Raw genomic sequence first — 197,907 nt, forward strand, 5'->3', positions numbered from 1 at the left:
CGCGCAGGCGCCGCAGCTCACGGGCGAGCGGCTCCTGGTCGAGCAGAGGGATGGCCGTGAGCACGACCCCGTGCCGTGCGGCAGCCGTGCGGGCGCCGGCCAGCCGCAGCTCCGACAGGCCTGCGAGCTCGGGCTCGGGCGGCGCGACGTAGGCCACGGAGCGGTGCCCGCGGCCGGCGAGGTGCGCGACCTGCACCTCCGCGATGTCGCGGATCCCTGCGCTTGACGGTGTCGCGAAGACCCGCGCGACGCCGGCCTCGCGGATGCGTCGGATGATGTCGTCGGAGAGCTCCCCGAGCGCGAGCACGGTGGTCGGGTGCAGGCGCTGCGCGAGCGTCACGAGAACCTCGCCGCCGGCGTCGGCGCCCGTGTACTGGTTCACCACCGGCACGTATCCGCGCTCGACGAGCGCCCTCGAGAGCGTGCGGGTCGCCGTCGCGACGAGCTCGCCCGGCGGGATGGTGCTCGTGTCGATCACGACGATCCCTGTGCTCCCGGATGCCAGCGCGCGAGCGTGCACGCTCGGCACGTACCCGAGGTCGGCGGCGGCCTGCAGCACGCGGCGGCGCGTCGGCTCGGGGATCGTCTGGCCCGGGGTGTCGTTGAGGACGTAGCTCACGGTGGCGCGCGAGACGCCGCTCGCGCGCGCCACATCGGCGGCGGTGACGCGGCCGGCTCGTCGGGAGGTGGTCATGGGCGTCCTTGCTTTCCGAGGAGGATCCCGATACATTCAACCCTACACTGAAGCGCGTAAGTGATCTCGGAGCCGAGGTCGCCGCGGACGAGAAAGGCCTCCCTGATGCACGCAGCCGTCTCCCGACTCTCCCTCGACGAGAAGATCTCCCTGCTCACGGGAGACTCGTTCTGGACCACGCGCGGTGTCGAGCACGCGGGCGTGGAGGGGGCGGTCCTGACCGACGGCCCGCACGGCGTCCGCCTGCAGACGGGGAGCGCCGACCACCTCGGCATCAACGACAGCCACCCCGCGACCTCGTTCCCCACGGCCGCGGCGACCGGCTCGACGTGGGACCCCGAGCTGCTCGAGGAGATGGGCGAGGCGCTCGGACGGGAGAGCCGGGCGCTCGGCGTCGACGTGCTGCTCGGCCCCGGTGTCAACATCAAGCGCTCACCGCTGTGCGGGCGCAACTTCGAGTACTTCTCCGAGGATCCGCTGCTCGCCGGTGCGCTCGGCGCAGGATGGGTCCGCGGGCTCCAGGCGCAGGGTGTCGGGGCCTCGCTCAAGCACTTCGCGGCGAACAACCAGGAGACCGAGCGCATGCGCGTGAGCGCCGAGGTCGACGAGCGCACACTGCGCGAGATCTACCTTCCGGCTTTCGAGCGGGTCGTGAAGGAGGCCCAGCCAGCCACCGTCATGTGCGCGTACAACCGCATCAACGGCACCTACGCGTCGGAGCACCGGTGGCTGCTGACCGACGTCCTCCGCGACGAGTGGGGCTACGACGGGTACGTCGTGTCGGACTGGGGCGCCGTGAGCAACCCGCCCGCGGCCCTCGCGGCGGGTCTCGACCTCACGATGCCGGCGGCCGGCCCCCGCCACGCCGCGGACATCCGTGCGGCGCTCGACCGCGGCGACCTCGACGAGGCGGCCATCGACCTCGCGGTGTCGCGCATCCTGACCGTGCACGACCGCCTCCGTGCGGCGCGGGGCGAGACTCCCGCGGTCGATCACGACGCGCACCACGCTCTCGCCCGCCGAATCGCGGCTGAGAGCACCGTCCTCCTCGCGAACGAGGACGGCATCCTGCCGCTGTCGGCCGATGAGGGATCGATCGCCGTGATCGGCGAGTTCGCCCGGTCGCCGCGCTACCAGGGCGCTGGGAGCTCGCACATCCAGCCCACGCGCCTCGACGCCGCGCTCGATGCCATCCGCGAGGTCGCGGGCGACGTGTCCTTCGCCGCGGGCTTCCGGCTGGACGGCGAGGCGGATGCCGCGCTCCTCGACGAGGCGGTCGCGGCGGCCCGCGCCGCCCGCACGGTCGTGCTGTTCCTGGGTCTCCCCGCTGAGGACGAGTCCGAGGGGTTCGACCGCACGCACATCGACCTGCCGCGCGTGCAGCGCGACCTCCTCGACGCCGTCCTCGCCGTCAACGAGCGCGTCGTCGTGGTGCTCTCGAACGGCTCCGTCGTCTCGCTCGACGGCATCGTCGGCCGGGCGCCGGCCATCCTCGAGATGTGGCTCGGCGGCCAGGCCTCCGGCTCAGCCGCCGCCGACGTGCTCTTCGGAGTCGCCGAGCCCGCGGGGCGCCTCGCCGAGACCATCCCGCTGCGCCTGGCCGACAACCCCGCGCACGTGAACTTCCCCGGCAGCCCGAAGAAGGTCGTGTACGGCGAGCGGGTCTACGTCGGGTACCGCTGGTACGACCGCACCGAGCGCGAGGTGGCCTTCCCGTTCGGATTCGGGCTCGGCTACACGACGTTCGAGCTCACGGATGTCGCGGTGTCGGTTCCCGAGGCGTGCCGCGCGCACGCCGTGGTCGAGGTGACGGTCTCGAACACGGGTGCGCGCGACGGCGCCGAGGTCGTGCAGGTCTATGTCGGCGACCCCGAGGCGTCGGTCGACCGGCCGGTGCGCGAGCTGCGCGCCTTCCGGAAGGTGCGCCTCGCGGCGGGGGAGTCGACGCGCGTGCGGCTCGAGCTCGACGAGCGTGCATTCGCCTTCTGGGGTGAGACGGGCTGGACCGTCGAGCCCGGCGCGTTCACGGTCGAGGTCGGCACGTCGTCGCGCGACATCGTCGCGACGACCGAGATCGAGCTCGACGTGCCGCCGGTCGTGCCCGAGCTCGACCTCGAGTCGACGATCGGCGACTGGCAGCGTCATCCGGTCGGTCGCGGCGTGCTCGAGGGCGCGCTCGCGGCGCAGGGCGGCGCGTCGGCGGCGATCTTCGCCGACCCCGAGATCAGCCGGATGATGGAGTCGATGCCGCTGCGCACGATGCTCGGCTTCGGCGGCGAGGTCGACGGGACGGCCGCGACCGAGGCGCTGCTCGCCCAGGTCTGAGTCGCTGCTCGCCCAGCTCTGAGCGGCACCACCTCCGGTCCAGGTCGCAGTTCGCGTCCCGATCGGGCGGTTTGCGGACGCGAAGTGCGACCCCGGCGGATGGGCCTTCGTCCGGGTCGCAGTTTGCGTCCTCAAACGGCCGGTTTTCGGACGGCAACTGCGACCTGGACGGATGGCGGAGGTCCGGGGGGACGGATGGCGGATGGGTCTTCGTCGGGGTCGCAGTTGGCGTCCTTAAACGGCCGGTTTTCGGGCGGCAACTGCGACTTGGACGGATGGCGGAGGTCCGGGGGGACGGATGGCGGATGGGTCTTCGTCGGGGTCGCAGTTGGCGTCCTTAAACGGCCGGTTTTCGGGCGGCAACTGCGACTTGGACAGATGGCGGCGGTCCGGAGGGACGGATGGCGGAGGGTAGGCGGATGGCGGCGGTCCGGGAGGCGGTCAGGCCGGGGCGAAGGCCGTCGAGAGGCCGGCGGGCGAGAGCGCGTGCTCGACGGCGAGGATGCTCGCGCCGATCACGGCCGCCTTCGACGCGGCGGTCGACTGCACGATCGTGAGGTGCTCTGTCGCGAGCGGGGTGGAGCGCGTGTAGACGATCTCGCGCACGCCGGCGATGAGGTGCTCGCTCACGCGCGCCATCGATCCGCCGATCGAGATGACCGAGGGGTTGAGGAGACTGACCGACGCGGTGAGCACCTCGCCGATGTCGCGCCCGGCCTGGCGCACCGCCTGGATGGCCTCGAGGCTGCCGTGTTTGACGAGCGCGACGACATCGTCGCCCGTGTGCGCCTCGACGCCCTGGTCGCGCAGCGTGCGGGCAATCGCGGGCCCGGACGCGAGAGCCTCGAGACACCCGTGGTTGCCGCAATGGCACGGGACGTCGACCCCGCGCGCCACGCGCACGTGCCCGATGTCGCCCGCGATGCCCTGTGCTCCGCGCTGCAGCCGGCCATCCGACACGATGCCCGCGCCGATGCCGGTCGCGACCTTCACGAAGAGGAAGTGGTCGACGCCCGGCCACGCGACCGCGCGCTCGCCGAGCGCCGAGATGTTGACGTCGTTGTCGACGAGCACCGCGACGGGGAAGTGCCGCTGCACCCACGCCGGGACGTCGAAGCGATCCCACCCCGGCATGATCGGCGGATTGACGGGCTGCCCGGTCGAGTGCTCGACCGGGCCGGGCAGGCCGATCCCGATGGCGGCGACGTCGGCAGACGATCGCTCGGTCTCGTCGAGAAGCCGCTGCGCGGACTCGACGAGCCACGTGAGCACCGCCTCGGGGCCCTGCGCGATCTCGACGCGCTCGCTCGCCTCGGCGAGGATGGCGCCGGTCAGGTCGGTGATCGCGACGTTCGCATGCGACGCGCCCAGGTCGGCGGCGACCACCACCTTCGCGGACGGGTTGAGCGCGAACTGCGATGGCGGCCGTCCTCCCGTCGAGACGGCGTCGGCGACCGCCGTGATGAGCCCCATGCGCATGAGCTCGTCGACCCGCGCGGCGACGGTCGAACGAGCGAGCCCCGTCGACTTGGCGAGCTCGGCGCGCGTGCGCGGCACCCCGTCGCGGAGCAGCTGGAAGAGGTCGCCGACGTCGGCGCGCCCCGTCGGGCTATCGGACATGCGCACTCACCTTCTCGCGCCGGCAGAAGTCGGCCGACTTCTGCCGTGATCCGTCATCCTACGTGCCGGTGTCGGCGGAAGCCGCGTCAGCTGCTGCGCGACGGCCGCCCGGCGAAGCGCTGCTGGAGCAGCACCGCGATGACGATGATCACGCCCTTGGCGACCGCCTGCGTCGAGGAGGACAGGTTGTTCTGAACGAAGACGTTGCTGAGCGTCGCGAAGATGAGGACGCCGAAGACCGTTCCGGTGATCGTGCCGCGGCCGCCCGTGAGAAGCGTGCCGCCGACGACGACCGCGGCGATCGCATCGAGTTCCCACAGCGAGCCGTGCGTCGAGGTGCCCGCGGTCGTGCGGCCGAGCAGCATGATCGCGGCGACGCCGGCGGCCAGGCCGCTGAGCGCGTAGAGCCACATCGTGTGCCGCTTCACCGCGATGCCCGCGAGGCGCGCGGCCTCGCGATTGCCGCCGATCGCGACCGTGCGGCGGCCGAAGGTCGTGCGGTTCAGGAGGAACCAGCCGCCCGCGGCGACGACGGCGAAGATCCAGATGAGCATGTCGATGCCGAGGATGTCGATGTTGAGCGCGCGGATGAAGTCGCGATCCGACACGATGAGCGTGCGGTTGTTCGCGAGGAGCTCGGCCAGGCCGCGCGCTCCGACGAGCATCGCGAGCGTCGCCATGAACGCCACGACCTTGCCGTACGCGATCACGACCCCGTTGATGAGGCCGGCTGCGGCGCCGACGACGAGCGCGATGAGCATCATGAGCGTCCAGTGCACCGAGTCGGCGAGGTCCTGCACGGCCGCGAGCGTCGCCACGACCGAGGCCAGGGCCACCACCGCGCCCACGGAGAGGTCGATCCCGCCCGCGATGATGACGAAGGTCATCGCGATGCTGACCACGCCGATGATCGACGCCTGGCGCAGGATGACGAGCGCGTTGTCGAAGGTCGGGAACGTCCCGGGCGCCGTGATCGCCCCCACGACGACGAGCGCGAGGAGCGCGAGCACGAGGCCGAGGTTGCGTCCGACGGATCCCGAGAAGATCCGCCGCAGGGGCGAGGCCTGCGGCTCGGCGGCGGGGCTCTGCACGCTCATGCGGCGGCTCCTTTCATGACGAGATCGAGCACGCCGTGCTCGTCGATGTCGGATGCGGGAAGACGATCGAGCACGCGCCCGTCGCCGATGACGAGCACGGTGTCGGCGAGGCCGAGCACCTCGGGGATCTCGCTCGAGACGATGACGATCGCGGTCCCCGACGCGGCCAGCCGCCGGATGAGCCCGTAGATCTCGGCACGGGCGCCGACGTCGACGCCGCGGGTCGGCTCGTCGAGCAGCAGCACCCGGCTGCCCTCCACGAGCCATCGGGCGAGGAGGATCTTCTGCTGGTTGCCGCCGGAGAGCGTGGCCGCCGGACGGTCGGGGTCGGCGGGCCGCAGCTCGAGGGCGTCCATCTGCTCCCTCGCGACGCGGCGCTCGGCCCGCTCGTCGAGCACGCCCCGTCGCGCGATGCGAGGGAACGTCGACAGCGTGATGTTGCGGAAGATCGGCTCGCCGAGCACGAGCCCCTGCGACTTGCGCTCCTCGGGGCTGAGGCCCATCCCGGCCTTCACCGCGGCCGTGACCGATCCGCGCGGCAGCGGGCGGCCATCCCGCTTCACGGTGCCCGCGGTCGCTCGCCGCGCCCCGTAGATCGTCTCGAGGATCTCCGAGCGACCCGATCCGACCAGCCCTGCGAGGCCCACGATCTCCCCCGCGCGCACGGAGAACGACACGTCGTCGAAGACGCCGGCCAAGCCGAGTCCCTCGACCTCGAGCAGCACCGGCGCGTCCGGTGCGATGGGCGTGGCGGGCGGGAAGACGTTCTCGACCGTCCGACCCGTCATATGGCGGATGAGGTCGGCCGTGGGGGTGTCGGCGACGGAGAGGTTGCTGGCCGTGCTGCGGCCGTCCTTGAGGACGGTGATGCGATCGCCGATCGCGCGGATCTCCTCGAGCCGGTGGGTGATGTAGATGACGGCGATGCCCTGGGCGGTCAGCTCGCGCACGACGTGGAAGAGGTTGCGGACCTCCTCGGCGTCGAGCACGGCCGACGGCTCGTCCATCACGATGAGGCGGATGTCGTGCGACAGCGCGCGCGCCATGCTCACGATCTGCTTGCCCGCTGCGCTCAGCGAGCCGACCTCCGCGTGCGGCGAGATGCCGCCGTGACCGAGGCGCTCCAGCAGTCGGCGCGTCTCGCGAGCGGCATCGCGCCGCCGGGTGACGCCGCCGCGCGCGAGCTCGTGCCCGAGGAAGATGTTCTCGGCGACGGTGAGATCGTCGACGACGTCGAGCTCCTGGTACATCGTCGCGATGCCGTGATCGATCGCCGCCTGGGGGCTCGTGATCGCGATCGGCTCGCCGTTCCAGCGGATCTCGCCGGCGTCGGGCTCGTGCGCGCCGGCGAGGGTCTTGATGAGCGTGGACTTCCCCGCGCCGTTCTGGCCCAGGAGGCAGTGCACCTCGCCCGGGAGCACGTCCAGGTCGACCCCGCGCAGGGCCTGCACTCCCGCGAAGCTCTTCTCGATTCCGCGGACCGAGAGTAATGACGCGGCGTGGTCGTCTTTGATCACGGCTGAAACCTAACACCGCGGGGCTTCTGCTGTCGATGAGTCAGAACCTGTACAGGCGTCCGCAAGGCTGTTAGCTTGACCGCATCTGCATCACGTTTCAAGGAGGAGACATGGGCACAGTGCGCACGCGCGCAGGACGCGCTGCGGTCGCGGGGATGGCGGCACTCGCGACGATCGGCCTGCTCGCCGGGTGCACCAGCGACGGCGACGAGGGCGAGGGCGACGTCGTCGACCAGGGCACGACGAGCGACGAGAACGCCGAGGAGGGCGACACGGTCGTCATCGGATGGTCGGGGCCGGAGGCCGATCACGGCTGGCTGGGCGCGATCAACTCCGGCGCGCTCGCCGCGGCTGAGAGCTTCGGCGACGTCGAGCTGCGGCAGGCGGAGGGCACGAACGACGCGAGTCAGCAGATCGCGGCGGTCGAGCAGTTCATCAACGAGGGAGTCGACGCCATCGTCCTGCTCCCGACGGATGGCGCCGCGCTCACCGAGGTCGCGATCCAGGCGATGGAGGCGGGCATCCCGGTCATCAACGTCGACCGGGAGTTCTCGAGCACGTTCGCCTCGCGCGTCACCATCCTCGGCGACAACTACGGCATGGGCGTGAGCGCCGGCACCTACATCTGCGAGGAGCTCGAGGGGCAGAGCGACGCGGTCGTCGCCGAGATCGCGGGCATCGACTCCCTCCCGCTCACGCAGGACCGGTCGCAGGGCTTCGCCGACGCCCTCGAGGACTGCGGTCTCGAGGTGTCGGCCCGCGTGGCCGCCGACTTCACCGTGGCCGGCGGCGAGGCGGCGGCCTCGCAGCTGCTCTCGGCGAACCCCGAGATCGACGCGATCTGGAACCACGACGACGACCAGGGCGTCGGCGTGATGGCGGCGATCGAGGCCGCGGGCCGCGACGAGTTCTTCCTCGTGGGCGGCGCAGGCAGCGTCAACATGATGGAGCGGATCGAGGCGGACGACAGCGTCATCAAGGCGACGGTCATCTACCCCTCGACGCAGGCGGCCGACGGCATCGCGCTCGCGCGTCTCGTCGCGCAGGAGAAGACGATGAGCGATCTCGTCACGCCGAGCGTGCCGTATCGGATCGTGCTCGACGCGCCCGTCGTGACGAAGGACAACGTCGAGGAGTTCATCGACCTCGCCTTCGAGTCCTGACGGGTCGAGCCCGGAAGAGCCAAGGAGGAGGCGCCCGCGGGGGAGGCGGGCGCCTCCTCCTCTGTCTGTGAACACGCAACTTTTGCTTGTTGATCGACGGAAGTCCTGATACCGTCGGGGACGCGCCTGCGAGAGCGCGCCATCCCCCGAGACCTCACCGTCGAGAGAAGAGTCACATGACCTCTGCCCCCGCCATCGCGCTCCAGCTCTACACGATCCGAGAGGCGGTGGCCGAGGATGCGGGTGCCGCACTCGCCCGCGCCGCCGAGATCGGCTTCGAGCGGATCGAGCTCTTCAACATCGTCGAGTGGCGCGCGCAGCTCGAGGCGGGCCTCGCCGCGCACGGCCTCACCGCTCCCACCGCGCACGCGGTGCTCTCGAGCGGCGAGCCCGAGCAGTTCTTCGAGGCCGCGCAGGCCCTCGGCGTGAAGACGCTCATCGACCCGTTCATCGCGCCCGAGCGCTGGACGAGCCGCGACGAGGTCCTCCGCATCGCCGACGAGCTCGCCGCGCACGCCGAGAAGGCGAAGGCGTACGGCCTCGCGTTCGGCTACCACAACCACTTCTGGGAGGTGGAGAACGTCTTCGACGGCGAGACGGCCCTCGAGGTCCTCGCCGGCGCCCTCCCGGCCGACGTCGGTCTCGAGGTCGATGCGTACTGGGCCGCCGTCGGCGGCGCGGACGTGCCCGCTCTGCTCACGTCGCTCGGCGACCGGGTCCGGCAGCTCCACATCAAGGACGCGCCCCTCGTCGACGGCGCGCTGAGCAAGGACCGCGAGGACCAGCTGCCCGCGGGACAGGGCGCGATCGCGTGGCAGCCCGTGCTCGCCGCCGCACCCGCGGCCGAGCTGCTCGTCGTCGAGTTCGACGAGTACCGCGGCGACATCTTCGACGGCATCGCCCAGGGCCTCGCGGGAACGCGCGCGCTGCTCGGCGCGTGACAGCCGCCATCCCGAACCAGAGAGAAAGAGAGCGTCCCGTGAGCGGACACCACCCCGTCGGCGTCGGATTCATCGGCGCGGGGATGATCAGCGACACCTACCTCGAGCACCTCGCGCAGTTCCCCGACGTCGAAGTCGTCGCGGTCGGCGACATCGACACCGTGCGCGCGAAGGCGCAGGCCGAGAAGCACGGCGTGCCGGTGTCGGGCTCGCCCGACGAGATCCTCGCGCACCCCGATGTCGAGCTCGTCGTGAACCTCACGATCCCGGCGGTGCACGCCGAGGTGTCGCTCGCGGCGATCGACGCCGGCAAGCACGTGTGGAGCGAGAAGCCGATCGCGGTCGACTTCGCCTCGGGTCAGGGCCTCGTGAAGCGCGCCGCCGAGAAGGGCCTGCGCGTGGGCATCGCCCCCGACACGGTGCTCGGCCGCGGCGTGCAGAGCGCGCTGCGGGCGATCGCGCGCGGCGAGATCGGCCAGCCGATCGGCGCGTCGACGGCGATGATGAGCCTCGGCCCCGACAAGTGGCACCCGAACCCCGACTTCTTCTTCCTGCCCGGCGCCGGACCGGTCTTCGACATGGGCCCGTACTACCTGACGACGCTCGTCAACGTGTTCGGCTCGGTCGCGAAGGCCTCGGCCTTCGGTCTCACGAGCACGCCCACCCGCACGGTCGTCGCGGGCGACCGCGCGGGCGCGGAGTTCCCCGTGCTCGTCCCGACGCACGTCAACGCGAACCTCGAGTTCGAGGGTGGAGGAACGAGCTCGAGCATCTTCAGCTGGGAGTCGCCCCTCATGCGCATGGGCGTGGTCGAGATCACCGGCACCGAGGGCACCCTCTCGATCCCGGACCCGAACATGTTCGAGGGGCCGCTGCGGATCATCCGCGCGGGCGGCGACCCGCGCGAGCAGCAGTGGGAGGAGCTCGAGAGCGACGGCGTCGTGGGCGGCCGCGGTCTGGGCGTGATCGACATGGTGCGCGCCATCCGGGAGGACCGCCCGCACCGCGCGTCGGGCGAGATCGGCCTGCACGTGCTCGAGACGATGATCGCGATCGAGCGGTCCATCGAGACCGGCGAGACGGTCGCGGTCGAGAGCCGGATCGAGCGCCCCGCGCCGATCCCCGCGGACTGGACGCCCTATGAGCTCTGAGATCGGAGCCGGCTTCGTCGGCGGCGGGTTCATGGCGCGCGTGCACAGCCGGGCCGCGCGGGCTGCCGGCGCCCGACTGCGCGGCATCAGCTCGTCGTCGGCCGAGCGGGCCTCCTCTGCCGCGGCCGACCTCGACATCGAGAACGCCTTCTCGGGCTACGACGCGCTCCTCGACGACCACGACGTCGACGTCGTGCACGTGTGCACGCCGAACGCGCAGCACGCCGAGCAGACGCTCGCGGCGCTCGCGGCAGGCAAGCACGTCGTGTGCGAGAAGCCGATCGCCACGACCTCGGCCGACGCGCGCCGCCTCGTGGAGGCGCAGGCCGGCTCGGGTCTCGTCGGCGCCGTCCCGTTCGTCTACCGCTACCACCCGATGGTCCGCGAGGCGCGCGCCCGCATCGCCGAGAGCGGCGAGGCCGTGCTCTCGATCGACGCGGCGTACCTCCAGGACTGGCTGCTGGGCGCCGAGGACGGCAACTGGCGAGCCGGCGCGGAGGGCGGCGCATCCCGCGCGTTCGCCGACATCGGATCGCACTTGTTCGACCTCCTCGAGTTCGTGACGGGCGAGCGGGTCGTGAAGCTCAGCGCGCTCACCCGCACCGTCTTCGAGGAGCGCGCGGGGCATCCGGTCGCGAACGAGGACATCGCGGCCGTCCTGTTCCAGCTCTCGGGAGGGGCACCCGGCACGGCGCTCGTCAGCCAGATGGCGGCCGGCCGGAAGAACGGTCTCGTGCTCGAGGTCCACACGGGCGATGCGGCCTACCGCTTCGAGCAGGAGCGCCCCGAGGACCTGTGGATCGGCCGGCGCGACGGCTCGCTCCTGCTCCCGCGTGAGGAGGGCCTGCTCGCCCCCGACGCCGCGCGCCTGTGCCGCGTCCCCTCGGGTCACCCGATGGGGTACCAGGACGCGTTCAACGCCTTCGTGTCGGACGCGTACGCCGCGACCGCAGGGGCGGAGCCCGAGGGGCTGCCGTCATTCCGCGACGGCCTGCGCGCCGCGCAGCTGACCGAGGCCGTCGTCGAGTCCGCGCGCACGGGCGCGTGGGTCGAGACGCCGGTCGACGCATGACGACCGGAGGAGGATCCATGAGCGAGGCGCGGCATCCCGTCACGCTGTTCACCGGCCAGTGGGCCGACATGCCGTTCGAGGAGCTCGCGCGCCGGGCGGCCGAGTGGGGCTACGACGGCCTCGAGATCGCCGCGTCGGGCGACCACCTCGATCTGCAGCGGGCCGACGAGGACGACGCGTACGTGCAGTCGCGTCTCGACATCCTGGACCGCTACGGGCTCAAGGTGTGGGCGATCTCGAACCACCTCGCCGGGCAGGCCGTGTGCGACGACCCGATCGACTTCCGCCATCAGGCGATCCTGCGCGACTACGTGTGGGGGGATGGCGATGGCGAGGGCGTGCGCCGGCGCGCGGCCGAGGACATGAAGCGGGCCGCCCGCGTCGCGCGCAAGTTCGGCGTCGACACGGTCGTCGGCTTCACGGGATCGAAGATCTGGCCCTACGTCGCGATGTTCCCGCCCGTTCCCGCCGACGTCATCGACGCGGGCTACGAGGACTTCGCGAACCGGTGGAACCCGATCCTCGACGTGTTCGACGCCGAGGGCGTGCGGTTCGCGCACGAGGTGCACCCCTCCGAGATCGCCTACGACTACTGGACGAGCGTCCGGACCCTCGAGGCCATCGAGCGGCGCGAGGCCTTCGGGTTCAACTGGGACCCGTCGCACATGGCGTGGCAGGGCGTCGACACGGTCGCGTTCATCACGGACTTCGCCGACCGGATCTACCACGTCGACTGCAAGGACACGCGGATCCGCAGGGCATCCGGTCGGCAGGGCATCCTCGGGTCGCACCTCGCGTGGGGCGACCCGCGGCGAGGGTGGGATTTCGTCTCGACCGGGCACGGCGACATCCCGTGGGAGGACGCGTTCCGCGCGCTCGCCGCGATCGGCTACGACGGCCCGATCTCGATCGAGTGGGAGGACGCCGGGATGGACCGGCTGCACGGGGCAGCCGAGGCGGTCGGCTACATCCGCTCGCTGCTGTGGAAGCTCCCCGAGGCGTCGTTCGACGCCGCGTTCAGCAACCAGTAGACGCACCCGGCACGGCGCCGCCCCGGGGTTCCGGGGCGGCGCCGTCGTGTGCTCCGTCGGGCTTATGTTGAAAAGAGGCCAAAGTAGGTCTACTCTCGGCGTATACGAATCCGCCGACGAAGGAGTCGCCATGCCCAACGGTCTGCTCGATGCCGCGAGCCTCCGCGTCCACCCCCACGGAGCGGCGCTCCAGCTCACCATCCCGTGGTACCGGAGCCTCTGGCTGTCCTCCGTCACGAGCCTCGCCCTCACGGTCGACGGCGAGCAGGTTCCCGAGAGCGATCTCGCCTTCGAGCTGAACGGCACGCGCTACGCGATCGCCGACCTCCCGCAGCAGAGCGACGTCCTCTGGTATCTGCAGGACCATCCGCTTCTCATCATCCGCCGCGAGGCGCCGATCGCTCTCGGCGAGACGCACGAGATCGTGCTGCATGGCGAGCTGCGCCTGCCCTACATGCAGATCGCGCCGGGGCAGGACGGCGGCCCCGGGCTGTACGTGCCGAACGTCGTGCACCATGAGCTGACGCTCACGGCCACCGACCGCGACGCCGCGCCCGTCGGCCTCGAGCTCGAGGTGCCGCCGGCGCCCGAGCGATCCGATGACGACCCGTTCCGTCTCGGCCTGACGCTGTACTCCGCGAGCGCGGAGTTCCGGGCCGGGTGGTACGACTTCGACGGCCTGCTCGATCGCGTCGCCGAGCTCGGCATCGGCCCGGGCATCGAGATCGTCGCATCGCAGATGGTGCCGACCTACCCGCGGGTGTCGGAGGAGTTCGAGCGCGCGTGGCGCGCGGCGTTCGACCGGCACGGCTTCGAGGCGAGCTCGTTCGGCGCGAACCTCGACATGGGGCGTCGACGCGACCGCGACATGACGCCCGATGAGGAGTTCGAGGTCACCGAGCTGCTCTTCCGCGGCGCGAAGCGCCTCGGCTTCCCGCTCGTGCGCATCCAGTCGGCCAAGCCCGACCTGCTGCGTCGGCTGCTGCCCGTGGCCGAGGAGCTCGACCTCCGTCTCGCGTACGAGATCCACGCGCCCTCCGGGCCGAACGCCCCCGAGGTGCTGCGCATCCGCGACCTCTACGCCGAGCTCGACTCGCCCCTGCTGGGCTTCGTCGCCGACTTCTCGGCGACGATGCGCGCCATGTCGCCGACGCTGCTGCGCGCCGTGCGGCGCGCGGGCCTCGACGACGAGGCCGTCACGCGGCTGCAGGAGATCTGGGCGACGGATGAGCCCATGCGCGCACGGCAGGAGGAGTTCATCGCGTACCTGCGCGGTCGCGACTTCGACCCGGGCCGGCTCGGCTCGTTCGCCCACCTGGCCTTCAACATGCACGGCCACGTCGACCCGCGGGAGTGGGCCGACATCATGCCGCAGATCCTGCACGTGCACGCCAAGTTCTACGACATCGACGAAGCCGGCCAGGAGCCCGCGATCGACTACCCCGAGCTCGTGCGCGTGTTCGTGGAGGGCGGCTATCGCGGCTTCTGGTCGAGCGAGTGGGAGGGTCACGCGTTCGCCGAGCTCGGCGAGGTCGACCCGCTCGCCCTCGTGCGGCGCCAGCACGACCTCATCCGCGCGAGCATGCGCACCGGGCAGCCCGCCTGAGCACGGGCAGCCCGACCGAGCACGGGCGGCTTCCACGCGGGTGATAACCCGCATCGGAAACACTTATGTGACTTTCTGACGTAACGCGGTCATGCTGTGGACAGGAGCACCCGAGCTCCTGTCCCTGCACTTCCGACGACGATGTCAGAAAGGCCAGATCATGACACAGCGCACCACGCGGCGGCTCGCCGCGATCGCCATCCCCGCCGCGGGCCTCATCCTCCTCGCAGGATGCGCGGGCGGCTCGGATGGCTCGGGCGACGGAGGCGACGACGGGGGAGAGTCCGTCGAGTTCAGCTTCATGTACGCCACCTCGAACAACCTCGAGAGCCCCTACGAGACCCTCGCGAACGAGTACATGGAGGCGCACGACGGCGTCACCATCACGACGAACCCGCTCCCGAACGACAGCTACGGCGAGACGCTCCGCACGCAGCTGCAGGCCGGCAACGCCCCCGACGTCATCCAGACCACCCCCGGATCGGGCGACCCCCGCAGCGTCGTCCCGCTCGCCGAGGCCGGCTTCCTCGAGCCGCTCGGCGACACCGCGGCCGGTCTCGTGCCCGAGGGCGCCGATGCGCTCTTCACGGTCGACGGGGAGGTCTACGGGCAGCCCATGGACTTCACCCTCTCGACGCTCGTCGTGAACATGTCCGCCGCCGCGGAGGCGGGGCTCGACGACTTCCCCGCGACGACGGACGAGCTGCTCGCCTCCTGTGGCGAGGTCGCCGAGAACGGCGCGTCGCTCGTCGTGCTCGCGGGCGCCGCCGCGCCCAACGCGGGCCTCACGGCCCAGGCGATCGCCGCGACGCGCGTGTACGCCGAGACGCCCGACTGGAACGACCAGCGCGCCGCAGGCGAGGTGACCTTCGCCGAGAGCGACGGATGGCACGACGTGCTGCAGACGATCCTCGACATGAAGGGCGCCGGGTGCTTCCAGCCCGGCGCCGAGGGCGCCGGCTTCGACGCCATCACGAACGGCCTCGCGCAGGGCACCTCGCTCGGGAGCTTCATCCCGTCGGGGTCGGCCGTCGAGATCGGCCGTGCCGCGCCCGACGTGGAGTGGGCCATCCAGCCCTTCCCGCCCGCTGACGGCGGCGACCCGTACCTCATCGCGAGCTCGAACTACACGATCTCGATCAACGCGGCGTCGGAGAACAAGGAGGCGGCGGCCGAGTTCCTCGAGTGGCTCGCGCAGCCCGAGCAGGCGGAGCGCTTCTCCGAGCTCTCCGGCGAGCTCCCCGTCTCCGGCATCGAGGGCCTCGACCTCACGGGCACGATCTACGAGCCCGTGGCGGATCTCCTGCAGTCCGGCCACTACGCGGGGCTCCCGAACGCGTTCTGGAAGGGCGAGGTCTACGAGAAGCTCTCGAGCGGCGTGCAGGGCCTGCTCACGGGCCAGAAGACGGTCGACGCCGTCCTCGCCGACATGGACGCGGCCTGGGGCGACTGACTTGCGACAGGGGGATCGGCGGGCGGAAGCGCCCGCCGATCCCTGTCCGCACCGGCTTATGTCGGATATCGAAATTAGTTATGTGTGTTTTCGACCTAGGTGGTCGATACTGAAGGGGGCCCCGCACCTGGGCGGGAGCCGCAGCACTCGACGACGACGTCAGAAGGGCAACGACATGACACAGCAGCGTCGCATCATCCGGGCAGGCGCCCTCGCAGGAACCGCCGCGATCGGAGCGCTTGTGCTCGCGAGCTGCTCGACCTCCGCCGGCGGCGGCGCGGGAGACGGCCAGAGCTTCTCGCTCGCGTTCCCCGTCTCGAACGAGGCGAAGACCCCGTACGAGATCCTCGCTGAGCAGTACATGGAGGAGAACCCCGACGTCGAGATCACGATCGACAAGCTGCCCGGCGAGAGCTACAACACGACGATCCGGACCCAGCTGCAGGGCGGCAACGCCTCCGACATCTTCCTCTCCGCTCCCGGCAACGGCCAGTCCTTCAGCATCGTCCCGCTCGCCGAGGCCGGGCTCCTCGAGCCGCTCGGCGAGACGGCGACGAGCCTCATCCCCGACGGCTCGGAGCACCAGTTCGTCGTCGACGGCGCCGTGTACGGGCAGCCGCTGAACATCGCGCCCGCGGGCGTCGTCGTGAACCAGACGGCCGCCGAGGCCGCCGGCATCACGGAGTACCCGGCCGACTGGCAGGGCGTGCTCGACGCGTGCGAGACGGCGGCCCAGGCGGGCGGCTCGTACTTCGTCGTGGCCGGCTCGATCCCGCCCAACGCGGGCATGATGGCGCAGGCGGTCGCCGCGACGCGCGTGTACGCCGAGGACCCCGACTGGAACACGCAGCGCGCCGACGGCGAGGTCACCTTCGCCGACAGCGAGGGATGGCAGCAGACGCTCCAGGCGATCGTCGACATGAAGGACGCGGGGTGCTTCCAGCCCGGTGTCGAGGGCGCGGGCTTCGACGCCATCACGAACGGACTCGTCCAGGGCACGTCGAGCGCGATGTTCGGCCCGAGCGGCGTCACGCGCGACCTCGGCGAGGCCGCGGGCGGCGAGGCGGCCTTCGTCGCGCAGACGTTCCCGCCCGCAGACGCGGCCGACGGCGCGTTCGGCTACGCCAGCTCGACCTACTCGTACTCGATCCCGGCGTCGTCGAAGAACAAGGACGCGGCGAAGGCGTTCCTCGAGTGGATGGCCGAGCCCGCGCAGGCGGAGACGGTCGCCGAGGAGTCGGGCACGCTCCCGATCACGGGCTACGCCGAGATGGACTTCACGGGCACGGCGTTCGAGCCGCTGGCCGACATGCTCGCGGCGGGCGACTTCGTGCCGCTGCCGAACTCCGACTGGTCGAACCCCGCCGTGTACGACGCCCTCGGCGCCGGCGTGCAGGGTCTCCTCACCGGTCAGAAGACGGTCGAGCAGGTGCTCACCGAGATGGACACGGCCTGGGGCGAGTGACCCGGCCGGACGCGAGGGACAGGACGATGACCGCGATGCTGCAGCACGACACAGCCGACGAATCGGCGACGGAGGCCGTCGTCGTCCCCCGAAGCGGCAAGCGGCGGGGGCTGCGCCCGAAGGCGCGGCCCCGCCGCCCCGGCCTGCTGACGTTCGGGCACTGGTGGTGGGCCCTTCCGGGCATCCTCATGGTGCTCGGCATCCACTACGCCGCGACGATCGCGGGCGGCTTCTTCGCCTTCACGGACTGGACGGGCCTCGGCTCGTTCGAGTTCGTCGGCTTCGCGAACTTCGAGCGCATCTTCGGCGACCCCTCGAAGATGCTCGCGCTGGGGAACACCCTCTTCCTGGCGTTCGGCTCGGTGATCCTCACCAACGTCCTGGGTCTCGCGCTCGCCGTCGCCCTCAACCGGCTGCTCAAGACGCGGTACATCCTCCGCACGCTCTTCTTCATGCCCGTGGTGCTGAGCCCGCTCGCCGTCGCCTACATCTGGAAGTTCATCTTCGACTTCAACGGACCGCTCAACGCGTTCCTCACGGCGATCGGGATGGGCGACCTCGCCCGCGCGTGGCTCGGCGACCCGACGTTCGCGATCTGGACCATCCTCATTGTGATCGTCTGGCAGCAGACCGGCTTCTCGATGGTCATCTACGCCGCGGGCCTCGCGGGGGTCCCGGTCGAGATCGAGGAAGCCGCGACGATCGACGGGACCACGTTGTGGCAGCGGTTCTGGCACGTGACGCTCCCGGCCATCCGCCCTGCCGTCGCGATCGCGACCACGCTCGGCCTCGTGAACGGCCTCCGCATCTTCGACCAGATCATGGCGCTCACCGGCGGAGGCCCCGCCGGCGCCACCGAGACCCTCGCGACCGAGGTCTACAAGCAGGCGTTCTCGCTCGGCCAGTTCGGGTACGGCGCCGCGCTCGCCCTCGTGCTCACCGCGGTCATCCTCGTCTTCGCGATCATCCAGCAGCGCGTGACGCAGGAGAAGGAGGACTGACATGTTCCGCTACACGAAGCTCACCGCGGTCCGCGAGGTGCTCATCTGGGTGCTCGCGCTCGTGTTCCTGCTGCCGTTCTTCTTCCTCGTCTCCACCGCGCTGAAGACCGACGAGGAGGTCTTCCGCTCCTCGCCGCTCGCGCTCCCCGAGGCGCCGCAGCTCGCCAACTTCGTCGACCTGTTCGCCGCGCAGGGGCAGGGCAACATCCTCGCCGGGCTCGTGAACTCGGTCGTCCTCACCCTCGGGGCGATCCTCGGCCTCGTGCTGCTCGGCTCGCTGACGGGGTACGTCATCATGCGCTCGACGCAGCGGTGGACGAAGGGCGCCTACTACCTCTTCCTCATCGCGATCATCCTGCCCGCGCAGCTCGGCACCGTGCCCCTGTACATCGGGGCGCGCGCGATCGGGCTCACCGGCTCGCTGTGGGGGATGATCATCCTCTACACGGGGATGATGCTGCCGCTCGCGATCTTCCTCTACGCGGGGTTCTTCCGCGGCCTCGGCACGGAGTACGAGGAGGCCGCCGCGATCGACGGCGCCACCCGGACGCAGATCTTCTTCCGGATCGTGCTCCCGCTCATGGCCCCCGCGACCGGCACGGTCGCCATCCTCACGGGTCTCATCGTGTGGAACGACTTCATGACCGCGCTCATCTTCCTCGGCGGATCCGACGCGCAGACCCTGCCGGTCGCGATGTACTACTTCATCGGATCGCTCGTGTCGCAGTGGAACAAGATCTTCGCGATCGTGCTCGTCTCGATGATCCCGATCCTCGCGTTCTACCTCGTCGCGCAGAAGAAGTTCATCCAGGGCTTCGCAGGCGGTCTCAAGGGATGAGCGCCTCCCTGCAGCGGACGCCCGCCGACCTCGGCGATGGGACGTTCCGCAACCCGATCCTGCCCGGCGACCGTCCGGATCCCTCTGTCCTGCGCGTGGGTGACGCGTACTACCTGACCTGCTCGTCCTTCGACGCCTCACCGGGGCTCGCGCTCTGGCGCTCGCAGGATCTCGTCTCCTGGTCGTTCGCGGGCACGGCGCTCGAGCATCCGCTGAGCACCGTGTTCGCGCCCGACCTCGTCGAGCACGGCGGCCGGTACTTCATCTACTTCCCGTTCATCCCGAGCGCATGGGGCGACGCGCGGATCGACGACGCGCAGGTCTGGGTCGTGCACGCCGATCACCCGGAGGGCCCGTGGAGCGCGCCCGTCTTCACCGGCATCTCGGGTGCCATCGATCCGGGTCACGTCGTCGGCGAAGACGGAGAGCGGTACCTCTTCGTCAACGGCATCCGCCGCTGCCGCCTCTCCGCCGACGGCCTCACGGCGGTGACGCCGCTCGAGCAGGCGTATGACGGGTGGCAGTACCCGGATGAGTGGATCACGGAGTCCTACGCGCTGGAGGGGCCGAAGTTCTTCCGCCGCGGCGAATGGATCTACCTCGTCAGCGCCGTGGGCGGCACGGGCGGGCCGGCGACCGGACACATGGTGATCGTGGCGCGCTCGCGGTCGGTGCTCGGCCCGTGGGAGAACGCCCCCGGCAATCCGATCGCTCGCACACGGTCGGACGACGAGGCGTGGTGGTCGCGCGGGCACGCGACGATCCTCGAGGGCCGAGACGGCCGCTGGTGGATGGTCTCGCACGGGTACGCGCGTCGCTTCCGCACACTCGGACGCCAGGCCCTCCTCGAGCCGATCGAGTGGACCGAGGACGGATGGCCGGTGGCGCCCGCGGAGGACCTCGGCGCCCCGCTTCCGAAGCCCGCGCCCGGAAGGCCCCACGCGGTTCCCGCGCCGTCGGACGACTTCGCGGAGCCCGCGTGGGGCGAGCGGTGGGTGTTCGACGACCCGGGTCGCGACGAGCTCGACCGGGTGCGCTTCGATGGAGGGCTCGTGCTGCGGGGCAAGGGCGCGTCGCCCGCCGATGCGTCGCCGCTCACGACGTGGGCGATGGACAGGGCGTTCGAGATCGAGGTCGAGATCGAGGTGCCGGACGGCACGGAGGCGGGGCTCCTCCTCTGGTTCAACCCGCGGATGTTCTACGGAATGAGCTGGGACGGGCGGACGCTCGCGAGCTATGCCGGGGGCATCCGGACGCACCGCCGCGAGCAGGTTGAGCCGGGTTCGATCATCCAGCTGCGCCTCGTCGACGATCAGCACATCGTGACCGGATGGTTCCGCCGTCCGGGTGAGGAGTGGAGCCGTCACGGCGTGCGCTACGACGTCGAGGGAGCCCACTCGGCGACCCTCCAGGACCTGAAGAGCCTCCGACCCGCCCTCTTCGCGGCCGGAGACGGCGCCGCGACCTTCCGCGGGTTCCGCTACCGCGTGCGGGAGGCGTCATGAGCGCCCGCGTCGAGGCACTGCTCGCTCGCCTCAGCTGGGAGCAGAAGCTCGCCCAGATGCAGATCGTGTGGCGTCGGGATCTCGGCGAGGCGACCGCGCTCGCACGGCGCGGCATCGGCGCGCTCTTCTGGCCCGCATCGGCACGCGAGACCAATCAGCTTCAGCGCGCGGCCGTCGAGTCCGTCGGCGTCCCGCTGCTCATCGCGCTCGACGTCGTGCACGGTCAGCGCACGATCTTCCCCACTCCGCTCGCGCAGGCCGCGTCGTTCGACCGCGCCGTCGCCGCCGCGGACGCCCGCGTCTCGGCCCGCGAGGCGCGCTCGGGTGGCGTGAACTGGACCTACTCCCCGATGGTCGATGTGACCCGAGACTCCCGGTGGGGGCGCGTGGTCGAGGGCTTCGGCGAGGACGCGCTCCTCACCTCGACGCTCGGCGCCGTCAAGGCGCGCGCCTACCGCGCGGAGGGCGTCGCGGCCTGCCTCAAGCACTTCGCGGCCTACGGGGCCGCGGAGGCCGGACGCGACTACAACACCGCCGACGTCTCCCGGCGACGCCTGCGCGACGTGTACCTCGAGCCCTTCCGCGCGGGAGCGCACGCCGGCGCGGATACGGTCATGGCGGCGTTCACCTCCCTCAACGGGCGCCCGATGCACGCCAATGCGCCGCTGCTCACCGGGGTGCTCAAGGGCGAGTGGGGATTCGAGGGCCTCGTCGTGGGCGACGCCGAGGGGGTTGCGCAGCTCGTCGCCCACGGCGTCGCCGAGACCGAGAAGGATGCGATCCGCCAGGCGATCGAGGCCGGCGTCGACATCGTCATGGGGGGAGCGGAGCTCGTCGACGCGCAGGGCGCCGCCCTGCTCGCGCCCGGCGAGGTCGACGCGGACCGCGTCGACGACGCCGTGCGCCGCATCCTGTCGCTCAAGGAGCGGCTCGGGCTCCTCGACGATCCGTTCGTCCGAGAGGAGGCGGAGATCCTCGCGCCGACCGAGGAGTCGCTCGCCGCCGCGCGGTCGGCCGCCGAGCGCTGCATCGTGCTCCTGCGGAACGAGGGCGCGCTGCCCCTCGCGCCGCGGGGACGCGTCCTCGTCACGGGGCCGTACGCCCGGAGCCTCGATCACCTGGGCGCATGGGTGCAGCACTTCGCCGCGCCGGCGACATCGACCCTCGCGGACGCGCTCGCCGCGGAGCTCCCGGAGGTCGACTGGGTGGAGGCGGCCGGCTCTGGCTTCCTCTCCGGCTCCGACGAGGACATCGCCGAGGCGGTCTCGCGCGCAGCCGATGCCGACCTCGTCATCGTGGCGGCGGGTGAGCCGAGCCGGCTCTCGGGCGAAGCCGCGTCGCGGGCGGACGTCGCGCTCCCGGCCGCGCAGACGCGGCTCATCCACGCCCTCGCCGACGCGGGTGCCCGTGTCGTCGTGGTGCTGCACACGGGGCGGCCCCTGGTCGTCGAGGACTGGATCGAGCGCGTCGACGCGGTGCTGTGCACCTGGCACCTCGGCACGCAGGCGGCACCGGCCATCGCGGGCGCCCTCTCCGGACGCGTGAACCCGGGCGGCCGGCTGCCGATGACGTTCCCGCGGGCCGTCGGGCAGATCCCGATCCATCACGACCACGAGCGCACGGGACGACCCGCGCGGACCGGCGGCGAACTCCTCGACCCCGCGGCGGTCGATGACGAGACCATCCTCGGCCCCAACAACACCGACGACCACTACACGTCGAAGTTCCTCGATCTGCCGCTCGGCCCGCGGTTCGCGTTCGGCCACGGGCTCTCCTATACGACCTTCGCCCTCGACGATCTGGAGGTCGTCCGCGACGACGGCGGATGGCTCGTGTCGGTGCGCGTCCGGAACACCGGCGTGCACGACGGCGATGACGTCGTCCTGCTCTTCGCGAGCGACGAGTGCGCGAGCGTCGCTCAGCCGGTCCGCCGTCTGCGCGGCTTCGAGCGCGTCGCCGTCCCCTCCGGAGGCGCGGCGCGCGTCGCCTTCCGGCTCGAGGCGTCCGACCTGGGCTTCTGGACCGACGACGAGCGGTTCGTCATCGAGCCAGGGGGCTTCGAGCTCGCCGTGGAGGACGGCATGTCCGCCGTGCGGACGCGGATCGTGCTCGAGGAGGCCTCATGACGCTCCCGCAGCTCCGCGACGTCGTCGACGGCGTCGTCCCGAACGCGATCATGCCGCTGTTCTGGCAGAAGGGCGGCCCGGTCGAGACGATCGTCGAGGAGGCGCACCGCATCGCCGACGCGGGGATCGGCGCGGTCATCCTCGAGGCGCGGCCGCATCCGGAGTTCCTGGGCGACGGATGGTGGCGCGACGTCGACGCCGTGCTCGAGGTGGCGCGCGAGCGTGGGCTCAGGGTCTGGTTCTTCGACGACGACACGTTCCCGACCGGCCATGCGGCGGGCGCCCTCGAAGGCGCGCCCGCCGAGCGGCGCCGCCGGTTCCTCGCCGAGCGGCACACCGACGCGGTCGGGCCCGCCCGCGGAGCGTCGTTCATCGTCGACCGGCGGAAGTTCTTCGGCCCCGAGGCGGGGTGGGATCCAGGCCAGCTCGTCCGCGTCGTCGCCTACCGGCGCGAGGAGGGCGGCGAGGCGCTCATCGGAGAGCCGATCGACCTCACCGAGCGCATCGCCGACGGCCGCGTCTTCTGGGACGTGCCGGAAGGGCACTGGCGCGTGTTCTTCGTGTCGGTCGTGTCCGACGGGGCGAGCGAGCGGCATCGCGACCACCTCTCCTACATCGACGCCGATGCGACGCGCCTGCTCCTCGACACCGTGCACGAGGCCATCCACGCGCGGTACGCCGACGACTTCGGGGGCGTCATCGCGGGCTTCTTCACCGACGAGCCCGGGTTCTACAACGACCGCGAGACGTTCGACTTCACCTCGACGGTCGGCAAGCCGGGCGTCGTCCTGCCGTGGCACCCCGACCTGGGCCTCGATCCGCTCGCCGCGCCCCTGCTGTGGTGGGACGGCGATGGGGCGACACGGACGCGCCTGGCGTACATGGACGCCCTCACGCGCCTCTACGAGCGCAGCTTCGCGCGGCCCGTCGGGGAGTGGTGCCGTGCGCACGGCGTCGAGCACATCGGCCACGTCGTCGAGGACAACGGCGCGCACATGCGACTCGGCCCCGGCGCCGGCCACTACTTCCGCGCGATGGCCGGGCAGGACATGGCGGGCGTGGACGTCATCGGCGCGCAGGTCGTGCCGGGGTTCGGCCGAGGGCCGCTTGCGAACATGGCCGGCGCGGGCGACGGCGAGTTCTTCCAGTTCGGTCTCGCGAAGCTCGCGTCGTCGGCCGCGCACATCGACCCGCTCAAGCGCGGTCGCTCGATGTGCGAGGCATTCGGCGCGTACGGCTGGTCGTTCGGCCTGCGGCATCAGGCGTGGGTGACGTCGCACCTCCTCGTCCGCGGCGTGACGCACATCGTGCCGCACGCGTACTCCCCGGCCGAGTACCCCGACCTCGACTGCCCGCCGCACTTCTTCGCGCGCGGACGGAATCCCCAGTACCGCCACCAGGCGGTGCTGAGCGCGTACACGAACCGGGTGAGCCACCTTCTGTCGGGTGGGCGGCACATCGCGCCCGCCGCGGTGCTGTATCCCGCCGAGGCCGACTGGCTCGGGCGGGCGATGCCGGCGGAGCGCCCCGTCCGCCTGCTCGCGGAGGCGCAGATCGACGCCGACATCGTGCCCGCCGACGCGCTCCACGATGCGGTCGTCGCGGATGGCGCGCTGCGGGTCCATGAGGAGGCCTACGACGTGCTCGTCGTCCCGGGCAGCGCGCTGCTGCCCGATTCGACGGCGCGGACACTGCAGCGACTCGCGCAGGACGGCCTCCCGGTGCTCTTCGTCGACGAGGTGCCGGCGGTCGCGGACGGTGACACGCGCCTTCTGCAGAGCGCCTTCGCGCCCGTCGCGCGGGCGGGGCTCGCGGCCGCCGTCGCCGAGCGCACCGCGCGCGCCGTGCGCGTCGCCGCGCCTGCCCCCGAGCTCCGCGTGCACCGTGTCGACCAGGGCGCCGCCGATGTCGTCATGCTCATGAACGAGGGCGTCCGCGCCACGCTCCCGGTGCGCGTCGCGGTTCCGCGCGGCGGCGAGGCGGTCTCCGTCGACCCGTGGACGGGGACGCTCCGCGCGGTCGCTCACGAGGGTGGAGCGGACGAGGTCGCGATCGACGTGACGCTCGCCCCGGGGGAGACCGCGCTCCTCATCGTGGGCGATCCCGCCGCGTGGGCCGGGATGCCCGTCGCGCCGCTGCGCGAGCGCGCCACGCCATCGCCCGTCCCGGGGCCCTGGCGCATCGAGACGGCCTCGGCTCTCGCCTACCCCGCCTTCGAGGCGTGGCGGAGCATCGACGACCTCGTCCCGCTCGACCGGCCGGGGCTCCTGCCCCGCTTCAGCGGGACCATCCGCTACACGACCCGCGTCCTCGGGCATACGCCATCCGCGCCCGCCGTGATCGACCTCGGCGAAGTCCACGAGGTCGCGCAGGTGTTCGTGAACGGGGCCGATCTCGGAGTGCGGGTCGCGCCGCCCTACCGCTACGACGTGCCGGCGGGCGTCCTCACGGGCGACGACGAGCTCGTCGTCGAGGTCGTGAACACGCTCGCGAAGGAGCAGCCCGACTTCTTCTCGGCATGGGCCGCGCAGGAGCCGACCGGCCTGCTCGGACCCGTCGTGATCGAGGGGGCCCGATGAGCACCCGCCGATTCGAGGACGGCCGGATCGTCGAGCACGGGGGCGGCGCCTCCGTGCATGCCGTCCACGACCATCCGATGTTCTGATCCAGGAGGACCGATGTACCAGCTCGCACCGAATATCGAACTGCTCTTCACCGAGGCCGGCGACTACCCGGAGCGCGTGCGCGCGGCGGCGGCGGCCGGGTTCGACGCCGTCGAGATGTGGGGGCCGACCGGGGTCGACGCGCCCGCAAAGCCCAAGGACATCCCGGCGCTCCGCGCCGCGCTCGAGGAGACGGGAACGCAGCTGACCGCGCAGCTCGCCGAGCCGCGCACGCAGTTCATGATCCCGCCGTGGGACCACTCGGAGTTCTTCCGCAAGCTCGACGAGGGCGTCGAGATCGCGCGCGCGCTCGGATGCCCGCGCATCGTCGTGGGCAGCGGGACGGGCTTCGGCGGCTGGAAGCGGCAGGTCCAGCTCGACAAGCTCATCGAGATCTACCGGACGGCGATCGCGCAGATCGACGGGTCGGGCGTCACGCTCGTGCTCGAGCCGGTGAACGTGCGCGTCGACCACCCCGGCTCGCTGCTCGACCGCACCTCCGAGGCCGCCTACGTCGCGCGCGGCGTCGACTCGCCCGCGTTCGGCGTCCTCTACGACATCTACCACTCGGCCGTCGAGGGCGAGGACATGGCGGCGGAGCTCGCGGGCGCGGGCGACCTCGTGAAGTACGTCCAGCTCGCCGACGCCCCGGGGCGCGGCGAGCCGGGAACGGGCGAGCTCGACTGGGACGAGCGCCTCGGCATCCTGCGCACGTCGGGGTACGACGGCCCGATCGGGCTCGAGTACTACCCGACGGTCGAGTCGTCCGCATCGGTGCGGCGCATCGTTGAAGCGGCGGCCCGCGCATGAGCCGCTACCCGAACGAGGTCGACGTCGTCATCGTCGGCTCGGGGCCCACGGGCGCCGCCTACGCGCGGATCCTCTCCGAGCGCGCGCCGGGGGCGCGGATCGCCATGCTCGAGGTGGGGCCGACCGTGTCGGACCCGCCCGGCGCGCACGTCAAGAACATCGTCGACGACGCCGAGCGCGCCCGCGCGCAGGTGCGCTCGCAGGGCCCCGCGGCGGAGACCGCCACCGTGACGAACCCGGGCGCGGTCAAGGCGGGGCAGCGGCGCGCCCGCGCCGGCACCTACCTGCTCGATGACGGCTACGCCCAGGACGGCGAGGACGGCCTCCCGGTGGCCGCGTTCTCGAGCAACGTCGGGGGCATGGGGGCCCACTGGACCGCCGCGTGCCCGCGCCCCGGCGACAGCGAGCGCATCGACTTCCTGGACGAGGACGGCGCCCTCGACGAGCTGCTGTCGGAGGGCGAGCGCCTCCTGGGCGTCACCTCCGACGCCTTCGACGCCGCACCGTTCTCCGGGCTCGTCCGCGAGCGCCTGGCCGCCGAGGTCGACGCGGAGCGGCCAGCGGACCGCCGCGTGCAGCGGATGCCGCTGGCCGTGCACCGTCGCGACGACGGGCGCCTCGTGTGGTCGGGATCCGACGTCGTCTTCGGCGACGTCACGCGCGCGAACCGCGGGTTCTCGCTCCACGACGAGTCGCTCGTCACGCGCGTGCTCGTCGCCGACGGCCGCGCGTCGGGTGTCGAGGTCCGCGATCTCCGCGACGGGCAGACGCATCGGATCGCCGCCCGGTTCGTCGTCGTCGCGGCCGACGCGCTGCGGACGCCCCAGGTGCTCTGGGCGTCCGGCATCCGCCCCGAGGCCCTCGGCCGCTACCTCAACGACCAGGCGCAGATCGTCTTCGCGTCGCGTCTGCGCGACGTCGAGGCGCCCGCGACCCGGGAGGACGGCGACGGCGCTCTCAGCGAGACGAGCGGCGTGAGCTGGGTGCCGTTCACCGACGACCTGCCCTTCCACGGTCAGATCATGCAGCTCGACGCGTCGCCCATCCCGCTCGCCGATGACGACCCTGTGGTGCCGGGCTCGATCGTCGGGCTCGGGCTCTTCTGCGCGAAGGACCTGCAGGCCTTCGACCGGGTCGCCTTCGACGACTCCCGGGTCGACGCGTACGGGATGCCGGCCATGCGCATCCACTACACCCTCACCGATCGCGACCGCGCGGTCATCGAGCGCGCGAGGCGCGAGATCGTCCGACTCGGGAATGCGGTCGGGGAGCCGCTCGACGACCGCCCCTTCGTCATGCCCCTCGGGTCGTCTCTGCACTACCAGGGCACGGTGCGGATGAGCGCGGCGGACGACGGCGCCTCCGTGTGCGACCCGCACAGCGAGGTCTGGGGCGTGCCGGGGCTCTTCGTCGCCGGCAACGGCGTCATCCCGACGGCCACGGCGTGCAATCCGACGCTGACCGCGGTCGCGCTCGCGGTGCGCGGCGCTCGCCGCATCGCGGAGCGGCTCAGCCCGCAGACGGCATCCGAGCAGGTCTCGGGAGCCGTGGCCGCAGGCTGAGACCGCCTCGAGGGGCTCCGGGCCCCACCAGGCCTTGACTTAGGTAGAAAAGAAGCATTAGTCTGACGGAAGTCAGACAAAGACGTCTTGGAGGACATCCGTGATCCCCGATCGCATCATCGAGCCCGGCACGTTCAGGACCGACGGCGCGCGCGTCGCGGTCGACGTGCGCATCCCCTGGTACCGCGCATTGCCCGCGTCGTGCATCGCCGGCGCCACGCTCACGGTCGACGGCGTCGAGGCGCCGGCCGACTCGCTGCGCTGGCGTCTCAACGGCGAGGAGCGCACCTTCGCCGACATGGTCGACGACACCGAGAGCTGGTGGTTCCCCGTCGACTCCGCCGTGCTCTCCGGCGACCTCCCGGTGCCCGCGGACGACGCGGAGCACCGCGTCGAGGTGGGCCTCACCCTCTACATCCCGTACATCATCATCGGCGACGACGAGACCCTCCACATCGAGGAGCGCGACGCCAAGACCATGAAGGCGGCAGCCGCATGACGAACCTCGGCGCGCCCATCCAGGGCGTCACCCTCTACAGCTTCACGCGCGCGTTCCACGGCCGCGAGTACGACCTCGAAGGGCTCATCCGCAAGGTCGCAGCCGAAGGCTACGGCCCCGGTCTCGAGATCATCGGCTTCTCGAGCTTCCGCGGCTTCCCGGAGGTCGACGACGCGTTCGCGGGCCGCTTCCGGGATCTCGTCGCCGAGACCGGCCTCGTCACGACCTCGCTCGCGATCAACGCCGACATCGGCATCCACCGCGACCGCCTGCTCGACCAGGACGAGCTCATCGCGTACATGCGGAGGCAGATCCTCGCCGCCGCCAAGCTCGGCTTCCCGATCGCGCGCGTGCAGATCTCGATCACGCCCGACTCGATGGAGGCGCTCGCTCCCATCGCCGAGGAGCACGGCGTGACGCTCGCGCTCGAGGTGCACGCGGACCAGTACGCCTCCCATCCGCGCATCCTCGCCCTGCGCGACCGCTACGAGAAGGTCGGCTCGCCGTTCCTCGGGTTCACGATGGACTGGGGCGCCACCGTGACCGGCTTCGCGCCGTCGCTCATCGAGGCGTACCGCCGTCGCGGCGCATCGGAGGAGCTGCTCGGCGAGGTCGTGGACCTGTGGAGCGCGTTCTACGAGCAGGGGCCGCCGGCCGACCAGGCCGAGCACGGACAGCGCTTCGGGCGCTTCATCGGCCTCGCGGCCCAGCACGGGCAGCCCGAGTTCGGCATCGACTTCGGCATCAACGGCACGGGCCTGTTCGGCCCTGCCCGCGTCGACGACTGGCTCGAGATCATGCCGTGGATCAAGCACGTGCACGGCAAGTTCTTCGGCATCGACGAGAACGGCGAGGAGCCGTCGGTTCCCGTCCGCGATCTCGTGACGCTCCTCGTCGAGAACGGCTACAACGGCGCGATCTCGAGCGAGTACGAGGGCTGGCACTGGAACCACTGGCAGTCGCCCTTCGAGATCATCGCGGGCGAGCAGGCCGTGCAGCGCTCCGCGGCGGAGGCCGCGGGCAGCCGCATGGTGACGGAGGCCGCGCAGGCGCGGACCCAGCTGGCAGCGTGGCTGCCTCGAACGGAGGGAGTGAGCGCATGACGAGCGAGGGCATCGCCGGCACCGGCATCCGCCTCGGAACCACCCTGTACTCGATGACGAGCGAGTTCGCGGCGGGGCTGTACACGCCCGAGACGCTGATCGCCGCCGTCGCCGAGAACGGCATCGGGCCGGGTGTGGAGTTCAACATCGCGCAGCTCCTGCGCACCTACCCGGATGTCGACGCCGAGTTCACGAGGCTCTGGTTCGACACGCTCGAGAAGCACGAGCTCGAGCCGAGCGCGGTCGGGACGAACCTCGACATGGGCCGCCGCAAGGATCGCGACATGACCCCCGACGAGGAGTTCGACTTCTTCTCGCGGCAGCTCGCCACGGCGAACACGCTCGGATTCCGGAGGATCGTCATCCGCTCGGCCGGCAAGGAGCTGCTGCGTCGCCTCCTGCCGCTCGCGGAGAAGTACGACCAGCGCCTGGGCTACGAGATCCACGCACCGCAGGGCCCCAACGATCCGAAGATCCTCGAGATCCGCGCGATGTACGAGGAGCTCGGATCCGAGCGCCTCGGGTTCACGGCCGACTTCTCATCGACCATGCACAGCCTGTCGCCGACGCTCCTGCGCACGCTGCGGACGATGGGCATGCCCGAGAAGTACTTCCCGGTCATGGACGAGATCTGGCGGAAGCCGCTGCCCATGCACGTGCGCAATCAGGAGTTCGAGGACTTTCTCACCGCGGAGGGCTTCGACTTCCTCCGGTTCGGGCCCTTCACGCGCCTCGCCTTCAACATGCACGGACTCGTGCCGCCCGAGGAGTGGCTCGACATCATGCCGCAGATCTTCCACGTGCATGCGAAGTTCTACGACATCGGGGCGGACGGCGAGGAGCCGGCCATGGACATCCCCCGCATCGTGCGCCAGTTCGTCGAGGGCGGCTACGAGGGCTTCCTGTCCAGCGAGTGGGAGGGCCACGCGTTCTCCGACCTCGGCGAGGCCGACCCGATCGACCTCGTCCGGAAGCAGCACGCGCTCATGCGCCGCGCGATCGAGGAATCCGTCGCGGCGGCGACGGTCTAGGAGGAGACGACATGGCCACTCACAACTCCCTGTTCTCGGAGAAGGACGTCACGCGCCGCGACGACGGCATCGCCGTCTCGATCCAGCTGCCGTGGTACCGCAGCCTCTGGCTGTCTGCCGTCGACGACGTCGACGTCACCGTCAACGGCGTCGTGATCCCCAAGGAGACGCTGCGCTTCGAGCTGCAGGGGCGCTCGTACACCGTGGCGGAGCTGCCCGACCAGTGGGACACCCTCTGGTTCGTCGCCGACCGACCTGACATCGTCATCCCGTTCGAGGGTGTCCTCGACGGCGGCGTGCCTGCCGTGGGGGAGCGCATCACGGTCGAGGTCGTGCTGACCATGCGCCTGCTCTACATGCAGATCGCGCCGGGGGTCGACGGCGGGCCCGGCCGGTATGTGACCAACCGCGTGCCGGTCGAGCGCGAGCTCGTGCTGGCCTGACCGTCGGTCCGCGAGTAAGTTGTAATCAACGACAATCGGGAGGAGTTCGCGATGGCGCGACCGATCACGCTGTTCACGGGCCAGTGGGCCGACCTGCCGTTCGAGGAGGTGTGCCGCCTCGCGGGGGAGTGGGGCTACGACGGCCTCGAGATCGCGTGCTGGGGCGACCACCTGGATCCGTGGCGCTGGGATGACGACGCCTACGTCCAGGGCAAGCTCGACACGCTCGAGCGCCACGGGCTGAAGGTGTGGACGATCTCGAATCACCTCAAGGGGCAGGCGGTCTGCGACGACCCGATCGACCAGCGCCACCGCGACATCCTCCCGGACGTCGTCTGGGGCGACGGAGATCCTGAGGGCGTGCGCCAGCGGGCGGCCGAGGAGATGAAGAACACCGCGCGCCTCGCGGCGAAGCTCGGCGTGAAGACCGTCACGGGCTTCACGGGGTCGTCGATCTGGAAGTACGTCGCGATGTTCCCGCCGGCGAGCGACGAGATGATCGCGGCCGGCTACCAGGACTTCGCCGACCGGTGGAACCCCATCATCGACGTGTTCGAGGAGGTCGGCGTCCGCTTCGCGCTCGAGGTGCATCCGTCGGAGATCGCCTACGACTACTGGACGGCCAAGGCGACGCTCGAGGCGATCGGGCACCGTCCGGGCTTCGGGATCAACTTCGACCCGTCGCACTTCATGTGGCAGCAGCTCGACCCGGTGGCGTTCGTGCTCGACTTCGCCGACCACATCTTCCACGTCCACGTGAAGGAGTCGGTGACGAACCTCGACGGACGCAACGGCGTGCTCGGGTCGCACCTGCCGTGGGCGAACCCGCGACGCGGCTGGACGTTCGTGTCGACGGGCCACGGCGCCGTGCCCTGGGAGCCGCTGTTCCGCGCGCTCAACGCGATCGGCTACGACGGCCCGACGAGCGTCGAGTGGGAGGACGCGGGCATGGACCGTCTGCAGGGCGCTCCCGAGGCGCTCGCGTTCGTGCGCAAGCTCAACGCCATCACGCCGCCCGCTGCGTCGTTCGACGCGGCGTTCTCGACGAAGTAGCGCCCGCAGAGAGCCGCCCCGGAGCCCATCATGGGCTCCGGGGCGGCTCTCTGCGCGGAGGGAGGATCAGGCGAAGGTGTCCTCGAAGGTCGCGTGCGGGACGGGCGGCACCGGCTGAGCTTCTGGCGCGTCGACGGGCTGTACGGGTGGTTCCTCTCGGGGACGGGCTCGTCGGCGGGAGGCATGAAGACGGGCTTGCCGTCATCGCCGAAGTACATGAGGTCGAGCTCGAAGGCGTGCTGGTTCTTCTCGCCGAAGCTCACCCAGTTCTCCTCGAACGGAGCCCGGGCCAGCTCGTAGCACCGGAACTTCCAGATGCGCCATTCGCCGTCCTGGCGGAGGAAGTCGATCGCGTACTTGCACCACACCCAGTGAGCCCAGACCCGCTTGCCCGCCACGAGGCCGGGCGAGTACATGTACTCCGGGCTCTCCTTCGCCACCTCGACGTCGGTCAGACCGGACTCCGTTCCGGCCATGAGCCACACGCCCTTCGCCGTCTTCCCGTCCGCGGCCACTTCGATGACGGGCGTCGTCGTGGCATGGAGGATGAGCTTGCCGACCGGCGCGGGGCGGCCCTGGTGGTAGCGGGTGACGCTGTCGTAGTCGGTGTACTGCCCGGCGTTCGTGTAGCGCGCGCGAATGCCCTCGGTGCCGCGCTTCACCCACAGCGGGATGATCTGCTCGTCCTGGAACGCGTTGTGCAGGTACATGTACCTGTTGAAGAGGTTCTCGATCGCGCCGCGGTCGTGCGCGGCCTGCGCGGTTCGCTGCGCCTCGGCGAGCTGCGCGCGCAGGTCGGCGACCTGCTCCGCGAGGTCGTGGATGGTCGGTTCGGCCATGGTGAGCTCCTTCACTCGGGGGATGGTGCGCCCAGCGCCTCGCGCGCGAGCGCGAGGTGGGCGCGGGTCGTCTCGGTCGGGTCGTCGTCGAGCCACTCGTGCCCGCCCCATTCGCTGCAGAGCGTGCCGCGGAAGTCCGAGCCGCGCAGCAGCGCCCCGAGGTCGCGGATGGGCGCGCTGACCCGGCCGTCGTCGTCCTCGAGGTCCCAGAACTTGAGGTGGAAGGCGCCGACGAGCGGCAGGATGGGGCGGAGCACGGCGGCCTCGGATCGGCCGAACCGCACGATGAGGTTCATGAAGAGCGTCCGCAGCTCGGGCGGCACGTCGCCCGCGCGCAGGGCCGCCGTCACCGCCGCCGAGGTGCCCGGGTCGCGCCACTCCTCGCGGAGCCGCGCGTGCAGGGCGGGCGGCAGCGCCGACATCCGCTCGAGGTAGGTCCTCGGGAGCGCGGGCATGAGCATGCTGATGTCGACGAGGAGGCGCACGTGCGGGTCGTCGATCGCGGCGACCACGTCGACCGCGGCGGCCTCGCGCTCGGGCGTCTGGTGCCCCTGCATCTCCTCGTAGAGCGTGAGGTCGAGCGCCTGCAGGGTCGGCAGGAGCCGGCGCAGCAGGGCCTCACTGGCCTGCCCGATCGGCAGCCGCACGCCCTCGGCGCCGAGGGCGTGCGCCGCGTGCAGCTGCGGCAGCAGGAAGGCGAGCCGCTCGTCGTCCGATCGGCGCCTGCCGTCGCCGGTCCAGTCGTCGATGCTCGCTCCGGCGATGCTGACGCGTCCGCCCACGTCGGCGATGCGCGTGCCGAGCCCTGCCGCCTCGTCAGCGGATGGCGCGGGGAACGATCGGAGGGACTGCCCGAGCTCGACCTCGAGGACATCGGCCGTGCCCTCGGCGGCGATCGCGACGGCGATGTCGGGCGCCGAGCGCTCGGCGCGGATGACCTCGGGCGTCCAGTTGAAGGCACTCGCGGCGAGCGTCCATCGGCCCGCTGCCGCGGCCGTCCGCTCCGGCGCGCGCGGCGCCGCGGCGGGGGAGGGAGCGGGCGGCGCCGCATCGAGTTCGAGCACCCGCCGCGCGCGGAACGGCAGCACGAGCGGATGGCCGGGGGTGCCCGGGAGATAGGGGATGAGGAGCGAGAACGCGACCTCGACGTCGTGACGGCCGTCGGCAAGCGGCCCCGGAGCCACCACCTCGACGCGGTCCTGCAGGAACCACCACTCCGGGTGGCCCTCGCGCACCCGCGCGCCGACCGGCTCTCCGTCGACCGAGACCGCGAGGTCCTGAAGCGATGACAGAGGGAGCGAGCGGATCCACGGCAGCGACAGGCGCAGGGCGAACCCCTCCCGATCCGAGACGAGCGCGTCGTCGCGGAGCACGGGGAGCGTCATGCGCCGCCCTTCTGCGTCGCGGGCTCGCCCGCCGCGACCCACTCGTCGAACATGCGGCGCACCATCGGCTCGAGCGTCGTCGGCCACCAGTCGCCGCCCTCGACGGGCTCGCCCAGATCCTCGGGCGTGGGGATGGTCACCTCCCCCGTCGCCGCCCACTCGGCGGCTCGCGGGAAGAGCGCGCGGAACGCGGGGTGCCCGATCGCCGCGACGTCGTGGCCGATGCCGATCGAGGCCGAGCGGCCTGCGCCGTACTCGACCGTCCAGGCGACGGGGTGCTCCTCGCCCATGCCCGGCAGCGCGCGCCACTGGGCGGGCACCTGGGTGTAGCGCAGCGGGTTGTCCCAGCCGGTGAGCAGGATCGTCTTCCGCACACCCTCGGGCCAGCGCAGGCCGACGTAGAGGTCGTCGCCGTAGTGCGGGAACTCGGCGGGCCATCCATCCGTGATGGGGTGCGCCTCGGCCGTGCGGAGGAGGAAGTCGTTGTTCGGCGCCCGCCGCGAGGTGTCCTCGCGCATCACGCCGCCGAGGAGGCGCTCGTACTCGGGATCCCAGCCGACGCCTCCCGCGAGGGTCGGGTGGTAGGCGATGAGGCCCTTGCCCGAGGCGACGAAGTCGAACAGCGCGCGCTCGGTCTCCTCGCCGAAGCGCTCCTCGGGCACGTCGCGCCAGGGGTCGCGCCGCCCGTAGTAGTTGAGGACGACGAGATCGTATGGGCGCAGCGTCTCGGCGGTCGCGCCCCGGAACTCCTCGGAGACCCGGACATCGAAGCGCCCGGTCGACTCCAGCAGCGCGACGAGGGCCCGAGTGGTCTTCCGCCAGTCGTGGTGGACGTCGGTCATCCCGGTGACGATGAGCGTGCGGATGGGCTTCGGGGTCATGACACTCCTTCGTGTGACTTAGACCCAGAAGATACACACTTCCGTCGTTTTTCGTAAGAAGCGGTCTCAGGCCGCGGCGAGCACCCCCTGGATGGTGGGCCGGCCGTCCGCGAACCAGCGCGGGAAGGTCGCGTCGAACAGCTGCTCGATCGCGAGCTGCGCGCCGCCGCGGATGGGCTCGGTCGGGTCGTTCGCGGAGTTCACGATCTGCAGGTCGCGGGTCGCGAGGGGCAGCGAGAGCTCGTACACGCGCTGGCGCACCTCCGCGAGGAAGACCTCGCCCGCAGACGCGATCGCACCGCCGATGACGATCACCGCCGGGTTGAACATGTTGACGAGCGTCGCGATCGACTCCCCGGCGACGCGTGCGGACTTCTGGATGAGCGAGATCGCGAGCGCATCGCCGTGGGTGGCTGCGATCGCGATGTGCTCCGGGGTGAGCTCCTCGTCGTTCTTGACGAAGTAGGCGAGGGCTCCGTCGTCGCCCTCCGCCACCGCGCGTTGCGCGTCGCGGATGAGCGCCCATCCGCTCGCGACGGCCTCGAGGCAGCCGATCTTGCCGCACCGGCACAGCTCCTCCGAGCCGAGCACGCGCACGTGCCCGATGTCGCCGGCCGCGCCGTTCGCGCCGCGGTGGAGGTGCCCCTGCGAGAGGAGCCCGGCGCCGATGCCGGATCCGATCTTGCAGAAGATGAGGTCGACGTTCTGCGCACGGCGGCGGTCGCGCTCGCTGAGCGCGAGGAGGTTCACGTCGTTGTCGACCCACACGGGCGCGGAGAACCGCTCCTCGAAGCGCGCTCGGACGTCGAATCCGCTCCAGCCGGGCATGATCGGCGGAGCGACCGGGCGCCCCGAGCTGAAGTCGACGGGCCCGGGGACGCCGACGACGACGGCCCAGATCGGGGCGTCCCCCGTCTGCGCGAGCACGGTCTCGGCCATCTCGATCGCGGCGTCGAGCGTCGCGTCCGGCCCGCGTGTGATGTCCCACGGCGCGTGATCGTCGGCGATCACGCGCCCGTCGAGATCGGTCACGCCGACGCGGATGTGCAGGGCGCCGAGGGCGCACACGAGGATGCGCGCCTGCTCGGATCGGAAGCGCAGCACGCGGGGCGCGCGCCCTCCGGAGGACGGGCCCAGCTCGGCGTCCTCGAGGAAGCCCGCTTCGATCGCGCGGTCGACGCGCTGCGACACGACGCCGCGCCCGAGTCCGGTCAGCCGGCCGATCTCGGGCCGCGTGGTGGCCTCGCCGGTCCGGACGAGATTGACGATCCGCAGCAGGCTCGTGACCTCGTCGGTCTGGGCCCCGAATCGGAGGGTGGACTGGTTCGCCATCCTCGGATTCTGGCACAGTGCCCGCGAGATCGCGCGATCTATTGTCGATCGCGCCGAAACTTACGTGTACTTTTAACGTAAGTGCGCACGACGAGGAGGTCGCATGCCCACAGGAGTCGGGATCATCGGCGCGGGCCCGGGCGCGGCAGCGCTCCACGTTCCCACCCTCGCCCGCCTGGGCGATCGCTTCGCGGTCGTGCACGTCGCGGACGCGGGCAGTGGGCGCGCGGCCGCCATCGCGGCACCGCTGGGAGCCCGCGCCTCCTCGAGCGCCGAGGAGCTGCTCGCCGACCCGGCCGTCGAGGTCGTCGTGATCGCGTCGCCGCCAGAGCGTCATGCGGGCCAGGTTCTCGCGGCGGTCGCGGCCGGCAAGCGCGGCGTCCTGTGCGAGAAGCCGCTCGCTCTCGCGCACGGCGAGGTGGACGCGGTGCTGCGCGCCTGCCGCGAGGCCGGGGTCGCGCTCATCGTGGGGACGAATCACCTCCACGACCCCGCGTGGGGGCGCGCCAAGCACTTCCTCATCGCACGGCGCGAACGGGTTCAGAGCATCTCCGTCACGGTGTCGCTGCCGGCCAACGAGCGCTATCACGCGGCGGTGACCGAGTTCGCGGACCGCGGCGTGGCCGCGCCCGCGCGCTCGGCGCCCGACTGGTCGGATACCGGCTTCGCTGCGGCGGTCATCCGCCAGCTCGTCCTCGGCCTCGCGATCCACGACGCCCCGCTGCTGCGCGATCTCGCGCCCCGCCTCGACAAGGTCGTGTTCGCACGCCCCGTGCCGCCGATCGGATACGCGATCGGATTCCGCGCGGGCGACGTGCTCGTGCAGCTCGCGACGGCGATGGTGCCCGACGGTGCCGAGGCGCTGTGGCGCGTCTCCATCCGGACGGAGGGGGATGGCGTCGAGATCGACTTCCCGCCGTCGTTCGTGCACGACGGCTCCGCCGAGGTGCGGATCCGGCATGACGACGGCCGGCTGATCCGCCATCCGCGCGCTGCGGACGACGGCTATGTCGCACTCTGGCGCGCGTTCGCGGCGGCACTGGATGGCGACGCGCCCATCGAGTACGACGAGATCGCGGCCGACGCGCACTACGCGATCGATCTCGCGGATGCGGTCGCGGACGCCGTGCGGAGCGCCGCATGATCGGCGGGGACCTCGCGTCCGCGCGGGAGTCCGCCGACCGCTTCCGGGTCGCCGCGATCGAGCTGCCGCTGACGGTCGGTCCCGGCCGCGGGCGCACCGCGGAGCCCGGGGGCGAGCGGGTGGTCATGGTCGACGGCGCCGACGGGTGGGTCTCGCGGCTGCGCGACGCTCTCGCAGGGAGCAGCCGCTCGACGTCGCCGCTCGTCGCCGAGCCGGTGTCCGTTCCGGCCGAGGCGCTCGACGTGCTCGGCGCAGCGGAGTGCGCGGTCGAGCGCGAGCGGCTGCGCCCGCTGCCGGACCAGGCGTCCCGCGCGGCTGCCGCGGCTCGCGCGGTCGTCGTCGAGGCGGCTCTGCCGACCGACGCGGCGGCGGAGTGGCTCCGCGACGCGATCGGCTGGGGCCGGGTGCTCGCCGGGCCTCTCGCGCCGTCCGCGTGCACGCACAGCTCGGCCGGCGTCCTCGCCCTCCTGGCGACGCCCCACGGGGTCCCCGTGACGCTCCTCGCGGGCGCGACCTCGGGCCATCCGGCGATCGTCGCGCGGACGCTCGGCGAGCAGCGGGTCGAGGTGCGCGTCGATCCCCGTGGCGTCGACGTGCGGGTCGCCACGGCGGACGGCGAGCTCGTGCTCCCCCGGGTGCGCGAGTCCGCCGCGCGAGCTGCCCTGCGGCGTGCGGTGCACGGCGGGGCGACCGACCTGTCCGACCTCGTGCACGACGAGCGCGTGCGCGCCGTCCTCTCCGAAGGGAACTGACATGAGCGACGCCGACGCAGCCGGCCTGCCCGACTTCCGACGCCTCCCCGTGCGCGAGGCCATCCGATGGCTCGCCGAGCACGGGGAGCCGGAGGATCCGCGCCCCGACATCGACACGGCGTCGCTCGAGCGGCGGTTCCCTCATCTGCGCGGGATCGAGACGGTCGAGCACACGGTTGACGGCGCGCAGGGCGGCGTGCCCGTGCGGCTCTACCGGCGCCCCGGGGCGGAAGCGCGCGTCGCGCTCGTCTGGGTGCACGGCGGCGGGTTCATCGGCGGGCACCTCGACATGCCGGAGTCGAACTGGGTGGCCAGGGAGCTCGCGGCACGCGGGATCCCCGTTCTCGCGGTCGACTACACGAAATGCCTCGGCCAGGCGCACTTCCCCGCGCCGTCCGACGATGTGCTCGTGGCCTGGCGCTCCGCCCCTGCCCTGCTGGGGCTCCCGGCTGATCGCCTGGTGCTCGGCGGGGCGAGTGCGGGCGGCAACCTCGCGGTCGGCGTGGCCGCGCGTGTGCGCGACGGCGCAGAGGGGCCCCTGCCGGGCGGGCTCCTGGCCGTCTACCCTGCGCTTCACGCGAACAGCGCGAACCCGGGGGTGCCGCTCGATCCCGCATCACCCCATGCGCAGCTCGCCCTGAACTTCGCGGGCTCCGTCGACGCCCTGAGCGATCCGCACGCGTTCCCGGGCGAGGGGAGCGGCGCGGGATACCCGCCCGCGCTCGTCGTCGTCTGCGAGCGAGACGCGCTCCGGGCATCCGGCGAGTCGTTCGCCGGGTCGGTGCGTGCGGCCGGAGGGACGGTCGAGCTGCACGTGGAGCCGGGCGCCGCGCATGGTCACATCGACCAGCCGGGCAACGCGGGTGCGCTCCGCACGCTCGACGTCGTGAACGACTGGCTGCACGCACGTCAAGGATGACTTTCGACCTACTTATGTAGTTTTTCTACTGAAGCTGATATGCTGGCGGGGACATCGGGGCCCGCGAGGGCTCGTTCCCGTCGGCGCCGAGGCCGACGGGGCACACCAGGTCGAGTCGACAGCCCGGTCGTACGGGCCATCCGCTGATGAACCTCTCTCCGCTCCGCATCCGACTCCTCGTCGGCGCGCTCTTCGTCGTGTCGTTCCTGGGCGCGCTCGACCACACGATCGTCTCGACCTCGCTCGCGACGATCGCCGGCGAGCTCGACGCGCTCGCGCAGATGAGCTGGATCATCGTGGCCTACACGCTCGCGAGCACGGTGCTCATGCCGGTCATCGGCCGCCTCGGCGACATGATCGGCCCGCGCCTGGTCTTCCTCGTCTCGCTCGCGGTGTTCCTCGCGGCGTCGCTCGCGTGCGGCTTCGCCACCGACATGACGGCGCTCATCGTCGCGCGCGTCGTCCAGGGCATCGGATCGGCGGGTCTCCACCTCATGTCGCAGACGATCGTCGCGCACGTGACGACGCCCCGGCAGCGTGCGCGGTACATGAGCGTCATCGGCGCGGCCTTCCCGGTCGCGATCCTCGCCGGCCCCGTGCTCGGCGGTGTGATCGTCGACACGTGGGGATGGCCGTGGGTCTTCTGGATCAATCTGCCGCTCGGCGGAGCGGCGCTCGCGTTCGCGGCGTTCGCGCTGCCGCACGTCGACAGCGGGGCGGAGCGGGGGCGCATCGACATCGCCGGGGCCCTCGCGTTCGCGGTCGCCATGGTCTCACTCGTGCTCGCGGTCACCTGGCTCGGCGACCCCGCCGCGCTCGGCGCCGGCCTCGCGTGCGCGGCGCTGTCGGCGGCGGGCTTCGCGGTCTTCGTGCTCGTGGAGTTCCGCGCATCGCACCCGCTCGTTCCCCTTCGCCTGTTCGCCGACCGCCGGATGGCCGCGTCGACCGCTCTCTCCGCGGTCATCGGCGTCGGGCTCTTCTCGGTCACGGCGTACCTTCCGACGTTCTTCCAGATGGCGTACCGCACGAGCGCGACGGTCTCGGGTCTCGTGCCGATCGCCACGGTGTTCGGGATGCTCGTGTCGAGCCTGTTCAGCGGATGGCTCGTCGGGCGCACGGGGCGCTACCGGCGCTTCGCGATCGCCGGTCCGCTGCTGGCGTCGTTCGGCCTCGGAGCGATGGCCGTCCTCCCGCTCGGGCTGCCGCTGTGGGTGCCGATGGCGCTCATGGCGCTCGTCGGCATCGGCACGGGCCTCTTCATGAGCCTCGTGGTCGCGGTCGCGCAGAGCTCGGCGCCGCGCTCGGCGACCGGGGCCGCGACCGCTGCGGTCAACCTCGTCCGCCAGATCGGCTCCACGGTCGCGACCGCGATCGTCGGAGGCGTGATCGGCGCCGGCGTGGCCGCCGCCCTCGTCTCCGAGGTCGCCGCGCTCACGCCGCAGGAGGTGCACGCGGCGCCCGCGGCCGTGCAGGACGCCGTCGCCCGCGCGTACGGCGACGTCATGGGGCCCGTCTTCGGCGCTCTCGCGCTCGTCTACCTCCTCGGCTTCGTCATCGCGCTCCTCCTGCCTGCCGGGCGCCTCTCGGACGAGCACGCCCCTGCCCATCCGCCCGCCGCAGAGCCGACCCGCCTCGTCGGGCGCGGCCATCCGATCCCCCAGGCCGCCGCAGGCGGCCCCGCCTCACCCCGCGAGGAGACCCCATGAACGCCCAGCCCGTCATCGCCGTCGTCGGCAGCGGACCCATCGGCTCGACCTTCGCGCGCGAACTGCTCGAGCGTCATCCGCGCGCCCGTGTGGTCATGTTCGAGGCCGGTCCGCAGCTCACCGCCGTGCCGGGGGAGAGCGTGCGCAACATCCCGTCGCCCGACGAGAAGGCGCGGGCGCGCGAGCTGTCGCAGGGCCCGCAAGCGGGCGCCCTGCGCGAGTCGCTCGGCATCCCTGCCGGAACGGTCGTGGAGGGGATGTTCACGGCGCGCCAGGGCACGCATCTGCTCGACTTCGGCGGGGAGGGCGCCGCGCACGCGCCCACATTCCCGGCGGCCGCGGCCTCGACGAACGTCGGCGGGATGGGCGCCCACTGGACGTGCGCGACGCCCCGCCCCTCCGGCTCGGAGCGCGTCGACTTCATCGACGACGCGGAGTGGGATGCGCTCATCCAGCGCGCGGAGGAGCTCCTGCACGTGCAGAGCGCCGCGTTCGCCGACTCGGCCGTCGGCGCGGCCATCCGCTCGCTGCTCGAGGAGGCAGCGGGCTCCGACCCCGCGCCGAGCACGCTGCCGGTCGCGGGAGACCCGCAGCCCGACGGCACGGTCCGCTGGGCCGGCGCCGACGTCGTGCTCGGCCCGCTCGCCGACCCGGGCTCCCCGCTCGCGGCGCGCTTCGAGCTGCGCGACCTGTCGCTCGTGCGCCAGATCGTCGTCGACGGCGCGCGCGCGACCGGCGTCGTCGTCGAGGACCTCCGCACGCGCGAGACCGCGACGGTCGAGGCCGACCTCGTCGTGGTCGCTGCCGACGCATTCCGCACCCCGCAGCTGCTCTGGGCGTCGGGCATCCGGCCGCGCGCACTCGGCCGCTACCTCACCGAGCACCCGGTCGTCATCTCGACCGTCGCGCTGTCCGGCGATCAGATGTCGCGGTTCGCCTCGGAGGCCGATCTCGAGGCGGAGCTCGCGCGCCGCGCGGCGAACCCGGTCGACCCCGTCGCCGCCGTCAATCGCATCCCGTTCGCCGAGCCGGGCCATCCGTACTCCCTGCAGGTGATGTACGCCGAGCAGCCCCCCTTCCCGCTCGATGAGAGCCATCCGCACGCCGGCAACCGGTGGGGCTACGTCAACATGGGCTACGGGATGCGCAAGCGCCCGCGCTTCGAGGACGGCGTCACGCTCTCGGACGACGAGCTCGACTACCGCGGACTGCCGAACATGACCATCGAGTACGCGCTCGGCCCCGAGGAGGAGGCCGAGATCGCCGACGCGACCGAGCGCCTGCGCCGCATCGGCGAGGGGCTCGGCGTCTTCATCGCCGAGCCGCGGCTCATGCCCAACGGGTCGAGCCTGCACTACCAGGGCACCACCCGGCTCGGCGTCGCCGACGACGGCACCTCGGTCGCCGACCCGCACTCGCGGGTGTGGGGCTTCGAGAACCTCTACGTCGGCGGCAACGGCACCATCCCGACCGCGACGACGATGAACCCGACGCTCATGTCGGTCGCGCTCGCCGTGCGGGCCGCGCAGGACGCCGCGGCGCGCCTGTAAGACCGCGCCGGCCGATGCGGGGGCGTCGGCCGGCGTGCGGGTTCGCCTGTCGTTCGCCCCGGAACGCGGCAGACGGCCATCCGTTGGACGCGAAACGCGGCAGGAGTCCCAGGCTCCTGCCGCGTCCTGCGTCGATCCGCGCCCGGTTCGCCGCGAAACGCGGCGGCGGCCGAGGCGCCCGAGCGGGCCCTCAGACCGTCGGCGTGCGCCCCTTCGCGCGGGCGGCGCGCTCGGCGTCGGCGAGGATGCCCGAGTCGAAGTACTCGCGCTGCAGGATGATCCTGCCGTCCTCGACGCGCAGGAGGTGCACGAACGACTGCGGGTACGGCTCGCCCAGGAACGTCGCCTCCGGCACCATCCGGCTCGTCACGAAGAAGAGCGAAGGATCCTCGCACGCGAAGATCTCGAGGTCCTGGTGCACGCAGTTCGCGAACATCCCGGCGTTGCTGACCGTGTTCGCCACGATCTCGTCGCGCCCCTCCCATCGGGTCTTGGGCAGCTCGCGCGGTGCGAAGGGCAGCTCCTTGACGCCGTCGGGGTGCCAGAGCGCGATGCGCTCCTCGGGGTTGTCGAGGTTCGACGAGAAGAAGGCCTCGACCACCGCGCGATTGCGCGCGCGGAGCTCGTCGGCATCGGATGGCGTCATTGCGGATCCTCTCAATGTTGGCTTCACGCAAGCTTATGACTATTCTCGACATAAGTGAGCCCCACGACGGGGCGCGAGAGGAGCGAGGATGCTCGAGAAATCCCTCATCCAGTCGAAGGGGTTCCGCAACGTCGGCGGAGACCGCGCGACCGGATTCCAGCTGCGGGTGCGCAGCCCCTACTACCGCGGCGTCTGGGCGAACCTGCTCGAGGAGCCCACGCTCGTCGTCGACGGCGAGGAATTCGGCGCCTCCGACATCACGTGGGGCCTCCCGAGCGGCGAGTACTCGTTCGCGCAGCTGCGGGAGTCGACGGATGTCCGCTGGCCGCTCGAGCACGCGGCGGTGCTGACGGTGACGAAGGACGGCGGCCTCGCGCCAGGCGTCCACGACGTCTCGTTCACTCTGCGCATGCGCATGTCGTACATCCCCGAAGAGCTCCAGCCGCAGGCCTGGACCGCGACCCGGAAGGCGGTGATCGTCCGATGAGCGCTCTCCCGTTCCAGCTGGGCGTCTCGGTCTACAGCTACACCGGCGACTTCGGCGTCGTCATGGACCTCGACGGCTGCGCGCGCGACATCGCCGATCTCGGCGCGACCGGAATCGAGATCCTCGGCGAGGGCCATGTCGAGAGCTACCCCCAGCCATCCACGGCCTTCATCGATGCGTGGCACGCCCGCAATACCGAACTCGGGCTCACGCCGACCCTGTACGGATCATGGCTCGACACGCGCCGGTTCCCCGGGCGCGGCATGACCGTCGAGGAGGGCGCCGAGCAGCTCGCGCTCGACCTGCGTCTCGCCGCGACGCTCGGGTTCTCGTTCGTGCGCCCCAAGATCGGCGTCGTGACGAGCGACCTCCAGGTCGATCCGATCTGGGACCAGGCCGTCGAGCGCAACCTCGACCTCGCGCACGACTTCGGCATCACGATCTGCCCCGAGATCCACTGGCCGTCGGTCATCAGGTCGCCCGTGGTCGACGAGTACATCGCGTTCATCGAGCGCACCGGCACCGAGAACTTCGGGCTGCTCATCGACACGGGCGTGTTCCAGAAGAGCATGTTCCGCCGCGAGGAGCCCGGCATCACGTCGCAGCTCGGCACGGGCGGCGCGCCCGCGTTCCCCGTCGTGCCGGTGGTGCCGGTCTCCGATCTGCGCGACGTCATGCCGTACACGGTGTACTTCCAGGCGAAGTTCCACGAGATCGACGACGAGCTCGTCGACCACCACATCCCGTGGGCCGAGATCATCGACGTCGTCCTCGAATCGGGCTACACGGGCTGGCTCTCGAGCGAGTACGAGGGGCACAAGCACCCGTACCGCGCCTCGGATCAGCTGCGCCGCCAGCACGCGCTCATCCGCACGCTCGCGACGGAGCGCCAGGCCGCGGCGCGTTGAGCGTCGTCTGAGGTTCGGATGGTCTCCTCGAGTCATGCGCACCCGCATCGCACTCGAGGAGACCCGTCCGACTGAAGCCCGCGCCGAGCGCGCGACGGCACCCGCTCGCCCGAAGCGGATCGCGCCGCCGCGGCGCGCCGCCCTGTGGCTCGGCATCTGGCTCGCGGCGGGTCTCGGCGCGGGCGCGGGCGCCCTCATCTACGCGAGCCTCACCGGCCAGGCGTGGATCATGCCGACGGCGATCAGCGTCGCGGCGATCTCGGTCGCCGGGCCCATCCTCGTCGCCGGCTGGCTCATCGGCCGCGCGCTCCGCCGGGGCGCGGGCGCGCTCGGGCTCCTCTTCGCCCTCGGCATGCTCGCCGCGGGCGTCGGCATGGCGGCGTCGCTCGCCGCCGTCTCAGCGATCGGCTGGTCGGCGATGGCCGCCTCCGCCCTGGCGCTCGCGCTCATCGTGCGGTTCTCCGCGCGGCGGGGCGCCCGCGCGAGGCGCTCCGCGAATGCGACGCGCTCCGCGAAGTAGCGGTCGGCACCCGTTCAGCGGTGCAGGAGCGTCAGAGCCGGACAGGCTCGCCTGAGCGCAGGATGGTCGGGGCCAGGCGCTCGAGGTGTGCACGCGAGAGGGCGACGAGGTCGATTCGCCCGCCTGTCACGACCCACTGCAGCTGCAGACCGTCGCTCACCGCGATGCACTCGCGCGCGACCGCCCGGTAGTCGATGTCCGAGCGCAGCGCGCCTGCTTCGGCTTCCGCGGTGAACAGTGCCGCGATCTCGCCCACGACCCGCTCATACCGCGCCTGAAACAGCGCGTGCGCGGGGCTCGAGGCGTCGGCGGCCTCCGCGGAGACGAGGACGAAGAGCTCCATGAGGCCGGCCTGGTCCACGAACATCTGGCTGAGGCTCAGAAGGAGCCTCAGTGTGCGCGTGCCGTCCAGCTCGCCCTCCGCGGCTTCCGCGATGCTCTGCGCGACGTCGAAGCGGCGCTCGACGATGGCGAGCAGGAGATGCTGCTTCGTGGGGAAGTGATGGGTCAGGCCCGGTGTCGTGATGCCGACGTCGCGCGCGATCTCGGCAAGCGAGGTGCGGGAGTACCCGTTCTCGGCGAAGCGAGCGGAAGCGGCGTCCAGGATCCGTTCGCGGCGCTCTCTGCCCACCGCGTAGCTGCCGCGCTTGCGGGCTCCTGATGGCATGGCTCCACGCTAGCCGGAACGAAAACCTTGCATATAAGGTTTTGGGCGCATATGCTCGCAGGGCACGGCATCCCGACCGTGCAGCGAAGGAGCACCCATGGCCCCGCGGACCTGCCGCGATCTGCGCGTCGAGCATCTGCACCGGCCCATCGCTGTCGATGTCCTCCGCCCTCGCTTCTCCTGGATCGCCGACCATGCGCAGACGGCGTATCGGCTCACGGTCACGGATGGTTCGGGCGCGGTCGTGTGGGACTCGGGGCGCGTCGACAGCTCCGAGACCTCCCTCATCGCGTACGACGGCGTGCCGCTTGCAGCCGACGCGGACTACGGCTGGCGGGTGGCGAGCTGGTCAGCCGGGGGCGTGATGAGTGCGGAGAGCGCCTTCGGCACGGCTCCGGACCTCGCTGCGTGGGCCGCGCCGTGGGTGGAGCCTGACCAGCGCCCGACCGAGACCGAGCGTTGGTCGCTCGCCGACTGGATTCGCGGGGGCGGCCCGATGACGCCGGTGGGGGAGCGCCTCCGCCCGGCGCAGCTCCTTCGGCAGGTCTTCGAGCTTCCTGAGGCGCCGCTTCGCGCTCGCCTCCACCTCACGGCGCGCGGCGTCTACTCCGCGTGGCTCGGCGGGGACCGCGTCGGCGACGAGGTGCTCGCCCCGGGGTTCGACAGCTACGCCCACCGCATCAGCGTGCAGACGTACGACGTCACCAGCCAGTTGACGGCGGGGCAGAACGTGCTGGCCCTCGCGCTCGCCGACGGCTGGTGGGCCGGTCGGATCGGCCTGACCGGATCGAGTGCGCAGTTCGGAGACTGCCTCGCCGCCACGTGGGAGCTCCACACGACCTTCGCGGACGGTGCGACCCATGTCATCCGCTCCGGCGGGGACGTGCGAAGCACCGAGGGGCCGTGGCGGTACGCGGATCTCTTCGTCGGCGAGCGGTTCGACGCACGCGCCCTGTCGAGCGGATGGCGCGAGCCCGGCTTCGACGACGGCTCCTGGACTCCCGTGATCGACCGGGGCATCGACAGCGGCGCTCTCGTCGCGTTCCGCGGCGAGCCCGTCCGGCGAGTGCGCGAGCTGCCCGCCCTCGACGTGCGCGAGACGGCGGAGGGATGGATCGTCGACTTCGGGCAGGTCATCGCCGGCCGTGTGCGCCTCGCTCTGCGCGGGCTCGCGCCCGGGAGCGAGGTCGTCGTCGAACACACCGAGGCCCTCGACCGCGACGGTTCGTGGTTCGTCAACATCGAGGGCATCAACAAGGAGCAGACCGACGTCTACGTTTCCGATGGACGCGACGCGGAATGGGAGCCCGAGTTCACCTTCCACGGCTTCCGCTACGCGCGTGTCCGCGGCGTCGACGGCCTGCGTGCGGAGGACGCGACAGCCGTGGTGATCTCGAGCGACCTCGACTACGCCGGCCGCTTCTGGACGACCGACGCGCGGCTGAACCGCCTTCACGAGAACGTGGTGTGGAGCCAGCGCGCGAACTTCCTGTCCATCCCGACCGACTGCCCCCAGCGCGAGCGCGCGGGGTGGACCGGCGACCTGCAGGTGTTCGCGCCGGCGGCGACCAACAACGCCCGGATCGCGGCCTTCGCTGCCCGCTGGCTCGACAACCTGCGCGCCGACCAGCTCGCCGACGGTCGCGTGCCGATCATGTCGCCGTACTCCGCCTGCGATCTCGCGGCGGCAGAGAGCGGGCACGGGGTCGGGTCGATCGTCGCGGCTGCGGGTTGGAGCGACGCGATCGCGATCGTGCCGTGGACCCTGTACGAGCGCTACGGCGACGAGCGCGTGATCGCCGAGAACTTCGAGGCGGTCCTCGCGTGGGTCGCCTTCCAGACGCGCACCGCCGAGACCGAGCTGATCGGGGGCGCCCTGAGTGACGAGCGACGTGCCCGACAGCGTCTGCTGTACAACACCGGTGAGCACTTCGGCGACTGGCTCACGCCCTCGACCTTGGAAGGGCGCCCGCTGCATGAGGCGATCGGCATCGCCCCTGCGCTCACGTCGGAGCTCGTCGCCCCGATGTTCCAGGCGCACACGCTGACCCTGGCGGGTCGGATGGCCGAGGTGCTGGGGCGGTCGGAGGGCGCCGATCTCGCGCGGCGGGCAGCGGAGGTCCGCTCCGCATTCGCAGCGGAGTACGTCGACTCGGACGGCTCGCTGCCCGTCCCGCTGCAGGGGATGTACGCGCTCGCGCTGGGACTCGACATGATCCCGACCGACCTCCGTGCGGCCGCGGGGAAGCGGCTCGCCGAGCTCGTTCGCCAGCGCGGGACGCGGCTCGACACGGGCTTCCTCTCTGTGCCGCACCTCCTCGACGCGCTCTGGGACACGGGGCACAAGGAGCTCGCGCGCGAACTGCTCTGGCAGGACGAGCCGCCCTCGTGGCTCTACGAGGTGGACCGTGGCGCGACCACCGTCTGGGAGTCGTGGGATGCGATCGGCGCTGACGGCGTCATCCGTCCGGTGTCGCTCAACCACTACGCGTTCGGCTGCGTCGACGACTGGCTCTTCCGCCGGGTCGCCGGCCTCTCCCCCGCCGCCCCCGGGTGGCGGAGGGCGCGTGTCGAACCCGACTTCGACGCGGGCGTCACGCGCGTGAGCGCTGCTGTGCCTACCCCGTACGGCGAACTCGCGGTGTCGTGGCGCCGCGAGGGAGACGCCGTGGAGATCGGTGTGACCGTGCCGTTCGGAGTCGCCGCCGACCTCGTCGTCGCGGGCGAGAGCATCCCGCTCGCTCCCGGCGCGAGCAGCCACCGCGCCGACTTGCGCGCGCCCGTCCATCCCTGACTCGACCCACCCGTTCAAAGGAGAACACCCGTGTCCCGCATCGTCACTGCCGTCCACCGGACGTCCGTCGGAGCATCGGGGAAGCCGAAGCTCGGCTTCCTCGTGCTCCTCGCCGCCGCCGTCGCGTCCGCCAACGGCGCCCTGCTCGCCATGGCCATCCTCACCCTGTCGCTCAAGTCGTCCGCGATCGACGCCGAGGGGGCGACGACCGTGCTGTCGATCGTCGTGGGCATCGGCAGCCTGTTCTCGCTCATCGGCTATCCCGTGGTCGGGCGGCTGAGCGACCGCACGCTTGCGCGCATCGGACGACGGCGCCCGTACCTCTTCACAGGGGCGGCGCTGTTCGCAGCCGGCGCCGCGATCACGGTCATCGCCTCGACGGTCGCGGTGCTCACCGCGGGCTACGTCGTCACGACGCTCGGTTTCGTCTGCGCGCTCGTCGGAGCGACCGCGCTTGTCCCGGATCAGGTCGCGGCGGAGCACCGCGGACCCGCGTCGGCGATGCTCGGCCTCGGCGCACCGATCGGCGCGCTTCTCGGGATCTTCCTCGCGCAGCTCATGCAGCCGAACCTCGTCGCGATGATCCTGCTGCCTTCCGGAGTGGCCGTGGTCGCCGTTCTCGCGCTCGCCCTGTCCGTGTCCGACGCGCCCATCGCGCGCGAGGAGAGGCCCACCTTCTCGGCCTCGCAGTTCCTGGGCACGTTCTGGGTGAACCCTCTGCGGCATCCGTCGTACGCCTGGGCGTGGTGGAGCCGGCTCATGATCTTCTTCGGCGTCGCCGCCGTCAATGCGTACCAGGCGTTCTACCTGATCATGGTTCACCACATCGATCCTGCGACCGTGGGAACAGCCATCCTCGTCGCCGGCCTCCTCTCGACCGGACTGTCGCTCGTGTTCGCGCCGATGCTCGCCAAGCTCTCGGACCGGGTCGGACGCCGCAAGCCATTCGTCATCGCCTCGGCCGTCGTCTTCGCCGTCGGCCTCGGCCTCACCGCGGCCGCGACGACGTACCCGATGTTCCTCGTCGCGGTCGCCGTCATGGGCATCGGGCAGGGCGTGTACTTCGCCGTGGACTACGCGCTGATCATGGACGTGCTTCCCGACGCGCACAACCCTGCGAAGGACCTCGGCATCATGAACCTGGCCAGCTCGCTGCCCTCGTCGATCGTGCCTGCGGTGGCCCCCGCCCTGCTCGCGATCGGCGCGAGCGCCACGAGCCCGCAGAACTTCACGGCGCTGTTCCTGGCGGGAACGGCCGCCGCCGTGCTGGGGGCGATGCTCATCCTGCCGATCCGCGGCGTGCGGTGAGGGCGCGGCGGGGCGCCCGCGCGAGGCGCTCCGCCCGCCGGACGCCGGGCGGCCGCTAGCCCGTGAACGACGCGGCCACCGCGGCCGCCTCACCGGCGGTGAACGCGCACGCGAACAGGTGCGTCCCCGAGCCGACGATCGTCGGCTCCGACCCGTCGGGCAACACGATCTCGGCTTCCGTTGACGGCGGGACGACGACCTCGAGGGCGAAGGCGTCGTCCTCGAGAGTCCAGGACGCCTCCGCGCGACCGTAGGGCGTCTCGTGGGCGGTGCGCGCCCACGTGAGCTCGGGAGTCGGGAGCGGCGCGACCCGGATCCGGCGGTAGCCCGGCGCTGCCGGAGCGAGTCCGCCGACCCGTCGGTGGAGGAAGTCGGCCACAGCTCCGAACGCGTAGTGGTTGAACGACGTCATCTCGCCCGGGTTGATCGAGCCGTCGGGGAGCATCGAGTTCCAGCGCTCCCAGACCGTGGTCGCCCCCATCGTCACGGCGTAGAGCCACGACGGGCACTCCGTCTGCAGGAGAAGCCGCCACGCTGTCGCGGCGTGACCGGTGTCGGCGAGCGCGTCGAGCACGTGCGGCGTGCCGAGGAAGCCCGAGCCGATCGCGAACCCGTCGGCGGCGACCTGGGCGGCCATGAGCTCTCCCGCGTGCTCCTCCTGCTCGGGGAGCAGGAGGCCGAAGCGGATGGCCAGGGCGTACGCGGTCTGCGACGGGAACGCCGCGCGCCCCGTGGGGGTGACGTACTCGTCGCGGTAGCGCGCCGCCGTGCGGGCGAAGAGGTCCGCGTAGCGCGCCTCGTCCTCGCGGCGATCGAGGACGGCCGCGGCGTCGCGGAGGATGCGCGCCGACAGCGCGAGGTACGCGGTCGCGACCGCCTGCCACGGCAGGCGCGCGGCCCACGGCTGGTCGTCGGGCGCCGCCGCGTCGAGCCAGTCCCCGAACGAGAAACCTCCACTGGAGAAGTCGAGGGCGTCGCCCGCTCGCGCGGCGAGCGCCTCGACCCATCCGGTCATCGAACCCCACTGGCGGCGGAGGATCTCGACGTCGCCGTAGCGCTCGTAGAGCGTCCACGGCACGACCGTCGCGGCGTCGCCCCAGCCGGCCTCGGCCCCGAGCGGCGGCATATTCGGGTCGACGTCGGCCCAGGGGATGTAGACCGGCACGTTGCCGTCGTCGTGCTGGTCGGCGGCGAGGTCGGCGAGCCATCCCGTGAGCATCCCCGACGTGTCGTAGAGGTACGCGGCGGTCGGCGCGAAGGCCATCAGGTCGCCCGTCCAGCCGAGGCGCTCGTCGCGCTGCGGGCAGTCGGTCGGCACGTCGAGGAAGTTGCCGCGCATGCCCCACACGACATTCTCGTGCAGACGGTCGAGCAGCGGATCCGAGCACGAGAAGGTGCCGACGCGGCGCATGTCGGTGTGCAGCACGACGGCCTCGAACGCCGACGGATCGACGTCGCCGGGCCATCCGCTCACCTCCGCGTACCGGAAGCCGTGGAACGTGAAAGCGGGCTCCCACGCGAACGCGGCGCCATCGCCGAGGACCACATCGGTCGCACGGGCGCGCCGCAGCGGTCGGGTGCCGAGCTCGCCGTGCTCGAGCACCTCGGCGTGCCGCAGCACGATCTCGCCTGCGTCGGCCGGGACGCGCACGCGGAGCCGGCCGACGAGGTTCTGCCCGAAGTCGAGGATCGTCCGGCCGGTCGGCGAGGTGCGCACCTCGACAGGGCGGATGGTCTCGGTGCGGCGGACGGCCGGACCGTCGGGCGCGACGAGGGTCGCGGGGTCGAACGCGACCGTCGACACGGCATCCCACGCGGCGTCGTCGAAGCCGGGCTCGTCCCATCCGGCGATGGCGCGACGCGCATCGTAGGTCTCGCCCATGTACAGGTCGGCGCGCGTCACGGGCCCGAGGGTCGAGCGCCAGGTCGCATCGCTCCCGACCACCGTGAGGGAACCGTCGGCGTGCTCGACCTCGAGCTGCACGAGCGCGGCCGTCCGGTCTCCGTAGAGGTCGCGGAGGCCGCCGAACCCGAGGTACCCGCGGTACCAGCCGTCTGCGAGGTGCACCGCGAGGGCGTTGCGTCCCTCGTGCACGAGCTCGGTGACATCCCACGTGCGATAGCGCAGCCGCCGCGCGTAGCTCGTCCATCCGGGGTGGAGCACGTCGTCGCCGACGGGGCGCCCGTTGATCCGCAGCGTCATGACGCCCCGGGCCGTGGCGCGGACGCGGGCGCGCACGATCCCGCCGCGGAGCTCGGCCTCGCCGCGCAGCAGCGCGGCCGGCTCGCCGCCGTCGCCCGTCTCGGGCAGCGCGGGAGCGACCATCCGCGCCTCCCACAGTGCGGAGTCGAGCAGCCCCGTCTCGAGGACGGTCGGCGCGCTCCAGTCCGACGCGTCGCCCTCGGCGCCCCACACGCGCACCCGCACCGAGCGGCGCGCCCGGCTGCCGAGCGCCTCGGCAGGCCAGGGCACGAGCACCTGATCGACCGACTCGACGCGTCCGGTCGTGAACGCGCCCGCGTCGGAGACGATCTCGATCTCGTAGGCGCGCTGCGCCCATCCGGGCTGGTCGGCGTCGACGATCCACGACAGGCGCGGACGCGTCTCGCCGATGCCGATCGGCTCGCGGTGGTGCTCGACGGTCACAGGGCGGGCGGCGATGCTCATGGGGCTCCTGACTGATGGCGGACGACGGCGTCCGCGGATGGTCGTGGTCGGGTCAGAGGGGATCGACGAGATAGCCGTCGATGACGTCGCGGATGTCGTCGGCCATGTCGACGTCGAAGCCGTTCAGCCAGAGGAGCTCGAGGCCCTCCGTCATCGCGATCGTGCGCAGCGCGGCGGTGCGCGGGTCGACGCCGTCGCGGAGCCCTCCGTCGTCGCGCACCTCGGCGAACGCGCGGGTGACGGCGTCGGCGATGCGCTCGAGGCGGGCGTGGAAGTACTCGTGCGCGGGATGGTCCGGGTCGACCGCCTCGGCCGACAGGTTGCGGTAGAGCTGCACGACACCGCGCTGGGCGGCCTGCGCTCGGGAGATCTCGACGAGGCCGAGGAGGAAGTCGCGGCCGCGCCGCGCCTCGAGGACGCCCTCGGCGCGCGCGTCGCGCTGCTCGAGAACGGCGCGCAGGAGGGCGATCTTGCCGCCCGCGAAGTGGTGGAGGACGCCCGTCTGGGTGATGCCCACGGCTCGCGCGATCTCGTTGACCGAGCTCGCGGTGTACCCGTTCTTCGCGAACACCGCGAACGCGGCGTCGAGGATCTGCGCGCGCCGTTCCGCGCTCTTCCGGTACTCGCCTCGGGGCCCTGCCATGTCAGCACCGTACCAGGATCCGCGCAAAAACATTGAACCCTTTAACTTTTCGTGTTAGCGTCTCCCGCATCCCGGCGACGGGACCCCATCGACGAAGAGACGGCCGACCCGACGGCCCCCATCGGCAAGGAAGCCACCATGACCATCCCCGAAGACGCCCCCGCGGCCACGCCGTTCGGCGCAGCCCCCGCGATCACGACCGACACCCTGCGCGAGCTCACCCCGACCGAGGCGTTCCGCCAGCGCGTGAAGCGCCCCCGCGGCTTCACGTTCTTCCTCGTTCTCGCGATGGTGGGCGCGGCCGCCGCCCAGATGTCGGCGGCGCTCCTCACCCTCACGCTCAAGGCGACGGAGATCGACGCCGCGACCGCGACGACGACGATCTCGATCTCGAGCGCCGTCGCGGGCATCCTCACGCTGTTCGCGCTGCCCATCGTCGGCACGCTGAGCGACCGCACGCGGTCGCGCTTCGGCCGGCGCCGCCCGTACCTCGTCGTGGGGGCGATCGCGTTCGTGCTCGGGGCCATCCTGCTCGTGACGGCGCCGAACGTGCCCGTGTTCGTCGCGGCGCACCTCCTCATCACGACCGGGTTCGTCGCGGCCAACGTCACGGTCATGGCGCTCCTCACCGACCAACTGCCCGCCGACCAGCGCGACGTCGCCACGGCGCTCGTGAGCATGAGCACGCCGATCGGCGCGCTCTTCGGGATGGCCGTGGCGGTGCCGTTCGGGCAGCAGCTCCTCCCGCTCGTGGGCATCCCGACCGCTCTCGCCGTCATCGGGATGCTCGTGCTCGCCGTGGTCGTCCGCGACCCGAAGTGGGAGTTCCCGCAGCCGCCCTTCGACCTGCGAGCCGCGCTGCGCGTGTTCTGGGTGAATCCGCTCAAGCACTCCGCGTTCACGTGGGTCTTCACGAGCCGCATGCTCGTGTTCTCGGGCGTCGCCGCGCTGAACGGGTACCAGGCGATCTACCTCATGCAGAAGCTTCACATCGATCCCGCGGCTCTCGGTTCGATGATCCTGCTCACCGTCGTCGTGAACCTCGGCATCACGATGCTCGTCGCCCCGCTCGTCGGCAAGCTCAGCGACCGCCTCGGCGTCCGCAAGCCGTTCATCCTCGTCGCCGCGGTCATCCTCGCCGTCGGCCTCGTGCTCGCCTCGCTCGCGCCCGACTTCGGCTTCTACCTCGTGGCGTGCACGGTCGTCGGCCTCGGCCAGGGCGTGTACTTCGCGGTCGAGCTCGTGCTCGCGACGCAGGTCCTCCCCGACCCCGACAACCCCGCGAAGGACCTCGGCATCCTCAAGATCGCCGACAACCTGCCCGTGACGATCGTCGCCGCGGCGGCGCCCGCCCTCCTCGCGATCGGCGCGGGGCCCGCCGGCCCGAACTTCGCCGCGCTCTTCATCGCCGGCGCGATCGCCGCGGTGATCGGCGGCCTCGTGATCCTCTTCGTGCGCGGAGCGCGCTGACCTCGGATGGCCGCCCCGCGCGGGGCGGCCATCCCTCCTCGATCGAATCCCGAAGAAAGCAGTGACGACATGACCTCCTTCCCCGACGGCTTCCTCTGGGGCGTCGCGACGGCCGGACACCAGAACGAGGGCGGCAACGTCCACAGCGACATCTGGTTCCTCGAGAACATGACGCCGACGCTGTTCCGGGAGCGCTCGGGTGAGGCCTGCCGCGCATACGACCTCTTCGAGAGCGATCTCGACATCGTCGCGGGCCTCGGGCTCAGCGCCTTCCGCTTCTCGGTCGAATGGGCGCGCATCGAGCCCGAGCGCGGCGTCGTGTCGCAGAAGGAGCTCGACCACTACGAGCGGGTCGTGGACGCCGCGCTCGAGCGCGGCCTCGCCCCCCTCGTGACCCTCAACCACTTCGCGTCGCCGCACTGGTTCTCGGCCGCGGGGTCCTGGCTCGCCTCCGACGCCGCGGCTCTGTTCGCCGAGCAGGCCGACCGCGTCATGGCGCGCTTCGGCGACCGACTCGCGGCGGTCCTGACGCTCAACGAGCCGAACCTCGAGCAGCTGCTGCAGGCGGGCGGCAAGCTGCCTCCCGTCGCCGAGCAGCTCAAGCGCGACATGCTCGCCGCGGCCGCGCGGGCGGCCGGCGCCGAGCGCTACTTCGCGTCGAACGTGCTGCCGGCCGAGGCGCAGGCCGACTTCCAGGAGGCGTTCACCGTGGCCCACCGCGCCGCGAAAGCCGCCGTCCAGGCGCGGCGCGCGGACCTCCCCGTCGGCGTCTCGATCGCGATCTCCGACGAGGTCGCACTGCCCGGCGGTGAGGCGCGTCGCGACGCGCGCCGTGCGGCGGTCTACGACCACTGGCTCGAGGTCGCCCGCGACGACGACTTCATCGGCGTGCAGAACTACGAGCGGACCTATCACGACGCCTCGGGCGAGGTCGTCCCCGACGGGCCGCGCAACGGCATGGGCACGGTCATCGAGCCGGCGTCGCTCGCGGGCGCCGTCCGCTACGCGCACGAGGTGTCGGGCGTGCCCGTGCTCGTGACCGAGCACGGCATCCAGACCGACGACGACACGCAGCGCGCGGCGTTCATCCCGGCGGCGCTCGAGGCCCTCGGCGAGGAGATCGCGGCGGGCACGCCCGTGCTCGGCTACTGCCACTGGACGCTCATGGACAACTTCGAGTGGATCTTCGGCTACGGCCCCAAGCTCGGCCTCGTGTCGGTCGACCGCGACACGTTCGCGCGGACGCCCAAGCCGAGTGCCGCGGTGTACGCGGATGCCGTGCACGCGGCGCGGGCGGTGCCGGCGGCCGGCTGAGCTGCTTCCGCTCTGGGGGGATGGATTGTCCCGCTCCGGGAGCAGGACAATCTGCCGAGAGCAGGACGATCTTCGCCCGATCGTCCTGCTCTCGGTCTTTTCTCCTGATCCCGGTCTTTCGGTCTTTCTCCGGCGGCGGGCGCGGGCGGGTTGGTAGAGGCCTGAGTGGTCGTGTCTCGGTTTTGGCGGGTTAGCGGGCTGGATTCCCGCAGCGGGTGAGACACGCACGCACGCGCCGCCACCGCCGCACGCACGCCCGCGCCGCCGCACGCCCGCGCCACCGCCGCACGCACCGGCGGTCGCGCGTCCCTCCCGGGGTGCCTAACGGCCGAGCACGGCCTCGATGCCGGGCATCGGCCATCCGGTGTACGCCTCGGCGAGGTAGGTGCGTCCGGCCTCCGACTCGACGACGGTGCGGAGCTCCCCGAGCTGGCGCCGGCGGTCGAAGTCACTCGCCTCCGGCTGCAGGTGCAGCATGCTCGTCATCCACCAGGAGAAGTGCTGCGCCTTCCAGATCCGCTGGAGCGCGGTCTCGGGATAGGCGTCGACGAGCGCGTCGTCGCCGTCGGCCAGCGCGCTGCGCAGGGCCTCGCTGAGGAGCACGACGTCGGCGACGGCGAGGTTCATCCCCTTGGCGCCCGTCGGCGGGACGGTGTGCGCCGCGTCGCCGACGAGCACGACGCGGCCCCGCCGCAGCTCGTGGGCCACGAAGCTGCGGAACCGCAGGATGTCGCGCTGGAAGATGCGCCCCTCCTTGAGCGTCGTGCCGGGCACGCGCGCCTGCAGCGTCTCCCACAGCTCGGCCTCGCTGAGCGCATCCGGGTCGGCCTCTGGGTCGCACTGGAAGTACATCCGCTGCACCTCGGGGCTGCGCTGGCTGATGAGCGCGAAGCCCTCGGCCGAGTTGGAGTAGATGAGCTCCTCGGCGCTCGGCGGCGCCTCGCAGAGGATGCCGAACCACGCGAACGGGTACTCGCGGAAGTACCCCGCCCGCTGCCCGCTGACCGACGACCGCGCGACCGAGCGCGAGCCATCCGAGCCGACGATCCAGTCGGCCTCGATCTCGACCGGCGCGCCGGACGCGTCGCGCGCGATGAGGCGGGGCCGATCCGACTCGGCGTCCTCGACGCGCTCTGCCGTGACCTCGAAGCGGAGGTCCTGGCCGGCGGCGAGTCGCGCCGCGATGAGGTCCTTGAGCGCCTCGTGCTGGGGGTAGAGCCACACGGCCCTGCCCGCCGTCGCGGCGAAGTCGATGCGATGGTGCTCGCCGGCGAACGCGAGTTCGATGCCCTCGTGGCGCCGCCCGACGGTGTGCACGCGGTCGGATGCCCCGGTCTCGCTGAGGATCTCGACCGTGCCCTGCTCGAGGATGCCGGCGCGGATGGTCGTCTCGATCTGCTCGCGCGAGCGCTGGTCGATGACGATCGACTCGATCCCCTGACGGCCCAGCAGGTGCGAGAGGAGGAGGCCCGCCGGGCCGGCTCCGATGATGGCGACGCGCGTGCGCTCGGTCATGTCCGTCTCCTTCGACGTGGTCGGGATGGCACGAGTCTCCCCGGCGGGACGGGTTGGCTGCGCGCTTGTTCCCGTTCAACGGGAATCGTGTCCCGCGCCGTCAGCGCCGGGACGCGCCGAGCGAAGCGGAGATCCCGGCCGCCGCTGCACGGAGCTCCTCGACCGCGCCGGCGGTCGGCGCCTCGCGCGGCAGAACGACCGACAGGGCCGCGATCACCGGGCCCCGGCCATCCCGCACCGGAACGGCGACGCCGGTCGACACCGACTCGATCGAGCCCTCGGCGACGACGAATCCGTCGCGTCGGATGGCGCCGAGGCGGCGCCGCAGCTCGATCGGGTCGACGACGGTCTCCGGTGAGACCGCGGCGAGCGGCTCGGCGAGCACCCGCTCGCGCTCCTCCTCCGGAGCGAACGCGAGGAGGATGAGACCCGACGACGATGCGTGCAGGGGCAGCCGCCCGGCGACGCGCGTGATGTTGGCGCCCGACGTCGGCGACGAGAGGCGCTCGAGGAAGAGCGCCTCGCCCCGCTCGAGCACTGCGAGCTGGGTGTGCTCGCGGATCCGGCTCTGCACGCGCTCCATGAACGGCAGGGCGACCTGTCGCAGCCGCAGGGCGAGGGAACCGCGCTCGGCGAGCTCCCACAGGCGCAGGCCGAGGCGGATGCGGCGCTCGCCATCCCGCTCCAGCAGCCCCGACGCGACGAGGTCGGCGACCATCCGATGCGCCGTCGACGAGGGCAGGCCGGCGCGTCGGCCGATCTCGGCGGTCGTCTGCACCGTGCGGTCGGTCGTGAACGTCTCGAGCACGCGCACGATCCGCTCGGTGACCGAGTCGCCCGACGGGGAGTTCGCCATGGGGCCATTGTCGCCCGCCGCCCGGGCATGTCTCGCCTCGTGCGTGACCGGAATCGGATGGCTGGGGCGCGTGTGCGCGTGTCGTGCGCAGGGGGCGACTCTTGTCGCACGGATCCGATTCGGGGGACGCGGGAGGCCATCCGGCCAGGTCTCCATGTCTCGAGTCGTGCGGGTTCGGATGGCCCAGAGGCGCGACAATCGAGACATGGGAGTGGAGGGAGAGGGCGAAGGGGTCCTCACGCGGGCGATGCGGATCCTCGCGTGCTTCACGGCCGACGAGCCCGATCTCAGCGCGACGCGGCTGTCGGAGCAGACGGGGCTGTCGTCGTCGACCCTCCACCGCATCCTCGCCCAGCTCGTCGATCACGGCCTGCTCGCCCGCGCTCCGGGGCGGCGCTACATCGTCGGACCGCGGCTGTGGGAGCTGGGCGAGCTCTCGCCGCTGTCCCTCCGGCTGCGCGAGACCGCGCTGCCGCACATGCAGCGGCTCTACGAGGCGACCGGCGAGAACGTCCACCTCGCGGTGCTCGACGCGCCGACGCCCGAACGCGCATCCGCGCTCTACGTCGGACGCGTCACGGGCCACGGATCCATCCCGACCCTGTCGCGCATGGGCGGGCGCCACCCGCTCCACACCGTCGGCGTCGGCAAGGCCATGCTCGCGCAGCAGGGGGAGGAGTGGCTGCGGCAGTTCTTCCGGGCGCCGCTCGAGCGCGAGACCGTGCACTCCCTCACGTCCGAGGAGGCCGTGCGCGCCGACCTCGCCGCCACCAAGGCCCGCGGCTACGCGGTCGCGCGCGAGGAGATGACCCTCGGCAACATCTCGATCGCCGCGATGCTCGGGCATGTGCGCGGGCTCCCGCCCACGGCGATCGGCGTCGTCGCGCACATCGACACGGCGGATGAGCGGCGCCTCGCGGCTCTCGTGCGGCAGACGGCCGCCGCCCTGACGCGCGAGCTCCGCGACGCGAGCTGACGAGCTCGCTCCCGCCATCCGCCCGGGACGCGACGCAGGAGTTCCCGCGCCCGCGCGGCTGCCCGCCCCCGGAATCACGCGGCTCGCCGTCCGCGTCGCGCCCGGAACTCCTGCGCTGTGTCCCGCGAGCGCCGCCCGAACGCCCCTCCGCCGCCCCTCCCGGCCGCTCCTCCCACTCACCGGGAGAATCCCGCCCGTCGGCGCGGCGGTCGCGCCACACTGGACCGGCACCTCGTCGAAGGAGACACCATGACGCCAGAGCAGACCGCGGCGGCCCCCGAGTCGCTGCTCGCCTCGCCCGATCAGGTTAGCCAGGCCGAGATCACCGAGGAGATCCGGCAGATCCACGCCGACGCCGCCGCGCGCGTGGCCGCGGGCGAGAACGTGCCCAGCACGCTCTACGACTTCCCCCCGTACCGGTCGAGCATCCTGCGTCACCCGACGAAGAACCCCAAGCTCGTCGACCCCGAGACGATCGAGCTGTGGTCGCCCGCCTACGGCGAGCGGGATGTCGCGGCGATCGAGTCCGACCTGACGCTGCAGCACGCGGGCGAGCCGCAGGGCGAGCGGATGACCGTGAGCGGCCGTCTGCTCGACGGCTGGGGGCGCCCGATCGCGAACCAGCTCATCGAGCTGTGGCAGGCCAACGCCGCGGGCCGCTACATCCACCAGCGCGACCAGCACCCCGCTCCGCTCGACCCGAACTTCACGGGCGCCGGCCGCACGATCACCAACGCCAACGGCGAGTACTCCTTCACGACGATCAAGCCGGGCCCGTACCCGTGGAAGAACCACGTCAACGCGTGGCGTCCTGCGCACATCCACTTCTCCGTCTTCGGCCGCGGCTTCACGCAGCGCCTCGTGACGCAGATGTACTTCCCGAGCGACCCGCTGTTCGCGCTCGACCCGATCTACAACACGATCCGCGACCAGAAGGACCGCGAGCGGCTCATCGCGACCTACGACCACGACCTCACGGTGCCCGAGTTCTCGATGGGCTACCGCTGGGACATCGTCGTCGACGGCCCCGACGCGACGTGGTTCGAGCCCGAGGGAGACGAGCACTGATGACCCGCAGCGACCTCGGCGAGAAGACGCTCGCCCCCACCGCCGGCCAGACCGTCGGACCGTTCTTCAAGTTCGGTCTCGAGTTCGACGGGATGGCGCAGGTCGCCTTCCCGCACAGCCCCGGCGCGATCGTGCTCGGCGGCACCGTGCGCGACGGCAACGGGCACCCCATCCCCGACGCCGTCGTCGAGATCTTCGGCGCCGACACGGATGGCACGGTGCCGCGTGCGCGCGGAACGCTCCGCCGCGACGGGCATTCGTTCACGGGCTACGGCCGCTCGTTCACGGATGACGAGGGCCACTACGAGTTCTGGACGCGCAACCCCGGCCCCATCGAGGGCAAGGCGCCGTTCTTCGCGGTGGTGCTGTGGGCGCGCGGGCTTCCCAACAAGCTGCACACGCGCATCTACCTGCCGGAGGAGCCCGAGCGCCTCGCGCAGGACCCGCTCCTCGCCTCCCTCGACGAGGGCGAGCGCGCTACGCTCATCGCGACACGCACGTCCGATGGCTACCTGCACCACGACATCCGGCTGCAGGGGGATGAGGAGACCGTCTTCCTTGCATACTGACCCCGACCGCTTCGACGCCGGACTCCTCTCGCCGGTGACCGCCGGGCGCGAGGATCGGGTGTCGGACGCCGCGGTGCTGTCGGCTCTCGTGCTCGCCGAGCGCGCGCTCATCGAGGCCTACATCGCGGTCGGGGCGGTGAAGGACGTCGACGCCGTGCGCACTGAGGCCGACGCGTTGGGCGTGGCCGACGTGCACGCGCTCGCGCTGGCCGCGGTCGCCGGCGGGAACCCCGTGATCCCGCTCGCGAACGAGCTGCGGATCTTCGCGGGGCCGCACGTCAAGCCGTGGATCCACCGGGGCGCGACGAGCCAGGACATCCTCGACACGGCGCTCATGCTCGTCGCGAAGGACGCCGCGGCGCACGTGCTCGCCTCGCTCGACGCGGTCGTCGGGTCGCTCGAGCACTTCGCGCAGGAGTACCGCGACGTGCCGGCCGCCGCGCGCACGCTCACCCAGCACGCGGTGCCCACGACCGTCGGCCTCCGCGCCGCGAACTGGCTGCGGGCCGTCCGCCGGGCGCGAGCGCGGCTGGCCGCGCTGGAGTTCCCCGCGCAGCTGGGCGGAGCAGGCGGAACGCTCGCCTCGTTCGTCGAGGTCGCGGGGCGCGCCCGCGCGAGCGAGCTGCCGGCCGCCTTCGCGACGGCGCTCGGCCTCGCGGCTCCCGACGGCGTCTGGCACGTCACCCGCTGGCCCGTGACCGAGGCCGGAGACGCGTTCGCGCAGGCGCTCGACGCGCTCGGCCTCATCGCCGCCGACGTGGCGACGCTGTCGCGCACCGAGATCGGCGAGCTCGCGGAGGGCACGGGCGGCGGCTCGTCCGCCATGCCGCAGAAGCAGAATCCCGCGCGGTCGGTGCTCATCCGCTCCGCCGCCATCCGCGCCCCGCACCTCGCCGCGACGCTGCACTCGGCAGCCGGCCTCGCCGTCGACGAGCGCCCCGACGGCGCATGGCATGCCGAGTGGCCGACGCTGCGCGAGCTCCTGCGGCTCGCGCTCGGCGCCTCGGCGCACGCGGTCGACCTCGTCTCGGGGCTGCGGGTCAACCGCGACGCCGTGGAGCGGAACCTCGCCGCGACCGGAGGGCTCATCGTCGCCGAGCGCCTGTCCGTCGCGCTGGGCCCCGTGCTCGGGCGCGATCGCGTGAAGGACATCGTCTCAACCGCGGGAGCGGGCGGCGACCTGCGTGCGCTCGTCGCGGCGGCCCTCGCCGAGGCCGGCGTCGACGGCGTCGACGTCGACGACCTCCTCGACCCCGCGCGGTACACGGGGCTCGCGGGGGCCTCCGTCGACCGCGCGACCGAGGATGCCGCCGACCACTCGCCCCTGACCGAGGAGGAGAGCGCATGATCGCCCTCACCGCCCCCGTCGGCCCCGCCGACGCCCCGCTCGTCGTGCTCGGGCCCTCGCTCGGCACCTCGACCATCCTCTGGGAGAGCGTCGCCCCGCTCCTTGCCGCGCGCTTCCGCGTCGCCCTGTGGGACCTCCCGGGGCACGGCGCCGCGAAGCCGGTCGCGGAGCCCTTCACGGTCGGCGACCTCGCCGACGCGGTGGCCGAGGCGGTCGGCGAGCCCTTCCTCTATGCGGGCGTCTCGCTGGGCGGCGCGACGGGGCTCGAGCTCCTGCTGCGGCACCCGGGCCTCGTCTCCCGCGCCGCGATCGTGTGCGCGTCGCCGCGCTTCGGCGAGCCGCAGGCGTGGCATGACCGTGCAGCGCAGGTGCGCGCGCAGGGCACGCCCGTGCTCGTGAGCGGCTCGGCCGAGCGGTGGTTCGCGCCGGGCTCGATCGCCCGCGTGCCGGTGCTCAGCGGGCGGCTGCTCCACGCGCTGAGCGACGCCGACGACGAGAGCTACGCGCTGTGCTGCGAGGCCCTCGCGCAGTACGACGTCGCCGATCGCCTCGGCGAGATCGCGGTGCCCGTGCTCGCGGTCGCGGGCGCGCACGATCCGGTGTCGCCGCCCGCCCACGCCGAGGCGATCGCGCAGGGGGTGCAGGACGGCCGCTCCGCCGTGATCCCCGACGCGAGCCACCTCGCGCCCGCCGAGCAGCCGGCGGCGGTCGCCGAGCAGCTCATCCGCCACTTCGAGGGGATCGCACGATGACCCGACCCGACGGCCAGGGGCTCACCGACGAGGAGCGCTACGACCAGGGGATGGCCGTGCGCCGCGCGGTGCTCTCCGACGCGCACGTCGATCGCGCGACGGCGAATCAGACGCCGTTGAGCGCGGACTTCCAGGACCTCATCACCCGCTACGCGTGGGGGGACATCTGGTCGCGCCCCGGCCTCGATCGCCGGTCGCGCTCGGTCGCCGTGCTCAGCTCGCTCATCGCGCACGGGCATCACGAGGAGCTCGCGATGCACCTGCGCGCTGCCCTCCGCAACGGCCTCACGGTCGACGAGATCCGCGAGGTCATCCTGCAGTCCGCGATCTACTCGGGCGTGCCCGCCGCGAACACGGCGTTCCGGATCGCGAACGAGGTCCTCTCCGACGACGAGTAGGCTCGCGGCGTGACCGGATCGCCGTACGCGCGGGCGCTCGGGGCGCGGATCGACGAGCTCCATCCGACCCTGCGGCGGTACTTCTCGACGATCCCCGAGGGGAGCGTCGGCGTCGGGGAGGGCGTGTTCGACACGGTGGGCACGCCGCGCCGCTGGCTGCATCCCCTGCTGCGCGTGCTCGAGGCGCGCGGCGTCGTGTGGGCCGGCTGGGCGCGCGACGTGCCGTTCCGGATCGTCAACCGGACGGCGGATGGCCGCGCGCTCGCCCGCAGGGAGCTGCGGCTCCCGGGCGGCGACTGGACGATGGTCGACGCCGTCGCGCTCGCCGAGACAGGACGCGTCGTCGATCGGCTCGGCGAGCCCCCGACGCTCGCTGCGGTGTTCGACGTGCGGGTGGACGACGGGGCGCTCGTGCTCGTGAGCCGGTCGGTCGGGCTGCGCTGGGGGCGCCTGCGGGTGCGCCTCCCGCGTCGCGTGGCGCCCGTCGTCCGCCTCCGCGAGAGCTGGGACGACGCGGTCGGCCGCCAGCGCGTGGAGCTGACGGTCGACGCGCCCGTCGTGGGCCGCGTGTACGCGTACCGGGGGACGTTCCAGTACCGGATCGAACCCGACGCCGGCGGGTAGTCTGGCGACACGATGAGGATCACGCGCCGCACCCTGCTCGTCGGCGCCGGCACGGGCGCCGTCGCGATGCTTCTCGCGTCGTGCACGGGCGATCCGCAGCCGGGGCCGTCGACGCCTGCGCCGTCGACGCCGGCGCCGATCCCGACGCCGTCGAACGGCGTGCCGGTGCCCTCCGCCTGGCTGCGCAGCACGTGGTCGGCCGACCCGTACGCCCGCGGAGCGCGCAGCTTCATCGCGGTCGGCGCGACGCCGCAGCACCGGGAGGCGCTCGCGCAGCCGGTCGGCGACCGGGTGTTCTTCGCGGGCGAGGCGACCGACGCCGAGCAGCCGGCGACGGTCATGGGCGCGCACCGCTCGGGCTCCCGGGCGGCCGACGAGGTGCTCGCGGTCGCCGGCCCGGGGGAGCGCCTCGCGGTCGTGGGAGCGGGCATCGCCGGCGCGGTCGCGGCGCGCGCGCTCGCCGACGCCGGTCACGACGTCACGGTGTTCGAGGCGCGCGACCGCGTGGGCGGGCGCCTCCACTCGGTGCCCGACGACCCGTGGCCGATCCCGGCCCAGCTCGGCGCGTGGACCTTCGGAGACGACGACGAGGCGTTCCTCGGGCGCCTGCGGCTGCTCGGGATCCCCGACATCGACCTCGACACGGCCACCGGATGGTCGGAGCAGGGCGAGACGGCGACGCTCGCGTTCGACGCGGTGCGCGAGGCGGTCGAACGCGGCAGCGCGGGCGCCGCGGACGTGCCGCTTGAGGCCGCACTGCTCGCGACGGGCGCCGACCTCGACGATCCGGCGCTCGCCGCGTCGCTCGCCTGGCTCGCGGCGACGACGGGCGCGAGTGCGGCCGATGCGTCGTGCTGGTTCCCGCCGCTGCTGCCCGCCGACACGCTGCGCGCGGCGGCGGGCGATCTCGCCGGCCTCGTCGAGGGGCCGCTCGATGACATCCAGGTGACGCTCTCGTCGCCCGTCGTCCGCATCGCGCACGACGACCGCGGCGTGAGCCTGCGCCTCGCGACGGGCGAGGCCCTGTCGTACGACCGGGTCGTCGTCACGGTGCCGCTCGGCGTGCTCAAGCACCAGGGGATCGAGTTCTCGCCCGAGCTGCCGGCCGCTCAGCGGGGAGCCGTGGCGGCGCTCGGGATGGGCGCGATCGAGACCGTGTGGCTCCGCTTCGAGGAGCGATTCTGGGCGACGGACGCCGCGATCTGGCACCTCGTCGGCGGGACGGGCGCCATCCGCACCTGGTTCAATCTCGCGCCCGCGACCGGCGAGCCCGTGCTCGTCGGCCTCGTGGGCGGCGACGAGGCCGAGGCGTTCGCGGCGCTCGACGACGGCGACGCGCAGTCCGCTGCTCTCGAGTCGCTCGGGTTCTTCGCGCCGGCGTCGCCCACGCCCGAGCCGACCACGCCCGAGCCGACGCCGCCCGAGCCGTCTCCGTCCGCGGGGTAGCGCGGTCTCAGAGCTCGGTGTGGCCGAGGTCGGGCTGCGCGACGAACCGCGCGACCGCCTCGCCCGCGTGCAGCTCGAGCACGGCGATCCGGTTGCGCGTCTCGCGCACGACCGGGCCGGGCACGTACATCGTGCGCTGCGGGCCCCTCGACCAGAACCGGCCGAGGCAGAACCCGTTCACCCACACGACGCCCTTGCCCCATCCGGATGTGTCGAGCAGCAGGTCGCGGCCCGCGGGCGCGTCGAACATCCCGAACGCGACGCCGGGGCCCGCGTGCGCGGCGGATCCGTGTGCGCTCGCGCGGTCGGCCAGCTCGTCGAGGCGCTCCCACGTGAGCGGTGCCGCCTCCCACGCGTCGATCGGCGCGCCGTCGAGCGTCGCGGGACCGATGAGCCCCGTGGGCTCGCCGAGGCGCGGGCCGTAGTTCACCCGCCCCTGGTCCTCGACGAGCAGCTCGAGCACGCCGCCGTGGGGCAGCGCGATGCGCCGCTCGCCGTGATCGCGGCTGAGGACCCCGACCGGCTTCCGGTCGAGGAAGACCTGGGCGCGATCACGGACCTGGTCGAAAGCGAGCACGCCCGGCGCCTCGATCGGGCGCGTGGCGCGGTACAGCGTGAACCCGCCGAAGTGGTCGAGCTCGTCGATCGTCGGCAGGTGATCGACCGAGGTCTCCGCGCCGAGCAGCTCGAGACCATCCCACAGCGAGAGCGCGCGGTCGAGCGCGACGTCGAAGACGGGCGCGTCGGGCCGGACGGCCGCTGGCTCCTCGTCGGGGACCGGCGCGTACTTCGCGATGACGTCGCGGAACGCGCGGTACTTCGCGGTCGGGTGGCCCGTCTCGTCGAGCGGCGCGTCGTAGTCGTAGCTCGTGACGATGGGGATGTACCGCCCCTTGTCGTTCGCTCCGTTCGTGAATCCGAAGTTCGTGCCGCCGTGGAACATGTAGATGTTCACCGAGGCGCCCGCCGCGAGCAGGTCGTCGAGCTCGCGGGCCGAGTCCTCCGCCGAGGTCGTGTGGTGGTGCTCGCCCCAGCTGTCGAACCATCCGCACCAGAACTCCGAGCACATGAGCGGCCCCGTGGGCTGGTGACGGCGCAGCGTGGCGAGCCGCTCGGTCGCCCGCGAGCCGAACGAGCCGGTGCGGTGCAGGTCGGGCAGGCCGCCCGCGGCGAGCATCTCGTCGGTGGGCTGGTCGACGGTCGTGAGCGGCACGGTGATCCCGATCGCGCGCGTGAGGTCGGCGACCTCGCGCAGATAGGCCGCATCGTCGCCGAACGCGCCGTACTCGTTCTCGACCTGCATGAGGATGATCGGACCGCCCGCGTCGATCTGCCGCGGCACGAGCACGGGCGCGATCTGCGCGTAGTACTCGCGCACGGCGTCGAGGTACCGGGGCTCGGAGCGGCGCACCCCGGCGCCGTCGCGGAAGAGCCACGCCGGCAGGCCGCCGTTGTCCCACTCGGCGCAGATGTACGGCCCCGGTCGCACGATCGCGTGCATGCCCTCGGCCGCGACGTCGTCGAGGAAGCGGCCGAGGTCGAGGCCCCCGTCGAGGCGGAACTCACCGCGACGCGGCGCGTGCGCGTTCCACGCGATGTACGTCTCGATCGTGTTCAGCCCCATGGCCCGCGCCTTGCGGATGCGGTCGCGCCACTGATCGGGGTGCACGCGGAAGTAGTGCAGCGCGCCCGCGAGCACGCGGAACGGCTCTCCGTCGAGCAGGAAGTCGTGCTCCCCGATCGCGAACCGGCTCATCGGGGGTCCTCCTCGTCGATCGCGCCGCCGACATCCGTCATCGGGGGCGAACTCCGAGCGTATCGAGCGGATGGCCCTGCGCGCGTCAGGGGCGCCCGTCCGCGTCGCGGATGGTCGGCCGGATGCGGCTCATCAGCACGAGCCCCGATGCCACGCCCGCGAAGATCGCGAGTGCGATCGCGCACGTGACCGCGAACTCCGCGAAGCCCGACACCTGCCGCAGGTCGAGGAAGTAGTACGGGAACCATCCGACGATCGCGCCGCGCCACATCGTGAAGCCGCCCCACACGAGCGGGTACACGAGCACGAACGGCACGACGCGCCAGGACGCCGCGCGGCGGCCGGGCCCGAAGAGCCACGCGAGGATGGTCCAGATCGGGAGCACGAAGTGCAGCACGACGTCCGACCAGGGCACGTCGATCCGGATGCCGCGCAGCCCCGCCTGCCAGACGATGAGCGCGAAGGCCAGACCGGCCGTGATCGTCCAGCTGAGGATGAGGGCGCGCGCCGTGGTCAGCCAGGGTGGGTCCTCGTCGTGTCGGAGGGCGATCACCCCGGCGATCGTCGCGAGCACCGTGAAGGCGATGTTCGACTGGATCGTGAGGTAGGCGAGGAAGTTCTCGCCGGCGATCGTCTGCGAGCTGAGGCCCCAGGCGAGCCGGTGGACGAGCGCGACCAGGCACAGGGCCGCCGCCGCCAGGCGAGACCAGCCGAAAGCCGTCCGTGCCGTCACCCTCGCGTCGTCCTCCCGCTGCGGCGCGGCGTGCGCGCGCCACGGCCCGAGTCTACGGAAGCCGCTTCGGGTCGGCGCGCGCGCCGAGCTCGGCGGCGGCGTCGACGAAGAGCTCGCGCATCCACTGGTGCTCGGGGTCGCGGTCGTGCACGGGATGCCACCACATGGCGTTCAGCACGGGCGTCGCGTCGAACGGGAGCGCGAACGTGCGCACCGCCGCCGAGCGCTCCACGATCGGCGCGAGCGCCGACTGCACGATGCCGAGCCGGTCGGTGCCCTCGACGAAGTGGCCGAGGGCGAGGAAGCTCTCGACGACCGCCTCGACGCGGGGTTCGATGCCGAGCTGCTGCAGCTGGCGGCTCGCCGATGTGAACGCCTCGCGCGACTGGTAGGTGAACACCCACGGGCGCTCGGCGAGGTCCTTCATCGTGGCCTGCGAGCCGATGCGCGCGTCGTCGGCGCTCGCGATGCCGACCCAGTCGTCCTGCCACAGATCGGCGTACGGCAGGTCGGTGAGGAAGCCGTGCGGGATGAGCATGGCGTCGGCGGCGCGCAGGCGCGTGGCGGCGTCCTCGACGATGGTCTGGTTGTGGAGCATGAACCGGAAGCGCACGCCCGGCGCCCGCTCGCGGGCGATGCGGCTCACCGTCCGCCCGACCGTCGCGAAGCCGTAGTCCGAACCGAAGATCGCGAACTCGCGCGTGGACTGCTCGGGGTTCCACGCGGCCTGGCTCTCGAAGACCCGACGCGCGGCCTCGAGCGCCGTCGTCGTGTGCTCGGTCAGGCGCATCGCGAGCGGCGTGAGCTCGTACGCGTTGCCGCGCCGCGCCAGGATCGGGTCGTCGAAGTGCGCGCGGAGCCGCGAGAGCGACGCGCTCAGCGCGGGCTGGCTCAGGTGGAGGCGCTCGGCGGCGCGCGTCACGCTGCGCTCGGTGAGCAGCGCGTCGAGCGAGACGAGCAGGTTCAGGTCGAGTCGTGAGAGCAGCGGCTGATCGGGCACGGCGGCGTGGTCCTCGGGTCGGGTCCGCTCGGCGATGAGCGTACCCGGATCGTATCACCGCCGTCGATCACCGGCGCCATCACCATAGCGCCGGTCGATAACGCCTCGATCACGCCGTGAGGACGAGGGCGTCGCCCTGGCCTCCTCCACCGCACAGGGCGACCACGGCGGTCCCTCCGCCGCGGCGCGCGAGCTCGTGGGCGGCGTGCACGACGAGGCGGTTGCCGGAGGCGCCGATCGGGTGCCCGATCGCGATCCCGCCGCCGTGGATGTTCACGATGTCGGACGACAGGCCGAGCTCGCGTGCCGAGTGCGCGACGACGGCGCCGAACGCCTCGTTGATCTCCACGAGATCGAGGTCGGCGACGTCGATACCCTGCTTCTCGAGGGCACGGCGGATGGCCGCGGCCGGCTGCGCCTGGAGGGAGTTGTCGGGGCCCGCGGTCTGGCCCGATGCTCCGATCGTCGCGAGCGCGCGCCATCCCTCGCGCTCGGCCCGCTCGCGCGTCGTCACGACCACGGCCGACGCGCCGTCGGAGATCTGCGACGAGTTGCCGGCCGTGATGCTCCCGCCCTCGGCAAACGCGGGGCGCAGCCGCGCGAGGGTCTCGACCGTCGTGTCGGGGCGGATCCCCTCGTCCCGCGTCACGACGACGGGCTCGCCCCGACGCTGCGGGATCTCGACGGGCACGATCTCGTCGTCGAAGACCCCTGCCTCTGCCGCCGCGGCGGCACGCTGATGCGACAGCGCGGCGACCTCGTCCTGCGCCGCGCGCTCGACCCCGTAGCGCGGGTTGTGGTTCTCGGTCGAGAGCCCCATGCTCACGCCGTCGTACGCGTCGGTGAGTCCGTCGTGCGCCATGTGGTCGAGCACCTCGACCGAGCCGTAGGTCCAGCCCGTGCGCGACCCCATGAGCAGATGCGGGGCGCGCGACATCGACTCCATGCCGGCCGCGACGACGACCTCGGCGTCGCCGACGGCGATCATCCGCGCGGCGTCGATCACGGCCGTCAGCCCCGAGAGGCAGACCTTGTTCACGGAGTGCGACGGGACGTCCCAGCCGATGCCCGCGCCGACCGCGGCTTGGCGGGCGGCGTTCTGGCCCGATCCGGCCGCGAGCACCTGGCCCACGATGACGGCGTCGACCGCGCCGGGCGCGATGCCCCCGCGCTCGAGTGCGCCGCGGATGGCCGCGCTGCCGAGCTGCGGAGCGGTCAGCGACGAGAGCTGCCCGCTCAGCCGCCCCTGCGGGGTCCGGGCTGCGGCGACGATGAGGATGTCCTGCGGGTTCATGCTGCCTCCTCCTCGAGGGCGACGATCAGGGCCGGCTGGGTGGCCGCGACGACCTCGTCGAGAGTCACGTCCGGCGCGAGCTCGCGGAGGACGAGCCCGTCCGCGGTCACGTCGATGACGGCGAGGTCGGTGATGATCCGGTCGACGACGCCCCGCCCCGTGAGCGGGAGCGAGCACGCGTCGACGATCTTGGGTGACCCGTCCTTGGCGACGTGCTCCATGAGGACGATGACGCGGCCGGCGCCGTGCACGAGATCCATCGCGCCGCCGGGGCCCTTGACCATCTTGCCGGGGATCATCCAGTTCGCGAGGTCGCCCGACGCCGACACCTGCATGGCGCCGAGGATGGCCGCGTCGATCTTGCCGCCGCGGATCATCCCGAAGCTCAGGCTCGAGTCGAAGAAGGCCGCGCCCGGGAGCGTCGTGACGGTCTCCTTGCCCGCGTTGATGAGATCGGGATCGACGGCGTCCTCGGCCGGGTAGGGCCCGACCCCCAGGATGCCGTTCTCGGACTGGAGCACGAGCGTCACGCCGTCGGGCACGAAGTTCGGGACGAGCGTGGGAAGACCGATGCCGAGGTTCACGTACTCGCCGTCGTGGAGCTCGCGCGCGGCGCGCGCGGCCATCTGGAAGCGGGTGAGTGCCATGTCAGTTCCCCTCGGTCGCGACGGTGCGCTTCTCGATGCGCTTCTCGATGTCGGTGCCCACCTCGACGACCCGGTGCACGAACACGCCGGGCAGGTGCACGGCGTCGGGGTCGAGGGCGCCGGGCTCGACGAGCTCCTCGACCTGCGCGATGCACACGCGGCCCGCCATCGCGGCGAGCGGGTTGAAGTTGCGGGCCGCCTTGCGGAAGACGAGGTTGCCGTGTCGGTCGCCCTTCCAGGCGTGGACGAGCGCGAAGTCGGTCGTGATGGCCTCCTCGAGCACGTACTCGCGCTCGCCGAAGGTGCGGACGTCCTTCGCGGGCGAGGCGACCGCGACCGAGCCGTCGGCGGCGTACCGGCGCGGCAGGCCGCCGTCGGCCACCTGCGTGCCCACGCCCGTCTGCGTGTAGAACGCCGCGATCCCCGCGCCGCCCGCCCGCAGCTTCTCCGCGAGCGTGCCCTGCGGGGTGAGCTCGAGCTCGAGCTCGCCGGAGAGGAACTGCCGCTCGAACTCCCTGTTCTCGCCGACGTACGACGAGGTCATCTTGCGGATGCGGCGAGCGCCGAGGAGCACGCCGAGCCCCCAGTCGTCGACGCCGCAGTTGTTCGACACGATCGAGAGGTCGGTGGTCCCCTGCGCGAGCAGGGCCTCGATGAGGGCGATGGGGTTGCCCGAGAGCCCGAAGCCGCCGACCGCGATGCTCGCGCCATCCGGGATGTCGGCGACCGCCTCGGCCGCCGTCGGGATCTGCTTGTCGATCACGTCGTGTCACTCCCTCGTCCACCGTCGCGCGCGGCGCCTTCGCCGCTGTCGTCCCTTCGAATCTAGCGCGCGGCGGGGGAGCGGGAGGGGGCGACATCAGCGATCCGAATGCCGGTCATCGGCCGCGCTGAAGAGCGCGCACGCGGTCCACCGAGTCATAAATCAGAGTGATGCCGAGGATCGAAGAATTCGGGTTCCCTGATAGTCCCGACGGCCGGAGAGTGGATGCAGACCTACCCGAGAAGGGATCGAAGATGATCAAACTGCTTTCGCATCTGTCCTACGTCGCCATCACGACGCCCGACGTCGAGGCGTCGGTGAAGTTCTACGAGGAGCAGGTCGGCCTGCAGGTCGTCGACCGCATCGACGGCGCCGTCTACCTGCGCTGCTGGGGCGACTACTACCGCTACAGCGTCGTCGTCGTCCCGGGCGACGAGCCCGCGCTCGAGACCGCCGCATGGCGCACGACGAGCCCCGAGGCGCTCGAGGAGGCCGTCCGCCGGCTCGAGGCCGAGGGCGTCGATGGCGAGTGGTTCGAGGGGCACGCGATCGGCCGCGCCTACCGGTTCGTCGGCCCGCAGGGGCACCGCATGACGCTGCACTGGGACGTCGAGCACTACGTCTCGGGCGCAGACCAGGCGTCGATCTACCCCGACCGCCCGGCGCGCCGCTCGTCTCACGCGGGCGCCCCGCGCCAGCTCGACCACGTCACGATCGCGGCGCGCGACGTCGACGCGTTCGTCGAGTGGTACGTGCGCGTCCTCGGCTTCCGCTTCATGGCGCGCACCGTGCTCGACGAGGCGCCCATCTCGGTGTTCAGCGTGCTGACGACCAACGAGAAGTCGCACGACCTCGGCGTCGTGCTCGACGGCTCCGACCGCGGCGGCCGCATCAACCACTACGCCTTCTGGGTCGACACCCGCGAGGAGCTGCTCATCGCCGCCGACGTGCTCATGGAGAACGGCACGCCGATCGAGTACGGCCCCAACATCCACGGCATCGGCGAGCAGACGTTCCTCTACTACCGCGAGCCCTCGAGCCTGCGCATCGAGCTCAACACGGGCGGTTACCGCAACTACGTGCCGGACTGGGAGGCGAACACGTGGCGCCCCTCGCAGGGCTCGAACAACTTCTACCGCAACGGCGCGATGCCGATGTCGATGACCGAGTCGTTCCCGCCCGCGAACGGCCCGTCCGCCACCGAGGAGGGCGTGCCCGACGAGATCAAGGAAGCCCTGCTCAACCCCTACGCCGTCCAGGGCCGGGGCTGACGCCGACGGAACGCGGGTCGCGCACGCGACCCGCGTTCCCGCGTCCCCAGGGCCGGACTCCGGCCATCCGCTTCATGATGAGGAGATGACGATGACGTCGCACCCGCGGCTCGACAACCGCTTCGCGCTCGCGCGCTACCGTGACGGCGCGGAGGTGCGCCTCGGCCTCGTGGCCGGGGATCGCATCCGGCCCGTGGGGCCCGATGAGCTCGGCGCCCCCGACCTCAACGCGTTCCTCGCGGACGCCTTCGCCGGCTGGGAGCGGATGGCCGCGCTCGCCGAGACCGACGGCCCATGGCGGCCGCTGGACGACGTCGTGCTCACGGCGCCGGTCGAGCCGCGCCAGGTGCTGCAGACGGGGGCGAACTACCGTCAGCACGTCATCGAGCTCGTCGCGGCGGGGCTCACGAACAACACCGACCGCACGCCCGAGGAGGCGCGCGCGTTCGCGGCCGACATGATGGACGAGCGCGCGGCGAGCGGCGAGCCGTACTTCTTCATCGGCCTGCCCGCGTGCGTCGTGGGCGACGACGTGCCGCTCGCGCTGCCGCCCTACAGCGAGGTGCACGACTGGGAGCTCGAGCTCGCCGTCGTCATCGGCCGCGAGGCGTTCCGCGTCTCGCGGGAAGACGCGATGGAGCACGTCGCGGGCTATACGATCGTCAACGACATCACGACGCGCGACCTCGTGTTCCGCAAGGACATGAAGGAGATCGGCACCGACTGGTACCGGTCGAAGAACGCGCCCGGCTTCCTGCCGACCGGGCCGTTCCTCGTGCCGGCCGGCCTCGTCGACGAGAAGGACGCGCGCGTGCGCCTCGAGCTCAACGGGCAGACGATGCAGGACTCCTCGACGAGCGATCTCCTCTTCGACATCCCCGCGCTCATCTCGGCGGCGAGCCAGACGATGCCGCTGCTCCCGGGCGACCTGCTCCTCACGGGCAGCCCCGCAGGCAACGGCCAGCACTGGAAGAGGTTCCTGCGCGACGGCGACGTCATGACCGGGGCGATCTCGGGCCTGGGTGCCCAGGTCGTGCGCTGCGTCGCCGAGGGGACCGCGCGATGACGCCCACCGAGGATCCGCAGGAGCTCGACCGCGCCGACCCCGCCGGCCACATCGCGGCGGCGGCCGAGGCGTACCGGAACTGGGGGCGCTGGGGCGAGGACGACGTCGTCGGCACGCTGAACTTCATCGACGACGCCAAGCGGCGGACGGCCGCCGGCCTCGTGCAGGACGGCCTCGTCGTCTCGCTCGCGCAGTCGTTCGACATGGACGGACCGCAGAAGGGATGGCGGCGCCGCACGAACCCCGTGCACACGATGCTCGACACCGGCACCGACGCCGAGCGCGGTGCCCAGGGCTTCCCGCACGGGATCGGGGGCGCCGACGACGTGATCGCGATGCCGCTGCAGTGCTCGACGCAGTGGGACGGCCTCGGTCACATCTTCGACCGCGGCTTCGCGTGGAACGGGCGCCGCGCGGGCGATGTCGTCACGAGCGACGGCGACCTCGTCACGGGCATCGAGCACACGGCCGACCGGCTCGTGAGCCGCGGGGTGCTGCTCGACCTGGGGGCGTTCCTGCGACCCGAGACGGGCGAGCTCGAGGACGGCTACGCGATCACGGCCGCCGAGCTCGACGCGTGCATCGCCGCGCAGGGCCCGACGAGCGGCGTGGGCCGCGGCGACATCGTGCTCGTGCGCACCGGCCGGCTCGCACGCGCGCGGCGCGAGGGCTGGGGAGACTACGCGGGCGGCCCCTCGGCGGGGCTGTCGTTCACGACGGCCGGATGGCTGCACCGCTCGGAGATCGCGGCGATCGCGACCGACACGTGGGGCTTCGAGGTGCGCCCGAACGAGTTCGACGCGGCCTTCCAGCCCCTGCACCAGGTCGTCATCCCCAACATGGGGCTCACGGTCGGCGAGATGTGGGATCTCGACCGGCTGGCCGACGCGTGCCGGGAACGGGGACGATGGGAGTTCCTGCTCACCGCGGCGACGATCCCGATCACGGGCGCGGTCGGGTCGCCGGTCAACCCGCTCGCGATCCTCTGACCATCCGACATCCGCGGGCCATCCGCATCAGACACATCCGAGAACGAGGAGGTTCTTCCATGACCGCAGTGACGAAGGTCGCGATCGCCGGGTGCGGCGCCGCCAGCCTGGCCGCCGCGATCCCGCTCGCCGAGGCCGGCGTCTCCGTCGACGTGTACGAGCTCAAGCCCGAGCTGTCGACGCTCGGCTCCGGGATCACGCTGCAGGGCAATGCGCTGCGCGCTCTCGGCCGCCTGGGGGTGTGGGAGCAGGCCGCAGCCCAGGGCTACCCGTTCGAGGGGCTCACCCTGCGCGCGCCCGGCCCGGACGCGCCCGTCATCGCCGAGCTTCCCGAGGTGAAGACCGGCGGCCCCGACTTCCCCGCCTGCATGGGCATGTACCGGCCCGACCTCGCGCGCATCCTCGTCGAGCGCGCCGAGTCGCTCGGCGTGCGCGTGCACTACGGCGCGAAGGTCACCGGCGTGCGCGAGACCGAGGGCGGGGTGCTCGTCGACGTCGGCGGCGCGCCCGTCGGCGAGTACGACCTGCTCATCGGGGCCGACGGCATCCACTCGACCGTGCGCGAGCTGATCGGCATCGAGACCCAGCCCGAGCACACGGGCATGGGCATCTGGCGCGCCTTCGTCCCGCGGCCGGCCGAGGTCACGCAGAGCCAGCTGTACTACGGCGGCCCCGCGTACATCGCCGGCTACACGCCCACCGGCGAGGACACGATGTACGCGTTCCTCGTCGAGGACGCGCAGGATCGCTTCGGCGTCGCCCCGGCGGAGGCCGTGGAGATCATGAAGGGGCTCTCGGCGGCCTACGGCGGCCCGTGGAACGCCATCCGCGAGAGCCTGTCCGAGTCGAGCCGCATCAACTACACGTGGTTCACGGCGCACATCCTCGACGGCGCGTGGAACCGCGGCCGCACGGTCGTCATCGGCGACGCGGCGCACAGCTGCCCGCCCACGGTCGCCCAGGGCGCCGCGCAGGCGATGGAGGACGGCATCGTGCTCGCGGAGCTCCTCATCGCCGCCGACGCCGTGGACCAGGGCCTCTGGGACGCGTTCCACGCCCGCCGCGTGCCGCGTGCGACCGCGGTCGTCGAGGCGTCGGTGCAGCTCGGACGCTGGCAGCTCGAGCACAACCGCGACGCCGACGCCGCCGGCCTCATCTTCGGCGTCGCGCAGCAGATGGCGCAGCCCGCATGAGCGGCGCGATCGACGTCCACGCGCACCTCCTTCTGCCCGCACTGCAGGAGGAGGTCGCGCGCCGCGACCCCGACGGCTTCGCGGCCGCGAACGCGCTCGACGCGCGCCGCAACGGGCCGGAGAGCCTGGCCGCATCCGGCCGCATGGTCGGCGCGCGCATCCCTCTGCTCACCGACCCGGCCGCGCGCATCGCCGCCATGGACGAGCAGGGGGTCGCGCAGCAGTGGGTGAGCCCGTCGCCGAACCACTTCCATCCGTGGGCCGACGAGGAGCTCGGCGTGTGGATCGCGAAGGAGGCGAACCGGCAGATCGCGGCGCACGTCGCGACCGCCCCCGACCGCCTCCGCGGGCTCGGCACCGTGCCGCTGCAGCACCCGTCGCGTCTCGTCGAGTGCCTCGACGACGCGGTTCTCGCACACGGGCTGCTCGGGGTCGAGATCTCCTCGTTCGCGGGAGACGTCGAGCTGTCGGACGAGCGGCTCGAGCCGTTCTGGGCCCGCGCCGCCGAGCTCGGCGCGATCGTGTTCCTGCACCCGTTCGGATGCTCGCTCGACGAGCGCCTCGACCGGTTCTACCTCTCGAACACCGTGGGGCAGCCGACCGAGAACGCCGTCGCGCTCTCGCACCTCATCTTCGCGGGCGTGCTCGACCGCCATCCGGAGCTGCGGATCGTGGCCGCGCACGGCGGGGGGTACCTGCCGACGGTGATCGGCCGCTCGGATCGCGCGTGGGCGGTACGTCCCGAGGCGCGGGGCTGCGCCGAGCCGCCGTCGACGTACCTGCGCCGGCTCTGGTTCGACACGGTCGTGCACGACGAGCGCACTCTGCGCGCGCTCGTCGAGGTCGCGGGGGCCGACCGCGTCGTGCTCGGCAGCGACTTCCCGTTCGACATGGGGCTCGACGACCCCGTCGGGTTCGTGCAGGGGGCGGGGCTCGCGGATGCCGATGCCGTGCTCTTCCGCACGTCGGCCGCGCTCGCCGCGGGCGTGCACGGGGCGGATGCCGCGAGCGCTCCGGTCGCGGAGGCGCGGGCATGAGGATCGGGCGGTGGACACGCGCCGGCCGCGAGGAGGACGGCTTCATCGAGGACGCGGGGGTCATCCCGTTCCCCGACGCGCTCACGGTGGGCGACGTGCTCGCCGCGGGCCTCGGGGCGCTCCCCGCGCTTCGCGAGCGCGCGGGTCATCCGGTCGCGCCCCTTGCCGACGTGACGCTGCGCGCGCCGCTGTTACCGGCATCCGTGCGGGACTTCGTCGCGTTCGAGGAGCACGTCGAGGGGGTCAGCGCGTCGGTCGACGGCAAGAGCGAGGTCGTGCCCGAGTGGTACCAGGCGCCGACGTTCTACTTCACGAACCCGCACACGATCGCCGGTCCCGGCGAGACGATCGCCCCGCCCGAGACGCAGCGGCTCGACTTCGAGCTCGAGGTCGCCGCGGTGCTCGGCGGCGCAGGTGCGAACCTCTCGCCGGCCGAGGCGGACGCCGTGATCTTCGGCTACACGATCATGAACGACTGGTCGGCCCGCGACCTGCAGTCGCGGGAGATGAAGGTGCGCCTCGGGCCGTGCAAGGGCAAGGACTTCGCCACGAGCCTCGGGCCGTGGATCGTCACGGCCGACGAGCTCGAGCGCTTCCGCGACGAGGACGGCTTCCTCGCCCTGCGCGCCGAGGTATCCGTCAACGGCGAGCGATACGGCGAGGATCTCGTGTCGAACATGGGATGGCCGTTCGCCGAGCTCGTCGCGTACGCCTCGCGCAATGCGCGCGTCGTCCCGGGGGATGTGCTCGGCTCGGGCACCGTCGGCAACGGCGGCTGCCTCGGCGAGCTCTGGGGGCGCGGCCGCACCCTGCCGCCGCTGCGCGAGGGCGACGAGGTGCGGATGACGGTCGAGGGCATCGGCGAGCTCGTCGGGCACGTCGGCGCCCCCGTCCCGGCCCCGCCGATCCCGCCCGCGCGTCCTCGGTCGCGAGCCCGGGCGCGCTGAGGGGCGCGGCCGGTCGCGTGTTCGCCGCGTTTCGCGGCGAACAGGCGCGTGATCGCCGCGAAACGGGGTGAGCCTCCTCGACCCTTGCCGCGTCTCGCGGCGATCCGGGCGCTCATCGCCGCGTTCTGCGGCGACCGAGGGGGATCGGCGTCCCGGGTTCCGCCCCCGACCGTCGCCCTGACGGCCGCGGGGCCGTCAGACCCGCTTCGCGGCGCGGCGCGCGCCCTCGCCGAGCGCCTCGAGCTTGGCCCACGCGATCTGCTCGTGGACGCGGCCGCCCAGGCCGCAGTCGGTCGCGGCGATCACGCGGTCGGGGCCGACGATGCGCGCGAAGCGCTCGATGCGCTGCGCGACGAGGTCCGGATGCTCGACGAGGTTCGTCGAGTGACCCACGACGCCCGGCACGAGGACGAGGTCGTCGGGGATGAGATCCCTGTTCTCCTCCCACACCGCCCATTCGTGCTCGTGGCGCACGTTGGCCGCCTCGAACGAGATCTGGCCGACCTTCGCGCCGAGCACGGTGCGGAGGATGTGCTTGAGCTCGATGTCGGTCGTGTGAGGCCCATGCCATGAGCCCCAGCACAGGTGCAGGCGCACCTGCTCCCTGGGCAGCCCGGCGATGGCCTCGTTGATCGCGTCGATGCGGATCTGCGTGAACGCGAGGTAGTCCTCGACGCTCGGCTCGGGGTTGATCTGGTCCCAGTTCTCCGCGAGCGACGGATCGTCGAGCTGCAGGATGAGACCGGCGTCCGTGATCGCCCGGTACTCCTCCTTCAGCGCGTCTGTCCACGCGCGGATGTGCTCGAGCTCGGTCGCGTAGAAGTCGTTGCGCACGCGTGCGGCGGAACCCGGCGCGATCGCGGTGAGGAATCCGGTCTCGCCCTCGCCGAGCGCGTCGGCGAGGTGGCGGACATCCGCCGCGGTCGCGGCCTGCCCGCGGTACGAGATCGGGCCGGTCGTCGTGGGGAACGCCGTGGCCGTCCGTCCGGTCTCGACGCCGTTCTCCGGGTCGTGGTACACCTCGGCGAACGCCTGGCGGTCGCGGCGGTCGAGGAACGACGTGAGCACGATGTTGCCCGGCTCGGAGCGGCGGGGCGGCTCGTTGAACGCGTTCACCTCGGTGAGCGAGAGGCCGTCGACGCGCTGGAACGAGTAGCCCCACCACGCGCCGTAGTCGACGGGGCTCGACATCGCCTTGCCGAACTCGCCGTCTCCCGGCTGCGTGATCCCGACCGCGCGCTGGCGCTCGACGACATCGCGCACGGCCTCCGCGACGAGCGCCTCGTACTCGGGCGTCGACGTGAGCGTGAAGCCGTCCTCCTCGAACGTGCGCGCGGCGTTGGCCTCGATGAGGGCCTTCGTGCGCGGCAGGCTGCCGGCGGTCGTCGTCTCGATGGTCGTCATGCTGCTCCTCGCTCCTTCTGCGGGCGTGCCCGCCGTCGCGACGGTATCGCGAGCACGGTGCGACTTCCGCATCGCATGTCGAAGAGTGACGGATGCTCGGCGCCGGGCCCGCCCCCGGCCCCGTACGCGCAATCGGATGGCTGGGGCTCGTGTGCGCGTGTCGTCCCCGGCAGGCGACATCCGCACCACGGGTCCGACGCGGCGTGCGCCCGGGGCTCGCGCGGCGGGCATCCGCTCGCTACACTGGCCGTATAGCGAACACACGTTCGCAGGACGAACCGATCGAGGAGGAACCGGTGATCGACAAGACCGTCGCGAGCGTCGATGACGCCGTCGCGGGGATCGCGGACGGCGCGACCGTCATGATCGGCGGCTTCGGGCGCGCCGGACAGCCCGTCGAGCTCATCGACGCGCTCATCGCGCACGGAGCCCGCGACCTGACGATCGTGAACAACAACGCCGGCAACGGGGACACCGGCCTTGCAGCGCTCCTGGCCGCGGGACGCGTGCGCCGGATCGTCTGCTCCTTCCCTCGTCAGAGCGACTCCTGGGTCTTCGATGGCCTGTACCGCGCGGGCGAGATCGAGCTCGAGCTCGTGCCCCAGGGCAATCTCGCCGAGCGGATCCGCGCCGCCGGCGCGGGGATCGGCGCCTTCTTCTCGCCCACGGGCGTGGGCACGCAGCTGGCGGAGGGCAAGGAGCACCGCGACATCGACGGGCGCACGTACGTCCTGGAGTATCCGATCAGGGCCGACGTCGCGCTCATCAGCGCGCACCGCGCCGACCGCTGGGGCAACCTCGTCTACCGCGAGACCGCGCGCAACTTCGGGCCGATCATGGCGACGGCCGCCACGACGACGATCGTCCAGGTCGACGAGGTCGTCGAGCTCGGAGCGCTCGACCCCGAGACGGTCGTGACCCCGGGTCTCTTCGTGGACCGCGTCGTGGCGGTCGGCGAGCGCGCGTGGCTGCGCGACGGCGTCTTCGTCGGAGGCGTCGACATCGAGGGACGCCCGCTCGCCGAGGAGGCCGCACGATGACCGCCCGCATCAGCCGCGACGAGCTCGCGGCACGGATCGCCGCCGACATCCCCGAGGGCTCCTACGTGAACCTCGGAATCGGCGCGCCCACCCTCGTGGCGAACTTCCTGCCATCCGATCAGGAGATCATCCTGCACACGGAGAACGGCCTGCTCGGCATGGGCGAGGCTCCTGCCGCCGACCGCGTCGACCCCGACCTCATCAACGCCGGCAAGCAGCCCGTGACCGCACTGCCCGGGGCGGCCTACTTCCACCACGCCGACTCGTTCGCGATGATGCGCGGCGGGCACCTCGACATCTGCGTGCTCGGCGCGTTCCAGGTGTCGGAGCGCGGCGACCTCGCGAACTGGTCGACCGGCGCGCCCGGGGCCATCCCCGCCGTGGGCGGCGCGATGGACCTCGCGATCGGCGCGAAGCAGGTGTTCGTCATGACCGACCTGCTCACGAAGCAGGGCGAGTCGAAGCTCGTGGCCACCTGCACGTATCCCCTCACCGGCGTCGGCTGCGTCACGCGGGTCTACACCGATCACGCGGTGTTCGATGTGACCGACGAGGGCTTCCGCGTGCGGGAGCTCTTCGGCGACAACACGATCGAGGGCCTCGAGTCCCTCACCGGGCTCTCTCTGCAGGAGGTGGCGGCATGACCGCGAGCTTCGTCTACGACGCCGTCCGCACCCCGTTCGGGCGCGCGGGCGGAGCGCTGTCGGGGGTGCGGCCCGACGACCTCGCCGCCGTCGTCATGAGGGCGACCGTGGACCGCACGGGTCTCGACCCCGCACGGATCGACGACGTCGTGTTCGGCGACGCGAATCAGGCCGGCGAGGACAACCGCAACGTCGCGCGCTTCGGCGCGCTGCTCGCGGGGTTCCCCGTGACGGTGCCCGGCGCGACGGTGAACCGCCTCTGCGGCTCGTCGGTCGAGGCGGTCATCCAGGGCTCGCGCGCGATCGAGGCCGGCGACGACCGGATCGTGCTCGCGGGCGGGGTCGAGTCGATGAGCCGCGCGCCGTTCGTCGTGGAGAAGTCGGCCAAGCCGTTCCCGGCGGTCGGAAACCAGACGATGTGGAACACGTCGATCGGATGGCGGATGGTCAACCCCGCTCTGCCGCGGGAATGGACGATCTCGAACGGCGAGAGCGCTGAGCTGCTGGCCGAGACCTACGGCATCTCGCGTGACGACCAGGATGCCTTCTCCGTGCGCAGCCACGAGCTCGCGGCCCGCGCGTGGGCCGAGGGCCGCTACGACGCGGAGATCGTGCAGGTCGACGGGCATGAGCTCGGCCGCGACGAGGGCATCCGCGACGGCTCGACCGTCGAGAAGCTCGGCGGCCTCAAGGCGCTGTTCAAGCAGGGCGGCACGGTCACCGCGGGCAACTCCTCGTCGATCAACGACGGGGCGTCGGCCGTGCTCCTCGGCGCCGAGGGGGCCATCGACGCCGAGCCGCTCGCGCGCATCGCCGGCCGAGGCGTCTTCGGAAACGAGCCGCATCTCTTCGGCGTCGCGCCGGTCGAGGCGGCGAACATCGCCCTCCGCCGAGCGGGGAAGACGTGGGCCGACGTCGACCTCGTCGAGCTCAACGAGGCGTTCGCCTCGCAGAGCCTCGCGTGCATCCGTCAGTGGGAGATCGACCCCGAGCGCGTGAACATCCACGGCGGCGCGATCGCGATCGGGCACCCGCTCGGCGCCTCGGGCGGACGCATCATCGGGCACGCCGCGCATGAGCTCAAGCGCCGGGGCGGAGGAGTGGCGGTCGCCGCTCTCTGCATCGGCGTCGGGCAGGGGCTGGCCGTCGTCCTCGAGCGCTGAGCCGCAGCCGACCGGCGCGGGACCGGGGTGCGTGCATGTCTCGGTAGGCGTGGGAATGGAGCCCGGATGGCCGCACCGCGTGAGACACGGGGGTCCCCGGCACCGCACGCAAGCCCCGCCACCACCCCCATGTCTCGTTCCACGCGGGTTTCGGGCCCGGATGGCCGCACCGCGTGAGACACGGGGTGGTCCGGAGGGCGATAGGGTCGCGGGGATGAGCACGAACGACGTCGAAGAGGGCCGCGGCGACTTCGTCCAGTCCTTCGCGCGCGGCCTCGCGGTCATCCGCTCGTTCGACGCGGAGCACCCGAGCCTCACCCTGAGCGAGGTCGCCGCCCGGACGGAGATGACCCGCGCAGCCGCCCGGAGGTTCCTGCTCACCCTCGAGACCCTCGGGTACGTCCGCAGCACGGGGCGGGAGTTCGCGCTCACCCCGCGCGTCCTCGAGCTCGGCTTCAGCTACCTCTCGGCCCTGTCCCTGCCCGAGATCGTCCAGCCCCACCTCGAGCGGCTCTCGCGCGAGGTCGACGAGAGCGTCTCGGCGGCCGTCCTCGACGGCGGCGACATCGTCTACGTCGCGCGCGTTCCGACGCGTCGGATCATGAGCGTCGCGATCACGATCGGCACCCGCTTCCCGGCCTACGCCACGAGCATGGGCCGTGTGCTGCTCGCGCACCTGCCGCAGGATGAGCGCGATGCCCTGCTCGCGGCATCCGCTCTCGAGTCCCTCACCGAGCGCACGATCACCGACCGATCGGCCCTCGCGCGCCGGCTCGACGAGGTCGCGGCCGCGGGATTCGCGATCACGGATGGCGAGCTCGAGTCGGGCGTGCGATCGGTCGCGGCTCCCGTGCGCGGCCGGGATGGCCGGGTCGTCGCCGCGGTGAACGTGTCCGCGAGCGCCGCGCGCGTTCCGATCGAGCGCCTCCGGGACGAGCACCTCCCGCGGCTGATCGCGGCGACGCAGGTGATCGAGGCCGATCTGCGTCTCGTGTGAGCCGTCGCCTCATGCGCATGTGGGAGAGGCGAATGGCGCCGATCGCGCGGGAACGCGATGCTGGAGACGCCGCACCCGCGGCATGACTGCGAAGGAGCACCATGAAGCACGAGCGCATCGCCCTCCACGACGGACGCGACGACGTGACCCTCACGACGTACGTCCTCGACGACTCCCCGGAGCTGCTCGACGGGCGCGCCCGTCCCGCCGTGCTGATCCTGCCCGGGGGAGCGTACATGGGCTGCTCCGATCGCGAGGCCGAGCCGGTCGCCCTCGCGTTCGCTGCGCTCGGGTATCACGCGTTCGTGCTGCGCTACTCGGTGTACGGAGCGGGCGGGCCGCTCGACTGGAACGTCGATGCTCGCGCGATGGAGCCCCGCGCGCACAGCGTCTTCCCGAACCCGCTCATCGACGTCGCCCTCGCGATGAAGCACATCCGGTCGCGGGCGGCGGAGTGGCTCGTCGACGCCGACCGCATCGCGGTCGCGGGGTTCTCCGCCGGGGGCCACAACGCCGGTATGTACGGCACGCGGTGGCATGACGCCCTCGTCACCGAGGCGGTCGGCGCGACCCCGGACGAGCTGCGGCCCGCCGCCCTGATCATGGGCTACGCGCTCAGCGACTACCGCTTCCAGCACGCCCGTCTGGATGCCATGCCGCCCGCGGAGCGCGCCGTCCGCGAGATGGCCGCCGTCGCGTACTTCGGCGAGATCGACCCGGCGCCTGAGCTGCTCGACGCGGCGAGCCCCGCGCTGCACGTGAGCGCACAGACCCCGCCGACCTTCCTGTGGCACACGGTCGCCGACGCGCTCGTGCCCGTCGAGCACTCCCTCCGGTTCGCGTCGGCATGCGCCGCGCACGGCGTGCCCTTCGAGCTCCACGCCTTCGAGGCGGGCCAGCACGGCCTCTCGCTCGCGACGCGCGCCACCGCGTCTGCCGAGCCGATGATCGACGACGATGCCGCGCACTGGGTGCCGCTCGCGGCCGCGTGGCTGGCCAAGCGCTTCTCCGTCGAGCTCCCCGCGGCGATGCCCTGGGAGTGAGCCGGACGGCCGTCAGCTCGGCAGCGACGGATGGGCTGAGGTCGGGTGGCGCGGGATGAAGAGCGACAGCGCCACCGCGACCGCGGCCGCGATGATCGCGAGCCAGTAGCAGACGTCGAACGCCTCGCGCGTGGGGATGGTCGCGCCCCCGACCTCGACGCTCATGGCGGCGAGCACGCCGCCCATGACGGCGGATGCGCTCGACGTCCCCACCGAGCGGAAGAGCGCGTTGAGGCCGTTCGACGCCCCGGTCTCGTCGGCGGGCACGGCGCGCATGATGATCATCGGCATGGCGGCGAACGTGAACCCGATCCCGACGCCGATGAGGAGGTTCGCCACGAAGATGTGCCAGATCTCGCTCGACCACAGCAGCACGAACACGTAGGCCAGGACGATGAACGCCGCACCGCCCGTGAACAGCGGCCGCGGCCCGATCGTGCGCTCGAGCCATCCGGACAGCGGCGAGATCACCATCATCACGAGGCCCGCAGGCATGACGATGAGCGCGGCGCCCACCATGTCCATCCCGAAACCGGACCCGGTCTCCGTCGGCAGCTCGAGCATCTGCGGGAACGTCACGTTCGACGAGAACAGCGCGAAGCCCATCCCGATCGCGGCGATGTTCGTGAACAGCACGGCCGGACGGGCGGCGACGCGCAGGTCGAGGAGCGGGTCGCGCGTGCGCAGCTGGTACGCGCCCCACACGCCGAGCACCACGAGCCCGCCGATGACACTGGTGAGCGCGGCGGGCGACGTCCATCCCCATTCCGCGCCACGGGAGACGAACAGCAGCAGACCGGTGAGCCCGAGGGCGAGGCCGATCGCGCCCACCACGTCGAGGCGGCCCGGCGCCCGCAGGATGTCCTCCGGCACGTAGAGCAGGACGAGCGCGAGCCCGACGACGCCGAGAGCGGCTGCGAGCCAGAACAGGGAGTGCCAGTCGGCGTTGAGCGCGAGATACGCCGCGACCGGCATGCCGACGGCACCGCCGACCCCCATCGTCGCGCTCATGAGCGCAACGGATGTGCCGAGGCGGTCGGGAGGCAGAACATCGCGCATGATCGCGATGCCGAGCGGCACGACGCCGGTCACCGCTCCCTGCAGGGCGCGGCCGATGATCACCCCGACGATCGAGCTCGAGAGGGCAGCGACGAGGGAGCCCACGATGAGCAGCGCGAGCAGGACGACGATCACCCGCCGCTTTCCGTACATGTCGCCGAGACGCCCCGAGATGGGCGTCGCGACGGCGGCAACGAGCAGGGTGATCGTGATGACCCACGACGTGTCCTCGCGCGACGCGTCGAGGAGCGTCGGCAGCTCGGCCTGGAGCGGCACGACGAGCGTGAACATGAACGCGGAGCACAGGCCCGCGAACGCGAGCACGGCGACCGTGAGCCAGCGCGGCGGGTGGGCGAGCCTGCTTCGGGGTCTGTCGTCGTCGCGCACCTTCTCCACCCTAGGCTCCGCTCCGGACACGGGCTCCGCCTAGGGTGAGGACATGATCACGCCCGACTGGATCCCGCACCGCCGCGCCTCGGACGGCGAGCTCGTGGGCTGGGTGCGTCCGGATGGCGACGGCTGGGTCGCCGTGTCGCTCTTCGGCGCCGATGTCACGAGCTCGGTCGACTGGCTCGAGGCGGAGGAGGCGCTCGAGCACCAGGGCCTGTCGTGGATGGCGGATGTGTGGATGCTGCGCCGGCCGGATGGCCGCGACGTGCGCGTCCGCCTGGTCGAGTTCTCTCCCGATCGGCTCGAGGGCGGTGTCGCCGCTCCCGGACGCATCGTCGTGAAGACCGACGACTTCGGCGCGATCGACGTGCCCTATGAGCTCATCGAGCTGCCGTGGCCGCCGCCGCGCGACCTCCGCCCGCTCACGACGGGCGAGGGCGGAAGTCCCTGGGGCTGACCTGCGCGGCTCAGCCCGGGAGCGCGTCGAGCAGGGGCCTCGGGTCGGGCGCCTCATCCGTTCCCTGGAACGCGACGGCGTCGGCCCCGGCGTCGACGAGCTCGGCGATGCGGTCGGCGATGCGGTTCTCGAGCGCATCGGCGCGAGGGTCGATCTCCGTGTAGACGCGCACGCGGGCGCGGCCTCCGCGCCCCGAGGCCTCGCGTCCCTCGTCGATGATCGCCCGTGCGCGACGCAGGCCCTCGACGTCGATCGAGGCGTCGAGCAGGACCGAGTCGCCGATCTCTCCGGCGAGGCGCAGGGTCTTCGGCCCGCTCCCTCCGATCGTGATCTCGGGCGCGGTGGCGGGCGGCCATCCGAGCGAGACGCCGTCGAGCTTCACGTACCGCCCGGCCACGTCGACGGTCTCCCCGTCGAGGAGCGAGCGCACGGCGCCGACGTACTCGCGCAGCAGCGTCAGGGGCGACGCGACCCTCGCGCCGACCTGGCCCATCCACGGGAGCACGCCGTGGCCGAAGCCGGCGATGAACCGGCCCGGCGCGAGTCGCTCGATCGTGGCGACCTCCATCGCCGCGAGCGCGGGGTTCCGCAGCGGCACGGGAAGCAGGCCGATGCCGACCTTCAGCCGCTCGGTCGCGACGAGCGCCGCCGTCGCGGTCGCGAGGCCGCCTTCGAGGAAGCAGTCCTCCCAGAGCCACAGCTCCGCGACCCCCGCGGCGTCGGCGGCACGCGCGACGGCGACGAGCTCCTCGGGCGGGGACTGGGGACGGAACACGATGCCGATCGGGGGAGAGGACGCCGCAGCCGCTGCCATGCCCCCATCGTGCCATCCGTCCCGGACATCGGCGCCCGCCATCCGCCCTCCATCGGCACCCGCCATCCGCACCGTCGCGTCGGTGTCGGCGCCGCGTGCCATCCTGTTCGCGTGAGCACTTCCCCCGAGCCCGGCACTCCGGGAGGGACCCCCGAGCGGCCCGCCGTGTTCTTCCGCGACGCCGCGGAGTTCCGCGCGTGGCTCGAGCGGAACCACGACACCGCGACCGAGCTGTGGATGGGCCTGCGGCTTGCGCATGTGCCCGACCGCGGGCTCACGTGGGGCGATGCCGTGATCGAGGCGCTGTGCTTCGGATGGATCGACTCGGTCTCGCAGAGGATCGACGACGACTCGAGGCGGCAGCGCTGGACCCCGCGCAAGCGCGGGAGCACCTGGTCGCGCGTCAACATCGCGCACGTCGAGCGGCTGCTCGCGGAGGGGCGGATGCACCCCGCCGGGATCGCGGCGTTCGAGCGCCGCACCGAGGCGCGCACCGGGACGTACTCGCACGAGAATCCCGAGGCCGAGCTCACGGCCCCGCTCCAGGCGATCGTCGACGCCTCGCCGGGCGCGGTCGCCTTCCTCGCCGAGGCGACGCCGGGCTACCGCAAGGCCGTCCGCCACTGGATCATGTCGGCGAAGCAGGAGACCACGCGCGAGCGCCGGGCGCGTCAGCTCGTCGAGGACTGCGAGGCGGGGCGGCTCGTGCCGCCGCAGCGGCCCGGCGCGACGCCCGCGTGGCTCGCGCGTGCCGCGGCAGCGGCGCAGGCGGCCCGGTGACGCCTCCCGCCGTCAGCGGATGAGCGCTGCCCGCGGCACGCGACGGCGGGCCGGGGCGCCGAAGCGCGCGAGCACGAACGCGACCCACGCCGTCGCGGCGATGACGATCGCGGCGACGGCCGACCAGAGCACCACGGGGTCCGACACGGCGAGCGTGGGGATGAAGCGGCCGGGGACGAATGCCGCGAACGCCCCGGCGGTGAGTGCACCCAGCCAGGAGCCCACCATGTTGCCGATGTGCGAGCGCACATTGCCGCGGCGGATGGCGATCACGCCGAGGGTCGTGGTGGCGAACGTGAAGATCGCGAGCGCGTGGAAGACGGTGAAGCCGCCGATCGTGTAGATGAACATCCCCGAGACGCAGACGAGGTACATGGCGATGACCCACGTGCGGCCGAGGGCCTTGTGGGCGCGGTCCTTGCGACGACGGAGGATGTTGACCGGCGCGAGGAGGATGACGAGCGATGCCGCGATCGCATGGATCGGGATGAGGAGCGCGTGCGGGTCCATGCTCACAAGATAGAGTCACTATCCAACGCGGCGCATCCTGGATAGCGCCGCGCCGCCGCGCTATCCGAGGAGGGGCATGAAGCTCAGCGAACTGGCCGCGCGCACCCGCACATCGACCGCGACGCTCAAGTTCTGGATCCGGGAAGGGATCCTGCCGCCCGGCGAGCTCCGCAACCAGACCACCGCCGTCTACGGCGAGGGGCACATCGAGCGGATCGCGCTCGTGCGCACCCTGCGGGAGGAGTTCGACCTGCCGATCGCGCGGATCCGGGCGCTCGTCGTGCGCATCGACGACCCCGGCGTCCCGCTCCTGGACATCATGGAGGAGTGCCAGCTCATCGCGACGGGGCTGCGCGCGGGCGACGCCGGGCAGGACGCGCGCGTGCCGAGGCTGCTCGCCGATGTCGGATGGCCCGACGCGACGAGCGTCGCGCGCGACGCGCTCTCCGCGGCCCTGCGCGATGCGGAGGCGGTCGGCGTCACGTTCGGGCGGGAGACCCTCGCCCGGTACGCGCGGATGCTCGCCGAGTTCGCCCGTGAGGACATCGCGTCCATCCGCACGGACGGCACCCGGGATGCCGTCGCGCGAGCGCTGCTGCAGGGCGCGGCGGCCCAGACGCGCGTCCTCGTCGCCCTGAACCAGCTCGCGCACACGTCTGCTGCGATCTCAGACGCGCTCGCCCGCGCGGATGCCGGCGGCGCGGCGCCCGGCGCGGGCCCGGCGGAGGCCGACCCCGCCGGACCCGCGGACTAGGATTGAGGGGGTGCCCGGATCCCGTCGCGGAACCGCTCACGGCGCCCTCGCCCCCTTTCCGACCATTGGAGCCACCGTGGCCGAGCAGTCCCGCCTCGACAAAGTCATCGCCCTCGCCCGTCATCGCGGGTTCGTGTTCCAAGCGGGCGAGATCTACGGCGGTTCGAGGTCCGCGTGGGACTACGGCCCCCTCGGCACCGAGCTCAAGGAGAACATCCGCCGTCAGTGGTGGCAGACGTTCGTGCGCGGCCGCGGCGACATGGTGGGCCTCGACTCGTCGATCATCCTGCCGACGAAGGTCTGGCAGGCGTCCGGTCACGTCGCGACCTTCACCGACCCGCTCGTCGAGTGCCTGCAGTGCCACAAGCGCCACCGCGAGGACCACCTCATCGAGGCGTACGAGGCCAAGAAGGGCCGTGCCCCCGAGAACGGGATGGCCGACATCGTGTGCCCCGACTGCGGCACGCGCGGCCAGTGGACCGAGCCGCGCTCGTTCTCGGGCCTCATGAAGACCTACGTGGGCGTCGTCGACGACGAGTCGGGCCTGCACTACCTGCGCCCCGAGACGGCCCAGGGCATCTTCGTGAACTTCGCGAACGTCGTGACGGCCGCGCGCAAGAAGCCCCCGTTCGGCGTCGGCCAGGTCGGCAAGGCGTTCCGCAACGAGATCACGCCCGGCAACTTCATCTTCCGCACCCGCGAGTTCGAGCAGATGGAGATCGAGTTCTTCGTGCCCCCGGCCGAGGCCGGCGAGTGGTTCGAGCACTGGGTCGACGCATGCTGGAACTGGTTCGTCGACCTCGGCATCGACCCGGCGCACATGCGCAAGTTCGACGTCCCGGACGGCGAGCGCGCGCACTACTCCGACCGCACGATCGACGTCGAGTACGAGTTCGGCTTCGCGGGCAAGGGCTGGGGCGAGCTCATGGGCATCGCCAACCGAACCGACTTCGACCTGTCGAACCACATCGAGCACTCCGGCTCGAACCTCTCGTTCTTCGACCAGGCCTCGGGTGAGAAGTACGTGCCGTACGTCATCGAGCCGTCGTTCGGCCTCACCCGCTCGATGATGGCGTTCCTCGTCGACGCGTACCGCGAGGAGGAGGTGCCGAACGCGAAGGGCGGCACAGACACCCGCACCGTGCTGCGCCTCGACCCGCGCCTCGCCCCGGTCAAGGTCGCCGTCCTCCCGCTCTCGCGCAATGAGCGCCTCTCGCCGCTCGCCCGCGAGGTCGCCGATCAGCTGCGGGTCTCGTGGAACGTCGACTTCGACGACGCCGGTGCGATCGGCCGCCGCTACCGCCGTCAGGACGAGATCGGCACGCCGTTCTGCGTCACCGTCGACTTCGACTCGCTTGAGGACCGCGCGGTCACGGTCCGCGACCGCGACACGATGGGCCAGGAGCGCATCCCGCTCGAGGGCCTGCACGCCTACCTCGCCGAGCGCCTCCGCGGCGCCTGATCGACGCAGAAGCGCCCCGTCCGGCCGAGCGGGTCACGCGGAGCCGGACGGGGCGCTTCTGCGTGTCCGCCTTCAGGCGCGGGCGCCGGGCCGGGGGATCTGCAGCACGGCGAGCACGGCCAGCACCGCGGCGCCCGCGTAGAGGTAGAACGCCCCGGGGTAGGCGGTTCCGGCCGCGACCATGAGCCCGGTCGCCCAGGGGCCCACGATCGCGCCGAAACGGCCGATGCCCGAGGTGAGCCCGATGCCGGTCGCGACGAGGGCGCGCGGATAGACGTGCCCCGCGAATGCGTACATGAGGGTCTGGGCGCTGAAGACGAAGACCCCCGTGACGAAGATCGCCGTCGTGAGCACGAGCTGCGAGTCGAACGGGATCGACAGCACGACGAGGAGCACCGCTGCGGCGCCGAACCAGATCATGCCGACGCCCTTGATGCCGCGGGCGTCGGCCGCGAAGGCGCTGATGACGAGCCCGGCGATGGCCCCGAGGTTCAGCACGAACAGCATGATGAGCGAGTCGGCGACCGGGTAGCCGGCCGCCCCCATGATCTTCGGCAGCCAGGCGTTCAGGCCGTACACGAGCACGAGGCCCATGAACGTCGCGACCCAGAGTCCGATCGAGGAGCGCACGTAGCGCGGCTTCAGGACGTCGGCGATCGAGGTGCGCTCGGCCTGCGCGCGCAGCTCGGCGGGGGCCGTCTCGGGCAGCCGCAGCCAGAGCACGGCGAAGAGGACGACGCCGAGCCCGCCGCCGAGGTAGTAGAGGAGCGACCACTCCGCACCGGCGAACCGCCCCGCGAGTGAGGCGAGCACCGCCCCGAGGTGGTAGCCGATCATGGGGATGTTGTTCGCGAGCGCGCGTCGCCCCGTCGGAGCGACCTCCTGCATCATCGCGAGGGCCACGGGCATGCAGCCGCCGAGCCCGAGACCCGCGATGAGCCGGCTCGCGCCCATCCACAGCGCGTCGGGCATGAGCGGGAACGCGATCGTGAAGACGGAGAAGACGGCGACCGCGATGAGAAGCGGCGTGCGGCGGCCGAAGCGGTCTGCGATGCGCCCCATCATCGCCGCGCCGAGCCCGACTCCGACGAGCGAGACCGTGTTCACGAGGTTCATCTCGCCGACCGAGAAGCCCCCGATGGCGGGATCGGTCAGCACCGGGATCGTGGCGCCCAGGGCGACGATGTCGTACCCCTCGAACACCACGATGAGGAAGCAGAGGATGCCGATCCAGGTGCGGCTGCGGGTGCGCGCGGATGGCGCGGCGGTCTCGGTCATGACGTCGTCGTCTCCTCGGGTCGTCTCGCCGCGCCCCCGTGCGCGACGATGCACCGGGACATGCTGTCAGAGCCCCGCCGCGGAGCCGGGCCGTTCTCCCGGTGAGTGGGATTCAGCGCGGGCCGGTGAGCGCTCGCCCGCCGTCGACGGGCCCTTCGGCAGCGCGTCACATGCCGCAATGCGCAGACACGCGACTTCATGAGGCGTCTCCCGACTTCACGGCATTGGACGGCGGCTGACGCGGCTTCCAGGATCTCTCCCAACGCACTCGACGACAGGCACGGGAAGGACAGCAATGAACGGGACACTCCGCACATCGACGATCAGCCGACGGGCGGTCGTGATGATGACCGCGGCGGCGCTCGTGGCCCTGACGGGCTGCGCGACGGCCAGCCAGGGGGCGACGGCCGGCGCCGAGCGCGACACGACCGCCCTGCCGTCCGGCGCGCCCGAAGCGGACACGACGCTCCGCGTCGCCGGCCGCACGACGCAGCTCCAGCTCGAGGCGGCGGGCGCCGACCTCGAGGGCCCCGCGTTCACGGTCGGCGAGTGGGTCAACGTCTCTGCCGGGCCTGACGTCATCCAGGCGTTCCGGGCGGGCGCCGCAGACATCGCGCAGAACGCCATCATCCCGCCGATCCAGGCGCACGCGATCGGGTTCGACGCGACGATCGTCGCGGTGCTCGAGCGTCCCGAGCCGTCGTACGTCTACGCAACGGCCGCCGGCTCCTCCATCGACGGCTTCGACGACTTCCGCGGCAAGAAGATCGCGTTCTCGCAGCGGCAGTCGCAGGGCGACACGGTGCTCCGCACTCTCCGGACAGCGGGGATCGCGAACGACGAGGTCGAGCTCGTCCCCCTCCCGAGCACGCAGTTCCTCACCGCGCTGCAGTCGGGGCAGGTCGACGTCGCGCCGCTCAGCGAGCCGGCCGTCACGAAGTACATCGATCAGTACGGGGCGGATGGCGCCATCGCCATCCCGTCGGAGGAACCGGACCTGCTCAGCGTCCTCTGGGTGCCGACCGAGCTGCTCGCCGACGAGGAGAACGTGCGCGCGGTGCGCGACTACATCCGCGTCTGGGCGCAGGGTCAGGTCTGGGCCTGGGAGAACGCCGACGCGTGGAAGCAGTTCTACTACGTCGACACCGAGGGCGTGACGGCCGCGGACGCCGACCGCATCTGGGAGACGGCCAACCGCCCGCTGTTCCCCGAGGACTGGGATGTCGCCGTCGACTGGGCGCAGTCGTCGATCGATCTCCTCGCGGAGGGCGGTTTCGTCGAGACCTTCGACGCCGAGGTGCTGTTCGACCGCCGGTTCGAGGGCGACGCGGCCGCGGCCGTGGCCGCCGAGTACCGAGGAGGCGCACGATGACCACCATCGCCCGCCCCGTGGGGCGCATCGCGATCGCCCCCGCGCCCATCGGCGCGGCGCCCGGGCTCGTCCGCCAGGGCCGTCGCCGTCGACTCGGTCGCCGCCCCGGCCTCCCCGGCGCGCGCCTGCTGGGGCCCCTGCTCGTGCTGATCGTCTGGCAGGCCGCCGCGTGGGCGGGCCTCCTCGATCCGCGTCTGCTGACCGGGCCGGATGCCGTGCTCCGCACGGCCGGCGAGCTCATCGCCGACGGCCGTCTGGGGGAGAGCATCGCCACCTCGCTGGGGCGCGCGCTGCTCGGCCTCGCGGTGGGGACGGTCACGGGCGTGGTGCTCGCCGTGCTCGCGGGTCTGAGCAGGCTCGGCGACTCCCTCATCGACGGGACGCTGCAGGTGAAGCGGGCGGTCCCGAACCTCGCGCTGATCCCGCTCCTCATCCTGTGGCTCGGCATCGGCGAGGAGTTCAAGGTCGTCGTCGTCGCGCTCGGGGTCCTCGTGCCGGTCTACATCAACACCTACAGCGGGCTGACCGGCATCGACCGGCGCTACATCGAGCTCGCGGAATCCCTCGGCCTGAGCCGACGCCAGTACGTGCGCTCGGTCCTCCTGCCGGGGGCCCTCCCCGGGTTCTTCGTCGGATTCCGGCTCGCGGTCGTCGGCTCGTGGACGGCGCTCATCGTCGTCGAGACCATCAACGCCACGTCGGGAATCGGCTACATGATGTCTCAGGCGCAGCTGTACGCGCAGTCCGACATCATCCTCGTCGGCCTTGTCGTGTACGGCGCATTCGGCTTCGCCTCGGATGCGCTCGTCCGCCTGCTCGAGAGGAGGGCGCTCTCGTGGCGACGCACCCTGGGCAGCTGACCGCGGCGGTCGAGATCTCGAGCCTGACGCGGAGGTTCGACGGCCGGACCGTCCTCGACGGCATCGACCTGCGCATCGGGCGGGGCGAGTTCGTCGCCCTCATCGGGCGCAGCGGGTCGGGGAAGAGCACCCTCCTGCGCGCCGTGGCGGGCCTCGACGACGGGGTGGATGGAGGTGGGGACGTCCTCGTCCCCGAGCGCGTCTCGCTCGTGTTCCAGGACTCCCGGCTGCTGCCGTGGCTCCGCGTGCTCGAGAACGTGACCCTCGGGCAGAGCGGGGCGGGCGCCGCCGAACGCGGACGCGGCGTCCTCGCCGAGGTCGGGCTCGCGGGGCGCGAGCGCGCCTGGCCGCACGAGCTGTCCGGCGGCGAGCAGCAGCGCGCGGCGCTCGCGCGGTCGCTCGTGAGCGAGCCGCAGCTGCTCCTCGCAGACGAGCCGTTCGGCGCGCTCGACGCGCTCACGCGCATCCGGATGCACGCCCTCCTGCGGAACCTCCTCGATGTCCACCATCCCGCGGTGCTCCTCGTCACGCACGACGTCGACGAGGCCGTCCTGCTCGCCGACCGCGTCCTCGTCATCGAGAAGGGCCGCTTCGCCCTCGACATCCCGATCGAGCTCCCGCGCGACCGGAGTCCGCACGATCCCGCGTTCGCGCGCTACCGCGAGCAGCTGCTCGCGTCTCTGGGGGTCTCCCCGCAACCCGGTGCCGCCACCGCGGCCGACAAGGAGGAAAGATGACCACGCGACAGCTGCACCTGAACCTGTTCCTGCACGACACGGGGCACCACGAGGCGTCCTGGCGGCTGCCCGATGCGGATCCGCACGCGCTGCTCGACCTCGCCTATCACCAGCGGCTCGCCAGGATCGCGGAGGACGCGCGCTTCGACTCGCTGTTCCTCGCGGACTCGCCCGTGCTCTTCGGGGATGTCGGGCGCCGGCCGCAGGGACGCATCGAGCCGACCGTCCTGCTCGCGGCCCTCGCCGTGACGACCTCGCGCATCGGGCTCATCGCGACGGCGTCGACGTCGTACAACGAGCCGTTCAATCTCGCCCGGCGCCTCTCGTCGGTCGACTGGATCTCGGATGGCCGGGCGGGATGGAACATCGTCACCACCGCGGGGGAGGCGGCCGCTCGGAACTTCGGCCTGGAGGACCAGCCGCTGCATCGCGACCGGTACGCGCGCGCCTCGGAGTTCCTCGAGGTCGCGACGAAGCTCTGGGACTCGTGGGAGGACGACGCGGTCGTGGCCGACAAGGCGGCGGGCGTCCACACGCTCGCCGACCGGGTCCGTGCGATCGACCATCGCGGTCCGCACTTCCGCGTGGACGGCCCGCTCAACGCGCCGCGGAGCCCCCAGGCGTACCCCGTGCTCGTCCAGGCCGGCTCGAGCGAGGACGGCAAGGCGTTCGCGGGGCGCTGGGCCGAGGCGGTCTTCACCGCCCAGCCCACGATCGAGGAGGCGCGGGCCTTCGCCGACGACGTCAAGCGGCGGGCCGTCGAGAACGGCCGCGACCCCGACCACGTGAAGATCCTCCCGGGCATCGTCCCGATCCTCGGCGACACGGAGGAGGAGGCCCGTGAGCTGGAGGCCGAGCTCGATCGGCTCATCCGGCCGGAGTATGCGCGCGAGCAGCTCGCGAGGACTCTCCGCGTCGACCCCGAGTCGCTCGCGTTCGACCGCCCGCTGCCCGACGACCTCCCTGACGAGGACGAGATCGAGGGGGCGAAGAGCCGCTATACGCTCATCGTCCAGCTCGCCCGGCGCGAGAGCCTGACCGTCCGCGAGCTGATCGGGCGACTGGGCGGGGGTCGCGGGCACCGGACCTTCACCGGCACCGCCGTTCAGGTCGCCGACACGATCCAGGAGTGGTTCGAGACCGGCGCGGCGGACGGGTTCAACATCATGCCCGCCGTGCTGCCGTCCGGGCTCGAGGCGTTCGCGGAGAAGGTCGTGCCGATCCTGCAGGAGCGGGGGCTGTTCCGCACGGAGTACACGGGGCGCACCCTGCGCGAGCACTACGGCCTGCCGCGCCCGGCGAACCGCCTCTCCGCCGAGGTCGCGTCGCGTGACGCGGTCCTCAGCTCGTGACCTCCAGGGCCATCCCCTCGCTCCCGCCCGCCTCGGCCCAGGCGAGTGAGCGCTCGAGAATGCCCCGGAGGATATCGAGATCGACGTCGGCCAGGCTCTTCAGATAGAGGCAGCCCGCGCCGGTCGTGTGCGGTCCGAGCTGGGCGAGCGCCTCCGTGTGGGCCGCGACGCCGTCGAGCAGGTAGACGGTCGTCGCGGCCCGCCGCGGCGCGAACGCGAGCAGCGCGGTCTCACCCTCCGTCCCCGAGGGGTAGCGGTAGCGGCATGATCCGAATCCGATGATCGTGCCCCAGCGCACGGGCTCGCGGCCGGACACGTCGCGCATGAGGTCGACGAGCGTGTGGGCATCGTCGCGGCGGCGCGCGGGGATGACCGCCGCGAGGAGCTCCTCGACGTCGCCGCCGGTCGGCTGCATCAGGCCTTCGCCTTCGCGGCAGCCTTCATCGCCCGCTTGTGCTCGCGCACCTTGGCGAGCGACTCGGGGCTCGTGATGTCGGCGACGGAGCGGAACGAGCCCTCCTCTCCGTACGCGCCCGCGGCCTCGCGCCATCCGGAGCCGTCGAAGCCGCACTGCTTGCCGAGGAGCGCGAGGAAGATGCGCGCCTTCTGGTCGCCGAATCCGGGCAGGGCCTTCAGCCGCTTCAGGACCTCGCCGCCCGAGGGGTCACCGCGGGTCCAGAGCTGCGCGGCGTCGCCGTCCCAGTCCTCGACGATCGCGCGGCACAGCTGTTGCACGCGCTCGGCCATCGAGCCGGGGTAGCGGTGCACGGCCGGCGTCTGGCGGAACGCCTCGACGAGGGCCTCGGGGTCATGCGACGCGATGGTCGCGGCGTCGACCGCGCCGATCCGCTCGCGGATCTTCTCGGGCCCCGCGAACGCCGTCTCCATCGCGACTTGCTGGTCGAGGAGCATGCCGATGAGGAGCGCGAGGGGGTTCTCGCTGAGGAGCGTGTCTGCGGCGTCGTCGCCCGTGATCGTGAGAGCCATGCTCCCTATGGTCTCAGGCCGGGGCGCTCAGCACGGAGACCGAAGCGCGGGGCGGGACAGAGCGCAGGAGAATCGGGCGGATGGCTGCAGCGCGTGCGCGGGATCGCGCGGATGGCCGACAGCGCGGCCCGCGGATCTCCTGCGGTGTGTCCCGGGGGAGGCGTCAGGAAGTCCCGGAGTCGAGTCAGGAGGCCTGCGCGTCGCCCGTGAACGGGCAGACCGGCGCCTCGGCCGCGGCCGCAGCGGGGCGCGCGTCGATGCCGAACAGGGTCTCGAGCGCGTCGAAGACCTCGTCGGAGCGTCCCTCGGCCGCGAGCTGACCTGCACGCGCGGTCGGCGTGTGCAGCAGGACGCCCACGAGGTGGCGCAGCGCCTGCTCGACCTGCTCGCCGTCGCCGCGACGTCGGGCACGGTCGACCTCGGCCTGGGTGAGCTCGAACACGTGCTGGCGCAGCGCGACGATCGCGGGCTGCGCGCTCTGCTGGCGGCTCGCGAGGTGGAAGCGCGCCGCGGCGTCCTGCACGATCGCGCGCGCGGCCTCGGTCGCCTGGAGCTCCTCGAGCGGCGCGTGGAGGCGGATGGTCTCGAGGTCGAGCAGCGTGACGCCCGGCACGGTCGCGACGTCGGGGGCGACGTTGCGCGGCATGCCGAGGTCGATGATCATCGCGGCGCCGTCGAACCCGGCGCCCTGCAGGAGGGCCGCGTCGATGACCGGCTCCTCGCGCGACGTGCAGGTGATGACGAGGTCGGACGACGCGGCCACCGCGGCGAACTCGTCGCTCGCGACGCTGAGCAGGCCGTGCTTCGCGGCGAAGCGCGCGCCCCGGCCGGAGGGCGAGTGGACCGTGATGTCGGTCACGCCGTGGTCGCGCAGGGCGGCGAGCGTCGCGGCGGCGTAGGAGCCGGTTCCGACGAGCAGCGTGCGCTGGGTGGTCCAGTCGGCGATGCGGCTGCCCGCGAGGTCGAGCGCCAGCCGCACGAGCGAGCGACCTGCTCGGCCGAGCGCCGTGCCGTTCTTGACGCCCTTCTGTGTCTCGGTCGCACGCTGGAAGAGGCGCTCGAGCTCGCTCGAGGTGGTGCCGTGCTCGCGCGCTTCGTCGAGGGCGCGGCGCACCTGGCCGCCGATCTCGCCCTCGCCGACGATGACCGATTCGAGTCCTGAGGCGACGGAGAAGAGGTGCTCGGCGACCTTCGTGCCCGCGGTCACCTCGCAGGCGCCCTCGAGGTCTTCGGGCGTGACGCCCGTGGCCGTGCGGATGGCCTCATGCGCGGCGGCGAGGCCGGCCTCGCGCGCGGCGCCGGACGACACGTCGAGGTCGATGTACGCCTCGAAGCGGTTGCAGGTCGAGAGCACGACGGTGCCCTTGACATCCTCGCTGTGGCCCGCGATGAGCGGGGCGACGGCGGTCGTGTGCGTGCTCAGGCGCTCGAGGAGATCGAACGGCGCGGTCTTGTGACTCGCAGACAGGCAGAACAGCACGACAGCCATTCTACCCCGCGTAAAAGTCTCTTCTGAATGATTCATGAAAAGGAAGGGTTGCCTAACCGGCGCTTTCCGCGACTCCGAAGGCGCGGATGGGAGGATGGGGGCATGCCTTCCCCCGATGCGCCGCTGCTGCGCGCCCTGCGCGGCGAGCGCCCCGATACCGCTCCGATCTGGTTCATGCGACAGGCGGGCCGCTCGCTTCCCGAGTACCGCGAGCTCCGCGTCGGCACGCGCATGCTCGACGCCTGCCTCACGCCCGACCTCGCGGCGGAGATCACGCTGCAGCCCGTGCGGCGGCACGGGGTCGACGCGGGCATCTTCTTCAGCGACATCGTCGTGCCGCTCCGGCTCGCCGGCATCGAGGTCGAGATCGTCCCCGGGCGCGGGCCCGTTTTCGCCAACCCCGTGCGCACGCGCGCCGACGTCGACCGCGTGACGGCCATCGACCCCGCGGAGGTCGCGGCGGCCGCCGAGCCCGTGCGCGCCGCGGTGCGCTCCGTCGTCTCGGAGCTCGACGGCGCCGGCACGCCGCTCATCGGCTTCGCGGGGGCGCCCTTCACGCTCGCGGCCTATCTCGTCGAGGGCGGTCCGTCGAAGGAGCACCTGCGCGCCCGCGCCCTGATGCACGCCGACCCCGGCGCCTGGCACGCGCTCGCCGGATGGCTCGCGCAGGTCTCGCGCGCGTTCCTCCAAGCGCAGATCGAGTCGGGGGCTGCGGCCGTGCAGCTGTTCGACTCGTGGGCGGGCTCGCTCGCGCCATCCGATCTGCGCGCGTTCGTGCTCCCGCACTCGACGGCCGCCGTTCAGGGCCTCGACGTGCCGGTCATCCACTTCGGCGTCGGCACGGGCCCCGTGCTCGCCGACATGCGCCTCGGGGGCATCGCGTCCGCGGTCGGCGTCGACTGGCGCGTGCCGCTCGACGAGGCCGCGCGCACCGTCGGCGGCGAGACGACCCTGCAGGGCAACATCGACCCCGCCCTGCTCGCCGCGCCCTGGGAGGTGCTCGAGGCGCACGTCCGCGACGTGCTTGAACGCGGGCGCGCTGCCCGTGCGCACATCGTCAACCTCGGCCACGGCGTCCCGCCGGAGACCGACCCGACGGTGCTGACGCGCATCGTCGAGCTCGTCCACTCGGTCTGATCGTCGGAGGAGGCACACCGTGACGGAGCAGCTCGACGAGCTCTACGCCCACGCTCATGAGAAGCACGTCGTCGTCGTGGGCGGCGGCGTCGCGGGTCTGATCGCGGCGTGGGAGTGCGCCAAGGTGGGCATGCGCGTGACCGTGCTCGAGGCCGGCGAGCGCCCGGGCGGCGTGCTGCGCTCGGCCGAGGTGGGCGGCGTCGTCCTCGATCTCGGAGCGGAGAGCTTCGCGACCCGCGGCGGCCACGTCCGCGCGCTGATCGACGAGCTCGGGCTGTCGGACGACGTCGTGGCGCCGGGCACGGGCGCAGGGGGCGCGTGGGTCGCCGGCGTGCCCGGCGTGGGGGCGGCACCGCTGCCGAAGGGCGGCGTGCTCGGCATCCCCGCCAACCCCTTCGCGGACGACGTCCGACGGATCCTCGGCTGGGGCGGCGCCTGGCGCGCCTACCTCGACCGGCTGAAGCCCGTGCTCACGATCGGCCACGAGCACAGCCTGGGGCGCCTCGTGCGGTCGCGGCTCGGCGAGAAGGCCCTCGATCGGCTCGTCGCGCCCGTCACGACCGGGGTGTACTCGGCGCATCCCGACGACATCGACCCCGACGTCGCGGCGCCGGGGCTCAACGCGGCGCTCACCCGCACCGGATCGCTCACCGGCGCCGTCGCCGACCTCGCGGGCGCGCGCACGTCCGCTCCGGGAGGCGCCGTGCTCGGTCTGCGCGGCGGGATGGCGCGGCTCGCGGACGCGCTCGTCGAGCGTCTCGAGGTGCTCGGCGCCGAGGTCAGGACCCGCGCCGCCGTCGACGGGCTCGAGCGCGCGGGCGCGACCTGGACCATCCGCCTCGCGGCGCGCGAGGAGCGCGACGAGGACGTGAGCGACGCCGCTGTCGACGACGGGCCGATCGAGGCGGACGTGGTCGTCGTCGCGATCGGCGAGGCGGGCGCACGTCGCCTCCTCGCGCCGCACGTGACCGGCCTGGCCGCCGAGCCGGCACGGCCCGGCCCGGTCGTCGAGATCGTCACACTCGTCCTCGACGCCCCCGAGCTCGACGCGAAGCCGCGGGGGACGGGCGTGCTCACCGTCCCGGGATCGCACCGTGCGAAGGCCCTCACCCACGCGACCGCGAAATGGCAGTGGGTCGCGGAGGCCGCCGGCGCGCACCGTCACGTCGTCCGGGTCTCGTTCGGCACCCAGAACGAGGAGCCGGCGACCGCGGGCCTCGACGACGACGAGGCGGCGGCCCTCGCGCTGGAGGAGGCGAGCGCCCTGCTCGGCGTCGCCCTCGCACCGCATCAGCTGGCGGGTGCCCGGCGCGAGCGCTTCCTCCAGGCGCAGCCGGCCGCGACCGTCGGACTCAAGGCCGCGACCGCGCAGGCGCGCGCGGCCATCCAGACCGCTCCTGGCGTCGGCGCCGTCGGCGCCTGGCTCGCCGGGACGGGACTCGCTCAGGTCGTGCCCGACGCGATCGCGGAGGCGGAGCGCGTGCGACGCCGCGCGCTCTTCTCGTGACCTGACCCGGGTACACCCGCGGGCGCTCTCGCGCAAGGCGGATGCCGAAAGCGGCATACACGGTTACTGTGGGACACCAGGGCAGCACCCGAAACGACGTGAGGAGAACCCGATGCGGGGGAAGCTGGGACTCGTGATCGGCCTCGGAGTGGGCTACGTGCTCGGCACGCGAGCCGGCCGCGAGCGCTACGAGCAGATCAAGGAGAAGGCGCAGGAGGTGTGGGAGCTCCCCATCGTCCAGGCGCAGGCCGAGAAGGCGACGAAGCTCGCCAAGTCGAGCGCGCTCGCGATCCCCCGCGCCGCCTGGAACGGCGCGATCAAGGTCGTCAAGGCGGCCACGACGCCCGGCACCCCGGGGCAGCGTCTCGATGCGGCGCTCGGCGAGGCGGAGGACGCCGCCGACGACGTCAAGCAGGAGGCGCAGCGGAAGGCTGCCGGCTGATGGCGCAGCTTCCGCCGTCGCCGGTGCGGGACCGCGCCGACGACAGTCTCTTCTCGCTGATCGGCGACCTGCCGGAGCTGGTCCGCAACCTCGTCGTCGCCGAGGTCAACGCGGCGAAGAAGTGGGCGATCGCCGCCGCGAAGGACGCGGGCTTCGGCACCGGCTGGATGATCGTCGCGCTGTTCTTCGTGTTCTGGGCGATCCCGGCCTTCCTCGCGTTCGTCATCGCGCTCCTGTCGCTGTGGCTGCCGGTGTGGGCGTCGGCGCTCATCGTGTTCGGCGTCGGCCTCGTGCTCGCCGCGGTGTTCGCGCTGCTCGGCCTGCTCCGGTTCAAGCACCTCGCGAAGAGCGAGAACCCCGCCCGCGCCGTGCAGACGGACGTCGCCATCGTCAAGGAGGTCGCAGATGAGTTCTGACCGTGCACGCGCCGAGGAGCGGCTCGCGAAGACGGTCGTGCCCAGCGGGATCTCCGACCCGGTCGAGCTCGCGCGGGCGGAGCTGAAGGCCGCGCTCGCCGCGATCGAGGTCAAGGGCAACCTGCCGCGTCGCGCGGCCGAGGCGAGCCAGCGCGGCGCTGTGAAGGCACGCGCGTTCGCGCAGCGCAGCCCCGTGGCGGCAGCGGCCGCCGCGGCGGGCGTCGCCGCGGCCGTCGGGCTCGCGATCTGGGGCGTCGCGCGGATCATCGCGCGCTGATCGGTGGCGAGGCCCTCCGCTCCCGTCAAGGGGGAGGGCCTCGTTTTCGCCTTCTCGCGACGCGGGAGCATGATGGAGTCATGTCTGCAGCACCCGAGACGACCGGCGACAACTACAGCCTCTGGGCGGTGTGGCGGCGGAACCCCGACCGCCCCGTGACGGAGCCCGACGCGACCGAGCTCGAGGACATCGTCGCCCTGCTCGAGGGCGAGGGCGTGACGATCCGCGGCTTCTACGACGTCAGCGGCCTGCGCGCCGATGCCGACCTCATGGTCTGGCTGCACGGCGCCGTCGCCGAGGACCTGCAGCGGGCCGTGCGCCGGCTGCGTCGCACCGAGCTGCTCAAGGACCTCCTGCCGACGTGGAACGCGATGGCCGTCCACCGCGACGCGGAGTTCAACAAGCGGCACATCCCGGGCTACCTCCGCGGCATCCCCGCAAAGGGCTGGCTCACGGTGTACCCGTTCGTGCGCAGCCACGAGTGGTACCTGCTGCCCGAGGACGAGCGCCGCACGATGCTCGCCGACCACGGCCGCAAGGGCGCCGCGTTCTCGGGAGTCGTCGCGAACACGATGGCGTCGTTCGCCCTGGGCGACTACGAGTGGATGCTCCCGATGGAGTCGGACGAGCTCAACGAGCTCGTCGACATGATGCGCGAGCTGCGCTACACCGAGGCCCGTCGCCACGTGCGCGAGGAGGTGCCGTTCTTCACGGGTCGACGCATCCCCGCGTCGGCCGTGCCCGAGGTGCTCCAGTGACCACGCCCATCCGTCTCGGCACGCGCCGGAGCGCTCTCGCGACGGCGCAGTCGTCGCAGATCGCCCGCGCTCTCGAGCAGCAGGCGGGGAGGCCCGTCGAGCTCGTGCCGATCGTCTCGGAGGGCGACACGTCGCGCGCGTCGCTGTCGCAGCTCGGCGGGACAGGCGTCTTCGCGACGCGCCTGCGCGAGGCGCTGCTGCGCGACGAGTGCGATCTCCTCGTGCACTCCCTGAAGGACCTCCCGACCGCCGACGCCCCCGGCCTCGTCATCGCGGCGACCCCCGCGCGTGCGGACGCGCGCGACGTCGTGCTCACGCGCGACGGCGTGCGGCTGGGCGACCTCGCCCAAGGTGCGCGGATCGGCACGGGCTCGCCTCGCCGCATCGCCCAGGTCCGGCGTGCGAACGCGGGTGTCGAGCTCCACGACATCCGCGGCAACGTCGACTCCCGCATGCAGCGCGTGCGCGACGGCGAGCTCGACGCGATCGTGCTGGCCGCGGCGGGCCTGTCGCGCCTCGGAGCCGACATCGACCTCGCTCTCGAGCCGCAGGACCTGGGCGGATGGCCGACGGCCGCGGGGCAGGGAGCTCTCGCCGTCGAGACCCGCAGCGACATCGACGAGGAGCTCTTCGCGGCCATCCGCGCCCTCGACGACCCCGCGACCCGCTTCGCCGTGACGGTCGAGCGCGCGATCCTCGCGGGGGTCGAAGCCGGGTGCCATGCGCCCCTCGGGATCCACGCCGTCCTCCGGGGCGAGCAGCTCTCGGTCACCGCGGTCGCGTACGGCCGCGAGCCGGGCGAGGAGATCGCCGTCGAGCACGCCGAGGCCGTGGCGCAGGAGTATATTCGTCCTGAGGGCGGAAGCGACGGTGCGGACTCCGCCCGGCGCGTCGTCCCCCGACGAGCGAGCGAGATCGGCACCGCTGTCGCCGGTCGGCTTCTCGACCGAGGGGCGTCCGACCTCGTCTCCCCCTCGACCACACCATGACGAAGCCAGTGGAACACATGACCGGAAAGCCTCTCGCCGGATGGCGGGTGCTCGTGCCTCGCGGCGGCCCGTGGGGCGATGGCGTCGCGGCGCGTCTGCGTGCCGACGGCGCGACGCCGGTCATCGCGCCGCTCATCAACTTCGCCCCGACGGAGGACAAGGCCGCTCTCGAGCAGGCGCTGCGCGACCTCGCCGACGGCATGTTCGACTGGCTCACCGTGACGAGCGCGACGACCGTCGACGTCCTCTACTCCTACGGCGCGACCATCCCCGAGAGCACGAAGGTCGCGGCGGTCGGCGAGACGACCGCGACCGCGCTGCAGGCCGTCGGGTACGGCGTGGACCTCGTGCCCGACACCGACAACTCCGCAGCCGGACTCGCAAGGCAGCTCCTCGCCCGGGAGTCGGAGCCCCGCCGCATCCTGACCCTGCGCAGCGAGATCGCCAAGCCCGTTCTCACCGACGCCCTCATCGCCGCTGGGCACGACGTGCACAGCGTCGTCGCGTACCGCACGGTGGGCGTGCCCGCCCCGGAGCGCGCGCACCGCGACGTGCTCAACGGCCGCATCAACGCCATCCTCGTGACGAGCGGCTCGGTCGCCGAGCAGGTGCGCGAGCAGTTCCCCGACATCCCCGACCAGACGATCATCGCCGCGATCGGCCCCCGCACCGCGCGCGACGCCGACGCCGTCGGGCTGCCGATCCACCTCGTCGCACCGCGGCAGACCATCGAGTCGCTCATCGACTCCCTCGCGAAGATCCCGGTGCCCGAGCCGACTGAGGAGGCCAGGGCCATCCCGCCCACGACGCCGACCGACGTCGTCCGGATTCCCGGGATGAAGGCGCGCCGATGACCTTCCCCGTGCACCGGCCGCGGCGCCTCCGCCAGTCGCCGGCCGTCCGCCGGCTCATGCGCGAGACGCACCTCGCGCCATCCCAGCTCGTGCTGCCCGCCTTCGTGCGGGAGGGCATCGCCGAGCCCGTCGAGATCTCGTCGATGCCCGGCGTGCGCCAGCACACGCTCGACTCCCTCCGCCGTGCCGCCGTCGAGGCGGCAGAGGTCGGCGTCGGCGGCATCATGCTCTTCGGCGTGCCGGCCGTGCGCGACGCGGTGGGCTCGGGAGCCGACGATCCCGAGGGCATCCTCAACGTCGCCGTGTCGGCGCTCGCATCGGAGGTCGGCGACGCCCTCGTCGTGCAGGCCGACCTGTGCCTCGACGAGTTCACCGACCACGGACACTGCGGCGTGCTGACGCCCGACGGCGGTGTCGACAACGACACGACGCTCGAGCGATACGCCGCGATGGCCCTCGCTCAGGCGCGCGCGGGTGCGACGCTGCTCGGGCTCTCGGGCATGATGGATGGCCAGGTCGCGGCCGTCCGCGAGGCGCTCGAGTCCGACGGCTTCGTCGACACGATCGTGATGGCGTACTCGGCGAAGTACGCGGGCGCGTTCTACGGGCCGTTCCGCGAGGCGGTCGACTCGCAGCTGAAGGGCGACCGGCGCACCTACCAGATGGACCCCGGCAACGCGCGCGAGGGAGTTCGCGAGGCGGTGACCGACGTCGAGGAGGGCGCCGACATCGTCATGGTGAAGCCCGCGCTGCCGTACCTCGACGTGCTCGCCGACGTGCGTGCGGCCGTCGACGTGCCCGTCTGGGCGTACCAGGTGTCGGGCGAGTACGCGATGATCGAGGCCGCGAGCGCGAACGGCTGGATCGACCGCCGCGGCGCGATCGAGGAGTCGCTCCTCGGCATCCGCCGCGCCGGCGCCGACGCCATCCTCACGTACTGGGCCGTCGAAGCCGCGCGCTGGCTCCGCTGATCTGGTAGGCGCGGCGTCGTCCGGGCGCGGCGGGTTCGCCGCGTTTCGGGGCGGACGGGCGTGGGTTCGCCGTGTTTCGGGGAAGCACGTCGTGAGCGCTGCCGCGAATCGCGTCCATTCGGCCCGGAGTCGCCGCGTTTCGCGGCGGACGTCCTCGCACGCTTCGCCCATCCGCGGCGCGGGAGAATGGACGCATGACCGATCGCAACGACGTCCTGTTCGAGCACGCCCGCGAAGTGATCCCGGGCGGCGTGAACTCGCCCGTGCGGGCGTACGGCTCGGTCGGCGGGACGCCCCGGTTCCTCGCGTCGGCGCGCGGCGCTTACGTGACGGATGCCGCTGGCCGCGAGTACGTCGACCTGGTCGCCTCGTGGGGCCCGGCTCTGCTCGGTCATGCGCATCCCGAGGTCGTCGCCGCGGTGCAGGAGGCGGCGGCGCGCGGTCTGTCGTTCGGCGCTCCGACCGAGGGCGAGGTCGAGCTGGCCGATCTCATCGTCGACCGGGTGCAGGCCGGCCGCCTCCGGCCGGTCGAGCAGGTGCGCCTCGTCTCGACGGGCACCGAGGCGACCATGACCGCCATCCGCCTCGCGCGCGGCGTCACCGGCCGCGACCTCGTGCTCAAGTTCGACGGCAACTACCACGGGCACTCCGACGGGCTCCTCGCGGCGGCGGGCTCCGGCGTCGCGACGCTCGCTCTCCCCGGCACGGCGGGGGTGCCCGCGCCGATCGCGGCGCAGACGCTCGTCGCCCCGTACGGCGACCTCGACGCGGTGCGCGAGATCTTCGCGGTCCGCGGTGACGAGATCGCCGCGATCATCGTGGAGGCCGCGCCCGCCAACATGGGGGTCGTGCGGCCGGCGCCCGGATACAACGCGGCGCTCGCGCAGATCGCGCACGACGCGGGAGCGCTGCTCATCCTCGACGAGGTGCTCACGGGCTTCCGCGTGCACCCGGCGGGGCATTGGGGCCTCCAGGTCGAGGCGGGCGAGGCCTTCGAACCCGACATCATCACGTTCGGCAAGGTCGTGGGCGGCGGCATGCCTCTCGCGGCGCTCGGCGGCAAGCGCGCCGTCATGGACCAGCTCGCTCCCGTCGGCCCCGTCTACCAGGCCGGCACGCTCTCGGGGAACCCGCTGTCCGTCGCCGCCGGCATCGCGACGCTGCGTCTGGCCACTCCCGAGGTCTACGCGGCCGTCGACGCCGCCGCGGCCACGGTCGCCGACGCGCTGGCCGCCGCGCTCTCGGCGGAGGGCGTCGTCCACGCGATCCCGCGCGCCGGCAACCTCTTCGGGCTCGCGTTCCTGCCCGAGGCACCGGCCGACTACGCGACCGCCAAGACGCAGGAGGCGTTCCGCTACACGCCGTTCTTCCACGCGATGCTGGAGGCGGGCGTCGCGCTGCCCCCGAGCGTGTTCGAGGCGTGGTTCCTCACGGCGGCGCACGACGACGAGGCGCTCGCTCGCATCGTCGACGCGCTGCCCGCAGCCGCGCGGGCTGCCGCGGCCGCGACCGCCTGAGCCGCGACGCCCTCTGCACAGGCGGCTCCCGCCGGCGCGCCCTCCCCAGGCGAACCGCGTGCGAGCCGCCGACGGGGGTGGTCCCTCCGAGGATGTGACGCATCCGACCGAGGAGGAGACCATGACCGACGCCAAGCTCGACCTCATCGCGAAGCTGCTCGCGAAGGCCGAGAGCACGACACCCGAGGAAGCCGAGGCGCTCACCGAGCACGCCGAGCGCCTCATGGTGAAGTACGGGATCGGGCAGGCGCTGCTCGATGAGAGACGTGCTCGACTCGGCGAGACGCAGGACCCTGTCGTCGAGGAGCAGATGCTCTTCACGGGCGCCTACGCGCGCGACCTCCGAGAGCTCGGCGGCGGGGTCGCGCGCGCCCTCGGCACGATCCGGCCGCTCATCGCCGACTCCGCTCGCGGATCGGTGCTGTATCTCGTCGGGTTCGCGTCCGATGTGCAGCAGGCGCGCGTTCTCATCGCGAGCCTGCGCGTCCAGGCGCTCGTCGCGATGCGCGCATGGTGGCTCATCGAGCGAGCGTCGTATCACTGGTGCACGGAGAGCGACCGCCGTCGCGCGCGCAGCGGGTTCGTGCGCGGATTCGGCGCGGGCGCCGCGGCGCGCATCGCCGAGAACCGCCGCGCGATCATCGAGGAAGCGGGGAGCGGAACCGCCCTCGTCCTCGCGTCACGTCGAAGCCGGGTCGATGCCTACGTCGACGCGCTCTCCCCGAGGAGAGGGCGCCGGCGCCAGGGGGCCGACGCGGGCGCGTTCGCGTCGGGGCACCGCTCCGGTCGCCAGGCGAACACGGGCGAGGCCGCGATCGGCGCGAGAAGGGGCCTCCCGCGATGAGGCACCGCGGCGGTGCGACGCTGTTCAGCCCAGCAGCGTCGCGGTCCGCGAGCCGAGGCCGAGTGCGGCGGCGGCGCGCAGCTGCTCGACGGTGTCGACGTCACGGCGCAGCGTCGATTCCTGCGCCACCCCGAGGTCGACGTGCCCCGCCGCCCGGTGCGCCGCGGCCGAGTCCGCTCCGAAGGCCGGCACGAGTGCGGTGCCCGCGCGCGCCGTGATGAGGGTGGATCCCGTGCCCTCGGCGTCCGCGACGAGCCCGAGCCGCGCCGCGCCGGCGAGCGCGAGCGCGGCATCGAGGTCCGCCGGTCGGAGCGCGGGCAGGTCGCCCAGGAGCACCGTCCGCGGGAGGACGCGATCGATCGTCGCGAGCCCGCGGCGGATGGCGGCGTTCAGCCCCGCGGGCTCGGACTCGCGGACGACGCGGATGGGGGCGGATGGCCGTGCGCGCGCGGGCGTGCTGTCTGCGAGGCCCTCCGGCCATCCGGAGGCCGCCGTGACGACGACGACCTCGGCGACCCGCGAGGCGCGCGCGACCGCGTCGACCGTGTCACGCGCGATCGCGTCGGCGAGCGCCGCGCGATCGACGCCGGGCGCCTCCAGCCGCGACTTCCCCCGTGCGGGCGGCTTCACGGGGATGACGACGTGCCAGGCGAAGCCCGCGTCGCCGTTCACGCTCCGTACTCGGCGCGGAGCCGAGGCAGCACCTCTTCGCCGTAGAGGCGCAGGAAGGTCTCCTGGTCGTGACCGGGGTCGTGGAAGACGAGGTGCCGGAAGCCCAGGTCGATCCAGGCGCGGATCGCCGCGAGGTGCTCGTCGACGTCGTCCGACACGATGAAGCGCGAGGCGGCGCGCTCGGTGGGCAGCTGCTCGGCGAGGCGCTGCATCTCGAGCGGGTCGTCCACGCCCATCTTCTCCTCGGGGCTCAGGGCGAGCGGGGCCCAGAAGCGCGTGTTCTCGAGCGCCTGGGCGCGGTCGTGGCGGAAGGAGACCTTGACCTCGAGAAGCGTGTCGACGTCGGACCGGTCGCGGCCCGCCTTGGCGAGCCCCTCGTCGAATGCCGGCAGGAGCTTCTCACGGTACAGCTCGGGAGCCTTGCCGCTCGTCGTGATGTAGCCGTCGGCGATCCGACCGGCGAGCCGCGTCGCCGCGGGGCCCGAGGCGCCGATGTAGATGGGCACGAGCTCGTCCGGGCGGTCGTAGATCGTGGCGTTGCGCACCGAGTAGTACGTGCCGTCGAAGGTCACGCGATCGTCGGTCCACAGCCGGCGGATGAGCGTGATCGCCTCCTTCATGCGCTGGAACCGCTCGGGCGACTCGGGCCAGTCGAGTCCGAGGGTGACCTCGTTGAGCGCCTCGCCCGTGCCGACGCCGAGGATCATCCGCCCGGGGTGCATGGCGCCGAGGGTGCCGAACGCCTGGGCCACGACGCCCGGGTGGTAGCGGAAGGTCGGCGTGAGCACCGACGTGCCGAGCAGCACGCGCGAGGTGCGCTCGGCCGCGGCGCCGAGCCACGGCAGCGCGGCGGGCGCGTGCCCTCCCTCGTGCATCCACGGCTGAAGGTGGTCGCTGAGGAAGACCGAGTCGAACCCGACCTCCTCGGCGAGGATCGCGTAGTCGAGCAGCTCGCGCGGCCCGAACTGCTCGGATGAGGCCTTGTAGCCGAACCGGAAGGGGATGGTCATGGCAGGGCTCCTTCGGAGGTGAGGACGGCGGATGGCTCGAGCAGGTCGCGGGAGACGCGCGCGAGACGCTCGCGGAAGGCGGCGACGGTCCCCGGCCACAGGAGCGTGAGCCGACCGCTGCGGGAGTCGACGTACCAGCTCTCGCAGCCGCCCGAAACCCACGGGGTCCCGGTCGAGCGCTCGACGATCTCCCGCGTGTAGGCGGCCTCGTCCTGCGCGCTCACGCGCACGTCGAGACCTCGGGCGATGAGAGCCGCGGCGAAGGCGGCCTGCTCCTCGAGGATGAGCACGGCCGAGTTGTGGCCGAGCGCCGCGTTCGGCCCGCCGAGGATGAAGAGGTTCGGGAAGCCGTGCACGACGGTCGAGCCGACCGAGCGCATGCCGTCGGACCAGTGCGCGTCGAGCGATCGACCGTGCTCTCCGGTCACGAGGGGCGCGTAGGGCTGGCGGGTGGAGGCGAAGCCCGTGGCGAGGACGACCGCGTCGGCCGCGTGCCGCGTGCCGTCGGCCGCGACGAGCGCGCCGTTCTCCACGGCGGCCAGGGCAGATGGCACGAGACGCACGGCATCCGAGGCGACGGCCGGGTAGAACGCGTCGCTCAGGAGCACGCGCTTGCAGCCGAACGCGTAGTCCGGGGTGAGAGCGGCGCGCAGGGCCGGGTCCGCCACCTGCGAGGCGAGGTGGGCGCGCGCGACGGCCTCGGCTTCGGCGGCGGCCGCGCGGTCGCCGGAGCGCGACGCGAAGCGCGCCTCGCCCTCGCGGAGCAGCTCGTCGCGCAGGTGCGCGGCGGCCGACGGCTCGCGCAGCGCGGCGCGCTCCTCGGGGGCGTACACCCGGTCGCCCTTGGGGACGATCCACGCGGGCGTGCGCTGGAAGAGCACGACCTCGGCGCCCGCATCGACGAGGGCGGGCACGAGCTGCACCGCGCTCGCCCCCGTGCCGACGACCGCGATCCGGCGCCCCGCGACGTCCTGGGTGTGATCCCACCGTGCGGAGTGGAAGAGCGGGCCGGGGAAGGTCTCGAGCCCCACGACGTCGGGGATCCGCGGCTCGGTGAGCCGCCCGCACGCGAGGACGAGATGTCGCGCCCGGATCTCCTCGGGACACGACGCAGGATCCTCTTCGCCCGCCGCGCCGGGAATCCGGTTCCCGCGCGCGGAGCCGCTCGGAGGTCCTGCGATGTGTCCCGGGCCGGTGCGCACGGCCCACTCGTCGCCGTCCCACCGTGCGTCGATCAGCGCGGTGCCGAAGCGGATCCGCGCGTCGATCCCCTCATCGCGCGCGATCCGCTCGAGGTACTCCCGGATCTCCGCGCCGGGAGCGAACATACGCGTCCAGTCGGGTGACGGATGGCTCGCGAGCCCGTACAGGTGAGAGGGCACGTCGCACGCGACGCCGGGGTAGGTGTTGTCGCGCCACGTGCCGCCGACCCCGTCGGCGCGCTCGATGATCGCGAAGTCGTCGACGCCCTGCGCCCGGAGTGCGAGCGCGGCCGCGAGGCCTGCGAAGCCGGCGCCGACGATGAGCGTGCCGACGCGGATCATCCGCCGCTCCGCTGGACGTCTCCGTAGGTCGTCGTCCGCTGGCGGAACGGCCGGAACAGCCGCTTCGCGATGCCGCGCGCCGTGTCGAGCGGCAGCTCGAGGCCGGCCTCGACCCCCGCGCGAGGCGCGACGCGTCCGTCGAGCAGCGTTCCGCCGAGGTCGTCGCCGCCCGCGCGCAGGAGGTCGGCCGACAGCTCGAGGCCGTGACGCGTCCACGGGATCTGCACGTGCGCGATGGCGCCCGAAAGCATGAGGCGAGAAACGGCGACCATGGCACGGTGCTCATCACGCGGGCTGCGGCCGTCGACGAGCGGCCGGCCCCAGCCCGGCATCGGGATCGGCACGAACTCGGAGAACCCTCCGGTCTCGCGCTGGATGGCCAGGAGCCTGCGGAGGTGGGCGATGCGCTCCGCGGCCGTCTCGACGTGCCCGTAGAACAGGACGGATGTCGAGCGGAAGCCCGCGCGGTGGGCGGACGTGATGGTCTCGATCCAGCGGTCGATCTCGAGGTCGCCGGGCGCGACCTTGGCGCGCACGCGCTCGCTCAGGATCTTGACGCCCGTTCCCGGCACCGTGTCGACTCCCGCCTCGCGCAGCGCTGCGAGAGCGCCGTCGACCCCGAGCCCCGCGCGGTCGGCGAGGTCGGCGACATCCTGCGGGCGGAAGGCGTGGAGATGGATGGCCGGGGCCGCGCGCTTCACGGCGCGAGCGATCTCGAGATATGCCTCGGGCTCCTCGGTCGGCGCGAGGAGGCCCTGCACGCAGATCTCCGTGAGACCGAGGTCGACCGCGTCGCGCGCGGCGTCCTCGAGGAGCGGGAGGTCGAACTCGTCGTCCGCCCGGCCGCCTCGTGCGCGGAAGCCGGTCGAGGCGATGTTGCGGTTCGCGACGATGCTCACGGTCTCGCCGACGGTGTACCGGCGGACGTCGTCGGCCGTCTGCACGAGGGCCTCGAGCTCGTCGCCGGTCGCGGTGAGGAGGCGCTCCCACTCCGCGTCGTCGAGCGCTCCGGGGTCCTGCGCGGCACGCTCGATGACGGCGGCGATGAGGCCGCCGGGCGACCACAGTGCAGGAGTCTCGACCGCGCCCACGTCGGGGGAGCGGTCTCCCGGCTCCTGCGGGCCCGGAACTCCTGCATCGTGTCCCGCCCGGGGCGAGCGCGCCTCGGGGCGCACGATGCCGCCATCCGCCGCGCGCCGCGCGAGCCCGGTCTCGTCGGCGAGGGCGCGCGTCGCACCGCGGATGGCCGTGTCGACCCACGCGTCCGCGTGCACGTACTCGGGGTGGGCCGTGAGGCGCTCGCGCAGCGTGAAGCCGAGCTCGGCTGTGCGCGCCGCGAGGTCGTCGAGGTGCGGCCACGGGCGCTCGGGGTTCACGTGGTCGGCGGTGAGCGGCGAGACGCCGCCCCAGTCGTCGGCGCCCGCGCGGAGGAGAAGCGCGAACTCCTGCGGGTCGGACAGGTTCGGCGGCACCTGCACGCGCATGCGCGGCCCCAGGACGAGCCGCGTCACAGCGACGGCCATCGCATGCTCGTGGAGGGCGGCGTCGGGCGCGTCCTGCATCGCGGTCCGCGGCTTCGCGCGGAAGTTCTGGACGATGACCTCCTGCACGTGCCCGTGGCGCTCGTGCACGTCGCGGAGGGCGATCATCGACTCCGCGCGGTCGCGGAGCGTCTCGCCGATCCCGACGAGGATGCCCGAGGTGAAGGGGATGCGGGCGCGGCCGGCGTTCTCGAGCAGCTCGAGCCGGACGAGGGGGTCCTTGTCGGGCGAACCGTGGTGCACGCGCCCCGGCTCTGTAAAGAGCGTCCGCGAGGTCGTCTCGAGCATGACGCCCATCGAGGGGGCGAACGGGCGCAGCGCCGCGAGCTCGTCGGGGCTCATCACGCCCGGGTTCAGGTGGGGGAGGAGACCCGTCTCGTCGACGATCAGCTCGGCCATCGCGCCGACGTACTCGAGAGTCGACGCGTAGCCGTGCTCGTCGAGCCAGGCGCGCGCCTCGGGCCACCGGTCCTCCGGGCGATCGCCGAGCGTGAGCAGCGCCTCCTTGCAGCCGAGCGCCTGCCCCTGTCGGGCGACGGCGAGCACCTGCTCGGGCGACATGTAGGCGGGCTTCGCCTTCTTGAGCAGCTGGCCGGGGGTGTCGACGAACACGCAGTAGTGGCAGCGGTCGCGGCACAGCGTCGTGAGGGGGATGAACACCTTGCGCGAGTACGTCACGACACCGGGTCGGCCCGCGAGGGCGAGCCCCTCGTCGCGCGTGCGCGCGGCGAGATCGAGCACGCGCTCGGCATCGGGGCCCGTCGCCTCGAGGAGCGCGAGCGCGTCGTCGGCGTCGAGGCGCTCCCCGCGCTCGGCCTTTCGCAGAGCGGCGGCGAGAGCCGGAGCGTTCGCGCTGAGCAGGGTCACCGATCCAGTCTCGCACCGTGCGCGGCGACGGGCGCCGCCGCGGACAGCGCGGCCGCGGCGAAGCTGTGCGAACTCACCAGCCTCTCGGGAGGAGTCCGCTGGCAGGATGGATGCCATGGTCACCCTGCTCCTCGATCACGCGCAGCTCGAGATCTCGCTGTCGGCCACCGAGCGCGCCCTCGCGTTCCGCCGCACGAGCATCCGCGTCGAGCGCTCGTCGATCGTCAAGGTGCAGCTCACGGACGACCCGTGGACCTGGCTGCGCGGCGTGCGCGCCCGCGGCACGTTCCTGCCCGGCTTCACGGCGCTCGGCACGTGGCGGACGGAGACCGGAGACGACTTCGTCGCGGTGCGCGGCCGCCGTCTGCCCGGCGTCGTGATCGATCTGGATGGCGAGGGCGAGTTCGAGCGTCTCGTCATCTCGACACGTCACGGCCTCGCGCTCACGCGCGCGCTGCGCCTCAACCTCGACGAGGCGGCCGAGGCCGTCGAGCTCGGCGCCGAGCCCGCGAAGGAGCCGCAGCGCACACCGCGCCCCGCTCCGCGCCCCGCTCCCGCGATCTGAGCCGGCGGCGCCGGAGTCAGTCGGCGTCGTCCTCGGTGGGCTGCTCGGTGCCCTCGTAGGTCACCGGGTCGACGCCCGCTCCGCGCAGGATGTCGTCGAACGAGAACCCTTCCTCGTTCTCACCCTCGACGACGGCCGCGTCCTCCTCCTCGGTGGACTCCTCGGCGCCGATCATCGGCACGGCCACGGTCTCCGTCGAGAGGTGGTCGATGGTCGGGATGGCGATGGTCGGCTCGCCCGGCTCGTGCTCATCGGCGTCGTGGCCCAGGAACGCGGCCGCGCCGCCGACCGGCTCGTCGCCGCCGGCCAGGAGGTTCGCCAGACGCGCCGACCCCGGCAGGCCGCCCGCGAACGGAGCCGCCTCGGCGTCCTCGGCGTCCTCGCCACCGTCGAACTCGACGACCGCATCGGGCTCCTCGAGCACGTCAGGGCTGTCGGCGTCGTCGCGAGGAGCATCCTCGTCGCCCTCGTGCCGATCGTGGGGAGCCTCCGACGGGTCGGAATCGGCCGCGAAGGCGTCGGCCGGGGCGTCGGCGTCGTCGGCCTCTGGCGTCCAGTCCTCGTGGCTCTCGGCGACGTGCTCGGGAGCCGCGGGAGCCTCGTCGTCCCACGCGTGCGCGGCGCCGGGGTCGCCGTCCATGGCCGGAGCCTGGAGGAAGGCGTCGGCCTCGGCGACCTCGCGCTCGAAGTCGGCGTCGGTGGTCGGCGCAGGAGCGGCGGGGATGTGCCACGTGGGCACCGGCGCCGGCGCGTCGGCGACGAACGGCGCGTCCTCGAGCGGCGCGTCCTCGGGGGCGGTGTGCTCGGGCGCTTCCGCTGCCGCGTCGTCGCCCTCGGCGTCGTCCTCCTCGCCTGCGGCCTCGTACTCCGCCGGCGCGTAGTCGTCGGTCTCGTCGGAGGCCGTCTCGTCGGAGGCCGTCTCGTCGGAGGCCGTCTCGTCGGAGGCCGTCTCGTCGGAGATCGTCTCGTCGGCGTCCGTCTCGCCCTCTGCGTCCGCAGCGCCCTGGGGTGCGGCGTCTTCCGCGTCCGCCTCGGCGTCTTCCGCGTTCTCACCGGCGTCGGCGTCGGCGGGCTGCTCGTCGGTCGTGTCCGTCACGATGGCGGCCACGCCGACTCCGGCAGCGGCGCCCGCGGCAGCCGTCACGCCGACCTCGGCGGGGGAGAGACCCGCATCCTCGGAGTTCGGCTCCGCGTCCTCGCGGCGGTCGGCCTCGGCGTCCACCGTCGTCGCGTCCGCCTCACCAGAGACATCCGCAGCCGCGCCATCCGAGACATCCGCAGGCGCCGCGTCCGCGTCGCTCGAGACATCCGTACCCGCGACATCCGCGCCATCCGAGACATCCGCAGCTGCGACATCCGCGTCACCCGAGACATCCGTACTCGCGGCATCCGCGTCATCCGAGACGTCCGCGACCGCGCCGTCCGCCGAACCCGCCGTCGGCGGCAGCGCCGCGGTCATCGGCGGCACGTACTCGCCGCTCACGAGCTGGATGAAGACGTCCTCGAGGCTGGGGCTGCGCTGCTGCAGCGTGGTGAGCGCGACACCGGCCTGCGCGGCGAGCGCGCCGATCTCCGCGGCCGAGGCGCCCTGCACGTTGATGCCCGAGCGCAGCAGCTCGACCTCGTAGCCCGCGTCGCGCAGGGCGCGCGAGAGCGCGGCGCGGTCGAGCGAGTCGACCGCGACCGTCTGCGACGACGCGTCCTCGAGGTCCTCGATGGCGCCCGCGAAGACGAGCGAGCCGTTCGAGATGACGAGGAGCCGATCCGCGACCTGCTGGATCTCGCTGAGCAGGTGCGACGACACGAGCACCGTGCGGCCCTCGTCGGCGAGGCGGCGCATGAGGAGGCGCATCCACCGGATGCCCTCGGGATCGAGTCCGTTCGCGGGCTCGTCGAGGACGAGCACGCCGGGGTCGCCGATCATCGCCTCCGCGACCGCGAGTCGCTGCGTCATGCCGAGGGAGTAGCCCGAGATGCGCATGTCGGCGACCTCGGAGAGGCCCACGAGCGCGAGCACCTCGGCCACGCGCGACGAGGGCACCCCGGCCTGACGTGCGACCGTGCTCAGGTGCTTGACCGCCGTGCGGCGCGCCCGGAACGTCGGCGACTCCGACACCCAGCCCACGACGCGGCGCGGGCTGGAGAGCTGCGCGAACGTCTTACCGCCGATCGTCGCGGTGCCCGCGTTGGCGCGCAGCTGCCCGAGGAGGATCCGCAGCGTCGTCGTCTTGCCCGCCCCGTTGGGGCCGAGGAACGCGGTCACGAAGCCGGGGTCCACGCGGGCGGTGAAGTCCGAGACAGCGGCGATCCCGTCGAAGGTCTTCGTGACGCCCGTGAACTCGAGCACCTTGCCGTCGGTCATGGTGACCCCTTCATCTGCATGCATGTTCCCCCTATCTTGTCGGAATCCCGCTGAGAACCGTGGCACATCGGCGCAAACCCCTGCGTGGGCACCCCGCGGCCGGGGCCGGGACGCGCGCCGGGTAACGTGGCACGCGTGATGGACACGACGCCTTCGGCCAGAGTCGCCGCGAAGATGCAGAGCGGGGTGGGGCGCATCACGCTCGACCGCCCCGAGGCCATCAACGCCCTCTCGCTCGAGATGCTCCAGGCCGTGGGCGAGATCCTGGACGGATGGCGGGATGAGCCGGATGTCGCGATCGTGCTGCTCGAGGGCGCCGGCGACCGCGGGTTCTCGGCGGGCGGCGACATCCGCGCCCTGTACGCGAGCATGCTCGACGGCGGCGAGCCGGCCGCCGAGCCGTTCTTCCGCGTCGAGTACCGCGTCGACGCCGAGGTCGCCGCGTATCCCAAGCCCATCGTCGCGATCGCCGACGGCGTCACCATGGGCGGCGGGATCGGGCTCGCCGGCAACGCGCACGTCCGCATCGTGACCGAGCGCTCGCGCCTCGCGATGCCCGAGACGCGCATCGGATTCTCGCCCGACGCCGGCGGATCGTGGCTCCTCGCGCACGCGCCAGGCCGTCTCGGCGAGTACCTCGCGCTCACGAGCGACACGATGGACCCCGCCGACGCCATCCACTGCGGCTTCGCCGACCACTACGTCCCGAGCGACCGCATCCCGTCGGTCGTCGACGCCCTCGAGATGCGCGCGGACCCGGCCACGCCGACCGAGCTCGTCATGCTCTTCGACGAGACGCCGGAGCCGAGCCGGATCCAGCGCGCGCAGCCGTGGATCGACCGCGCCTTCTCGGCCGACACGCTCCCCGAGATCCGCGAGCGGCTCGAGCAGCTGGTCGCGGAGGGCGTCGCCGCCGACGAGGACCCGTCGCCGGCCACGGCCCTCGCGGCCCTCGACGAGCGCTCGCCGACCGCGCTCGTCGTCACGCTCGGGGCCATCCGCTCGGCTCGCGCGCTGCCGTCGCAGCGCCACGCGCTCGAGCAGGAGTACCACCTCATGTGCTGGTACCTCGCGACGCAGCCCGACCTCGTCGAGGGCATCAGGGCGCAGGTGATCGACAAGGACCGGCAGCCGCGCTGGAACCCGGCTACGGTGGCGGATGTGCACCCCGACACGGTGGGCACGGCCTTCGCGCACCGCGCGGAGCGGATGCTGTTCCCCGACCTGGAGAGGTGAGCATGACCGACAAGGCGGAGTTCGGCTCCTACGGCGTGTGGCGCCCCGCGGCGCGCCTCGACGGCGCCTTCGCCCAGGGCGTCGAGCAGCTCGGATACGGAACGCTGTGGGTGGGCGGGTCGCCCGCGCAGGACCTCGTGATCGTCGAGGAGCTCCTCGACGCGACGACGTCGATCATCGTCGCGACCGGCATCGTCAACATCTGGCAGGCCGACGCCGAGAGCGTGGCTCGAGCGTTCCATCGGATCGAGGACGCGCATCCCGGTCGGCTCGTCCTCGGCATCGGCTCGGGGCACCGCGAGGCCACGCCGCACCGGGAGAAGCCGCTCGCCGCGCTCAACGCGTACCTCGACGTGCTCGACGCGGAGGGCGTCCGCCCCGATCAGCGCGTGCTCGCGGCGCTCGGCGACCGCACGCTCGCGCTCGCCGCGGAGCGCACGCTCGGCGCCCATCCGTACCTCACCGTCCCCGCGCACACCGCGCATGCGCGCGAGGTGCTCGGCGACGCGCTCCTCGCGCCGGAGATGAAGGTCGCGCTCGCCGACTCGGCCGAGGCCGCACGCGCGACGGCCAGGGCCTACCTCGAGCGTTACTTCCGGCTGTCGAACTACGTCGACGCGCTCAAGCGCTTCGGCGCGAGAGACGAGGACTTCGCCGACGGCGGGTCGGACGAGCTCATCGACGCCGTCGCGGCGAACCCCGACCCCGGGGCCGCGGCCGCCGCACTGCGCACGCACCTCGGCGCGGGCGCCGACCACGTGGCGCTGCAGCCGCTCGGAGACGACCCGCTCGGGTCGCTCGAGCGGCTCGCGCCGGCGCTCGGCCTCGAGCCCCTGCGGCACTGACCCGGCCGCGCCGCCGACGCGGAGCCGGCCGCGCTACGCCGGTGCCCCGGTCGACGCGCGCACGTTGAGCGCGGGGCTCAGCGTCACCCGGTGCACGGGACGCGACGGGTCGGCGATGCGCGCGAAGAGGAGCTCGAGCGCCGCGCGCCCGATCGCCGCACGCGGGGGAGCGACGCCCGTGAGGGCGGGCGTGAAGAGCTCGGCGAACTCGTCGTCGTACGCGACGACGGAGAGGTCGCCCGGCACCGACAGACCGCGCGAGAGCACGAGGTCGACGATCGCCATGGCCTCGCGGTCGGAGTGGACGAGCAGAGCCGTCACACCGGCCCTCAGCACGCTGTCGAGCATCTCGTCGACGCCCTTCGAGAAGCCGGGGGCGCCCCGGTCGGGCAGGATCCGCTCCACGTGCTCCGCGGGGGTGAGCTCGAGCTCGCGGCACGCGGCCGTCCATCCGGCGATGATCTTGCGCGAGGTCGGCGAGTTGCGCGAGATGAGGAGGCCGACCTTGCGGTGGCCCAGCTGCGCGAGGTGACGCGCCGCGAGCACCGCGCCGAGCGCGTGGTCGGTCGTGACGGACTCGACCGGGGCCCCGTCGGGGCGCGACACCGCCTCGCGCTCGGCGAGCACGAACGGGATCCCCGACGAGGTGAGCCACGCGATGACGTCCTGCGCGTACTCGGTGTCGGTGTTGGGCGCGACGACCAGCCCGGCGAGATCGCCCGCCTCGACCATCCGCTCGAGGACCGGGCGCTCGTCCTGCATGTCGTACGAGGTGCCGCGCAGGAGGATCGACGCGCCGCGCTCGCGGGCGGCGCCCTCGAGCGAGCGCACGACCTGCGGCCAGTAGAAGTCGAGCGACGGCACGAGCACGCCGATGCTCGCGGCCGACGCGCGGTCGGGCGAGCGCCGCCGGGCGACGACGCCTCCCGGCGGCGGCACGGCGCCGCCGTGCACGCGCATGAGCAGGCCCTCCTCCTCGAGCTGCTGGAGGTCGCGGCGCAGCGTCACGGCAGCCACGCCCAGGTCCTCGGTGAGCTGCGACACGCGGACGGCGCCCGCGCGCGCCAGCGCGTCGAGGATGAGGTCGCGGCGCGAGGCCGCGAGCGGCGCGCTCTGATCGGTCATCGTCCCTCCTCGGTCGATCCATCCTGGCGCACGGTGACCGTGAGCTCGGCGAGGCCCGACACGTCGATGTCGATGCGGACGAGGCGCTCGCCCCACACATGGGTGAGCATGGGGTCGGCGAGCGGCTGCTCGACGAGCCGTGCCGGGGCCGCGGGGTCCCACGACAGCTCGACGGGCCGCGCCCCGTCGAGCGGGACGATCCGCGCGGCGCCCTCCGCGAGGCTGACGTCGCCGGCCGCGAGCAGGCGGATCTCGGTCGCGCCGTCCCCGGGCGCGAGACGCCACGCGTCGACGATCGCGATCGTGCGTCGCGCGCGGTCGAGGCGGATGGCGCGGCGCCAGCTCTCGAGCTCGGGCACGTCGTAGGCGTCCGCGAGCTCGAGGACGAGCTCGGCGTCGCCGACGTCGACGAGGCGCGCCGCGCGCTCGCGCCCCTCCGACTGCCCCCGCCCGCGGATGAACGGGACGCTGTGCCACGCGCTCTGCATGGGCCAGAGCTCGTACCGCGCGTCGCTGAACGTCCGCGCCTCGTACGTCGGCCGGCCCGCATCCACGAGGACGGGCACTCCGTCGGATGCGACGATGACGCTCCCGACGTCGTCGTGGTTGTGGCTCTCGGCGTTGTGCCCTCCCTTGCCGACCACGGTCAGGCCGCGCGGCACGCCCTCGCGCTCGCGGACGACGAGCATCTCGGTCGAGGGGAGCCACACGCGCGCGGGCAGCGGATCGGAGCCCGGGCCGGCCGCGAGCCACGCGGGATCGGTCAGCCCGCGGAGCACCCGGCCGAGGCCCTCCGGCTCGGCGACGGCGGGGCGCGACGGATCGCGGTGGAGCGCGGCGAAGGCGGCCGCCGCGTCGTCGCCGACGCGACGCGCCGCGCGGTGGAGCGCGTGCCACGGCTGCGGCCCGGTCTGACGCGCCTGCCCGTCGGCGGCGTTCACGAACCACGGCCCGCCGAGGTGCATGCGATGCGGGAAGGCGATCGTCTCGCGCAGCGACGGGATGTCGCCGGTCACGTCGAGGCCGGTCGCGTGCGCGAGCACGTCGAGCGCCTCGAGCAGGCGGCACGCGCCGTTCCACCAGTAGGCGTAGCCCTCGTCGATCGCGCCGTCGAGGGGCAGCGCGGCGACGTAGCGGTCGAGGCCCTCGACGACGAGGGCGACGACGCGCGCCCGCTCGTCGCGCTGCTCGGGGGCGTCGAGCAGCCGCAGCGCGGCGACGAGCACGTTGCCGTGGATCCAGGGGTTCCAGTTGTGGACGTGTCCGTCGAGGCCGATCCACCGCCAGTCGCGGCGGCGGAGGAACGGCTCGAAGATCCGCACGTGCGCCTCGTGCCGCATGCGCGCCCGGATGCCGGGGAAGCGGGCCTCGAGCCGCTCGCCGACCGCGTGGTCGAGCCAGGCGAGCTGCGACACGACCTCGCCCGCGCCGAGATCGACATACGGATCGGTCACGGTCGCCAGGACGGCGCCGTGCCGATCGCGCGTGTCATCGTGCGCGGGCCAGCACCACGAGCTCTGCTCGCAGAGCATCACGACGCCGTCGAGCGTCTCGTCGAGCCACGTCTCCTCGCCCCCGGCGCCCGCGAGGACCGCGACGCGCGTGAGGCGCTCCTGGCGGGCGAAGGCGGGCGCCTCCCAGGCGACGCGGTCGCCGTCGCCGTGGAATCGGGCCGCGTCGTGCGCGCGCGGCTGCGGCCAGGGCTCCGGCAGCTCGCGCTCGGCCCGCGCGCGGAAGGCGGCGATGGCAGCGGGGTCTGCGTGCCACAGATCGGCGGGCGGAAGAGCGGCGTCGGGCTCGGCGAGTCGCTCGGCGAGGGCCCGGTCGAGGGCGTCCAGCTCGACGCCGGCTGCGCGCGCGAGCGCGTCCGCGAGCGGTCCACGGAAAGGGGTCATCGTCGATCTCCTCCTGCCCTCGGCGACATCCGCCGAAGTGATCAGAAACGATCATGCCCGTTCAAGAGTGTGTTTGCAAGAGCGGATCTGATTGATACGCTCCTCAACGTCAGCCCGCCCGCACGCCGTTCGAAGGGGAACCCGTGGCATTCGCACCCGCCCGCGCAGCGCACTCGTCCGAGTGGACGCGCGCCGACTGGACGGCCTACGCCGACCGCCTCCTGGAGGGCGCGATGGCGCACGGCTCCGCCGGCCGCGGGCGCATCCTCATCCCCGGCGCCGAGGGCGGCTACGGACGCGACGTCGACGGCCTCGAGGGCTTCGCGCGCACCTTCCTCATCGCGGGCTTCCGCATCGCGGGAGAGCGCGGCCGCGGCGTCGACCACCTCATCGACTTCTTCTCGCAGGGCATCCGCGCGGGCGTCGATCCCGACGCACCCGACCGCTGGGTGCGCATGGAGGAGCATGCGCAGGCGAAGGTCGAGGCCGCGTCGATCGCGCTCATCCTCGACCTGACCCGCCCCTGGATCTGGGACCGCCTCGACGCGCTCACGCAGCAGCGCGTGATCGACTACCTGGCTCCCGCGGTCGGCGACGACACCTATCCGCCGATCAACTGGCTGTGGTTCCGCGTCGTCGTGCAGACCTTCCTGCGCTCGGTGGGCGGCCCCTGGTCCGCCGACGACATCGCCGCGGATCTCGCGCTGCACGACACGTTCGCGCGCGGCGAGGGGTGGATGGCCGACGGCGCGGCGCGCTCGTACGACCACTACGTCGGCTGGGCTCTGCACCTCTACCCCGTGCTCTGGGCGCGCATGACGGGCGCCGCCGATCTCGCCGGCGACCGCATCGCGGCAGACCGGGCGTCGCTCGACCGCTTCCTGCAGGACGCCCTGCACCTCGTCGGCGCCGACGGCTCGCCCCTCATCCAGGGCCGCAGCCTCATCTACCGCTTCGCGGCGGCCGCGCCGTTCTGGGCGGGTGTCGTCGCCGACGTGCCGTCGGTCTCCGCGGGCGCGCTGCGTCATGCGGCCGCACGGATCGTGTCGCACTTCGCCGACCGGGGCATCCCCGACGACGGCGGCGTGCTGACGATGGGCTGGCACGGCGAATGGCGCCAGCTCGCGCAGTCGTACTCGGGGCCGGGCTCTCCCTACTGGGCCGCCAAGGGCCTGATCGGGATCATGCTCCCGGCCGACCATCCGGTCTGGGACGCTCCCGCGGAGCCGCTCCCCGTCGAGCGCGGCGACTTCGTGCGCGCGATCGCGGCGCCGGGGTGGATCGTCTCGGGCACGGCCCGGGACGGCATCGTGCGCGTCGCGAACCACGGCACGGACCACGAGGTCGAGGGGGCGCTCGTCGCCGACTCGCCGCTGTACGCGCGGCTCGGATACTCGACCGCCACGAGTCCGCTGCTCGACGCGCGCGGATGGCGCGAGCCGCTCGAGCAGTCCGTCTCGCTCGTCGACCCGACCGGCGCCGCGACCCACCGCGCCGGCATGTCCTTCCACGGGGTGCGCGCGGGCGACGGCGTCGGCGTCGGCGCATCGACCGCGGTCGCGCACACCTTCTCGGCCGATGCCGACCAGGTCGCGCACGGCTCGGGCCTGCGCGGCACGGCAGAGGCGGTCGCGCGGCTGTCGGTCGTGTCGATCGTCCGCGGCGCGCACGAGGTGCGCCTCGCGCGAGTCGACGACCCCGAGAGCAGCCTCGCCGGATGGCGGCTGCGCTGGGGCGGATGGCCCGCCGCGGGCGCCCGGGTCGACGCGCGCGTCGAGACCGCACCCGACGCGATCGCGATCGCGTCCGTCGAGGGCGCGACCAGTGCCATCCGCGCGCTCGGGCACGTCGCGAGCGCCCGGGTCGAGCAGCGACGCGACGCGAGCCCGCTCGGCGAGACCGCCGCCGTCCCCGTTCTCGAGAGCGCGGTCGTCGTCGGCGAGTGGCGTGCGGTCGAACTCGCCCTCTCCGGCCCCGAGGAGCTGCCGCACGTGCAGCTCCGTCTCGACGGCGACAGCGCGCACATCACCTGGCCCGACGGCGTCGAGACGACGACGGCCCTCTCAGACCTCCGCCTCGCGCAGCCCGCGCAGCGGTGATCCCCGAACACCCGAAAATCCTGCAGCAAAGGAGCAGCACTCCCATGAAGAAGCGCATCATCGCCGCATCGGCCGGCCTCGCGGCCTCGGCCATCGCCCTCGCCGGATGCGGCGGCGGCACGCCGGCGGCCGATCCCGACGGGCCGGTCACGCTCACCGTCTCCGGCTGGAGCGTCGAGACGACGCCCGAGTTCCAGCTCCTCGCCGACCTGTTCGAGGACGCCAACCCCGACGTGACGGTCGAGATCGTCGACTACGACCCGGTCGAGTACAACACCCTCGTGACGGCCGACCTCGCCGCGGGCAAGGGCCCCGACATCATCACCCAGAAGGAGGTCAAGCACGTCACGACCTTCCAGGAGGGCGGGCAGCTGCTCGACGTGTCCGACGTCGAGCTGCCCGAGGGGATCGGCGGGGCCGCGTCGTACGAGGTCGACGGCACGGCGTACGCGGTGCCGTACCGCCAGGACTCGTGGGTCCTCTTCTACAACAAGGCGCTCTTCGACGAGGCGGGCGTCGCCCAGCCCGACGGATCGTGGACCTGGGACGACTACGAGGCGGCCGCCGAGGAGCTCACGACCAAGCTCGGCGAGACGGGATCGACCGCGAAGGGCGCATACCAGCACGGCTGGCAGTCGATCGTGCAGGGCTTCGCGACCGCGCAGAGCGAGGGCGCCGACCTGCTGAGCGGGGACTACGACTACTTCGCCCCGTACTACGAGCGCGTCCTCGTGCTGCAGGAGACCGGCGCCCAGGAGGCGTACAACACCGTCACGGCGAACCAGCTCACCTACCAGGGCGAGTTCGGCAAGCAGAAGGCCGCCATGCTGCCCATGGGCACGTGGTTCGTCGCGACCCTCATCGCGCAGCAGGCCTCGGGTGAGGCCGACGACTTCGAGTGGGGCATCGCGCCGATCCCGCAGCAGGACGCCTCCACGACCGGGCTCGACGCGACGCCGGTCACGTTCGGTGACCCGACGGGTCTCGCGATCAACGCCAACATCGACCAGAGCAAGGTCGAGATCGCGAAGGACTTCCTTGCCTTCGCCGCGAGCGAGGAGGCCGCGACGGCCCTCGCCGGCATCGGCATCTCGCCCGCCCTGTTCACCGACCCGGTCGTCGAGGCGTACTTCGGCGTCGAGGGCGCTCCGCAGGACGAGCTGTCGGCGTTCGCCGTGCAGACCCACGAGACGAAGGCCGAGAGCCCGACGTCGAGCAAGACCGCCGCGGTGCAGAACATCCTCGCCGACATGCACTCGGCCATCCTGTCCGGCTCGGCTGACGTCGACGCCGCGATCGCAGAGGCCGAGGAGCGCGTCGCCAACGAGGTCGGCACCGAGTAGCACTCAGCGAGCCGCATTCCGGTCGTTGAGCGAGCGCAGCGAGTCGTAGCACTCAGCGAGCGCAGCGACCCGCTTCCCGGTCGTTGAGCGAGCGCAGCGAGTCGTAGCACTCAGCGAGCGCAGCGAGCCGCTTCCCGGTCGTTGAGCGAGCGCAGCGAGTCGAAACGTCGCAAGCCGACCTCGAGACGAGGCACCGCGTTTCGACTCGCTCGTTCCTCGCTCGCTCAACGACCGGAGTGAACGACATCGCGCGTGAGACATCAGGACCAGGACCTAGGAGCATCATGACCACCACCGCGACGGCGCCGCCTGCACGGCGTCGCCCATCCCGCCTGCGGATGCGCAACACCCTCATCGGGTGGAGCTTCATCCTGCCGAACTTCCTCGGGTTCGCCGTCCTCACGCTCGTGCCCGTGGTCGTCCTGTTCTACATGTCCCTCACGAACTGGAACATCTTCGGATCGTCGCAGTTCGTCGGGCTGCAGAACTTCCAGCGCCTGCTCGGCGACGGGAGCTTCCGGACCGCGTTCGTCAACACGCTGTACTACTCGGTCCTGCACATCCCGCTCACGATCGTCGTGTCGCTGGGGCTCGCGCTCCTGCTCAACAACAAGCTGCGCGGCGTCGCGTTCTTCCGCACCGCCGCGTTCTTCCCCTACATCACGTCGATCGTCGCGATCGCGCTCGTGTGGAACCTCCTGTTCAGCCCGCAGTACGGCCCGATCAACGAGATCCTCCGCTTCATCGGGATCGCCGAGCCGCCCGGATGGCTCACCTCGGCCGAGTGGGCGATGCCCGCGGTCGTGATCATCAGCACGTGGCGCGACATGGGCTACTACATGGTGCTCTTCCTCGCGGCGCTGCAGACGGTGCCGCGCGAGCTGCACGAGGCGGCCCGGATGGATGGCGCGAACGTCTTCGAGCGGTTCTGGAACGTCACGATCCCGATGCTGCGGCCGACGATGTTCTTCGTCACGGTCATGCTCACGATCAACTCGTTCAAGATCTTCGACCTCATCCTCGTGCTCACCAACGGCGGTCCCGGCCAGTCGACGACCGTGATCTCGCAGTTCATCTACCGCAAGGGCTTCGAGGAGAACCAGTTCGGCTACGCGTCCGCCGCGGCCGTCGTGCTCTTCCTCCTGTGCATCGTCGTGACGATCGCGCAGTTCCTGTGGAACAAGCGGAAGGACTCGTGATGAGCGAGACGATGACCCTCGTCGCCCCCGAGCCGACCCGTCGCCGGCTCTCGATCGACCCGAAGCCCCGCCCGCGCGGCGCGGGAGGGAAGGCGCACCCGATCGCCCGCGCGCTCCTCTACGTCGCGCTCATCGCGGCGGCGGCCGCCATGCTCACTCCGTTCTTCTGGATGATCATGAGCTCGCTCAAGGAGGCCAACGCGGTCTTCTCGGTGCCGATCCGCTGGATCCCCGAGGTGTTCGTGTGGGACAACTACGTGGAGATCTGGACGCGCTCCGACATCGTCACGTGGATCCGCAACACGCTCGTCCTCTCGGTCACGGTCACGGCCCTGCAGGTGCTGACCGGCTCGTTCGCGGCGTACGGGTTCTCCCGGATCCGCTTCCCCGGCCGCGACGCGCTGTTCCTCCTCTACGTCGCGACGATCGCCGTCCCGTGGCAGTCGTACATGATCCCGCAGTTCATCCTGCTGTCGGACGCGGGGCTCGCGAACACGCTGTGGTCGATCATCCTGCTCCAGGCGTTCGGCGCGTTCGGCGTGTTCCTCATGAAGCAGTTCTACGAGACCGTCCCCGAGGACCTGTCCGAGGCGGCGCGCCTCGACGGGCTCAGCGAGTACGGCATCTGGCGCCGGATCATGCTCCCGCTGTCGGTGCCGGCGATCGCGAGCCTGTCGCTCCTCACCTTCGTGAACACGTGGAACGACTACCTCGGACCGCTCATCTACCTGCGCGACCCGAGCCTGTGGACGATGCAGCTGGGTCTCAAGAACTTCGTCTCGAGCCTCTACGACGTGGACTACGGCGTGCTCTTCGCGGGCCTCGTGATCTCGATCCTGCCGATCGCGATCGTCTTCCTCCTCGGCCAGCGGTTCTTCGTCGAGGGCATCGCGACGAGCGGCATGAAGGGCTGATCATGAAGCGCATCCCGCACAGCGTGTACGCGACGCTCTTCGGCGTCGTGCACCTCGCGCTCGGCGTGAACCTCGCGCTCGCCGCGGTCGCCCTGCCGTTCATCGCGCTGCTCCTGACAACCGACCCCTCCCTCTCGTGGCCCGCGCTCGCGCTCGCCGCGGTGCTCGCGGGGCCCGGCGTCGCCGCCGCGTTCGGCACGTTCCGGGCGCACGCCGACGGCGAGACCGGCGTCCTGCGCGCCTTCGCCCGTTCGCTGCGCGCGACCTGGCGACGCGCCCTCGCGCTCTCCGCGCTCGTCGGCGCCGTCGTGACCGTCGCCCTCGTCGACGTGTTCGTGCTCGTGCCGACCGGCGCCGGCGCGGTCGTCGCCCCGCTGCTCATCGTCGTCGCCCTGCTCGCGATCGCGATGGGGATGGTCGGGATGGTCGCGGTCGCGGAGGATCCGGACGCGCGGCTGCGCGACGTGCTGCGCGCGGGCCTCGTGCTCGCCGTGCGGCGCTGGCCGCTCACCGTCGCCTCGTTCGCCGTCGTCGCCGTGCAGGCAGCGGTCGTCGTCGCCGCGCCCGCGCTCGGGATCGGGCTCACGGCAGCCGCGTGCCTCTACGTGGTGTGGGCAGGCGGGCGCTACACCCTGCAGCCCGTGCTCGCGCCCGCGGAGTCCTGACCCTCCCCTCTCTCCCGAAGGACCACCATGAACCCGCCCGCCATCGCCATCCGCCCGCGCATCGTGAGCGCCGTCGGCTCCGGCGCGTTCGCCCCCGAGTCCGAGACGCACCTCGCTCGGGAGCTGGCCGCCCACGGCGAGCTGCTCGCGACCGTCGACGCGTTCGACACCCCCGAGGCGCTCGCCGCGCTCGCCGAGGCCGACGTGCTCATCACCGGCTGGCGCACGCCGCGCGTCGACGCGGCCGTGCTCGATCGCGCGCCTCGGCTGCGCTGGATCCTGCACGTCGCCGGATCCGTGAAGGACCAGCTCGACCCCGTCGTGTGGGAGCGCGGCATCCAGGTGAGCTCGGCTGTCGATGCGAACGCCGTGCCCGTCGCCGAGTTCACCCTCGCCGCCATTCTCATGTCGAACAAGCGCATCGTGCAGATCGCGCGCGAGTACCGCGAGCGCCGCGAGCTCATCGACCAGGCCGGGCTCGGCGTCGTCGGCAACTACCGGCGCGTCGTCGGCATCGTCGGCGCGTCGCGCATCGGCCGCCGCGTCGTCGAGCTCCTGCGCCCGTTCGACCTCGACGTGCTCCTGTTCGACCCCACGCTGTCCGACGACGCGGTGACCGCACTCGGCGCGCGGCCGGTCACGCTCGCCGAGCTGTGCGCCGAGAGCGATGTCGTGTCGGTGCACGCGCCCTCGCTGCCGTCGACGCGCGGTCTCATCTCCGCGCCGCTCATCGCGTCGATGCGCCCCGGCGCGACGTTCATCAACACGGCCCGCGGCGAGATCGTCGACCAGGAGGCGCTCACCGAGCGGATCCTCGTCGGAGACCTGCACGCGGTGCTCGACGTGACCGTCCCGTGGGCGCTCCCGCCCGACCATCCGCTCTACGACCACCCGAACGTGCTGCTCACGCCGCACATCGCCGGGTCCGTCGGCACCGAGGTCGATCGCATGATCGACACCGAGATCGCCGAGCTCCGCCGCGTCGCCGCGGGGGAGCCGCTCGCCCACCCCGTCCTGCTCGAATCGCTCGTCATCGCCGCCTGAGGCACTCCGCCTGAGGCACTCCGCCTGAGGCGCTCCGCCTGAGGCGCTCCGCCCGAGAGGCACCTGCCTCGCGAGGCACATCCGCAAGACGAAGGAGTCTTCGCATGCCCTCACCCGCCCGCACCGCGGGAGCCGCCGCCGTCGCGCTCGCCGCGCTCACGGCATCCGCCCTCGTCGCACCCGCCGCCCAGGCGGCCGACGAGACCGTTCAGATCGCCGTCGACGGCGGCGACATCCGACCCGACAACACGGCGGGCCTGCCCTTCAAGGGGCTCGGCGTGCTCAGCGCGAACTCCACGAGCAACCTGCTCATGGACTACAAGGCCGAGCACCCCGATGCGTACTGGCAGCTCATCGATGTGCTGTTCGGCGGCGAGTACCCGCTGATCAGCCACGTGAAGATCGAGATGGGCTCCGACACGAACAACTCGACGGGGGCGGACGCGGCCACGATGCGCACTCCCGACGAGCTCGCGGACGCGTCGCGCTCGCCCGGATGGCAGCTGGCCGCCGACGCGAAGACGGTGAACCCCGACGTGAAGGTGTCGATCCTGCGCTGGACGATGCCGCAGTGGGTGCAGACCGCCTGGAGCGCCGGCACCGGCCAGGACGAGATGTACACCTGGTACAAGGAGACCATCCTCGACGCGTACGAGAAATACGGCTTCATCGTCGACTACGTGAACCCCGACACCAACGAGACGACGAACCCCGACATCGCGTTCGTGAAGTGGTACGCGGACCGCGTCGCGAACGACACCGACTTCGCCGACCCCCGCTACGGGATCCCCGCCGACGAGCAGGAGGCCGTCGGCGAGGCGTACCGGTCCATTCGGATCGTCGCGTCCGACGAGAACCAGACGAAGAAGATCGGCCCCGCGCTGCTCGACGACCCCGAGCTGTTCGACATCGTCGACGCCGTCGGCTACCACTACAACACGGACGACCGGCTCGACGGCGACCCGACGAGCAGCACCTACCAGCCGTACACGAAGCTCGCGACGGGACAGACGCCCACCGGAGAGGATCGCGAGGTCTGGTACTCGGAGGGCGTGGGCTCGTTCGGCTACACCGACTACCGCGTGAACAACACGGACGGCCCGGGCGGCGCGTCGACGGGGATCGGCGGCGTGCAGAGCGCGCTCGACCTCGCGAACCGCGTCGTCAAGGGGTACGCGAATTCCAAGCGCACGCACTACATCTTCCAGCCCGCGATCGGCTCGTTCTACGAGGGGGCGCAGTACAGCCACAAGGAGCTGCTGAGCGCCCGCGACCCGTGGTCGGGATCCATCCACTACGACGCGGCGACGTATGTGATGCGCCACTTCACGTCGTTCGCGAAGACCGGGTGGGAGAACGCCGACAACACCGCCGGCATCTGGCGGACCATCCCCGAGGCGAGCGCGAGCGGCGTCCTGGGCACGGAGAACCTCGACGGGTCGAACGGGGCGCCGAGCTACATGACGCTCGCGGCGCCCGACGCCTCGGACTTCTCGACCGTGGTCGTGAACGACAGCGACCAGACGAAGACCTACCGCATCGCGCCATCCGCCCTCGCGCTCGGCGACGACCTCACGGCGGAGCTCTGGGAGACCCGCGCAGCCGACGCCGGCGAGGCCTACGACGCGAACATGCTGCACCTCGCCCAGGAGCTGCAGCCCGCATCCGACGGCTCGTACACCTTCGCGGTCGCGCCGAGGTCGATCATCACCTTCACGACGCTCGATCGCTCGGGTGACGCCGACCTCGCCGAGCGCCTTCCGGAGCATGCCGAGCGCGCCGTGCTCGACACCGACGAGACCGGCGGCGCTCTCGACGCATCGGACGAGGTGCTCTACGCCGACGACTTCGAGTACGACGAGGAGGGACCGGTGCGCGTCGGCGTCGACAACGGCGCGCGGACGGAGGAGCAGGACTACCTGACCTCGCGCGGCCACCAGCCCCGCTACATGGTCGACCAGACCGGGGCGTGGGAGGTCGGCGACGACGGCACCGGAGACCGCGTGCTCTTCCAGCGGATGGATCAGTCCATGAAGGACACGCGCGCCTGGAACGTGCGCCAGCCGAACACGCTCGTCGGCGACTTCCGCTGGCAGAACTACCGGGCGTCCGTCGACGTGTCGTTCGTCGACGCGGCGGGCGGGCTCGCGCGCCTGGGCGTGCGGCAGCAGAAGGGGATGGGCGCGGGCGACGCCGCGTACAGCATCCGCATCACGAAGGCGGGCGCGTGGACGCTCGCGCGCCACGACACGACGGTCGCGAGCGGCTCGGTCGCCGCAGCGGATGGCTACGGTCTCGCGATCGAGGCCAAGGGCGCGCAGATCACGGCATGGGTCGACGGCGAGCAGGTGGCGACGTGGACCGACCCCAACCCGGAGTACGCCGGTCGCGTGAACCTCGGCACGGAGTTCCACGAGGTCGCGTTCGACGACCTGCGCGTGGAGAAGGTCGACGGCTACACCGCCTACGCCTCGGAGCTCGTCGACAACATGGACTCCCGCGTGGCGTACACCGGGGCGTGGGCGCACAAGGCCACGGCCGGCAGCGCCGACGACTGGTACCGCTCGACGTCGACCACGTCGGCCGCGGGCGCGACGGCGACGATCGCGTTCTCGGGCACGGGCGTCGACCTCATCGGCGGGAACGCCGCGGGTGCGCGCATCCGCGTCTCGGTCGACGGGCAGCCCGTCGAGGGCGCGACGCTGCGCGCGACCTCGAAGCGCGAGGCGGCGTACTCCCTGCGCGGCCTGCCCGACGGCGAGCACACGGTCGTGATCGAGGTGGTCTCGGGAACGGTCGTCATCGACGGCTACTCCGTCATCTCGGGCGTCGTCGACGGAACCGTCGACACCGACGAGATCCGCGACGCACTCGACGACACCGCCGGCTACGAGCAGGGGGACTACTCGGAGACCTCGTGGGCCGCTTTCGCCGCCGCGCGCGCGGCAGCCGAGGCGGCGGTCGACGGCCAGGCAGGTCTCGACGCGATCGGCGCCGCCCAGCTCGCCGCGCGGCTGGAGTCCGCGGCCAACGGGCTGCGGCCGGCGGATGTGACGGACGACGTGCGCGATCTCGGCCTGGCCGGCGCTGTCTCGGTCGGCGGCGACCTCCCGGCATCCGTCGTCATCGACGGCGTCGAGCGTGCGGTGCAGTGGGCGCCAGGGAGCGACGAGGCCGAGCGTCAGCCCTACGCGGCGGTGACCGTGCTCGGCTGGACGACCGAGCCGATCGCCGACGGCCGGAAGCAGCAGATCTCCGCCCGCTTCCAGGTCGTGCCCGACGGCATCCGGTACTTCATCGACTCGGGCGTGCCGAGCGGCCAGGCGTCACCCGCGTTCGATGCCGTGTCGCGCACGTTCGATCTCGCGAACGACGCCGTCGACCGGGCCTCGGCCGACGCGGCCTCGTGGGGCTTCGTCAACGACGGGCTCAACGTGAAGGGCGGGACGGATGTGAACGACATCTTCTCCACCGGGCTGTGGGCGGGCGCGGGCAAGACGGTGCGCTACCGGCTGCCTCTCGATGCCGGCGAGTACACCCTGACGGCCGGGTTCACGGAGTGGTGGGGGCAGAACCGCCCCATGGCGACCGAGGTGTCGTTCACGGACTCGACGGGGACGCACACCGTCGCCGGGGCGCCGGTCTCCCTCTCGAGCAGCACGACGCGGGCGACGAGCGACGTGACGTTCACGCTGACCGAGCCGACGACCGTCACCTACACCGTGCGGAAGACCGGTTCGCAGGACCCCGTGATCAGCTGGCTCGCGGTCGCACAGGCGGACGAGCCCTCGTTCGAGGCGTCGGCGACCGCGTCGCTGCGGTGCGTCGGAGGCAAGGCGGTCGCGGTCGTCGAGGGCGCCGTCGCGGACGGGTCGTTCGAGATCACCACGCCGTTCGGGGCGAAGACCCTGCAGGTCGACGCGGAGAAGAAGCGGTCGGCGAGCTTCTCGACCCGCGAGGCGTCGGTGCCGGAAGGCGAGGCGTCGGTCGAGATCACCGGCGAGATCGACGGCGAGGCGGTGACGGAGACGCTCACCGCCGCGTACGGCCCGCTCTCCTGCGGCTGAGGGGAGGCGGACCCGCGTGACCGCGGGACACAGCGCAGGAGATCCGAGCGGATCGAGGGGCGGGAACCGGGTTCCCGCCCCTTTCCGCGTCGGAACTCCTGCATCGTGTCCCGGCGCGCCATCCGCCGTGCGTGCGCTGTCCGCGCCATCCCGGCCATCCGCTCTTCCCCGTACCGAAAGTTTTCGAAAAGGCTTGCGGTCGCTCCTGCGCCGTCCCTAGGGTGACGAGCGTGCGCCGAAGCTCGGCGAGAAAGGGAGCAGACACAGTGGTCTGGTCAATGAAGGAGAGATCCCGTCGGCCCGCGAGGGCATGGATCGCCGTCGGGGTCGCATGCACGCTGGCTGTGGGAGTGTCGGCTTCGCCGGCGTTCGCAGCCAACAGCGATCTCGGCTACCCGGTCTTCTCGGGAAGCGAGAACCCCGTGCCTGACACGGGGACCGGCTACACGGTCGGCAATCAGCTGCAGGCCATCTTCGATGCGGATCTCGCGGCAGGAGCGGGCGCCAGCACCGAAAAGGATTTCTGGATCGACCGGATGCTCGCGCGAACGGGAACCGCGGGAAGCTTCGGCGACGAGAACCAGTGGCTGTTCAGCCGAGGGCGCGCCGCCTTCATGAAGGTGCACGACCCGGCGAAGCTCGGATTCGGCGGCCAGCTGGCCTACTGGGAAGCGGTCGACGGCCGCGACGCCTACACGGTCACCGCGAGCGTGGGCGGCGAGCAGATCACGCTCACCGAGGACACGGCCGCGCGCAAGCAGACGCCGAGCTACTGGCGCAGTGTGCACCGCAACGCCGACGCGGGTGTCGAGATCGTCCAGACGAAGTTCATCACGGACGCCAACGTCCTCGTGACCGAGCTCGAGGTGCGCTCGACCGGAGCGGCCGTGGAGGTCGGGCTCCGCGCCGTGTCACCGTATGCCACGGTGGCTGAGGAGAACGAGCTCACGGGAACGTTCGACGCCCTCAACGACATCACCAGGGTCCATCCGCGCTTCTCCGGCGACGGGTTCGCGCCGGTCGACGGCGGACTCGAGACGACACTCTCGATCGGCGCGGGGGAGAGCGCCGTCACCAAGCTGCAGCTGGGCCTCGTCACCGAGGAGATCGCGGAGTCGCGCCCCGCGTACGACGCGATCGCCGCTGCTTCGCCCTCCGACGCGTACACGGAGCACGTCACGGCGTACAACCGCTGGTGGGCCGACAACGTGCCGTACCTCGACACCCCCGAGGATGACATCGACAAGACGCTCTTCTACCGCTGGTGGCTCCTGCGGTTCAACTACCTCGATGCGAATGCGCCCGGCAACGCGTACCAGTTCCCGACCGCCGTCGAGGGCGCGCTCGGCTACAACAACGCGATCGACCTCACGGTCGGCATGTTCATCGACGACCTCAAGTACTTCCGCAACCCGATCTACTCGTACGGCGGATGGGTGTCGACCGGCGAGACGTCGAAGGGCGGGCGCTTCGTCGACAACCCGGGTGACCCGGCGAACTGGAACGCGAGTCACACGCAGTACATCGCCGAGGCCGCCTGGAAGTCGTACCAGGTGCACGGCGGCCCGCTCGGGATCGTCGAGAACCTCGCGCGCTACGCGGAGGGCGATGCGAAGGGACAGCTCAGCTCGTACGACTCCAACGGCAATGGCCTGCTCGAGACGAACTGGAATGCGTGGACCGGCAACGACGCCGACGCCGTGTCGTTCGACTACTTCCGGCGCGCGAATGAGCGGGCCGAGTCCGCCTACGTGTACAGCGGCGCCCGTGCGGCGTCGGCCGCCTACGGGCTGCTCGGCCGCGACGACAAGTCGGCGGAGATGGACGCGATCGCCGAGAAGGTGAAGACCGGCGTCCTCGAGAACCTCTGGGACGCCGAGGAGAACCTCATCAAGCACCGCGATCTCCAGACGGGCGAGCTGATCCCCTGGAAGGAGATCAACAACTACTACCCGTTCTCGGTCGGCCTCATGCCGAAGCCGGGCGACGAGGACTACGCCGACGACTACGTGGACGCCCTCCGCCTGTTCGCCGATGACGCGGAGTACCCGATCTTCCCCTTCACGACAGCGAACCAGGCCGACAAGGCCGAAGCGGCGGCCGCGGGACACCCCGGCACGAACAACTTCTCGATCATCAACTCCACCGTCACGTTCCGGATGGTCGCAGCGGCGCTCCGGGAGTACCCGAGCGATGCCATCGACGCCGAGTGGTACAAGAAGCTCCTCTACTGGAACGCGTGGGCGCACTATCAGAACGGTGGCGACAACCGCCTTCCTGACGCGAACGAGTTCTGGGCCGACGGGGACGCCGATCCGCAGAGCATCGGGTACCGCTCGTGGATCCACCACACGATCCTCGGGACGACGAACTTCACGATGATCGAGGACGCGATGGGTCTGCAGCCCCGCACGGACGACAGGATCGAGCTCTACCCGATCGACATCGACTGGCCGCACTTCACCGTGAACAACGTCTCGTATCACGGCAGCGATCTCACGATCACGTGGGATGAGCCGGGAGACGGCGAGCGCCCGTACGGCGACACGGTGCCCGAGGGCTACTCCGTGTTCGTCGACGGCGAGCGCGCGTTCACGGTCGACGCTCTCACCCATGTCGTCTACGACCCCGCGACCGGCCAGGTCTCCTTCGAGGAGGACGTCGTGAACGGCGTGTCCGAGCCGAAGGTCATCGACGCGGCCCCGGTTGCGCTCCGGTCGCCGCAGGACGTGGTGTACGCGGACGACTCCCGCGTCGTCGACCTGTTCGCGAAGGCCGGACAGGACATCTCCTCCCACGCGGCGGAGAATCTGGCTGAGGGGCGCCCGGTGACGGCGTCGTTCTCGGCGGACGGCCGCCCCGCGAATGCCGCAGTCAACGGCACGACGATCAACGAGCCCTTCTGGGGCACGGCCGGATCGCCGAACGCCACCGACTGGCTCGAGGTCGACCTGGGATCGCCGCAGGCCGTGGACACGGTGCGCGCGTACTTCTACGACACGTCTTCGAGCGCGACGGCGTCGGGTTACGCCGAGCCCTCGCGGTACGGCATCGAGTACTGGGACGGCGCGGGATGGACAGCCGTGCCCGGTGCCGTCGAGGCGCCGACCGTGCCGCAGCCGAACCTCAACGAGGCGCGGTTCCCCGAGATCACGACGCAGCGCATCCGCATCTCCGTGGCGCACGCGGAGGGGTACAGGACCGGGCTCAAGGAACTCGAGGTGCTCCGGACGGGGGAGCCGGTCGGAGCGGCGGAGAACGCCGCCCCGAGCGTCCTCGCCTACACGCAGGCGGGAGCGGTGAGCGCCGGACGAGCCGAGCTCACGGGCATCGTGAAGGACGACGGCGCTCCCTCCGATCCGCTCACGGTCTCGTGGAGCGTCGTGTCCGCACCCGAGGGCGGCGATGCGTTCATCGAGCACGCCGACCGCGCGAACACGATCGTGCGCTTCACGGTCGCGGGCGAGTACCGCCTTCGGCTCACCGCGACGGATGGCGAGCACTCGGTCTCGGACGACGTCGTCATCCGCGGCGAGGCAGCAGACGGCGGAACGGACATCGGGCCGTCGGCTACCCCGACCGCCTCGTACACGGCGGGATGGAACCGCGTCACGGCCGTGAACGACGGCAGCGGTGTCAATGAGGGCGGCGATCAGGCCCAGATCTGGGGCACCTGGTCCGGGGATCGTCCGGCGTCGCAGTGGCTGCAGTACACGTGGGAGGAGCCGGTGCGCGTCGCCGGGTCGGAGATCATGTTCTGGACGGACTCCGCGGCTGGAACGGGCGAGGGCGTCGCGGTGCCGGCGTCGTGGAAGATCCAGTACCTCGACGCCGAGGGAGCGTGGGTCGACGTCCCGAACGCATCCGGGTACGGGACCGAGCGCACCGGCACCAACGCGACGACGTTCGACATGGTGACGACGACGGCGCTGCGTGCGACCTTCGAAGCCGCTCCGAACGCGACCGGGACGTCGTACTCGGCCGTCGGCGTCAGCGAATGGGACGTCTTCTCTGCGGCCCCCGCGGCGATCGACGAGACCCACGTCCGCACGGATGTGGGTGCGCTCCCGACCCTGCCGCAGCAGGTCGGCGTCACGTACGCCGACGACAGCCGAGCGCTCGCCGCGGTCACGTGGGCACCGGTGACGGAGGACCAGGTCGCGGCCGAAGGGAGCTTCGAGGTGCGCGGCATCGTCGAGGGTGCCTCGGCGACCGCGAAGGCGACGGTCTGGGTGCGCTCGACGCACGAGCTGACGATCAACCAGGTCGACACGGTCTCCGTCCACACCGCCGTCGGCGTCGCACCTGCGCTGCCGGAGAGCACGTCGGTGCTGTACAACGACGGCTCGAAGGAGACGCTTCCGGTGGTCTGGGACGAGATCGATCCTGCCCAGTACGCCTCGGAGGGCGAGTTCGAGGTGGCGGGAACGGTCCAGAGCGACCATGCGGGCGACAAGACGGCGACCGCCTCGGTCATCGTCGGGGCAGGCGGCGGTGAGAGCCCCGTCTCGGTCGCCGTGTCGGTGGACGGCCGCTGCGTGGGCGCGAAGGGCGTGATCGCGGTGAAGGCGACCAACGACGGAACCGAGGTCGCGGACATCGAGATCCGCTCTCCCTACGGGAAGAAGACGTTCGCGGGCGTCGAGCCCGGAGACAGCGTCTCGGTCGCGTTCAAGACCCGTGAGAAGGAGGTTCCGGCGGGCGCGGTCGACGCCACCGCGACCGCCGGCGAGGAGACGGGGACCTCCTCGGCGGAGTACGCCGCCTTCACCTGCCGGTGACGGGAGGGCGGCGGCCACGAGCCGCCGCCCTCCTCACCGTCCGGGGTGAGCGCCGACGCCGCCGGTGCTCAGTGGGACACAGCGCAGGAGATCCGAGCGGATCGAGGGGCGGGAACCGGGTTCCCGCCCCTTTCCGCGCCGGAACTCCTGCGTGGTGTCCCGCCGCGCCCGCGCCATCCGCCCGCGCGCCATCCGCCCGCGGGCCATCCCGGCCATCCGCCTGCATGATCGATTGCGATCGCTTCCACGAAGGCATGGTTGCCGCGCGATGCGGACTCCCGCTTGACTGATGTTCACGCAAACATCCGCGAGGCGGCGTCGCCTCGCTCACGAGGGAGTGATGTTGAAGAGAACCATGACGGCCGCGGCGGGGCTGACTCTCGCCGCCGCCCTGACGATGTCCCTGGCGGGGCCGGCGACCGCCGAGGTCCCGGTCGGCGAGCCGACGACGTACACGTCGTATCCGGCCATCCAGGATCCGGGCAGCAGCGCGCCCGACTACTTCCAGCCGCTGTGGCTCGACGACAACGGCGCGCACATCCAGGCGCACGGCGGCCAGATCGTGACCGCCGAGGAGGACGGCCGCACCGTCTACTACTGGTACGGCGAAGACCGCAGCAACGGCTACTACGGCAGCCCCGGCGTGCACGCCTACAAGTCGTACGACACCGTGAACTGGGTCGACCAGGGCGTCGTGCTGCGCTCGGTGTCCGACGCCTCCGAACTCGAGACGGAGTACTTCGACGCCCTCTACGACACGGTCGACGACGCGGGTCAGCCGCGCACGGAGCGCATCGCCGAGCTGAACTACCACCTGAACACGAACGACGCGGCCGACTACACGACGATCTTCGAGCGGCCCAAGGTGCTCTTCAACGAGGCGACGGGCAAGTGGGTGCTGTGGTGGCATTCGGATGGCCAGACGAGCCCGGGCGGGAGCATGTACGCCCGCTCGATGGCGGGCGTGGCCGTCTCGGACAGCCCGACCGGGCCCTTCAAGATGACCGGCGTCTACCGGATGCCGAACCGCACCGACTACAAGGCGTGCATCTCGGCGGCCGTTCCCGGCCAGGCCCGCGATATGACCGTGTTCCAGGACGACGACGGCACGGCGTACATCGTCTACTCCTCGGAGGAGAACCGCTCGCTCTACATCGCGGAGCTCGACGCGTCGTACACGAACGTCACCCACACGACCGACACCGACATGGCCGACGCGGGGCAGTACTCGGAGGACGGCCGCTTCCCCTATCTCTTCGCGGACGGGACTCCGGAGGCGCCCGTGCGCGGGGAGGACTTCCAGATCGTCAAGGAGTGCGGCATGCTCGAGGCGCCCGCGCTCTTCGAGCACGGCGGCCGGTACTACGTCGTCGCATCGGGCGCGACGGGCTGGGCGCCGAACCCGCAGACGTACCACACGGCCGACACGATCCTCGGGCCGTGGATCCGCGGCGTCCAGGCCGACGACGCCTACGAGAACGTCGCGTACAACGCGATCCCCGAGGGCGGCGACGGCCTCCTCTCGGTCGGCGACGTGCGCCGCACGACGTTCGGCTCGCAGTCCACGAACGTGCTCGACCTGGGCGGTGGCCGCTTCGTCTACATGGGCGATCGCTGGAACTCCGGCGCCGCCGACTCGACCTACGTGTGGCTGCCGATCACCATCGGCGAGAACGGCCGGGCCGAGATGCGCAATCCTGCGACGGAGGACCCGGAGCGCTGGGGCGCCGGCTGGGATGCGTCGTACTTCGACGAGCACGGTCTGGGCGAGGGTATCTGGTCGGTCGTCGACGACCGCCTGCCGGAGACCGTCGAGCCGGGGGAGGACTTCTCCGCGAAGCTGCCCGAGACCGTCCCGGTCGCCGTCGACGGTGCGACGGCCGAGGTCGCGGTGACGTGGAGCGCGACGTCGTTCGACGAGCGGGGCACGCAGCTCATCACCGGCACCCTGGCGGGCGATGCGACGTTCACGGCGGGGCGCACGTTCACGCGCACGATCGAGGTCGCGACGCCCGGCATCGTGAACCTCGCGCTCGACGCCGCGGTGGCGGCATCGAGCCGCCAGGATCTCGCCGGCACGACGGCCGACGGCAACGTCAAGGGCAAGGGCTGGGACGACTGGGTCGGGGGCGGCGTGTACCCCAAGAGCAGCTGGCTGTCGTACACCTGGGCCTTCCCCCAGGACGTCGACGAGGTCGTCGTGCACACCTACAAGGACGGCGCCGGCGCGACGTGGCCGTCGACCATCGCCGCAGAGTACCTCGACGCATCGGGGGCCTGGGTGTCGGCGAACGCGAGCGTCGACCTCGCGCAGGACGCCTCGGCCACCGCACCCGTCGCGAAGCTCGACGTGTCGGGCATCCCGGCGACCAGCGGGGTCCGCCTGCAGCTGAAGACCGCGACGAACGTGTGGCAGTCGATCTCCGAGGTGCAGCTGTGGGGTGCCGAGGGAGTGCGGGATGTCTGCGGTGCCGACGGCACGACGGTCACGGCGAGCTTCCACCAGACGCAGTACGAGACGATGCCGCCCGCGAACGCGTGCGACGGCAGCGCCGCGACCTCGTGGTCGACGTGGGACAGCACGAAGCGTGATCAGGCGACGCTCACGATCGAGCCCGCGGAAGCCCACATCGTGGATCGGGTCGGCTTCACCAACCGCGAGGGCACCATCACGGGCGTGAGCGTCGAGTACCGCGACGCGCACGGCACCTGGCACCCGACGACCGCGCAGGACGTCGTCCCGAGCGCGAACGGCTCGCCTACGTCGTTCACCTTCGAGCCGGTCCTCGCCTCGGCTGTGCGTCTCGTCTTCGCGACGCCGGGCTCGTACCTCAAGATCCCCGCGCTCGCGGTCGGCGCGGTCGACGCCGCGGTCGAGCCCGCCGTGACGAGCCGCTGCGTGGGAGGCAAGGTCCAGCTCGTCGCGACCGCGCGCAACACGGCGGACGGCCCGGCGGATGTCGCGGTGCAGAGCGCGTACGGAGGGCGCGTCCTCGACGAGCTCGCGCCAGGACACGCGGCCTCGGCCGCGATCGCCGTCCGAGCCGCCTCGGCGACGGCCGGCGAGACGACCTTCACGGGAGCGGATGGCGTGCCCGTGACGGTGGGCTACCCCGCCGCCAGCTGCGGCTGAGCGCGCGCGGGTGCCCCGGCCGCGGCCGGGGCACCCGCGACCGATTCCGACCGCTTCCCGAAGGCGGCTCTTGCCAAGCCGGCAGGGGATCGCTACTGTCTTCCTAGTTTCATCGACGGTTAGATTTATCGTCGAAGAGACACCCGTCGGCGATGGAGCCGACGCTCCGACTGCAGAGAGGCAGAGGATGTCCGTGACGGACAGGGTGCAGCCCAGACGACGGCTGCTGAAGGATCTCAGGCACAGCAGGGTGCTCATCCTCATGTGCATCCCGGCGATCGTGTTCTTCGCGATCTTCAGCTATGCGCCGCTCCCCGGGATCTGGATCGCGTTCACCAACTTCAACTACCGCGACGGCATCTTCGGCAGCCCGTTCGTGGGGTTCCAGAACTTCGAGTTCCTCATCAAGTCGGGCCAGCTCTGGCTGCTCACGCGGAACACGATCCTCTACAACCTCGCGTTCATCGTGCTGGGGAACATCCTGCAGATCGCGCTTGCGATCATGCTCAGCGAGATCGCCTCGAAGTACTTCAAGAAGGTCACGCAGACGGTGATGTTCCTGCCGTACTTCATCTCGGTCGTGCTCATCGGCGTGATCGCGTTCAACCTGCTCAACTACGACACCGGCGCGCTCAACGCCCTCATCGAGTCGACCGGCGGCGACCCGATCAAGATCTACAGCACGGCGGGCGCGTGGCCGCTCATCATCATCCTCGTCCACCTCTGGCAGAGCACCGGGTACGGGTCGATCGTGTACTTCGCGGCGATCATGGGCATCGACCGGACGCTGTTCGAGGCCGCGGCGATCGACGGGGCCTCGGCGTGGCAGCGGATCCGCTACGTCATCCTGCCGAGCCTCAAGCCGACGTTCATCATCCTGCTGCTGTTCTCGCTGGGCGGGATCATGAACGGCAACTTCGGCCTGTTCTGGAACCTCATCGGCAACAACGCCGCCCTGTTCTCGACCACCGACATCATCGAGACCTCGGTGTACCGGATGGTCATGTCGCAGAACAACTTCACGACGTCGACCGCGGTCGGCCTCTACCAGTCCCTCTTCGGTTTCGCCCTCGTGATGACGGCGAACTGGGTCGTGCGAAGGATGAACAAGGACTATGCAATCTTCTGAGACGCTCGTCCCCCCGCCCACGGTCACCGAGGCGGTCACGACCGCGAACGCGAGGAAGCGCCGCGGCGGCCCGACCGGGCGGCCGACGACCATCAAGCTCGCGAAGAGCGACTACACGCTCAAGGCGATCTCGTATGTGACGATCTCGCTCTTCTCGCTGTTCTGCGCGCTGCCGTTCATCCTCATCATCTCGGCGTCGTTCTCGAGCGAGTCCGAGATCATGAAGAGCGGGTTCGGACTGTGGCCGAAGGGCTTCACGCTCACGGCGTACGAGTACATCTTCAACTCGCCTCGGCAGATCCTCGGCTCCTACGCCGTGACGATCATCATGACGGTCGCGGGCACGGCGATCGGGCTCTTCATCATCTCGATGACGGGGTACGCCCTGTTCCGCCGGGACTTCCGGTACCGCAATGTCATCTCGTTCTTCATCTACTTCACGACGCTGTTCTCCGCGGGCCTCGCGCCGACCTTCCTCTGGGTGGGGCGTGACCTGGGGCTGCGCGGCAGCTACCTCGCGGTCTTCCTGCAGCTGCTCATGACGCCGTGGCTCATCATCCTCATGAAGAACTTCATGCGGACGGTCCCGTACGAGATCGTCGAGTCGGGCAAGGTCGACGGCGCGGGCGACTTCCGGATCTTCGCGCAGCTCACGCTCCCGATGATGAAGCCGGCGCTCGCGACGATCGGCCTCTTCCTCGCTCTCGGCTACTGGAACGAGTGGTACCTGTCATCGCTCTACCTCGGCAGCTCCGTGGAGTTCAAGCCGCTGCAGTACTACCTCTACAACGTCATCAACACCGCGAACGCGCTGCGCAACTCGGTCGCCGGCGACAACGTGGTGATCTCCGAGCTGCCGAGCAACACCCTCAAGATGGCGAGCGCCGTGATCGCGACCGGCCCGATCCTCCTCGTCTACCCGTTCGTCCAGAAGTACTTCGTCACCGGCATCACCGTCGGCGCCGTCAAGGGCTGAACCCGATCCCACCCCTCCACCAGGAATGAGCCGAAGGAGTCTCACATGAGAAGGAACATCGTCCGAGCGGGAGCAGCGCTGCTCGCCGTGGGCGTCAGCGCGGGCATGCTGTCGGCGTGCACCGCCGGCAGCGGCGAGCAGTCGAGCGGCACCGCCGAGATCACGATGCTCGTGCTCGGCGACAAGCCGACCAACGGGCGCGTCGAGGCCATGCTCGAGAAGCTCAACGAGCGCCTCGCCGAGGAGGTGGGTGCGACGCTCGACCTCTACTACGTCGAGTGGGCCGACTGGCAGACGCAGTACAACGTGCAGCTGCTCTCCGGGGACTCGAACATCGACCTCATCACCACGGCCACGGACTGGCTGTTCGCGTGGGAGAACGCGGAGAAGGGAGCCTTCCTGCCGCTGTCGGAGGAGATGCTCCAGGAGCACGCGCCGAAGACGTGGGAGCAGGTCGAAGCCGACGGGCACTGGGATCTCACGAAGCTCGACGACGGGCAGATCTACTTCATCCCCGAGGACAACTTCACCCAGTGGACGAACCACGGGTTCTTCTACCGCGGGGACTGGGCGGCCGAGGCCGGCTTCGAGAACGGCGAGATCACCGCCTTCGAGGACTTCACGACCTACTTCCAGTGGGTCAAGGAGAACAAGCCGGAGGCCTACCCGTGGGATGTCGCCGGCACGAACGAGGCCGCCCTCACGGGCTATCTGCAGGGGCACACCGACCTGCAGACGATCCAGCAGATCAGCGCGGGCATCTACTACCCGTTCCAGACGTCCGAGTCCGACCCGTACACGGTCACGTCCTGGTACATGGAGGGCGACGAGCTGCTCGAGGCCGCCGAGCTCGCCAAGGAGTGGAACGACATCGGGGTGTGGCGCGAGGACGCGCTCAACTACGACGGCGACACCCGCGAGCTCTTCTACTCGGGCCTGTCGGGCGCCGACCAGCACCACACCCAGACGTTCGTGGGCGGCATCGTGCACAACATGAACGAGCGCCAGCCCGGATCGGACCCCAAGTTCTTCTACTGGGGCCAGGAGAACGGCAACTACTTCCGCGACATCCTCACGCACGGCGCGATGGCGGTGAGCGCGACCTCGGCGAACCCGGAGAAGGCGCTCGAGGTGTACGACATGCTCCGCAACGACGAGGAGTCGTACCGCCTCATCAACTACGGCATCGAGGGCACCGACTACGTCATCACGGACGACGGCAAGCTCGACAACCCCGAGGGCTACGACCCGTCGACCGACGCGCTCGGGGCCAACTTCTGGGCCGGCCGCATGGACGAGTACGAGTTGCCGCGGGTCACCGACGCGGAGAACAAGCAGGAGCTCTACGACCAGCTCGACGCCGAGGCGAAGGACTACCCGTACTCGACCCTCCTGTTCAACAAGGACGCGATCGATCCGACCCTCGCCGCCATGGGCGCGGTGTTCTCGGAGTACATCCCGCAGCTGCAGTACGGCAAGTTCGACGACCCCGAGGCCGCGATCGAGGAGATGCGCCAGAAGCTCCGCGACGCGGGCTACGAGGACGCCCTCGCCTCGGTCCAGGCCGACATGGACGCCTGGGCGGAGAGCCAGTGACCGCAGGCGACTGAGCGCCTGCATCGGCAAGGGCGGGCCCGCGCACCGCGGGCCCGCCCGATCTCGAAAGGGGAGAGGATGAACGGCATCTTCGCGGCGGACTCCGCGCTCATGCGGTTTCTCACGCGCGTCGCCGACGCGATGATCCTCAACGGCCTGTTCATCGTGGCGTCGCTGCCCGTCGTGACCATCGGCGCATCGCTCACCGCGCTGAGCTTCACGGGGCGGAGGCTCGCGACGGGCGCGTGCGAATCGGTCACGGGCGACTTCCTCCGGTCCTTCCGGCGGAACCTCCGCCAGGCGACGGCCGTGTGGCTGCTCATGCTGCTCGTCGGCGCGGCGCTCGCCGCATGGTTCGTCGTCGTGAACGGCGTCGGGGTCCCGCCGATGCTCGAGTTCGCCCTCCTCGCGATCTGGTACGTCGTCGTGTTCTTCTGCGTCGCGTGGGCCGTCTACGTCTTCCCCTATCTCGCGACCTTCGAGGGGACCATCCCCGAGGTCCTCCGGAACGCGCGGCTCCTCTCCCTGCGGCACCCGCTCTCGACGTTCCTCATCCTGACCGTCCTCGTGCTGTCGGCGGTCGTCACGATCTTCTCCCCGCAGGCCACCGGCTACGGCCTGCTGTGGCTCCTCATCGGATTCGGCGGGCTCGCCATCGTCATCGGCAGCGTGCTCGACCGGGTCTTCAGCCGGTACATCGACTCTTCGAGCGAGAGGTAGGCGCGTGCGCGCGAACCCCATCATCCCCTGGCGCTTCCACCTCGGCGACGAGCCCGACGCGTGGAAGAAGGGCTTCGACGACACCGCATGGCGTGCCGTGAGGGTGCCGCACGACTGGAGCGTCGAGCAGGAGTTCTCGCGCGACTGCTCGAGCGGCACGGGATATCTGCCGGGCGGCGTCGGCTGGTACCGCGCCCACGTGCCGATGGGCGAGCTCGCCGACGCCCCGCATGTGCGCCTCGTGTTCCACGGGGTCTACAAGAACGCGCAGGTCTGGGCGAACGGATACCACCTCGGCGGACGGCCGTCGGGGTACGCCGCGTTCTCGTTCGACCTGACCGAGATCCTCTCCTACGCGCCCGACGACGACCTCGTGCTGAGCGTGCGGGTCGACCACTCCGACCTCTCCGACTCGCGCTGGTACAACGGCGCGGGGATCACCCGCGGCGTCGAGATCGAGGTGCACGAGGCCGTGCGCCTCCGTGAGCACGGCACGGCCTTCACGACGGTGTCGGCCGACGCCGACGAGGCCGTCGTGCGCGTCGTCCAGACCCTCGTCAACGACGGCCCCGAGCCGGTGTCGGTGCAGCTCCGGCACGAGCTGCGCTCCCTGACATCGGGGCGCGTGCACGCCTTCGACGCGGCCGTCGAGGTGCCAGCGGGCGGCGCGGCCGACGTCGAGAGCGAGACGCGCGTGCCCGATCCCGAGCTCTGGTCCGATACCGATCCGCATCTGCACCGTCTGTCGACGACCCTCGTGCCCGATCGGGGGCCATCCGCCCGCTACACGCAGACCGTCGGGATCCGCACGGTCGCCTTCGACGCCGCCGCGGGCTTCTCGGTCAACGGCGAGCCGCGCACGCTCACGGGCGTGTGCCTGCATGAGGACGCGGGGCCGTTCGGCACCGCCGTGCCCCCGGCGGTGTGGCTGCGGCGCCTGCTGCGGCTGAAGGAGATGGGCGCGAACGCCGTGCGCATGGCCCACAATCCGCACGCCCCCGAGCTGTACGCCCTCTGCGACGCGCTCGGCCTCTTCGTGATCGACGAGGCCTTCGACGAGTGGGAGAACCCGAAGAACAAGTGGTGGCAGGGGCACAACGTGTACCCGCCGCGGCATGAGGGCTACGCCAAGGACTTCCCGGAGTGGCACGAGCGCGACCTCGTCGCCATGATCGACGCGCATCGCGGCCATCCGTCGATCATCGCGTGGAGCATCGGCAACGAGATCGACTACCCGAACGACCCGTATGCGAGCCCCCTCTTCGACGAGATGACCGGCAACAACGACGCGAGCAAGCCCGCGGCCGAGCGCGTCTACGATCCGTCGCGCCCGGACATCCGGCGCCTGACGACGATCGCTCGGCGGCTCGCGGCGATCGTCCGCGCGAAGGACCCGACGCGGCCTGTGACGATCGCGGCGGCCTTCCCCGAGCTGTCGAGCCTCACGGGCTTCCTCGACGACATCGACGTCGTCGGCTACAACTACAAGGAGCACCTGTACGAGGCCGACCACGCGCGGTTCCCCGACAAGCCTCTGCTGGGCAGCGAGAACGGCCACGGCTACGCCGAGTGGCAGCACGTCGTGCGGGCCGACTACGTGGCGGGACAGTTCCTGTGGACCGGCATCGACTATCTCGGAGAGGCCCACGGATGGCCCGTGCACGGCTCGGGGGCGGGGCTGCTCACGCTCGCGGGCTTCGCGAAGCACACGTGGCATCTGCGGCGCAGCTGGTGGACCGACGAGCCGGTCGCGCATCTCGTGACCCGACCGGCAGGGGAGGGCCCGCGCAGCTTCTGGAGCCATCCCGTCTCGCGTGCATGGGAGGGCGGGGAGCGGGTCGGGGTGCTCTGCTTCGCGGGCGGCGGCGAGCCGCGGCTCACGTGCGGAGGCGACGCGATCCCGCTCGCATGGGACGACGAGGGCGGCTTCTGGACGGCCGAGGCCGACGTGCGCTCCGCGCCGCTCGTGCTCGAGATTGTCCGCGACGGCGACGTCGTCGCACGGGACGAGCTCCGCGCGCGCGGGGCGGCCGCCCGCCTCGACGCGGTCGTCTGGGAGGTCCCGGAGCATGCGGCGCGCCGCTGCGCCGACGCCGGCCTCGCTCTCGACGGCGCCCCGTTCGACGGTCTCGTGCAGATCGAGTGCGCGCTGCGCGACGCCGACGGAGGATCGGCGCGGGACGAGCGGATGGTCTCGGTCGAGGTCTCCGGCGGCGAGCTGCTCGGGATCGAGAACGGCGACCTCGCGGACGTCACGCCCTACGCGAGCTCGCAGCGGCGGACCCTCGAGGGGCGGCTCGCCGTGTTCGTGCGCGCGGACGCCGGCGCCGTCGTGCGCCTCCGGGCCGAGGGGCTCCCCGAGACGATCGTGGAGTTCGGGCCGTGACATACTGGCGACGACCGGCGGGGGACCGGTCGCCGGGATCGCCCGCCGCGGCGGCGGACCCGATGCGGATGGCCGCGGTGCGGGAGTGAACATGGCTGTCTCGAGGCGCACGTCGCGCGACATCCGGAGCGAGTCGCGGCTCGACGTGCTGCATGTCCTGCTGTCGCAGGGCGAGACCACGCGCAACGAGATCGCCCGCACGACGGGACTCAGCCCGGCGACCGTCGCCACGGTGGTGGGCGAGCTCCTCGTCGAGGGCATCGTCGTCGAGACCAAGGTCACGGTCGGCCGGATCGGGCGGCCGACGGCGACGCTCGCGATGAACCCGGATCGCGGCCGGGTGGTCGGCATCGACGTCGCCGAGACCTACGTGCGCGCCGAGCTGTTCGACACGGCGCTCACCCAGATCGCGCTCGTCGACGTCGCGCGCGACGAGCACCTCCTCGACCCCGACTCCGTCGTCGAGGCGATCGGCAGCGCGCTCGACCGCGTGCTCGAGCAGGGCGGCGTCGACCGGGGCGATGTGCTCGGCGTCGGGGTCTCGCTGCCGGGGCTCGTGCAGGCGCCCGCCGGCGTCTCGGTGCTCGTGCCGAACTGGACCTGGCACACCGTCGAGCTCGACCGCCTGCGCGAGCGGGTGGGGCTGCCGCTCGTCATCGACAACCCGCTCAAGGTCATCGCGACGGCGGAGCTCTGGCTCGGGCGCGGCCGGTCGCATTCGAGTCTCGTCACCGTGAACCTCGGCACGGGCGTCGGCGCCGCGATCGTGCTCGAGGGGCGCATCCTGCGCGGAGCGACGAATCTCGCGGGGGAGTGGGGGCACTCGCTGCTCGCGCTGGACGGTCGCGGGTGCCGCTGCGGCCGCCGCGGCTGCGTCGAGGCGTATGTCGGAGCACCCGGGATCCGGCAGACCCTCCGCGAGATCGCCCCGGACCATCCGCTTCTCGCGCTCGACTCGCAGCGCGACTTCATCGAGGCGATGGCCGGGGCGGCGGATGGGCCCGAGCACGATGCGGCGGTCGACGAGACGATCGCGCGCACCGCCTGGTACCTGGGGTCGGCGCTCGCCGATCTCGTCGCGGTCGTCAACCCCGAGGTGGTGACGCTCACCGGCTGGACGGCCTGGGCGCTCGGCGACCGCCTGCTGCCGGCGACCCGCGAGCACCTGCGCGACCAGGCGCCCGGGACGGCCGGGGCCGACGTCGAGCTCGGCGTGTCGACGATCGGCGGGAGCACCGTGTCCACCGGAATCGCCGTCATCGCGCTCGAGCGCTTCCTCGCCGACGCGGGCCTTCTGACGAGCCGGACGCCGATCGCGCTCTGACGGCTCTGCGCTGGGGCGCTGACTGTCAGGGCTCTGCAGCCCGGCGCTCTGCCCTTCGGGGCTCTGCATGCTCTGCATGTCTCACTCTTCTCGGTTCTGGCAGGCGCGAAGCCGCCGAGAGTGAGACATGCAGGGCTTGCCGCGGGCGGTGCGGTGTGCGGGACACAGCGCAGGAGTTCTCCGCGGCCTGCGCTGCGGGAACCGGATTCCGGGGCGTGTCGGGCGCGGATCTCCTGCGTCGTGTCCCGCGCTCAGTCGACCGGGATGGTCGTTCCGCGCACGACGAGCTGGACGGGCGTGTGCAGGACGCCGCTCTCGATCCCGTTGTCGTCGAACGCGTGGAAGAGGTGCTGCGCGGCGGTGCGACCCAGCGCCTCGAAGTCCACGCCGACCGTCGTCAGGCGCGGGCGCGAGTTCTCCGCGAGCACCGTCCAGTTGTCGAAGCCGATCACCGCGAGGTCGCGTGGCACGTCGCGCCCGAGGTCGCGCGCCGCGTCGAGCACGCCGCGCGCGATCTGGTCCGAGCCGCAGAAGACGGCGTCGATCTCCGGATCGCGCTCGAGCAGAAGGGCCGCAGCCGCCCGCCCCCAGTGCTCCGACCACTCGCCGAGCATCGGCTCCGCCGCGAAGGCCGTGCCGGCCGCGGCGAGCGCCTCCTGTGCTCCGCTCAGGCGATCCTGCGCGGCGGCATAGGAGGGATCGCCTCCGATGTGCACGATGCGGCTGCGGCCGCACGCGAGCAGATGGCGGATGGCCAGACGGCCGCCCTCGACGTTGTCGGGCGTGAGCGACAGGTCGCGCGGATCGCTGGACGGTGCATAGACGTACACCACGGGGACCGGCAGCGCGCGGCCGAGGCTCCTGCGGGGATCGGTGCGGTCGCCCACGACGATGATCCCGTCCACCCTGCGGCTGAGCAGCGCGCGCAGGTGATGCTGCTCGCGGACGGCGTCGCCGCGCGCGTCGCACAGGAACACGTCGATGCGCCCCGCGCCGAAGGCGTCCTCGGCACCCATGAGGATGGGCAGGACGAAGCGGCCGTCGAGGTCGCTCGTGAGAAGTCCCACCGTGCTCGTGCGCCCGGCGGTGAGGCCGCGCGCGACCGCGTTGGGGGTGAACCCGACCTCCTCGGCTGCCGCCAGCACGCGAGCCCTCGTCGCCGCTGCGACGTCGGTGCGGCCGTTGAGTGCCTTGGAGGCGGTCGCCGCCGAGACGCGCGCGCGCTGCGCGACGTCGTTCAGGGTGGCGGCCCGCCCGTTGCGCTCCGTGCTCATCGCTCTAGCGTGCCACAGTCTCGAAACCGTTACATGGATTTCTGCGCGGTCGTGCTTGACGGCCCGAAGTGTCGCCGCTAGATTCAACGAAAGCCGTTTCGAAAGCTTTCGCGCGGCGTGTCGAGCATCGGCGGCAACGGCGGCGTGCTCGCTCAACGAAGAGCCAGAGGAGCAGACACATGATCACGACCATCCGGCGCGGCACAGCGATGCGCGCCGCAGGACTCGCCGTCGCGGGCGCGCTCGCGGTGGGCCTCACGGCGTGCTCGGGCGGCAGCGGAGGTCAGGCCGCGGTCGACGAGATCCCCGCCGAGGGCGTAGACGACGGCTCCACCCTCTCGCTGTGGACGCGTGCGCCGATCGAGGCGCAGGCCAAGCTGCTCGTGGAGGAGTACAACGCCACGCACGAGAACCAGGTGGAGCTCACGGTCGTCCCGAACGACGACTACGTCGCGAAGGTCGGCGCGGCCGCGGGGTCCGGCGGGCTGCCGGACCTGTTCGCCGCCGACGTCGTCTACGTGCCGAACTGGGCGGGACAGGGGCTCTTCCAGGACATCTCGCCGCTCGTCGAGCAGCTCGACTACGCCGACGAGATCAACGCGGGCCACATGTCGGCCGGCACGATCGACGATGCCGAGTACACGCTGCCCTTCGTGCTCGACCTGTCGGTCATGATGTGGAACAAGGAGCTCGTCGAGCAGGCGGGCCACGACCCCGAGAAGGCACCCGAGACGATCGCGGAGTTCGCCGAGATCGCCCGTGACGTCGACGCGCTCGGCCTGGACGGCGTCTCCGGCACCTCGACCGGCCTCAACTGCGGCGGCTGCCTCCTCTTCACGTGGTTCCCGTCGATCTGGGCGTCGGGCGAGGAGGTCCTCAGCGAGGACGGCACCGAGTCGCTCCTCGACGGCGAGGCCGCGCAGGAGATCTACGGCACGTGGAAGGGCCTCGTCGACGACGGCGTCGTCGCGCCCGGTTCCGAGGACGAGACCGGCGCCACGTGGGTCGCCGGCTTCCAGGAGGGCAAGGTCGGCATCATGCCGTACCCGGCGACGCTGCTTCCGGCTCTCGAGTTCGACGCGGGCGTCGCGGGCCTCCCCGGCGTCGACGGAGGAGCCTCGACGTTCGTCGGAGGCGACAGCATCGGCATCTCGAAGGACTCCGAGCTCTCTGCGCAGGCGTGGAACTTCCTCGCGTGGATGATGTCGGAGGAGACGCAGGTCGACGTCCTCGCGGCGAACGGCAACGTGGTCTCCCGCGGAGACCTCGCCGACAACGAGCACGCATCGGCCGACCCGCGCCTCGTGACGATCAACGAGGTCGCCGCCCAGGGCGACACCCCCGTGGCCGTCAGCTTCCAGCAGGCCTTCAACGCCGCGGGAAGCCCCTGGCTCACCCTCGTGCGCAACGAGGTGCTCGGCGAGGGCGGAGCCCTCGAAGAGGACAACGCCGCGATCACCGAGATCCTCTCGCAGTGACAGTCGCCGTCGGGGTGCTCCCCGCAGCGGAGCGCCCCGACGGCATCGGACAGAAGGATCCACGATGACCACCGCCGCCACGACCGCGCGACGTCCCGGGCGGACCCGCGCGCAGCGCGCGCACGCCATCCAGGGATGGCTGTACGCCTCGCCCACCGCCCTCTTCGTCGGCGTTCTCTTCGTCGTCCCGCTCGTCCTCGTCGTGGCCATGTCGCTCGGCGACTGGCCGCTGCTCGCGGGCTTCCAGGGCTGGAACTTCCCCGACAACTACGTCGCCGCCGTCGACCACCGCCTGTTCTGGGAGGCCATCCGCTTCACGGTGATCTACACGATCGCCGCGACGGTCCTCCTCATCGGCCTCGGCCTCGGGCTGGCCTTGCTCGTCCAGGAGTCGTCGCGATGGCGGTCGTTCCTGCGCACCGCCTTCCTCGTGCCGAGCGCCCTCGGCCTCGCCTCGGCGTCGCTCCTCTTCTATGTCCTGTACTCGCCGATCGCGGGTCCGTTCGCGGAGTGGATGGAGTCATCCGGCTTCACGATCCTCGGGACGCCTGGCGGCGCGCTCTGGGCGACGGTCTTCCTCATCGTGTGGCGCTTCACGGGGTTCTACATGTTGCTCATGCTCGTCGGCCTCCAGGCGATCCCGGGCGAGGTGTACGAGGCGGCGCGCATCGACGGGGCCTCGAAGCTGCAGACCTTCCTGCACGTCACGATGCCCCTCATGCGGCCCACCTTCGCGCTCACGATCGTCATGTGCGTCACGGGCTCGCTGCTCGCGTTCGAGCAGTTCTACATCCTCACCAAGGGCGGTCCTGACAACTCCACGATGACCGTCGTGCAGCTCATGTACTCCATGGCCTTCCAGGGGCAGAACGACCTCGGGATCGCGGGGGCGCTGTCGGTCATCGTGCTCATCGCCCTCGTCGTCATCAACGTCTTCCAGCTGCGGGTGCTCCGCGGCGGAGAGGAGAGCTGACATGACCGCGCTCGCTCCGACCGAGACCGAGGTCATCGTCACGGAGGGCCGCGGCGCGTCGCGCGCGCCGCGGCAGGGCGGATGGCGCCGGCTGCTCGCGAGGGCGCCGTTCGGCATCTTCTCGGCCGCGCTCGCGGCCGTCTTCCTCTACCCGCTCGTCTGGGCCGTCGTGTCGTCGTTCGCGCCGCGCGCCGGCACGAGTCAGACGGAAGGCTGGGGTCTCGGGAACTACGCGACGCTCGCCGAGTTCCAGGCGGGCATCTGGGTCTACCTCGGCAACTCGCTCGTCGTGTCGGGCCTCACCGTGATCCTCACGCTCGTGATCTCGTTCCTCGGCGGATACGCATTCGCCCGGTTCTCGTTCCCGGGGAAGACCGCCCTGTTCCTCACGACCCTGGCCATCCTCATGGTCCCGTACGCGACCCTCCTCATCCCGCTGTACGTGATCCTCAACGGCCTCGGCCTCGGCAACACGACCGTGGGCGTCGCCCTCGTGCTCACGATGTTCCAGCTGCCGTTCTCCACGTTCATGATGCGGATCGCGTTCGAGTCGATCCCGCGCGAGCTCGACGAGGCCGCCCTCGTCGACGGCTGCAACAGCTTCTCGGCGCTGTGGCGCGTGCTGCTGCCTGCGACCAAGCCGGGGCTCATCACGGTGGGGCTCTTCGCCTTCCTCACCGCGTGGAATGACTTCATCGCGCCCCTCATCCTCATCAGCGACACGAATCGGATGACGCTGCCGCTCGCGGTCGCGAACCTGCGCGGTCAGACGATGGGCGTGATCGACTACGGCGCCACGCTCGCCGGGGTCGCGGTCCTCGCGCTGCCCTGCGTGCTCCTGTTCCTCGTTCTCCAGCGTCACTACGTGCAGGGCTTCATGTCCGGCGCCTTCAAGGGATGATCATGACACTCACCACATCGCACCGCGCGACCGCGGCGGCTGCCGCTCCTGTCCTGCCGAGCTCGGGCGCGCTGCGTCCCCTGGGGATCGGCGAGGTCGCGATCACGGGAGGGTTCTGGGGCTCGCGCCAGAACGTGAACCGGCGCGCGACCCTCGCGCACATCGGCACGTGGCTCGAGCGCGAGGGCTGGATCCGCAACTTCGAGCTCGCCGTCGCCGGTGGGCTGCCCGAGGGCCGCCGTGGTCGCGAGTTCTCCGATTCCGAGGTCTACAAGTACCTCGAGGCGCTCGCGTGGGAGATCGGCCGTGCCCCCGATGACGAGCTCGAGCGCGCGTTCCGCGACGTCGTCTCGGTCGTGGGTGCGGCGCAGGAGCCCGATGGGTACCTGAACACGCGGTTCGGCCGCCCCGGTCAGGGCCCGAGGTGGTCCGACCTCGAATGGGGGCACGAGCTCTACTGCCTCGGGCACCTCTTCCAGGCCGCGGTCGCTCGGGCACGCACGAAGCCCGGCGCCGACGACGGGCTCCTCGAGATCGCGACACGCGCCGCCGACCTCGTCTGCGAGGTGTTCGGCGAGGACGGCATCCCGTCGATGTGCGGGCACGCGGAGATCGAGACGGGACTGGTCGAGCTCGGTCGCGTCACAGGCGAGCCCCGCTACATCGCGCAGGCGAAGCTCTTCGTCGACCGGCACGGCACGGGCGTGCTCGCGGACATCGAGTTCGGCCGCTCGTACTTCCAGGACGACATCCCGATCCGCGAGGCCGACGTCCTCCGCGGCCACGCGGTGCGCGCGAACTACCTCTCGTCGGGGGCGCTCGACGTCGCGGTCGAGACGGCCGACGGCGAGCTGTCCTCGGCGCTCGTGCGGCAGTGGGACAACACGGTCGCCCGCCGCACGTACATCACCGGCGGGCAGGGCGCCCACCACCAGGACGAGGCGTTCGGCGCCGACTTCGAGCTGCCGCCCGACCGCGCCTATTCCGAGACCTGCGCGGGCATCGCATCGGTCCAGTTCAGCTGGCGCCTGCTGCTCGAGCGCGGGGAGGCGAAGTACGCCGACCTCATCGAGCGCACGCTGTACAACGTCGTCGCGACCTCGCCCTCGTCCGCTGGCACGGCGTTCTACTACGCGAACACGCTGCACCAGCGCACGCCGGGAGAGGTCGCCGACCCGGACGCGCCGTCCGCGCGTGCGGAGTCGTCGCTGCGCGCGCCGTGGTTCGAGGTGTCGTGCTGCCCGCCCAACGTCGCCCGCACCCTCGCCAGCCTCGCCGCGTATGTCGCGACCGTCGACGAGGAGGGGCTCCAGATCCACCAGTACGCTCCGGCGGCGATCTCCACGACGGTCGCCGGGCACGACGTCGCACTGCACGTGGAGACCGGCTACCCGGCGGACGGCGACATCCGCGTCACCGTGGACGCCGCAGCGGACGCGGAGTGGACGCTCTCGCTCCGCGTGCCCAGCTGGGCGGTCGGAGCAGCGCTCGAGGTCCGTTCGGCGGACGGCGGGGTCCAGACGCTCGCGGCGGAACCCGGGTACGCGACCGTGCGTCGCGCGTTCTCCGCGGGCGACGTCGTGACGCTGCGCCTCCCGGTTGCCCCGCGGCTCACGCGGCCGGACGCGCGCATCGACGCGATCCGGGGCACGGTGGCGGTGGAGCGCGGCCCCGAGGTGCTCGCGCTCGAGTCGGTCGACCTCCCCGAGGGGATCGGCGTCGATGTCGTGGCGATCGATCCCGACGCGCCCCTGCGCGAAGAGGACGGACGCGTCGTCGCGCGCCTGGCCATCCGACGCCCCGTCGACGCGCCATGGCCGTTCGGGGATCCGGAGGTCGCCGACGACGAGCAGATCGTCGACGTGCCGCTCATCCCGTATCACGAGTGGGCCGAGCGGGGCCCCTCCACGATGCGCATCTGGATCCCCGAGCGCCGCGCGGGAGCCTGACCCCGCCGCCCTTCCGCCCACTTCGATCCTGCATGTCTCGCTCTCCGCGGTTCTGGCGGGCGCGAACCCGCCGAAAGTGAGACATGCAGAGTCGGGGACGCCGAGTCTCGGGGAGAGCGGATGGCCGGGGCCGCCTTCCGCCCGACCTCCACGCGACGCGAGCGCGATCGGGGGAGGGGGCGAATCGACATCGGGGCGTCGTGTGGATAGCGTTGTCTGGATCGATCGAGGGGGGCTCATGCCGAACGCCGACAGGCCGCCGACACTCGCCGACGTCGCACGACTCGCGGGGGTGTCGGTGCCGACCGCGTCGCGCGTGCTGAACGGCGGCGTCCGCGGCAAGCAGAGCGGCTCCCCTGAGATGCGTCAGCGCGTGCAGGACGCCGCGCGGGCGCTCGGATACTCCGTGAGCCCCGCGGCGCAGGCGATCAAGGGCGGGCGGGCCCGCACGATCGCGCTCGTTGTGAGCGACATCGACGACTTCGGGTCGGCCACGATGATCTCGGGTGTCATGCACGCCGCCGAGAAGCGCGGCGTCTCGGTCGCCGTGCGCACGACGCGCGACGATCCCCTGCGCGAGATCGCCCTCCTCGAGGAGCTCCGCGGCGAGCGGCACCGCGCGATCGTGATCGGCACGAGCCGGACGACCGACGCGCGCCGCGAGGCCGCTCTCGCGGCGCAGCTCGGCACGCTGGATGCGCACGGCACGCGCGTGGTCGTGATCGGCCACAGCGCCCTGCGCTTCCCTTCCGTCACCGTCGACAACAGAGAGGCGGCCGCGGCGCTGGCCGAGGGCCTCGCGCTGGCCGGTCATCGTCGCTTCGCCGTCGTCTCGGGCCCCGACTTCGAGATCACCTCGCAGGACCGTGTCGCGGGGTTCCTCGAAGGTCTCGATCGGCACGGAATCAGCGTCCTCTCGGGCGACGTCGTGCATCGCTCGTTCTCGCGGGACGGCGGATACGCCGCCGTCGACGACCTGGCGACGCCCGTCGCGGAACTCGACGCGATCGCTGCGATGAGCGACGCGATGGCGGTCGGCGTGATCGCCCGGCTGCGCGAGCAGGGAGTCGAGGCCCCGGGTGACGTCGAGGTGAGCGGATTCGACCACGTGCCGATGCTCGGCGACGTGCTCCCGAACTTCAGCACCGTCGAGGTGCCGCTTGAGGCGTTCGGAGAGGCGGCACTCTCGCTCGCCCTCGACGACGGGAATCCGCAGCCCGACCAGCGCATCGCGCTGCGCGCGACCCCCATCGTGCACGGCGCCGCCGTCGCCCGGCGCTGACGTCGTCAGTCCGCGTCGTGCGGCCTCCGGAAAAACAAGTGGCAAACGTTGTCCACTTTGCGATACGCTCCTGGAGTCGGACGCGGTCCGATCCGAATCAAGGGAGATCACATGCAGAACGCACAGACGCGTGACGCCCGGCGCCGCGCATCCCGACGCGCCGCCGCATCGCTCGCGGCCACCGCAGCCGCGGTCGTCGTGCTCGCCGGGTGCGCGGGCGGCGCAGACGCCGGCGATGCGGGCGGGAAGACGACCATCCGCTTCCTGTACGCGACGGGCGACGAGACCTGGAACTCGGTCGTGGACGGGGTTGTGAAGGCCTTCAACGAGCAGAGCGACTCCACGGTCGTCGAACTCGATCCGCTCCCTGCGGGCAGCGACTACGCGACGGCCCTCAAGACCATGGACGCGACAGGCAACTGGCCCGCTGTCGTCGACATGCGCGACACGCTCACATACATCCAGGCGGGCAAGCTCGCGCCGATCCCCGAGTCGGTGACCGACCTGCTCGCCCCCGACGTGTACGGTGCCGCCGAGGATGGGAACGTCTACACGGTGCCCTCCTCGGCGCTCAACGGCGAGATCGGCATCAACATCGTCTACGACAAGTCGTACTTCGCGGACAACGGACTCGAGGTCCCGGAGACGTACGACGACTTCATCGCGCTGCTTGAGGAGATCCAGGCGAACGGCGATGTCCCGCTTGCGACGGCTGCTGCCGAGGTCTGGCCGAGCGACCAGCTTTGGAAGCCTCTCGCCGCGCCCGTCTTCGCCGAGTACTCCGAGCAGGGCTTCTGGAATGCGGTCGCCGAGGGGACCGCGTCCATGGAGGACCTCCGCGAGCCGCTCGAGCGCCTCGTGCAGATCACGGACGACTTCGTGCTCGAGGGATGGCAGTCCACGGCGGATGCCCAGACGACGACGCTTCTCGTCAACGGCCAGGCCGTCATGGCGACATCGTCGGCGGGCATCGGGCGATTGAACGACATCCACAAGGTCGATCCCGAGTTCGACGCGGGGCTGTTCATCATCCCCGCGGATGACGGCACGATCAACGTCCTCAAGAACTCGGTCGTGGGCGACACGGCGTCCGGCCTGGCGATATCGGCGCAGGCGCAGGAGGACGGCGCGGAGTACGACTCCGCAGTCGAGTTCCTCGAGTACTTCTATTCGGTCGAGGCCGCCAACCTCATCGAGTCGCTCGGCTGGATCGCCCCGAACATCGCGGCGTCGGACGAGGTCGAGCGCAACACCGAGATCCCCGGAGCCGCGGACTACTTCGCGCTCCTGGAGGATCCGAACCTCAACTGGTACAGCAACGAGTCGTCGAACGAGGCGCTGAGCGCTTTCAACACGTTCTTCCGTCAGGTCCGCATCGAGATGCAGGACGGGCAGATCACCGTGGATGAGGCGATCTCGAAGCTCCAGGCCGAATTCGACAAGACGGTCGCGGCGGGCTGACGGCCCTGGGGTCGGGCGGTGACGCCCGGCCCCTCCGCCCCGCATCGCGACGAGGAGATGTCATGAGCGATTCCCCGCAGGCCACGGCGACCGTCGAGGTCGTCTCAGAGCCCGGGCTTCCGCCCCTCGCGGCGCCGCCCGTGCGCGCGCCGATCCGCCCGCCCCGCCGCGGGGGCCGACGAGGGCGCTGGGTGCTGCTCGGCTTCATCGCCCCGGCCCTTGTGGTCTACCTGCTGATGGTGATCATCCCGTCGCTGCAGTCGGTCGAGCTGAGCTTCACGGACTGGGACGGCATCAGCGATGACTACGCCTACATCGGCTTCGCGAACTATGCCGACATCTTCGCGAGCGGCCGGTTCTGGAACGCCGTCAAGAACACGCTGATCCTGGGGCTCGGCTCGGCTGTCATCATCAACGCGATCTCGCTCGTGGTGGCGCTCATGCTCGACAAGCTCGAGCACGGCCAGGGGTTCTTCCGCACCGCGGTGTACCTGCCGGCGCTCGTGAGCGCGTTCATCGCGGCGACGATCTGGAAGTACCTCCTGAACTTCAACTTCGGGTTCGTGAACACGCTGCTCCGCGACTTCGGCATGCCCGATGCCGCGCGCGATTGGCTCGGAGACAGCGGCATCGTCGTGTGGGTCATCCTCTTCCTCACCTGCTTCACGCTGGGCGGCAACACGACCCTCATCTACCTCGCGAACCTGCAGTCCGTGCCGCAGGAGCTGCTCGAGGCCGCGCGGATCGACGGCGCGAACCGGCGGCAGGTGTTCGCGAACGTCACCTGGCCGATGCTCGCGGGCGCGGTCACGGTCAACATGACCCTCGCGCTCATCGCCGGATGGACCATCTTCGACCAGGTCATGGTGCTCACCTCGGGAGGCCCGGGCTTCGTGAGCGAGACCATGGCGTTCTTCATCTACAAGGTCGGCTTCGGCGAGTACCGCGCGGGCTTCGGCAGCGCGGCCGCCATCGTCCTGTTCATCGTCGTGATCGTCAGCACGGTCGCCGCGAACACCTACATGCGCAAGAGGGAGATCCAGGCATGAGCGCCACGGAGGCTCTGACCACACGCCGCGAGCGGGCTCCCCGGGTGCGGAAGCGGTGGACGCCGAGCGAGATCGTCGTGATGGTCGTGCTGAGTGCGCTCGTGCTCCTCGTGTCGACGCCCGTGCTCTACGCGCTCGCGAACTCGTTCCGGTCCTACAGCGACATCACGCGCGATCCCATGGGGCTCCCGACGTCGTTCACGTTCGACAACTACGTCCAGCTGTTCCAGCAGACGGATTTCGCGGAGGCCGTGGGCAACACCCTCATCATCACGGTCGCGACCGTCGTGCTACTCGTCGCGATGGTCCCTATGGCCGCGTACGGCATCGAGCGCCTCGGCGGGCGCCTGGGCCGCGGGATCTATGTCCTGTTCATCGCCGGGCTGATGATCCCGTTTCAAGTGCGGATGATCCCGCTCGTCGAAGGGTTCGACGACGTGGGCCTCTACAGCACGCTGACGAGCGTCATCCTCGTCCACCTGGGCGGCGCGGCGTCCTTCGGCATCCTGCTCTACTGCAGCTTCATCAAGGGAATCCCGGTCGAGGTCGAGGAGGCCGCGCACATGGACGGCGCCGGCCGCCTGCGCACGTTCTGGCTCATCGTCTTCCCGATGCTGCTGCCCGTCACGAGCGCGTTCGTCATCATCCAGGCTCTCGGCCTCTGGAACGACTTCTTCATCCCTCTCGTGTTCCTCGACTCCTCGTCGGCGGGGACGATCAACGTCGCCATCAACCGGATGGTCGGCCTGCTGACCTCGCAGTGGCAGCTCATCTACACGGGTGCGATCCTCGCGATCATCCCGTCGGTCGCGATCTTCGCGGCATTCCAGCGCTACTTCATCAAGGGCATGTCGATCGGGGCGGTGAAGGGATGAGCGCCCTGCTGACTCGCACCGGGCAGCTGCTCGCGCACGACGGGCGCATCGCAGGATGGCTTCTGGCGATCTGGCGGTGCTTCCTCATCGGGGTCTCGTTCCTCGCGACCGCAGCGCCGCTGCTCGTGTTCCACGCCCTCGTCGGCTGGCAGGCGACGCACCTCGCGATCGCGCTGTTCGGGCTCGCCGTCGTGCCGCTCGTTCCCGGCGTCCACGCACTGCTCGTCGCGACGGAGCGGCTCCTCGACCTCGGTGGCGGAGCCGGCGCGGGTCGCGCTTTCTGGGCGGCGCTCCGCTCGGGTGCCCGTCGGCTCAGCGGCGCGGCGCTCGCGGCAGGTATCGCGGCGGTCGTGCTGTCATACGACATCGCGCTCGTCGGGCACGATGACGCGCTCCTCCTCGCCGCGATCGGCGCCACGCTGCTCGCGATCGCCGCGCTCCTGGCTGTGTCCGTCGCGGCTGCGCAGACCGACCTGCGCGGGGTCGCCCTCGTGTCGGCTGCGCTCACCGCGGCGTTGCGGCGCCCGCACATCGTGCTGTGCTGGCTCCTGCTCGCCGCGCTCGGCGCCGCAGCGAGCGGCATCCCCCTCGTCGGCCCGAGCGTCGCGGTGTTCGCCCCGCCGCTGGTCGCCATCAGCATCCATATCTGCAACCGCGCGCTCGGCTTCGGCCGCGAGCGCCTCGAAACGGAGACGTCGTGACGGACACCGCCCTGGACATCCTCGACACCGCCGAGTCAGCCGGACCTGCGAGCGTCGAACTCGGCGCATTCACGCTGACCTGGTCAGACGACCGGCCCCTGAGCGTGCACTCGGAGATGTCGCCGCTCGCAGGCCGCCCCGGCACGGCGCTCGTCGAGGTCTTCACGGCGCGCGAGCAGCGCGAGCGCACGAGCCAGGCCTACTATCGCTCGGCCGTCGGGGCGCGCCTGCGGGTTCAGGACGCGGCGCGCGAGGAGTCGGATGGCGCGGAGCGCGTGATCATCATCCAGCGCGACGAGACGACGGGCCTCGAGACCCGGACGACGCTCACGGCGCCGAAGGGCGTCGACGCCCTTCGGGTCGAGACGGGGGTCCGCAACACCTCAGCCGAACCGGTCGTGCTCACCGCGGTCGGCTCGGCTACCATCGGCTTCGGACGCGACGCAGCTGACCTCGAGCGGATGGTCCTGCTCGCGGCACGCAGCGAGTGGCTCGCGGAGAACCGATGGCAGACGACGCCGCTCGGCGAGCTGCTGCCCGCGATCGCGCTGCCGCTGCACGGGCAGGACGGGCGCGGGCACGCCGCTCTGTCAAGCCATGGCGCATGGTCGAGCGGGGAGCGCGTGCCGGTCGGTGCACTTCTCGATGGCGAGCATGCTCTCGCGTGGCAGATCGAGTCGAGCGCTGGCTGGAACGTCGACCTCTGCCAGACGGCGGCGGGCGGCGTGCTCACGCTCACGGGGCCCGCCGACCTCGAGAACCACTTCGCGCATCTGCTTCTTCCCGGGGAGTCGTTCGACGCCGTGCCGGTGGCCGTCTCCGTCTCTCGGGAGGGTGCGGAGGGCGCGATCGGAGGCCTGACCGGCTATCGCCGGTGGCTGCGCCGCCGGCACACCGGGCAGGCCCTGCCTGTCGTCTACAACGACTTCATGAACACGGTCATGGGGCAGCCCACGACCGAGGTGCTCCTGCCGCTCATCCGCGAGGCGGCCGACGCCGGATGCGAGGTGTTCTGCATCGACGCCGGCTGGTTCGCCGATCCCGACATCGGCGACTGGTGGGCCACGGTCGGGGAATGGCGGGAGTCGTCAGCGCGCTTCCCCGACGGCGGGCTGCGCCGGATCACGCAGGCGATCCGCAAGGCGGGCATGCGTGTCGGCCTCTGGCTCGAGCCCGAGGTAGTCGGCATCCGAAGCCGTGCGGCCGAGGCACTTCCCGATGACGCGTTCTTCCAGCGGTTCGGTGCGCGCGTGCGCGAGCACGACCGGTATCACCTCGACTTCCGGCACCCTGCGGCTCGGGCGCACCTCGATGCGGTCGTCGATCAGCTGGTGCGCGACCACGGCGTGAGCTATCTCAAGCTGGACTACAACATCAACCCGGGTGCCGGGACGGAGTGGCGCGCGGCTGCTCCGGGCGACGGACTCCTCGGTCACACGCGGGCTTTCCGCGACTGGCTCGTGGCCGTGCAGGAACGCCATCCTGCGCTCGACATCGAGAACTGCAGCTCGGGCGCCATGCGCGCGGACTACGGGTTGCTGGCCGTGACGCACCTGCAGTCGACGAGCGACCAGCAGGATTTCCGCCTGTACCCGCCCGTGGCAGCGTCCGCGCCGGCGTCCATCCTCCCCGAGCAGTGCGGCAACTGGGCGTATCCGGCCGCCGAGATGAGCGTCGAGGAGACCGCGTTCACCCTCGTGACCGGCCTCAGCGGGCGCTTCTACCTGTCCGGCTTCCTCGACCGCCTGAGCGAGGAGCAGCGGTCGGCCGTGCGCACCGCGGTCGCGCTGCACAAGCAGCACCGCGAGTCGCTCGCCGACGCCGTGCCGTTCTGGCCGCTCGGACTCCCGGCGTGGGACTCCGACGTCGTCTGCCTCGGGCTGCGCGCCTCGGGCCGCACGCTCCTGTTCGTATGGGACCGTGCGGACACGGCCGTCGACATCGTGCTTCCCGGGATCACGGGCGAGGTCCGGCAGACCTTCCCCGCGAGCGGATGGGCAGTCTCGCGCGTCGACGGCGGCGTGCGGCTGCGGACGATGTCCGGGCCGACCGCCCGCGTGCTGACGGTGGAGGAGCGCGCATGAGAGGGACGATCCGACCGGGGCACGTCGTCATCGACGACCGCGGGCGCGTCGCCCAGCTGCACGGCATCGGCGTGCAGCGCGTGGGCGACCGCTGGTTCGCCTGGGGTGAGGACAAGACGGCGGGCTCGACGTTCACGGCGGTCGCGTGCTACTCGACCGACGACTTCGCGAACTGGCGATTCGAGGGGAACGCGCTTGAAGCGGGGGACGGCGATATCGGGCCAGACCGCATCGTCGAGCGGCCCAAGGCACTGCGTCGCCCTGACGGCATGTGGGTGCTGCTCCTGCACATCGACACCGTCGACTACTCCGCTGCGCGTGTCGGCTACGCGATCGCCGAGCGGCCGCAGGGGCCGTACCGCTATCTCGGAAGCGAGCGTCCGCTCGGCACGATCAGCCGCGACATCGGCGTCTACCAGGAGGACGGCGTCGGCTACCTCCTCTCGGAGGACCGTGAGAACGGTTTGCACATCCACCGTCTGCGTGACGACTACCTGGGGGCGGAGGCGACCGTCGCGACGCTGCGCCAGGAGCGCCGACCGGAGATCGGGTACGAATCGCCGACGCTCGTGAAGCACGAGGGGCGCTACCACCTGTTCGGATCCGATCTCACCGGGTGGAGTCTCAACGACAACATGCACGCCACGGCTCCTGCCCTCGAAGGCCCGTGGTCGGCGTGGTCGGGGTTCGCGCCCGATGGCAGCCGGACCTTCGACTCCCAGGTGAGCGTCGTCGTCCCCATGGGCGACGGGTTCATCTACGTCGGCGACCGCTGGCGGCCCGACGACCTGTTCCACTCGCCGACAGTCATCCTCCCGCTGCGCATCGTGGGTGAGACAGCGACGCTCGAGTGGCGGGACGCGTGGCGCGCAGGGGAGGAGCGCGGATGATCAGGGCCGCATTGCTGATGGAGGCGCACCTCGTCGGCTTCGTGTTCGGCGAGGAGGAGCGCCGCGCGCTCGAGGACGAGCTCGCCGTCGACTTCTCGTCGGCCGCGACTGCGGTCTCCGCGCTCGACGACCCGACAGAGATCGAGCTGCTGCTCATGGGCTGGGGTGCCGAGGCGCCCTCCGCCGCCGACTTCGATGCCATGCCGCGCCTGCGCGCCATCGTGCACTGGGGCGGCGGCTTCGCGACCGCCGACGAGGCAGCGCGACGCGGCATCGCCCTCGCGTCCGCGAAGGCCGCGAATGCCGTTCCTGTCGCCGAGTTCACGCTCGCGATGATCACCCTTGCAGCGAAGGATGTCTTCTGGGCGGCGCGCCGGTACGCGTCGGAGCAGCGCTTCCTCGACCGGGAGGCGGAGTACGGGCACACGGGCCTCGGTGGCGCCCGGGTCGGGATCGTCGGCGCGTCCGCGGTCGGGGAGCTCGTCATCCGCGGTCTGCGGGATCGCGATATCGCGGTCGCCGTCTACGACCCCACCCTCTCGGTCCAGCGCGCCGCCGTGCTCGACGTCGAACTCATCGACGACCTCATCGCGCTCGCAGCAGGCAGCCGCATCCTCTCGATCCACGCACCGCAGATCCCGCGGACGATCGGCATGGTGTCCGCGGCCGTGCTCGCCGCGCTCCCCGACGGCGCCACGGTCCTCAACACCGCGCGGGGCGCGATCGTCGATCAGGACGCGCTCGTCGCCGAGCTCGCCGCCGGGCGGCTGCGCGCCGTCCTCGACGTGACCGAGCCCGATCCCCTGCCGCCGGGCCACCCGCTCTTCTCTCTCCCGAATGTCTTCCTCACGCCGCACCTCGCCGGCTCGATGGGAACGGAATTGCGCACGCTCGGCGCCGTCGCGACCGCCGAGGCGCTCCGCTTCGCACACGGCGAGGCATTCACCCACCCGATCGCCTGACAGACGGAGGAGACCGGCCGGATCGCAGATAACTCGGCAAACGATATCCGAAAGGGGATGCGAGAGCACTGACACGGCGGCGACGGGGCCGTCCGCGGGCGAGGCCCGCGATCCGCAATGACGCAGACGAAAGGACATCGCGATGAAGCGATCGCACGCACCAGGAAGGACGAGGGCTCTCGGGGCCTTCGTCGCCGCGACAGTCGGGCTCTCGGCGCTTGTCGGGCCACCCGCCGTCGCGCAGGAGACGGCGCTGCCCGCCCTGCCCGAGATCACCGAGACCACGAGCGCGGAGGGTTTCCTCCACCCCGGTACCGGCGTCACCGCCGACCAGCTCGAGACCGTTCAGGAACAGGTCGCTGCGGGTGTCGAGCCGTGGGCGAGCCACCATGCCGCGATGGCGCAGACGAAGTATGCGTCGAAGACCTACGTCGGGCAGAACCAGGGCGCGACGGATGAGCAGCCGAAGGATGCCTCGTACAACGAGACGCGGATGCGGTCTCGCGCCCTCGACGACAGCATCGGCGCGCTGACGCAGGCGATCATGTACGCCACGACGGGCGACGAGGTCTACCGGGCCAACGCCCTGCACGTGCTGCGCACCTGGAGCAGCCTCGATCCCGAAGGCTACGCCTACTTTGCCGACGCGCACATCCACACGGGCGTGCCGCTCTACTACTTCGTGACCGCGGCCGAGATCATCCGATCGACCGAGCCCGTGAACGACAGCCTCGAGGGGTACGACCTCCGATGGACCGAGCGCGATCAGCAGAGGGCGGAGGAGAACCTCGTCCGCCCGACGCTCGAGACCTTCCTCTTCTCCCAGAACCGTCTCTGGAACCAGCACACCTACGGCGTCGTCGGCATGATCGCGGCCGCGATCTTCCTCGACGACCCCGAGCTGTACGCGCAGCGTGTCGAGTGGTTCTCGGTCAACTCGACCTACGAGAGCGAGCACACGATCAACGGCGGTGACGTCAACGGCGGCCTCGCATCTCTCATCCGCCTCATCGACGCCGACGACCCGCGCAACCCCTATGGCGAGGACTTCGTCGAGCTGCTCGAGATGGCCCGGGATCAGGCGCACGCGGAGGGAGACATCACGACGCTGAGCGCCGCAGCGCGGATGATCCACAACCAGGGCACGCGACTCGACCCTGTCGAAGGCACTGTCTCCGACGAGGATGACGCGGTCACGCCGTACGGCTTCCTCGACAACCGGCTGCTCGAGGGCGCCGACGCGTTCGCGCGCTTCATGATGGGCGACGAGCCGCCGTTCATCGACACGTCGGGCGGAGCGAGCACGCTCTCCCAGGCGTACCGCGGACGGCTCCGCGACCTCATGAACGACCTGTACTACCAGTACACCTACGTCGAGGGCGTCGATGTCGAAGAGGAGGCCCCCTACGTCGCGCTCCTGCATCGCCAGAGCGACGGCCCCCTGTACCGCTACGGCGCGCACGTGGAGAACTTCTGGAACCCGCGCGGCTCGGACTTCACCGACGCGGAGTACTGGCTCGCGTTCCCCGAGGAGCTCGCAGAGCAGGACGTGCAGATCCCGCAGCCCGCTGACACGGCGTGGGTGCCGACCGCGAAGTACGGGCTCCCGCTCGGCGCGGGAGCGAAGATCGTCACGGACGACGCGGGGGAGAGCTTCGCGCGACTCAACGCGAAGCGCGGCGACGCGACGGTCGCGGTCCGACGGATGGTCTGGGGCGCGAGCATGGGCATCCGCGTGCGCACGAACGGGCAGGCGACCCTGCAGGTGTCGGGGACCGCCGACGGCGCCACACCGTTCGAGGTCTCCCTCCCCGACACGAAGGGGGAGTGGACGCACGTCGGACTCGATCTCGGCGCCGTGCCCCCTGGCACCGTCGGCCACCACATCGTGTACCTGCGCGCGGCTGAGGGCGCCGCCCGCGTGGACGTGTCCGGTGTGCTCGGCGACGCGAAGGGCGAGCTCTCGCCCCCTGTGTTCGCGGACGCGCCCGAGCTGGCCTTCCTCGCGGTGGCGGGCGAGCCCATTCAGCGGGCGCTCGCGGTCGAGGACGCCGACTCCGAGCGCACGCTCTCACTCCAGGGGGCGCCCCGCGGAGCAACGATCGGGCAGGACGGCGCACTCACCTGGACACCGCGCGCCGCCGGCGAGGAGAGCCTCATCGTTGTCGCGCAGGACGGCACCTCGACCGCGACGCTGCCGGTGCGCGTGACCGTCGCAGCGGACCGCCCCGGAGCGATCGCGGCGGCTCTCGACGGACTCCAGGACGTCGCGGCATACACGAGCGAGAGCTGGGCCGCCGTCGCCGAGGCCGAGGCCGCGGCGCGCGAAGGGATCGAGGCCGACAGCGCGGGCTTCGCGGCGCTCCTCGAGGACCTGCGACTCGCGGTAGCCGATCTCGACCTGCTGAATCCGATGCTCGCCGACGGGACGCACGACTACTCGCTCACCGCCACCTCGCCCGAGCTGCCCATCGCGACCCTGCGCAACCTGGTCGACGGGTCGAACCAGACGACCTGGGGCGACCGCCGAGACGTGTCGGTCGAGCTCGACTTCGGCGTCGGATACCGCATCCAGGCCGACCGGATCGGGTTCCTCGCCCGCGACACCTTCCCGAATCGTGCGGAGGGCACCAACGCCTACGGCTCGAACGACAACGAGACGTGGACGCTGCTGACGGAGCATCCGAACGCGGGCGACGACACCGCGGTCGAGTACGTCGACGTGCGTGAGGAGGTCCGCGACGAACGGTTCCGGTACCTCCGGCTGCAGATCGACGAGCCCGGCATCCCGACCGACCCGGCCTACCCAGGGATCTGGTCGCTCGCCGACGTGCGCATCGACGGCGTCCGCTCGGAGGCGACGCTCGAGGACCTGCTCGACGAGGCGCGGGAGGCCGACCTCTCGCAGTTCTCGCGCGCATCCGCCCTGCTGTTCACGCGGGAGCTCGAGGACGTCGTGGCAGCGGCGTCCGAGCCGGACGCCGACGACGCAGCGCTCGCCGCGCGCCTTCGGGCCGCATGGGAGCTGCTCGAGGCGCCGTCTGTCGAGACGAGCGCGATCGCACAGGACTGGGTCACGGCGAGCACACCGTCGTGGGATGGCACGCGTGATGCCGCGGGCAACGGCTGGGCGATGTTCGACGGCGACCTCGCGACGTACACCGACACGACCACCTCGTCGGGCTGGGTGACGGCGATCCCCGACGACGGCTCGGCGCTCCCGGTCGCCGCCGTGCGCTTCGCGCCGCGCGCGGGTCACGTCGCGCGAGCCAACGGCATCCAGTTCCAGGGCTCGACGGACGGCGGTCGTACGTGGACGACGTTCGCGACCGTCGCGAACGCGGTCGACGGGTGGAATCGCCTGGATCTCGAGGCTCCGATCGAGACGGGCGCCGTGCGCGTGCTCGCGGCGTCGGGCAACACCAACCTCGCCGAGGTCGAGCTCGTCGCGAGCACGGTCGACCGCAGCGCGCTCCGCCTCCTCCTCGACGAGGCGGCCGAGCTCGTCGAGGAGGGCTGGACGTCCGAATCATGGGATCGCCTGCGCGCCGCCCGCGTCGGGGCGGAGACGGTGCTCGCCGATGCGTCGGCGGAACAGGCGGACGTGGACGCCGCGGCCGATGGCCTTGATGATGCCCTCCAGGGGCTCAAGGCAGCGCGCTGATGTTCCCGCTCACAGGCCGCCGCGATCGCTAGGCTGAGGGGGCCGCGCGCCGTCGCGCGCGGCCCCCGTCCCGCTCCCGGCGACGGCGAGACCGATGGAGGACTCCGGTGGCGAACACGAGCGCGGACAAGCCGAACATCCGGCAGGTCGCCCAGCTCGCCGGCGTCTCGCACATGACGGTCTCTCGCGTCCTCAACGACTACCCGTACATCAAGGAGGCCACGCGCCGCCGCGTGCTCGAGGTCATCGAGGAGCTCGACTACCGCCCCAACATGGCGGCGCGCGCCCTCGCGACGCAGCGCAGCCAGCGGATCGGCGTGCTCGTGGAGAGCGCGGTCGAGTTCGGCCCGACGAGCACGCTCCGCGCGGTCGAGTCGGCTGCGCGGCTCGCCGGATACTCCGTGAGCGCGATCGCCCTGCGCGGCGGCGACGAGATCACGCCGCAGGAGGCCGTCGACAACCTCACGACCCAGGGGATCGACGCCCTGTGCGTCGTCGCCCCGCGCTCGTCGTCGATCGCCGCCCTCCGCAAGATCTCGATCGGCGTCCCGGTGCTCGTCGTCAAGCCCGACAAGGACCCGACGTTCCTCACCGTCTCGGTCGACCAGCAGGAGGGCACGACCCTCGCGGTCGACCATCTCGTCTCTCTCGGGCACCGCGACATCCTGCACCTCGCCGGGCCGCTCGACTGGCTCGACGCCCGCGCACGCGAGCGCGCGTTCCATGCGCGCGCCAAGGCGTGGGGCATCCGGGAGCGCCCGATCGTCGTCGGCGACTGGACAGCCGACTTCGCGTACGACTTCGCCAGGGGCATCCGCGAGCTGCCCGACTACACCGCGATCTTCGCGGGCAACGACGACATGGCGGTCGGGCTCATCCACGGGCTCGCCGACCGCGGATTCTCCGTGCCCGACGACCTCAGCGTCGTCGGCTTCGACGACGTGCCGCTCTCGGCGCACGTGCTGCCGCCGCTCACGACCATCCGGCAGAACTTCCACGCGCTCGGCGTCTCCGCGGTCGACATGCTGCGCGCGGCGATCGAGAAGCGCGAGATCCCTCGCGTGACGCGCATCCCCGCCGAGCTCCTCGTGCGCTCCTCCACGGCCGCGCCGCGGGAGGGGCGATGACCGTGCGTCAGCCCGTCGTGGAGATGACGGGGATCTGCGTCGAGTTCGCGGGGGTCCGCGTTCTCGACGACGTGGACCTCACGCTGCGTCCGGGCGAGGTGCACGCGCTCATGGGCGAGAACGGCGCCGGCAAGTCCACGCTCATCGGCGCGCTCACCGGAACCGTGCCCATCCGCTCGGGCGAGGTGCGCATCGACGGAGACGAGAGCGTCCCCGTGGGCGTCGCGCGCAGCCGGGCACAGGGCATCGCGACCGTGTTCCAGGAGACGCGTCTCAGTCCGCACCTCACGGTCGCCGAGAACGTCATGCTCGGCAACGAGATCCGAGGCCGCCTCGGCATCGACTGGAAGGCCAACCGCGCCCGCACCCGGGAGGTGCTCGCGCGGCTCGGCCTCGACGACGTCGACCCCCGCGCGCCGCTCACGGCACTGTCGCCCGCGGTCAAGCAGCTCGTCGCCGTCGCGCGAGCCCTCGTGCTCGAGCCGCGCGTCCTCATCCTCGACGAGCCGACCGCGAGCCTCGACGCGGCCGAGGTCCGCACGCTCCTCCGGGTCGTGCGGGGTCTGCGCGACCGCGGCGTCGCGATCCTCTTCGTCTCGCACTTCCTCGAGCACGTCTTCGCGATCGCCGACCGGATGACCGTGCTGCGCGGCGGGCGCGTGGTGGGGGAGTACGCCGCCGACGATCTCGACCGGGCCGACCTCATCTCGAAGATGATCGGCGAGGACATCGAAGCGCTCAAGGCGCTGCGCTCGGAGCGCCTGTCGCACCACTACGCGGCCTCCGGGGAGCCGACCCTGTCGGCCTCAGCGCTCGGCCGACGCGGCACGCTCGAGCCGACCGATCTCGAGCTCTCCCGTGGCGAGGTGGTGGGCTTCGCCGGGCTGCGCGGCTCGGGGCGGACCGAGCTCGCGCGCCTCATGGCGGGCGCCGAGCGCGCCGACAGCGGAGAGCTCTGGGTCGACGGACGGCGGGTGCAGCTGAGCAGCCCGGGCGCCGCGCTCCACCACCGCATCGCCCTCTCCACGGAGAACCTCCGCGACGAGGGGATCATCGGCGGGCTCACCGCGCGCGAGAACATCGTGCTCGCTCTGCAGGCGCTGCGCGGATGGTCGCGGCCGCTGTCGCGCGGCGAGCAGGACGCGCTCATCGAGACGTACCTCGAGGCTCTGCGCCTGTCGCCGTCCGACATCGACCGGCCCGTCGAGGAGCTCTCGGGCGGCACGCAGCAGAAGATCATGCTCGCGCGCCTCCTCGCGACGCGCCCGCACGTGCTCATCCTCGACGAGCCCACGCGCGGCATCGACATCGGCGCGAAGCTCGACATCCAGCGCAAAGTCGCTCAGCTCGCGGGAGAGGGCGTCGCGGTCGTCTTCATCTCGTCGCAGCTCGAGGAGGTCGTGCGCCTGAGCGATCGCATCGTCGTGCTCAAGGACCGCGAGAAGATCGGCGAGCTCAGCAATGGCCCCGGCGTGACCGTCGACACGATCGTCGAGATGATCGCCGCCGACCTCGACGGCGATCTCGGGGACTGATCCCGTCACGATCCGATCTCGCCCTTGCACGGAACAAATTGTTCCCGGTAACATCTCGAGCACGGCGCACCACGCGTCACTGCAATCGGCAGCGGATCCACGACGGATCCGGATCGCCGGGCGGCCCTGCGCCCGGTGTCTCGAGGAGGAGAACCATGTCTGCACACAAGCGCGTCTTCCAGGTGCTCGGTCTCGCGACCGTCGGCGCCCTGTCGCTCGGTCTCGCTGCCTGCTCGGGCGGGGCAGCCGGCGATGACGACGTCACCACGATCGGCTTCGTCGCGGTCGGGCCCGAGGGCGCCTGGCGCGAGGCGAACGAGCAGAACATCCAGGACACGTTCACGGAGGAGGCGGGCTACGAGCTCAAGTACGCGCCCGCCACGAACCTCGACCAGAAGTCGCAGATCGACGCGTTCACGTCGTTCGTCGACGAGGGCGTCGACGTGATCCTGCTGTCGGCCACCGAGGCCACCGGCTGGGAGGACTCGCTCAAGCGGGCCCAGGAGGCGGAGATCCCCGTCGTGCTGCTCGACCGCGGCATCGAGCCCGACGACACGAGCCTCTACGTCACGCGCATCGCGCCCGACAACATCGAGGTCTCCACGGCGGTCGCCGAGTGGGCGGTGTCGGCCTTCCCCGACGGCGCGAACTACTTCGTGCTCGAGGGCCCGGCAGGCGTCTCCGTCGTGAACGAGCGCAACGAGGGCTTCGACGCCGTCGTCGGCGCCGAGTCGAGCTTCACGAAGATCGGCGCGCAGACGGCGAACTGGTCGACCGAGGAGGCCAAGGGCGTCGTCGAGACCGTCCTGAAGTCCAACGACAACGACGTGCAGTTCATCTTCGCGCAGAACGACGAGATGGGCCTCGGCGCCGTCCAGGCCGTCGAGGAGGCGGGCCTCACGCCGGGTGAGGACGTCAAGATCGCCACGATCGACGGCACGCAGGGCGCCCTCGAGGCCCTCGCGGCCGGCGACCTCAGCTTCGTCGCCGAGTACAACCCGCTGTTCGGCGAGACCGCCCTCGACGTCGTCGAGAAGGTGCTCGCGGGCGAGGACGTCGAGCCGAGCATCGTCGTCCCGAGCGAGACGTTCGACTCGCCCGAGGCCGCCGAGACCGCGCTGCCCGACCGCAAGTACTGATCGGGCACGCGCCCGACGTGCGGGGCCCTCGCGGGCCCCGCACGCTCAGACCACCCGCGGCACGCTCGCGGCGACAGATGTGGAGCATGCGATGACGCAATCGCGTCCGATCGTCGAGATGGAGGGCATCTCGATATCGTTCCCCGGCGTGAAGGCCCTCGACGAGGTGAGCTTCCGGCTCTTCCCCGGCGAGGTGCACACGCTCATGGGCGAGAACGGGGCCGGGAAGTCGACCCTCATCAAGGCGCTCACGGGCGTCTACCGGATCGACGAGGGCGAGATCCGCATCGCGGGCGAGCCGCGGCGGCTGACCGGCACGGCCGACGCGCAGAGCGCGGGCATCTCGACCGTGTACCAGGAGGTCAACCTCTGCGCGAACCTCACGATCGGCGAGAACGTCATGCTCGGCCACGAGGTGAAGGGCCCGCTCGGGATCAACTGGCGCGCGACGCACCGCCGTGCCGGGGAGACGCTCGAGAAGCTCGGGCTCGGCCACCTCGACCCCAAGCAGTCGCTCGCGACCCTGCCCCTGGCCATCCAGCAGCTCGTCGCGATCAGCCGGTCGATGGTCGCGCAGTGCAAGGTGCTCATCCTCGACGAGCCGACCTCGAGCCTCGACGCGAACGAGGTCGAGCAGCTCTTCGCGGTCATCCGCCGCCTGCGCGACCAGGGCGTCGCCATCCTGTTCGTCTCGCACTTCCTCGACCAGGTCTACGCGATCAGCGACCGCCTCACGGTGCTGCGCAACGGCCGGTTCGAGGGCGAGTTCCGCACGCGCGAGATCGACCGCGCGACCCTCATCTCCACCATGATCGGCAAGGACGCCCAGACGCTGGCGTCGCTCGACGCCAAGCCCGCACGGCGTGTGCGCGGCGACGCGCTGTACTCGGCCAAGGGGATCAGCCGCAAGGGCGCGATCGAGGAGGTCGACCTCGACCTGCACCGCGGAGAGGTCGTCGGGTTCGCCGGCCTCCTCGGATCGGGACGCACGGAGCTCGCGCGCCTCGTCTTCGGCGCCGACCGCCCCGACACGGGCGAGGTCGCGCTCCGGGGGAAGAAGGCCGACATCTCGACGCCGGCGAAGGCGCTCGCCGAGCGCATCGCGTTCTCGAGCGAGAACCGCCGCGACGAGGGCATCATCCGCGACCTCAGCGTCCGGGAGAACCTCATCCTCGCCGTCCAGGCCAAGCGCGGCTGGGCGCGCCCGCTGCCGCGCCGCGAGCAGGATGAGCTCGTGAGGAAGTACATCTCGGCCCTCGGCGTCCGCCCGACCGATCCCGAGCGGCCGATCCGCCTGCTCTCGGGCGGCAACCAGCAGAAGGTCCTGCTGGGCCGGTGGCTCGCGACCGAGCCCGAGATCCTCATCCTCGACGAGCCGACGCGCGGCATCGACGTCGGCGCCAAGGCCGAGATCCAGGAGTACGTCGCCGCTCTCGCCGACGAGGGGCTGTCGGTCGTCTTCATCTCGTCGGAGCTCGAGGAGGTCGTCCGGCAGAGCGACCGCATCGTCGTCCTCAAGGACCACCGCAAGATCGCCGAGATCGACGGCGGCCCCGGCGTCTCCGCCGATTCCATCGTCACGATCATCGCCGAGGACGGCCTCGACGGTGCAGACGCGGATGGCGCCATCCGCGAGGAGGTCGCATCATGAGCGAGAGCGCATCCCGCTCCCGAGAGGTCCTGAGGGGACTGCTCAAGAGCCGGTACGTGTGGGGCGTCGTCGCCATCGTGCTCCTGCTCGCCGTCAACCTGGCGAAGGACCCCGGCTATCTCGCCGTCACGGTCGGCTCGTCGGGCCACCTCGTCGGCAACGTCATCGACATCCTGCGGGCCGCCGCGCCGATCATGATGATCGCGGTCGGCATGTGCCTCGTCGTCGCGACAGGCGGCATCGACCTCTCGGTGGGATCCGTGATGGTCGTCGCCGGCGCCGTGTCGATGGAGTTCCTCAGCGCGGCACCCGACACGCTCGGCTCGGCGTTCGCCGCGCTCGGCCTCGTGGTCGTCGTGAGCGCAGCGCTCGGCGCCGTGAACGGCGTGCTCGTGTCGGTCGTGGGCCTGCAGCCCTTCATCAGCACGCTCGTCATCATGCTCGCGGGGCGCGGTCTCGCGAAGGTCATCACGGGAGGCCAGAACACGACCGCCTCGAACGAGGCGTTCCGGTGGATCGCGAACGGGTACGTGCTCGGCCTGCCCGTCGTGTTCCTGCTCGCGCTGCTCATCGTGATCGCCGTCGGCCTCCTCGTCCGCCGAAGCGCCCTGGGCCTCATGCTCGAGGCGATCGGCATGGACGCCAAGGCCGCGCGCCTGGCCGGCGTCAACCGCCGCGCGCTGCTGTTCACGGTGTACATCGTCGGCGGGGTGCTCGCGGGCATCGCGGGCGTCTTCGCGACGGCGAGCGTGATGACCGTCGACGTGTCGCGCACGGGCTACCAGCTCGAGCTCGACGCGATCCTCGCGGTGGTCATCGGCGGCACGTCGCTCGCGGGCGGCAAGTTCAACGTCACGGGCGCCGTCGTGGGGGCCATCCTCATCGCGACGCTCGACAAGACGGTCGTCTTCCTCGGCATCTCGTCGTCGGCGACCCCGGCCTTCAAGGCCATCGTCATCGTCGCGCTCTGCCTTCTCCAGTCGGAGCGGGTGCGGCGCGTGTTCCGTCAGCGCCGGGCGCGCACAGCCCGCCCGGCCCAGCGAGAGGTCGTCGCGGCATGAGCGCTCTCACCACGCCCCCGGCTCCCGCACCCGCGCAGGAGCCCGGCCGCCTGAGCCCGATCCTCCAGCGGCTGTCCCTCCACCTCGACACGCTCCCGACCGCCGCGGCCGTCGTGATCTTCGTCGGGATGATCATCTACGGCGAGGCCGCGTACGGCCAGATCGTGCAGTTCAACACGCTGTCGAACCTGCTCATCAACAACGCGCACCTCATCATCCTCGCCGTGGGCCTCACGTTCGTGATCCTCACGGGCGGGATCGACCTCTCGGTCGGCGCCGTGATCGCGTTCAGCAGCGTCGCGGGGGTGCTGCTCATCAACGCGGGCTGGGACCCCTGGGTCGCGACCGTGCTCATGATCCTCATCGGCACCGTGTTCGGCGCGATCTCGGGCGTGCTCATCCAGTACTTCCACGTGCAGCCGTTCATCGCGACCCTCGCGATGATGTTCCTCGGCCGCGGTCTCGCGTCGATGCTCAGCACGGTGCCCGAGCGCCTCGCCGACGACTCAGCGCTGCGCACGCTGGGCACGCAGATCAAGGTCGTCGACGGGCCCAAGGTCAACGACATCGTGATCACCCCCGGTGTGCTCATCGCCGTGGTCGTCGTCGCGATCGCGTTCTTCGTGCTGCACCGCACCCGCACCGGGCGCACGGTGTACGCGATCGGCGGCTCGGAGCAGTCCGCGGCGCTCATGGGCCTGCCCGTGGCCGCGACCAAGATGTGGGTCTACGTCATCAGCGGCACCCTGTCGGGGCTCGCCGCCGTCGTCTACACCGCTCGTCTCGGCAGCGCCCAGAACATCACCGGCATCGGGTGGGAGCTCGACGCGATCGCGGCGGCCGTCATCGGCGGCACGCTGCTCACGGGCGGCGCGGGCTTCGTGCTCGGCTCGGTCGTCGGCGCCCTCGTGCTCGGTCTCATGAACGTGCTCATCACGCGCGACGGCGGCATCCCGCCGGAGGCCACGACCATCATCACGGGAGGCATCCTCCTCGTGTTCGTCCTGCTGCAGCGCGCCGTGCTCGCACGGCGTCGCGAGTAGCGCACCGACGCGCCGGCGCCTCATCGACCGATCGAGCGTGAGGCGCCGGCCGCCCCCTCCGCCCGCGACGGGCGACCCCTGCGCCCCGCGCGCGACCCCCGGCGCCGATGACGACGCCGTTCTCGACGACGAGAGGCACGACCTTGAGAAGAACGCTCCGACCCGCCGCGATCGGCATCGCGGCGGCCCTGACCGTCGGGCTCGCGGCGGCGACGGCTCCGGCCGCTGCCGAGGACGCCGCGCCCCTTCTGCACTACGCGTTCGACGCGGCGCCCGCGGACGGCGTCACGATCGACGACCTCAGCGGCAACGGCAATCACGGCGTCCTGCGGCAGTCCGGCGCGGCCTTCGCCGACGGTGTGCTGTCGCTCCCGGGCGGATCGGCCACGAGCTCAGCAGCCTACGTCGAGCTGCCGACAGATGACCTCATCGGCCGCAAGGACCTCACCGTGTCGATGTGGGCATCGCACCGCTCGGGGCCGGGGAACCTCGCCGCGGCGTTCATCGGCGCGCCCGTCGCGAGCGGCGCGTCGTACTCGAGCGGATACTGGCTCCTCAACCCGTCGAATCCGAGCGGCTACGTGAAGTCCGTCGTCACGAACACGGTCAGCGCATCGGCGCCGTGGGGCACCGAGGTCGGCGCCGGCGCCACCGGCACGCCGACCGCTGGGGTGCGCACGCCCGCCGGGATGGCGCTCTACACGACCGTGATCGACGGTACGAACGGGCGGCTCACCCTCTACGTGAACGGCGAGAAGGCCGCCGAGCACGCCATCGCGCGCGACGTCGCGAGCTTCGGCAGCAGCCTCGTCGCCTACCTCGGCCGCTCGACGTACCGCGACCCCTTCTTCGCGGGAGACATCGACGATCTCGCGGTGTACGGCGAGGCGCTCGACCCGACCGAGGCCGCCGCGCTCTACAGCGACGGCGCCCTCGATCGCGCGGTGGCGTCGGTCGACGTGCCCGCGACCGCGGAGGCCGACTTCGCGCTGCCGACGACCGCGTACGGCACGTCGATCGCGTGGAGCTCGGATGACCCCGCGATCGCGATCTCGGGCGGATCGGCGACCGTGGTGCGCCCCGCACCGGGCGCGGGCGACGCGGCCGTGACCCTGACCGCCGTGTTCACCGCGGGAGAGCAGACGCGCACGGCGACGTTCGCCGTGACGGTCCCGGAGGACCTCACCGACGCGGAGAAGGCGGATGGCGACCTCGCGGCGATCGAGATCGCGAACGCCGCAGACGTGCGGACGAACGTCTCCGTGCCCACGACCGGCGCGCACGGATCGGCGATCAGCTGGACGGTGCCCGAGGGTGCTCCGGTCTCGCTGCGCGCCGGCGCGGCCGAGGGCACGCAGACCCTCGTCGTGGAGCGGCCCGCGGCCGGCGAGGAGGCGGTCGACGTCCTCCTGACGGCGACAGCCCGCGTCGGCGACGCGACGCGAACCCGCGAGATCGCCCTGGCCATCCAGCCCCTGCCATCCGACACGGCAGAGGAGGAGGCGTACGTGTGGGCCTTCTTCACGGGCGAGGGCGACGGCGCCGAGCGCGTGAGCCTCGCCGCCTCGCGCGGCAACGACGCCCTCCGCTGGAACACGCTCAACGACGGGCAGCCGCTCTTCACGTCGACGCAGGGCACGCAGGGCCTGCGCGACCCGTTCATCATCCGCTCGGCGGAGGGCGACCGCTTCTACATGCTCGCCACCGACCTCAAGGTCGCGGGCCTGGCCGGCGGCTTCGACGCCGCCCAGCGCACGGGCTCGCTGCACATGGAGGTCTGGGAGTCGAACGACCTCGTGCACTGGTCGGAGCAGCGCCATGTCAAGGTGTCGAGCGACTTCGCGGGGAACACCTGGGCGCCCGAGGCGTACTGGGACGAGGAGCTCGACACGTACGTCGTGTACTGGGCCTCGAACCTCTACGACACGACGGATCCCGCCGACCGGACGGCCGTGACGTACAACCGCATGATGTACGCGACGACCGACGACTTCGTCACGTTCTCCGAGGCGCGCCCGTGGGTCGACGTGAAGCGCGGCACCGGCCGCGGGACGATCGACGCGACGATCGCCAGGGTCGACGGCACGTACTACCGGTTCCTCAAGGACGAGGCGTCCATGACGATCCGCCAGGAGCGCTCGACGGACCTGCTCGCGACCGTCGCGGGCACCCTGCCGGACGGCGAGGGCGCGGCCGACGAGTGGACGCTCGTGAAGGACCAGGTCGCGACCGGGCTGCCGAACGGCGAGCCCGGCGGCACCTTCACCCAGGGCGAGGGGCCGAGCATCTTCCCGGCGAACGACGGCGACGTGAACGGGTACGAGTGGTACCTGTTCATCGACCAGCCGTCGTACCACGCGGGGCCGAACTACTACATCCCGTTCGCGACCGACGACATCGCCGACGGCGATGCGTGGCAGCCCGTCGGCGCCACGCTGCGGGAGAACCTGCCGCAGAACGCCGATGGCGGCAAGCCGCGGCACGGCACGGTGCTGCCCGTGACCCGCGAGGAGTACGAGACGGTGCTCGAGGCGTTCGCGCCCGACCTCGCGGTGGCCGAGGCCGACGCGATCGCCGTGACGACGCCCCCGGGCACGGCGCCGGCGCTGCCCGGTGCGCACCTGACGATGGCGGATGGCTCGGAGCAGAATGTCGCGGTCGTCTGGGATGCGATCGACCCGGCCGCATACGCGCAGCCCGGCACGTTCACCGTGCGGGGCGTCGCGCAGGACGCGTCCCGCGCGCCCGTGGAGGCGACCGTCACGGTGACGGCGCCGCTCGAGGTCTCGGCGTCGACGCGCTGCGTCGGCGGGAAGGCGACCGTCGTCGTGAAGGCGACGAACGTCGGAGCCAAGGCGGTCGACGTCGCCCTGTCGTCGAGCTTCGGAGCGAAGACCCTCGCGGCGCTGCAGCCCGACGCGAGCGGCTCGGTCGCGTTCCCGACGCGCACCGCGGCCATCCCCGCCGGCGTCGTCACCGCGGCGGCCGGCGGCGCCGATATCGACGCGCCCTACGCCGCCGTCACCTGCGGCTGACCCCGGGCCCTGACGCACGGCCGCGTCGGCTGACCCCGGCCGCGTCGGCTGACGCCCGGGTCAGCATGTCTCACTCGCCGCGGGAAAGACGCCCCCTTTCCCGCGGCGAGTGAGACATCCCGGACTGGCCGTCCGACATCCCGGACTGGCCGTCCGACATCCCGGACTGGCCGCCCGGGACTGGCCACCCCGACCCCCCCACCCCCGAATCCGGGCCACCCGGCCGATGCCCGGCGACTTCAACCACCGCCCGCCGCGGCCGCGGCGATTTACAACGATGGAGAGTGCAATGAAGCAGACCTTCCGGCGACGAGCGGCGACGGCCATGGCCGTCGGCGCGATGATCCTGGGGACGGGGGCGACAGCGGCGTTCGCCGACGCTCCGTCTGACGGGCTCCTCGCCCAGTACGCGTTCGGGCAGACGACCGGGGCGGAGGTGTCGAACACGGCGCCCGGCTCGCCGTTCGGAGCCGCGATCGTGCGCAACGCGCAGGACGCCGACTGGACCGGCGACGCCCTGACGCTGCGCGGAGGGGCGAAGGACGGGCCGGGCAACTGGGTCGAGCTGCCCGACGACCTGCTGAAGGGCGAGACCTCCGCGACGGTCGTCGCGGAGGTGAAGGCGTCGGAGGCGATGCTCGGCGGCTTCCACTTCCTCTGGAACATCGGCAACGAGTCCTCGGCGACCGAGTACTTCTTCGCGTCGCTGAACTGCGGCTCGGGGCGCTCGCCGCTCGTCGGCCTCAAGGCCGCCGGGGCCGAGAGGCTCGTGCAGTCGGGCTCATGCGGCGTCACGGCCGACCGGTGGGTCAACGTCGCCTCGGTCGTCGACGCCGACGGCACGGGGCGCCTCTATCTCGACGGCGCGCTCGTGGCAGAGGGCGCCCTCGGAGCGACCCCGGCCGACATCGTCGACCAGTCGCTCAACACGATCGGCCGCGCGCCGTGGCCCGACCCGCTCTTCCAGGGTGCGCTGTCGTCGTTCCGCGTGTACGACCGCGCCCTCACCGCGGCGGAGGTGGCCGACGTGTCGGCTTCTGACGCGCTCGTCCACGCGGACGAGCTGCGCGCCGAGGCGCAGGGAATCCTGGATGGCCTGGGCCTGTCCGATCTCGAGACGAGCGACGACATCGACCTGCCGACCGCGGGCGGCCAGGTGACGTGGACGTCGAGCGATCCCGCGATCGTCGCTCCCGACGGCGCCGTCACCCCGCCGCTCCAGGGAGAGTCCCCGGTCGAGGTCACGCTCACGGCCACGGTCGAGATCCGCGGTGCGCGCGCGAGCACCTCGATCGCGGTGACCGTGCTGCCCTCCGACGAGACCCCCGCGCAGCGCATCGAGCGGCTCGCGCAGCGGTTCGTCATCCCCTCGGTCGTCGCGTCCGGCACGGCCCTTCCTGCCGCACCCGAGGGCGTCGACATCGCGGTGACCGCGGTCAGCGAGGGCCTCACGGTCGACGAGGCGATCTCGACCGACGCCGACGAGCCGGTCGACGGGGAGATCTCGGTGACCGCGACCGACGCGGCAACGGGCGCGAGCGCCACGCGCACGTACGCGGTGCGCGTGCTCCCGGCCGATGCGTCGACGCCGCTGCTCGCCTACGACCGTCTGCCGACGACGGCCGCCGAGGCCAACAACGCCGACATCGCGCTGAGCATGCACCTCGCACTCGGACAGGATGGCGGATGGGCGCCGCTCAACGAGAACTACGGCGTCTTCTTCGCCAAGACCGCGCAGACTCCTGGTCCGAACGGCACGACCGAGGCCATCTTGCGGAGCCTGAGGAGCCCGCACCTGTTCTATCTCGAGGACGGCTCGTTCGGAATCGTGGCGACGCGGACGGCGCGCGGCGGCGGATCCGACGGCACGCAGAGCGGGCGCATGCTCTTCGCGCGCAGCACCGACCTCCTGTCCTACGAGGAGGTCGGCCTCGTCGACCTCGGCGTGACGAGCGGCGTGAACGATCCGGCCGTGGTCTGGGACTCCGCGACGCGGCGGTACGTCGTCTCCTGGACCTCGGACGGCGGCGCCGCGATGCACACGACGTTCGCCGACCTCGCCGACGCTGCGACGCGCGGTCCGGTCGAGCGCGGGGCCGTGTCGGCGACGGCCGGCGAGTCCGAGACCGGCGTCGAGGACTACGCGAGCGGCAACGCGATCGCGGTGACGGATGACGTCGCGCGCCCTCTGCAGGTGCGCTTCGGGCGGATCGCGAACACGACCGTCGCGCCCCTCGACGGCGTCGACGTCGCCGCAGGCGCTCCCCTCGAAGCGTCGGCGCTCCCGCCGCGCGCCGAGCTCGCCTACGACGACGGATCGACCGCGACGCGCGCGATCGACTGGGATCCTGCCTCTCTCGCGGCCGTGGACACCTCGACGCCCGGTACGTACGAGGTGACGGGGATGATCGCGCAGCAGGCCTATCCGACGCCTTTCGCGGACGAGCGCGCCGATCCATCCGTCTTCCGCTACGAGTGGAACGGCCAGACGAAGTTCCTCATGATCGCCACGGAAGACCTCCACATGAATCCGATCGACCCCGCGAACGGCCCGCACATGCCGTTCCGGATCGCCGACACGATCGAGGATCTCTCGGATGAGGCCATCCGCTCGGGGCGCAACACCGAGGTCGATCTGCTGCGCGACGGCGACCTCGACGCATACGGCAAGGCCATGACGGGGTGCTTCTGGGCTCCTGAGTTCCACGTCATCGACGGCACGCTGTCGATCCTCTTCATGCCCTGCTACGACGGCGCGAACGGGCGCCCCGACATGTGGACGGGGCGCTCCTCGATCATCCAGCTGAAGAAGGACGCGCAGGGGAACGACCTCGATCCGGCGGTCCCGGCGAACTGGACGAAGGCCGAGCACGTCGTGCGCGCGGACGGGACGGCGCTCAACGCCGCCCAGGGCATCTCGCTCGACATGACGTACGTCGAGGACTCGGGGCAGTCGTACTACGTGTGGCAGATGCTCGGCTCCGTCTTCATCGCGACGATGGACCCGTCCGACCCGACGCGGATCACGTCGGATCCGGTGCGGATCGTCGTGCCGGAGTACGCATGGGACAACGTCATCGCCGAGGGGCCCAACGTGCTCGCGCACGACGGCACGCTCTTCCTCATCTACTCGGGCTCGACCGTGGGCGACACCTACACCACCGGTCTTGCCACGGCGACGGCGGGGGAGGGGATCGACCTCACCGACCCCGCGGCGTGGACGAAGCTCAACTATCCGATCCAGAAGTCGGGGCCGTTCAACGGCGCATGGCAGCTGGGGACGGGGCACGGCATGTGGTCGACCGACGAGGACGGCAACCTGCTCTACGTCTTCCATGCGCGGACCGACAATCTCGGCCTCACGGGGCGCGACACGTTCGTGCGCCGGGTGCACTGGGCGGCCGACGGCATGCCCGTGTTCGACCAGGAGGCCGATGAGGAGGTCGCTCCTGCGAACCGTGCGGTGAGCGTCGAGGTGACGGTGGTGGAGTCCGCGCTCGCGCTGGGGGCCGAGGTGGGGGCGCGCTGCGTCGCGGGCCGCGTCGTGCAGACCGTCACGGTGGAGAACGAAGACGAGACCGTGCTCACCGCGACGGTGACGTCGCCGTACGGGGTGAAGACGAAGAAGGACCTCGCCCCGGGGGCGCGGGCGTCCGTCTCGTTCACGACGCGTCAGGCGGCGATCCCGGCCGGCTCCGTCGAGGTCGCCGCGGAGGGCGCGGATGGCACCGCCGCCGTCCGCGAGATCGCCTACGAGGCCACCACCTGCGGCTGATCCCGCGCCATCCATGTCTCACTCGCCGCGGGATCGGCCCCGCCTTTCCCGCGGCGAGTGAGACACGGGGACGAGGGCCGGGGGTCCACCTGCCTGCATGTCTCACCCGCGGTGGGTTTGGCGCCGCCTTTCCAACGACGAGTGAGACATGAAGAAGGCCGGGCACGAATCCTTGTCCCGGGCGAGTGGTGACGCTAACATCTGATACCGGTAACAACCCGACGTTGCCACGACCCCTCGAAGGAGAGCGCATGGTCGCCCCCACCCGCGCGCGCGGTCTCGCGCGCCGCGCCGTCCTCGCGACGGCGACGACCCTCGGCATCGTCGCGGCGGGCATCGCCCCCGTGCACGCCGCGGCCGCCGACGAGCACCTCGTCGCCCACTACGCCCTCGACGAGACGACCGGCTCGGTCGCCGTCGACAGCTCCGGCAACGGCCGGGATGCGGCGATCCTCGGCGGCGCGACCCTCACGGGCGGCGAGGGCATCCGCCTCGACGGCGTGGACGATCACGTCGAGCTGCCCGACGACATCCTCGCGGGCCTCACGTCGATCACCGTGAGCACCGAGGTGCTCGTCCGTCCCGAGCAGGGCACCCCCTACTTCATCTACGGCCTCGGCAACCCCGCGTCGTCGAGCTCGGGCACGGGCTACCTCTTCTCGACCGGCAACGCGTACCGCACGTCGATCACGACCGGCAACTGGTCGGGCGAGCAGACCGCGACGAGCGGCGCGAACCTCGCGCGCGGCGTCTGGAAGACGATCACCTACACGCTCGACGACGCGACCGACACGGCCGTGCTCTACCTCGACGGCACGGAGGTCGCCCGCAAGACGGGCGTGACCATCCAGCCCGGGCAGATCGGCGGAGGGCGCACGTCCGCGAACTACCTGGGCCGCTCGAACTACTCCTCCGACCGCCATCTCGCGGGAAGCCTGCGCGACTTCCGGATCTACGACACCGCGCTCTCGGCATCCGAGGTCGCGGCGCTCCAGCCATCCGACCAGGTGAAGGCGCAGCGCGACGTCGACGCGCTCTCCCTCGGCGACCTCTCGAACGTCACCGCCGACCTCGCGCTGCCGACGGCCGCGCCGAACGGATCCGCGATCACGTGGGCATCGAGCGACGAGTCGGTCATCTCGCCGTCCGGCGAGGTCACGCGGCCCGCATCCGGATCCGCGGACGTCACGCTCACGGCGACGGCTGTGAAGGGCGACGCGACCGCCACGCGTGCGTTCTCCGCCACGGTCCCCGCCGCGGGCGAGGCCGATCTCCGCGCGGACCTCGACGCGATCTCCATCCCGAACGCCGACGACGTCCGCGGCAACATCACGCTCCCCGAGACGGGGCCGGTGCACGGCACGCCGATCTCGTGGACGGCCTCACCCGAGGGCGTCGTGAGCACGAGCGCAGACGGCGAGATCGCCCCGGGCGTCGTGACCCGCGGCGCGACCGACCAGGACGTCGTGCTGACCGCGACGGCGGGCGGCCTCACGCGCGAGTTCTCGCTCACGGTGCGCGCCGCGCGCCCCCAGGAGGAGTACGAGGGCTACGCGTTCGCGTACTTCACGGGCAACACGGTCGAGGGCGAGAACATCCACTTCGCTGCGAGCGACGGCAACAACGCCCTCGCCTGGAACGAGCTGAACGGCGGGCTGCCCGTCCTCTCGTCGCAGTACGGAGAGCAGGGCCTGCGCGACCCGTTCATCATCCGCTCGCCCGAGCGCGACACCTTCTACCTCATCGCGACCGACCTCTCGATCGGCTCTGGCACCTCGTGGGACACGTCGCAGCGCCAGGGCAGCAAGTACCTCGAGGTGTGGGAGTCGCACGATCTCGTGAACTGGTCGGCGCAGCGGCACGTGCGCGTCTCACCCGACACGGCCGGCAACACGTGGGCTCCCGAGGCGTACTACGACGAGGAGCTCGGCGCGTACGTCGTGTTCTGGGCATCGAAGCTCTACGCGGAGGACGACCCCGGTCACACGGGCAGCACCTACAACCGGATGATGTACGCCACGACCCGCGACTTCGTCACCTTCTCCGAGCCGCAGATCTGGCAGGACGGGATGTCGCGGATCGACTCGACCGTGACGCGCTCCGACGGCGTCTACTACCGCTTCACGAAGGACGAGGGCGCCGGCACGACCGGGTGCTCCGACATCATCCAGGAGTCGTCGACCTCGCTGCGCGCTCCCCTCGAGGAGTGGACCATGATCGACTCGTGCATCGGGCGGGACGCCGGCACGAGCGCCGTCGAGGGCCCGACGATCTTCGAGTCGAACCCCGGCGACGTCAACGGCGGCGGCAGGCACTACCTGTTCGTCGACGAGTACGGCGGGCGCGGGTACATCCCGCTGGTGACCGAGGACATCTCGGCGGGCGGATGGTCGGTCGCACCCGAGTACGACCTGCCGGCGAGCCCGCGCCACGGCACGGTCATCCCGGTCACGGCGGAGGAGCTCGCCGGCCTGTACGCCGGCAAGGATCCCGTCTCCTCGAACGCCGAGGGGGAGGTCGTGCGCTACGACTTCTCGGATGGCGCGGGCGCGACGCTCACGGACGTGTCGGGGAACGGACGCGATGCGGCCATCCACGGGGCGACCTGGACGGATGGCGCGCTGCACTTCGACGGCGTCGACGACTACGTCGACCTGCCGGATGATCTCCTGGCAGGCCTCGAGGACGTCACGGTGGACGCCGACGTCTGGGTCGACCCGGCGCAGTCCGGCAGCTACTTCATCTGGGGGCTCGGCACGACCGACGCCGCGGGAGCCGGTCGCGGGTACCTCTTCACGACGGGCGACAGCGCGTATCGGACGAGCATCACGACCGGCACCTACACGGATGAGCAGACCGTGCGCCATGGGTCGCCGCTGCCGCGTGGACGCTGGGCGCACCTGACCTACACGCTCGAGGGAGAGACCGCACGCCTCTACCTCGACGGAGTGCTCGTCGCGACCAAGGACGGGGTCACGATCGATCCCGGCGACATCTCGGGTGGCGAGACCTGGGCGAACTACCTCGGCCGGTCGCTCTACGAGCAGGACGCGCGCTTCACGGGCCGGTTCCGCGAGTTCGCGATCTACGACCGCGCCCTCACGGCGCGCGAGGTCCTCGAGACGGCGGGAGCCCCGGGCGCGATCGGCGAGGTGTCGCTCGCCGACCCCGCGGCGCTCAAGGTCGCGCCGATCGTCGACCAGGCCGAGCACACCGTCGTCCTGCCGGTCGTGCCGGGAACCGACGTGTCCTCCCTCGCTCCGACGTTCGTCACCGCCAGGGGTGCGACGGCGTCCCCGGCGTCGGGGGCGACCGTCGACCTGACCGAACCCGTGACGTACGAGATCACCGCCGACGGGCAGACCACGACGTGGACGTTCTCGGCGCAGGTCATGAGCAGCCCCGTGCTGCCGGGTCTGTACGCCGATCCGAACATCGCCGTGTTCGGCGACACGTACTACATCTATGCGACCAGCGACGGCTACGCGGGGTGGGGCGGCAAGGAGTTCTACGTCTGGAGCTCGAAGGACCTCGTGGAGTGGACGCGCTCGGAGGAGCCCATCCTGACCCTCGACGGCGCGAACGGCGACGTGCCGTGGGCGAGCGGCAACGCGTGGGCGCCGACGATCATCGAGCGCGACGGCAGGTACTGGTTCTACTTCTCGGGGCACAACACGGCCCTGGGTCGCAAGACGATCGGGGTCGCGGTCGCCGACAGCCCCACGGGGCCCTTCACGGCGCAGCCGCAGGCGATGATCCTGAACAACGAGGCCGTGACCTCGGGTCAGGCGATCGATCCCGCCGCGTTCCGCGACCCGGTGTCCGGCCGGTACTACCTCGCGTGGGGCAACGGCGGGCCGTCGAACGGTCCGGTCATCGCCGAGCTCGGCGACGACATGGCCTCGCTCAAGGCGGGCACGCTGAGGCGCATCGCGGGTCTCACGGACTTCCGCGAGGGGCTGTTCCTCAACTACCGCGACGGGCTCTACCACCTGACGTACTCGATCGACGACACCGGCTCGGAGAACTACCGCGTCGGCTATGCGACGGCCACGAGCCTCGACGGCCCCTGGACGTATCGCGGCGTGATCCTGCAGAAGGACACCGCACTCGGGATCAGGGGCACGGGGCACAGCTCGATCATCAACGTGCCGGGCACCGACGACTGGTACATCGCGTATCACCGGTTCGCCATCCCCGGCGGGGACGGCACGCACCGGGAGACGACGATCGACCGGCTCGAGATCGGCGAGGACGGGCTGTTCCAGACCGTGACGCCGACGCTCACGAGCGTCGCCCCGCACGAGGTGCCCGCCGTCGGCCCCGAGATCTCGGCGACGGTCTCGCCGCGCTGCGTCGCGGGGAGGGTCATGCTGACGGTCTCGGTCCGCAACGAGAGCGAGCGGCCGGTGTCGGCGACGGTCTCGAGCGCGTACGGGGAGAAGACGATCGCGAGCATCGCGCCCGGCAGGGCCGCGGCGGTCGCGGTGACGACGCGGTCCGCCGAGATCGCGGCCGGGGCGCTGACGGTCACGGCGACGGATGGCCAGGGCGCGACGACCGAGAAGACGGTCGCGTACGCGGGCGCGAGCTGCGGATGAGCAGGCGGCGCCCGCCGCTGCGGCGGGCGCGCGATGGGGCGGGGCGCGAAGGGCGCGTCTCGTCGGTGAACCGATGGGAAGTAAGAGGCAGGTGGTTTCGATGATGAAGCAGGGTGTGAAGGCGCGGCTGGGTGTGGCGGCTGTGGGCGGTGTGCTGCTGGCGGGGGTCGCGGGTGCGGCGTTCGCGGAGGAGCAGGTGGGGTCGGGGGAGGTGGATGTGAATGTGCAGATCGAGGACACGGGTGCGGGGGTTCTGGCGATGAGCGTGGCGGGGACGTCGACGTCTCTGTCGGAGTCGGGGTCGTCGGAGCTGGTGCGGGAGTTCACGGGTGCTCTGCCGACGGTGACGGTGACGGATACGCGCACGGCGGAGGAGATCCCGGACGGCGCGTTCTGGTGGGTCGAGGGCACGGCGTCGAGCTTCGTGGGGGATGCGGGTCAGGCGGAGATCACGCCGGATCATCTGGGGTGGCGTCCTCATGTCGCCGATGACGGGTCGGGTGCGGTCGCGGTGGGGTCGGATGTGGACACGGTTCTGGACGAGGGGCCGAACAACGTCGGTCTGCAGGGGCGTGAGCTGCTGGCGATGGCGCTCACGAGCGAGGAGGCGGTGGGGTCGTGGGAGGCGACGGCTGAGCTGGTGCTGAAGGTGCCGGCGGAGACGGCGCCGGGCGCGTACACGTCGACGCTGACCCTGTCGCTGTTCGAATAAGCGGGACACAGCGCAGGAGATCCGAGCGGATCGAGGAGCGGGAACCGTGTTCCCGCCCCGTTCCGGGTCGGATCTCCTGCGTTCGGTCCCATCCGATCCGGAAAGGCCGACGATGGCTTCCCCCACGACCCCGATCCGACGCGCCCTGCCGCGCGTCTCCGCCCTCGCGCTCGCGCTGCTCCTCGCACTCGGCGCATCGGCGCCCGCGCTCGCGGAGGCGCAGGACGACGGGACGGTCACCTGGTCGGTGCGGCCGGCCGACGCGTCGGGCGAGGATGGCCGCGCCTGGGTCGAGCAGGAGCTGGACCCGGGCGCGAGCGCGACCGAGCATCTGGCCATCCGGAACTTCTCGGAGCAGGAGGTGACCTTCCGCATCACGACCGCGGACGCGTACTTCCAGGAGAACGGCCGCTTCAGCATGCTGCCGTCGACTGAGGAGTCCGTCGACGCGGGCACGTGGATCGACGTGGTCGACGAGGTCGTCGTCGGCGCGGGCGAGGTGGAGATCGTGCCGTTCACGACGACGGTTCCCGAGAACGCGACCCCCGGCGACCACGCCGCGGGGATCGCCGCGTCGATCCTGTCGCAGCAGGTCAGCGAGGACGGCTCGTCGGTGGGCGTCGAGTCGCGCGTCGGCTTCCGCGTCATGACGCGGGTGGCGGGGGAGCTCACGCCGTCCGCATCCGTGGAGGCGGTCTCTTCCGAGTACGACGTGTCGTGGAATCCGCTGGCCCCGGGCGACGCGGTCGTGCGGTTCGAGGTCGTGAACTCGGGCAACACGCGGCTCATGGTGACGGGCACTGCCGCCGCGGGAGGCCGCGAGTCGGCGTTCCCTGGCCCCGACGAGATCGACCAGGAGCTGCTGCCGGGCGATCGGCGGACGTTCACCGTGCCCGTGGACGACGTGTGGCCGCTCTTCTCCGTCCCCGTCGAGCTCGAGGTCGTCCCGACCGTGGTCGGCGAGGGCGAGGGCACGCCCGTCGACGCGGTCCGCATCGAGACCGGGCTGTGGGCGATCCCGTGGTCCCAGCTGGCCGTGCTCGCGGGCATCGCGCTCATCGTGGGATCCGGCGTGTGGGGCCGTCGTCGCTCGCGCCGCCGCATCGAGCGCCTCCTCGCGCAGGCGCGCGAGGAGGGCCGCCGCGAGGCCGCCGCGCCGACGGGGGACTGAGGGAGCCGACGGCCGGCCTCGCTCAGCCGGCCCCCGACATCCGGATCTGTTCCGCTGTCAGCGGATATCCCCCTTCAGGAGGATGCCGATGTCGGAGGTCGGTGGCATCCTTTCCAGGTGCTTCTCAAGCTGCTCATCCGCTACCTCGGTCGATACCGATGGCTCCTGGTCGGCGTCCTCGTCTTCCAGCTGGGCTCCGCGCTCGCGGCGCTCTACCTTCCCACGCTGAACGCCGACATCATCGACAACGGCGTCGCCCGCGGCGACACCGGCTACATCATCCGCACGGGCATGTTCATGCTCGCCGTCTCGCTCGGCCAGATCCTCACGTCGATCGTGGCGACCTACTGCGCCGCGCGCGCCGCCATGAGCGCGGGCCGCGACATCCGCCGCGACGTGTTCGGCAAGGTGAGCGCGTTCTCCGAGCGCGAGGTGTCGCAGTTCGGCGCCGGCTCGCTCATCACGCGCAACACGAACGACGTGCAGCAGATCCAGATGGTGTCCATGATGAGCGCGACGATGCTCGTCCAGGCGCCCATGCTCGCCATCGGCGGCATCATCATGGCGCTCCGGCAGGACATCGGCCTCAGCTGGATCCTCGCGGTCTCGATCCCGACCCTGCTCATCGTCGCCGGCCTCATCATCGGCCGCATGGTGCCGCTCTTCCGCGCCTACCAGGAGAAGCTCGACGGCGTGAACCGCGTCATGCGCGAGCAGCTCACGGGCGTGCGCGTCGTCCGCGCCTTCGTGCGCGAGGCGATCGAGGAGGAGCGCTTCCGCCTCGCCAACACCGACATCATGGTCGTCGGCCGCAAGGTCGGCTCCCTCTTCGTGCTGATGTTCCCGCTCGTCATGCTCGTGCTCAACGTGACGATCGTCGGCGTCGTGTGGTTCGGCGGCATCCAGGTCGACGCGGGCGAGACCCAGATCGGCACGCTGTTCGCCTTCATGCAGTACGTCGGCCAGATCCTCGGCGGCGTGATGATGGCGAGCTTCATGACGATCATGATCCCGCGCGCGGCCGTCTCGGCCGACCGCGTCGGCGCCGTCCTCGAGAGCGAGTCGACCCTCCTGCGCCCCGACAGGCCCGTGACCGAGTTCCCGCGCCGCGGGTCCGTCCGGATGCAGAACGTCGCGTTCACCTATCCGGGCGCGGAGTCGCCCGTGCTCGAGGGCATCACCTTCCACGCCGAGCCGGGGGAGACCGTCGCGATCATCGGATCGACCGGCTCCGGCAAGACGACCCTCGTGTCGCTCATCCCGCGTCTGTTCGACGCGACCGCCGGGCAGGTGCAGGTGCAGGGCGTCGATGTGCGCTCGGCCGACCTCGAGAGGCTGTGGAGCGGCATCGGCCTCGTGCCGCAGCGCCCGTTCCTGTTCAGCGGCACGGTCGCCAGCAACCTGCGGTTCGGCCGCGAGGACGCCACCGACGAGGAGATCTGGAAGGCGCTCGAGATCGCGCAGGCGAAGGACTTCGTCGAGGAGATGCCGGATGGCCTCGACTCGCGGATCGCGCAGGGGGGCACGAACGTGTCGGGCGGCCAGCGGCAGCGGCTCTCGATCGCGCGCGCGATCGTGCACAACCCCGACATCCTCGTGTTCGACGACTCGTTCTCCGCACTCGACCTCACGACGGACGCGCGTCTGCGGCAGGCGCTGTGGCGCGAGCTGCCGCACGTCACGAAGATCGTCGTCGCGCAGCGCGTGTCGACGATCACGGACGCCGATCGCATCATCGTGCTCGACGACGGGAAGATGGTGGGCTCCGGGACGCACGAGGAGCTCCTCGCGACGAACCGCACCTACCGCGAGATCGTCGAATCGCAGCTGGGAGTGGAAGCGTGAGCGACAAGAAGACGCAGGCCGAGATCGACGAGCAGCTCGAGCTCGAGCTCGCCGAGCAGGCGCGCCTGAACTCGGGGGACTGGGACTCGGTCGCCCCCGGCAAGGCCGCCGACTTCGGCAAGAGCTTCGGCCGCTTCATCGGCCTCCTCCGCCCCTACGCGTGGGTGTTCGCGCTCGTCTCGCTCCTCGGAGCGGTCGGCGTCGTGCTCGCCGTGATCGCGCCTAAGGTGCTGGGCGAGGCGACGAACATCGTCTTCGAGGGCGTCCTCTCGCTGACGCTCGCCGACCAGTTCCCGGCCGGCGCCTCGCAGGACGAGGTCGTGGCCGCTCTGCGCGCCGCAGGGCAGAACGACCTCGCGAACGTCGTCGCGGCGATGACCCACTTCGAGCTCGGAGCGGGAGTCGACTTCGACGCGCTCCGCGTGGTCATCGTGTGGGCGCTCGCGATCTACGTCGTGTCGTCCCTGCTGCAGTGGATCCAGGGCTACGTGATCAACGTGATCATGGTGCGCACGATGTTCAACCTGCGCGAGCAGGTCGAGCGCAAGATCAACAGCCTGCCGCTGGCCTACTTCGACCGCGTGCAGCGCGGCGAGCTCATCTCGCGCGTCACGAACGACATCGACAACATGACCCAGACGCTCCAGCAGGCGCTGTCGGGAGCCATCACGTCGCTGCTCACCGTGGTCGGCGTGCTCATCATGATGTTCTCGATCTCGTGGCAGCTCGCGCTCGTCGCCCTCGTCGCGCTGCCGCTCATCGCGTTCATCATGCTCGGCATCGGGCCCGCGTCGCAGAAGGCGTTCCAGACGCAGTGGCGCAAGGTCGGCCGTCTCAACGCCCGCGTCGAGGAGTCGTTCTCGGGTCACGCGCTCGTGAAGGTCTTCGGCCGCGAGCGCTCCACGGCCGCCGCCTTCCAGGAGGAGAACGAGGAGCTCTACCAGGCCGCGTTCAAGGCGCAGTTCCTCTCGGGCATCATGATGCCGAGCATGCAGTTCGTCGGCTCGCTCACGTACGTCGGCATCGCGGTGCTCGGCGGCATCATGGTCGCGAGCGGCCAGATCCGCATCGGCGACGTGCAGGCGTTCGTGCAGTACTCGCAGCAGTTCACGCAGCCGCTCACCGAGCTCGGCGGCATGCTGCCGGTCGTCCAGTCGGGAACGGCCTCGGCCGAGCGCGTGTTCGCGCTGCTCGACGAGGAGGAGCAGGAGCCCGACGCCGAGAACGCGCCCGCCGTCCCCGACGGACGCGGCGTCATCGAGTTCCGCAACGTGTCCTTCTCCTACTCTCCCGAGAAGCCGCTCATCCGCGACCTCTCGTTCCGGGTCGAGCCGGGTCAGACGGTCGCGATCGTCGGGCCCACGGGTGCGGGCAAGACGACGCTCGTGAACCTCATCATGCGGTTCTACGAGCTCGACGGCGGCGCCATCCTGCTCGACGGACAGGACATCTCGCAGCTCACGCGCGAGGATGTCCGCTCGCGGACCGGAATGGTCCTGCAGGACCCGTGGCTGTTCGCGGGCAGCATCCGCGACAACATCCGCTACGGACGCGAGTCGGCGACGGACGAGGAGATCCTCGCCGCCGCGAAGGCCACGTACGTCGACCGGTTCGTGCACTCGCTGCCCGACGGGTACGACACGGTCCTCGATGAGGACGCGGCCAACGTGTCGGCGGGCGAGCGCCAGCTCATCACGATCGCGCGCGCGTTCGTGCGCCGACCGAGCGTGCTCATCCTCGACGAGGCGACGAGCTCGGTCGACACCCGCACCGAGCTGCTGCTGCAGCACGCGATGGCGGCGCTGCGCGAGGGCCGCACGTCGTTCGTGATCGCGCACCGCCTCTCCACGATCCGCGACGCCGACCTCATCCTCGTGATGGAGCACGGCGACATCGTCGAGCAGGGCACGCACGACGAGCTCATCCGCAAGGAGGGGGCGTACTGGCGGCTGTACCAGTCGCAGTTCGAGCACGCCGTCGTCGACCTCGACGCCGCGGAGGCCGAGCCCGCGGAGGCGGAGGCTGACGGCGCCGATGCGGACTCGGCTCCGGCTCCGGGCGGGATGAGCCCCGCGCCGGTCGTCGCGGGCAGCGTCTCGGTCGTGACGGGCGCGATCCCGACGTCCTCTCCGGAAGGCGAGGACGACGGCGAGGGTCGACGACCCTGATGGCCGACGCGCACACCGGGGCCGGCCTCGCGGCCGGCCCCGGTGCCGCCTCAGCGGATCTCGTCATCGGGCCGGATGGTCTCGGCCGCCCGCGCTGGGCGGCTTCCGATGAGCTGATGCGCGCGTACTACGACACGGAATGGGGCATGCCCGTCCGCGACGAGACGGGCCTCTTCGAGCGGCTGAGCCTGGAGGCGTTCCAGTCCGGGCTGTCGTGGGCGACCATCCTGCGGAAGCGGCCGGCATTCCGCGAGGTGTTCGCGGGCTTCGATCCGGATGCCGTCGCGGCCTTCGACGAGTCCGACGTCGAGCGGCTGCTGGGCGATGCCCGGATCATCCGCAATCGCGCGAAGATCCTCGCGACCATCGGCAACGCACGCGCGACCGTCGAGCTGCGCGCGGAGGGCGGACTCGTCGATTTCATCTGGAGTCACCGACCCGCGCAGACGCCCGCGCCGACCTCGTACGCCGAGATCCCGACCACCTCGCCCGAGTCGATCGCGCTGTCGAAGGCGCTCAAGAAGCGCGGCTTCCGCTTCGTCGGCCCGACCACGATGTTCGCGCTCATGGAGGCCGTGGGCATCGTTGACACCCACCTCGTCGGCAGCCATCGCCGCGGTACGAGCGGGGTGTGGGCGTAGTCACGTGACCGGCGGCTGGTGGAGCGAGGCGCTGCCGACCCGAGCGCAGGCGGCACTCGTGGAGGCGTGGCTCCCGACCAGCGCGCTCATCGCAGACCTCTCGTGGGGGCAGGTCGACACTCGGGTCCTCCACGTGCGGGCGGAGCAGGGCGAGTTCATCGTCAAGGCCGCTGGCCTCGGGAACCACCACATCGGCCGCGAGATCACGGCGCACGAGCGGGCGACGGCTCCGCTCGTGCGCCGGAGCGCGGCGGCACCGCTCGTGGCCGCGGACCGCGACGCGAACGTGCTCGTGACGAGGTACCTCGAAGGCCGGCTCGTGCAGGGAAGCGGCGCCGAGTTCGCTCCGGACGTGCACCGGCAGGCCGGACGGCTGCTGCGCGTCTTCCACGCGGAGGCGCAGCACGATGAGGCCGGCTACGGGCAGCGGCAGACCGAGCGAGTGCTGGCGATGCTCGAGCAGCCGCATCGAGTCGAGGCGGCCATCGTGCGGCGCGCGCGTGCCGTGCTGCGGTCATCCGCGCCGGCGCATGTGCCGCTCGTCCCGACGCACGGCGATTGGCAGCCCCGCAACTGGCTCGTGGACGCCACGGGAAGCGTGCGCATCATCGACTTCGGGCGCTTCGATCTGAGACCTGCCGCAACGGACCTCGCTCGCCTCGCGGTGCAGCAGTGGCGAGACGAGCCCGCCCTCGAGGGCGCCTTCCTCGAGGGGTACGGGGCGGACCCGCGCACGGAGCCGGACTGGTCGCTCACCCTCCTGCGCGAGGCGATCTCGACCGCTGTCTGGTCGCACCGGGTCGGCGACGAGCGCTTCGAGCGGCAGGGACTCCGGATGCTCGACGAGGCTCTCGCGCGATTCTGACGCCGACGCGCGTGATCTGGGCGAGGTGGCCGAGCCCGCGCACCGATCAGTCCACGACGGCGGCGACGGCCTCGATCTCCACGAGCTGGTCGTCGTAGCCGAGGACGGTAACGCCGAGGAGGGTGCTCGGCACATCGTGGTCGCCGAACGCGTCTCGGACGACCTCCCACGCGGCCACGAGGTCACTCTGGCGGGAGGACGCGACGAGCACGCGCGTGCTGATCACGTCACGGAGCGTCGCGCCCGCGTCGGCGAGCGCGGTCGTCAGCGTCTCGACACAGCGGGCGGCCTGCGCGACGTAGTCTCCGGGAGCGACAGTGGCGCCGTCGTCATCCAGCGGGCAGGCTCCGGCGAGGAAGATCAGGCGAGCGTCCTTCGGCGCGGTCGCCGCGTAGGCGTACTCGGCGACGTCGGACAGCGAGGACGAGCGGATGAGCCGGACAGCGGAGGTCATGCGCTCATTCTCGTGCGCGGCGGGCCCGTGCCGGATCCCGCGCGCGGGGGAGAATCGGGTCATGCCCCGGTCTGATGCAGGCAACCCTGCGCGTCTTGTCGCGCATGATCCGTCGTGGTCTCTGATCGCACGAGAGGAGCTCGCCGCGGTCGCTCAGGCGCTTGAGGATGTCGAGGGCGGATCCGAGGCCGTCCTCGATCACATCGGCTCGACGTCGGTGCCCGGGCTCGCGGCGAAGCCGTTCGTCGACCTGCAGGTGCGGATCTCCCCGCTGCCGGCAGAAGGGGCGCTGGACGCCGCGTTCGCTCGGATCGGGTATCGGCGAGCCCACGGCTCACGGTCGGATTCGCCCGGCGTGCACAGAGACCTGGCCCGCGGCAGCGAGGCCGTGGCGGACGAGGTGTGGGAGAAGCGGCTCTTCGTCGGGCGCGACGGGACGACGATCCTCCATGTGCGCCGGATGGACTCCCCCTGGGGGCGGTACGCAGTCTGGTTCCGAGACTGGCTCCGCGCCCATCCCGACCAGCGCGATCGCTACGAGCAGGTGAAGCGCGGTCTCTCGGAGGAGAACCGCGGGAAGGCCGACTACGACGACTACACGCGCGGGAAGACCGCGTTCTTCGACGAGGTCCAGGCGGCCTTCGAGGCCTGGGGACGCGCTCGCCCGTAGGGGAGGGGTCCCGTGCGCCGAGCCGGGCATGGCTTCGCTCGTCGAACGGGGCGGGTTCCGCCTTCTCGGTCGTTGAGCGGGGCAAGGTTTCACCCCCTCGGTCGTTGAGCGGAGCGAGCGCTAGCGAGCGCAGTCGAAACGCCGCAAGCCGATCCGGGAAGCCGTAGCCGCGGGCTTCATCTCGGTCGTTGAGCGGAGCGAGCGCCAGCGAGCGCAGTCGAAACGCCGCAAGCCGCCCCCGGGAGTCGCCGAATGGAGACGGCCGCGCACACGCAAACACGCGCGAACGGAGCATGTGTCGTAAGCATCCTGCTTACCTGCGCGGATCAATGTCGGTGCTTCACGGTAAGGTTCCCATACGGGTTGGCAGGCGTTCGCGGAAGCCCGTGGACGACGAATCTTCGAAGAATCTTCGAGAAATGTCTTGCGCCTTGTCGTATTTGTGTTCTACCATGGGGTATGGCCTTCCCGTGGGTGCCCGATGAGGGGCAGGATGATCCGGTCGGCGCGGTGTGCGCCGCGGTCGGGCTGCTGGACGGGCTGTTCACGCGGGTGGGGGAGGTGGCGTCGGGAGATCTCGCGGGGTTCACCGCGCGGGTGGAGCAGCTGGGGCGGGTCGTGGACGCGCTGCGGGTGCGGGCGGCAGGAGAGGTCGCGTGGCGGTCCCGGCGGGGCCTGGAACGGCCCCTCGCGGGAGAGCTGGGCTGCCGGGACGGGCGGGAACTGCTCGAGCGTCTCACCGGGATCCCCGCGCCGGCGGTGTCCGCGCGGGTGCGGCTGGATGAAGCCACCCGCGACCGGGAAGGCCCCACCGGGCTCCCCCTGCCGCCGGCGCACCCGGCGGTGGCCGCGGCGGTGGAAGCGGGCCTGCTCGGGGTCGAGCCGGCGGCGCTGATCGTGAAGGCCGTCGCCACCGCCCGCCGCGGCGCGCCCGCCTCCGAGGCCGACAAGCTCGAGGTGATGGAGCGTCACCTCGTCGGGATCGCCACCGGCGCGATCGCGACCGACCTGGACGAGGCCGCACCCCCAGCAGAGGCCACCTCGCCGTTCCCCGACGGGACGGCCGCGGCCGTGCCGTGGAGCGTCGTGAAAGCCCACGCGGACGCGTGGGTGGACGTCCTCACCGCGGACGGCCTCCCGCCCGACCCCGAACGCCCCATCCGCAACCGCACCCTCACCCTCACACCCCTGCCCGACGGGAGCTTCCGTGTCAACGGCACCCTCGTCCCCGAAGCCGGCGCCCTCCTGCAGAACCTCCTCTCCGCCCACACCAACCCCGCCCGCAACGTCACCTTCACCGAAACCACAAGCCACGACGACGACGACGCGGGCGACGCCGACAACGGCGCCCACGGTGCGGACGCGGCCGACAACGGTGCGGACGGTGCGGACGCGGCCGCAGGAGACTGCGCGGCAGGCGCAGCAGCGAGCGATGGCGCGGACACGGATGGCGATGGCGGGTTCTTCGACGGGATCGACACCGAGACCCGCAACGACACAGACCCGTGGGGACCGGACGAGATCATCCACGACCCCCGCACCCCCGGACAGAAACGCCACGACGCGTTCTTCGCGATGA

Annotated in this window: 155 protein-coding genes and 1 pseudogene (1 of these 156 only partly in view); 119 read left to right on the top strand and 37 right to left on the bottom strand. The window is 71.7% G+C overall.

Features of this window, described 5'->3' with window-relative positions; translation table 11 throughout:
- Nucleotides 1-694: the 5' portion of a LacI family DNA-binding transcriptional regulator gene (locus ACOWU6_RS06280; protein WP_421075115.1), read on the bottom strand. Its footprint begins 281 nt before the window's first position; only the first 694 of its 975 coding nucleotides appear in the window; the start codon lies at nucleotides 692-694; its stop codon lies off the left edge, out of view.
- 105 nt (nucleotides 695-799) lie between these two features.
- Here ACOWU6_RS06280 and ACOWU6_RS06285 point away from each other — a divergent pair, with 105 nt between their 5' ends.
- Entirely contained in the window at nucleotides 800-3,019 is a 2,220-nt protein-coding gene (locus ACOWU6_RS06285; protein WP_421075116.1) for a beta-glucosidase, read from the top strand.
- 441 nt (nucleotides 3,020-3,460) lie between these two features.
- Here ACOWU6_RS06285 and ACOWU6_RS06290 read toward each other — a convergent pair whose 3' ends face one another.
- From ACOWU6_RS06290 to ACOWU6_RS06300, 3 genes are all read right to left on the bottom strand, one after another.
- Nucleotides 3,461-4,639: an ROK family transcriptional regulator gene (locus ACOWU6_RS06290; protein ID WP_421075117.1), complete on the bottom strand. Its 1,179-nt coding sequence runs from the start codon at nucleotides 4,637-4,639 to the stop codon at nucleotides 3,461-3,463.
- Nucleotides 4,640-4,725: 86 nt separating this feature from the next.
- Nucleotides 4,726-5,736 (bottom strand): ABC transporter permease, encoded by a 1,011-nt coding sequence (locus ACOWU6_RS06295; protein ID WP_282978857.1) that lies wholly within the window; start codon nucleotides 5,734-5,736, stop codon nucleotides 4,726-4,728.
- Nucleotides 5,733-7,208 carry a sugar ABC transporter ATP-binding protein gene (locus ACOWU6_RS06300; protein ID WP_421075229.1) on the bottom strand — a complete coding sequence of 492 codons (1,476 nt, stop codon included), beginning with the start codon at nucleotides 7,206-7,208 and terminating at the stop codon, nucleotides 5,733-5,735. The genes ACOWU6_RS06295 and ACOWU6_RS06300 overlap by 4 nt, the downstream gene beginning before the upstream one ends.
- 155 nt (nucleotides 7,209-7,363) lie before the next feature.
- On the opposite strand from ACOWU6_RS06300, the gene ACOWU6_RS06305 reads away from it, so the two are divergent.
- The 20 genes from ACOWU6_RS06305 to ACOWU6_RS06400 all read left to right on the top strand — a co-directional run bounded on the left by ACOWU6_RS06305 (nucleotide 7,364) and on the right by ACOWU6_RS06400 (nucleotide 31,769).
- Entirely contained in the window at nucleotides 7,364-8,416 is a 1,053-nt protein-coding gene (locus ACOWU6_RS06305; protein ID WP_271173013.1) for a substrate-binding domain-containing protein, read from the top strand.
- 176 nt (nucleotides 8,417-8,592) lie between these two features.
- Nucleotides 8,593-9,357 (top strand): sugar phosphate isomerase/epimerase, encoded by a 765-nt coding sequence (locus tag ACOWU6_RS06310; protein ID WP_324013655.1) that lies wholly within the window; start codon nucleotides 8,593-8,595, stop codon nucleotides 9,355-9,357.
- A gap of 38 nt (nucleotides 9,358-9,395) precedes the next feature.
- Nucleotides 9,396-10,508, top strand: a complete 1,113-nt coding sequence (locus ACOWU6_RS06315) for a Gfo/Idh/MocA family protein (protein WP_282978855.1) — start codon at nucleotides 9,396-9,398, stop codon at nucleotides 10,506-10,508.
- Nucleotides 10,498-11,580, top strand: coding sequence for a Gfo/Idh/MocA family oxidoreductase (locus ACOWU6_RS06320; RefSeq protein WP_324013656.1), 1,083 nt, complete (start codon nucleotides 10,498-10,500; stop codon nucleotides 11,578-11,580). The genes ACOWU6_RS06315 and ACOWU6_RS06320 overlap by 11 nt, the downstream gene beginning before the upstream one ends.
- Before the next feature lie 17 nt (nucleotides 11,581-11,597).
- Nucleotides 11,598-12,611, top strand: coding sequence for a sugar phosphate isomerase/epimerase family protein (locus ACOWU6_RS06325; RefSeq protein WP_421075118.1), 1,014 nt, complete (start codon nucleotides 11,598-11,600; stop codon nucleotides 12,609-12,611).
- A gap of 130 nt (nucleotides 12,612-12,741) precedes the next feature.
- Entirely contained in the window at nucleotides 12,742-14,217 is a 1,476-nt protein-coding gene (locus tag ACOWU6_RS06330; RefSeq protein ID WP_421075119.1) for a C-glycoside deglycosidase beta subunit domain-containing protein, read from the top strand.
- Between the two features lie 160 nt (nucleotides 14,218-14,377).
- Nucleotides 14,378-15,670, top strand: coding sequence for an ABC transporter substrate-binding protein (locus ACOWU6_RS06335; protein WP_421075120.1), 1,293 nt, complete (start codon nucleotides 14,378-14,380; stop codon nucleotides 15,668-15,670).
- A 175-nt stretch (nucleotides 15,671-15,845) separates the two neighbouring features.
- On the top strand, nucleotides 15,846-17,135 hold the full coding sequence (locus ACOWU6_RS06340; protein WP_421075121.1) for an extracellular solute-binding protein: 1,290 nt from the start codon (nucleotides 15,846-15,848) through the stop codon (nucleotides 17,133-17,135).
- Nucleotides 17,136-17,161: 26 nt separating this feature from the next.
- Nucleotides 17,162-18,136: a carbohydrate ABC transporter permease gene (locus ACOWU6_RS06345; protein WP_421075122.1), complete on the top strand. Its 975-nt coding sequence runs from the start codon at nucleotides 17,162-17,164 to the stop codon at nucleotides 18,134-18,136.
- Nucleotide 18,137: 1 nt separating this feature from the next.
- Entirely contained in the window at nucleotides 18,138-18,974 is an 837-nt protein-coding gene (locus ACOWU6_RS06350; protein WP_271173004.1) for a carbohydrate ABC transporter permease, read from the top strand.
- Entirely contained in the window at nucleotides 18,971-20,479 is a 1,509-nt protein-coding gene (locus ACOWU6_RS06355; RefSeq protein WP_421075123.1) for a family 43 glycosylhydrolase, read from the top strand. Before ACOWU6_RS06350 ends, ACOWU6_RS06355 begins: the two co-directional genes overlap by 4 nt.
- A complete protein-coding gene (locus ACOWU6_RS06360; RefSeq protein WP_421075124.1) occupies nucleotides 20,476-22,605 on the top strand; it encodes a glycoside hydrolase family 3 N-terminal domain-containing protein in 2,130 nt (709 codons plus the stop codon). Before ACOWU6_RS06355 ends, ACOWU6_RS06360 begins: the two co-directional genes overlap by 4 nt.
- Complete coding sequence (locus ACOWU6_RS06365; RefSeq protein WP_421075125.1) at nucleotides 22,602-25,184, top strand: hypothetical protein; 2,583 nt, start codon at nucleotides 22,602-22,604, stop codon at nucleotides 25,182-25,184. Before ACOWU6_RS06360 ends, ACOWU6_RS06365 begins: the two co-directional genes overlap by 4 nt.
- Before the next feature lie 99 nt (nucleotides 25,185-25,283).
- Nucleotides 25,284-26,078, top strand: a complete 795-nt coding sequence (locus tag ACOWU6_RS06370; protein WP_421075126.1) for a TIM barrel protein — start codon at nucleotides 25,284-25,286, stop codon at nucleotides 26,076-26,078.
- Complete coding sequence (locus tag ACOWU6_RS06375; protein WP_421075127.1) at nucleotides 26,075-27,640, top strand: GMC oxidoreductase; 1,566 nt, start codon at nucleotides 26,075-26,077, stop codon at nucleotides 27,638-27,640. The genes ACOWU6_RS06370 and ACOWU6_RS06375 overlap by 4 nt, the downstream gene beginning before the upstream one ends.
- A 100-nt stretch (nucleotides 27,641-27,740) precedes the next feature.
- Complete coding sequence (locus tag ACOWU6_RS06380; RefSeq protein WP_421075128.1) at nucleotides 27,741-28,139, top strand: C-glycoside deglycosidase beta subunit domain-containing protein; 399 nt, start codon at nucleotides 27,741-27,743, stop codon at nucleotides 28,137-28,139.
- Nucleotides 28,136-29,242, top strand: a complete 1,107-nt coding sequence (locus ACOWU6_RS06385; RefSeq protein ID WP_421075129.1) for a sugar phosphate isomerase/epimerase family protein — start codon at nucleotides 28,136-28,138, stop codon at nucleotides 29,240-29,242. Before ACOWU6_RS06380 ends, ACOWU6_RS06385 begins: the two co-directional genes overlap by 4 nt.
- On the top strand, nucleotides 29,239-30,273 hold the full coding sequence (locus ACOWU6_RS06390) for a sugar phosphate isomerase/epimerase family protein (RefSeq protein WP_324013669.1): 1,035 nt from the start codon (nucleotides 29,239-29,241) through the stop codon (nucleotides 30,271-30,273). The genes ACOWU6_RS06385 and ACOWU6_RS06390 overlap by 4 nt, the downstream gene beginning before the upstream one ends.
- Before the next feature lie 11 nt (nucleotides 30,274-30,284).
- Nucleotides 30,285-30,716, top strand: coding sequence for a C-glycoside deglycosidase beta subunit domain-containing protein (locus ACOWU6_RS06395; protein WP_421075130.1), 432 nt, complete (start codon nucleotides 30,285-30,287; stop codon nucleotides 30,714-30,716).
- A 51-nt stretch (nucleotides 30,717-30,767) separates the two neighbouring features.
- Entirely contained in the window at nucleotides 30,768-31,769 is a 1,002-nt protein-coding gene (locus tag ACOWU6_RS06400) for a sugar phosphate isomerase/epimerase family protein (RefSeq protein ID WP_271172994.1), read from the top strand.
- 362 nt (nucleotides 31,770-32,131) lie between these two features.
- Here ACOWU6_RS06400 and ACOWU6_RS06405 read toward each other — a convergent pair.
- The 4 genes and pseudogenes from ACOWU6_RS06405 to ACOWU6_RS06420 form a co-directional block, all read right to left on the bottom strand.
- A pseudogene (locus ACOWU6_RS06405) lies at nucleotides 32,132-32,719 on the bottom strand (nuclear transport factor 2 family protein); the annotation flags it as partial.
- Nucleotides 32,620-33,993: a restriction endonuclease subunit R gene (locus ACOWU6_RS06410; RefSeq protein WP_421075131.1), complete on the bottom strand. Its 1,374-nt coding sequence runs from the start codon at nucleotides 33,991-33,993 to the stop codon at nucleotides 32,620-32,622. The gene ACOWU6_RS06410 and the pseudogene ACOWU6_RS06405, both read right to left, overlap by 100 nt.
- On the bottom strand, nucleotides 33,990-34,874 hold the full coding sequence (locus ACOWU6_RS06415) for a ThuA domain-containing protein (protein ID WP_421075132.1): 885 nt from the start codon (nucleotides 34,872-34,874) through the stop codon (nucleotides 33,990-33,992). Before ACOWU6_RS06415 ends, ACOWU6_RS06410 begins: the two co-directional genes overlap by 4 nt.
- Before the next feature lie 66 nt (nucleotides 34,875-34,940).
- A complete protein-coding gene (locus ACOWU6_RS06420) occupies nucleotides 34,941-36,206 on the bottom strand; it encodes an ROK family protein (protein WP_271172990.1) in 1,266 nt (421 codons plus the stop codon).
- Between the two features lie 103 nt (nucleotides 36,207-36,309).
- On the opposite strand from ACOWU6_RS06420, the gene ACOWU6_RS06425 reads away from it, so the two are divergent.
- From ACOWU6_RS06425 to ACOWU6_RS06445, 5 genes are all read left to right on the top strand, one after another.
- Nucleotides 36,310-37,350, top strand: a complete 1,041-nt coding sequence (locus tag ACOWU6_RS06425) for a Gfo/Idh/MocA family protein (RefSeq protein ID WP_421075133.1) — start codon at nucleotides 36,310-36,312, stop codon at nucleotides 37,348-37,350.
- Nucleotides 37,347-38,102 (top strand): hypothetical protein, encoded by a 756-nt coding sequence (locus ACOWU6_RS06430; protein WP_421075134.1) that lies wholly within the window; start codon nucleotides 37,347-37,349, stop codon nucleotides 38,100-38,102. Before ACOWU6_RS06425 ends, ACOWU6_RS06430 begins: the two co-directional genes overlap by 4 nt.
- 1 nt (nucleotide 38,103) lies before the next feature.
- A complete protein-coding gene (locus tag ACOWU6_RS06435) occupies nucleotides 38,104-39,021 on the top strand; it encodes an alpha/beta hydrolase (protein ID WP_421075135.1) in 918 nt (305 codons plus the stop codon).
- A gap of 146 nt (nucleotides 39,022-39,167) precedes the next feature.
- Entirely contained in the window at nucleotides 39,168-40,727 is a 1,560-nt protein-coding gene (locus ACOWU6_RS06440) for an MFS transporter (RefSeq protein ID WP_421075136.1), read from the top strand.
- Nucleotides 40,724-42,277, top strand: coding sequence for a GMC oxidoreductase (locus ACOWU6_RS06445; RefSeq protein ID WP_421075137.1), 1,554 nt, complete (start codon nucleotides 40,724-40,726; stop codon nucleotides 42,275-42,277). Before ACOWU6_RS06440 ends, ACOWU6_RS06445 begins: the two co-directional genes overlap by 4 nt.
- 190 nt (nucleotides 42,278-42,467) lie before the next feature.
- Here ACOWU6_RS06445 and ACOWU6_RS06450 read toward each other — a convergent pair whose 3' ends face one another.
- Nucleotides 42,468-42,923: a nuclear transport factor 2 family protein gene (locus ACOWU6_RS06450; protein ID WP_421075138.1), complete on the bottom strand. Its 456-nt coding sequence runs from the start codon at nucleotides 42,921-42,923 to the stop codon at nucleotides 42,468-42,470.
- Nucleotides 42,924-43,011: 88 nt separating this feature from the next.
- Here ACOWU6_RS06450 and ACOWU6_RS06455 point away from each other — a divergent pair, with 88 nt between their 5' ends.
- From ACOWU6_RS06455 to ACOWU6_RS06465, 3 genes are read left to right on the top strand one after another with little or no spacing between them, the layout of a single operon-like run.
- On the top strand, nucleotides 43,012-43,410 hold the full coding sequence (locus ACOWU6_RS06455; RefSeq protein WP_421075139.1) for a C-glycoside deglycosidase beta subunit domain-containing protein: 399 nt from the start codon (nucleotides 43,012-43,014) through the stop codon (nucleotides 43,408-43,410).
- Complete coding sequence (locus ACOWU6_RS06460) at nucleotides 43,407-44,318, top strand: sugar phosphate isomerase/epimerase family protein (protein ID WP_421075140.1); 912 nt, start codon at nucleotides 43,407-43,409, stop codon at nucleotides 44,316-44,318. Before ACOWU6_RS06455 ends, ACOWU6_RS06460 begins: the two co-directional genes overlap by 4 nt.
- Before the next feature lie 34 nt (nucleotides 44,319-44,352).
- A complete protein-coding gene (locus ACOWU6_RS06465) occupies nucleotides 44,353-44,838 on the top strand; it encodes a hypothetical protein (protein ID WP_421075141.1) in 486 nt (161 codons plus the stop codon).
- Nucleotides 44,839-44,869: 31 nt separating this feature from the next.
- Here the strand turns inward: ACOWU6_RS06465 and ACOWU6_RS06470 are convergent, their stop codons facing one another.
- Nucleotides 44,870-45,505, bottom strand: a complete 636-nt coding sequence (locus ACOWU6_RS06470; RefSeq protein WP_421075142.1) for a TetR/AcrR family transcriptional regulator — start codon at nucleotides 45,503-45,505, stop codon at nucleotides 44,870-44,872.
- Between the two features lie 97 nt (nucleotides 45,506-45,602).
- On the opposite strand from ACOWU6_RS06470, the gene ACOWU6_RS06475 reads away from it, so the two are divergent.
- Both ACOWU6_RS06475 and ACOWU6_RS06480 read left to right on the top strand, forming a co-directional pair.
- Nucleotides 45,603-48,299: a family 78 glycoside hydrolase catalytic domain gene (locus ACOWU6_RS06475; protein ID WP_421075143.1), complete on the top strand. Its 2,697-nt coding sequence runs from the start codon at nucleotides 45,603-45,605 to the stop codon at nucleotides 48,297-48,299.
- A gap of 30 nt (nucleotides 48,300-48,329) precedes the next feature.
- Complete coding sequence (locus ACOWU6_RS06480; protein WP_421075144.1) at nucleotides 48,330-49,607, top strand: MFS transporter; 1,278 nt, start codon at nucleotides 48,330-48,332, stop codon at nucleotides 49,605-49,607.
- Between the two features lie 55 nt (nucleotides 49,608-49,662).
- Here ACOWU6_RS06480 and ACOWU6_RS06485 read toward each other — a convergent pair whose 3' ends face one another.
- Both ACOWU6_RS06485 and ACOWU6_RS06490 read right to left on the bottom strand, forming a co-directional pair.
- Nucleotides 49,663-52,275 carry a family 78 glycoside hydrolase catalytic domain gene (locus ACOWU6_RS06485; RefSeq protein WP_421075145.1) on the bottom strand — a complete coding sequence of 871 codons (2,613 nt, stop codon included), beginning with the start codon at nucleotides 52,273-52,275 and terminating at the stop codon, nucleotides 49,663-49,665.
- Between the two features lie 52 nt (nucleotides 52,276-52,327).
- Nucleotides 52,328-52,918, bottom strand: coding sequence for a TetR/AcrR family transcriptional regulator (locus ACOWU6_RS06490; RefSeq protein ID WP_282978821.1), 591 nt, complete (start codon nucleotides 52,916-52,918; stop codon nucleotides 52,328-52,330).
- A gap of 138 nt (nucleotides 52,919-53,056) precedes the next feature.
- Between ACOWU6_RS06490 and ACOWU6_RS06495 the strand changes: the two genes are divergently transcribed.
- Together ACOWU6_RS06495 and ACOWU6_RS06500 are read left to right on the top strand one after the other, a co-directional pair.
- On the top strand, nucleotides 53,057-54,388 hold the full coding sequence (locus ACOWU6_RS06495) for an MFS transporter (RefSeq protein WP_421075146.1): 1,332 nt from the start codon (nucleotides 53,057-53,059) through the stop codon (nucleotides 54,386-54,388).
- A gap of 69 nt (nucleotides 54,389-54,457) precedes the next feature.
- Nucleotides 54,458-55,702 carry a glycoside hydrolase family 1 protein gene (locus tag ACOWU6_RS06500; protein ID WP_421075147.1) on the top strand — a complete coding sequence of 415 codons (1,245 nt, stop codon included), beginning with the start codon at nucleotides 54,458-54,460 and terminating at the stop codon, nucleotides 55,700-55,702.
- Between the two features lie 321 nt (nucleotides 55,703-56,023).
- Here ACOWU6_RS06500 and ACOWU6_RS06505 read toward each other — a convergent pair whose 3' ends face one another.
- Together ACOWU6_RS06505 and ACOWU6_RS06510 are read right to left on the bottom strand one after the other, a co-directional pair.
- The gene (locus ACOWU6_RS06505; RefSeq protein WP_421075148.1) at nucleotides 56,024-57,217 is read right to left on the bottom strand and encodes a 4-hydroxybenzoate 3-monooxygenase; all 1,194 of its coding nucleotides are present in this window, start codon (nucleotides 57,215-57,217) and stop codon (nucleotides 56,024-56,026) included.
- 100 nt (nucleotides 57,218-57,317) lie between these two features.
- Nucleotides 57,318-58,073: an IclR family transcriptional regulator gene (locus tag ACOWU6_RS06510; RefSeq protein ID WP_421075149.1), complete on the bottom strand. Its 756-nt coding sequence runs from the start codon at nucleotides 58,071-58,073 to the stop codon at nucleotides 57,318-57,320.
- A gap of 205 nt (nucleotides 58,074-58,278) precedes the next feature.
- On the opposite strand from ACOWU6_RS06510, the gene ACOWU6_RS06515 reads away from it, so the two are divergent.
- The 8 genes from ACOWU6_RS06515 (at nucleotide 58,279) to ACOWU6_RS06550 (ending at nucleotide 65,254) form a co-directional block, all read left to right on the top strand.
- Nucleotides 58,279-59,049, top strand: a complete 771-nt coding sequence (locus ACOWU6_RS06515; protein ID WP_324013694.1) for an IclR family transcriptional regulator — start codon at nucleotides 58,279-58,281, stop codon at nucleotides 59,047-59,049.
- A 249-nt stretch (nucleotides 59,050-59,298) separates the two neighbouring features.
- The gene (pcaH, locus tag ACOWU6_RS06520; RefSeq protein ID WP_271172973.1) at nucleotides 59,299-60,117 is read left to right on the top strand and encodes a protocatechuate 3,4-dioxygenase subunit beta; all 819 of its coding nucleotides are present in this window, start codon (nucleotides 59,299-59,301) and stop codon (nucleotides 60,115-60,117) included.
- Nucleotides 60,117-60,686: a protocatechuate 3,4-dioxygenase subunit alpha gene (pcaG, locus tag ACOWU6_RS06525; RefSeq protein ID WP_282978808.1), complete on the top strand. Its 570-nt coding sequence runs from the start codon at nucleotides 60,117-60,119 to the stop codon at nucleotides 60,684-60,686. Before pcaH ends, pcaG begins: the two co-directional genes overlap by 1 nt.
- Entirely contained in the window at nucleotides 60,676-62,034 is a 1,359-nt protein-coding gene (locus ACOWU6_RS06530) for a lyase family protein (RefSeq protein ID WP_421075150.1), read from the top strand. Before pcaG ends, ACOWU6_RS06530 begins: the two co-directional genes overlap by 11 nt.
- The gene (locus tag ACOWU6_RS06535) at nucleotides 62,031-62,786 is read left to right on the top strand and encodes an alpha/beta fold hydrolase (RefSeq protein ID WP_421075151.1); all 756 of its coding nucleotides are present in this window, start codon (nucleotides 62,031-62,033) and stop codon (nucleotides 62,784-62,786) included. The genes ACOWU6_RS06530 and ACOWU6_RS06535 overlap by 4 nt, the downstream gene beginning before the upstream one ends.
- On the top strand, nucleotides 62,783-63,184 hold the full coding sequence (gene pcaC, locus ACOWU6_RS06540) for a 4-carboxymuconolactone decarboxylase (protein WP_421075152.1): 402 nt from the start codon (nucleotides 62,783-62,785) through the stop codon (nucleotides 63,182-63,184). Before ACOWU6_RS06535 ends, pcaC begins: the two co-directional genes overlap by 4 nt.
- A gap of 9 nt (nucleotides 63,185-63,193) precedes the next feature.
- Nucleotides 63,194-63,808, top strand: coding sequence for a DUF4166 domain-containing protein (locus ACOWU6_RS06545; RefSeq protein ID WP_421075153.1), 615 nt, complete (start codon nucleotides 63,194-63,196; stop codon nucleotides 63,806-63,808).
- A gap of 12 nt (nucleotides 63,809-63,820) precedes the next feature.
- A complete protein-coding gene (locus ACOWU6_RS06550) occupies nucleotides 63,821-65,254 on the top strand; it encodes an FAD-dependent oxidoreductase (RefSeq protein WP_421075154.1) in 1,434 nt (477 codons plus the stop codon).
- Nucleotides 65,255-65,261: 7 nt separating this feature from the next.
- On the opposite strand, the gene ACOWU6_RS06555 is transcribed toward ACOWU6_RS06550, so the two are convergent.
- The 6 genes from ACOWU6_RS06555 to ACOWU6_RS06580 form a co-directional block, all read right to left on the bottom strand.
- Nucleotides 65,262-67,010, bottom strand: a complete 1,749-nt coding sequence (locus ACOWU6_RS06555) for a glycoside hydrolase family 35 protein (RefSeq protein ID WP_421075155.1) — start codon at nucleotides 67,008-67,010, stop codon at nucleotides 65,262-65,264.
- 85 nt (nucleotides 67,011-67,095) lie between these two features.
- Nucleotides 67,096-67,743 carry a Pr6Pr family membrane protein gene (locus ACOWU6_RS06560; RefSeq protein WP_421075156.1) on the bottom strand — a complete coding sequence of 216 codons (648 nt, stop codon included), beginning with the start codon at nucleotides 67,741-67,743 and terminating at the stop codon, nucleotides 67,096-67,098.
- Between the two features lie 52 nt (nucleotides 67,744-67,795).
- The gene (locus tag ACOWU6_RS06565; RefSeq protein WP_271172964.1) at nucleotides 67,796-68,743 is read right to left on the bottom strand and encodes a LysR family transcriptional regulator; all 948 of its coding nucleotides are present in this window, start codon (nucleotides 68,741-68,743) and stop codon (nucleotides 67,796-67,798) included.
- Between the two features lie 109 nt (nucleotides 68,744-68,852).
- On the bottom strand, nucleotides 68,853-70,037 hold the full coding sequence (locus ACOWU6_RS06570) for an acetyl-CoA C-acetyltransferase (RefSeq protein ID WP_282978797.1): 1,185 nt from the start codon (nucleotides 70,035-70,037) through the stop codon (nucleotides 68,853-68,855).
- Complete coding sequence (locus ACOWU6_RS06575) at nucleotides 70,034-70,684, bottom strand: CoA transferase subunit B (RefSeq protein WP_271172962.1); 651 nt, start codon at nucleotides 70,682-70,684, stop codon at nucleotides 70,034-70,036. Before ACOWU6_RS06575 ends, ACOWU6_RS06570 begins: the two co-directional genes overlap by 4 nt.
- A 1-nt stretch (nucleotide 70,685) precedes the next feature.
- Entirely contained in the window at nucleotides 70,686-71,447 is a 762-nt protein-coding gene (locus tag ACOWU6_RS06580) for a CoA transferase subunit A (RefSeq protein ID WP_271172961.1), read from the bottom strand.
- Between the two features lie 254 nt (nucleotides 71,448-71,701).
- Here ACOWU6_RS06580 and ACOWU6_RS06585 point away from each other — a divergent pair, with 254 nt between their 5' ends.
- The 6 genes from ACOWU6_RS06585 (at nucleotide 71,702) to ACOWU6_RS06610 (ending at nucleotide 77,950) form a co-directional block, all read left to right on the top strand.
- On the top strand, nucleotides 71,702-72,718 hold the full coding sequence (locus tag ACOWU6_RS06585; protein WP_421075157.1) for a VOC family protein: 1,017 nt from the start codon (nucleotides 71,702-71,704) through the stop codon (nucleotides 72,716-72,718).
- Between the two features lie 85 nt (nucleotides 72,719-72,803).
- Nucleotides 72,804-73,784 carry a fumarylacetoacetate hydrolase family protein gene (locus ACOWU6_RS06590; protein WP_421075158.1) on the top strand — a complete coding sequence of 327 codons (981 nt, stop codon included), beginning with the start codon at nucleotides 72,804-72,806 and terminating at the stop codon, nucleotides 73,782-73,784.
- Nucleotides 73,781-74,773 carry a cyclase family protein gene (locus tag ACOWU6_RS06595; RefSeq protein ID WP_421075159.1) on the top strand — a complete coding sequence of 331 codons (993 nt, stop codon included), beginning with the start codon at nucleotides 73,781-73,783 and terminating at the stop codon, nucleotides 74,771-74,773. The genes ACOWU6_RS06590 and ACOWU6_RS06595 overlap by 4 nt, the downstream gene beginning before the upstream one ends.
- A gap of 59 nt (nucleotides 74,774-74,832) precedes the next feature.
- Nucleotides 74,833-75,966: an FAD-dependent monooxygenase gene (locus ACOWU6_RS06600; RefSeq protein WP_421075160.1), complete on the top strand. Its 1,134-nt coding sequence runs from the start codon at nucleotides 74,833-74,835 to the stop codon at nucleotides 75,964-75,966.
- The gene (locus ACOWU6_RS06605; RefSeq protein ID WP_421075161.1) at nucleotides 75,963-77,003 is read left to right on the top strand and encodes an amidohydrolase family protein; all 1,041 of its coding nucleotides are present in this window, start codon (nucleotides 75,963-75,965) and stop codon (nucleotides 77,001-77,003) included. The genes ACOWU6_RS06600 and ACOWU6_RS06605 overlap by 4 nt, the downstream gene beginning before the upstream one ends.
- A complete protein-coding gene (locus ACOWU6_RS06610; protein ID WP_421075162.1) occupies nucleotides 77,000-77,950 on the top strand; it encodes a fumarylacetoacetate hydrolase family protein in 951 nt (316 codons plus the stop codon). Before ACOWU6_RS06605 ends, ACOWU6_RS06610 begins: the two co-directional genes overlap by 4 nt.
- A 195-nt stretch (nucleotides 77,951-78,145) precedes the next feature.
- On the opposite strand, the gene ACOWU6_RS06615 is transcribed toward ACOWU6_RS06610, so the two are convergent.
- On the bottom strand, nucleotides 78,146-79,354 hold the full coding sequence (locus ACOWU6_RS06615; protein WP_421075163.1) for a cobalamin-independent methionine synthase II family protein: 1,209 nt from the start codon (nucleotides 79,352-79,354) through the stop codon (nucleotides 78,146-78,148).
- A 296-nt stretch (nucleotides 79,355-79,650) separates the two neighbouring features.
- Between ACOWU6_RS06615 and ACOWU6_RS06620 the strand changes: the two genes are divergently transcribed.
- The 5 genes from ACOWU6_RS06620 to ACOWU6_RS06640 all read left to right on the top strand — a co-directional run bounded on the left by ACOWU6_RS06620 (nucleotide 79,651) and on the right by ACOWU6_RS06640 (nucleotide 84,241).
- Complete coding sequence (locus ACOWU6_RS06620) at nucleotides 79,651-80,394, top strand: 3-oxoacid CoA-transferase subunit A (RefSeq protein ID WP_421075164.1); 744 nt, start codon at nucleotides 79,651-79,653, stop codon at nucleotides 80,392-80,394.
- Nucleotides 80,391-81,038: a 3-oxoacid CoA-transferase subunit B gene (locus ACOWU6_RS06625; RefSeq protein WP_282978787.1), complete on the top strand. Its 648-nt coding sequence runs from the start codon at nucleotides 80,391-80,393 to the stop codon at nucleotides 81,036-81,038. The genes ACOWU6_RS06620 and ACOWU6_RS06625 overlap by 4 nt, the downstream gene beginning before the upstream one ends.
- Nucleotides 81,035-82,201 (top strand): thiolase family protein, encoded by a 1,167-nt coding sequence (locus ACOWU6_RS06630; RefSeq protein ID WP_421075165.1) that lies wholly within the window; start codon nucleotides 81,035-81,037, stop codon nucleotides 82,199-82,201. Before ACOWU6_RS06625 ends, ACOWU6_RS06630 begins: the two co-directional genes overlap by 4 nt.
- A gap of 214 nt (nucleotides 82,202-82,415) precedes the next feature.
- Nucleotides 82,416-83,198, top strand: coding sequence for an IclR family transcriptional regulator domain-containing protein (locus ACOWU6_RS06635; protein ID WP_421075166.1), 783 nt, complete (start codon nucleotides 82,416-82,418; stop codon nucleotides 83,196-83,198).
- A 101-nt stretch (nucleotides 83,199-83,299) separates the two neighbouring features.
- Complete coding sequence (locus ACOWU6_RS06640; RefSeq protein WP_421075167.1) at nucleotides 83,300-84,241, top strand: alpha/beta hydrolase; 942 nt, start codon at nucleotides 83,300-83,302, stop codon at nucleotides 84,239-84,241.
- Nucleotides 84,242-84,253: 12 nt separating this feature from the next.
- Here ACOWU6_RS06640 and ACOWU6_RS06645 read toward each other — a convergent pair whose 3' ends face one another.
- Nucleotides 84,254-85,687 carry an MFS transporter gene (locus ACOWU6_RS06645; RefSeq protein WP_421075168.1) on the bottom strand — a complete coding sequence of 478 codons (1,434 nt, stop codon included), beginning with the start codon at nucleotides 85,685-85,687 and terminating at the stop codon, nucleotides 84,254-84,256.
- 52 nt (nucleotides 85,688-85,739) lie between these two features.
- Between ACOWU6_RS06645 and ACOWU6_RS06650 the strand changes: the two genes are divergently transcribed.
- The gene (locus ACOWU6_RS06650; RefSeq protein WP_421075169.1) at nucleotides 85,740-86,147 is read left to right on the top strand and encodes a hypothetical protein; all 408 of its coding nucleotides are present in this window, start codon (nucleotides 85,740-85,742) and stop codon (nucleotides 86,145-86,147) included.
- 10 nt (nucleotides 86,148-86,157) lie between these two features.
- On the opposite strand, the gene ACOWU6_RS06655 is transcribed toward ACOWU6_RS06650, so the two are convergent.
- Nucleotides 86,158-87,063 (bottom strand): LLM class flavin-dependent oxidoreductase, encoded by a 906-nt coding sequence (locus ACOWU6_RS06655; protein WP_421075170.1) that lies wholly within the window; start codon nucleotides 87,061-87,063, stop codon nucleotides 86,158-86,160.
- A gap of 9 nt (nucleotides 87,064-87,072) precedes the next feature.
- Between ACOWU6_RS06655 and ACOWU6_RS06660 the strand changes: the two genes are divergently transcribed.
- Nucleotides 87,073-87,741: a YdeI/OmpD-associated family protein gene (locus ACOWU6_RS06660; protein WP_271172945.1), complete on the top strand. Its 669-nt coding sequence runs from the start codon at nucleotides 87,073-87,075 to the stop codon at nucleotides 87,739-87,741.
- Between the two features lie 12 nt (nucleotides 87,742-87,753).
- Here ACOWU6_RS06660 and ACOWU6_RS06665 read toward each other — a convergent pair whose 3' ends face one another.
- Nucleotides 87,754-88,251 carry a DUF2306 domain-containing protein gene (locus tag ACOWU6_RS06665; RefSeq protein WP_421075171.1) on the bottom strand — a complete coding sequence of 166 codons (498 nt, stop codon included), beginning with the start codon at nucleotides 88,249-88,251 and terminating at the stop codon, nucleotides 87,754-87,756.
- A gap of 76 nt (nucleotides 88,252-88,327) precedes the next feature.
- Between ACOWU6_RS06665 and ACOWU6_RS06670 the strand changes: the two genes are divergently transcribed.
- A complete protein-coding gene (locus tag ACOWU6_RS06670) occupies nucleotides 88,328-89,005 on the top strand; it encodes a MerR family transcriptional regulator (protein WP_421075172.1) in 678 nt (225 codons plus the stop codon).
- A 76-nt stretch (nucleotides 89,006-89,081) separates the two neighbouring features.
- A complete protein-coding gene (locus tag ACOWU6_RS06675) occupies nucleotides 89,082-90,467 on the top strand; it encodes a glycine--tRNA ligase (protein WP_324013740.1) in 1,386 nt (461 codons plus the stop codon).
- Between the two features lie 72 nt (nucleotides 90,468-90,539).
- Here ACOWU6_RS06675 and ACOWU6_RS06680 read toward each other — a convergent pair whose 3' ends face one another.
- Complete coding sequence (locus ACOWU6_RS06680) at nucleotides 90,540-91,745, bottom strand: MFS transporter (protein ID WP_421075173.1); 1,206 nt, start codon at nucleotides 91,743-91,745, stop codon at nucleotides 90,540-90,542.
- A 295-nt stretch (nucleotides 91,746-92,040) separates the two neighbouring features.
- Between ACOWU6_RS06680 and ACOWU6_RS06685 the strand changes: the two genes are divergently transcribed.
- From ACOWU6_RS06685 to ACOWU6_RS06700, 4 genes are read left to right on the top strand one after another with little or no spacing between them, the layout of a single operon-like run.
- Nucleotides 92,041-93,117, top strand: coding sequence for an ABC transporter substrate-binding protein (locus ACOWU6_RS06685; RefSeq protein WP_421075174.1), 1,077 nt, complete (start codon nucleotides 92,041-92,043; stop codon nucleotides 93,115-93,117).
- Nucleotides 93,114-93,977 carry an ABC transporter permease gene (locus tag ACOWU6_RS06690; RefSeq protein ID WP_421075175.1) on the top strand — a complete coding sequence of 288 codons (864 nt, stop codon included), beginning with the start codon at nucleotides 93,114-93,116 and terminating at the stop codon, nucleotides 93,975-93,977. The genes ACOWU6_RS06685 and ACOWU6_RS06690 overlap by 4 nt, the downstream gene beginning before the upstream one ends.
- Nucleotides 93,953-94,714 carry an ABC transporter ATP-binding protein gene (locus ACOWU6_RS06695; protein ID WP_421075176.1) on the top strand — a complete coding sequence of 254 codons (762 nt, stop codon included), beginning with the start codon at nucleotides 93,953-93,955 and terminating at the stop codon, nucleotides 94,712-94,714. Before ACOWU6_RS06690 ends, ACOWU6_RS06695 begins: the two co-directional genes overlap by 25 nt.
- Nucleotides 94,711-96,066, top strand: a complete 1,356-nt coding sequence (locus tag ACOWU6_RS06700; protein ID WP_421075177.1) for an LLM class flavin-dependent oxidoreductase — start codon at nucleotides 94,711-94,713, stop codon at nucleotides 96,064-96,066. The genes ACOWU6_RS06695 and ACOWU6_RS06700 overlap by 4 nt, the downstream gene beginning before the upstream one ends.
- On the opposite strand, the gene ACOWU6_RS06705 is transcribed toward ACOWU6_RS06700, so the two are convergent.
- From ACOWU6_RS06705 to ACOWU6_RS06715, 3 genes are all read right to left on the bottom strand, one after another.
- Nucleotides 96,056-96,481 carry a DUF1801 domain-containing protein gene (locus tag ACOWU6_RS06705; RefSeq protein ID WP_421075178.1) on the bottom strand — a complete coding sequence of 142 codons (426 nt, stop codon included), beginning with the start codon at nucleotides 96,479-96,481 and terminating at the stop codon, nucleotides 96,056-96,058. The genes ACOWU6_RS06700 and ACOWU6_RS06705 overlap by 11 nt on opposite strands.
- Complete coding sequence (locus ACOWU6_RS06710) at nucleotides 96,481-97,053, bottom strand: HhH-GPD-type base excision DNA repair protein (protein ID WP_421075179.1); 573 nt, start codon at nucleotides 97,051-97,053, stop codon at nucleotides 96,481-96,483. The genes ACOWU6_RS06705 and ACOWU6_RS06710 overlap by 1 nt, the downstream gene beginning before the upstream one ends.
- Nucleotides 97,054-97,237: 184 nt before the next feature.
- On the bottom strand, nucleotides 97,238-98,533 hold the full coding sequence (locus tag ACOWU6_RS06715; protein ID WP_421075180.1) for a glutamyl-tRNA reductase: 1,296 nt from the start codon (nucleotides 98,531-98,533) through the stop codon (nucleotides 97,238-97,240).
- Between the two features lie 111 nt (nucleotides 98,534-98,644).
- Between ACOWU6_RS06715 and hemE the strand changes: the two genes are divergently transcribed.
- The 11 genes from hemE to ACOWU6_RS06770 all read left to right on the top strand — a co-directional run bounded on the left by hemE (nucleotide 98,645) and on the right by ACOWU6_RS06770 (nucleotide 108,254).
- The gene (gene hemE / locus ACOWU6_RS06720; protein WP_421075181.1) at nucleotides 98,645-99,679 is read left to right on the top strand and encodes a uroporphyrinogen decarboxylase; all 1,035 of its coding nucleotides are present in this window, start codon (nucleotides 98,645-98,647) and stop codon (nucleotides 99,677-99,679) included.
- Nucleotides 99,680-99,698: 19 nt separating this feature from the next.
- Complete coding sequence (locus tag ACOWU6_RS06725) at nucleotides 99,699-101,186, top strand: protoporphyrinogen/coproporphyrinogen oxidase (RefSeq protein WP_421075182.1); 1,488 nt, start codon at nucleotides 99,699-99,701, stop codon at nucleotides 101,184-101,186.
- Between the two features lie 112 nt (nucleotides 101,187-101,298).
- Nucleotides 101,299-101,628 carry a hypothetical protein gene (locus tag ACOWU6_RS06730; protein WP_271172932.1) on the top strand — a complete coding sequence of 110 codons (330 nt, stop codon included), beginning with the start codon at nucleotides 101,299-101,301 and terminating at the stop codon, nucleotides 101,626-101,628.
- Nucleotides 101,628-102,044 carry a phage holin family protein gene (locus tag ACOWU6_RS06735; protein WP_271172931.1) on the top strand — a complete coding sequence of 139 codons (417 nt, stop codon included), beginning with the start codon at nucleotides 101,628-101,630 and terminating at the stop codon, nucleotides 102,042-102,044. Before ACOWU6_RS06730 ends, ACOWU6_RS06735 begins: the two co-directional genes overlap by 1 nt.
- The gene (locus tag ACOWU6_RS06740) at nucleotides 102,034-102,321 is read left to right on the top strand and encodes a hypothetical protein (RefSeq protein WP_271172930.1); all 288 of its coding nucleotides are present in this window, start codon (nucleotides 102,034-102,036) and stop codon (nucleotides 102,319-102,321) included. Before ACOWU6_RS06735 ends, ACOWU6_RS06740 begins: the two co-directional genes overlap by 11 nt.
- Nucleotides 102,322-102,401: 80 nt before the next feature.
- Entirely contained in the window at nucleotides 102,402-103,079 is a 678-nt protein-coding gene (gene hemQ, locus ACOWU6_RS06745; RefSeq protein WP_271172929.1) for a hydrogen peroxide-dependent heme synthase, read from the top strand.
- Nucleotides 103,076-104,068 carry a hydroxymethylbilane synthase gene (gene hemC / locus ACOWU6_RS06750; protein ID WP_421075183.1) on the top strand — a complete coding sequence of 331 codons (993 nt, stop codon included), beginning with the start codon at nucleotides 103,076-103,078 and terminating at the stop codon, nucleotides 104,066-104,068. Before hemQ ends, hemC begins: the two co-directional genes overlap by 4 nt.
- Before the next feature lie 17 nt (nucleotides 104,069-104,085).
- Nucleotides 104,086-104,922: a uroporphyrinogen-III synthase gene (locus ACOWU6_RS06755; protein WP_271172927.1), complete on the top strand. Its 837-nt coding sequence runs from the start codon at nucleotides 104,086-104,088 to the stop codon at nucleotides 104,920-104,922.
- Nucleotides 104,919-105,893, top strand: coding sequence for a porphobilinogen synthase (gene hemB / locus ACOWU6_RS06760; RefSeq protein WP_421075184.1), 975 nt, complete (start codon nucleotides 104,919-104,921; stop codon nucleotides 105,891-105,893). Before ACOWU6_RS06755 ends, hemB begins: the two co-directional genes overlap by 4 nt.
- Nucleotides 105,894-106,087: 194 nt before the next feature.
- Nucleotides 106,088-107,410, top strand: coding sequence for a glutamate-1-semialdehyde 2,1-aminomutase (gene hemL / locus ACOWU6_RS06765; protein WP_421075185.1), 1,323 nt, complete (start codon nucleotides 106,088-106,090; stop codon nucleotides 107,408-107,410).
- Nucleotides 107,411-107,531: 121 nt separating this feature from the next.
- Nucleotides 107,532-108,254 carry a DUF2786 domain-containing protein gene (locus tag ACOWU6_RS06770; protein ID WP_421075186.1) on the top strand — a complete coding sequence of 241 codons (723 nt, stop codon included), beginning with the start codon at nucleotides 107,532-107,534 and terminating at the stop codon, nucleotides 108,252-108,254.
- 24 nt (nucleotides 108,255-108,278) lie between these two features.
- Here ACOWU6_RS06770 and cofC read toward each other — a convergent pair whose 3' ends face one another.
- From cofC to cofG, 4 genes are read right to left on the bottom strand one after another with little or no spacing between them, the layout of a single operon-like run.
- Nucleotides 108,279-108,926: a 2-phospho-L-lactate guanylyltransferase gene (gene cofC / locus ACOWU6_RS06775; RefSeq protein WP_421075187.1), complete on the bottom strand. Its 648-nt coding sequence runs from the start codon at nucleotides 108,924-108,926 to the stop codon at nucleotides 108,279-108,281.
- Nucleotides 108,923-109,936 carry a glucose-6-phosphate dehydrogenase (coenzyme-F420) gene (fgd, locus tag ACOWU6_RS06780; protein WP_421075188.1) on the bottom strand — a complete coding sequence of 338 codons (1,014 nt, stop codon included), beginning with the start codon at nucleotides 109,934-109,936 and terminating at the stop codon, nucleotides 108,923-108,925. Before fgd ends, cofC begins: the two co-directional genes overlap by 4 nt.
- Nucleotides 109,933-111,480: a flavin-containing monooxygenase gene (locus tag ACOWU6_RS06785; RefSeq protein WP_421075189.1), complete on the bottom strand. Its 1,548-nt coding sequence runs from the start codon at nucleotides 111,478-111,480 to the stop codon at nucleotides 109,933-109,935. Before ACOWU6_RS06785 ends, fgd begins: the two co-directional genes overlap by 4 nt.
- Nucleotides 111,477-113,888 carry a 7,8-didemethyl-8-hydroxy-5-deazariboflavin synthase CofG gene (cofG, locus tag ACOWU6_RS06790; RefSeq protein ID WP_421075190.1) on the bottom strand — a complete coding sequence of 804 codons (2,412 nt, stop codon included), beginning with the start codon at nucleotides 113,886-113,888 and terminating at the stop codon, nucleotides 111,477-111,479. Before cofG ends, ACOWU6_RS06785 begins: the two co-directional genes overlap by 4 nt.
- A gap of 115 nt (nucleotides 113,889-114,003) precedes the next feature.
- Between cofG and ACOWU6_RS06795 the strand changes: the two genes are divergently transcribed.
- A complete protein-coding gene (locus ACOWU6_RS06795; RefSeq protein WP_282978755.1) occupies nucleotides 114,004-114,453 on the top strand; it encodes a hypothetical protein in 450 nt (149 codons plus the stop codon).
- Between the two features lie 16 nt (nucleotides 114,454-114,469).
- Here ACOWU6_RS06795 and ACOWU6_RS06800 read toward each other — a convergent pair whose 3' ends face one another.
- Entirely contained in the window at nucleotides 114,470-116,815 is a 2,346-nt protein-coding gene (locus ACOWU6_RS06800; RefSeq protein ID WP_421075191.1) for an ATP-binding cassette domain-containing protein, read from the bottom strand.
- Between the two features lie 138 nt (nucleotides 116,816-116,953).
- Between ACOWU6_RS06800 and ACOWU6_RS06805 the strand changes: the two genes are divergently transcribed.
- Nucleotides 116,954-118,051, top strand: a complete 1,098-nt coding sequence (locus ACOWU6_RS06805; RefSeq protein WP_421075230.1) for an enoyl-CoA hydratase/isomerase family protein — start codon at nucleotides 116,954-116,956, stop codon at nucleotides 118,049-118,051.
- Nucleotides 118,052-118,053: 2 nt separating this feature from the next.
- A complete protein-coding gene (locus ACOWU6_RS06810) occupies nucleotides 118,054-118,896 on the top strand; it encodes a TIGR03620 family F420-dependent LLM class oxidoreductase (protein ID WP_421075192.1) in 843 nt (280 codons plus the stop codon).
- Between the two features lie 33 nt (nucleotides 118,897-118,929).
- Here the strand turns inward: ACOWU6_RS06810 and ACOWU6_RS06815 are convergent, their stop codons facing one another.
- Both ACOWU6_RS06815 and ACOWU6_RS06820 read right to left on the bottom strand, forming a co-directional pair.
- Nucleotides 118,930-120,021, bottom strand: a complete 1,092-nt coding sequence (locus ACOWU6_RS06815) for a substrate-binding domain-containing protein (protein ID WP_421075193.1) — start codon at nucleotides 120,019-120,021, stop codon at nucleotides 118,930-118,932.
- On the bottom strand, nucleotides 120,018-121,916 hold the full coding sequence (locus tag ACOWU6_RS06820; protein ID WP_421075194.1) for a heparinase II/III domain-containing protein: 1,899 nt from the start codon (nucleotides 121,914-121,916) through the stop codon (nucleotides 120,018-120,020). The genes ACOWU6_RS06815 and ACOWU6_RS06820 overlap by 4 nt, the downstream gene beginning before the upstream one ends.
- 143 nt (nucleotides 121,917-122,059) lie before the next feature.
- Here ACOWU6_RS06820 and ACOWU6_RS06825 point away from each other — a divergent pair, with 143 nt between their 5' ends.
- The 15 genes from ACOWU6_RS06825 (at nucleotide 122,060) to ACOWU6_RS06895 (ending at nucleotide 149,292) form a co-directional block, all read left to right on the top strand.
- Nucleotides 122,060-124,015, top strand: a complete 1,956-nt coding sequence (locus tag ACOWU6_RS06825) for a DUF2264 domain-containing protein (RefSeq protein WP_421075195.1) — start codon at nucleotides 122,060-122,062, stop codon at nucleotides 124,013-124,015.
- Nucleotides 124,016-124,059: 44 nt separating this feature from the next.
- Complete coding sequence (locus ACOWU6_RS06830) at nucleotides 124,060-125,358, top strand: ABC transporter substrate-binding protein (RefSeq protein ID WP_421075196.1); 1,299 nt, start codon at nucleotides 124,060-124,062, stop codon at nucleotides 125,356-125,358.
- Nucleotides 125,359-125,642: 284 nt separating this feature from the next.
- On the top strand, nucleotides 125,643-126,557 hold the full coding sequence (locus ACOWU6_RS06835; protein WP_271172911.1) for a carbohydrate ABC transporter permease: 915 nt from the start codon (nucleotides 125,643-125,645) through the stop codon (nucleotides 126,555-126,557).
- Complete coding sequence (locus ACOWU6_RS06840; RefSeq protein ID WP_271172910.1) at nucleotides 126,557-127,471, top strand: carbohydrate ABC transporter permease; 915 nt, start codon at nucleotides 126,557-126,559, stop codon at nucleotides 127,469-127,471. Before ACOWU6_RS06835 ends, ACOWU6_RS06840 begins: the two co-directional genes overlap by 1 nt.
- A gap of 2 nt (nucleotides 127,472-127,473) precedes the next feature.
- The gene (locus tag ACOWU6_RS06845) at nucleotides 127,474-128,136 is read left to right on the top strand and encodes a ferredoxin-NADPH reductase (RefSeq protein WP_421075197.1); all 663 of its coding nucleotides are present in this window, start codon (nucleotides 127,474-127,476) and stop codon (nucleotides 128,134-128,136) included.
- Between the two features lie 27 nt (nucleotides 128,137-128,163).
- Complete coding sequence (locus ACOWU6_RS06850) at nucleotides 128,164-129,180, top strand: hydroxyacid dehydrogenase (protein WP_324013783.1); 1,017 nt, start codon at nucleotides 128,164-128,166, stop codon at nucleotides 129,178-129,180.
- A gap of 104 nt (nucleotides 129,181-129,284) precedes the next feature.
- Nucleotides 129,285-133,247 carry a hypothetical protein gene (locus ACOWU6_RS06855; protein WP_421075198.1) on the top strand — a complete coding sequence of 1,321 codons (3,963 nt, stop codon included), beginning with the start codon at nucleotides 129,285-129,287 and terminating at the stop codon, nucleotides 133,245-133,247.
- A 350-nt stretch (nucleotides 133,248-133,597) separates the two neighbouring features.
- Nucleotides 133,598-138,028, top strand: a complete 4,431-nt coding sequence (locus ACOWU6_RS06860; protein ID WP_421075199.1) for an Ig-like domain-containing protein — start codon at nucleotides 133,598-133,600, stop codon at nucleotides 138,026-138,028.
- A 340-nt stretch (nucleotides 138,029-138,368) separates the two neighbouring features.
- The gene (locus tag ACOWU6_RS06865; protein WP_421075200.1) at nucleotides 138,369-141,161 is read left to right on the top strand and encodes a discoidin domain-containing protein; all 2,793 of its coding nucleotides are present in this window, start codon (nucleotides 138,369-138,371) and stop codon (nucleotides 141,159-141,161) included.
- A 193-nt stretch (nucleotides 141,162-141,354) separates the two neighbouring features.
- Entirely contained in the window at nucleotides 141,355-142,290 is a 936-nt protein-coding gene (locus ACOWU6_RS06870; protein WP_271172904.1) for an ABC transporter permease, read from the top strand.
- Complete coding sequence (locus tag ACOWU6_RS06875) at nucleotides 142,277-143,266, top strand: carbohydrate ABC transporter permease (protein WP_271172903.1); 990 nt, start codon at nucleotides 142,277-142,279, stop codon at nucleotides 143,264-143,266. The genes ACOWU6_RS06870 and ACOWU6_RS06875 overlap by 14 nt, the downstream gene beginning before the upstream one ends.
- Before the next feature lie 45 nt (nucleotides 143,267-143,311).
- A complete protein-coding gene (locus tag ACOWU6_RS06880; RefSeq protein WP_421075201.1) occupies nucleotides 143,312-144,862 on the top strand; it encodes an ABC transporter substrate-binding protein in 1,551 nt (516 codons plus the stop codon).
- A gap of 78 nt (nucleotides 144,863-144,940) precedes the next feature.
- Nucleotides 144,941-145,582, top strand: a complete 642-nt coding sequence (locus tag ACOWU6_RS06885; protein ID WP_421075202.1) for a YesL family protein — start codon at nucleotides 144,941-144,943, stop codon at nucleotides 145,580-145,582.
- Between the two features lie 4 nt (nucleotides 145,583-145,586).
- Nucleotides 145,587-147,968 (top strand): glycoside hydrolase family 2 TIM barrel-domain containing protein, encoded by a 2,382-nt coding sequence (locus ACOWU6_RS06890; protein ID WP_421075203.1) that lies wholly within the window; start codon nucleotides 145,587-145,589, stop codon nucleotides 147,966-147,968.
- Nucleotides 147,969-148,059: 91 nt separating this feature from the next.
- Nucleotides 148,060-149,292 (top strand): ROK family transcriptional regulator, encoded by a 1,233-nt coding sequence (locus ACOWU6_RS06895; RefSeq protein ID WP_421075204.1) that lies wholly within the window; start codon nucleotides 148,060-148,062, stop codon nucleotides 149,290-149,292.
- A 251-nt stretch (nucleotides 149,293-149,543) separates the two neighbouring features.
- Here the strand turns inward: ACOWU6_RS06895 and ACOWU6_RS06900 are convergent, their stop codons facing one another.
- Nucleotides 149,544-150,566 carry a LacI family DNA-binding transcriptional regulator gene (locus ACOWU6_RS06900; RefSeq protein WP_421075205.1) on the bottom strand — a complete coding sequence of 341 codons (1,023 nt, stop codon included), beginning with the start codon at nucleotides 150,564-150,566 and terminating at the stop codon, nucleotides 149,544-149,546.
- Nucleotides 150,567-150,745: 179 nt separating this feature from the next.
- On the opposite strand from ACOWU6_RS06900, the gene ACOWU6_RS06905 reads away from it, so the two are divergent.
- The 28 genes from ACOWU6_RS06905 (at nucleotide 150,746) to ACOWU6_RS07040 (ending at nucleotide 195,204) form a co-directional block, all read left to right on the top strand.
- Nucleotides 150,746-152,044: an ABC transporter substrate-binding protein gene (locus ACOWU6_RS06905; RefSeq protein ID WP_421075206.1), complete on the top strand. Its 1,299-nt coding sequence runs from the start codon at nucleotides 150,746-150,748 to the stop codon at nucleotides 152,042-152,044.
- Nucleotides 152,045-152,108: 64 nt separating this feature from the next.
- Nucleotides 152,109-153,017, top strand: coding sequence for a carbohydrate ABC transporter permease (locus ACOWU6_RS06910; protein WP_421075207.1), 909 nt, complete (start codon nucleotides 152,109-152,111; stop codon nucleotides 153,015-153,017).
- A gap of 1 nt (nucleotide 153,018) precedes the next feature.
- Nucleotides 153,019-153,918 (top strand): carbohydrate ABC transporter permease, encoded by a 900-nt coding sequence (locus ACOWU6_RS06915; RefSeq protein ID WP_421075208.1) that lies wholly within the window; start codon nucleotides 153,019-153,021, stop codon nucleotides 153,916-153,918.
- A gap of 2 nt (nucleotides 153,919-153,920) precedes the next feature.
- Nucleotides 153,921-155,867, top strand: a complete 1,947-nt coding sequence (locus tag ACOWU6_RS06920) for a glycoside hydrolase family 127 protein (protein ID WP_421075209.1) — start codon at nucleotides 153,921-153,923, stop codon at nucleotides 155,865-155,867.
- Between the two features lie 238 nt (nucleotides 155,868-156,105).
- Nucleotides 156,106-157,149 (top strand): LacI family DNA-binding transcriptional regulator, encoded by a 1,044-nt coding sequence (locus tag ACOWU6_RS06925; RefSeq protein WP_421075210.1) that lies wholly within the window; start codon nucleotides 156,106-156,108, stop codon nucleotides 157,147-157,149.
- A 111-nt stretch (nucleotides 157,150-157,260) separates the two neighbouring features.
- Complete coding sequence (locus tag ACOWU6_RS06930; RefSeq protein ID WP_324013803.1) at nucleotides 157,261-158,610, top strand: ABC transporter substrate-binding protein; 1,350 nt, start codon at nucleotides 157,261-157,263, stop codon at nucleotides 158,608-158,610.
- Between the two features lie 62 nt (nucleotides 158,611-158,672).
- Nucleotides 158,673-159,659 (top strand): carbohydrate ABC transporter permease, encoded by a 987-nt coding sequence (locus ACOWU6_RS06935; RefSeq protein WP_421075211.1) that lies wholly within the window; start codon nucleotides 158,673-158,675, stop codon nucleotides 159,657-159,659.
- Complete coding sequence (locus tag ACOWU6_RS06940) at nucleotides 159,656-160,534, top strand: carbohydrate ABC transporter permease (protein ID WP_421075212.1); 879 nt, start codon at nucleotides 159,656-159,658, stop codon at nucleotides 160,532-160,534. The genes ACOWU6_RS06935 and ACOWU6_RS06940 overlap by 4 nt, the downstream gene beginning before the upstream one ends.
- Nucleotides 160,531-161,235: a hypothetical protein gene (locus tag ACOWU6_RS06945; RefSeq protein ID WP_421075213.1), complete on the top strand. Its 705-nt coding sequence runs from the start codon at nucleotides 160,531-160,533 to the stop codon at nucleotides 161,233-161,235. The genes ACOWU6_RS06940 and ACOWU6_RS06945 overlap by 4 nt, the downstream gene beginning before the upstream one ends.
- Entirely contained in the window at nucleotides 161,232-163,319 is a 2,088-nt protein-coding gene (locus ACOWU6_RS06950) for a glycoside hydrolase family 36 protein (protein WP_421075214.1), read from the top strand. Before ACOWU6_RS06945 ends, ACOWU6_RS06950 begins: the two co-directional genes overlap by 4 nt.
- Complete coding sequence (locus ACOWU6_RS06955; protein WP_282978724.1) at nucleotides 163,316-164,209, top strand: family 43 glycosylhydrolase; 894 nt, start codon at nucleotides 163,316-163,318, stop codon at nucleotides 164,207-164,209. The genes ACOWU6_RS06950 and ACOWU6_RS06955 overlap by 4 nt, the downstream gene beginning before the upstream one ends.
- Nucleotides 164,206-165,171: an NAD(P)-dependent oxidoreductase gene (locus tag ACOWU6_RS06960; protein ID WP_421075215.1), complete on the top strand. Its 966-nt coding sequence runs from the start codon at nucleotides 164,206-164,208 to the stop codon at nucleotides 165,169-165,171. The genes ACOWU6_RS06955 and ACOWU6_RS06960 overlap by 4 nt, the downstream gene beginning before the upstream one ends.
- Nucleotides 165,172-165,313: 142 nt before the next feature.
- On the top strand, nucleotides 165,314-168,835 hold the full coding sequence (locus ACOWU6_RS06965) for a discoidin domain-containing protein (protein WP_421075216.1): 3,522 nt from the start codon (nucleotides 165,314-165,316) through the stop codon (nucleotides 168,833-168,835).
- A gap of 107 nt (nucleotides 168,836-168,942) precedes the next feature.
- Nucleotides 168,943-169,962 carry a LacI family DNA-binding transcriptional regulator gene (locus ACOWU6_RS06970; protein WP_324013814.1) on the top strand — a complete coding sequence of 340 codons (1,020 nt, stop codon included), beginning with the start codon at nucleotides 168,943-168,945 and terminating at the stop codon, nucleotides 169,960-169,962.
- Nucleotides 169,959-171,497, top strand: coding sequence for a sugar ABC transporter ATP-binding protein (locus ACOWU6_RS06975; RefSeq protein WP_421075217.1), 1,539 nt, complete (start codon nucleotides 169,959-169,961; stop codon nucleotides 171,495-171,497). The genes ACOWU6_RS06970 and ACOWU6_RS06975 overlap by 4 nt, the downstream gene beginning before the upstream one ends.
- Before the next feature lie 155 nt (nucleotides 171,498-171,652).
- A complete protein-coding gene (locus ACOWU6_RS06980) occupies nucleotides 171,653-172,636 on the top strand; it encodes an ABC transporter substrate-binding protein (RefSeq protein ID WP_282978719.1) in 984 nt (327 codons plus the stop codon).
- 91 nt (nucleotides 172,637-172,727) lie between these two features.
- Nucleotides 172,728-174,287: a sugar ABC transporter ATP-binding protein gene (locus tag ACOWU6_RS06985; RefSeq protein WP_271172881.1), complete on the top strand. Its 1,560-nt coding sequence runs from the start codon at nucleotides 172,728-172,730 to the stop codon at nucleotides 174,285-174,287.
- The gene (locus ACOWU6_RS06990) at nucleotides 174,284-175,348 is read left to right on the top strand and encodes an ABC transporter permease (RefSeq protein ID WP_421075218.1); all 1,065 of its coding nucleotides are present in this window, start codon (nucleotides 174,284-174,286) and stop codon (nucleotides 175,346-175,348) included. The genes ACOWU6_RS06985 and ACOWU6_RS06990 overlap by 4 nt, the downstream gene beginning before the upstream one ends.
- A complete protein-coding gene (locus ACOWU6_RS06995; RefSeq protein ID WP_271172879.1) occupies nucleotides 175,345-176,391 on the top strand; it encodes an ABC transporter permease subunit in 1,047 nt (348 codons plus the stop codon). Before ACOWU6_RS06990 ends, ACOWU6_RS06995 begins: the two co-directional genes overlap by 4 nt.
- A gap of 143 nt (nucleotides 176,392-176,534) precedes the next feature.
- Nucleotides 176,535-179,426: an immunoglobulin-like domain-containing protein gene (locus tag ACOWU6_RS07000; protein ID WP_421075219.1), complete on the top strand. Its 2,892-nt coding sequence runs from the start codon at nucleotides 176,535-176,537 to the stop codon at nucleotides 179,424-179,426.
- A gap of 289 nt (nucleotides 179,427-179,715) precedes the next feature.
- Nucleotides 179,716-183,201, top strand: coding sequence for a family 43 glycosylhydrolase (locus tag ACOWU6_RS07005; RefSeq protein WP_421075220.1), 3,486 nt, complete (start codon nucleotides 179,716-179,718; stop codon nucleotides 183,199-183,201).
- A gap of 251 nt (nucleotides 183,202-183,452) precedes the next feature.
- Complete coding sequence (locus ACOWU6_RS07010) at nucleotides 183,453-187,802, top strand: family 43 glycosylhydrolase (protein ID WP_421075221.1); 4,350 nt, start codon at nucleotides 183,453-183,455, stop codon at nucleotides 187,800-187,802.
- Between the two features lie 100 nt (nucleotides 187,803-187,902).
- Nucleotides 187,903-188,514 (top strand): hypothetical protein, encoded by a 612-nt coding sequence (locus tag ACOWU6_RS07015; RefSeq protein ID WP_271172875.1) that lies wholly within the window; start codon nucleotides 187,903-187,905, stop codon nucleotides 188,512-188,514.
- A gap of 112 nt (nucleotides 188,515-188,626) precedes the next feature.
- The gene (locus ACOWU6_RS07020) at nucleotides 188,627-189,685 is read left to right on the top strand and encodes a WxL protein peptidoglycan domain-containing protein (RefSeq protein ID WP_421075222.1); all 1,059 of its coding nucleotides are present in this window, start codon (nucleotides 188,627-188,629) and stop codon (nucleotides 189,683-189,685) included.
- Nucleotides 189,686-189,802: 117 nt separating this feature from the next.
- The gene (locus tag ACOWU6_RS07025) at nucleotides 189,803-191,530 is read left to right on the top strand and encodes an ABC transporter ATP-binding protein (protein ID WP_421075223.1); all 1,728 of its coding nucleotides are present in this window, start codon (nucleotides 189,803-189,805) and stop codon (nucleotides 191,528-191,530) included.
- The gene (locus ACOWU6_RS07030) at nucleotides 191,527-193,698 is read left to right on the top strand and encodes an ABC transporter ATP-binding protein (RefSeq protein ID WP_282978710.1); all 2,172 of its coding nucleotides are present in this window, start codon (nucleotides 191,527-191,529) and stop codon (nucleotides 193,696-193,698) included. Before ACOWU6_RS07025 ends, ACOWU6_RS07030 begins: the two co-directional genes overlap by 4 nt.
- A complete protein-coding gene (locus ACOWU6_RS07035) occupies nucleotides 193,698-194,339 on the top strand; it encodes a DNA-3-methyladenine glycosylase I (RefSeq protein WP_271172871.1) in 642 nt (213 codons plus the stop codon). The genes ACOWU6_RS07030 and ACOWU6_RS07035 overlap by 1 nt, the downstream gene beginning before the upstream one ends.
- Before the next feature lie 4 nt (nucleotides 194,340-194,343).
- The gene (locus ACOWU6_RS07040) at nucleotides 194,344-195,204 is read left to right on the top strand and encodes a phosphotransferase (RefSeq protein ID WP_421075224.1); all 861 of its coding nucleotides are present in this window, start codon (nucleotides 194,344-194,346) and stop codon (nucleotides 195,202-195,204) included.
- Between the two features lie 46 nt (nucleotides 195,205-195,250).
- Here ACOWU6_RS07040 and ACOWU6_RS07045 read toward each other — a convergent pair whose 3' ends face one another.
- Complete coding sequence (locus tag ACOWU6_RS07045; protein WP_421075225.1) at nucleotides 195,251-195,658, bottom strand: RidA family protein; 408 nt, start codon at nucleotides 195,656-195,658, stop codon at nucleotides 195,251-195,253.
- A gap of 61 nt (nucleotides 195,659-195,719) precedes the next feature.
- Here ACOWU6_RS07045 and ACOWU6_RS07050 point away from each other — a divergent pair, with 61 nt between their 5' ends.
- Together ACOWU6_RS07050 and ACOWU6_RS07055 are read left to right on the top strand one after the other, a co-directional pair.
- Complete coding sequence (locus tag ACOWU6_RS07050) at nucleotides 195,720-196,328, top strand: GrpB family protein (protein WP_421075226.1); 609 nt, start codon at nucleotides 195,720-195,722, stop codon at nucleotides 196,326-196,328.
- Between the two features lie 459 nt (nucleotides 196,329-196,787).
- The coding region (locus ACOWU6_RS07055; RefSeq protein WP_421075227.1) for a DUF222 domain-containing protein at nucleotides 196,788-197,907 on the top strand (1,120 nt) is incomplete at its 3' end.

It is taken from the genome of Microbacterium sp. SA156 (genome assembly GCF_049065455.1).
Taxonomy (GTDB): Bacteria; Actinomycetota; Actinomycetes; order Actinomycetales; family Microbacteriaceae; genus Microbacterium; species Microbacterium barkeri.

What these genes read in the sequence shown, in the direction of transcription:
- ACOWU6_RS06830 (WP_421075196.1), top strand. Translation starts at nt 124,060, where the DNA reads ATGAAGAAGCGCATCATCGCCGCATCGGCCGGCCTCGCGGCCTCGGCC.
- ACOWU6_RS06990 (WP_421075218.1), top strand. Translation starts at nt 174,284, where the DNA reads ATGAGCGAGAGCGCATCCCGCTCCCGAGAGGTCCTGAGGGGACTGCTC.
- ACOWU6_RS06820 (WP_421075194.1), bottom strand. Translation starts at nt 121,916, where the DNA reads ATGACCCCTTTCCGTGGACCGCTCGCGGACGCGCTCGCGCGCGCAGCC.
- ACOWU6_RS06985 (WP_271172881.1), top strand. Translation starts at nt 172,728, where the DNA reads ATGACGCAATCGCGTCCGATCGTCGAGATGGAGGGCATCTCGATATCG.
- ACOWU6_RS06320 (WP_324013656.1), top strand. Translation starts at nt 10,498, where the DNA reads ATGAGCTCTGAGATCGGAGCCGGCTTCGTCGGCGGCGGGTTCATGGCG.
- ACOWU6_RS06995 (WP_271172879.1), top strand. Translation starts at nt 175,345, where the DNA reads ATGAGCGCTCTCACCACGCCCCCGGCTCCCGCACCCGCGCAGGAGCCC.
- ACOWU6_RS06470 (WP_421075142.1), bottom strand. Translation starts at nt 45,505, where the DNA reads ATGCCATCAGGAGCCCGCAAGCGCGGCAGCTACGCGGTGGGCAGAGAG.
- ACOWU6_RS06895 (WP_421075204.1), top strand. Translation starts at nt 148,060, where the DNA reads ATGGCTGTCTCGAGGCGCACGTCGCGCGACATCCGGAGCGAGTCGCGG.
- ACOWU6_RS06400 (WP_271172994.1), top strand. Translation starts at nt 30,768, where the DNA reads ATGGCGCGACCGATCACGCTGTTCACGGGCCAGTGGGCCGACCTGCCG.
- ACOWU6_RS06690 (WP_421075175.1), top strand. Translation starts at nt 93,114, where the DNA reads ATGACCACCATCGCCCGCCCCGTGGGGCGCATCGCGATCGCCCCCGCG.
- ACOWU6_RS06770 (WP_421075186.1), top strand. Translation starts at nt 107,532, where the DNA reads ATGACCGACGCCAAGCTCGACCTCATCGCGAAGCTGCTCGCGAAGGCC.
- ACOWU6_RS07010 (WP_421075221.1), top strand. Translation starts at nt 183,453, where the DNA reads ATGGTCGCCCCCACCCGCGCGCGCGGTCTCGCGCGCCGCGCCGTCCTC.
- ACOWU6_RS06415 (WP_421075132.1), bottom strand. Translation starts at nt 34,874, where the DNA reads ATGACCCCGAAGCCCATCCGCACGCTCATCGTCACCGGGATGACCGAC.
- ACOWU6_RS06730 (WP_271172932.1), top strand. Translation starts at nt 101,299, where the DNA reads ATGCGGGGGAAGCTGGGACTCGTGATCGGCCTCGGAGTGGGCTACGTG.
- ACOWU6_RS06965 (WP_421075216.1), top strand. Translation starts at nt 165,314, where the DNA reads ATGAAGCGATCGCACGCACCAGGAAGGACGAGGGCTCTCGGGGCCTTC.
- ACOWU6_RS06940 (WP_421075212.1), top strand. Translation starts at nt 159,656, where the DNA reads ATGAGCGCCACGGAGGCTCTGACCACACGCCGCGAGCGGGCTCCCCGG.
- ACOWU6_RS06435 (WP_421075135.1), top strand. Translation starts at nt 38,104, where the DNA reads ATGAGCGACGCCGACGCAGCCGGCCTGCCCGACTTCCGACGCCTCCCC.
- ACOWU6_RS06665 (WP_421075171.1), bottom strand. Translation starts at nt 88,251, where the DNA reads ATGGACCCGCACGCGCTCCTCATCCCGATCCATGCGATCGCGGCATCG.
- ACOWU6_RS06875 (WP_271172903.1), top strand. Translation starts at nt 142,277, where the DNA reads ATGCAATCTTCTGAGACGCTCGTCCCCCCGCCCACGGTCACCGAGGCG.
- ACOWU6_RS06885 (WP_421075202.1), top strand. Translation starts at nt 144,941, where the DNA reads ATGAACGGCATCTTCGCGGCGGACTCCGCGCTCATGCGGTTTCTCACG.
- ACOWU6_RS06595 (WP_421075159.1), top strand. Translation starts at nt 73,781, where the DNA reads ATGACGCCCACCGAGGATCCGCAGGAGCTCGACCGCGCCGACCCCGCC.
- ACOWU6_RS06975 (WP_421075217.1), top strand. Translation starts at nt 169,959, where the DNA reads ATGACCGTGCGTCAGCCCGTCGTGGAGATGACGGGGATCTGCGTCGAG.
- ACOWU6_RS07045 (WP_421075225.1), bottom strand. Translation starts at nt 195,658, where the DNA reads ATGACCTCCGCTGTCCGGCTCATCCGCTCGTCCTCGCTGTCCGACGTC.
- ACOWU6_RS06845 (WP_421075197.1), top strand. Translation starts at nt 127,474, where the DNA reads ATGAAGCGCATCCCGCACAGCGTGTACGCGACGCTCTTCGGCGTCGTG.
- ACOWU6_RS06345 (WP_421075122.1), top strand. Translation starts at nt 17,162, where the DNA reads ATGACCGCGATGCTGCAGCACGACACAGCCGACGAATCGGCGACGGAG.
- ACOWU6_RS06685 (WP_421075174.1), top strand. Translation starts at nt 92,041, where the DNA reads ATGAACGGGACACTCCGCACATCGACGATCAGCCGACGGGCGGTCGTG.
- ACOWU6_RS06330 (WP_421075119.1), top strand. Translation starts at nt 12,742, where the DNA reads ATGCCCAACGGTCTGCTCGATGCCGCGAGCCTCCGCGTCCACCCCCAC.
- ACOWU6_RS06360 (WP_421075124.1), top strand. Translation starts at nt 20,476, where the DNA reads ATGAGCGCCCGCGTCGAGGCACTGCTCGCTCGCCTCAGCTGGGAGCAG.
- ACOWU6_RS06570 (WP_282978797.1), bottom strand. Translation starts at nt 70,037, where the DNA reads ATGAACCCGCAGGACATCCTCATCGTCGCCGCAGCCCGGACCCCGCAG.
- hemL (WP_421075185.1), top strand. Translation starts at nt 106,088, where the DNA reads ATGACCGATCGCAACGACGTCCTGTTCGAGCACGCCCGCGAAGTGATC.
- ACOWU6_RS06285 (WP_421075116.1), top strand. Translation starts at nt 800, where the DNA reads ATGCACGCAGCCGTCTCCCGACTCTCCCTCGACGAGAAGATCTCCCTG.
- ACOWU6_RS06650 (WP_421075169.1), top strand. Translation starts at nt 85,740, where the DNA reads ATGATCACGCCCGACTGGATCCCGCACCGCCGCGCCTCGGACGGCGAG.
- ACOWU6_RS06865 (WP_421075200.1), top strand. Translation starts at nt 138,369, where the DNA reads ATGTTGAAGAGAACCATGACGGCCGCGGCGGGGCTGACTCTCGCCGCC.
- ACOWU6_RS06555 (WP_421075155.1), bottom strand. Translation starts at nt 67,010, where the DNA reads ATGAGCCGGTTCGCGATCGGGGAGCACGACTTCCTGCTCGACGGAGAG.
- ACOWU6_RS06355 (WP_421075123.1), top strand. Translation starts at nt 18,971, where the DNA reads ATGAGCGCCTCCCTGCAGCGGACGCCCGCCGACCTCGGCGATGGGACG.
- ACOWU6_RS07005 (WP_421075220.1), top strand. Translation starts at nt 179,716, where the DNA reads ATGAAGCAGACCTTCCGGCGACGAGCGGCGACGGCCATGGCCGTCGGC.
- ACOWU6_RS06800 (WP_421075191.1), bottom strand. Translation starts at nt 116,815, where the DNA reads ATGACCGACGGCAAGGTGCTCGAGTTCACGGGCGTCACGAAGACCTTC.
- ACOWU6_RS06700 (WP_421075177.1), top strand. Translation starts at nt 94,711, where the DNA reads ATGACCACGCGACAGCTGCACCTGAACCTGTTCCTGCACGACACGGGG.
- ACOWU6_RS06340 (WP_421075121.1), top strand. Translation starts at nt 15,846, where the DNA reads ATGACACAGCAGCGTCGCATCATCCGGGCAGGCGCCCTCGCAGGAACC.
- ACOWU6_RS06490 (WP_282978821.1), bottom strand. Translation starts at nt 52,918, where the DNA reads ATGGCAGGGCCCCGAGGCGAGTACCGGAAGAGCGCGGAACGGCGCGCG.
- ACOWU6_RS06430 (WP_421075134.1), top strand. Translation starts at nt 37,347, where the DNA reads ATGATCGGCGGGGACCTCGCGTCCGCGCGGGAGTCCGCCGACCGCTTC.
- pcaG (WP_282978808.1), top strand. Translation starts at nt 60,117, where the DNA reads ATGACCCGCAGCGACCTCGGCGAGAAGACGCTCGCCCCCACCGCCGGC.
- ACOWU6_RS06325 (WP_421075118.1), top strand. Translation starts at nt 11,598, where the DNA reads ATGAGCGAGGCGCGGCATCCCGTCACGCTGTTCACCGGCCAGTGGGCC.
- ACOWU6_RS06740 (WP_271172930.1), top strand. Translation starts at nt 102,034, where the DNA reads ATGAGTTCTGACCGTGCACGCGCCGAGGAGCGGCTCGCGAAGACGGTC.
- ACOWU6_RS06955 (WP_282978724.1), top strand. Translation starts at nt 163,316, where the DNA reads ATGAGAGGGACGATCCGACCGGGGCACGTCGTCATCGACGACCGCGGG.
- fgd (WP_421075188.1), bottom strand. Translation starts at nt 109,936, where the DNA reads ATGACCATCCCCTTCCGGTTCGGCTACAAGGCCTCATCCGAGCAGTTC.
- ACOWU6_RS06670 (WP_421075172.1), top strand. Translation starts at nt 88,328, where the DNA reads ATGAAGCTCAGCGAACTGGCCGCGCGCACCCGCACATCGACCGCGACG.
- ACOWU6_RS06840 (WP_271172910.1), top strand. Translation starts at nt 126,557, where the DNA reads ATGAGCGAGACGATGACCCTCGTCGCCCCCGAGCCGACCCGTCGCCGG.
- ACOWU6_RS06290 (WP_421075117.1), bottom strand. Translation starts at nt 4,639, where the DNA reads ATGTCCGATAGCCCGACGGGGCGCGCCGACGTCGGCGACCTCTTCCAG.
- pcaH (WP_271172973.1), top strand. Translation starts at nt 59,299, where the DNA reads ATGACGCCAGAGCAGACCGCGGCGGCCCCCGAGTCGCTGCTCGCCTCG.
- ACOWU6_RS06785 (WP_421075189.1), bottom strand. Translation starts at nt 111,480, where the DNA reads ATGATCCGCGTCGGCACGCTCATCGTCGGCGCCGGCTTCGCAGGCCTC.
- ACOWU6_RS06515 (WP_324013694.1), top strand. Translation starts at nt 58,279, where the DNA reads ATGGGAGTGGAGGGAGAGGGCGAAGGGGTCCTCACGCGGGCGATGCGG.
- ACOWU6_RS06475 (WP_421075143.1), top strand. Translation starts at nt 45,603, where the DNA reads ATGGCCCCGCGGACCTGCCGCGATCTGCGCGTCGAGCATCTGCACCGG.
- ACOWU6_RS06310 (WP_324013655.1), top strand. Translation starts at nt 8,593, where the DNA reads ATGACCTCTGCCCCCGCCATCGCGCTCCAGCTCTACACGATCCGAGAG.
- ACOWU6_RS06590 (WP_421075158.1), top strand. Translation starts at nt 72,804, where the DNA reads ATGACGATGACGTCGCACCCGCGGCTCGACAACCGCTTCGCGCTCGCG.
- ACOWU6_RS06370 (WP_421075126.1), top strand. Translation starts at nt 25,284, where the DNA reads ATGTACCAGCTCGCACCGAATATCGAACTGCTCTTCACCGAGGCCGGC.
- ACOWU6_RS06450 (WP_421075138.1), bottom strand. Translation starts at nt 42,923, where the DNA reads ATGACGCCATCCGATGCCGACGAGCTCCGCGCGCGCAATCGCGCGGTG.
- ACOWU6_RS06915 (WP_421075208.1), top strand. Translation starts at nt 153,019, where the DNA reads ATGACCGCGCTCGCTCCGACCGAGACCGAGGTCATCGTCACGGAGGGC.
- ACOWU6_RS06810 (WP_421075192.1), top strand. Translation starts at nt 118,054, where the DNA reads ATGACCGACAAGGCGGAGTTCGGCTCCTACGGCGTGTGGCGCCCCGCG.
- ACOWU6_RS06925 (WP_421075210.1), top strand. Translation starts at nt 156,106, where the DNA reads ATGCCGAACGCCGACAGGCCGCCGACACTCGCCGACGTCGCACGACTC.
- ACOWU6_RS06485 (WP_421075145.1), bottom strand. Translation starts at nt 52,275, where the DNA reads ATGAGCATCGCCGCCCGCCCTGTGACCGTCGAGCACCACCGCGAGCCG.
- ACOWU6_RS07020 (WP_421075222.1), top strand. Translation starts at nt 188,627, where the DNA reads ATGGCTTCCCCCACGACCCCGATCCGACGCGCCCTGCCGCGCGTCTCC.
- ACOWU6_RS06425 (WP_421075133.1), top strand. Translation starts at nt 36,310, where the DNA reads ATGCCCACAGGAGTCGGGATCATCGGCGCGGGCCCGGGCGCGGCAGCG.
- ACOWU6_RS06410 (WP_421075131.1), bottom strand. Translation starts at nt 33,993, where the DNA reads ATGACGCTCCCCGTGCTCCGCGACGACGCGCTCGTCTCGGATCGGGAG.
- ACOWU6_RS06305 (WP_271173013.1), top strand. Translation starts at nt 7,364, where the DNA reads ATGGGCACAGTGCGCACGCGCGCAGGACGCGCTGCGGTCGCGGGGATG.
- ACOWU6_RS06505 (WP_421075148.1), bottom strand. Translation starts at nt 57,217, where the DNA reads ATGACCGAGCGCACGCGCGTCGCCATCATCGGAGCCGGCCCGGCGGGC.
- ACOWU6_RS06735 (WP_271172931.1), top strand. Translation starts at nt 101,628, where the DNA reads ATGGCGCAGCTTCCGCCGTCGCCGGTGCGGGACCGCGCCGACGACAGT.
- ACOWU6_RS06335 (WP_421075120.1), top strand. Translation starts at nt 14,378, where the DNA reads ATGACACAGCGCACCACGCGGCGGCTCGCCGCGATCGCCATCCCCGCC.
- ACOWU6_RS06365 (WP_421075125.1), top strand. Translation starts at nt 22,602, where the DNA reads ATGACGCTCCCGCAGCTCCGCGACGTCGTCGACGGCGTCGTCCCGAAC.
- ACOWU6_RS06630 (WP_421075165.1), top strand. Translation starts at nt 81,035, where the DNA reads ATGACCGCGAGCTTCGTCTACGACGCCGTCCGCACCCCGTTCGGGCGC.
- ACOWU6_RS06795 (WP_282978755.1), top strand. Translation starts at nt 114,004, where the DNA reads ATGGTCACCCTGCTCCTCGATCACGCGCAGCTCGAGATCTCGCTGTCG.
- ACOWU6_RS06420 (WP_271172990.1), bottom strand. Translation starts at nt 36,206, where the DNA reads ATGGCGAACCAGTCCACCCTCCGATTCGGGGCCCAGACCGACGAGGTC.
- ACOWU6_RS06615 (WP_421075163.1), bottom strand. Translation starts at nt 79,354, where the DNA reads ATGACGACCATCGAGACGACGACCGCCGGCAGCCTGCCGCGCACGAAG.
- ACOWU6_RS06680 (WP_421075173.1), bottom strand. Translation starts at nt 91,745, where the DNA reads ATGACCGAGACCGCCGCGCCATCCGCGCGCACCCGCAGCCGCACCTGG.
- ACOWU6_RS06495 (WP_421075146.1), top strand. Translation starts at nt 53,057, where the DNA reads ATGACCATCCCCGAAGACGCCCCCGCGGCCACGCCGTTCGGCGCAGCC.
- ACOWU6_RS06390 (WP_324013669.1), top strand. Translation starts at nt 29,239, where the DNA reads ATGACGAGCGAGGGCATCGCCGGCACCGGCATCCGCCTCGGAACCACC.
- ACOWU6_RS06605 (WP_421075161.1), top strand. Translation starts at nt 75,963, where the DNA reads ATGAGCGGCGCGATCGACGTCCACGCGCACCTCCTTCTGCCCGCACTG.
- ACOWU6_RS06585 (WP_421075157.1), top strand. Translation starts at nt 71,702, where the DNA reads ATGATCAAACTGCTTTCGCATCTGTCCTACGTCGCCATCACGACGCCC.
- ACOWU6_RS06295 (WP_282978857.1), bottom strand. Translation starts at nt 5,736, where the DNA reads ATGAGCGTGCAGAGCCCCGCCGCCGAGCCGCAGGCCTCGCCCCTGCGG.
- ACOWU6_RS06835 (WP_271172911.1), top strand. Translation starts at nt 125,643, where the DNA reads ATGACCACCACCGCGACGGCGCCGCCTGCACGGCGTCGCCCATCCCGC.
- ACOWU6_RS06455 (WP_421075139.1), top strand. Translation starts at nt 43,012, where the DNA reads ATGCTCGAGAAATCCCTCATCCAGTCGAAGGGGTTCCGCAACGTCGGC.
- ACOWU6_RS06945 (WP_421075213.1), top strand. Translation starts at nt 160,531, where the DNA reads ATGAGCGCCCTGCTGACTCGCACCGGGCAGCTGCTCGCGCACGACGGG.
- ACOWU6_RS06815 (WP_421075193.1), bottom strand. Translation starts at nt 120,021, where the DNA reads ATGACCGATCAGAGCGCGCCGCTCGCGGCCTCGCGCCGCGACCTCATC.
- ACOWU6_RS06855 (WP_421075198.1), top strand. Translation starts at nt 129,285, where the DNA reads ATGCCCTCACCCGCCCGCACCGCGGGAGCCGCCGCCGTCGCGCTCGCC.
- ACOWU6_RS06440 (WP_421075136.1), top strand. Translation starts at nt 39,168, where the DNA reads ATGAACCTCTCTCCGCTCCGCATCCGACTCCTCGTCGGCGCGCTCTTC.
- ACOWU6_RS06375 (WP_421075127.1), top strand. Translation starts at nt 26,075, where the DNA reads ATGAGCCGCTACCCGAACGAGGTCGACGTCGTCATCGTCGGCTCGGGG.
- hemQ (WP_271172929.1), top strand. Translation starts at nt 102,402, where the DNA reads ATGTCTGCAGCACCCGAGACGACCGGCGACAACTACAGCCTCTGGGCG.
- ACOWU6_RS06980 (WP_282978719.1), top strand. Translation starts at nt 171,653, where the DNA reads ATGTCTGCACACAAGCGCGTCTTCCAGGTGCTCGGTCTCGCGACCGTC.
- ACOWU6_RS06920 (WP_421075209.1), top strand. Translation starts at nt 153,921, where the DNA reads ATGACACTCACCACATCGCACCGCGCGACCGCGGCGGCTGCCGCTCCT.
- ACOWU6_RS06350 (WP_271173004.1), top strand. Translation starts at nt 18,138, where the DNA reads ATGTTCCGCTACACGAAGCTCACCGCGGTCCGCGAGGTGCTCATCTGG.
- ACOWU6_RS06805 (WP_421075230.1), top strand. Translation starts at nt 116,954, where the DNA reads ATGGACACGACGCCTTCGGCCAGAGTCGCCGCGAAGATGCAGAGCGGG.
- ACOWU6_RS06935 (WP_421075211.1), top strand. Translation starts at nt 158,673, where the DNA reads ATGAGCGATTCCCCGCAGGCCACGGCGACCGTCGAGGTCGTCTCAGAG.
- ACOWU6_RS06395 (WP_421075130.1), top strand. Translation starts at nt 30,285, where the DNA reads ATGGCCACTCACAACTCCCTGTTCTCGGAGAAGGACGTCACGCGCCGC.
- ACOWU6_RS06960 (WP_421075215.1), top strand. Translation starts at nt 164,206, where the DNA reads ATGATCAGGGCCGCATTGCTGATGGAGGCGCACCTCGTCGGCTTCGTG.
- ACOWU6_RS06575 (WP_271172962.1), bottom strand. Translation starts at nt 70,684, where the DNA reads ATGGCACTCACCCGCTTCCAGATGGCCGCGCGCGCCGCGCGCGAGCTC.
- ACOWU6_RS06880 (WP_421075201.1), top strand. Translation starts at nt 143,312, where the DNA reads ATGAGAAGGAACATCGTCCGAGCGGGAGCAGCGCTGCTCGCCGTGGGC.
- ACOWU6_RS07050 (WP_421075226.1), top strand. Translation starts at nt 195,720, where the DNA reads ATGCCCCGGTCTGATGCAGGCAACCCTGCGCGTCTTGTCGCGCATGAT.
- ACOWU6_RS06465 (WP_421075141.1), top strand. Translation starts at nt 44,353, where the DNA reads ATGCGCACCCGCATCGCACTCGAGGAGACCCGTCCGACTGAAGCCCGC.
- ACOWU6_RS06640 (WP_421075167.1), top strand. Translation starts at nt 83,300, where the DNA reads ATGAAGCACGAGCGCATCGCCCTCCACGACGGACGCGACGACGTGACC.
- hemE (WP_421075181.1), top strand. Translation starts at nt 98,645, where the DNA reads ATGCCTTCCCCCGATGCGCCGCTGCTGCGCGCCCTGCGCGGCGAGCGC.
- hemB (WP_421075184.1), top strand. Translation starts at nt 104,919, where the DNA reads ATGACCTTCCCCGTGCACCGGCCGCGGCGCCTCCGCCAGTCGCCGGCC.
- ACOWU6_RS06535 (WP_421075151.1), top strand. Translation starts at nt 62,031, where the DNA reads ATGATCGCCCTCACCGCCCCCGTCGGCCCCGCCGACGCCCCGCTCGTC.
- ACOWU6_RS07015 (WP_271172875.1), top strand. Translation starts at nt 187,903, where the DNA reads ATGATGAAGCAGGGTGTGAAGGCGCGGCTGGGTGTGGCGGCTGTGGGC.
- ACOWU6_RS06550 (WP_421075154.1), top strand. Translation starts at nt 63,821, where the DNA reads ATGAGGATCACGCGCCGCACCCTGCTCGTCGGCGCCGGCACGGGCGCC.
- ACOWU6_RS07035 (WP_271172871.1), top strand. Translation starts at nt 193,698, where the DNA reads ATGGCCGACGCGCACACCGGGGCCGGCCTCGCGGCCGGCCCCGGTGCC.
- ACOWU6_RS06655 (WP_421075170.1), bottom strand. Translation starts at nt 87,063, where the DNA reads ATGGCACGCGGCGCCGACACCGACGCGACGGTGCGGATGGCGGGTGCC.
- ACOWU6_RS06930 (WP_324013803.1), top strand. Translation starts at nt 157,261, where the DNA reads ATGCAGAACGCACAGACGCGTGACGCCCGGCGCCGCGCATCCCGACGC.
- ACOWU6_RS06610 (WP_421075162.1), top strand. Translation starts at nt 77,000, where the DNA reads ATGAGGATCGGGCGGTGGACACGCGCCGGCCGCGAGGAGGACGGCTTC.
- ACOWU6_RS06625 (WP_282978787.1), top strand. Translation starts at nt 80,391, where the DNA reads ATGACCGCCCGCATCAGCCGCGACGAGCTCGCGGCACGGATCGCCGCC.
- ACOWU6_RS06710 (WP_421075179.1), bottom strand. Translation starts at nt 97,053, where the DNA reads ATGGCTCTCACGATCACGGGCGACGACGCCGCAGACACGCTCCTCAGC.
- ACOWU6_RS06460 (WP_421075140.1), top strand. Translation starts at nt 43,407, where the DNA reads ATGAGCGCTCTCCCGTTCCAGCTGGGCGTCTCGGTCTACAGCTACACC.
- ACOWU6_RS06510 (WP_421075149.1), bottom strand. Translation starts at nt 58,073, where the DNA reads ATGGCGAACTCCCCGTCGGGCGACTCGGTCACCGAGCGGATCGTGCGC.
- ACOWU6_RS06755 (WP_271172927.1), top strand. Translation starts at nt 104,086, where the DNA reads ATGACCGGAAAGCCTCTCGCCGGATGGCGGGTGCTCGTGCCTCGCGGC.
- ACOWU6_RS06705 (WP_421075178.1), bottom strand. Translation starts at nt 96,481, where the DNA reads ATGCAGCCGACCGGCGGCGACGTCGAGGAGCTCCTCGCGGCGGTCATC.
- ACOWU6_RS06500 (WP_421075147.1), top strand. Translation starts at nt 54,458, where the DNA reads ATGACCTCCTTCCCCGACGGCTTCCTCTGGGGCGTCGCGACGGCCGGA.
- ACOWU6_RS06445 (WP_421075137.1), top strand. Translation starts at nt 40,724, where the DNA reads ATGAACGCCCAGCCCGTCATCGCCGTCGTCGGCAGCGGACCCATCGGC.
- ACOWU6_RS06910 (WP_421075207.1), top strand. Translation starts at nt 152,109, where the DNA reads ATGACCACCGCCGCCACGACCGCGCGACGTCCCGGGCGGACCCGCGCG.
- ACOWU6_RS06385 (WP_421075129.1), top strand. Translation starts at nt 28,136, where the DNA reads ATGACGAACCTCGGCGCGCCCATCCAGGGCGTCACCCTCTACAGCTTC.
- pcaC (WP_421075152.1), top strand. Translation starts at nt 62,783, where the DNA reads ATGACCCGACCCGACGGCCAGGGGCTCACCGACGAGGAGCGCTACGAC.
- ACOWU6_RS06600 (WP_421075160.1), top strand. Translation starts at nt 74,833, where the DNA reads ATGACCGCAGTGACGAAGGTCGCGATCGCCGGGTGCGGCGCCGCCAGC.
- ACOWU6_RS06635 (WP_421075166.1), top strand. Translation starts at nt 82,416, where the DNA reads ATGAGCACGAACGACGTCGAAGAGGGCCGCGGCGACTTCGTCCAGTCC.
- ACOWU6_RS06850 (WP_324013783.1), top strand. Translation starts at nt 128,164, where the DNA reads ATGAACCCGCCCGCCATCGCCATCCGCCCGCGCATCGTGAGCGCCGTC.
- ACOWU6_RS06905 (WP_421075206.1), top strand. Translation starts at nt 150,746, where the DNA reads ATGATCACGACCATCCGGCGCGGCACAGCGATGCGCGCCGCAGGACTC.
- ACOWU6_RS06900 (WP_421075205.1), bottom strand. Translation starts at nt 150,566, where the DNA reads ATGAGCACGGAGCGCAACGGGCGGGCCGCCACCCTGAACGACGTCGCG.